The sequence below is a fragment of the Fimbriimonas sp. LA-C6 genome (assembly GCF_055398105.1).
The window spans coordinates 2464115-2694800 of record NZ_AP038796.1 but is presented as its reverse complement, the minus strand read 5'-3'; the positions used below and the strand labels follow the sequence as shown (position 1 = coordinate 2694800).

Here is a 230686-nt window from a genome sequence, read left to right as displayed (position 1 = left end):
CTCCTATGGTGCCGAGATGATCTGTCGATCCTACGCAGTGAAAGCAGGCGACTCGATTTCAGACGATTGGACAGTAGGGGAGCAGTACCACGTACGCGTAGATGGCCCCAACGGCTTCATGAGACAGTTCAAAGGCACGCCCACCGCCCCAGCTCTCGAAGTAACCGTCCACGACGGCAAGAGCGGCATGGAGGTCCTGTTGGTAAACCACTCCACAAGCGACCTCAAGGTCACCGTCCGAGATGAGTCCTACGGCGCAGGCGAAACATCGATCACGGTCAAGGCAAGCGGAAAAGCGAGCCACCATGTAGACACCAAACCCGGACAAGGTTGGTACGACTTCACCGTGCAGGTCGGTGATCTGCACTACCGATACGCAGGTCGACTAGAGACCGGCAAGTGGGGAGTCACAGACCCCGCCATCGGCAAACACTAGTTAAATCGCCAAACGATCGGGTCGAAATGTTAACAATTCTCGACCCGATTTGACTCCTACGTGTTATTGCGAGGGTGGAAAGTGCATTTGTAACCCGAAGAAAAGGGTTACACTCAAAGAAATTGGGCACGGAAGCCATGAAACGACGCACTAAGATTGTTTGCACCCTAGGACCTGCTGTTGATAGTCAGGTCAAGATGAAAGCTCTGATCGACGCGGGAATGAACGTAGCCCGCCTCAACTGTAGCCACGGCGATTGGGAGACGAAAAAGCGTTGGATCGACTGGATCCGCGAACTCAGCCCAGAAATCGCCCCCATTGCGGTCCTTGCAGACTTACAAGGCCCCAAGTTCCGAGTAGGCGACCTAACCAAGCCAATCACCCTCATGCCCGGGCAACCCGTCACCCTCGGCGAGGGCGACGTAGACATCCCCATCAACCAGGTAGAGATCCTCAAGGCCATCACGCCAAACACCCGAATCCTGCTAGGTGACGGTGAGATCGAGCTGATGGTGGAATCCGGCCACGGCCTCAAGTTCGAAGCAACCACCATCAACGGCGGAGTCCTCAAGAGCCGAAAGGGCGTCACGTTGGTCAATAAAGTTTTCGACACACCCGCCCTGAGTGCGAAAGATATCGAGGACGTCACCACAGCAGCCCGCTACGGTGTCGACTTCGTGGCTCTAAGCTACGTGAAGAACGCCGCCGATGTGCGCGAACTCCGACGAGTCCTCGACCGCCTCGATCCGGGCATCCAAATCTGCTCCAAGATCGAGACGCGAGAAGCGATTGTCGATCTTGAGAACATCATGAAGGTGTCCGACATCATCATGATCGCCCGAGGCGACATGGGCCTGCAGATGGACATCGAAGAAGTCCCACTCATGCAAAAGCACATCATCGAGGAATGCAACTGGGCAGGTCGCCCCGTAATCACAGCCACCCAGATGTTGGAAAGCATGATGACCAACCCACGCCCAACGCGTGCAGAAGCCACAGACGTCGCAAACGCAGTCCTCGACGGCACCGATGCCCTCATGCTAAGCGGCGAAACAGCCGCCGGCGAGTTCCCCATTGAGTGCGTAAAGACCATGGCCCGCATCGCCGAGGCCGCCGAGCAGAAATTCGATCGCACGCGCATCGAAGACCGATTCCAAATTCGTAGCCAAGACGGCATAGGCCACACCGACGCAATCGCGCACAGCGTGTGCGACCTCTCGCGTCTGCTGCGACCAGCCGCCATTCTCACAACCACCACAAGCGGTCAAACCGCACGTCTCGTCAGCAAATTCCGACCCAACACACAAATCCTCTGCGCAACCTGGGAGCAAGCAACCCAACGCCAGATGGCCGTCGTCTGGGGCGTAGAAGCTACGATGATCGACCTACCAATGAACACAGACGACATCATCGCCAACGCGATCGATGCCTTCCTCCGGTTCAAGCGCCTGAACTGCGGCGATCTCGTCACAGTAACGGCAGGAATTCCAGCAGGAAAAGTCGGAAATACGAACCTCATCATCACGCAGGTGGTCAATTAAAGAGTGAAACTAGGGCGATGGTTTAAGGTGTTCTGGGTAGTGGCAGCAGTGACCACTGGGATCCTCTTTAGCCTACGCCCTTGGCAGGTCGCGCACGAACAAAAGAAGGTAACCGACCAGCTCACGGCAGAAATGCACGCCAGCGAAAAACGGCATGCAGAAGACCGCCAAAAAGAAGCGCGCTACGACACAAGCACCGGCAGAGAAGAGCTAGCCCGAAGCATGGGCTACCACAAACGCGACGAAAAACCCGTAGCGCCATGATCCTCCTGCTCGCCCTAGCAACACTGTTCACCAAAGGCGACACCTGGTCCTACGACCTTACAGTCCACTACAAAAGCGAAGAGCTAGACGTGGATCTGGTCGACAAAGAATCCGTCAAATTCTCCGTAACAAGCGCCACCAAAAGCCGCACAGATGTAGAAGTTGAGCGCGTCCTTCTCTACTCACTAGAAGGCGAGGACCGCGTCCCTCCCGCAAAAGGCACCAAGCCCGATCTCAACCGCTTCTCTTTCGACAACGCGTACAACCTGCTCGAATACCAACCCACCAACGAGCCAGACATCGATCGAGTTCTGAGGCTCCTTTCAATCGCTCCAGCATCCGAGAAAAGAACGATTCCCAAAGCCGAAACACTCCTCAAGTTTCGAGTCACCGCCACAAACCCCCTCAAGACAGACAGCGAATTCCAACTAAAAGAATCCAAAGGCGTCGAGGCCCACGGAAAGCTCAGCTGGATGCCCAAACTCGGCCTGGTGCAAACCCTCCACTTCGAAATGGACACCGTTTTCCTACCAGGCACCACGAACCGCGCCCGGCTAACGGTGGACGCAATCCTAAAGGATCACAAGATCCAAGGCCTACGATAGTAGGAATTCAGTACCCGTTTGCAAGCATAATCGGCAGATGATCGCGCAGGCTCACTCGGCAACCCTTATCGGAATAGAGGCATTGCCGATTGTTGTAGAAGCCGATCTTGGACCCAAAGTTTCCGACGCCGTAGAGCGAAACTTCGTACTAGTAGGCCTTCCAGACAAAGCAGTCCAAGAAAGCAAAGAGCGCGTCCGCACCGCAATCCGAAACAGCGGCCTAGATTTCCCCGACCGCCGCATCATGTGCAACCTAGCACCCGGAGACATCCGCAAAGAAGGCCCCTGGCTAGACCTCCCCATGGCGATCTCCCTGTGCGCCGTATCTGGCCAGATCGCCCTAGAAGAGCTGCGCGACACCATGATCCTCGGCGAGCTAGGTCTAGACGGCCAACTCCGCCCCATCGACGGAGCCGTCAGCGTTGCGCTCATGGCAGTTCAACACGGCTTCAAAAGGCTCATCGTTCCCAAACAGAACGCCATGGAAGCCGCCGTCGCTACCCAGATCGACGTGTACGGCGTAGAGTCTCTCCTAGAAGCGGTCGAGCTCCTAAACGGCTCCATGCTGATCACCCCTCAGCGATTTGAAGACACCCCAAACGCCCGAAGCGCCTCCTACGACATCGACTTTAGCGACGTCAAAGGCCAGCGAAACGCCATCCGAGCGCTAGAGATCGCCGCAGCAGGCGGCCACAACGTGCTCATGACAGGCCCACCCGGCTCAGGCAAGACGATGCTGGCTCGCCGCCTGCCCACCATCCTGCCGCCCCTAAGCCTAGAGGAGAGCATCGAGGTCACCCGCATCCATTCAGCCAATGGCGAAAAGGTCTCGCGCGGATTAGTCTGGGAGCGCCCCTTCCGATCCCCGCACCACTCAGCCTCACACGCCGCAATCGTAGGCGGTGGCAAAAATCCAAAGCCAGGCGAGATCTCCATGGGCCACCACGGAGTCCTGTTCATGGACGAGATGCCCGAGTTCGACCGCTCCGTGCTAGAGGCCTTGCGCCAGCCCTTGGAAGACGGAGTGGTGACCGTAGCACGAGTGCAAAACACCATCACGTTCCCAGCAAGCTGCATCCTAGTAGGCGCCATGAACCCCTGCCCCTGCGGCTTCCGTGGCTATCCTGAGCAGAAATGCGTCAGCAACCCAGGAAGCTGCATCAAGTACGCCGGCAGAATCAGCGGCCCCCTCATGGACCGCATCGATATCCACATAGAAGTCCCCCGCCTCAAAGCCGAGGAGCTCCTAAACACCACCCCAGCCGAACCCTCCTCCGCAATCCGAGAGCGAGTCCTCAAGGCCCGCGAAATGCAATGGTCGCGCCTAGGCCCAAACCGAATCAACGCCAAAATGTCCCCCCGCGAGCTGCGAGAAAGCATCCACCTAGACAAAGAAAGCGAAGACTTCATGCGCATAGTCATGTCCAAATTCGGCCTCTCCGCCCGAGTCTTCGACCGAATCCAAAAAGTAGCCCGAACCATAGCCGACCTACAAGGCTCAAACCTCCTAAGAAAACCCCACCTAGCCGAAGCAGTTCAATTCAGAGAACGAACAGAGATCTGAGAAACGATCAACAGCTCCCCCAGCCCCGCCGACAGCCCACCCCGACTCCCCGACCCCGATAGGCGGTCGCAAAATGCCCTTGTATTAAAGAGACCACCACTCCGAGAGGTCTGAAAGACCGACATAACCTAGCCCAGCGGCGCAAGCCCTGGGAAAGACCCACCAACAGAAAGAGGGCTGAAAGCCCGGCATACAAACAGACCCAAACAGTCCCTTCCATCAAACTCCCACTACCCTCCGGAGCATCCCGAATGGGATGCCAGAAAGTAGCGGCGGGTCCCAAGACCCGCCGACAGCTCACCCGCTACTCCCCGACCCCGATAGGCGGTCGCAGAATGCCCTTGTCTCAACTAAAACAAAAATTTCGGATCGTACGGAACCTCCGCAAGTCTTAAAAGCTCAACAAATTCCTCTCCAAAAGACTTGGACCAAATGGACGGAAACCCGGATCCGGAGCATCCCGAATGGGATGCCAGAAAGTAGCGGCGGGTCCCAAGACCCGCCGACAGCTCACCCGCTACTCCCCGACCCCGGTAGGCGTTCGCAGAATGCCCCTGTCTCAACTAAAACAAATACTTCGGATCATACGGAACCTCCGCAAGTCTTAAAAGCTCAACAAATTCCTCTCCAAAAGACTTGGACCAAATGGACGGAAACCCGGATCCGGAGCATCCCGAATGGGATGCCAGAAAGTAGCGGCGGGTCCCAAGACCCGCCGACAGCCAACCCGCTACTCCCCGACCCCGATAGGCGGTCGCAGAATGCCCCTGTCTCAACTAAAACAAATATTTCGGATCGTACGGAACCTCCGCAAGTCTTAAAAGCTCAACAAACTCCTCTTCAAAAGACTTGGATCGGTGATGCTCCGCCTGGTTCGCGATGTACTTGACGACACCCGCCGTTCGTTCCTGGCTGACTCCAAACGCGCCACAGCCCTCCTGCCATTCAAAGTACTGAATGCCCAACTCATCCCGAATCCAACGCGTAGATGACTTCTTCAATTCCCGAACAATATCGGACAAGCGGTGCGTAGCTTTTACACTCCCAAGGAGGTGAACGTGGTCTCGCACACCACCCACCTGCACTGGAACCACCCCAAGCCCATGGAGGGCACCCCCAAGATATTCATGCACACGCGGAAGTCCTGCCTCATCAAAGTAGGGATGTCGGTTCTTGGTGCTAAAAACAATATGGACGTTCAGATTGACGAAGGACCCTGCCATGACGATCCCATTCTGGCACCGCTCACAGCCCCAACTCTTCCCGAACCGCCCTCCCCAACGCCTTACTCACCGCCCAAACCGGCGCGGTCGACGTAAACGCTGCAGTAACCGCATGCAGAGTCCGCGGTGAAAACTGCGACTCCCGCGAGATGGCATAAATCGCATCCCAACGGTCCGGCCGAAACTTCGACTTAAAAGCATCCAGACCATCAAAGTTATAAAACCGCTTCCCATGCGCCCGAGTCCACGCAAGCACCGCCCTGAGCCACAAAGGGCTCGCAGCGCCATAGTCAACATTCTGCGAAAGCGGCACGATTCCCATCGTCACCATGGAGGCAGCCTCAATAGCATCAACCGCATAAGCGAGAGTCAGCTCAATAGCCCCATTCGGAGCCTCTCTCCCTCTCACAAACTGCTCAGTCAGCCACGTCTGCTGGTTCATGCTAGGGGCAAGGACCACAAAACTAACCGGCTTACCCTCCCGAAGACCCACGAAAAGCCGCCGGTCCATCAGCCGGTCCAGGGTGTTAGGTTCAACCAAAAAGTGCATGGTCGGAAAGCGCCTCGTCTCAAGCCACTCGTCCAAGATGCGCCGAAGCTCAGGGTTGCTCACCGCCTGCTCACTAGGCCACTCCTCCACGGTCACGCCCTTGTTCAAGGCTCGGTTCAACTGCTGCCTCAAAGATCGATCAGAACGGGCGGACAAAGAAAACGACCGAGGACTCCAAACCGGCTGAGCCCCTAAAACGACCGTCGAGTACTCCTTCTGATCACTCAACAGGCGATGCAACCGCTCTTCGGCACCGAAATAGCACGTCTGCTTGGCAAATCCAGACCACTCCTCAATCACTGAAGGCAGCCTCTCCTTACTACAAACCGGCGCACCCGCCACCACATGCACGCCATACCTACGCACATAACCCACCACAGCATCGCCCTGCCCGGAGAACCAAAGATCAATGCCTGGGTTCAAAATCTGGTAGCAGGTGGTGTTCCAGCCGTGTTGCAGCACCAGTTTCCTGGCGTGATCAAAGGAGGTGTTCGTGTCTGCAAGCTACCCCATCATCCGCCTAACTTAGTATTGTCCCTGAGCCTATCGAACGTTTCGTTCCGGTGCTTTTCGCCCCAAAGCAGGAGGCCATACACCGTAAACTGTTCTCATATATGAAAAACGAATTGCTCGGCTTGCACCACATGACTGCTTTCTGCGGCGACCCGCAGCAAAATGTGGATTTCTATACTCAGACGCTCGGCTTAAGGCTCGTGAAGCTCACCGTTAACTTCGACGACCCCAGCGTGTACCACCTGTACTACGGCGACGGCGCAGGCACGCCTGGCACCATCCTCACCTTCTTCCCATACAGCGGACAGAAAGGGCGACACGGCACAGGTCAGCTCACCGTCACCAGCCTCAACATCCGCCCCAGCTCGGTGGACTATTGGACAGAGCGCGTCGGCGGCCTAGAGTTCGAGGACCCAGACGGCATCATGTACCGCTTAGTGCCAGATGCTGGCTACACAGACCCCGTCCCAGTCCCCGGATCGCCCGTGCCCTACGAGCACGCCATCGGTCGAATCCACTCCGTGTTGCTCGATGAAAAGAGCGGCATTGCCACCGAAACCACCCTGGTAGAAATCATGGGCTTCAAAAAGATGGGTACGGAGTACAACGTCTCCACCTACTCAATCGGCAAGGGCGGAGCAGGCAACATCGTGCAAGTTCGCGAGCAAAAAGACGGCGTGACCGGACGGGGCGGAATCGGCGCAGTACACCATATCGCCTTCCGAGTGGCCGACGACGAGACGCAAGGCGAGTGGCGCACGCACCTAACGGGTGAGGGCTACCACGTGAGCCCCGTCATGGATCGCGACTACTTCCACTCCATCTACTTCCGAGAGGCCGGAGGAGTACTGTTCGAGCTTGCAACCGATCCCCCAGGATTCACTGCCGACGAGAAGCTGGAAAATCTGGGTACAGCCCTCAAGCTGCCTCCCCAGTTCGAGCCACACCGCGAAGAGCTCACCAAGATGCTGCCTCCTTTGGTTCTGCCTGGCGTTAGGAGCGTGAAATGAGCTTTAAATTCCTTCACGAACCAGGCGACCCAACGCTCGTCATGCTCCACGGCACCGGTGGCAACGAAGTAGAGATGCTCGATTTCGGCAAGAAACTGCTCCCAGGCGTCGGCTACCTGTCGCCCAGAGGCAACGAGCCCGAGCACGGAATGAACCGCTGGTTCCGACGAATGGGTGAGGGGGTGTTCGACATCCCCAACCTAATCGAACGAACGCATGAACTGGCCGACTTCCTAGACGAGACCCTCCCAGCAACCAAGCGCTACCTGGTCGGCTTCTCAAACGGAGCCAACATAGCAGCAGCAATGCTCCTCCTCCGCCCAGAATCCCTGGACGGAGCAGCCCTGCTAGCCCCCATGGTCCCGCTAGTGCCCGATTCGCTCCCCGCTCTCAACGGCAAACCGGTCTTCATGTCCTACGCAGACAACGACCCCATCGTGCCTCTAGAGAACGTCCTGCGACTCAAGTCAATGCTAGAACAAGCCGGAGCAAACGTCAGCGCAACCGAACACTCAGGCGGCCACTCCCTAACCCCCGGAACCTTCCGGTGCGTTCAAGATTGGCTAGCGTCTCTGACCGAGGAATAACTCCCCCCCCATCGCCCCTAACCCCAGGCCCGCCGAAAAACGCCGCCCCCATTCCCCCTCTCCTTCGTCCCCGAGGGAGAGATACCGGGGGTGAGGGTGGACAACCGGCCAAGTCACCTGAACGCGAAGCAAAGGCTCAAGTCGTCCACATTCGTACCCTCCCTTACTATCTCCAAGACGAGCACAACTAGGAATAAGCTGTCTGGTTCGACTACCGCTCGAACATTAACAGCGTGCTGTCTGCGTAATCTATCCCAGCCGAAGAGATTTGGCTATGCTGTTTCCTACCCCCAAGGAAACATGCCTGTGAAATGCGTCGAAAATTGTGGACACCCATTGTTTCTTCTTGGAGAAAATGGAAATCTTGACAAGACGCAGTGATAACCGTGATTTCAAGGTGTCGGTTTGTCAGTTAATTCTTGCAGGCCGCAGTTCACCTGGCTCCACAGTCGGAGAGGTTGGAGAGACAAGCATATGTTAATTCATGAGCGTCAGCTCTGAAAAGGTCCCAGCCCCAAATGGGACAATCCGTGCGAACGAATGGAGTAGCCCGAATAAACATATACACCCCACTCACAATTCAGACCCCAACCCCAGCCCCGAACGGGGCGCTCCGTGCTAGCGAAGGACGCAGTCCTGGTAACCAAACCACCAAACCCAAAGTGCTGAAAGCGCGCTCCCCATCCCCTCCGAAGCATCCCTCATGAGGTGCCAAACGTTAGCAATGACACCACAAATCCCGAGAGCTTATAAACCACTCAAAAACAGGAAAAACAGAGAAAAAACACCCAAAAAAGACCAAATTTTAGTACTATAAACTCCCTGAAAAACCTCTCTCAAACAAGCCCCAGCAAGAGAAATCCCCCGAACACAACTCGGACAACCAGGTTCAAACCCAGCCCAAATCCCTACCCCACCAAAACCCGTTCCGTAACATCACACACAAGGCCAAAACCTCAAGAACGTTGAAAATCGAATTTCCGCAAAAAATTCTGAAAACCAAAATTTTCAGAACACCTCACCCCACCAATCGGTGGAGGAGGGCATATTGCAAGAGCATGATCGTCTTGGCATCCTGGATCTGGCCACTGGCGATCATGCCATGCGCCTCGTTCAAAGGTAGCTCAATCACTTCGATGTCCTCAGACTCACCGACGACGCCACCGCCATCATTGACTTTGTCTTGAGACTGGTACTCACCGACAAAGAAGTACAACTTCTCAGTAACAGACCCCGGGCTCATGTAAGCCTCAAAGACCTTCTGAACCTGTGAAATCCGAAATCCGGTCTCCTCTTCCGTCTCCCGTTTGATGCAGTCCTCCGGGCTGTCGGCATCCAGCAAGCCGGCACAGACCTCGATCAACATCCCATCCGAACAGCCGTTCGAGTAGGCCGGATAGCGAAACTGTCGAGTCAAGATGACAGTCCCTCGTTCGCGGTTGTACAGCAAAATCGCCGCTCCATTCCCGCGATCATAAGCCTCGCGATTCTGAGTCTGCCAGGTCCCATCACTGCGCAAATAATCAAACGTCGCCTTTCGCAAAGTGTACCAGTTGTCCGAAAGGACCTCAATGTTCTGAATCCGCACGCGAGGGTTGTTCATATCGGTTGTTCTCAAAAGTGCTTCACGTCCCATGCACTGGTCTGCCAGTGGTCCAGCACATGCTCTTTGGAAACCCACTGGGGAAGGTCCATCACCAGCTCCGCCGCCAGCCCCTGAACATGAGGCTCATACTGAGATCGGATCTCACGAAGCCGCTTCAACGCATCCGCATCTCGCGCAATCCGAATCCCAGTGGGATCTATTTGCTGGAGAATCGCCTCAAAACCGGCTTCATCTAACCGGGCAGGCGAAGGTTCGATGGGCTTGGCATCGAGGATGTACGCTAGGTCTACCACCACATGTCGCAGCATCGCAAAAGTCGCTTGCGCTTGGAATCGCAGACGCGCGCACCAGGGGGCATCATGTTCGGAGCCGCAGGTGATCAACGCACAGGTGTCCATCACGGCAGTCAACGATCGGAGCCATGACTGGTCGTCATGCTGAGACCGATAGTAGGCCAGGATCGGATAGCTCAGGTAGCTCTCCAGCAACTGCGCACCAAAGATCTCCCAGTCCTTCAAAAGATCGGAGAGCATCTCCATGCACCCAGCTTCGGCATGGCGGCGGACCAACTCACACGCCTTCGGATCGGAGCCAGCCTTGCTATCTAGCAGGATCAATGTCGTCTCGCGGCGTGAGAACGCAGAATAGATCACCGGAACATATCCGATGATCAAGGCCAGAAATCCGAGTCCGATGCCAGACTCCATCACCGCAAGTATCCGACCCACGCCGTCTGTCGGCACGACATCGCCGTACCCGACGGTGAACATCGTCACTCCACTGAAATACAGGTATCTGACAAAACCATCTGGCCCAGCACTATCCGTCAGTTTCTCCCCAAGTCCCCAGTGGATCAGGGCGAAACCGGTGACGATCCCTCCCAACCAGAGCGCAATGAGCATCACCAACGTGATGGGCGCAAATGCGGCGAGAAAGTTTGAGCGCCGGCGAACACTCTTGAGTTGTCCGATGCGGGTGTAGATCCATCCCGAAAACTCGATCCACAAGAAGGAAAGCCGGATCGACCGCTTCACTGTGCGGGGGAGAACGATAAATTCAAACGCCTCCCAAAGGATGATGAGCACCAACAAGGCACCAACTATTGCAACGATCGTCACGAAGCAAGTTTAGCCGCCAAATTCGCTGTCACAATTAGTAGGTATATGTCTGCTCTTCTTGATCTCGAAACCCTTAACCCGGAACAGCGCGAAGCCGTGGTGTATCCGGCGGGACCTCTGCTTATCTTCGCAGGGGCGGGATCAGGGAAGACGAGGGTCATCACTTACCGAATTGCAAGGTTGATCAACGAAGGGGTCCACCCCAGTCGGATCCTGGCCGTCACCTTTACCAACAAGGCCGCACGCGAGATGCGTGAACGGGTTGAAGCATTGGTTGGGGATGCTGCTTTGAAGATGTGGATCGGCACCTTCCACTCCCTGTGCTCTCGAATCCTGCGCATTGATGGGAAGCATATTGGTATCGACCCGAACTTCGTGATCTACGATGACAGCGATCAGCTGTCCCTCATCCGAGAGGTGTTCAAGGCTAAGAACATCGACGACAAGTCGATCCAACCACGGAACGTCCTCAACGGGATCTCCAACGCAAAAGAGAAGCTGCTGAGCCCGGAAAAGTTCGCTGAGCAGGCAACTGGGTTCTTCGAGCGGATTGTGGCGGATGTTTACAAGTCGTACAACGCCCTCCTCAAGAAGTCAAACGCTCTCGATTTTGATGACATTCTGTACTACACCAACCGGCTTTTAGAGCAGCGAGAAGATGTGCGTGCCAAGTACCAGGAACGGTTTCTGCATGTGTTGGTGGACGAGTATCAAGACGTCAACTTCTCTCAGTACAACGTCGTTCACCTGCTCGCAGGTCTGCACAAGAACATCGTGGTAGTCGGTGATGACGACCAGTCGATCTATGCTTGGAGAGGTGCCGATGTCTCGCTGATCCTCAAGTTTGGAAGCGATTACCCAGACGCGAAGATCGTCAAACTGGAGCGGAACTATCGCTCGACCAAGACCATTCTCGGTGCAGCCAACGCGATCATCCAGCACAACCGATCTCGTGCTCGGAAGGAGTTGTGGACGGATAACGGAGAGGGTGTACCGCTCACGCTGACTCAAGCTGGGACGGAGCAGGACGAAGGCATGATGATCGCGGATCGGATCTTGAAAGAGGTTCGTACCGGGCGACGGAACTATCGCGATTTCGCGATCCTGTACCGCACCAACGCCCAAAGCCGATCCATGGAAGAGGCGTTCCTCACGAACCGAATCCCCCACGTGTTGGTGGGTGGTCAGAGGTTCTATGAGCGCAAGGAAATCAAGGACATCATCGCGTACCTCCGGCTGGTGAACAACACGTTGGATGACGTCTCGTTCCGCCGCGCCATCAACACCCCCACACGCGGCATCGGACCGGGGGCGATGGAGAAGTTGGAGAAGTGGGCTAACGAGCGAACAGCGTCCCTGTGGAGCGCTGCAAATGACCAAGAGGTTCAGAGTTCGCTTCCTAAAAAGACAGGTTCGTCTCTGCGAGGCTTTGTACTTGCCATTACTGAGGCTCAAGAGCTGAGTGAGCGTGGTGCTGTCACCCCGGTCTTAAGGGCGCTATTTACGAGTAGCGGTTATGTGGACATGCTGAAAGCGGAGCACTCCCAGGAAGCGCTTGGACGTCTTGAGAACCTTCAGGAACTGCTGAACGTGACCAGCGAGTACGACGCAACCACTGAAGAAGCTTCCCTGACGGGATTCTTGGAATCGGTTTCTTTGGTGGCCGATGTCGATGCGCTGACCGATACCAGTGATGCCGTCACTCTCATGACGCTTCACTCAGCAAAAGGACTGGAGTTCCCGGTTGTGTTCATTGCGGGTCTTGAGGAGGGTGTATTCCCGCATTCACGCTCGCTGAATAGTGATACAGAGATCGAAGAGGAGCGCCGACTGGCTTATGTGGGGATGACTCGGGCTCGTGAGGAGCTTCACCTGTTCCATGCGCACCGAAGATCGCTCTATGGAACTCCCAACTTCAATCGCCGATCTCGATTTGTGGATGACATTCCCGACACGATGCTCGATACCCAAATCAACACCAGCGTTGGGGGTGGGGCCATTCGCAGCGTGTACCAGGAGCGCGGAGGGAACTACACCGTGACCGAGCCACGAGCGGTGGTGATGGAGCCTACAACCAAGCAGAAGCCTCAATGGAAGGCACCGTTTGATGTGGGACAGCGTGTGAAGCACGGAAAGTTTGGGATTGGAGTTGTGGTTGCGTGTAGCCCGATTCGAGACGATGTCGAGGTGACGGTGGCGTTTCCTGGCGTTGTGGGAGTCAAGAAGCTGGTCCAAAAGCTGGCCAAACTGGAAGCCATCTAGAGATCGTTAGGTCTTAACATTGCGAGGTTTACAGTCACTGAATGGTAAGTATCAGTTTTTTGCGATTTCCTACACATAAAGGCGTTGAGATGGAAGAGGTCACTAAAGAAAATAGCCCCTCGTTCCTATCCATTAATTAATAAAGCGCACAGAACGAATTAGAGGCGCAGAGCAACAATCTCTCCACCGCTGAGCCGCACACTCAGCGGTTTTTTTTGTTTGCTTGCTACATTATTGGCAAAACATCCTACAACCAGTGCATTCCGACCCTAAAAGGGCGTTGAATGATTATCAGTACGCTCGGACACAAGTCTTAGAACAGCGAAGCGTAGAGCAACGATCTTCTCCTCCGCCGACCCCACGGGCCGGCGGTATTTTTTTCTTAACAATTCACAGGTCTTTCTGGCCGGTTGTTTCGGATCGTTTTTCAAGACAGATATTCCATAGAGTGATCCAAAACATTCTAAGGCTGCACCCCAGAATTGAGCATTAATTGCAGGTGTGCTACATCCTGCCAGGATCCGAATTTTTCGACGGCTTGTTTGTACCTTCCGACCTCGACAAATCCGAGCTGTTCATGAAGGTCGATACTCCCGAGATTCGTCGCATCGATCCGGGCGATGATGGAGCGGAGCCCTAAGCTATGCCCTTCTTCTACGAGCTTGGTCAGCAGGAGCCGTCCTAATCCCTGACGCTGATATTCCGGTGCGATATAGACTGAGTTTTCGGCTGTGAAGCGATATCCGGTTTTGTCGCTGTATTGGCTGAGTGATCCCCAGCCCGTTACTATGTCGTCGTCTGAAGCGGATACGAGTACCGGAAACCCGATCTTCTGGCGCTCAGACAGCCAGTCTAATCGCGATTTTATCGACACTGGTTCGTGGTCGGCTGTGGCGAAGGTATGGAGAACGGCGTGGTTGTAGATCTCCACGATACGCGGGATGTCTCCGGTTTCTGCCGTACGAACCCTCATGCTTAGTGACTATTCTCCATATCTTGCGAAGCGATGTAAATGGTTACAAGGCATCTGCGGTAGTGATTTGGTATGTCGACTTCGCCTTAGCTGATCGATTCATAGGCAGTTGTAAGATCTTGCCTAACATTCTTCATTAGACTATATATACGATCAACTACTATTCTTTTATGGAGTCATAGTAGTTGCTACCATGAAATTTGACAGTCATCGTAGAGCGTTCACACTCATTGAGTTGCTCGTTGTCATCGCAATCATTGCTATTCTCGCGGCGATTCTGTTCCCTGTATTTGCTCAGGCAAAGGCGGCTGCGAAGCAGTCCGTTGGGCTTTCCAATGTTCGCCAGATTGGAACCGGCTACCTGCTCTATCTCCAGGACACGGATGATCGGTATCCACCTCACGTCACCGAAAGAACGGCACCCGTGGGGACACCTGATACGGCTGATGCCCGAGCACCTTACTCGTACCGTATCAAGCTCGATCCTTACATCAAGAGCCAAGCCATCTTCAAAGACCCGTCTGCGGTGGCCTGGCCGGCTCCTGCGCCGGGTAAGTGGTACAGCACGGACTACGGGAACAATCACAATGAATCGAAGCTCCCTGCGGCGGCTCAGCAGCAGTGGTACATCGACAATCCGGATTTTGGATTTAACGATGATGTGACTCAGACCAGTTTGGCGAGTCCTGCAAGCTTCATCATTCTGGGAGACGCCGGTCGGGCAAGTGGTCAGCCATCTCGCGGCGGACTTTATCCGCAGCCTTGGGCCTTTGATGACTCTGCGTTGCCCGATTCGAAGCAGCAGGCTCGTCTATTGCCCCGCCACAAGGGAGGAGCCAACATCGATTATGCGGATGGCCACGCGAAGTGGACACGCATCGAAAGGACGTGGCGATCTTATACGGACAACGATTGGCGCCGAAACCCGGTAGCCAATTAAGCTGAAACTTTGCCCCAAGCCCCTGTTATCGTGCATGGAAGCTTGGGGCACTGATACAATGGACAAATGCTTTCCAGTCGGGCCCGATACGCTACGCGCGCAATCTTAGATCTGTGCATGCGTGAAAATGAGGGTCCGATTCTGGTTCAGGACATTTCTGACCGGCAGAGCATCCCTCTCAAATTTCTCCAGCAGATCTTGATTGATCTTAAGCAGGCTGGTTTTGTCCAGAGCCGGAAGGGGCCTGGTGGTGGCTATCTGCTTTCTCAGAAGCCTGAATCGATCACACTTGGTCAGGTTCTTCGAGCGATGGACGGTCCAGTGATTGATCTTAGTTGCAACGTGACGACCCAGTTCAACGAGTGCGGATGTCCCAATCCTGCTGTTTGCGCTTTGCGTGTGTCGTTTGTTGAGCTTGCTGATGCGATGAGTGAAGTTCTGGAGCGAACAACGTTTGCGCAGTTACGGGATCGACAAATTACTGCAGAACAGAACTCTGCAAGCGTATTGGATTTCGTTATTTAGTCGAAACCCATCCAAAGCCACGAATTATTAGGCGCCAGGCCTTCTTGTGCCTATTTGCAGCCCTTTTATGAATACACTATTAGTTGATGGGATTAATAGACAATAAATCATCGGACCGCAAACGAACGGGGCGCCTCTACATTGCACTAATTCCCGTCCTTTGTTTGGTTGGAATTGCCTTGTTTGGTAAGCGAGGGGATGGTAAGAGTGCTACGGACTCTAATAAGCAAGAAGTTCGAATTGGTTACTTCCCCAATGTCACTCATGCTCCCGCTCTCGTTGCGGTGGCGCACGGTGAGCTGAAAGGGCGGCTGCCTGACTATAAGCTGACTACGCGCGTGGTGAACGCCGGTCCTGAAGCGATGGAGGCACTGCTTGCAGGTGAGTTGGACTTTAGCTATGTGGGTCCTAGTCCTGCGATCAACACTTACATCAAGTCGAAGGGCGCAGCGCTGGAGTTGATTTCGGGAGTCTGTTCGGGTGGGGCATCGCTGATCAGTCGTAAGGATGTGGTGATCAAGTCGGTGAAGGATCTGGACGGGAAGCGCGTTGCGATTCCGCAGATTGGGGGGACCCAGGACGTTTCTCTTCGCCACTTTTTAGCTGAGAACGGGTTGAAATCGAAGGAACAGGGTGGGACTGTTGAGATCATTCCCGTGAAGAACCCCGATATTCTGGCCTTGTTCTTACAGAAACAGATTGATGCTGCTTGGGTGCCCGAGCCTTGGAGTTCGAAGCTGAAGCATGACACCGGTGCCGTAACCGTGGTGGACGAGCGCGACCTGTGGCCGAATCACAAGTTCCCGACTACTGTTTTGGTTGTGCGCAAGGCCTACGCGGAGACTCATCCTCAGGTCGTTCAGGAGGTGCTGGCTGCAAACCTGGATGCTATTGACTGGATTTCCAAGAACGAGGCAGAGGCTCAGGGGCTGGTGAATGCTGAACTGAAGCGGCTGACGGGCAAGTCGCTGGCGGACTCGGTTTTGAAGGAGGCCTGGACGAAGGTGAGCTTCACGGACGATCCCGACGAAGCTGGCGTGAAGGCGTTTGTCAATGCGGCGGTTCAGGCAGGATATATTGATGCTGCGAAGGCTGATGTGAAGGCCTTGGTGAATACCACTGAACTTCAGAAAGCGAAAACTCTCAAGGGTTCTAAAACCAAGTGAGTCTCAAGACAAAGCTTGAGATCAAGGGACTTCACAAGCGGTTTGCCAGCGACAACGGTGAAACGATTGCCCTCCAGGATGTTTCGATTGACGTCCGGGAGGGTGAGTTTCTTATGTTGGTGGGGCCGTCCGGATGCGGCAAATCGACTCTGCTGAACATCATTGCAGGGTTGGAGAAGCCCGATTCGGGAGAGGTTCTGATTGATTCGAAGCCTCTTAGTGGCCCAGGTCCTGACCGAGCGCTTGTCTTTCAGGATGGGGCACTGTTCCCGTGGTTGTCTGTGAGAAAGAACGTTGAGTTCGGGTTGCTTCAGACTCCGCTCTCTTCCAAGGACCGAACGGACAAGGCGCGGCAATACTTGGCGATGGTTGGCCTGGGGGCTTTTGAGAATCACTCGATTCATGAACTTTCGGGCGGTATGAGGCAGCGCGTTGCGATTGCCCGTGCGTTGGCTCTGGAGCCTCAGGTGGTGTTGATGGACGAGCCGTTCTCAGCATTAGACGCGATCACTCGGGAAGACCTTTATGTCCAGCTTCAGGAGCTGTGGCAGGGGCGGACCACGACGGTGATCTTTGTGACGCACAACGTTCGCGAGGCTGTGACGCTGGGGGACCGGGTGGTGTTGATGTCGCCGCGTCCTGGGCGTGTGCAGTCGATTTTCGACGTACGTATCCTTCGCCCGAGGGAGATTGATGATGCGGATGTGGCTCGGATGGCCAAGCACATCTCTTTGACCATGAAGTTGGGTCCTGTGGAAGCCGAGACGTCTCTCACGGCTCTGAATATATGAAGCTGGCACGCCGTAGTCTTTTTCTTTTGTCTGTTCTTCTCGTTTGGGAAGGCGTGGTCCGGCTGCATGTTTGGAATTCCACTTTGTTTCCGTCTCCTTTAGAGGTGTTGGACACCTTGAGGCGGCTTGCTGTGAGTGGGACCTTGCTGGATGCAACTTCGCTGAGTTTGCGACGGCTCCTTTCTGGCTATCTCATATCGCTTGCCCTGGGGATTCCTTTAGGTGTGTTGGGAGCAAGGTCTCAGTTCTTTAAGGACACGTTTGGGTCGATCATTTCGGCGTTTCAATCGTTGCCGAGTATTTGCTGGCTTCCCCTAGCGCTGTTGTGGTTTGGGTTGAATGACAGCGCTATCTTGTTTGTGGTGGTGATGGGGTCGTTCGTTTCGATTGCCACTGCTGTTGAGGATGGGGTGCGGAATTTGCCCCCTTCGTACATTTTTGCTGCTCGTACGATGGGTGTGAAGGGGTGGCCTTTATACACTCGGGTTTTGTTGCCAGCCTCGTTGCCCTCGCTGTTGATTGGGGCCAAGTTGGGGTGGTCTTATGCCTGGCGTGCTTTGATGGCGGGTGAGTTGTTGTTTGTCAACCTGGGTTTAGGGCACCTGCTGATGATGGGGCGCGAGCTTGCAGACATGAGCCAAGTGTTAGCAATCATGATTGTGATCATGGCGCTGGGACTGTTCGCGGATAGTTTGATTTTTGGGACGATTGAGCGTCAGGTTCGGGTTAGTCGGGGCTTGGACAAGGCTTAGACATGAAAGTCAAACCGTTTCCTTTGCAATGTGTAAGGAAACGGTTCTGACAGGTCTATTTTTTTACTTCTGGTTTGACTTCTAAACTGTTAGTTAGGGTTTGTTTGGCGCCGACGATTGTCATTTCCTTTTTCACGACATCTTCTGCATGGGCTTTTAGATCTGCTTTGTAAACGTAGCCAGTGAGGGTGACTTTATCGTTGGTGGAGTCTACGTTTATGGAGTTTCTTGAGTCGTTTAGCATGGCGTCTGCTGTGATAGCTGTCTTGAGGCGAGGGGTGAGCAGGGTTGCTGCTCCTACATCGCCAGCCGATTCTTTCGCTGATTCGCTCATATCCTTTGTGGCATTGCTCGCGGAGTCCATTCCTTTTTTGGCAGCGTCAGCTGTTTGCTGAGCGTTGGACTGGACGTCCTTTGCGGCACCGTCTGCAGTATTGGAGCAGCCGACTGCGAGCAGCAGGGCACATATTCCGAGCGAGAATTTAAAATCTGTTTTCATTGTTGAGTCTCCTAAAGTGTTGCGTTGCAAATTTAATATTTAGCAACGGGATCGCTGCAATCCATCGAGTCTTCGAGCGCGATGTCGAGTTGTTTGTCTTTCAAGACTGCTTCCTTGACCCTCTTCACTTTTCGTCTGAGGATCATGCCAACGTACGATAGGATCGCGGTTCCGGCGGCCGCACTTGCGGCCAGCACGACGCGACGCTTCATTGTGTTGCTGTGTCCCATAAAGGCTTGGACGTTTGCTTTCTTGCTTGGACAGGGATTCTTGCTGCAATCTTACAAGCACACGGACCATTCCTATAGTTAAAAGGGAACATGCGACTTATATCACCTGTCAAATCAACTATAGAGAATGCATCAAATCGTTTATTAAATAGCTAAGAGGTTCTCGTATTTGCATACATTAATTGATATAGGAGGACACCATGCGAAAACATACAGACACAGAATTTGATAAGGTTTATCAGCGTTCCTACACCAGGGTTTTTAATTTTGCACGCAGGTTGTGTGGCAACCAGGAGCATGCAGAAGATGTGACTCAGGAGACATTTATCCGAGCGTATAACGCGTTTGACAATATGCGCCGAGCGGACGGTGTTGAGCATTGGTTGATGAAGATTGCTCACAACGTCTTTATCGACCTCAAGCGACGTGAGAAGCGCCGGGTTGTGACTCAGTCTGAGAGTTCGATGAGTGAAGAGAACATGCTTGACTTGGTGGCCGACACCAAGTTAAACGTTGAGCAATTGCTGATGAGAGCCACTTTGGATCCCCATGTTGAGCGAACGCTTGCCTCTTTGGATCCTCAATCGATGGAGCTGATTGTGATGGCTTTTGTGGAGGAGCTACCGCATTCAGAGATCGCTTCTCGGCTTGGGATCCGCATGGGGAAGGTTCGTTCCCTGATCCATCGCACATGTTCTCAGTTACAGCGCAGTCTTGCCTTGCATGACGCACGTGGTCCGTGTTTGAACCCATAGAAACCGAGGGTGGGGAGGTGAGGTAATTTCTCGGGGTGCACACGCTTTATCCGATTGTGTTGGGGAGTGGTTCTCCTCGACGGAAGGAGCTCCTTTCTCAGTTAATCCCTACGTTCGACATCCTTGTTGGTGGTGTGGATGAGGAGGCGTTAACGGGGATTGACCCTCGGCAGACCGCTGAGGAGTTGGCCGAGGCGAAGGCGGAGGCGGTTTTTGAGATGCGCCCGGACGCTTTTGTGATCGGTGCGGATACGGTGGTTGCGTTTGAGGAAGGCGGGGTGTGGGTGCAGTTAGCTAAGCCACGTGATGAGGCGGATGCTCGGGCTATGTTGGCGAAGCTTTCGGGGCGGTCGCACCTTGTGATCACCGGGTTTAGCTTTTGTTGGCCGGAGGGGTGTTTTACTTCGAGTGAGTCCACTCAGGTTCGTTTTCGAGAGCTTTCGGCGGATGAGATTGCTGCTTATGTGGCGACTGGTGAGCCGATGGACAAGGCTGGGGGCTACGCCATTCAGGGCGGTGCGGCTGGGTTTGTGGAGTCGGTGGTTGGCTCCATTAGCAACGTGATTGGGTTGCCCATGGAGCGGGTTTCCGCTGAGCTGGAGAGGCTCAAACTGGGGATTGGCGCTTCGACTGTTTCTGAGAAGTAAGCGGTTTTTTGGGACGGTTACCCAGTTTGTGGGTAACCGTCTTTGTTTCTTAGTAGTGCCAGTCTACGTTGTGGGCTTGTTTTGCGTGTGCCTCGATGAACTCTCGGCGTGGCTCGACTTTGTCGCCCATGAGTCGGCTGAACATCATTTCGACTTCCATTTCGAAAGCTGGGTCCAGGACCACTTGGACGAGCCGTCGGTTGGCTGGGTCCATGGTGGTCTCTTCTAGGTCTTCTGCGTTCATTTCGCCGAGACCTTTGAAGCGGGTGACCTGGATGTCTTTCTTCTTGGTGACTTTCTTGATGATCTCGTCTCGCTCTTCTTCTGTCATGCAGTAGTGGCGCTCTTTGGCACCGACTTTGACGACGAAGAGAGGAGGCTGGGCGAGGTAGACGTGGCCGCCCTCGACGAGTGGTTTCATGTAGCGATAGAAGAAGGTGAGGAGCAGCGTTCGGATGTGTTCGCCATCGACGTCCGCATCGGTCATGATGATGATCTTGTCGTAGCGGAGTTTGGAGATATCGAACTGAATCTCGTCGGACTTGTCCTTCTTGTCTTTCTTCGCTTTTGCGCTGTTGCCGAAGCCGTTGGGAGTGGTGTCGCCGACCGTCATTTCGAAGTCCATTTGGACATCGTCGTTGTTGGTCTCTTTCTTGCGGCCCATGGTTAGGTCGATACCTACTCCGATGGCCGAGATCATGGCTTTGATTTCTTCGTTGTCGAGTGCTCGGTCGATTCGAGCTCGTTCGACGTTGAGGATTTTTCCTCGGAGAGGGAGGATGGCTTGGGTGTTTCGGTCTCGGGCACCCTTTGCAGATCCACCTGCGGAGTCGCCTTCTACCAGGAACAGTTCGCACTCTGCGGAGTTTCTGCTTCGGCAGTCGGTGAGTTTTCCGGGGAGACCGAAGCTGTCCATGGCGTTGCCGCGGCGGATGGATTCGGCGGCTTTTCTGGCAGCTTCACGTGATCGCTGGGCGATGACGGCCTTGTCCATGATGCGCTTGGCGACGCTTGGGTTCTCTTCGAAGAAGGTTTGGAGTCCATCTCCTACGAGGGAGTTGGTCATACCTTGGACCTCTGGGGTCACGAGTTTGACTTTGTCCTGTGAGTTGTAGGATGGGTTTTCGAGTCGGAGTGAGACGACTGCGGTGAGACCTTCGGTGATGTCTTCTGAGGTGAAGTTGTTGTCCTTCTCCTTGAGGAAGTTCATCTTCTTGGCGTAGGCGTTGACGACTCGGGTGAGTGCTGCGCTGAAGCCGGAGACGTGGGTTCCACCGTCTGGGTTGTGGATGTTGTTGCTGAAGGCCAGGACGGTCTGGTTGTAGCCGTCGTGGTACTGCAGCGCCACTTCGATTTCGGTGTTCTCTTTGACTCGGCGGAAGAAGATAACGGGGTGGAGGGTGTCTTTGCCGTCGTTGAGGTCTTCGACCAGTTGTGGGATACCGCGTTGGTAGTGGAAGACTTCGCTTTGGGTTTCGTCTTGTTCATCGATGAACTCGAAGCGGACCTTGCCGTTGAGGTAGGCCAGTTCGCGCATTCGGGTTTTGATGATGTGGAGATCGTATACGGTGCAGGTGAGGACGGAGCTATCGGCCATCCATCGCTGCTGGGTACCGGTGTTTCCTTCTTCTACGGTGCCGATTTCTTTGACATCGTATTGGGGGATACCTTTCTCGTATCGCTGTTTGTAGACTTTGCCGTTTCTGCGAACGGTTGTTTCCATCCATTCGGAGAGTGCGTTGGTACAGCTGACGCCGACGCCGTGGAGTCCGCCTGCTGTTTTATATCCGCCGCCGCCGAATTTACCGCCTGCGTGGAGGACGGTCATAACGACTTGGAGGGCGCTCACGCCCATCTTTTCGTGGCGGTCTACGGGGATACCTCGTCCGTTGTCCTCGATGCTGAGGGAGTTGTCGGCATGCAAGGTTACGGTGATGCGGTCGCAGTATCCTGCGAGCGCTTCGTCTACGGAGTTATCGAGAACTTCCTTGAAGAGTTGGTGGAGACCCCGTTTGTCGTTGTCTCCAACGTACATACCTGGGCGTTTGCGGACAGCTTCTAAGCCTTCCAAGACCTGAATCTGGTCGGCGTTATAGTCTCCGGTCACTTTGCTTGTCAGCTCTTCAATAATTTCGAGCTGGTCATCTTGCGGGGGATTATTCTGATCGGCCATAGGCTCCAGACGGGATCGATCCGGTTCGGATTTGAACCTAAATGATACCTTATATACTAGGGTTCGCACAGGGGTCCTGTGACCGATATTTGTTGTTAAAGATGGTCATAATTGACGCATGAGCCTTTATGAATCGTTCTTGCGTCCCCTTGCGTTTAAGGTCGATCCAGAGAAGGTACACGAACTGGCGATGAAGGCCCTTGAGAAGGGGATTTTCAAGGGTCGGACCTTTCGTGATTCGCGTCTTGAGCAGACCTTATTTGGGGTGAAATTTGCGAATCCGCTTGGTTTGGCGGCGGGGTTTGACAAGAACGGGGTTGCCCTTAATTACTGGCACCAGTTGGGGTTTGGGTTTGTGGAGGCGGGGACGATTACTCGCCATGCTCAGCCTGGAAACCCTAAGCCGCGGATGTTTCGGATTCCTGAAGACAAGGCTTTGATCAACCGGTTGGGTTTTAACAACCAGGGTGCTCAGGCTGTGGCGACTCGGTTGGCTGCGGCGGAGCCTCAGGTTCCTATTGGGGTTAATTTAGGGAAGAGTAAGGTGACCCCTTTGGAGGAGGCGGCTGAGGACTATGCGGAGAGCTACCGGCTGCTGCACTCGTTTGGGCAGTATTTTGTGGTGAATGTGTCTTCGCCTAACACTCCTGGTTTGCGGACTTTGCAGGAGAAGGGGCCTTTGTTGGAGATTATTCACGGGTTAAGGGAGATTGACTCTAGTCGGCCTTTGTTTGTGAAGGTGGCTCCTGATCTGGAGATCTCGGCTTTGGACGAGGTGATTGAGGTGGCTCATGAGGCGAAGCTGACGGGGTTGATCGCGACCAATACCACGCTTTCGCGTGAGGGGATTCAGCGGGATCCTGGCGAGGCGGGTGGGCTTTCGGGTGCACCTTTGCTTGGGAAGGCCAATGCGTTTCTTTCGCACCTGTATCAGAACTGCAATCGGGATCTTTATTTGATGGGTGTGGGTGGGATTATGAGCGGGGACGACGTTTATGAGAAGATCCGGTTAGGCGCTCATCTGTGCCAGGTTTATACGGGTTGGATCTACGGTGGACCGCATATGGTTCCTACCGCGATGGAGAGGCTTGTGGAATTGATGGAGCGCGACGGGATTTCCAGTCTTGGTGAATTACGCGGGTCGGCTTACTAAAAGGCTTTGTAGGCGAAATAGGCGGCCATTAGGAGGCCATAGATGGCGATGGCTGTACGCAGTTTGTCGGGATCGAATCGCTGGGAGACTCGCGCCGCAATGAAGCCACCGGCGATGCCGCCTGCTACCAGGACTAAGGCTGGTCCGACTTCGACTAGGTGTTTGTAGAAGAAGATGGCGGATGCGACGACGTTGATGATGACGGCGAGCCAGTTTTTTACTGCGTTGAGTTCGTGAATGGAGCCTTCCATGTAGAATGCGAAGCTGGCGAGCATCATGATGCCCATTCCAGCGCCGAAGTAGCCGCCGTAGAGTGAGACGAAGAACTGGAAGACGATTCCGGCCCAGACGGGTAGCGTTCGGGTGTGGCCCATCATCGCTTTGACCTTTGGCTGCAGGATGAGCATGAGGGCTGCGAGCAGGATGAGGAATGGGATGACTCTTCGGAAGATGGCGTCGCTGGTGTTGAGTAGGAGTAGCGAGCCCAGGAGTGAACCGAGGAGGGTTGGGAGAAAGAGCGTTTTGAGGTGGTGGCCTGCTTTCTCGAAGAGGTTTTTGTAGCCGAACGCGCTGGCGAAGGAGCCTGGGAAGAGTCCGACGGAGTTGGTGGCGTTCGCGATTCTCTCGGTGAGCCCAAGGCTCACGGTGAGGACGGGGAAGGAGACTAGGGTTCCGCCCCCGGCGATTGCGTTGATGGCGCTGGCGATTCCGCCTACCACGAACAGAAGAGCCGCTTGTGCTAGGTTCAGATGAGCCCCAGGACGCTTGCGGTCTCGATTGCTGCTTGGGCTGCCTCGCGGCCTTTGTTGCCGTACTTCATTCCGGATCGATCGAGGGCTTGATCTTGGGTGTCTGGGGTGAGGACGCCCCAGCTGATAGGGGTTTTGAACTCGATCTGGAGGCTCATCAGGGCGCCGCCTACGTCTGAACCCAGGAGTTTGGCGTGGGGGGTTTGTCCTTGGAGAATGCATCCGAGGGCGATGACGGCGTCTGGCTTAGAACTGGAGGCTAGGAGAGCTTTGATAACCGGTGGCATTTCCCAGGTTCCGGGAACGTGTACCACGGTGACTTCGGGGTCGCCGAAGCGCTTGAGTTCGTCGAGAGCTCCCGCGAGGAGTTCCTTGGTCACGAGTTCGTTCCATCGACTGACGACGATGGCAAACTTTTTGCCCGAGGCATCCATGCGGCCTTGGAGTTCTTTCACAGTTTTGATTATGGCAGTGAACTAGTTTCCTTTAGTGAGGGCCTGTACGGCATCTCGGATCTCTTTCTCGAATTTCTCTGGGTTGGTTCGGTCGAAGCCTAGCCACAGTTTTGCGATTTTGCCAGATTTGTCTACGAGGAAGAAGCTGGGGGTGCCTGCTGGGTTGAGTTGACGGATGAGCTTGCCGGTTGGGTCTGCGTACTCTCCATTTTCGCCGATGGTTGCTACGAAAATGTCTGAGGAGAGTTTCTTGAGGGAGGCGAGGCAGGCTTCGGCTGGGCCGTCATCTTTGGAGATGTAGGCGATGAGGACAGAGCCTGTTGGGCTTTGTTTGAGGAGGTTGACGGTTTCTTTGGTCTTGCGGTTTAGCCATCCCGTGACAGGAGCAGCTTCGCCTGGCTGGAGTTGGTTTTCCATAGGTTCCAGTGCGAAGGGGGAGAAGCCGAGGGGGATGGAGGGCTTGAAACTGGCTCGTGTGAGTTTGGTGGGGAAGCGGTAGTTGGAGAGTTTCCAGTTGATTTCCGAGATGCCCATTGCCCCTTGGGAGAGTCGGTCGATTTCGAGGAGTTTGCCGCTTTCGTCTATGGTGTAGGTTAGGACATCGAGCGACATGGGGGACTTTTGCGTGATCTTGACGATGGAGTTTTTGCCGCTTTGGGTGGTCTCTACTTTGCCACCACTTTGCGGGATCGATTTCGCGAAGAGGAGACTGGGGATGCCTTGACTTGGGATTCCTGAGATCCGAGATTTGTAGACTCTTAGGCCCAATCCGCCTGGGTGTTCGTCGTAGATTCTCTCAGGTTCGGTCAGTTCCAGGTAGGTCTCGGCGGTGCTGGAGAGGGTGTATTGTTCGCCCTTCCAGGTTCCTTTGTAGAGCAGGCTGCCGTTGCGGTCGAAGAGGAGCTTGCCTTTGGGGCCGGCCAGTTTCTTGGTGGTTAGGGAGGTTTGGATGTCGACCTCGACGCACGGGTGGGTGCTTGCAAACTTTGCGTACCTCTCTAGGGCCGGGGATTTCTGCGAACCCAGAAGTGTGAATAGTGCGGCGATCAGCATGGTTACTCCTTCCCTGCATTATGTCGGGGTTTTGCCCTGACGTTAGGTGAGAACACAGATTTGTGCTGGGAAAGTCTTTGCGGGAAGTGGGAATCAGAGAAACAAGAGGTGGTTTGCAATGAGTGAAAACAAGTATGTGGTCTTTAAGCTAGATAAGGAGCGTTTTGGTCTGCCGATTGCGTCTGTGGAGCGGATTTTGCCTTTGCAGAACGTGACGCGATTGCCCAAAACACCTAAGATGCTTCTTGGCGTGTTTGAGTTGCGTGGGGAGACGATTCCTGCACTGGATGCGCGGCAGCGATTTGGAGTCAGCGAGGATGGCGAGGCGCACAACTTTGTTGTGGTGCTTACGGCCATGGGTCGCTGTGCTCTTAAGGTTGACAATGTGGACGGAATTTTCGACTTTCCTTTAGAGAATGTCGAACCTGCCGAGCACATCGTTACTACGGGCGAAGATTATCTTCGCGGTGTTGGCAAGCAGAATGATCTGCTCACTTTGCTTCTGGAGCCCGATCACATCGTGCCGAAGGAGCTTCGCAATAAGGTCGCGAAAGTAGCGGCTTAGTATCTGTGGGGTGTGGACGAAAAGATCATTCGTCCACACCCCTTAGCTTTGCTATTTCTGTTGAAGTAGCTTTTGGATGCCTTCGACTAGGGAGGCTTTGAGTTTGAGAATGGTTCCGTGGCGTGCGCCTGGCACCATGGCGATTTTGTCGCTTACGTCGGTCCAGTTCTTGAGATCTGTGGACTCGACTGCGCCCCATTTCCCTTCTGTGTATCGATCGAAGTAGACACGGACTCGGTCACCGAGATCGACTGCGGTTGGTCCTTCTGCCCAGTAGCTGCCTGTGATTTTCGGGGCGACGATTTTGAATGGGCCTGTGGCGCTTTCTGCTTCTGCCATGAAGATGTGTTTGGCTGGCTTTGGCGCTTTCGTTTCGTCTTTTCCGAAGAGTAGCCATTTGCCTCGTGCGCGGATCATGGTGGCGTCGATGCAGTTGAAGCCTGGGTCCCACAGGAGTTTGGTGGGGGTGTAGGTTTTGAAATCCCTGGTGGTTGTGGCGTAGAGGCGGTTGTTGAGGGGCCGTTTTAGGTTGTCTAGGTCGCCGTCTTTACGTGCGGTCTCTGGGAAGGCTCCTTCGATGGTTGATGCCCAGTAGATGACGTACTGCTTGTTTGGTTTGTCGTAGACGATTTCTGGTGCCCATGTGTTGCTGACGCCTTTGAAGCTGGTCATGACTGGGAGGTAGTCGGTTTTGGACCAGTGGACGGCATCGGTGGAGTGGGCGATTCCGATGTGGGTGTCCCACCAGCCTGTTGTCCAGACCATGTGCCATGTGTTGCCAGCGCCTTTGAGGATGCAGGGGTCTCGGAGGATGTTCTCTGGGCCTGCTTCTGGGGAGATGACGGTTCGGTTGGGTTCGACCATGGGGCGGAACTTGAGGCCGTCCTCGCTGATGGCCAGCATCGCGCCGGTTTGGCCGTTATCTACGAAGTAGGTGGCCAGGAAGAGATCGGGCGACTTCATGGCGTTGAGGGCAATTAGCAGGGTGAGCATCTTTGTTCAGTATTCAGTGCATACGCCTTGGGGCGGAATGGACGATCGGACTATCGGTTTGAAAGCTGTTCGATTAGCTTCGCGAATATGGTCTGGACTACCTCTTGGGGTGTTTGGGTTGCGTCGACGATTTGCCAACGGTCGGGGTTTTGTTGAGCGAGTTGGAGGAAGCCGTTTCTGACTCCTTGGTGGAATTCGAGTGGGAGGGCGTCCATTCGGTCTTTGGACTCTAGACGTGAGAGGCCGATTTCAGCAGGGAGGTCTAGGAGGAAGGTGGTGGTTGGTTGGAGGCCGCCTGTTGCGAAGTGGTTGCCTTGGGTTACGAACTGTTTGTCAAGGCCTCGGACGATGCCTTGGTAGACGTAGGTTGAGTCGGCGTAGCGGTCGCAGAGGACGACTTTTCCTTCTTCGAGCGCGGGTCGGATGATGGTAGCGACGTGATTGGCTCGGTCGGCTAGGAAGAGGAGAAGTTCTGCGTGTGGGTGCACGTTATCGCCGTGGAGGAGGATCTCGCGGATCTTTTTGCCGAAGTCGCCTGCGCCTGGTTCTCTTGTGACGAGGACTTGGAATCCGGCTTGCTCCAGTTGGGCGGCGACTGTGCGGATGGCTGTTGACTTGCCTGCGCCTTCTGGTCCCTCGAAGGTGATGAACATTGTCTTAGAGTTTAACCAATTGGGCAGGGATAGGAATTTTTCAACATTCTTGCGTTCGTGGCTTTAGGTTGCTACTCTTCGGTTCAGGGGTTGGTATGCTCCGCCTCTGACAGGCTTCTGGAGAAGTTGTAACAATGGACAAAGTACGCGTTGCTATGATTGGTTGTGGTGGTTTTCAGCGATATCGCATGGGCAATTTGCTCAAGGTAGCTGAGGCTGAAGTGGTTGCTTTGGTGGACCCGACGGATGAACAGATTCGGTTGACCAAAGAGGCGCATCCGAAGGTTGCGGGCGCTCCTAGTTTTAACGACCATGCCGAGATGCTGGAGAAGATTAAGCCGGATGCGGTGATGATTGCGACTCCTCATACGCAGCACGTGACTCAGATTTTGGATTCGCTTTCGGCTGGCGCGCATGTTTGCTGTGAAAAGCCTTTGGTGACGAGTGTGGCTCATGCGCATGAGGTGATTGCGGCTCGGGACAAGGCTGGGAAGGTTGGCATGGTGAGCTACCAGCGGCACTATCAGGCTGAGTTTCGGTACATCAAGCAGAAGGTGGATTCTGGCGAGGCTGGGAAGGTGCATTACATTGCGGCCTTGCAGACTCAGGAGTGGTTGCGAGGGACTAAGGGGACTTGGCGGCAGCTGCACTCGCTCTCGGGTGGCGGTCAGTTGAACGACTCGGGAAGCCACTTGATCGACATTATTTTGTGGAGCACCGGTGTGAGCGTGGATAGCGTTTCTGCTTTTACCGACAACTTTGGCACTGAGGTTGATATCAACTCGGCTGTTTCTCTGCGGTTTAAGAATGGCGGTCTTGGGACGCTGACCGTTGTGGGCGATGGCATGAACTGGCACGAGGATATTACGATCATGTGCGACAACATGGCGTTCTTTATCCGAGATGGGAAGTTGACGACGGTGGACCGTGCTCAGAACCGGATGAAGGCGGAGCACTTGAGTGGCAGCTCGACTCCGGACAAGAACTTTATTGACGCTTGCCGAGGGGTGGCGGTTTGCGAGTCGCCTTTTGAGTGTGGGCTGGAAGTGATTCGGCTTACGGAAGCGGCTTGGGCTTCGGCTGCGAAAGATGGGGCGGCTGTTCCGGTTACGGCTTAGCCATTTGGGAAAGGACATGGCTGGTTTGCCATGTCCTTTCTTTTTTTAGTAGATGACCTTGTTGAGTGGGTACTCGACGAGGCCGGTGGCTCCTGCTCTTTTGAGGGCGGGAATGAGGTCTCTTACTTCCTTTTCGCTGAGGATGACCTCGGCGGCTAGCCAGGCTGGGTCGGCCAGTTGGCTGATGGTTGGGTTTTGTAGGGAAGGGAGGATGGAGAGGATCTCTTCCTGCTGAGCTTTCGGCAGGTTCATTTTGAGGCCTACCAGTTTGGAGGCGTTCATCGCTCCTGTGAGGAGGATCTGGAGGGACTCCAGTTTGTTTCGCTTCCAGTCGTCGTCCCAGGCTGTTTGGTTGCACACGAAGCGCGTGGTGCTGGTGAGGAGGGTCTCTACGATTTTGAGGTTGTGTGCTCGTAGGGAGTTGCCGGTTTCGGTGTTGACCACGATGGCGTCCACGAGGGTTGGGACCTTGACTTCGCAGGCACCCCAGCTGAACTCAACGTTGGCTTTGACTCCATTTTCTTGGAGGTGGCGCTCGGTGAGCCGCATGTATTCGGTGGCGATTCTTTTGCCTTCGAGGTCTTTGACGGACTTGATTGGGCTGTCGTTATGAACTGCTAGGACTACATGGATTGGGTTGTTCGTGAGTTTGCTGTATCGTAGCTCGCAAATCTCGTGAACATCTGCACCGCAATCCTTGATCCAGTCGAGCCCTGTGAGACCTGCATCGATGACACCTTGTTGGATGTACATGGGGATCTCTTGAGGTCGAAGCAGGATCGGTTCGATCCCTTCGTCGTCGACCACTGGTTGGTACGACCTTGAAGAGATTTTAAAGTCGAAGCCCGCTCTTGCGAACAAAGAGAAGGTGGCTTCTTGTAGGCTGCCTTTGGGCAGTCCTAGCTTCAGTTTCATAGACTTAGTAGTTTACCGTTTGGGGGCGGTTGGACTTTGTAAGTGTGGGTTGGCGGGTGGATTTTGGCTAAAACCTTAAGATTTGCTGGGTTTTAAACACAAAGAAGACCGATATCTTTCGACATCGGTCTTCTTGTTTGAGAAGAAGCTTAAAAGCTCCACAGGGTAACGTTTAGAACAAATCGACCTGGAGTTGTCAAACTTGGCTTGCAAGTTTGAGTACTACTCCTTTAAGGAGGTGATCCACCCACACCTTCCGGTACGGGTACCTTGTTACGACTTAGTCCCCCTTACCCCCCTCACCTTCGGCCGCTCCTTCCTTACGGTTAGGCCACGGACTTCGGGTGAAGACAATTCAGGTGACTTGACGGGCGGTGTGTACAAGACCCGGGAACGTATTCAACGCAGTATAGCTGACCTGCGTTTACTAGCGATTCCGCCTTCATGTAGTCGAGTTGCAGACTACAATCTGAACTGAGGATGTATTTTTGGGATTTGCTCCACCTCGCGGTATTGCTGCCCTCTGTTTCATCCATTGTAGCATGTGTGAAGCCCCAGGCGTAACTGCCATGCTGACTTGACGTCATCCCCACCTTCCTCCGGCTTACACCGGCGGTCTCCTGTGAGTGCCCATCTTTCATGCTGGTAACACAGGACGAGGGTTGCGCTCGTTGGCGGACTTAACCGTACACCTCACGGCACGAGCTGACGACAGCCATGCAACAAGTGTCTTCACGTCCCTTTTGGGGAGGGCCCTATTTCTAAGGCTTGCGATCGATGTCAAACCTGGGTAAGGTTCTTCGGTTAGTATCGAATTAATCCACATGCTCCACCGCTTGTGCGGGTCCCCGTCAATTCATTTGAGTTTCAACCTTGCGGCCGTACTCCCCAGGCGGGATACTTAATGCGTTAGCTGCGGCACAAGAGGGGTCGATACCTCTTACGCCTAGTATCCATCGTTTAGGGCGTGGACTACCAGGGTATCTAATCCTGTTTGCTACCCACGCTTTCGCGCCTCAGCGTCAGATGATGCCCAGTTTGCTGCCTTCGCCATGGGTGTTCCTCCTGATATCAACGCATTTCACCGCTACACCAGGAATTCCACAAACCTCTGCATCCCTCTAGCTCGCCAGTATGTAAAGCAGTTTCCGGGTTGAGCCCTGGAGATTTCACTTCACACTTAACGAGCCGCCTACGCGCTCTTTACGCCCAGTAAATCCGGACAACGCTTGGACCCTACGTCTTACCGCGGCTGCTGGCACGTAGTTAGCCGGTCCTTATTCTCAGGGTACCGTCCTAAGTCTTTCCCTGAAAAAGGAGTTTACGAGCCTAGACCCTTCATCCTCCACGCGGCGTCGCTGCATCAGGGTTTCCCCCATTGTGCAAGATTCCCAACTGCTGCCACCCGTAGGTGTGTGGGCCGTGTCTCAGTCCCACTCGAGCGGATCATCCTCTCAGACCCGCTACCCGTCGTCGGCTTGGTAGGCCATTACCCCACCAACTACCTGATAGGCCATGAGGCACTCCTAAAGCGAAAAACCTTTTAGTGGAAAATCGATGCCGATCTTCCGCCACATCTGGTATTACCCATCGTTTCCAATGACTATCCCAGTCTTTAGGGCACGTTCCTCATGTATTACTCCGCCGTTCGCCACTGAGTCCGAAGACTCCGTTCGACTTGCATGTTTTAGGCACGCCGCCAGCGTTCGTCCTGAGCCATGATCAAACTCTCCGAAGAAAGTGTTGACCTACTCCAAATTAATGGAATGGTTGACGTTGCTGGTGATGTTCTCCTCAGAGTAAACTCTGAGGTCTCTTATCCACCGAGACAAGCTCGCAGGACTTGAGCCATCGCTTACTAACTCTTCGCCAGTAAGTTTTGGTTAGTTCTTTCGAATAACCGTTTTGTTTAACTTGTTCAAAACGCTATCTTTCCCTATGAAGCTTTCAAGGTTCTTTTCTTTTTCGTCTCAGCTGCCTCTCAGCCGCCTCGACATCAATAGTATTGCGCGTTCGAACCTAACTTGTCAAGCGCTCGTTAAAAAAACTTTCAAAAGATGCTCCTTTCCACCCTTCGGAAACGTACGTATCTATTCGAGCCACACGCATCAAAGGACGCTGTCACGCGCAATAATAGGCCCATCTCGTGCGCACTCTCTTTCTCCTAGCAGCCTTCCTTAGCTCCAGCTTGCTCTTTGTTATTGAGCCTCTTGCGGCGCGCATGATCCTTCCGATTTTTGGGGGATCTCCACAGGTTTGGAACACCAGCCTTGTCTTTTTCCAGGGCACCTTGCTGCTGGGCTATCTGTACGCGCACTTGGTTGCGACCTACTTGAAGGGATGGGTTCAGAAGGCGGTTCATTGCGGAGTGGTTGCGGTGGCTGTTGTGGCGCTTCCGATTACTACTCAGAGCCATTGGTTTCAGGGGGTTCGCGAGGCGGCTCAGGGGAATACGCCCCCTTCTACTTTGGTTTTGTGGGCGCTGGCGGGGTTGGTGGGGCTGCCGTTCTTTGCTTTGTCGGGCAATAGTTCGCTTTTGCAGCGTTGGTATTCGACCACTTCCAACCGCGACGCGAAGGAGCCTTACTTCTTATATGCGGCTGGAAATGTTGGATCGATGCTGGCTTTGCTGGCTTATCCGACGCTGATTGAGCCGGCTTTGAAGTTGGGTGAGCAGTCGAAGTATTGGGCGTTTGCGTATATGGTTCTGATTTTCTGCATTGGCGGCTGCGCGCTGGTGTCTCGGCCGGGTGGCTATGGGGTTTCAGAGTCGGCTGACGTGGAAGACGTGGCGGATGTGCCGGTTACGCGGGCGGATCGGCTTCGGTGGGTTTCTTTGTCGGCTGTTCCTAGTTCGCTGCTGCTGGGCGTGACGACTTTCCTTACGAGCAATATTGCGCCTATTCCGCTTTTGTGGGTGATTCCGCTTGCGCTTTATCTGTTGACGTTCATCTTGGTGTTTGCCAGGAAACCTCACACGCCATCCAAGGTACTGGGGAGGATCTATCCGTTGATTCTCACTCCGCTTGTGTTGACGATTGTGTTGGAGAGCGACAAGCCGATGCTGCCACTGGCTGTTTTGCACTTGGTTGTGTTCTTCGTGGCGACTTGGATGTGTCACTCACGGTTGAGCGAGTCGCGGCCTTCGGCGAAGCACCTGACGGAGTTTTACTTCTATCTTTCTTTAGGAGGCGTGATTGGGGGCGTGTTTAATGCGCTGGTTGCTCCGGTTGTGTTTGATACGTTGGCGGAGTACCCGGCGGCGCTGGTTGCTGCGGCTCTGTTGATGCCTCGCAAGGATGGAGCTAAGGGGTCTAAGTGGGATGGGTTGTATCCGGCTGCGATTGCTGGGGTGATGATTGGTCTGGTTTTGGTGGCTAAGCTGCTGGGAATGGAGGCGAGTCCGCTTCGGACTTTCTTGACCATTGGGTTTCCGGCGATTTTGTGTTTCTTGGCGGTGGACTATCCGACTCGGTTTGGGCTTAGTTTAGCGGCGGGGTTCATTGTGGCGGCGAAGATGCATGTGGCGAGCGATGGGAACGTGCCTTACACTGCTCGGAGCTTCTTTGGGGTTCACCGGATTGTGTTGGCTGAGCATGGCGCGCAGCATAAGTTGATTCATGGGAACACGATCCATGGGATTCAGGACAGCCGGTATCCGACCAAGGCTTTGACGTATTACTACTCGAACGGGCCGATTGGGCAGGTGATGCAGCAGATGCCTAAGGATCGTGTTGCGTTGGTGGGGCTTGGGGTTGGGTCTTTGGCGGCTTATGGGCGGGCTGGCCAGCACATGACCTACTTTGAGATTGACCCTGTGGTGAAGAAGGTTGCAAGTGATACGCGATGGTTTACGTTCTTGCATGACAGCAAGGCCCAGGTGAATGTGGTGCTTGGGGATGCTCGATTGACTCTTGGGAAGGAGTCGGAGCATTACGGGCTGATTGTGTTGGACGCTTTTAGTTCGGACGCGATTCCGATTCACCTTTTGACGGTGGAAGCGATTCAGTCTTATCTGGACCATTTGGAGCCAGGTGGGATGTTGGCGTTTCATATTAGCAACCGGTATTTGGATCTGTTGCCTGTGCTGGCGACCGCTAGTGATCGGTTGGGGTTGAAGTTGAAGTATCAGGAAGATGGGGCTTCGGCGGATGAGGTGAAGGAAGGGAAGCAGGCTTCGAACTGGGTGATTGTTTCGCGGAAGTCCGCCGACTTTGGACCTTTGTTGAAGTCGGCGGTTTGGGGCGATTTTGATGGGACTTTGTTGAAGCAGCCTTGGACCGACGACTATTGCAATGTCATCGGTGCTTTTAAGCCGGGCGCTTTGGGTCCTGGTGGGGCGGATTAGGGTCTAGCTTTTGAGCGGTTCGAATTCGAACTTGCTGATGACGACTTCGTAGGGTTGGTCTTTGGTTGGGGCTTTGCCTTCCATGAGCCAGAGGTTGATGCGAAGTTGCTCGTCGAGGTGAGTGGGGATGTCTGGGCCGGTGTATGTCCAGTCCTTGACCAGTTTTAGCTTCTTGGCGTTTCGGCCTGACTGGCTTTTGAAGGTGACTTCCTTGGGTTTCCAGGTGAATTCTTGGACCGAGAACGGATCTGCTTTGGGGGATTCGAAGCGGTTGATGTTCTGAGGTTTCTCGTAGGGCTGGATGACGAACTGGGTGTTCACGAGTTTGGGGTTGCCCCAGCGTGAGAGTTCGATGTCGATTTCCCGGTGGTTTTCGGCATCGGGGTCGCTCCAGGTGAAGAGGCCGAGCACGAGATTGGGGTCCAGGTGGGTTTGGGGAGTTTCGATGGTGAATCGATAGGTGCCGTAGCCCAGGGACTTTTGCATGACGACTTCGGAGCAGCGCCAGCCGCCTTGTTCGGTCTTATAGACCTTCATATGGAGGCGTCCTTTTGCGTCTACTTGGACTGATTTCTCGGAGCCGCCGAACAGGTTTGGGCCGGGGCCAACTTTGGATGTGCTTGTTTTGACGTCCCAGGTGTAGCCGGAGAATTCGATGGTTTTTGGAGCGAGGAGGGTGAGCAGGGTTAGGAACATGGCGGGGATTGGGCCAGAGCGCTTGGGTGCGTCTGGCCTGGGGTCGATCAGACTTTCTTGAAGTCGTGGATGATGATCTCGACGGGCTTGCCATCGCTTGGGGCGTGACCTTGGAAGAGCCAGAGGTTCATGGAGGTTGCGATGGGTGTTTGTGTGATGTTGGTGAGGGGGGTGGCCGGGGTGTAGTTCCAGGTTTGGATCACGTTGGTGGTGGTTCCGATGGGCTGGTGTCCACCCATGAGCCAGTACTGGACTCCCGTGCTGCTCCATGTGTAGCGGGAGGTGGTGTAGGTTCCGCTGAGCGTGAGTGGGAAGGTTTGGCTTCCTTTGGTTGTGCCTGAGCTTGGGTAGACCGTCCAGTTGCCTATGTTGTAGGAGGCGTTGCCCCAGTGGGCGAACTCGACATCGATCTCGTTGACGCCGTCGGGGCCTTTGTAGCCGAAGAGGCCAAGGACGACGTTTTTGTCGAGCTTATCGATGGGTCCTTCTACTTGCCATTGGTAGGTACCGAAGCCAAGGTTTGGGCCGGTGACTTCGGCGCATGTCCAGCCGGAGGTTGAGTTGGTGATTTTGAGATGGAGGTATCCGTTGGAATCGATGGATACGTTGGACGCGCTCCATGTGTTGGGGCCGGGTCCTAGGGCGGTGCCGGATTTTACTGTCCAGGTGTAACCCTTCCAGCTTATGGTTTGGGCAACGGAGTTCGTTGTGAGCGCGGTGAGCACGCACAACGAACAGACCGCTACCTTGGTGACGTTCGTGTTCTGATAGGCCATGGTTGTATCTCCTCGTTGAGTTGATTTGGGTTATCGAATGGATGCGTCTTCGTTGTCGCCGCCTGCTTGGAAATTCCAGAGCTTGACGCTGCCTCGCTTGTACCACTTGGAGTGGCCGTCACCTAGGGCCATGTTGGCTCCTCCGGTGTGGCGGTATCGAATCTGGAATTTGGCTGGGGATACGCCGGAATCGTTGTCGAGGGTTTTCCACTCGGCCTCTGTGCTTGCAAAGGCTCCTGTGGATGTGTTGATGACTCCGGGAGTCCAGAGGTAGAGTGCTCCGCAGTTGCCGCCCCAGGCTGGGTTTTGGGTGCCTTCGCCGTAGATGATGGTCTCGGCGACGTGGGTGAGGGCTGAGGCGGATAGCGGTCTGTAGTACCAGCCGTTGTCGACTGATGGGGTGTCGTTGTAGTCTCCATTGCCGCCGATGCGCTGGTTCATGGAGTAGCCCAGTGCCCCTCTCTTGATGCTTGATGGGCAGGTTCTTACGGCGGGGGCGCTTCTTTGGCCTTGGTTGTCGTAATCGAACTTACCTTCTCCCATGTAGGGCGAGATGATGAAGTGCCAGATAATCTCTGGGTTGTAGTCGGGGGCTGCGTAGTAGCCGATGGGCATGACGTCGTCACTATCGTTGAGATAGAGCATGTTTGCTGTGCCGATCTGTTTGGTGTTGGAAAGGCAGGCTGTTTTCTTTGCGGCTTCCTTTGCCTGGGCGAACACAGGGAAGAGGATGGCGGCTAGGATGGCGATGATTGCGATGACAACAAGTAGTTCAATGAGCGTGAAGGCTTTAGAAGAACGAAGTGTATTCATAGGAGGGGGACCTGTAAGTGATGGGAGCTAAAGTCGTGGTGTGTGGGTTGAACCTGGAACGAGGTGTGTTGGGATCCAGCCTGAGCTCACCTTTTCGCCAGCGGCCATTGCGATGAGGCCTTGTGCGGCTCTTCGGCCTAGTTCTGTTCTCGGGAGGTTGACTGTGGACAGCGCTGGGTCTAGATAGGCGATGAGGGAGAAGTTGCCGAATCCGATGAGGGAGAGTTCGTTTGGGATGGAGATGTTTAGTTCTCTTGCGGCCTTCATGACTCCGAGGGCGGCTAGATCGCTGGCGCAGACGAGCGCTGTGGGGCGGTTTGGCGTGGTGAGCAGTTCCAGGGCTGCTCTGTAGCCATTCTCTTCTTTGAATCCGTTGCCAGCTTCGGTTGTGTGGAAGCCGTGTTTCTTCATGGTCTTTCGGTAGCCCTTTTGGCGATCTAGGGCGTCGAGGTTGCCTTCGTTTCCGCGGAGGAAGGCGATGGACTGGTGGCCTTGGCTGATGAGGAGTTCGACTGCTTGTTGGACCCCGTCTTCGTTTGCGGGAGAGATCCAGGGAATGGCTCTTCTGCCGGTGTATCGGTTTACTGCGAGTACGTGGAAGCCTCGATCTTTGAGTCTCTCGGCGAGTTTTGCTTCTTCGACAGTGGTGAGAAGGCAGGCTACGGCTGCGCCTTGGGGGAGTCGGTCGGATCTTTCGGCGGTGGCGTAGTCGATGATTAAGGCTTCACGTCCTTGGTCTTCGAGATAGGTTTGGAAGCCTTGGAGCACATCTGGGAAGTAGTGGGGGTCGATTCGCTGCCAGAGTTCGGGCACGATGAGTGCCATGGGGCTGAGGGCTTTGGGTTCTGAGTCGAGCCAGTCCGGTTGTTTCAATACGAACGTGCCTTTGCCGGTGAGTCTTTGAACTAGGCCGTCGGCTACGAGTTGGGAGACGGCTTGGCGGGTGGTCATGTAGGAGACGCCGAATCTGCGGGAAAGCTCGTGTTCGGAGGGGAGGCGTTCACCTTCTGCCCATGTGCCTTGCTCCAGATCTGTCCGGAGGGCTCTTTCTACTTCTCGATACTTGGCTGCTGCTGACATGCTTTTTCTCTATAGATTTCTTAACATGCTCTCTATAGAACTTCACTATACAAAACAATGGTCCGAACTCCAAGCGATTTTTCGCACGTCTCTTTGCTGACTGTTATTGACAGGTTATTGCAAGTGAAATCTCTACCAACATTCTTTCACTTTGCACAGAACTTGAGTTGGAACGTGTCGTCTGCCTTAGTAGTGTGGCTTGGTGGAACTTTCTATCCGCGTTAACTTATAGCGTGGTGCCTTTTGTTGTTTGGAGAAGATCGGAGGTGAGTGGATCGGCGGATCCGCTCACCGCTTCGCTGGATTCGGATGTGGTTTTTGAAGGGGGGCTGAGCAAGCTTCCGGAGTACATTGAGCAGCTTTACTCGGCCCATGGCTTTGGCGGCAGTTTGACGATCTCGCGCCTTGGTGCTGGGCCGTCGATGTGGCTTGAGTGTCAGGACAACGGACTATTGTTTTCGTTTGAATTTGATCCGATGCGTTGCGATCAATTTGAACGGGATGTTCGCAGCTTTTTTATGAAGAGGGGCGTCTTGCCCTGTAAAGATTGCTGTGTAGGGCTCGATAGCCGGACCCATGTGGTGGAGTATTTTGTTCCGGCTGGGCTTGATGAGGCCGTTGAGGTGACGCGGAAGGCGTTGATGGAGACCTGCCGCATCACCCCTATGAATGGACTTGAGTTTGGCTTTCGGGCTACTGCTTAGGGCTGAGCAGCACCCATGGATGCGACTTGATATCTCGTAGCATTGGGTTGGGTCTTGAGGTGAACTTCATTTCTGAGCCATCGGTGAAGCCCATTCTGCCCCAGACCTGCCAGTTCTTGATCATCTCGGCGGTGATCACTTTGGTGTTGACTGCGCCGCCGGAGAAGGATTTTCCGCAGAGGGTGGAGCCGCTTAGGCCTTTCTTGTCGATGACTTCGTTGTAGTCATCGGCGAGGAACTGCTTTGCTTTTTCCGCATCGACTTGGCCTTTGTTGGCTTTGAGGAGGGAGTTCCAGCGGAACTTTCTGGCTTCGCAGCTGTTGAGTTTGGGGTCGGTGGACCAGCCTCCGGGGACTTCTTCTGCGATGAGCTTGGGGTTTTCGGGGAAGTTGGAGCCTACGAAGTAGCCGTCGGACGATCGGGAGAAGATCACGTTTTTGAGGCCTTGTTCGAGCTTGCCGATTTCACCGGTTTTGGTATCGCCTAGCAGCCAGGTGTTGGCGTAGCCGCCGTTGTTGCCTTTGTTCATGATCTGGACCCATTGGTCGAGGTTGGTGGCGTATTGGGTTGCCTTTCTCATCCTCATGAACTCGGGAAGGCCTTTGGGGTCGAAGCCTTCGATGCCGGAGATGGTGGTTTCGGAGATGACGAGGCCTGCGCTGTTGATAGCGAAATCGCTGCCGCTGTGGATGAAGCCGGGGAGGGCGTCCATGAGGATCCGGTTGCCTTTGGTGGGTTTGATGTCCAGCATGGCGTTCCAGCGTTGGCCCATGGTGTAGCCCCACCACAGGTTGTGCCCTAGGACAATCTGTCCGCCTTTGGTTTGGCTGCCGGTGGCGACGAATGAGCTACAGGACTCTTTGTTGGAAGCTTTGTTGTTAAGCCAGGGGATGTAGTAGCCTTCGACCTCGATGTGGGCGTTGAATGCGAGGATGTCCCAGCGGTCGTAGGGCAGGCCTTTGGATTTGAGTCCCTCGGCGATGCCGTCGATCTCGTCTTTGTATTCGGGGTCGAGTTTGTCCCAGAAGAGTGTTTTGGTGGTGTCTCGGAACCAGGTCCACTCTTTGCCTGTGCTGCTCTTGAGTTCGATTCGCAGTGCTTTTTGGGCGTCATCGATTTCTGAGCTGAGAAGCGATCCGTGTTGGAAACCGATTTCTTTGGGTTCACCTTCTAGGTGGACGAGGACCCATCCGGCTTGATCTTCTCGGTATGCCTTTGCGAGGCTTGCCTCAAGGGGATTGTGGGAAAGGAGAGTGAGAGCTAACAGGCCCAGCATGCAACTTAGTGTAAACGAGTTGCATGCCAGCCGTTAGCGTTGCCGGACTTTTATCCGGATTTAGTTGTGGGACTTCGCGTTTGCGGCCCTTTCCCAAGCTTCGATGGTTCTGACGTCTCTTCGACGTCTGTCGAGGGCTTGGTCTATCTTGATTGCCAGCATTTCGTAGGCGTCGACTCCTGGCGCGTTCTTCTCGATGTAATCGAACGCACCGCGTCGCATGCACTCCACGGCGTTGGCAACGTTTCCGTAGGCGGTCATGACGATCACCTCGGCAAACAGGTCTCTAGAAAACGCCGCATGCAGGACTTGAAGTCCTGATTCGGGCGTATCCATGCTCATGTCCGTGACGACGGCGTCGTACGGTTGGTTTGCTGAAGCGATCTTTTCCATTCCTTCAGCGGCAGTATCTGCAGTCTCAATTTCGTAGCCAGCTCTTTCGAGTCGGCGCTTAATTGCACTGAGCACTCCTTCTTCATCATCAATAACAAGCACCCGGCTCATCGCGCGCTAGTATACATTTTTACACCTGTTCCTGAAAGCCCTAAGTGACGTTCGGCGGTGGGAATCACGAAAAAAAGCGCCCGCCGCTCCTTTTGGGGAGTGGCGGGCGCTTGGGCTATGCCTTTGGTTGGTGAATTACCAGCCGTAGTAGCCGCAGTTGTAGTCTTCCAGGATGTCCGCGTAGGAGAGTCCTGTCTTACCTGCTGTGCTGCAAGAGTTGACTCGGCTACCCACTGGGTACTTGCAGAGCCAAGCATCTGCTGCTCGGAGTTGGTCTTGGATGTTGCCGCTTGCGCTGCCACATCGTCCGCCGTATCGCTTGTCGGTGTTGCAACCGATGCCTACGTTGAGCTTCGCTGCGAGTACCTGCTTGAAGACGGCCAGGGAGATGTCTCCGCAGTCGTTCTTACCGAGGAGGCAGAGAGCTTCGGACTTGGTGTAGGTCTTGCAACCGATGGTGATCTTGTTGCATGGCCAGTAGCAGGAGTAGTGGTACCAATCGCAGGCACAGCCGCCGCATGGATCGCACTTGTAGGTGTATCCAAAGTCGAAGTCTAGGTTCTGCATTGGATCGGTTGGCTTAGCTGGGACAGTTAAGTTGCCGATTGCTACGTTCTTGGTCTGGACGCCGTCGAGGTCGTATGTCTGGATAAGGCCCTTAGGAAGGGTGGTCGCATCGACTGTGACCTTGTACTTTCCTGGAGGGAGCATATCGAAGATGTACTTGCCGTTTGCGTCGGTGGTGGTCCATGCGTTGTAGTCCACGGTTCCATCATTGTTGATGTCGCCTTGTAGGAGAACCTTAACGCCTGGGATACCGAGCTCGCCGATTTCTGGTTCGTACTTGCCGTCTGCATCGCTGTCGAGCCAAACGGTGTCGCCGATCTTTCCGAGGCCAACCAAGCCTGCGTCAACCGTGAGGTTGTCTTGGTTTGCGGTGAGAGTTACCTGAGCGGTGACTCCGGTTGTTGGGTTTGCATTGCTGTCGAGAGCAATGTCATTTCCGGCGCCTTGAATCGTGAATGCCCATCCTGTTGGAGGGGTGAACTTCACGGAGTATTTGCCTGGAAGAAGGTTTGTGAACAGGTACTTGCCCTGGCCATCTGTGAGCTGGGTTGCGATTGGGTTGCCGTTTGCGTCGTAGAGGACTACAGTTGCGCCTGCGACTCCGATCTCGTCTTGATCTTGAATTCCGTTTCGATTGGCGTCGAACCAGACTCGATCGCCCAGGCTTCGAGTTCCGACCAGACCTGCATCGATGGTGATGTTGTTCTCACCGGAAGCGAGGGTTACCGTTGCTGTGTCGCCATTGGCGTCTGCATTGCTATCAACGGTTGTGTCGCTACCTGCATTCTGCTGAGTGAAGGTAGTGCCTGATGGCGCGTTGAAGTGAACCTTGTAGGTTCCTGGCATCAGGTTCGTGAAGCTGTAATTACCGTTGCTATCGGTTGTTGTGTTGCTCAGCTCGTTGCCTTGGGCATCCTGGAGGATTACCTTGACACCGGCTACGCCTGGCTCATCGCCATCTTGGATTCCGTTGTTGTTCTTGTCGAACCACACCTTGTCGCCGAGGCTTGCGCGCTCGAAGCTGTACCGGTAGGTGATCTTGATGTCTGCGCTGGAAGAAGTGTTCAGCGCATAGAACACGTTGGACGGGCCATTGAAGTAGGAGCTTGCTGCGGAGTCGACTGGCAGTGTGACGGAGCCGGTTCCGATGAAGGGGGCTACATCTGCGCTGGCAGTGAGTGAAGCAGTTCCTGTCTCGTTCGACGTGAGGCTGAGGTAGGACCGGCCTGAGGTGCCCGCGTAGTCGAGGACGCCATCGAATGCGTCGAGGCTGTCGCTGACTTCAGAGCACTTAGGGTGGATCTTGAGGAGCGAGGAGCCGTCTGGCTTGTTGAGGTTGACGTATGCGCAGATTCGTGCGGCGAACGTTTGTGGTTCGGCGTCGAAGTTCTCTACGCGCGCGTCGCCCAGAACCGTTCCGGTGAACGAGATGTCGACGCTATCGAGGTGGACTGCAGGGATGTTGAACTGGGGCAGCGAAAGGCTTCGGCTCCAGTTGTCCTGCGTCATCGGGATGCTTGATGTGTACGTTACCGAAGCGGTCTCAGCGTTTGCCGAAGATGTCAAAAGACATGCTCCGACCGCGGCAAGTCCACTCAGGATACGCTTTACGGACTGGGTATTAAAGTTCATAAGAGGCCTACTGACAAAGGCCCAGCCCCTGATGGAGCTGAGCCTTGGGTTGGATTTACTTGCGGTTGCGTCGTCGGAGAGCAGCAGCTACGCCGAGTGCCAAAGCAGCCATGGAAGCTGGCTCTGGAACTGCCTGGTAGGTGTACTCAACATATCCTTCAGCGCCTGCGTTAGTGTTGAAGAGGAATGCTGCGTTACCGGCTGAGTCGGTGCCGTTGGACGTACCGAGTGTGTTTACGGTGAGGTTGATGGAACCAGGGCCCGTGAACAGAGCGAGATCCGATGCGCTTGTGCTGACTAGGTCGTCGGACTTGGAAGTGTTTGGAACCGTTGTCAGGCTACCGTGAACGTTATCGAATGCAGGGACGCCGTTTGGAGAAACTGCATAGGTGTCTGTCTTGGTGTAGGAAGGAGTCACCGAAAGAATTTCGGAGTTATCTGGTCGAAGAAGTCCTATCTTTGCGCTGAGCGTTCCAGTGATGGTGTTTGCGGAGCTGGTCGAAATGTTTGCCATTCCGAGGCTACCGTTGATGGTTCCTTCGAGGTGGAACTTGACGGATGTGAGCGTACCGAGCGTTGGGTCGAACTTGGAGAGGCTGACAGCCTGAGTCCATGTCAACTTGTGGATGGGAACGCTAAATGTATCTGCTTGGCTGAGCGCCACAGCGCCGAAGGCAACGATTGCGAAAAGCGCACGTGCGGTGTGCTTTGTTCTGATCATGTTATTCATAGAAAACCGATTTTGGATTTGTATTTAGCAAAACACTTTGCAGCAACCTTTTGGGCGTGCGACGCAGTGCTTATAATCGCCAATCGAATTCTTGCAAGATTAATGCCAATCTCCCAAGCATCTTCTTGGTGCATCTAACAAATACCAGGTCACAGGTGTAACCCAATCATAAAATAATAGCACTAGGAGTATAAGAGGTTGCATCATCTTGCGATCATTATCCGCAGTAGTACTAGATGAATTTTATCTATGCTCTCTGTTTCGCCAATATTTCCAGGTAGAAATACTTGCTTCATTTGCATCTAAAATATGCTTCTAGCCGTATGAAGCTATGCCCAGTTTTCGACGAAGCTTTGTTGCGTGGGTCTCAGGTTTTTATGAGATGATCTCGTAAGAATTCTTGGGTTCGGAAAGAATATATCGTCAATATTGGACAACTCCTCTCGAATACTGTTTCACTTAAGACATCATCGGTTTTGCCTCCTAATCTATTGACAGATTCGCTATTAGTAGGCAGTAGAGCATCTTATTACATCATCGAATCTATCACGTAGGTGTGATTGATTTGAGTGTGTTCTGACATTTTGGGTTTGATCGGCCGTTTGGGTTTCTTTGAAATGGACCGATTTTGAACAGCACCGCGGGCCCGTTTTAGAGCAAGATCTAAGGGACTGTGTCCGGGCAAACCAACCGTCTTGAAAACCTGAAGAGTCTGCATGCTGCCAATGCGGATATGGCTTTTGCGACTGCCTTTATCACCCTCACCACGGGTGCGTTTTTGGTTGGGTTTGCGAAGTCTTTGAATGCCACTCCTTTTGTGGTGAATATGCTTACGGCGATTCCCAGTTTGTGTGGGCTTCTGCAGATTCCTGGAGCGATTTGGGGCAGGAGTTTCAACACTTACAAGGGGTTTGTGCTTTGGGGTGGGCTTTCTTGGCGGCTGTTTTATGTGCCGCTGATCTTTCTGCCTTTGATTGCGGTTTCTACTGACTTCCGCTTGTTCTTGTTGATCTTGTGTGTGAGTTTGGCTTCGGTGGCGACGACCATTGTGAACCCGATTTACAACGATTGGCTTGCGGAGATGATTCCGATCAATTCGCGTGGCGTGTTCTTTGGTCGTCGGAATGCGATTGGGCCGATTGTGGGTGCGGTTGCGGGCATTCTTGGGGCGGTTGTTTTGGACGCGTTTCGTGCGCGCAACATGGAATCGCAGGGGTTCTCCATTGTTTATGGGCTTGGGGCGCTTTGTGCGACGGTCAGCATGATCTTCTTTATGCGGATGCAGGACCTGCCGCGATTGAATCCTGTGAAGCAGAACTTGCGGGATGGCATTTTTGCGATTCGCGCTCCGTTTGCGGATAAGGAGTTTCGCAAGGTGCTCGCCTATTTGTCAGCGATGTTCTTTGCGCAGTTGCTGCCAGGTGGTCTGTTTTCGCTTTATGCCCTTGAGACATTGAAGTTGGACTACAAGCTGGTTCAGGGTGCGATTGTGATGCAGGCGCTGGGGATGCTGGCGTTCTCGCGGATTTGGGGGTTCATCAGCGACACGTATGGGAACAAGCCGGTGCTTGCGATTACCGGGACCCTGGTTGCGCTGAATCCGATTCCTTGGATCTTGTGTGTGCCGGGGCAGACTACGTTTAACGCGGCACTGCTGTTGTCGACCCACGTGATCATGGGGATCTCTTGGAGCGGGGTGAACCTGTGCCAGTTCAACCTGATGTTGGCCGCGTCGCCGGACCATGACCGGGCTAACTACATTGGCGCGGGCATGACGGTGGCGGCGATTACCAGTGGCGTGGCGCCTTTGGTGGGTGCGGCGATGATGCCAAGCGTTCCGACTGCGGCAGCTTTTAAGACGGTGTTCTTTGTGACCATCTTCTTGAGGCTTTGTGCGACGGGCGTGCTTCTGCGGGTGCGCGAGCCTGGGGCGACGGACATCAAGACGGCTATTCGCAATTTGAGCCATGTTACGCCGAAGGGTGTGCGGGCTATTCGGAGTTTGGCGAGGAGTTCTGATGCCATTGAGCGCGAGAGCGCGATTCAGGAGTTGGGTTCTCAGCGGGTGACTCTGGCGAGTGATGCGGTGATTAAGGCGCTCCATGATCCTCAGCCTCGAGTTCGGCGGCAGGCGGCGGCTACGCTGGCTCGGTTGAACGAGCCGAAGGCGGTTCGGGAACTGGTGCATCAGTTGGAAGACCATCCTGACTTGGTTGAGGAGGAGATGCTTGACGCGCTGGGCGAGTTGGGAGATCCTTTAGCCATTCAGGCCGTGACGAAGACGATGCGGTCGCCGCGGTCGTTGGTTCGCCGTGCTGCGGCGAAGGCTCTCGGGCGGATTGGTGCTCACAATCGAGATTCCGAGGCGATGGGGAGTGCGGTTGAGGCTTTGGTGACGGCGGCTGAGGACCCTTCGGATCCTGACTTGAGGCGTGCTGCATTGCAGGCTCTTCGATTGATTGGCGCTCCTGCGGCGATTGGGCCGGCGATTGATGCGCTGATGGATCCTCATCCGAGCGTTCGTATTGCTGCGGCTGAGGCGGTGGTGGAGTTGGAGGCGAAGACGGCGGCTGCTCGACTGCGAGAGAGTTTGGCCAGCTATGATGATGAGGCTTCGGCTGAGCTGGCTTATGCGCTGGGCGTGTTGGGAGTTATTGGCGACATTCCTTTGATCTTGGCTGAGGCGAAGAAATCGGTGAGCATGATTACTCGGCGTCGGGCTTTGCTGGGAGTGGCTCGGTTGATGGGGGTAGAGCGGGAGACTTACCGACTGATGACGCTAGAGGACATGGTACGGGACAACGCCTTGCTGGAGAGTCAGAAGCTGCTTGGGCGTGGGTCACCTGAGATTAATCGGGCCATGCACTTGTACTCAACGGGCGATGAGCGTGGGGCGCTGGGGGCTTTGGCTGAGGCGCGCAAGGAGCCTGCTTTTCAGTATTTGGCGGAGGGTTATGTGCCGGAGCTGTTCTTGGTGGCCTTTTCTGCTGCTACATCGCGACCATAAGTCTCATGAGGAACATTGCTTGTTGCGCCGACGTTCTATACTATAAGAGTTGAATTGGGGGCGAATGGCTTCGACAGGGCCGGTTTGACTTTCGATCGCGAGTCGTGGATTCTCGTTGGCCACGTAAAAAACGAGAAAAAAATAAGTGCTAATAACAATTACGCATTCGCAGCCTAAGTAGCCGCGGGTCCAGCGTTTCCGAGCCAGTAGGGAGCGTTTTCGGGTCTAACAAAAATCTGGACAGCGTCATGAACTTCTGTTCGTAGTGAGTGACGTTAAATAAATCGGACTGGACGTCCGCTCAGGTGGCTTCGACAGAGAGCGGCGTCGAGATAAAGTACTGAAGAGACACTCGTGGTGATTGAAGGGGCGACGGTTTTGGAAGGGGGTTCAACTCCCCCCGCCTCCACCAAATTTTCTTTGCGTTCGCTGTTGGTTTCGATCCTTTCCCCGACCCTATGCTTTTTATAGCATTTGTGCGATAATATCCACGTGAAACCGACTTGGGAGTTCTGGAACACGAAGGAGCTGTCCGAGGAGTTGCGGTCCCTTTCACAAACTGATCGATTGAAGCTGATGGACATGATGAACCTGTTCATCCAAGGTGTTAAGGCCCACCCTGTAATGGTCCAATCCTATGGTGAGGATCTGTTTTGCCTACGCCACACAAGTGGGGCTTATAAAGGGCGTTGTCTCTTTTTCACCATTGAGAATGGCAATCCGGTGGCGCTATTGGTTTACCAAAAGCAATCCCAAAAAGCAGACCCGAGGGCTATAGAGACGGCATTCAACCGCATGGATGAGTATCGAAGAAGGAAACGATGAGAGACGACTTAGAAGCATTTGCTGCCGAGGAATCGGCGAGAGATCCTGAATTCGCTCCTCAGTGGGAGGCGGTTAAGTTAATCAATTCCCTTATTGCGTTGCGAGTTGCTCAGGGGATTTCTCAAGCGGACCTTGGTGCTCGGATGGGGGTGACTCAGTCGCAGATCGCCCGATTTGAGAGCAAGAAGACAGGGGCGCGGTTGGACTTTGTTCTTCGTTATGCCTTGTGTGTTGGGGCAAGCATTGAGGCCGAGTCTCACGGCACAAAGCCTGTAGTCCCTTCTGAAATCGCTAAGGTTGGTCGTCCCGTTTCCACTAAGGCTGGGCGCTACTCCTCAGACTCGGGCGCTGGCAAACTCTCCGCAAAGTCACGGTGAGCGTGGGGGTTTATTTGTTCTTTTCGGGACAAAGGGCCTATTGGGCGTATCAATACTCACTGTCTGCGCGTTGAATAAAGTGTTGCAACCGCAGGCAACAACCCTCAAACCCTCTGGGCTCGGAAGCAGACGGCCGGGCCCAACCTCTCTTTTCTTTGGGGGTGAGATGGACGATCCTTTGATTTTTGGCGACATTTGACTGGTTCGCTGAGGTGATCGGTTCCTTCTTCGAAATTCAGTGTTAGGATGGTTTTCATGCTATCGACTGCGTTACGAGATCAGTTCAATGAAGAGGGTTTCACTGTCGTTCCTGGCTTGTTTAGTGCCGAAGAGTGCACAAGTCTGATTGAGCACTACATGGACCTGAGGAAGGATGAGCGACCTGGAGATTTTTCCGGTGTTGACCTCAATAGCAACGATCCTTTGAAGAAGTATCCGCGCATGATTCACATGCATCGATGGGATGCTGTGAGTGAGAAGTGGCTACTGGACCCTCGGTTGAACGAGGTTTTGACTGAGATCACTGGGCAGGAGCCTTTTGCGGTTCAGACGATGCTCTACTTTAAGCCTGCGGGCGCTCGCGGTCAGGCGTTGCATCAGGACCAGTTTTATTTGAAGGCTGAGCCGGGGACTTGTGTTGCGGCTTGGTTGGCGCTGGATGATTGCGATGAGGAGAATGGGTGCATGCAGCTGGTGCCTCAGACGCAGAACTTGCCGATGCTGTGTACTGAGAAGGCCGATACAACTCAGAGCTTTACAGATGTGACGGTGCCTTTGCCGCCTGGGGCGACTCCTCGGCCTGTGCGGATGAAGGCGGGTGATGTGTTGTTCTTTAATGGCAGCGTGATCCACGGTAGTTTCCCGAACACATCGCAGGATCGGTTCCGAAGGAGCTTGATTGGGCACTACATTACGGGTGATGCAGATCACGTGGCTGAGTTCTATCATCCGGCGTTGCGGATGGATGGAACGGTGGTGGAGCTGGGCGTAAGCGAGGGTGGCGGACCATGTGGCGTGTGGGTGGGCGAACCAGGCAGCGCCTCGGTGGAGCTGCGAGAGCCTGAGGCGCACGATCTGTTGGTTCGACACGAGTAGCCGCTAGTCGTTTAGCCGTTTGGAAACGATTCTGAACTTGTTGTCTTGCATGTCCGTGTCGGTGATTTGGAAGAGACGGCTGCCCTTGACCACGTAGATGTAGCCTGTTTTGGGGCTGTAGGTTATGGAGGAGGGTTGAGGGGTCTCTCCGGTGAGTGCGGGTTCCAGCGGGTGCGGGTCGTGAGATGGGTGAGGGGCTTGTTGGGCTGTCACTCGGGTGAATAGGCTGGCCACGAGGGCGGTTGCGAGGCAGAGAGACACTGCTTTCCAGGTTCTTTCCATGGATCACAGTGTCTCCTATAGTCCCGGCTATTTGGTTTTGGGGAGCTTCTTTTCTTTCATGAACCGCTCTACGTCTTCTGATTTTCTGGGGAGTCGGCCTGACATGATGACCGGATCGCCTTCGGTGATGAGGATATCGTCTTCGATTCGGACTCCGATGTTCCACCATTTGGGATCGCAGGGTGCGCCGGCTCGGATGTAGATGCCGGGTTCTACAGTCACCATGACATTGGGTTTGAGGACGGATATCCAGGAGTCGTGGACGTCGAGGCCGATGGTGTGGCCCACGCCGTGCATGAAATAGCGACCGAGTTCGCTTTCTTTCTTGATGATTCCGAGGTTAAGAAGTCCCTTTGCGAGCACTGCCGAGGCAGCGTTTTGGGCATCGCCCATGGTTTTGCCTGCCCGGCACTGTTTGATGCCTGCTTCTTGCGCTTCGTATACGAGGTCGTAGATGAGTTTCTGCTCTCGGGTGTACTTGCCGTTTACGGGGAAGGTGCGGGTGATGTCGGCGCTGTATCCGTGGTATTCACCGGCGCAGTCCATGAGGACGAGTTCGCCATTGGGGACCTTTTTGCGGTTAGTTTCGTAGTGAAGGATGCAGCCGTTTTCGCCGCTTCCTACGATTGAGCCGTAGCCGAGGGCTTCGCAGCCTCCTTTGGTGAATGCGAACTCCATGTAGGCCTGTAGTTCCCACTCGTTGATGCCAGCGTGGGAGTTCTTCATGGCTTCGAGGTGGCCATTTACGGACTCATCGACGCACTTTTGCATGAGTCGAACCTCTGCGGCGGACTTGATCGCGCGCATGTTGTTGATGACGCTATTGACTCCGCCTCCTTTCTCTTGGGTTTTGTTCCATGCGGTGAACTGGTCGTACATCGCGCGAGTCTTGTCGGTGGCTCCATCGGGGATAGGGCCGTTGGTGTACTTCACCTTTCCGAGTGACTTTAGGACATCGGCGAATCGACCGTTAGAGACCGAGGCTTCGAATCCGAGGATTCCGGCGGCTCTGGCTGGGCCCATTTGGTAGCCGTTCCAGGTTTCGAATCCTGGGTCTCGGTCGTTGACGAAGAGGACTTCGGTGACGCGTTGGCCGTCGATGGTGACTCCGCCAGGGGCGAGGAGGCAGGCAGATTCCTGCTCTTCACAGCCTGTGATGTACCAGAAAGTGGAGTCGGGGCGGAACCTGAAGTCGCAGTCGTTGTTTCTGTTTCGCGTGGGGTTGGTGAAGAAGATGGCGACGGTTCCGGGCTGTAGTGCGGCTTTGACTTTCTCCCGCCTGGCTTTGAATTCCGCGTTCGAGATCTTGTCCGCCTCGAAGATAGGATAGGGACGGTCGTTCGTTTGAGATGAGGCTATATTTGCGAGGCAGATGAAGCCTAGCAACCCTAGAATGGCGCGCATCCGACTATTGTAAAGGAAATCCTAACATTCCGCGTGGGATTCGTTTTGACAATTGTTTACGCCGGGTGTTTTAATAGGGCCGTATCTATTTTTTCCTGAAGGAGAGTCACATGATGAAAAACCTATCTAAATTGGGGTTTGTGCTTACTGTTTTGCCTTTGGCAGCTGTTGGCGCGTCTCAAACCACCACGTATCTGTTTCAAAACGATTTCAATGCCGTGGAGGGTAGCCGGCCGACCATTACTCCCATCAACGCTATCAACCAAAACGCCTTCTCCTCCGCGACGGTATTTGGTTCCACACGAACGGTCTATTCGATGTTTGGCTTTGCTGGTAACGGTGGGAACTCAGGATTGAAGCTGGACACCACCGGATTGGTGGATCCGCACCACTACAGCCTTGAACTGGTCATGTCGTTTTGGGGAGCGAGTGGGGAGTGGCGCAAGATCGCCGACACGTCGGACCGAATCAGTGACGATGGGCTGTACTATGACCGGGAAGACAAGCTTGATCTTGTGGACGTAGTCGGGCACACTGCCGGCACGGTCCTTACAACCCCCAGGTTCTATGATGTCGTCGTTACTGTTGACAATGGTGTGATCCAGGGCTATGTGGACGGTGTTTCTCAGTTCGGCTTAAGTTCGAACGTGATGAACTTAGACAACAGCTCGGGGCATATCCTTAACCTGTTTGTCGACGACTTTGCTACGTCTTACCATGAATACAACGACAGTCAGGTGGGTCTGGTGCGGTTGTATGACCGTGTGTTGAGCCCGAACGAAGTCGGTGTGATTGCAAAAAATCCGTTTGCAGTTACGCCTGAGCCGACGAGTATGGCTGCGCTCGGGTTGGGCGCCCTTGCCCTGTTACGCCGTCGCAAGAAGAGCTAAGAACAGCAGGGGCTGGCTAAGTTTAGCTGGCCCCTTTTGTGTAGTCTTGGTACCTGTTGAAGAGGTTGTGAGCTGCGGGGTAGCAGGAGTTGGGGGACATGAAGTGGGGGAATTCGAAGGTGATGATCTTTTCCACTTTCTCGGCCGCGGCTTCTAGTTTGAACCTCAGATAGCGCCAGTCTGCGGGTGGGAACTTGATGGGCATGTCTCTGTCGAAGCTTTCCAAGTTGGACCAGATGGTCACTCCGTGTTTGTTGCCTAGCTCGAGGATTCCGTCTAGGAAGCGGGGGAGTTCTTGGTAGTGGATCTGTCCATCTTGGAATGCGCAGATGTCGAACGCGCCTTGCGTGGCATCGAAGATCCTTCCCCAATGATCGAAGGAGTCGTCCAGGGACATGACTCCGCCGCCGGGTTGTTTGGCGCCTTGGGGGAACGGGGAGATGAGGACAGGGACTTCTTTGAGTTCTTTGCAGAAACGGCCGATGTGGTTGAACAGCTCGATGATGTGGGCGTCGTTTTTGCTGGTCTCGTGGCAGAGGTACCAACCTTTGAATGAGGTGTGGTGACCGTATCGTTCGACAACTTCTTCCAAGAATGCCTTGTTGACGTCGACCTCCTTCCACCAGGAGCGCTTCCACCAGAAGTCACCGGAATCGTAGGTTCCGAAGAAGACGTTGAGCCCGTACTGATCGGCTAGAGAGAAGAAGATCTCACCGAGGTCTTCGTAGATCGGCAGGAGGTGGGGCAGCGACTTGGCTTGGAAGATGCACTTGTTTTGGTAGCCTGCTCGGATGATGATGACTGTGTCGATGCCGATCTTGGAGTAGAGCTCGAATTCGCGTTGCCACTCTTTGATTCCCCAGTTCTGCGACGGGATGTCGTGCGTGATTTCGTCGAGGAACGTCCCGGTGATTCTGGGGGGTGTTGGCATGGGAATAGGATACAAGAGGAAGGAGGCGAATCGCTGGCTCCTTCCTTGGTGGAGTCGTTATAGCTTTGTCTTGCCGAGGATCTTGAGATCGGATTTGCGGATCTTCGTGATTGTTTGGGGATCGATGATGAAGATGGACCTTCCGTCTTGGATGATTTGTCGTGTCTCGGGGAGGGTAGGCAATGTCGATTGCGTTGGTAGCCCACTATTTGGGTGCGGTGCATCCTTGGTTCTGATGACGTAATAGATGCCGCCTTGCACGTAATAGGTGGCATCTACCTGACGAAGAATATTGAGTAAGGTTGTCTCAAAGGTGACATTCTTTACGCTCACGGTGACCGTTCCCGTAACTTCAGGCGCGATAGAGTAACTCACTCCTGCCGATTTGAATACCTCTCGAAGTCCATCTCGCACATCCGTCTGTTCAAACTGAAAGCTCATTGCGTTAGAAGTGGTCCGCTGGATTTTCTGTTGGGCGTGGGCAGTTGTGGGCAGGCTCACCGATAGACTGACCGCTAACAAAATGCCCGTCAACGCAACTACGATCTTGGATCTAAGAAGATTTGTGTTCATTTTCGCTCTAGTGATTGTTACCTTATAAGATGAGTAACACATCACTTAACTCTATAACAACAACATTCAATCGGATCTGCGCCTTAACGAATCCTTATCAAAACAATCGAGAGTTATTGAGGGAACCAATTGGCAACCGCTAGTAATTTGAGGTCGGACTTACGGATTTTCAATACGTGATCGTGATCGATGATGTAGACGTTTTGGTCATCTTGAGTCACTTGCCTCTCGTGGGTTGGATATTCGGATTGCTGGGAACGATTGACTACTTGATAGATACCTGCTTCAATTCGGTACGTGGTTCCGGATTGATTGAGAGTCCTCTGAAGGTCGAATTCAAAACTATTCTCTCCTGGAGTGTTTACGACACCTGAAACTTCGGGCGAGATTGAATAGCTCACCCCAGCCCTTTTGAAGATCATGCGGAGAGCGTCGCGAACAGAGATGGTTGGTTGCTTGGGATCAATCGCACCTTTCGATTCCTTGATGAGCAAGCTAGTTCTCTTCGTATTCATGTCTGCCTTGCTCAGTTTCGTGATGACTTCGTCATCCACCAGGTAGAGGTTTTGCTGATCTTGGACCACAATCCTTTTGCCCTCGCTACGACCAAACACTATGAAGCTAGGATCGTTGTTGATCTTGATTGTGTGGATGGGATCATGCGAGATCTTGTAGATCCCTTTCTCTACGTTATAGTGAGCATCCACTTGCTTCGCAATCGCTGCTAGACCTTCCAAAAACGAAACATTCTTGAGATCGATGCTTATAATTCCTAGAACAGATGAATCGATGGAGTAGCGGACACCTACCGACTTACATAGATGTTTGATCGCATCGCGAACATCTAAATGGTCGAACTTTATCTGGATGTTCTTCTGTGTTACCGACCGGGTTTGGGCAAGTGCGGTTGTGGGCTTCAGGGTGACTAACCCCAAGCCTGATACTGCTAAGAGTACGATTAGTGCGTTCTTGCCTTTGTTCATGCGATCATTCCAGGGTGTTTGACGCCTGGGTTGAGCGCACGTTTCGCTTTTTAGCGGGTGAGTCGGGCTAGCGTTGCTTCCATGATTGGCGTGGTTTGGGCGCTGACGGTGAAGACGAGGGCTTCACGGTAGACCCTTTGGGCGGGGTGGTGGATGGAGTTGGCGGCGCCGCTGCTGGAGGTGACGGCTGCGTGGGCGCACCGGACGGCGAGGTCGATTTGCCATGCCCGCAGCTTGAGCCGTTCGCTGGTGGTTTGCTCAGAGACATCTGCGTGGGCTTCTCGTGTTTTGGCACGGCACCTTTCTACTTCTTGGAGGAGCAGGTTGTAGGTTTCTTGTAGAAACGCCGCGCCACGCTTTTCGGTGTTGGCCTTGAGGATGTCTAGGCCGGCTAGAGCGCAGCCGATGGCGAAGTGGCCTTGCAGGGCGATGTTGATGGTGTCGTTGTTCTTGATCCAGTCGGAGCTTTTGATGAAGACGACTTTCTGGTTGGGGAGGAAGACGTTTTGGTAGTCCACAGCGACTGTCATGGGCGACTCCATGGCGGCGAGTTGCATGGGTGGGGAGACGCTGACGCCGGGGACGGAGCCGTCTGTTGGAAGGGGGACGATGCCGAAGATTGCTCGGCCATCGGGCAAGGTGGCGCCGATGAGGTACTCGGGATAGAACGAGTATCCGGTGACCCAGGGGACGTTGCCGTTGAGGAGGTAGCCGCCTTCCGTTGGGGTGGCTTTCATGATCGGCTCGCCAGGGCGTCGCAGCTGCGAGAAGCCGATTCCTACGAGCTTGGAGCCGTCGGCCATTTGGGGTAGGTATTCGTTTTTGAGGGCATCGTTGTCGCCTTTGGCGATCATGGAGCCTGCACTTTGGTGCTGGGTTTGCAGGAAGGCGAGGGAGCCGGAGACACGCGCGACTTCCTCTTGGAAAGTTCGGAACGCTTCTTCTGAAATGTTGGGGCCGCCGTACTCCGTGGGGCGTTTCAGAGCCATGAGTTCGAGGCGGCAGAGCCCTTGGAGGGCTTCTCGTAAGGCGGTGGGATCACGGTCGATGAGCTGTGCTTTGGGAGCTACCTCTTGTCTGAGATAGTTGATGGCGAGATCGAGCACCGGGTCTTGAACAAGCGTGTTTTCAGGCATCCCAGTTTCCATTATGAGCAAACGCTTGCATGACTGGTTCTACGGTTAAATTAGCCGCCGCATCCGCCACAGCCCCCGCCTCCACCGCAACTCCCTCCACCTCCGCCGCTACATCCACCGCTGTCTCCACCACTGGATGAAGGAGCGACGATGACCGCGTAGTCGTTAAGTGGGCTGCCTTGGATGGCCACGATTCCGAAGAGGGCAACTCCGAGTGCATAGTCTTCACCCGTGGAGTCGTCCCCCGAGACCTTGCGGCAGTTGGAATGTTCTGACTTTAACTTGGTTAGCTGTGCCGTACCGAGCCTGCTCTTCATATTCTTTCGGAGGAATGCCGCGCAGTTGATGATGAGGGAGAACAGACAGAGAACAATGAGGAAAGCAACTGGGCGCTCTCGGGTGAGACCTACGTTGATCTTGGCCACTCCGTAGAGAGGTGCCAGCATGGAGAGGCCAAAGGTGATGAGCACTACCGCTAGAGCGCGGTCTCTCGACAGGAGCATTTCTTTTGCTCGCAGGCTGTCTTGGATAGCATCTAGCTCTTCCTGAAATTCTGACGGTCTGATGCGTACCTTTTGCGGGCCGGTGTGGTTGAGCCAGCGCAGGATCCGTTGTTGAACCGGGGTTTTGGCTTGGAAGTTCGGGTCCAAGAGTTCTAGTTTCTTGATATCGGGGTTCACTTCGACCGCTTTCTCTGCGATCAGGTAGGCGGTCGCTGACTGGATGACGGCTTGTTCGCCACCGTTCAGGTAGGCGATTTCGTCGAGATCAAGTTCATAGGGCGTCGGTGTTGATGGCGCGCTTGGGCCAGTGAGGAAGTATTTTGCCAGCGCGGCAGCGACGAGACATGCTGCATACATTTCGATGTAGAAGAGCAGGAAGTCTGGGCCGCGGAAGTCGAGGGGGTCATTGGCGTAGGCCGTGGTGCAGCCTGCCGCGATGAGTGCGGGCAGGAGAAGAAACAGTGCGTGTTTTCTCTGCAGGCGTATGGCGGGTTTGCGTATGACCCAGTGAGAGCCTTGATCCACTTTGATGACGGCTGGGCGCTTGGTGAGTCCGACAGGCCAGATGTCGGCAGGTGGGTCCTCTTGGAAGATCCTTCGATAGCTATCGAGGGTTTTGCTGTACCAGTCGTCGAACTTGGCCCGCTCAGTTGGGCCGCCCTGAGTTGGGTGGTGGTGGAACGGCTTTTGGAGTGTCTCGTTGCAGAAGCGCTTCCAATAGTCTTCCGAGTAGGTTAGGTGGAGGTGCCAGACCTCATCGACCTCTTCGGAGGGCGAAACCGGGTGTCCGGCGACCATGCCGAGGAAGATGAAGCGCTTGTACTCGTGTATGGCACGCTGGGTGTATCGGGCGGTCCATCCCGCCTCCTTTGCAAGACGCGCCGAGAAGGGGAAGGATGCTCCCTCTCGGTCTAACTCATACTGTTCGATCTTTCGCCACAATGAGAGTTGTTCGTCGTTCATGGTTACCCCAAGTTACAGATTTGGCCTTGTTGCGGTTGCGCTTATTTTATGCGATCCCGGTTTGTATTCTACTGATCGGTTTTAGCTTGATAAAACTTCGTTTATGCCCGTTAGTTCGCTTCTAAAGTCCTAAAGGACACTGAGTAGTCATCGTAGAATAGAAATATCCCCTTATGCATCGTGATCGCCCAGCTAAGGCAAGGAAAGCGCTACGCGTTAAGCAGCCCCCAGAGGTTCTGATGGCTGCGACGATCCTTGCCGAAGAGCTTTACATGGGTGACACCGAGCGGCACGAGTGTCTGGCCCAAGTTCACGAGATGGTGGAGGACCTGGACCTTGCTGAAGCGATCTTGTGTTATGTGGAGATTCGAACTTCGCACACGCATCTTAAGGGAAACATTGAGCGGGTTTCGGGCATCTACTTTGCTTGTCTCAGCGCATTCATGATCTGGGCGCTGTATGCCGTGTTCCACTGGCTATATGGATTCTTGAATGCCACCCAGAACGATGTGACGCCCGCCCTGTTTGTGGCGATTGCTCAGGCGCTTTTGGTCCGACTTATCTGGCGGTTGATTAAGGCATCGGGCATTACCATTACGGACAGTCTCAATTCGGCCAGTTATCCCACCAAGTTCCATCGGCCCATCACCACCACCAGTGAGCAGGACATTATCCGCTACCGTCGTCTGCGGCTTCTGATTGCGGAGATGGTGGTTCGGATGGAGCAGAGGGCGTCTTTCCGAACGCTTTTCCGGGAGCTTACTTGGGTTGAGTTGACGAAGCCCGCGGCCTTCTGGCTGCTGGTTCAGGCCAAATTGGGCGTGATGATCGGCGCGACTTTTCCCCCGTACCGCAACCGACATCGAGCCTATATTCTCGCTGGCGGCGCGGCGTTTGGTTGTGCCGTTGGGATCGGGTCGATTCATTCGAGCCTGCATAGCCAATCGCAGACTTACTATCTGATGATGTGGGCGATTCTGTTGGTGATTGAGTTCTTGAGACCACCCAAGCCGCAGCCACAGTCCGATATCGCCTGAGAGACATGCCCTTTACAGCTGATCCTCCTCGAACTACGCCCAATGTGTCAGGTTGGGATCCCATACCTGGCTTCAGTTTTTGGCGCTGGCTGTTCCTGCCGCAATGTGCCAAGACGCGCTGGACGCTGGTGGTACTCGTGGCTAGTTGGAGCTTCGTGATCGTGAGCGGGTTGTGGATCACTAATGGTCACAACTACCAACTAGGTAACTTCCTGATCGCTTTTGTCGTTCCATTTCTCGGGTCACGATATATCTCCCGGAGAATTGGAAAGTCGAAACCCAATGCATATGGGGTCGAGGTCTATACGACTTACACGGACCTGGAGCGAGGCGTGTATGGATACGATTATGGAACCCTCGAACTTCGCGAAAACATGCTTTGTTTTGACGGTGACCGCTCTCAGTTTGCGTTGCAAAGGCTGGATACGCTGCAGATAGTACGTGCTGCTCCCCAAAAATGGGGACCCAATAGCAACTTTACGCTGGCGGATCAGGTGGCGATCGTTTGCGAGCAAGAGGTGTCCGCCGTCAGCCTTTTTTGCGTTTCTTCCAAGGACCAGAGTCGGTATAAAGACATCCTGGATCGATGGGAGCAGTGCCCCGCCTCAGCCGAAAAGTCGATATTGCCACCTATACAAACAGACCCTTATCGTATGTGGTTTGCTTTGTATCAGCTCCTTTTCAATCTAGGAGTTGCGGTCGTCACCACACCGCTGGCCATTGCTCTGTGGGTCTATCTCGCAAGAGATAACTTCAAGGCACCCATCGGCTGGGAAGGAGCAGCAGTTCTCCCCGTGTCATTCGCTTCGATCTTCTCGCTCCTGTTCTTGTTCTTAGCCATTTCTCAGTTCCGGGATCTGGCAAAGCATGCAGTGAAGGCTGCGCATTAAGAGCAGCATGTATACTTCTGCACGTCCGTGGAGGCTTTGCTGTCGTGGCAAGGCTGTGAATTGGGGAAAGTCCGGTGTGAATCCGGCGCTGTGCCGCAACGGTTAGCTAGAGTTTCTGGCAAGTCCGAATGCCCACTTCATGGAGCAAAAGCAAGACGTCATCGCTCACGAGCATGAGCTGGGGTATTCGTTCTGGCGCGCATGGTCGTGCCCGGCATTGTCCTCCTGCTTGCATCGATGACCTCTGTACAAAGGCCACTTGTGGCGTATTGGAGGAACATTTTTGGAAACACGCAGTTTTGCAACGACCATTCCGGGCTATCCGCGAGTGGGTGTCGGTCGCCCCTATAAGAAGCTCCTGGAAGCCTTCTGGAGCGAGAAGATTTCGTCCTCGGAGTTTGATGCTTCGGTGTTGGAACTCCGAGAAGACCGACTTCGGACTCAGCTCGATGCGGGTCTTGACCTGATCCCGTGTGGCGACTTCAGTCTGTACGATCATGTGCTGGATACGGCTCTGATGCTTGGGTGTTTGCCTGAGCGGTTTGAACGGTGGGCAGCAGGTTCGTACGATCAGTACTTCGCGATGGCGCGGGGCAAAGACGGGGTTGCGGCCCTGGAGATGACGAAGTGGTTCGACACGAACTACCACTACCTGGTGCCCGAGCTGCCGGGCTCCTTTGAACTCCATAGCTGCGCCCTTCTTTCCGTGATTCGTCAGGCAAAGAGTGTTGTGGGTGAGAAAGCGAAACCTGTCGTTTTAGGTCCGTTCACCTTCTTGAAGTTGGCACGAGTTCCTGAAAATGAGATTCCGGCGAGGCTGGAACAGCTGGTGCCGCTGTATGAGCAACTCATCCAGGAGATCACTGCTTTGGGAGTGCCGTTCATTCAAGTTGATGAGCCATCGCTGGTGGGAGATATTTCCCGGGACGAGCTTTCTGCGTTTGTCACAGCCTATCAACGTATTGCCCGAGGCGGAAACGTGGTGATTCAGACCTATTACGGTGGAGTTCAGGAGAGCTATGCGGAGCTCATCAAGCTGCCGATTGCAGGTCTTGGACTGGACTTTGTTCGAGGAGAGACCGAGAATCTTGCTGCGATTTTGAAGCATGGTTTTCCTTCGGATAAGTCTCTGATTGCGGGCGTGATTGATGGCAGGAACATTTGGAGGGCAAACCTCGCTGATGCGCATCTTCTGATCGAGAACCTGGGTCACCTGGTGCATTCGGACAAGCTGTTGGTGGGTAGCTCCTGCTCGCTGCTTCACCTGCCCGAAACCACCTCCAGCGAACGCAATTGGGACGCTCGGTTTTTCAACGGGATTGTGTTTGCGCAAGAGAAGCTTGCGGAGTTGAGACTACTGGCGGACTATCTGCTGAACCCTGAAGATGCATCGACAGCTTCTCAGTGGGAGCGTGCCGGGCAAGCACTTGTCGAGTGGAATTCAGATTCGAGTCGGTTTGTAGAGGCTGTTCAGGTGCGGGTTACTCAGTTGCAGCCGTCGGATTTTGTGCGTGTGCCATATGCGGACCGCGATCCACTACAGCGGGCTCGGCTGAAGCTGCCTTTGCTGCCTACCACCACCATCGGCTCTTTCCCACAGACCCCAGCACTTCGACAGGCGAGGGCTAAGTCGGCATCTGATCCCGAGGCGTATGCAAAGACCATTCGCGAAGAGATTGAGAAGGTGATACGGCTCCAAGAAGAGCTGGGGATCGACATGCTGGTTCACGGCGAACCAGAGCGCAATGACATGGTCCAGTTCTTTGGCGATCAGATGCGGGGGTTTGTCACGAGTGAGGAAGGGTGGGTTCAGAGCTACGGAAGCCGCTGTGTTCGTCCTCCGATTATCTACGGAGATGTGGAGCGGATTCAGGCCATGACAGTAGGGGAGGCCAAGTATGCCCAGTCTCTTACCGCGAAGCCTGTGAAGGGCATGCTCACGGGTCCGGTGACGATTTTGAACTGGAGCTTTGTGCGTGAAGATATTTCACGGTCGGCAGTGGCCTACCAGATCGCCCTCGCGATACGCGATGAGGTGAAAGATCTGGAGGTAAAGGCTGGACTTGCAGCGATTCAGGTGGATGAGCCTGCGCTCCGAGAAGGGCTGCCGCTCAGGAGGTCGAACTGGAAGACATACCTCGATTGGGGAGTTCAGGCGTTTAGATTGGCGACGGCGGCGGCTCAGCCAGAGACTCAGATTCACACGCATATGTGTTACAGCGAGTTTGGCGACATTCTGGATTCCATCGCTGCTCTTGACGCGGATGTCATCAGCATTGAGGATGCACGTAGCAATGGAGCCATGCTTGAGACTCTTAGGCAGTCCAAGTACCCTCAACAGATCGGGCCAGGCGTGTATGACATCCATAGCCCGAATGTGCCTTCGGTGAAGTTTCTGGTCGAGAAGATCCAATCGACGATCCGCATCCTGCCGGTCTCGCAGGTATGGGTGAACCCGGACTGTGGTCTCAAGACTCGCCGCTATGAGGAGGTGATTCCCTCCCTTCGCAACATGGTCGAAGCAGCATGTGTCGCGCGTGAATCTCTTTTAGCCAAAAGATAACTTCTCTTGCATGGCTCACTTTGCGGAGGGAGCCATGCGAGCTTTTTTACAAGTTTTTCATCTTAAGCCAACTTTTAACGAGCTGATGCGCTACTAAGGATAGTGGCGACTCAGCGATGATCACGCGACTTGAGAACGATACGACTTGGAAGCCGGGAGCAGTGCGACGAAGCCTGCTTCTCCCATGGCGGGCTGCGGAGGACCGCGCGGAACTGCGTGCGGCCTTGTCGGGGGACCGATCGGCCTTCGAGACGCTCATGGAAAGACATGCGGACGCGCTGAGATCATTCCTTAGCAACAAGGTCCATGCGGAGCAGCTGGACGACATGCAGCAAGATGTGTGGTTGGCTTGCTGGCAAGGAGTTGCGACCTTCGATGGACGCTGTACTTTTCGAACTTGGCTCTTCTCGATTGCCATGAACAAGGTTCGCAATCATTGGAAATCGAGAGCACGAACACAGCACGAGCAACCCCTACTAGAGTTCCATCTTAGCGAGGCGGCTCAGCAAGCGTTTGATCGCACCGAGTCGGAGGAAACGATTCGTGCGATGCTTAACACCCTTTCTCACGAACAGCGTGAAGTGCTGGATCTCTATTACCGCTCCGAATTCAACCTTCCTGAGGTTGCCAAGATCCTCAATCGCAACCTGAACACCGTGAAATATCAGTTTTACCGAGCGCACGAGTGCCTCGCTGAAAACCTGGATAGGGAGGTCCGGGCATGAAGTCTAGCTGTCAAAACATCAATCAGGATTTACTTCTCGAATTGCACGGGGAACTGGGTTGCTGGAAACGAGTGGCGCTTTTGTGGCACCTTCAGCGCTGTCCCGAGTGCCGACAACATAAGGCTCGACTGGAAAAGACGACGCTTGTGCTGCGAAACGTCATTGGCAAAGGTCCGACTCTGCGACCAGCCACTGTGCTCCGTCTGCCGGTGGTACTGGTCGCAGTGTTTGCGGCAGTGCTGATCGCAGGTCTGCTGGCAAATCGGTCCGTCGCATCAAGCGGATTTAAAACTAACGCGACTGCCACGCATTCCGCTGATGGCTGCGACGCCCCAAAGATCATCGCGAAGACACCTTGCGGCACTGCTGCCATGGTGCCAAAGCCAAAGTAAAAGCCTTTTAACCGCTATTTCGATTCGTCCTGGCGAGCCGCTCACGTTCGTCCAGGACATTTTTTTCGATTAGCCTTCTACGACGATCTTGGTGATGTCGCCAATGATCGCAAGCGTCTGGTTGATCCGTTGCAAAAGTGCCAACCGTGCATCGCGAACATTCGCCTCATCTACAAGGATCATGTTCTTCTCGAAGAACTCGTGAATGAGGTCTTCCAGGCTGACCAACTCGCTCACGGCTTGGGGCACAAAGGCGGTCAATTCTGGTCCGGTTAGGCTCGCAACGGTAGCCAACTTGCTTTGTGGGCCAGCGAGGAACTTCAGCAGAGCTTCTCCCTCAAAGGAGTTGATGTTCTGCACGATTGTCTCATCGCTATCGAACGAAGGCAGTTCGATACCCTTCTTGACAGCCGCCGACACGAGGTTAAGAGATCGAGTAGCCGCCTGGATAAACTTCGTATGGGTAACCAACTCAGCAAGCACCTGAGTTCGGAACCGAACGAGCTGAGGCTCGTCGGCGGAATCCGAGATACTGGCTTCCAAGATATCGTGGCGGGTCTCGGACATCATGGCTGGGTAACGTGTTTTGAAAATCTCTTCCAGCGTGGTCGCGGCGAAGTCTCGATCCAGCTGGATCTGCTGATCTTGGTAGAGCCGAATCGCTTCGTCCAAGAGCGTTCGATAAGCAGGCATCTTGCCGTGCCAACCCCATGCTGCGTCGATCAGCACCGAAACCGCGCGTCGCAACGCGAAAGGATCCGAGGAGCCGCTAGGTGCCAGTCCTACTCCGAGATAGCCAGCCAGCTTGTCGAGCTGGTCCGCGACGATAAGCCGAATGCTCGTATCGGTCTTGGCCTTGCTGAGATCGTACTGAGACCCGATTGCTGAGCAGACATCGGGAGCTAAACCAAATCGCTTTCCATACTCGCCACCGATGACGCCTTGAAGTGAAGACAACTCGCTCACGAGTCCCGTTGCAAGGTCAGCCTTGGCGTAGAGACCCGCCTGTCCTGCCATCGTAACTTCCTCAGCAGAGGCACCTGTTTGCTGGGCAACGTGGGAGCTGAGCATCTTCAGTCGGTGCGCACGCAAGCGGACCGTCCCCAGCTTCTCTTGGAACACAATGCCGCTGGTCTTTTCCAGGAAGTCATCGAGAGAGAACTTCTCATCCTCGTCGAAGAAGAACTTGGCATCGTTGAAACGGGCGTTCAAGACCCATGCGCAACCGTTTCGCACCGACTCGTCTTCGCCCGAGTTGCGTACAAATACAAAGCTGTTGGTGAGTTCACCGTTACCATCGCGAACAGGGAACATCTTCTCATGCTTGGCCATCGCCGTGACCAAAACAGAGGCGGGCAAGTGCATAAAGTCTGTCTTGAACTCGCCACGGATGGGAGTGGGGAACTCCGTAAGGAAAGTGTTCTCCTCCACCAGCGCCTCCGGAAGATCAGGGTTTCCCTGTGCGACGCTCTTGGCACCGTCTACAATCATCGACTTCCGCACTTCTGGGTCAGGCTCAACCTTGCGCGCACGCAATCCAGCTACAAGTGCGTCGAAAGAAGTTGCTTCGAAGGCCTCGGGAGAGTAGAACCGATGTCCATGGCTGTGGGTGCCGCTTCGGACCCCTTCGATTTCAAAGGAGACTTCTTGGCCACCAAACGCCGCTAGCATCCAGCGGATGGGGCGAGCAAATCGCATACGCGATGAGCCCCACCGCATCGACTTTTCAAAGCTCAATGCACGAATCGCCTTTGGCAAAAGCTCCTGCAAGAGAGTTGCCGTCTCAACGCCTTCTATCTGCTTGTCTACCCAAACATACTGATCGTCTTTGCGAAGGTTTGCCGGATCGACACCTTGACCACGGCAGAACCCCAGCAACGCATTGCTTGGATTACCCTCTGCGTCGTACGCCGCTTTGAGGCTGGGGCCGCGCATCTCTTTCACGCTGTCGTCTTGCCTGGATTTGAGACCAGAGAAAGACACGATGAGACGTCGGGGAGTACCCAGAACCTTTGTTTGATTACCCGCTTCGATGAGGCCCGCTTCATTCAGCAAGCCCTCAAGTCGTTCGGCCAAATCGGTATAGGCCTTTCTCACAAAAGTCGCAGGCAGTTCCTCGCAACCAACCTCCAGAAGTAGCTCCGGCATAGGTTAATCAGGATACCGTCTGACTAGGCCCAGCCGGGATACAAAGCGAGCGCCGCAGCCCCGTAAAGACCAGCATCGTGATCAAAAGGACTAGGAACTGCCCCGAGTTCCTGCAAATGAGGCGCCATCCAGGAGCTAAGCCCTACAGAACCGCCCACCACGATATCGTCGGGGAAGTACAAAGTCTGAATCGCCTCAATGGCTCCCTTCAGCGCAACGACCGCATCGGCCTTCTGCTGGTCCGTAGGTTCTTTCGTGAGATGGATCCCACCCAACAGTTCCTCGTAGCTCTTGCCGGAGGCAGCTGGCAAATCGTTGATGCGAGGGTATTCACCCCTCTTGCCACACCAGATTTTGTTCTGGAACACCAGCCCACATCCAACGCCCGTGCCAAGTGCCAAGGTCGCAACCCGGCGTCCGGCGAACTGAGGCAAACACGCATGGCCCCAAGCCGTAGCATGTCCATCTCCGAAAGCATAAGTGGGAACACCCAGAGTCTCTTGGTTGAACTTGATGCCAATGTGGTCGTGCATCAAATACTCCTTAGCGGCCCAAACTTCGCCGGTCGATGCATCCACAATGCCGCCGGTACTCACGCCGACTCGGCTTACTTCCGACGCCTCAATCTGCTCCCGAATCCAAGCGATTCTCTCTTCGCGAGTCTTGGGATTGGCGATCCGCTCGGAGCTGACCAGCTTCCAATCGCCATCGAACGTGGCGAACCTCAGCCACGTACCACCGATGTCTACGGCTCCGACCTGGCCCTTGAGATGTGCAGGAAGTTTGAGCGCCCGAGTCTGTTTGACAGGGTCGTTGATGGCCCCACCCACCACGACGCCCACAGCACCCATCCGCATGGCCGCATCGATTTCCCACTTCTGCGTGAAGCGACCTTCGGCAATGACGGGAATCTTCACAGCAGAACAGATGGCTCGAAGCAGTTCCAGATCGGGTCCTAAGGTGGCTGGACGGTCGGGCGTGTAGCCAGCAAGCGTGGTGCTAATCACATCCGCACCAGCAGCCTCAGCGGCCAACGCATTCTCCAACGTGTCACAATCCGCCATCGCAAGCGATCCCCGGCGCTGAATTCTCTTGATAAGACTGCCGAGTTCGTTCTTCTTAGGACGCTGTCTAGAAGTTCCGTCCAACGCGATCACTTCGACATTCAAATCGAGAAGAGCATCGACATCTTGGGCAGCCGGCGTGATGTAGACGTCGCTCTCCGGATACTTGCGCTTCAGGAGGCCAATGATCGGCGTGCTGATCACTGGACGAATGGTGCGGATGCTCTTCACACCCTCAAGGCGGAGCATCTTGATGTCCTCACCAAGACTCGCACGGGCAAGACGTAACAACGTATCTTGGTGATCGAGTGGCGAGCCAGGACTAGCCTGCACCGAAACAATAAGCGGGCATTGGTGCAAACGATCTAGTAGCGAGGCAAGCTTCATACCTCGATTGTGACACTACGAGCCAGTTTGATCGTTATCGTGTACTTCAAACAGCTTACGAAGCCGCTCTCGTTCCTCACGCTCTTTCTCTCTTCGGCGCACTTCGTCGAAGTAAGACTCCTCGCGCTCCTTAGCCGCTTTGCTCTGCTTGGGCTGATAAATTGGCCGGGAATAAGTGATCGGTCCCAATTTATTGGAAGCAAACAAGTAGGCCAGGTAAAGCGGAAGACAAGCCACCACACCAAGAATAGGCTGCTGAGTCGCCCAACCAATTCCGAACAGAACAGCCGCCGCATCCAGATAGCAGAGTTGCATACCTGTGATGGGTAAAACCCCGTACATTCGAATCTGAGAAGAGGGATTCCTACTGCCCCACACCACGGTGAGAGCGGAAATCGGAAGCCACGGACCAAGCATGACCAGCGGAGCGCGCAAGACAGATGCCCCGACGAACAACAGCAATCCAAACAAAATGGTAGCCGTCAGCAAGAAGGCGGCATATTTGACTGAGCCCAAATCCCGCTCCGTACTGCCACCCACCCAGTGCATCCACAAAATCCCGAAGACAAACCCGATCACACCAAAGCCGCCGCCAATGATGGATACAAACGGATAGGTGATGAGGCTCCAGGGCTGACTGGGCAAGTTGTTACTCAACACAAACGGCGTGATCCCTTTTGCGAGTGTCACAAAAGTGAGGAGGCCGATGACAATCTGACTCACGATGAGCGCCAACGTAACAGGAGCGCCATATCGTCGAACCCAACTCTGCGTGTCTTTTACAAATGCCATGTCTCTGCTCAATTATCGGTGCTTACGCCTCTAGCAACAGTTCAAACAGACAGCGAATCTCCGCAATCTATAAATAGGACCTGAGGCCCTACGTTAATGTAGCAGCTTTCGGCATTTTTACTAGGAATTGTCACGACCCTGCACACGGAGGCTTCAGCAGCCAATGGAATGGAAGGGGAGATTTTACGTGAACGACGTCGATCAGTTAATAACGAATACGGAGCAAAGGGAAAACCAGCCATTCCCCTTTTGGGAAATGGGCGAAGAAGAGTTCTGTCGCTTCATGGTGGGAGAATGCTGGCGAGAATACGTCAACATCGCCTTCACCATGGAAGAGCTCCGAGACCACGTCTGCGAGCGAATGGAAGTGTCCCTCACGAGACTGCTGATGATTCCGTAGCTTTCACAGATGCCTAGGCTTATCTCGATCCCTTCTTCAAGGGTAATTCGAGGTTCTGCGTCAACCCACGTTCGTCGCCTGCGAAGATAGAAATCTGAGTCAACGCCCCAGATACCTTAATCTGTCGATCAAGGCCCGATTCATCGTCTATTCTCATCTGAGGTTCCCCCATCTCGAACTTAGTTTTGAAGATGAAAGGCCGCTCAGATGGCGTTTCATCAATCAGATGCCCAAGCGCTTCATCGAAAGCGGATGATCCAGCCGAGTTAGACGGCATGTCGGTAAGCACTTCCAAAAAGAGTAACCGTTGTGCCGCGTCGAGTTCATCCGCGATCAATCCATCTTCGGCGCTCTTCCTGCGTTGCGAAGCACTCAACGACTCCCAGAACAAGAGGAGACTTCGATTGTATCGTAGGGGCCGTGCAGGGAATCGCACCAAGATAAACCCTTCAAAACCATCAAACTGAACTCGAGAAATCCTGCTGGCAAAGTCCGCGTAATCGTCAAGATTTAAGCCGACCTTCACAAATTTGTTCTCAAGACTTTTCAGTTGTTTCTCGGGAATCTCTGCTTCGAGTTTGCTCCAGTATTGCTCGTGACGGTACATCAACCACCCGTCTTCCGTTCGGACATAACCGGGTCGATACTGCATGGAATTCAAAATGCGGCTTTTGTTGAATGCTCCGACCCACTCGCCAACAGTCGCACCTGGAAATGGCTTTCGTTCGGACGCGGTCAATCTGAACGCATCAGCAATAATGGGCACGCCCGAACGACGGTAAAGGTCCACCAATTGATCTCCGGTAGAAGCAAAGTTGTAGACATAATCCAGCTTCGCCAGAGAGTCACTCGATGTCGCAACCAATGGCGTGTCAATGACCTTGCGATCAGAAACAGCGGCCCACTCTCTCAGCTTTTTCTGGATTTTCAGATCCTTGAGCGGAGGACTGAACCTCAGGATAGGGCACCAACCTATGGCATTAGTGGAACTTGAGCCATACGCAATAGCTGGAATCGAGAGCCTTTTCCCTTGTTCCCGCATGTGAATCAGTGAAAACCCATCCACATGTTTGCCTTTACCAACAGTGAGTTGATCGTTGTGGAAGAACTCTTGTCCAAGCGGCAACGCAGTGCGGCCAGATCCGGTACTCAAGACGACCGTGCGTCCCCCCATAAGCCGGCTAACAACTTCCGACTCATGGCCCCTAAAGCTCTCTCCAAGTGGATACAAGCCAGGCGACGAGTAAAGAAATCTCCGCTGATTGAGCAAGAGCATTTCATCCGAGTCTTCTGTAACACCGCGCCTCCGTAGCTCCCGAGTCTCCGCATCCACCTTGAGCTGTTGTCTTCGTCTATCTTCCTCTGTGAAGTTTCTTAAGCGCACAAGCGAGGACACTGCTTCCCTCAAGCTCTTCTCTAGATGCAGTTTCTCATCATCCAAAGCAGACGCTTCCAGATTCTTGAACTCGCGTTTGAGAGTCAATTCCGTCGCCGAAGTGTATTCCCGCCACTGAGCTCCCAAGACACTCGCCAAAGCCGTTCTCACCTTCTCCGACGGCAGCTTGTTACAACAAACCGTAACCTTACGATCCGCAAGGTCTGACGAACACATGTATTTCTTGTGAGTCTTCTCAGAAATATCCTGAAGCAAGTCACGAACGCAGATAATCGACTCTTGATAGGACAGCAAGTCAAGTGAGCTGACACTTGGGGAGCCAGCCAACAGGAAGAGGGCTTGACCGATGAATAACATTCCCGCTGAGTATAGAGGACCTGGCAGAAATTTCCTATTACTCGTCAACAGCACGAGGATAGTCTCTCTAAAAGACTCCAGATGAGATAAAACAAAAATAGGAAAGGAAGGGTCAACAAATCATGACGCAAGAGCAGGCAAATCAACTCGCCCACGAATGGATCCTCGCTTGGAACTCGCATGACCTAGACCGAATCACGCGGCACTACCACCCCGAGATCGAGTTCAGCTCCCCATTCGTGAACCGACTCATCGGAGATGCTCAAGGCAAAATCAGAGGCATAGAGGCCCTCCGTCAATACTTCGCCAAGGCGTTGGAGTCCTACCCAACCCTCCATTTCGAACTCAAAAACGTCTATGCCGGCGTGAGCAGCATGGTCTTGGAATACTACAGCGTGAACAACCTTCACGCTGCAGAAACCATGGAAGTCGACTCCAACGGACTCGTGCGCCGAGTCTCAGCGCACTACACTCAACGAATCAACCCTTAGGCAGCCGACTTCAGTTCGCCGTTCACGCGAACCTTCACCTTGTCCAGGTTCTTCCCTCGGACCTTCCACTTCGTCACGTGGCCATCCACCCACTCAAAGTCAACGGTATAGCCACCGTGTGCTTTCAGGCCCTTCACCGACCCGCGCGCCTTCCATGAACTCGGCACAGCCGGCATTAAGTGAATCTCACCAGGTCGGTTCTGCAAAAGCATCTCGGCCATCCCCGCAGTCCCACCAAAGTTGCCATCAATCTGGAACGGTGGGTGCAAGCAGAATAGGTTCGCCGCACCTCGCCCGATCAGCAGTTTGCACAACGTATTAGCATGGTCACCATCCAAAAGCCGTGCCCAGAAGTTCGTCTTCCAAGCCATCGACCACCCCGTGCTCTCGTCGCCCCGTCGCTCCAAAGTCACCCGCGCAGCCTTAGCCAACTCAGGGGTATTGATCGAATCGATCTGGTTGGAAGGATGCAAACCATATAGGTTCGAGGTGTGCCGGTGATGAGGCTCGGCCTCATCGTAATCCTCCAGCCACTCCATGATCTGACCATGCTTCCCAATCTGGGTCGGCGCCAACTTGGCACGCTTTGCCTCCAGCTCCGCTCGAAATCCTGCATCCTCACCCAAGATCTTGGAAGCCTCAATGGTATTCGAGAACAGCTCCCGAACAATCTGGTTATCCATCGTTGGCCCCATGCACGTGTTCAGCTGATCCCCGTTGGGCAGAACGTAAGCATTCTCCGGCGAGTTGGAAGGTGCCGTCACCAACCATCCATGCTTCGGCTCCTGCACCATCATGTCGCTAAAGAAGAGCGAAGCCTCCTTCAAAACCGGATACACCGATCTCAGATAATCCTTATCCAACGTGTACTGATAGTGCGCCCACAAGTGCCAACACAACCAGCCCCCACCCGAGCAGGTAGAACCCCAACTCGCGCCCTCACCCGGAGCCGTGTAACCCCAGGGATTGCTAATCACATGGCTCACCCAGCCGCGACTGTTGTAGTAAGCCTTGGCCGTCTTCTTGCCCGGCTCCACCAACGTCTTAATGAACCGAACCAGCGGTAAATGGCAATCAGAAAGGTTCGTCGCCTCAGCCAACCAATAGTTCATCTGAACGTTGATATCCAAATGCCAGTCGCCATTCCATGCCGTCTGATAGTCATCCGCCCAGATCCCTTGGAGGTTGGCAGGAAACGGACTATCCGGACGGGAACTGCAAATCAGCAGATAACGCCCGTACTGGAAGTACAGCGCCTGAAGATCCGGATCTTCCGACCCCTTGCTCATCGCCTTCACACGCTCAGGAGTCGATAAGGACGACTTCTCACTCTTAGGCAAGCTCAAACTCATGCGTCGGAAGAAGCTCTGATGGTCTTTCACGGACCGGCTCTTCAGTGAAGCATAGCTCCGCTTAGAGGCCGAATCAAGCTGCTTCAAAACCGACTTCAAAAACTCCTTGTCGCCCAGGTCCGTCCCCGCTGAGATCAGCAAAGTCACCGAATTGGCCTTCTGAATAGAAATCCCGCCAGCCCCAACCGTAACCGAGCCGCCCTCACAAACCGCCCGCAGCCGAGCCTGATACCGAACACCCTTACCATCTGGCTTGCCATTGTTCAGCTGACCACCCATCACAAAGTCGGTCCCCTCAACGGCATACTCAACCCGCTCCTTACGCGACAACTTCGCAAGCAGAGACAAACTCCCAGGTTTGTCCGCAGTCAGCCGGTAAACAATCACCTGATCCGGCCCACTCGCAAACACCTCGCGGCGATACTTGGTGCCCGACTGCTCGTAAGTAGTCGTAGTAATCGCCGTATCCAAATCAAGATCTCGGTGATACTGCACCACCTCAGAACCACCAGAAAGCTCCAACTGGAGATCGCCCAATGTCTGGTAGCAGCCAAAAGGAACGTCCTTTCCATTCCCACTGCCAGACCCCGCGCCCTTACAAAGAAAGTTCTCGTAAAGGAGCTCCTGGGCCTTCCGATTCTCACCCGCAAAAAGAAGCCGACGAATCTCCGGCAACACCTTGTACGCATTCTCGCGATCGTTGTCATCAGGCGACCCCGACCACATGGTCTGCTCATTCAACACAACCCGTTCCTGGGAAACGCCGCCAAACGGCATCGCCCCAAGCCGCCCGTTCCCAACCGGACAAGCCTCCAAGTAAGACTCCGCGGGCTTGGTAAACCACAAGTTCAAATTCGATTGCGCCTTGGCCGATGTGCTGCCAACCGCCACAACACAAACGCCTAAAAGAAGGGAGTGAAAGAGAGTCATCTTTGCCTAACTTGTGCTCTCCCGCACAGGAGGAACACAACAATACATAATAATCGCTTTCACCCACGAAAACAACACTCTTACTAAGGAGCTGAACTACCACTCAAAAAAGATGCTGTACCAAGGCGAACGTCGAGGCTCCATATGGAGCTCATAGAGAGAAAGCTGTTCCCAATCAGCCTCCTCAGAGCCCATCTCCTCCGCCTCAAGTCCAATCCACGACACATCCATAAAATTCCGCTTTTTGGAGAACATCCTGCTCTTCCAATGAGGATAAGCCCCGTCCTCAAATCTCACCGCTCCAATGTCTTTAGGAGAAGTCTCAGATAAAAAACCTTCAATCCTCTTATAGTCTCTAGAAGCAGGAAACAGGCTGGAACTCATCTTCAAATTGAACCATCCAAGGTCAAAGCGGTCCCCACCAACCTTCTTCGTGACCATAGGCCACCGATTCCGAATTACCGAAATCTCGCACTTCTTTCTCGCGCACCGATCCAGCAGCTTTGCAAGCAAGTGCATTTCCCCAGCATCAACATCGCCAAGCCGAAAGCAGTAGCTCTTACCTCGAAAGAATCGAATATAACGGTTAGCAGAAGCCAATGAATCAAACCTGTACCCCAGCTTCGGTTGGATTTGGCCCATCATAAGCACGCGGAAGCACAAGGCGACCAGCGGATATAACCACGGCCTAGAGGAAGAAAGGCGGACTCCTGTTACTGTAACACAGCCAGGATTTGGAACGCTCCGCAGGCTGCGCAAGCACCGCACAGCATCAACAAGCTTCACAAACCAAAATCGCTCACCGTCCAACTGAATTTCAGCTTCACACCTAATTCGCGAATAAACAATGAACCCATGTGGGGGAAGCGCAGCAACCAAAACATAAGCTTCTTCCAACTGATCAGTCGGACACACGAAAGTGAATCGTGGGTAAACCCATGCACCAGTTCCGACCGAAACAGGGCCAGAATACTCACGATTAAACGGCATGTATTCGATGACCCGGTCAGTCAAAACGAACAAACTCTTCTTTCGAAAAAATGCCTCCAAGTCCGTGACAGGTTCCAGATGAGCCATACTTATGCACTAAGATTACCTCTCGAATAGCAAGTACTATTTACCAGGTTCTTTATCCAGAAATGGATGGTCCCCAAACTTCTCAAGCACCTTAGGTTTAGGGAAAACCGGGTTCGACGGCTTCTTAAAAAGCTTCTTCTTGCTAGCCCCGGGGTTACCTTGATTTTGGACATTCCTATAACTATCGACAAGATCCCTTCGGTGCTTCAACTGGTTATAGGTTTCAAAGGATTTCTCTTTTAACACGTTCGAGATAAAGTCTGCGTCCACCAGATTCTGGGCGCGGTCATACCACCGCTTGGTAGATCGACCAACGGCGGTCGGCTCGTCAACATGCACATGACGCAAGTCAACGTGGTACCCCGCATCCTTCAACTGCTTCAGACGAAACTGGACATACTCGGGATTCGTACCCAGTGTCGACCAAATCAGATCCTCCCGATTGTGAATGGCGTGCTCGTGCAACTGATCCAAAATCTGCGCTGCTTCATTCCGCACACGGCCTAAGGCAGCACTCCGCGTATATTCAGGCAGCTCACGAGTAATGGCATCAAGATCAAGCAATCGGGCTCCAGGCCAGCGCAGGATCTCATTCGACACTGCAGTCGACTTACCAGAACCAGGCCGCCCTAAGACAATCGTCGCAACTGGCTGATCACCATAAGTACGCTCCTTTTGCGTGTACTCATCCTGCATCTTCTTCAAAAGCTTGGATCGTAGTTGGATACGCTCTGGCGTGTTGATATTGCTGGTCTGGTGAGCCTGCAATATTTCATCCAAACGCCGAGCCATCATGATGTGCTGCGAATCATAATGGGTCCTTACTTTCCCGAGATACTTCTTAAAGCGTAACTCCTTGCCAACTGGCTCCTTAATGGGAACTCCATGCCAGGAATTCTGCTCACGCATATCAAGCAGCTTCAGCATCTTGTACGACTGCGCAAGGGTCAACGCACCTCCCTTAACATCGGGTGACTCAGACATCGTCCGAAGCTCCTTCGCCGCCTTCAGGTAATTCCCTTCCTTGATTCCAACCTTCGCAGCATGCGAAAGCCCGTGCGCTAAAAATGCAAGATTAGCCCCTGCCAGCACCCGATCAACCGCACTCATGTCCTTGCCGAACGGGTTATTGGCCGCCACAAAGCCCTCTCCCATCTCACGCAGCATCTGCTCGGCACCAACCTCGCGAACCCGCTCGAAAGCTTTCGCGGCGTCGGCACCAGCCACAACGCCACCGGTCCCGAAGTACTTCATGAACTGATAGATCTTCTTGGAGTTCTCACTGGAACGCTGGATGTCTTCATCCTCAAGAACTTGCCCGGGCTTGTAGCCAATGCCACGACCCACCACCTCCTGCAAGATGTCAGGAAACAAGTCAAACGCAGAACCAACAGAGCTAAGCGCAATGCCGGTCGCGTCATCCGGCACAGAATCCGCCAGCCGCTGAGTAATCGGATCAAGACGATCCCCGGGTAAAGGCTTGTAGGGCCCAGTTGAAGTCCGCAACCAAAGATCCGAAATCAACTTACGGTTCTTGCGAAACTCACTCAAGGAAAGACCCATCTTGCTGGCAAGAATCTTCTCCGCAGCCTCAGTCGGAATCTGCGAGTCTCGGTGCTTGTCATACAAGGTCTTCTCCTTGTTCCTCATAGCCATGGACAGTTCGTCTAACCGAAAAGGAGTCGAGTCAACCACCCGTTGTGGGTGCAGGTTCATGTTCAGGTAGTTATATCGACCGGCCTTAGCCAATCCAAGCACCTGCTGAAAAGCCCTCGGGTCCTTCACCCCATGTCGGATCAAAGAGTCAAAATACTCCCGAACCACCTTTCGCCGATCAGGTCGAACCGGCCCCAACACGGCATCCGCGCCCTTCATAACCCGCTGCAACTTAGAATAAATGCCCTGCTCAACTTCCCAGTGACGCTTCGCAGCGGCGGCAGCTTCGGCTTGGCGCTTTCGGTAGAAAGCCATCGTCTCCTCAATAGTAGGAGCATGAGGCATGGCCAGACCACTCCCAAGCACGCTGAGGCTTGCTTGGGGATGCAACATCTCATCAAGAGTCCTCGGACGCACTTCAGGCAATCGAGGAACCCCTCTGGGCTTTCCACCCTGTTGGGCAGCCTGTTGACGAGCCTCCCGAGCATCTGCCTTGCGAAACTCATTCATGAGTCGCTCACCTTGCGCACCGCTCAAAGCCCCAAATACTTTCGCCAGCACCCCCGGCTCATGAGACTCTCTCCCCCCCACCGGACGCACCTGCTTCTTCACATAATTCGGATTGTAAGCCACTCAAATCACCTCTCGTAACGCACAAAAAAACCCGTCCTAGCCAAAGCTAGAACGGGCACAAAACCCAACTCAAATCAGACGAAGACCTACCCCACCCGAGACATCACCCATTCCCGAACACCAGAGGTCCGCTTCTCAGTCAACTCAGCCAACCCCCAAGCCACCCCAATCAATCCAGCCATCACCAAACCCAACCCACACACACCCCGAAAACTAGGCTGCCACCGCTCGCCAGTCCCAATCAACCAAGCCGCCAGGAAAATCAAAATTGGCATGTGAATCAAATAGAGAGTATAGGAAAACCCGGAAACCGTCTTAGCCGCCCGAGCCCAGATCGTGTTCGTTGTGCGACCGTCATCATGCAACAAAGTGTAAAGAAACACGCAGAACATCACGCCAACACCAAAATCACTGATCACAGCATTAGGTGCTTTAGCCTTAAGAATAGGCAGACTCACTAAAAACGCTGCTCCCGTCAAGAGTTGCAATGGAAGCAGATTCTTAACTTTCATTGGACGCAACAAGCACAACAGTGTGCCCATCAACCAAATTAGAAAGTATGTTGAAATGTTCTTGCCCACAAACAAGAGGATCAGGGCGCTCGCAAGGACCCATGCAGCGCGCTTAAATAGAGTTCCTTTGCTGAGATATGCTGTCACCAACATGGGGAAGACAACGTAATACCAGAACTCGTAACTTAAGCTCCAAAGTGGGGAGTCAGAGCCGAATGTCGGGACAAGGACTCCCTGTAAAAAGAATAGGTTGCCAAGACCGGCTACCCAAGTCAAATTATCTGATACTGGTTCTGGCGTAAAGACTCCGTATGTTGGCCCGCCATAAGTTCCAAGACTACCAAATAGCCGGAGTCCTTGCATATCGAGAATCGCCGTTATTAGCAATACAGGGACAAGAACTACGTACAAGCGGGTCAATCGATTTACCGCATAACTCTTTGTTGACCACTTGCCTTTTTGCTGCTGGTTAATTATCGATCCCGAAATTAAGAAGCCACTTAGAACAAAAAAAACTACCACAGCTTCGTGACCGTATCTCGAAATTGAATATAACGCCTTGACCAGAATCGAGTGACCCTGAGCTTTTCCAAAATCGACAAGGAAGAGTCCCTTGGCATGATAGAGAAGAACAGACAGTGCAGCTAAACCTCGAACAGCATCGAGACGTACTGAAGACATGGAGTCGTGAGCGCCAGCTTTCACGCTGGACAGTCTACTTGCAGCCTCGACAGGAACGGGACCATCTCAACGTAAGAACCGAGCAAAACATGAGTTCCTGACGACAAAAACAAAGTTCTCCGTACACGGCTCCCCAACCACCTCGTTCATCCGATCGCAAATAGTCCTTGCCCAATTGATGAATTTCTCAAATTGCTTGAAGAGTTTACGACGCCTTGTGAGAGTGCTGCCTGAATTCTCTGAACATACATAGGGGCGTAGTGAGAGCAACCCCTCGCACTTGGATGAGCACTTCCCTCCAGATTATACGGATTGATGCTTGAAGGAAGATCATTCGCTGATCCCAAGTCGACAAAGACGGAATTAGTGTCTCCCCAAGTCGCGTAAGCAGCGGCGATGTTGGACCTGGAAAAACCTCCAGGAGGAACGCATAGAACGATCTTAGATGTTGAAAGTGATGCCCTTATGCTTTGTAATGTGCTCAAAATGGATGCAGCACTCGGAGAGCCATTAGTTCCATGGAGGATTAAGACGTAGTCCGGCTGAGTTGCAAAAGATCGCACTTTGCCCGAATAGTGGTAGCCAAAAGCACTGCCCAAATTGGGAACGTTTCCAACCCCGCTGTTTGTCCACCCTTGCCCTTGGTATCCAATTATGCCAATTTCCCACTGCATTCCCTCAGCGATAAGTGAAACTAGTGATTGCGATCCATCAGAGCTAGAAACTGTTGACCCTGACGACAATAAACCGCAACCCTCTGCTATCGAATCTCCGTAAGCGAGACAGGTCTTTGTCTTAAGCGAAATCTGTCCACCAGGCGCCAAGCTCGTGGCAGAAGGATCGAGAATAAATCCTAAAAAGCAGAAACCGTCAGTGGGAATTGGAGGTTGGGTCTGAGCTGTCCAACGATTAATATGGTCAATTGCAGCAATCCAGAGTTGCACTGTATGGCTTCCTGCCGATAGACCACTTTGAAGCAGAACCCTCCCAGATGACGTAAGGTTTGTTGTTGTTAATGCAGAGTTGTCGATTGAGTAGACGAGCTTCGGGAATGACCCCATGATGTTTGTTGGGTCAAACAGCAAGGTCAAACTAGTGCCGGTAAATCCCACCTTTAGGTAGGCACCACCACAATCGGCATACGCCCGCGTATTCGAAGACAAATCCCAATTGAAAGGTGAGTAATAAAGGTTTGGGTCGCTAGGAGAAACCCATGACTCATTTGTGCTCGAGAAAGTTACAGAAGCTGGATCCACAAGGCCAGCGTTATTTGCTGTCGAGATTGACTTTTGGCCGACAGTAAGCGGAGAGTAGCGAAACGATTGCGGCGCTGCCGACGAAGCAAATGTCAAGATTGCAGGACTGAATGTGCCGCCTGCACCACTGTCTGATGGAGTAATAGTACAACTAATTGCTGATGAGGGAGTCACGACGAAAGCTCCAGAAACCCCTCCGCTAGCCCCACTACCAGCGGAGGCCACTAAAGTATATGCTGAAGCTCCCGAGTCAACCAACTGATAAACCCAAGAATTCCCTGGCAAAGTATCCTGCAATCGTATACCTGCATAGCCGATTTGAGTGATTGCTGTATCTACGACTTGACACTTAATCACACCATTAGCAAGCAAATTTATCGAGCTGCCGGACATGGAGAGAACAAGATTATAGGTGGTACCAACGGAAATGGATTCATTTAAAAAGGCGAGTTTACTTGTACTGCCACCGACTTTCTTGTAAATGGCCCATTGGCTTGCTGCCTTATCGTACACGCCCCAGTAGTAATTCACAAAAGAACTATCGCATCTACCAATAACTCCAAAATTGCCTGATGCGCCAGTGGAGTTCGCAAACACGACAGAGCATACAACTGAATAGTCTGCCCCTGTTGGAGCAGCGTCGTTATAGTACAAGTAATCTTTGCCCGCGCCAGGCGAGACTGCAACCAGTCCGGCATATGAACTGGCAGAGCCGACTTGTAAGAGGTTCGTTCCAGAAACATGCCACTGGCCGCCAGAGTTTGGACTATGCGCCGTTAATGTTGTTCCGTTAGTATCTGTAAACGTATCATGTAAAAAAGTCGCCATATCAGAAACTCATCTCCACAGCATTAAACGCCACCGTCCCACCCGTCGCCTGAACGTAAATCTCAACCCCCAGATCCACAGGCACATTCAAATTCCCACCCGGACCAATCACCCCGTTGTTCGAAACCCCAGAGATCGTCGGAGCCGCCGAATTCCGATTCACCAAATACACGTACAAACTGTTCGTCGAATCGTGATTCGTAATCAAAACGTTCGACCGACGCGTCGCCGCAACCGTCTGAAAAGCCTTCGCACCCGTCGTCGAAACCGTGTTCGACTCATTACGACCCACACTCACAAACCCATGAAACGGATAACTCATAACCAAACTCCTCCCATCACTTCAATCGCGAATACCGAGGCAGCAACCACTTGTAAAGCGCATAATCGCCCGGATCAACCGCAGCGTCCGGCGCCCGATAGCTGTGCCGCTCCATCAAGTCATCCCACTGCTTCCGGTAAATCCCACGAATCTGCTCCTCGGTTGGCGAAAAACTCCCCAAACCAAACGGCAGCTCATACCGCTCAGGCTTCAACCCAAGCAGACCACTCTCCACATAAGCGTTCCGATAAGCTGGATCCAACATCTGAGACTCCCGCAAAATCCCCGACAACACAGGCGAGCCAGCCTCATACCCATACCGCCGCAAAGTCCCATCCACCGCAGACTTAGCCCGAGCCTCACCCACATGCCACTCAGGCGAGTTCCGATACTTATCTCGTGAAGCAAACAACTTCTCAGCCTTGTCCGCCGCCTCACTCGAAGCATCCGCCTGCTCCCGATCCGCCGCCCCCTGCTTCGCAGCCATCCCAGCCCGCCCCAACAAAAGCCGCTGCCGCGCCAAATGCGCCGACATCGCCTGCTGGTTCATCTGCTCCACACGCTGCTGCTTCCCCTGGTGATATCCCTCCAGCAGAGATCCAAAATTCCGCAGCTTTTGCTCCGGCCGACCAAACACAAGCGAAAGCAGCCCAGGCACCGCCAACCGCTTAAGGTCCTCACCCCCATAGCTCAGCCCCTTTGCTTCCGGAGGCTCCACATTCGCCCGCTCAATATTCGCATTCGCAGCATCCTCATGCTGCTTCGCCGACCGAGTGTAAGCCTCAGCACCAGCCCGATACATCTTGTGAACAGGCTTCCCAAGCGCCATCAAATCAACAATGCTCACTCGTCACCCCCGCGCCGCCCATAAGCACCCGCAGCACCCAGCACGCCACCCAGACTTCCAAGCAAACCACCAAGCCCACCAGCCGCCTGCTCCCGAGCATTCTGCTGATGCCGCTGCTCCAAAGGACCAAACATCTGAGTCAACTGCTGAAAGCCAGCCGGAGTCTGCGCCATCTGAATCAACTGCTGCAAAGCACTCTGCCGCTGCATCTGACCCTCCGGCGAAGCCTGCAAACTCATCTGATTGTTCGCCGTCTGGTTCGCCGAATTCAAAGCCTGAATCCGAGCCCCCTGAACAGCCCCAATCCCACCACCAGCCGCACCCAACTGGTTCGCCGCCTGAGCAGCCTGGTCACTTGCCCCACCCACCAAAGCCTGTCGCAAAGCGTTGCTCTGCAACTGCTGCGCATAACTGCTCGATAGATTCCGAATCCCATCCAAAAGAGAACTCTCCCGAGTCCCCTCCACAGAATTCCCAAGCCCTATCGAAGACAAAAACCGAGGAGCCAAACCCACCGCAGCATGGTTAAAAACATCCCCCAAAACGTTATTCCCACGAACATCAATCCCAAGGCTCTTCCCATAATCGGAATAAGCCTGAGGATCAAACCCCCGCGATCCCCCAAGAATCGCAGAGGTGTTATTCGCATAAGGATTCAAACTGTTATTAGCCAAAACTAGACCTCCTCAATACCAACACCGCTTCAGCACGACCGCTGATAGCGTTAAAATCAAACATGATCGTCAACATCCCAGATTCCCTCCGCGACGAAGCCGCAGAAGCCGGTTACGAAGCACTCGAAGCAGCTGTCCACGATGCCCAGCAAATGATGAGCACCTATGGAGACCTAGACTTAGCCTACAAAGCAGTAACAAACCAGGGCCTTAGTCAAGACTTTGCAGCTTGGCTCGTTCCGCTAGTGCTGCACACTCAGGATCACATCGTCTTGAATGTTCCAAGGATCCCACTGGCAGTAACTGAAGAACTTGAAGTGAAGCAGCAATTCCAAAACGAGCGCGACACATACGTTAACAACGCCGGGGATGTCGTGGACCTTATCCTGGATACTACAAACGATCTATCCAACTTCTAAAAGCGCATCGTAACGTTTGGAAAGAACACCTAAGCCCCAGTAGCGCCCGAAACACCGGCAGGCACAACCTTCGCAATCATCCGAAACAAACGCGACCCCGAGGGCGCGCTCATCGTCACATCCAAACACCCGGTCAAAGCCCGCTCACCATCTCCGTCCGCCGGAGCACTCACCACCGAATGAGGCTTCCCGTCATCTGTCACATAGCCGCCCTTCGCCACCGCCTCGGCATTCGTCAAATCCAACAAAGTCCGATACCGCGAATTCGGCGACCGATAAACCCGATCAATCTGAACCGACCCAGCCCCAGCGTCCGCCACAAGCTGAACCGTCTCAATACTAATCGTCCCGTCAGACCCCGCCGTCCCAAGCTCCTTGGTCACCACCCTCATCGCAATCGTTCCCCCCAAATCATTCGATCCCTCCTCAAACGCATACAACCGCCCATCACTTCCCAAACTCAAAATCCGCTGCCCAGAGCCCGACCGGCTAGCGTCATACCAAACGGCCATCCGCTCCCCACTCACACTCCCCGGAAACAGATCCACCGACTCCCAGCCCTAAACAAACCAGGCTCACCAGTAGTGCAAAAGTTGATTCTTCAACTCATAAGAAATATCAAGCGCACCAATCAACGCCCCACCCCCCTACCTGAATAGAACAAAAACGAGCACCTTCTACTTGCAGTTCTAACCGGATTTCAAAACCACGGATAGTTAACAAGTCAACCACCCAACCCATCAACGTAAGTCCGCATCCTAGCCCGAGTAAAAACGGCTGTTAGGACAAACGAAACTGCTGTTGACTAACCAAGACAACCAACAAATCCCTTCAACAATGTCAAATCACGCGATCATGGCTCCTAGCACGACCACCAAATCCGCATCTAAACAGCTAGATCCAGTCCAAAATCAAAACGAAGACCCCGCACAATGTCTGAACTGAGCAAACCAAGAGGTCCCTCGAAAAAACTGCTTCCCGCTCCTCGTTACAACCGATAAAGCCACCCAAATCAACTACGATCTGCCCTCAAGAGATGAACAAATAGAAAGCCCCAATAAGCCCAATTGCCCCCAGACTCCGTCCCAGCGAAGGACAAGCGAACGCGCAGTCCTGGCAAAAAGACCACTCGCAATCCCCAAGTCCTATAACTCATAAGCCGGCAAACAACGTCCGAAAGCGTCAAGAAACCAAGGCAGGAGCAACGAGCACTCCCAGGCGCAATGCACAGCTTTAAACCAGGCTCAAGACGCCGCAAATGCACCACCACGGCTGGAACCACCACGGTCCCTTCCTCATCACAACAAACCACCGTCCCAAGGACGTCCCCTACAACCCACGCACGGAAAGCCCTAAAGGGGTGACGTCAGCCCAGGTCGGAGCGAAGCCCAGGCCTGGGAAAGCGCAGCTTAACCCCAGGGGCGAGGTGTCGCGGATATAGCACCAGGGCGGGATCGAAACAGTCCCTTCCTTTACAAAGACAATCCACTAACTCTAAACTCAGGTCACAACGACCATAAATGCAAATCCCAAGCCCCGAACGGGGCGCTCCGTCAGAGCGAAGGACGTAGTCCTGGAAACCAACCACCACAAACCCCAAGTGCTGAAAGCACGCTCCCCATCCCCTCCGAAGCATCCCAAAAGGGATGCCAGAAAGTAGCGGTGGCGTCGAAGACCCACCGATAGCTCCCACCTAGAACCGCACCCCGAAAGGGTGCCAGAAGCCTCCAACCCTCAACGACACCAAACCCCTCCGAGAGGTCCAACGGACCGGCATACGCAAACACCCTAACCATCCCTTCCGCTAAGAATGGCGCACCCCATCCCAGCGAAGGACGCAGTCCTGGTACCAACACGCTCCCCAACTCCCCCCAAACCACGTCCGGTAGCTCTGAAGGGGCGACCTATATCAGCCCAGTTCGCAGCGTCAGAACAGGGGCGGGGTGCAGCGAATGCAGCACCAGGGCGGGGACCATCACTGTCCCTTCCTTATAAAGACCTAGAAATCAGCCCATAAAGGGCGCTCCGTCCCAGCGAAAGACGCAGTCCTGGTAACCAAACCACCACAAACCTGAAGTGCTGAAACCACGGTCCAAATCACACCGAACGGTTCCCAGCCCAGAACGCTTCAACAACAAAACGAGGGCGGTATGCCCGGCACACGTAACAACAACCTACCGATCCATCCCCAACTTCCCCTCAATCCGGGATAACTTCGTCAAAATCGTCTCGTACCGCTCATTGGCCCGCGACGCCTGAGACTCCAACGCCTCCAACCGACGATCCTGCGCCGCATTCACCGCCTGATTCGTCCCATACGTCGCCCCGCCAGCAGCCACAGCCGCCAACAACGTCCAAACAAAAGGACCCCAAGCAGGAACGAGGCGTAAACCTCGCTCCTGCGCCTCCCGCTCACTCATAAAAACCCTCCTAACTCAAATGAGACTGCTTCTTCCAAGCCTCAGCCTTCGCATAAGTTGCCTTGTCAACCGTAGGCCACTCAATGTGATCCATATCCTTAAACTTCATCCAGTCCGCACCGCTCGTCAACCCGTGCACGTGCGCCAGATGCTGCAAATACCCAAAGAACCCGTTGTCGTCCCAATCAATCGAATCCCCCTTTCGCGGAACCAGGTCAGCCGCCATCCCAGTCTGGTGGTTCGAAGGTTTCTTAAACCCATCCTTATAGGTCACAACCTTCCCCTTGTCAACAATCTCACCAGCAGAGTTCCGCCCCTGCAACCACAAACTATGCTGGTACTCAGCCGACCTGAAACCCTCAACCAGCATCGCCTGATACCCAACCTTATGAACCGCACACCACTGGTTCAACTCATCAATAATCGCAACAACCTTTGCCCGAAAATCCGGATACAAGTGATTCAAATCTCGATCTGCCATGTCAATCTTCTCCTAAACGAATAAGCGCACCCCAAAGCATGGGATGCAACTATAATCTATCCCAAATCGGCAGGAACTGAGCCCATGACAATCAAGAGCACCTAAAACAAAATGGGTTCCTATGCATCACGCATAGGAACCCATGCAAATGGCAACAACTTTCAACTCAATTCAGTTCCCAAATCCCGAAAGAATCTCAAAATCAGGTTCAAAAATTCTTCGGAGAATGTCCACACAAAGCCGCCCGACGCCGAACAGCACGCGCATCCTCTAACTCTTCCTTCAAAGGCATCAGCGTTCCACGGCGATAATCCAACCAAGCACGATTCGCCAACTGCTGCAGCTCCCACAACTCCTGCTCTCGTGCCTGAACCTCCAAAAACCGCGCTTCCAAACTCTCCAACTCCAGAAGGCTCGGCACAACCACCATCTCTCGCAACAAACCGTTACTCATACCCACAATCATCAAACACACTTTGACGATTTGTCAATCATTCAGTCAAAATGCTTACGCGTAAGACCCTTAGGCGAGTACCAGGTCTTCTCAACACCATCGTCGTCCCGAATCACCCCCACCAACCGAGCAATCACGCCCCAACCATCCCCATCCGCAGGCTCACCATGCGCCGGATTAATCGGACGAAGAATCGGACGCATACGCTCCTCGTCATACGCCAACTCCTTAACCGTACACCCGTGATCCCCCTTCCGCTGAGCTAAAACAATCCGGCCATACATCGGATTGTTATCCATGTTCCAAATGGTCAAATCACCCGGCACCAAACACGGATAGCAACTGTCCCCCACCACATAAGCAGCAAACCGCTTGGGGCTTTCGAACTTAGCATCCACCTCAATGAACTCCTCAGAGTCCAAAGGCGCACCCCACTCACCCGCAGGAACCAGCCCCGCAACCGGAATCAAAGGACGCTTAAAAGAAACAGGCAACCGAGGACGATCAACATCAAATTGAGGAATCGCCTCCAACATACGAGTCCACATCTCCGAATCACTCGGAGACGCCGGATTCTCATCACGCAACCAGTTATGCACGTTCTGCTTGCTCGTACCAACTCGCTCAGCCAACCACGCATAGCTCAAATCAAACAGACCGAGCGCTTTCTTGATCTCCGCTCGTGGGTCACTCTTTGATGACATGACAAATCATAGCACACCTTTTTCAAAAATCTTTACGTTTTGTCAAACATGTATGTTATAGTGCATTCATTGATTGACGTTTTGTCAATTCAGGAGATTTTAGTATGCAATCAGGACAACCCGTCCGCATCTTCAAAGGCGCACAAGCAATCACGGGAAACTGGGTCTATAGCGGCCCATCCGTCACGTGCCCAAACAAATGTCTCGTCGAGTCAACAGATCAGCAGCAACCACTACTGGTATATCGCCGCTTCGTCGAGCCACTCGAAGACACCCAACCACCGGAGATCGATCCAGAAATCGCAGAATCCCTCTGGAAGCTTCTCAACTACGTCCAAACAACCTCCAAAAACACCAAAGGGGGAAACGCATGAAGCTCAACACAGACGACAGATTCGCCTTCACCATCATCTTCCTCTGCCTCGCTGGCTCAATCGCAACCTCCCAACTCGCAGCACACCTGCCGAAAAAACGGGACATCACAATCCAAATTCAGCCAGCAAGAACCACGCAAGACCACATGCGCAGTTTCGTCAGAAGAGCCGGGCTAGGCAAACCCATCGCAGACCAAGTGGACCAACTACTAGGAGCACAAATCAATGAGCCACGATAAACGAAACGATCGCCTCTCACAACCTGGCCCCCACTTCAAGGGCGAAACAGAACGAGTAGGCAAGTCAGTCCAACTCGTCCTCAAAAGAGCCGCCCGACGACTAGAAACCGAGTGGAACTACCCCCACTACACCATAGGCGATGCCGTCATGGAAGGATGCGACGGACAAGCACGAAGCATTATCAGCCGATCAAGAGCCATGGAAGAACTAAGACGCAGACTCGGTAAGTGCGTCATCGTCTGGGAAGAAAAGGCAACCAAAGCGCAAGTCCTAGCCCTCCTCAGAGGCGACTTCTAAACCCTACATGAAACGAAAAAAGAGGCGGCACGCTTGTCCCGGCGCCGCCCCAAATGGTCCCTTTTTCAGTGCTTGAGAGCATGGCGCTCACCTTAAAAGGTGCCGCTGCTCTCACGCCTAGATCATACAGTAAATAGTACTACTTTCACAAGTATATCGACACTTTCGATACATTTCTCATAGCGCTCATATAAATGGACAAACACCAACAACGAGCAATCGCAAGATTTGCGCTCTACATCGCTGGGCAATGCCTCCAAGCAAGACAACAAACGGAGACACACGGAATGTATGAGGGCCACAAACCCAACGAATACCGCCCCATCAACGATCCAGACCCAAGAGCATTCCTACTGCTGCAAGTAGAGCTCGCACTAAAAGAACTCGATCAAGAAGGGAAGAACTGGCACACCCAAATCTTCCACCACGTCCACGTGAACAACAAACCACTCAGGACTTTCAAGAATCACCCCGCAGCCAGAAGCCTCTACGGAGCTATCCTGCAAACACTAGGCAAACAACTCAGAACAACCACCAACGACATAACAATCGTCCAAACCATTATCAAAGAATGGGATCAAAACAGGCGGAAAGAGTACAACCGACTTCGTCAAGAGCAAGTGAGACGAGTCAACAGCACTCCCTAAATAGGTGCCGCTAGAACCATAAAACCTCCCCAAAAGAGAGCTATCTTATTCGTAAAATCATCTGCCAAAATACTCGTATTCTTAACCGTCGAATAGACAGTTAGATTCCTGTTAATTTAGAGGAGAAGAGCGTTGCTCTTGCGCAAACGCAGGCAGATAGATGCCGAGCGAAAAGGGGAGTCACAGGACGCCAAGGTTGCAAAACCGGCTCCTGTGATCTGCGCACCCAACTAAGCCTCAGTCGGGTTCTGTCGAGAAACTAAACACATCGCAGGCACCGAGCGATTCGCAAAGGAATGAAGCTGGATCGCCAACGTAATCGCCATCTCAGCCTGCTCACGTGTCTCAGCCAAAACAGCACAACCAGGAATCTGGGGAACATAGGCCCCCCAATTCAAATAAACCTTCTGATAAACAACCTGATACTCAACCATTCTTCGCCCATCCAATCAATCCCACACTCTTGAGTTTGGTACATCAACCGAACAGCCTTACCGGCATAAATATCATAAAAACGAGGACTCGAAAACCAGCAAGCGAGCCCTCTTTCCAAATACATGTATCACTAAACCGTTACCTATAATCGAACCCGTATCTCTCGAACTACCTGGTCCCCACCATATCCACCTAACACCGCCAAACGATCCAACACAGCACGCGGATTAGGATCCACCTGATACCCCACAACTTTCCCATCAAGAAGCAGCCATACCGCTCCCTCCCGACGACTCAGCTGCACACGGTGAACACCAGCCGGCATCCCAACCGCCTCATCCCCATGGTCCTCACCATATATTCGAAGCCGACTCGCCGAATTGCCAAATCCACCCACAAAGCCTACGTACCCAACGCCAGCACCCATCTTCTTAATGGGCTTGGTAAAGCCCCCTAAGGTCGCATCACTCTTAGCCTCGATCACCGCCAGAAGATCAAACTCCTTCGCCATGAGCCCATCCAAGAATAGGGCAGACTCATCTCCCTCATGCTTCCAAACTCCACCGGAAGCAGTCCACCCCTTCTCCAACTTAACCTTAGGATCGCCCACCCGATAGACGATGCCCCCAGCCCCCTCACTCAACTCAGCCGGGCCATCAGCAGGCAACAAGTACCGCCCGTTAGGCTCCAACATCCGCGCATACTGCACGTGATAAGCCTCCCAAACCGAATACCCCCGCCCTTGCTGATCCCAAACATTCAGCTCAACTCCAATCTCATGCCCACCCCGAGTCCAATACCAAGGCCCATCCCCCCGGTTAGGAAATGAGAACTCAACAAAGGTGCTCTCCCCCACCTTAGAGGCCTTCACCTTCAACCCTGGCGCACCCCCAAAAGCAGGCTTCACACTCACCAAAGGCCCAATCGGCCCCGCGCTACCAGGCTCAAAATCGGTCCGAACCGCGTCAAACCCAAGCACACCTTTGCCCGAGTAAACACCCTCTCCCTCACCATCAAAAGCACCCGAAACCCTATCCCACGGCCCCTTAATCTCATACAAACCGTAGTAAGCCGATTCATCATGAGCCTGCTTAAACACAAAGTGAATCCCGCCCTTATCAAAGCTCCCAGCCACAGGCACGTTCTTCCACTCAAAGGGATTCCCATCCACCCGAACCTGTAAAGGCACAATCACCGGACTCCCAGCAAACACCCCATCACGGGCAGGCACCTTCGGACTAGGAACCACGCCCTGATACTCAGGCTTAGTCCAACTCGACTGCAAAGGCCCAGGAACCCATCGAGAAAGCATCACCTTCTCCAAATCCCCCATCACCCCATCAGTAGCCCGATTCGAAACAGAAGACCCAAACCGCTTCTCATCCAGCGGCAAACGCGAATCATCATCCGGAAACCCATCCTCATCCGAATCCTTCACGCTCAAGGTCTCCCCAAAGTAACTCCTCAGCCACTGAGCATCACTCACCCGACGATCCCAATAAGCCATCACATCCCAATGCTCGCCATGCCGACCACTCGTACTCCAAGCCTGCTCATCAACCGAGCCATCACCCTTCGTCACGCGCTTCCTAGGCGCAGGATGGTTAAACACAATCCGATCATCTTCACGGTTAGAAAGCCCAAACTCCCCATGAGACTCCAAATCATGATGAAACTCATGAGTCGCTAACCAAGCCGTATCCCCGCCACCCAAAAACTGAGACCGACCAGGAACACCCCGAGGAAACTCATCCACCCCATAAGTGCCCCCACCCGAGTTATAAAACTCCCACTTCTTTGCAACCGGATTCCACTTCCGAGGGAAAGCCTGCTCAATCTGCCCCGAATAAGGCAAAGCCTCCACCACCGGGTCATTCGTCACACGACCAACGTTCTTCGTATCCACAATGGTCCAAGTCCCGCCACCTGGTCCCTGATAATCCACACCCGCATAAGACCGACAAACAGGCAAGTCCTTATAAACGCCCTTCGCACCCTTCGGCTCCGGCCCCCACCGCTCCAGCCGATCATCCACAAAGATCTGATAATCCACCCAAAGCCGCATCCCCGAATTCACCCAAAGCATCCGCGAAGAAACCGCATACTCATCCCGAATCTTCTGCAAATCCGCAGCAGACATCTTCTCAGGCAGCTCAGCCGGATTGTCAGGATCGTCAAATGCCGATTCCAAATTCACCACATTCGGCATCAACAAAACTTTCACCGGCAAGTGAATAATCGACTTGAACCCCTTCTTAGACTCCGTCGAAACGGCATACTCGCGCCGCCAACCATCCTTTGCCCCCCAGTCCGCCTCACGGGCAGTAGGCTTCGCCCCGGGGTCCCAAATCCGATAGTAATACCGCTGCCCAGGCTTCAATCCAGAAACCGTAAAAACGTGCCACTGCCGCTGCCCCACCGGCCCCGCAACAATCCGCTTCACCCCATCCGGCTTATGCCCAAAAGCCACCATGGGAAGCCGCCCCTCGCGCAACTCAATCCTGCTCTCGCAAGGGTCGGTCGTCCAATACTGAACGCTAAAAGAATCCTTCCCAATCCGAGTCACCGGACGCAAAGGGTCGACCAAAGGAGCAGAATCCGACGCATGGTAAGTCGCCGAAGAATCCTGCTGCAAGAGAACCAGAGCAGCGAGTACAGGTAACACTTCCTAAGCTTAAACGACTTAAGCGACAGGGAGTTCAGGTTCGTCAGGAGTTTCTGCTGGCTTGGCAGACTTCAACTTAGAAAGCTTCGCCTCAAACCCGTCCAACACACGCCCCTCCAACCCATGCGGCTGACCCGCAAGCATCAAAGCCAAAGCCTCACACTCAGCCCGAGAAAACGCCACCGAACCCAAGATGTGCTCCTCAAAAGCCTCATAAGCCAAGGGCGCCACAGCCTTCGCACACTGAGCCATAGCCTCCGCATAAACCCGAATCTCATACTGAGCATGAGGATCCATCCTCAGCCGCAAAAAGTGAAACAGGTTGTGCAAATCAATCTGCCAATACCACTCGGTGTACAAAGACAAAGGCAAATTGTTCCGAGCCAACTCACGAGCCACATTCTTCTCAAGCAATGTCTCGTAATTCTTGTAAACGGCCTTCTGCTCGTCCTCAAACAGCCGAATAACCTCTTGCTCTTCCTCAGAAGTAAACCGATCCTCAGATCGCCCCTGCTTGTTCGACTCACTCTGAGGCCGAATATTCTCCGGCGAAGGAACGTAAAACTCATCCTTCATCACCGAATACCGCCCCGAAATCTCATTCAACCGAGCAGTCCGATGCCGAACCCACTGCCGAGCCACAAAAATCGGCATCTTGGTATGAAAAGTCAACTGAACCTGCTCAAACGGCGACGTATGCCAGTTCTTCATCAGGTAATTAATCAGCCCCCGATCCTGCCGATAAGACTTCGTCCCCGTACCATAGCTCACACGGGCAGACTGAACAATCCGCTCATCGCCACCCATGTAATCCACCAAGCGCACAAAGCCCTTGTCCAAAACAGGAATCTCAACATCCAACAGCGCTTCAGCCGCATCCACAACCATCCGGGGCATCCCAAAAGGTTACCAGGAACCCACTAACAACCCCCTCCTTTCTTCCCCCGAGAAGAAAGGAACAACAATACAACAGAGCAACACAATGAAGGTGTCCAACAATTTCGACACAGTTCATTCATTCCGCTCCCTCTCTCCCCCGAATTCTCCGAAATTTGGGGGAGAGAGGGACCGGAGTGAGGGGGAAAAACCTACCAAATACCACCCGATTTCAAATCCAACGACAAGTCAGCAATGCCTGCACCCCCAGCCCCGAATGGGGCGCTCCGTCCGAGCGAAGGACGAAGTCCTGGAAACCAACCACCACCAGCCCCGAGTGCTGAAAGCACGCTCCCCATCCCCTCCGAAGCATCCCGAATGGGATGCCAGAAAGTAGCAACGGGTCGCTAGACCCGTTGAAAGCCCACCCTGAATCAGCACCCCGAAAGGGTGCCAGAAGCCACCCACCTCCAACGACGCCCAACCCCTCCGAAGCATCCCAAGCGGGATGCCAGAAAGTAGCGGTGGTGTCGAAGACCCACCGATAGCTCCCACCAAAAACCGCACCCCGAAAGGGTGCCAGAAGCCTCCAACCTTCAACGACATCCAACCCCTCCGAAACGACATACCAACAGCCCAGCGGCGCAAACCCTGGCGTCAAAAGCCATTCCGCGACCCTCTCTCCCCCGAATTCTCCGGAATTTGGGGGAGAGAGCCGGAGTGAGGGGGCAAAACCAACCACATACCACCCGATCTCCAATCCAACGACAAGTCAGCAATGCACGCTTCCCTAGCCCCGAACGGGGCACTCCGTTCCAGCGAAGGACGCAGTCCTGGAAACTCAAACCACCACCAAACCCAAGTGCTGCAAGCACGCTCCCCACCACCTCCGAAGCATCCCAAAAGGGATGCCAGAAAGTAGCAACGGGTCGCTAGACCCGTTGAAAGCCCCCACAAGAACCGCACCCCGAATGGGTGCCAGAAGCCACCAACCCTCAACGAAACCCAACCCCTCCGAGAGGTCCAACGGACCGGCATACCACTAGCCCAGCGGCGCAAGCCCTGGGATACCCCACCAACGAAAAAAGGGCTGAAAGCCCGGCATACGCAAACACCCTACCCATCCCTTCCGCTAAGAATGGCGCACCCCATCCCAGCGAAGGACGCAGTACTGGTACCAACACGCTCCCCAACTCAAAAAACCACCCACAACGTCCGAAAGCCCTGAAGGGGCGACCTATATCAGCCTAGTTCGCAGCTTTAAAACAGGGGCGGGGTGCGGCGAATGCAGCACCAGGGCGGGGACCATCACTGTCCCTTCCTTATAAAGACCTAGAAATCAGCCCATAAAGGGCGCTCCGTCCCATCGAAAGACGCAGTCCTGGTAACCAACCACAACCTACACACCCTGCCGAACCGCAATCGGCACGTACCCAACCTCCAATCCACGCGGCGGCTTCACCAACATCGCCGGATCAAGAGTCGCCAACGCCCCCGACTTCGGCGCAGGCATGTACTGCTTGTCCAACGTCCACTCCCGCTGAATCTTCTCCGCCACCGATTGCAACCGAACCTTCTCCGCCGGACTCAAGTCCGCATCCTGCAAAGCCGGCTGATCAATAAACCGATACCAGTAGTAAGTCACCACCGTCCCATCCGACAACCTCGCCTGAAAAGGCCCCGCCTTCGGCCCCGGCCTACGCCAAACGCTTTCCGGAGTCTCCGGCGACGTATACGTGTGGTCCGCCAAAGCAGGCAAAAACGCAGCCCCCAACAGCCCAGTCTCAGCCGGAACCTCCGACGCTTTAACGGCAACCAACTCATTCCCGACCTGCTTGCAATACTCAGGAAAAGCCCCGCGCCAAATCCGACCCAACCAAGGCTCCAATACCGACTTATCCCACTGCAACCCAAATGTCGATGCATCAAACGCCTTCGTATCCACCCACTTCTTCAACCCCACAATCGGCGACTTCTTAGGACCCTGACTCAGCCCAAGCGGGTTCGCCTTACAAACAGGAACCACCGCCCCATGCTCATCAAACCGCCCCGAAGCCACCGCCCCACCTGCCAACCAACCCTCCACCTGCCGGTAAAGCGCCCCAGCCGAATAGTGAGTCAAGTTGTGAATCAAAACGGTCTTCCCAGCCTTGTCCGCCGGAAACTGCAACTTCGGAATCTTGGTAAAAGTCGTCCCCGATGAGTCCTTGCTTACAAATCGAGGCACCGTGTTCACCTCAATCGCCCCACCCGTAACCAACCCAGGCCGAACGTCCAACCCACGCCCAACCGCAGGCGCATAATCCCGCGAGATCCGAGTCCAAGTAGATGGAGTAAAGAACGCCACCGGCCCCCTCGCATTCTTGGTATTCAAAAACAGCGTCCAACACTGGTTCCCAGTCGGCACAGGCTTCCCAGCAGTCGTTTTCTTCGCCTGAGTCAACGGCAACGCCATCCACGCATAACCCAACAAATCCCCGTTGGTCCCCTTCTTAAAAGTCATCCCGTCCGGCGGAACAAGAATCCGAGAACTCAACTGAGCAATTCCCATCTGCTCCGGCTGCAAAGCCGTCGTGTTCTCAAAATTCCCAAACCCCCACCCCGACGTAGAGATCATGTGGTTGTAACCGTTGGCCGTCCCATTCATCCTAAACTTAGCCGTCGGCGACCCAAACCGAGTGTCACCCCAAAACCCAAGCCCACCCTCAATGGTCTGAAACACATCCCGATAGCTCGGCCCCCGCTCCGGCCAGTTGTCCCGAGCCACCGTCCCCTTCGGCAGCAACGAATACTCAACCTTCCGGTTCTCCGGCACAATCCAAATCGAAGCCAACCCAATCTGAAAGTCCCGAAGCGGCTTCTCCAACAGCGGCCAGGCCGTAGCATAAAGACTCACCCCAAACCCGTAGCCATCCGGCGGAGCAGGCACCTCCATGCTGATGTACCCCTCCAACCCCTGATACGCTAACTCCGGCTTTTGCCCAGCCCCCTGCCAACCCAAAACCAACGCCGCCAAAACCATAACCCCATCCTAAAGCAATCGCAACGAAAAGGAAACGTACCGCACGATCAGACTAGTCACGGCCCCGAATCTGACTAGCCGAAAGCTTGAAGCACTTCCGAAGCTTCCTACTCAGGTGGCTAGAAGAACAAAAACCCGAATGCTTCGCCACCTCCGTCAAGGACAATTCCGAATGCCTCAACAAAAAAACCGCATGACGCTGCCGAATCTCATCCAACACCTCCTGAGGTGTCCGACCCAATACTTGCTCAAAATACGCATAAAGAGTAGAGCGAGAGATCTGCAACTCCGAGGCCAACTCACCCATATGAATCGGCTCCCGAAACTTGCGACGCATAATCCCACGGGCCTTCGAGACGACATTGGAAGCAACGCTCGCCTCCTCACTCATCACCAAACACCGGCGCATCAAGATGTCCAACATCATCGCCGAATGGCGTAAAAAAGCCTCCCGCTCATTCCATCCGTTGTGCCAATCGTGAACCAACATCCCCAGAACAGAAGCAATGGGAGACGCTTCTAAATCACGCCCAATCCTGGGCCAACGCATCGGGTGATCACTCGTCACCAAAACATGAAAGAGGAAGTAGTCCGAGGACGCCAAGTCCCCATGGCTCGTCCCAGGCGGATGAACCACAAACATCCCAGGCTCAAGGTCCAACAGAGCGTCCCCCGCGATCTCCCCAATCCACCCGTCACGCAAGTAGATCAGCTCCCAAGCATTCTCATGCTTATGAACAGGGTTATCCGAGGATCCCGAAAACCCTCCGGCAAAAACGATCTTAGGTACGGAGGAGTCAATCTTCAACGTGCACCATCACCACCCACGCCCGACTAAAGAACGCCTCGAATTATGACCGAATGCACTCGGACACATTTGTCCACACAACCCAAGGTGAAGAAACTCACAACAGTCCAAAACAGGACACCGCTGTCGGAAAAAGCACCCATAAGAACCAACACAGACAAGTTCAACCCCGCCAACACTCTTCCGACACCTCCCCTATACTGGCCACGTGAATAGGAATACGACCCTTGCCTTGGCCACAGGTCTGCTAACGATCGCCGCAACGCGCACTCCAAGTCACCCTCTCCAAACGGGCCAACAACCGTTCCCACCCAACATCGGTCACCTCCCATCCACATACCCAGGCCAAGGCCAACTCTTCGTCGGCACCTGCTACCAACCTGTCGACAGAACGCCAGAACAGATCGACACAGACATCGCCATCATGAAAGGCGCAGGCTTCAACGTCGTAAGAATGGGCGACCTCTCCTGGGACTCCTTCGAACCCTCAAAAGGCAAATTCCAGTTCGAGTGGTTCGACAAAATCGTCGACAAAATGCACGCCAACGGCATCCGAGTCGTGCTCGATATTCCCGGCTCTCCCGCACCCATCTGGCTGCACCGGGCCTACCCAGGCGTCGATATCACCAACCAAAACGGCAACCGACTCCCACCCGCCGAACGCTACATGGACAACATCAGCGATCCAAACTACGTTCGACACCTAAAGCTCCTCGCCGAGGCGATGCTCAAGCACTACAAGAACCACCCTGCGATCATTGCCATCGGCTACAACAACGAGATCGGCAACGGCTTCATGTCCTACTCAGAGGCCGACAGACAGCGCTTCATCACCTGGGTCAAAAAGAAATACAGAACCATCGAGAACCTCAACAAAGCCTGGGCCACCCAACGCTGGTCGCGCCGCCTCAACCGCTTTGAAGACATCGATCTCCCCCTTGCAGACGGCCCCGTCCCACCCGAGCGCCACCTCGACCTCCATCGATACTGGTCCGACGTCACCATCGCCAGACTCCAAGAACTCGAGTCCGTCCGACACCGTTACATGCCAGACACCCCCACGCTCTCCAACCTCTGGGACAACGCCGGCAGACGAGGATTCGACTACCTCTCATCGTATAAATCCTACGTCTCCTTCGGGGCCGAAGGCTTCTACCCCGGAGAACCGATCGGAGCATCCTTCGGGGCCCTCATGACCAAAGGCGACCTCCCAACCCCGATCTGGCTCAACGAGTTCACAGCAGGCGGCGGAGGCTGGTACGGATCCCAAGGCTGGAGCCGCATGTACGCCAACATCGCCCTCATGATCGGAGCACAAGGCATCATGGCCTGGACCTTCAACAGCCACGCCGGAGGAGAAGAACAAGCCCTCTTCGGCCTGGTAGACCACGACGGAACTCCCTCCTGGAAAGTAGGCGAATGGGCCAAAATCGCCACCCAGTTCCAAAAGCTCTCCAAGTTCGGATTCCCGAGACTCACAAACCCCGAAGTAGCCATCGCCTACTCATTCGACTCCTGCATCCAGTCCCGAGCCTCCGGCCCATCCAGCACCACCCTACAGTACTTCAAAGCTCCCTACACCGAACAGGTTCAAGGCGCCTTCGAACCCTACTTCCGAGCCAACATCGATACCGCCATCATCAACATCGGCCACGACCCACTTTCCAAATACAAAGTCGTCGTCGTCCCCGCCCACTACGTAATGGATGCTCAAAGCGCAACCGCCATCCGCAACTATGTCAGCGAGGGAGGGAACGTCGTGATGACCGGCTACTCCGCCAAGACCACCGAAAACGGCCAATGGTTCCAAACACCCCTCCCCGGACGCCTCACGGACGTATTTGGACTCAAAACCAACGCCTTCTACCGCATTGACTCCAACCTCAAATACGACCTCAACGGACAATCCATCGACTCCGGCGCGCGCTTCTTCGAGGTCCTAGAACCCTCCACCGCAGAGGTCCTCGCCCGATTCTCCAACGTCCAAGAACACTCCCCCGCCATCACCGTAAACAAGTTCGGCAAAGGCAAGGCCTACTACCTCGCCACAGAATCCTCCGCCTCAACCATGGCCCCCATCCTGGCCTACGTCAACCAACAAGCCAAAGTAGCCCCCGGCCCCCAAACCCCCACCGGAGTCTACGCAAGGTACATCGACGGCCGAATCTTCTACGTAAACGCCACCTGGCAACAACAACAAATCCCCATCACCGGCACCAAAACCGGCCTCCTCAGCGGCAAAGTCTTCAAAGACTTCCTCCTCCTCCCCCAATAAACACCTCACACCAACCGGCGTCTGGTCCACCCCCCATCCCCGTTTACCTCCGATACCTCATTTGAGAATTTCGGGGTTTTGGGGGTTGTAGCTGACCATGTCAACCTAGCGCTTCAGTTGGGGCGCAGACGGACGATGTCAAGCCTCCTTTAGGAGTTAAAGACCACCTCGTCCAACTCAACCTGGTCCCAATCACCGGCCTTGGCGCATCCTCCCGCGCCCTGTCAGATCTGGAGCGTTGTTTTGAAAGGAAGCACACTAGGCGTTAAGCGAAGTGATCCGCTGCCTTTGCCTTAAACGAAACTGAGGGACAAAGCTGCAAGTGCTTGCGTTATCTATTTTGAGCACTTATCTTACATATATAGCGAAAGATAGGTTGATGAACTGAACGCCGGTATTTAGAGCGTCTTCATGCACGGATCGTAGCATGACAGTTACTGCTAGAGGGCCAACTTAAGTGAGTTAGGAGTAAGCCTGAAGACAAAAAGCGGAATTCGTCCATAGTATCAATTGAGCGAATGAAGTTGGAATATGCCAGCTGAAAGACCTACAACATAGACATATGAATGCTTACTTATATATTCTTTATTTGAAATTCAAACATTCGTATTTGGTCGAGTCAGCGCCGATGCGGAGGTGGTAAATGGGTATGGGTAACGGAGTCTTCGCAATGGGAGGAAAGGGATACAGGGTCACTGCGGCGGTAGTGTTCCTAATCGTTTTTTAGCAGTTATTGGCATTTTGTGTTTTGAAAGACGCATGGCAACGCAGTTCTAGTTGAACAGAGTAATAGTCCCGGACACCTCAAAGGGTTCGGGACTACTCTAAACCAATCTAATTCGACTAAGATAAATGTCGTACGGCTGCGTTTAGGAGCAATATGAGCCTGTCAATCTGATCCTTCAAGTTATTTGGAACGAAAAAAGTAAACGTTGAAAGTGTTGATTTGCCGTCTTCACCAAGCAGGTAATAAGATTCGATTGATTGATCGCCGAGCTGCCGGAATGCTGGGGTGGATCCATCTGGGTTCTTGTCTCGGAAGTAATTCGCATGCTCTTGGAGTACGATTCCGGCAATTTCAGTGAACTTGTCTAGTAACGGGCCGCGAACGATAAAATCGTCGAAAACAAACCAAAGCACCATTGCGTTTTTTACATTGCGGCGGCCAATTTCGTAAGTTCCGCTGGTATGTCTAACGACAAAACCAGCCTTCTCAAGGCCTGAAACCATGGTTGAGAAATTTTTATAGAAGTCGAACGAGTTAACATCGACTATCGTTAAGTCACACATTGAACCCAGAATACCTAGACATAAGACAGCTAGTAGCTAAATCCTTTCGAACAGCTTGCACCGGCTTCACAGTTCCGACCGACAGTCGGCAATGAAGTTTTGGGAACAGTTTCTAATGTGCGTGAGAGTCGAGTGGCCTGTATAATTTGAAGGTGAATAGTGAACAGTCTATTGTCCACCCGAACTTAGTGGTTGAGGTAGACATGACGGTCTACGTGAAATCTACCGACGTTGACTACGCGGAATCTGTCGTCCAGAGCATCATGCAGTGTCTACAAGACGGTGATTATGAGAAACTAACAGAACTTCGAAAGAAAGCCTACATTTCCAGTTGGAATATAAAAGCTGGCTGATTCTAGCGCAACAATAGCAACTCGTACCAGAGCTTATTGTTCAGACGTAGCCGCACAGAGCAAGAAGAGTTGCTTAATTCTGGCTAGATGCCCAAGTCTCTTAGGTATCTAAAAGCTTTAGTGGTAGAATGGAAGTACTATGAGCGAGAAAGAGTCCCACGTTCCACCCGAAAATACGCCATCCGCTACTGTTAATGTGGATTCGAATCTGACTAGGGCCGCTGGGGATTCCCTAGTACAATTTTCTGAGTCTGTAGTTGGCAACTACAGTGAGCCAATGCATTCTGCACCAGTAAATCTAGCGCCGATAATGCCTACGAATGCTGCACCTGCCGCTCCTACTCCACCCACTAATGGTGGATCGTCAGATTCGTCAGGAAGTGGCGGTTCTTCAGAGTCTGGGAGCTGAAAGAGCTAGTTCATGGAGGTATTAGAGCTTGACAAGCTACTCGCATTGTTTAGCCTTGCGGCTCTAGGGTTTGTTCTTCGCTATTTTTACCGCTCTCAACTCAAGGAAAAAAAGGAGGAGACAGCAGAGCTTCTACTGTGGTCACTCGTCCTCTCAGCGGTCGTTGGAGTCGTTTTCCAATCGTTCGGGTGGCCAATAAGTCAGAACCTGGCACGGTCTTGCGCACATTTACCGCCAGTTGGGCCACTCACCGAACTACAAAGAAAGGCCCTCAACAATAGTTCGCGCACTTTATGTTTGATATTCAACTTAGGATACGCAGGCCTCATCGGACACGTCGTTGGAGGACTTCGAAAAGGCTGGATCCTCTCTGAACGGCAGTACGAGAGGTTGAACGAAATTCATCGGCATAAGAAGAAGCCGAAGAGGTTCGTAAGAATTTGGGCAAGGATCCGGATGTCGGTCAGCGGGGTTTTCGGTAGCAGTCTTAAACACTACGACTGGTTGTTGTTGGAGTACCTCGATCAGCATTGCAAAAATCAATACATCGTAGTTTCTTTCTGTGACGGTAGCTCTATCATGGGGTTCTTTCAATTTGGTGAGAAAACAGATGTCACGGACTCATGTTTACTGTTGAAATACCCTCGGCCATTTGATGCAAAAACAAAATTGTTTGAAGCCCCTACGAGCAAATTTCTTCTGTTGAACCTTGCCGAGGTCCGAAGCATTGCCGTGACACCATCAGATGAGTTACAAAATCGCGGCTGAATGCAGGAATCGTCTCGTTCAGAAGCAGTTATCATCCTCGTCTTATCGGACGAAGTCCGCGAATTTTCTTGCCTGGTAATTATACATAAGAACTATTGCCTGTTCGGGCTGAAATGTGAAGCGATCAAACCTGCGCGTTTCATCGCGTAAGATTTCTGGCCGATCATCCTTGTGCCGGTTGCTTCCCGGCATGAGAACCCCCGGTTTGTATAATGGGGCAGATAATGTAATTGAATATGAACGTAAAGAAAAAGAGAATTTATTGATTGTTCGATGAGACGAAAATAATCCTTCGAACGTTGTTATCGCTAAGAACAGGGCCATGTGCCTCAAATCCTAATCCTGAAAAACTGCTAAGTAGGTCGCTGAGACTCTGTCTCACTTCTCGAAGAAGGCAAACGTCTTGCCTTAAAAAACCTCGGAGGGGTCCAGTTCCAAGACCACGGCTCTAAGCCGCCGTACAGTGGTCATCTGCCTATGTCGGCGGTGATAAAAGGAGGTTTTAGGCTTCTAGGGCACGCAATCACTCAATTTATGGTTCCACTCCCCGAACCAGCCGAAAGGAAACTCGAATTTCTCAGCTTCACCCCATCCGATCATAATAAACACATGATCGCCACACCCGATACATATACGGCTGCTATGGAGTTGGCGTAGGTGCAGGTCTGAACCTAATTCAACCCTCATCACCCGCCATCTACCTTCAGAGACCTCCTCCTCCCCCCACAAGAAGCAGAGCTCATCTCCCAATAGGTGCCTCCACGACTCCCACACAACCAGCCGACTTTCCAACGTAGACCCAACACGCGCCGCCGCTTAACGGGGACCACGAGTATCGAAAGCATCAGGACCAGCAGCTTTACTGGTTACCAGGTTTCAGGCTTCTGTGTAGCTTTTCCATAATTTCTTGCCGATATTCCATCAGGAGCGACCCAGGACCGACACAGAGAAACTGGCGGTATTGGGCGCAACTTTAGCTAACTGGTTTATCGATGCTGAGTCCAGACAAGAGAAACGAACAGGAATCGAGCTCCATCCACTTCGGGGGAAGAACGCTCTTAAGAATCGGGCTGTGTGCGGTGGCGGCGACCTACCTCACCACAGTCGCCTGTTACATCTCCTTCGTGCATCAGCTGATAGGCGAACGGGTCTCGCTGAACAAAGCGATGCTAGTGGAGCAATACGCCTTACTCCTCGCGACCATGACGTTCATTCTTGTAGCCGCCTCCATATACGCGTTGCTACACACGAAACCACACAAACCAACCGGCTTCTCCGACGAGGACGTCGAAGCCATTGTTCGAGCAAGAACCGAACTGCTTCGAAGCGAGATCGATCACGCCCGCACGGCAACTCAATCCAAGAGCGAGTTCCTCGCCAACATGAGCCACGAGATCCGGACGCCCATGAACGGCATCCTGGGCATGACAGAGCTGGCTATCGAAACCGAAAACGAGTTAGAGCGCCGTGAGTATCTGAATACAGTACGAGACTCGGCTAAATCACTTCTAACGATTCTCAACGACATACTGGATTTCTCCAAAATCGAAGCCGGAAAACTGGAACTGTCCTGCGAAGCTTTTAACCCAACAGAATTCCTAGAAAAGACTCGACGCCTCTGGCAAATCCAAGCGGCCTCACGCGACATCCACTTCGAGCTGCTCACTTGCGACAATCTTCCCAGCTTGATCACGGCAGACCCCGTCCGCCTCGGGCAGATTCTCACCAACCTCATTGGAAACGCCATGAAGTTCACCCCCATGGGTGGACTCGTCACGCTCATCGTCGATATCTCCGAGGAAACACCCGCTGGCTGCCTCATGAACTTTGTGGTGAAGGACACCGGAATCGGAATCCCCGACGACGCTCAGCGACGAATTTTCGAAGCCTTCGCCCAAGCGAGCGCAAACACAGCAAGGCTATACGGCGGTACAGGTCTCGGACTCTCGATCTCATCGCAACTTGTAAACCTAATGGGAGGCAGGATCTGGCTCAAGAGCAAACTCAACCTCGGTTCAGAGTTCCACTTCACCATCCCAGTTGGAATCAACCGCAAAGACCCAACAACAGCACATGAACAGCCTCAGGTCCTAGGCACAGAGCTCCCGGCCAGAGTGCTCGTAGTAGATGATAATCACGTAAACCGACTCCTGATCAAAGGCATCCTCACCAAGCGAGGCGTCGTGGTAGAGGAAGCGGTCAACGGAATTCATGCCCTCGAAGCTCTCGATCACCGTGAATTCGACATCATCCTCATGGACTGCCAAATGCCGCTGCTCAACGGATTCGAAACCACCGCACGCATCCGAGAAAACGAGAAGATCACCGGCAAGCACATCCCGATCATCGCACTCACAGCAAGCGCGCTAGATCAAGATAGAGAAACGTGCATGCAGGCAGGCATGGATGACTTTCTCACCAAACCAGTTCGCATCAACGAACTCACCGAGACCCTCCGCAAATGGACTTCGCCAGAGGCCACCCTTCCAGACTTCTTCGCCTCTTAGGCCTGGACCTTTTCTCCCGTGAACGTGTTGATGTAATACTCGTTGTCGCCCGCTCCTTCGCTAAAGAGAGCCGTTTTCTGAAAGGCGATCCGCTCACCCGCCGTATCCTTAGCGCGATTAAGAGCCGCAAGGTGAACCTTATTCTTACCGAACCTCCGGTTCATCTTATCAACCGCATGGTCCACCCTCGCAAACTCCTCCGTGTTATGAAACAGGCTCGGAGTCACGTCGCCAGCCTTCTTCAGATCGTAAAACGTGACGGCCACACCAATCGGGCTAAAGTAGTCCCGCTTCTCCCACTCCTCCACAAAGAACTGATTGATCGTGATAGTGTCCTGCGTAGGCGGCATCTTCGCAATAGAATGCCAGCTCCTCTTTCCGCGAATAGAGATCACCATGCTCGTCGTCCAAAGCTCCTCCTGCCGAAGGCGGGCACTCGCTTTCTGGATCAACCGAAGCAAAACCTCCCGGCAACCCTGGTCCGTGCGAAACTCAGGCGGCAAAATATGGCTCTGACTCAAAGTCTTTCGAGGCGTATCAGCCTGCCCCATCTCAAAACCGCGCAGCAAATACCACCACCGCTCCCCAGTGATACTCCCAAAGGCGTTGCGCAACTCAAACTTAGTAGCCTTACAAAGCTGCTCCGCCGTAAAAATCCCATGCGCCTTGAGCCGCGCCGACATCCCACGGTTGATGCCCGTGAAATCCGTCAGCTTCAACTCATGAAGTCGATGAGGCAGATCCGAAGCCTCAATCACCACCAACCCGTCCGGCTTCTGCAACTCCGTCCCCATCTTCGCTAGGAACGGGTTGGGAGCAATCCCAACACTGCAACGAATGCACTCACCCACCTGCTCCAAAACAGTCGTCTTGATCTTCTTCGCCAGCGCAATCGCATTCTCACGCTCGCACTCCTCGCCAAGGAGCCGAATCCGCATCTCGTCCACACTGCAAACCTTCTCAACAGGAAGCACAGTATTCACCACATCTAAAATGCGGTTGTGATATGCGGTGTACACCGGATGCTTGCCCTGAATCATCACGATCCCAGGACACATCCGCTTGGCCTCGCCAATATTGGTGCCACACTTCACCCCAAAAGCTTTGGCCTCGTAGCTCGCAGCAATCACAGAGCTTGAATCGGCATCCACAGGAATCACCGCCACCGGCCTGCCACGCAACTCCGGATTCTCCTGCTGCTCTACAGAAGCAAAGTAGGAGTTGAAATCGATAAACAGGTATCGAAGCGGTCGAGCACGCAATTCCAGGGGTAGAACTTCGTCCACCCCAATATTATCCGCCACAACGACCAATTAATGTAGATAAAGTTCTACATTTTCTGGCGCAATTTATCGAGCGATTCCTGCAAAGACTCGCTCCACTCCACACGCACCTTCCCATCCTTCACAAACAACGGAAGGGCAAGATATCGCGAATCCTGCAAGTTCTTCGGGTTCCATCGATCCAAGAAGAACAAGAACTTCCCAGCCTTCGCATCAATCGGAACAACAAACGCCGATTGAGCACCATACGTATTCGATCTCTGCTTCGCCGTTCCCACGCAAGGGTTGCCAAACGACTGCCAATCTCCCAGAATCGCACTGCTGGAATGCCACATCGCAGGATTGGGAGCCCACCCAGTGCATCCGGAGGTCACCGCATAATACTTGTCTGCCTTAAACAGCGTCGCAGCCTCGCGGGATTGATTCTCGAACACCATCTTGCGCCTACCTGTAAGCGAAAGGTAGTCCGCTGAAAGCTCAGCTATTTGCAGCGTAGAATTCCAGCGAGACGAACTCACCAAATAAGCCTTGCCATCCGAATCCTGAAACACAGTCATGTCCCGACTATCCTCACCCAACGGACGCAGTGAATACAAATACTGAAACGGCCCGGTCGGAGACTTACTCACCGCAAACCCAACAGAAGCCCGCTTATAATCCGCAGAGTCCACGTGCGTAAACATCACGTACTGCTTGGTCTTCTTGCAAAACAGAACCTTCGGCCGCTCCAGCACAGCACCCCGGTTGAGGTCGTGAGTCGGTTCATCCACGGCGCTCAAAACCACGCCCTCGTCTTTCCAGTCCGACAGATTCTGTGACGAATAGGCATGAATCCCAACCAACGGAACCCGCTCAAGCCCACCCTTGTTCGCCTCATTCGGACGGGACTTGTCCTCGCCATACCAGTAGTAGGTCTTCGTGGACGCCTGATACAGCATATGCCCGCCATGCGCCTGGATCATCTTGCCCGAGGTATCTCGCCACACCTCACCATTCACCAATGGAGTCCCTGAAAATACTGCCGAGATACAAACGAGGAGTGGAACCATGATGTTTTCAACGCTACCCTCAATCCGCCGTTCCAACCGAATAGCTGGAAAATCATAAGAATGAACTCGAAAACCAAGAGCTACAAACATCGAACGAATGCGGGACTTTGCCTATTCAGTAGGCCCGTAAGCGCGGCGAGAGACCCCAGTCCGGTAATCTCTTAAATTCGCCATGGACTTCCGTGAGACCCTAAACCTGCCCGATCCTGAATCGACGATCCCTATGAAGGCCAACCTTCCGACCTTGGAACCTTCATTGCAAATTATTTGGGACCAGCAGGAGATTTACCACCGAATCCAAGAAGCGCGAAAAGACGCTCCTAGCTTCATCCTGCACGACGGCCCACCCTACACCAACGGTGCAATCCACCTCGGCCACGCCCTGAACAAGATATTGAAGGACTTCGTCCTCAAGTCTCGAACCATGATGGGCTTCCGAGCACCGTACGTGCCAGGCTTCGACAACCACGGACTGCCGATTGAGCAGACCGTGATGAAGAAATTCCAGGAAAAGAAGGAAACACCCACCGTCATCGAGCTACGAAAGGCATGCCGGGCGCACGCCGCAGAGTACATCAAAATTCAAGTCGAACAGTTTAAGCGACTCGGCGTGTTCGGACTCTGGGAAAAGCCATACGCCACCATGGACTACCGCTTCGAAGCCGAGATCGTCCGTGTGTTCAAGCGGATGGTCGAGGGCAACCACATCTACAAAGGCCTTCGCCCAACCCTCTGGAGCCCAACTTCAAGAACCGCCCTCGCAGATACAGAGATCGAATACCACGAGCACGTATCAAAGGCCATCTACGTTCGATTCGCTCTCATGACAGACCCGAACCGTCTGTTCGAGAACTTCCCGAACCTGTACACCATCATCTGGACCACCACCCCCTGGACCATTCCAGCCAACCTGGCCGTAGCGTTTCACCCTGACTTCGAGTACGCCATCGTCAAATTGGGCGACGTCCGCTACATCATCGCCGACGCGCTAGTCACCAAAGTTGCCGAACAACTCGGATGGGAAGACTACACCGTCGAAGAGCGACTTGAAGGAATCAACTTAGAGAAGGCAGTCTTCCGACACCCCATCTTCGACCGCCCATCCTATGCAGTCATGGCGGAGTACGTCACCACCGAAGACGGTACCGGCGTCGTCCACACAGCCCCTTCACACGGTCGAGACGACTTCTACACGGGTATGAAGTACGGCCTCCCCGTGCCCAACACCGTCGATGAAGGCGGCGTCCTCACCGAGGAAGCAGGCGAGTTCGCAGGCACCTACTTCAAGAAGTGCGACACCGTCGTGGTCGATCGACTCCAAGAAGAAGGCGCACTCCTCAAGGCATACGACTACCACCACAGCTACCCCTACGCCGAACGAGACGGCCAACCCGTCATCTTCCGGGCAACCGAACAATGGTTCGTCGCCATCGACCCGCTCCGGCCTCAAATGCTGGAGCATATCAAGGAAGTCAACTGGGTTCCAGCGACTGGCTTCAACCGAATCGAAGCCATGGTCCGAAACAGACCAGACTGGTGCATCTCACGCCAAAGACCCTGGGGCGTCGGCATCCCCGTATTCTACGGCCTCCCAAGCAGAACCCCCGTGCTCGATCCTGTCGCAATAGAAGCCGTTGCCCAGTTGGTCGAGAAAGAAGGCTCCGATGCCTGGTTCGCCTACGAAGCCAAGGACATCCTGCCCGCGGGCTACACTCACCCAACCACCGGTGAGACAGAGTTCAGCAAGGAGACCGACGTCCTCGACGTCTGGTTCGACTCCGGCTCAACCTCCCTCGCAGTGCTGGAAGGCAACGTCTACCCTGAGTGGAAGGAAAACTGGCCCGCCGACCTCTATTTAGAAGGCTCGGATCAACACCGTGGCTGGTTCAACTCATCCCTCGTTGTGGGCACCGCCTGCCGAGGTGAAGCACCGTACAAGGCGGTCGTAACGCATGGCTTCGTCACCGACGAGAAAGGCCTCAAGCAGTCCAAACGATTGGGCAACGTCGTAGACCCCCTCAAAGCCGCAGACCAGTTCGGCGCAGACATCCTCCGCTACTGGGTTGCCAGTGTGGACTACGCCAACGACGTCCCATGCTCAGATGCGCTCCTCAAGCAGTTTGGCGATAGCTACCGAAACGTGCGCAACGCCATCCGGTTCCTCCTCTCAAACCTAGCCGGATACACAGCCCCAGCCGAAGGCTCTGACTTCCGCGAAGGCGTGCTCCCGCTCGATGAGTGGGTCATGGAACAAACAGACCTCCTGGTTGCCGACTGCCTAGACTCGTACGAAAAATACGACTTCGGCGCAGTCATCAACTCAATCCATAACTTCTGCCGAGAACAGCTCTCCAAGTTCTACATGGACGCCATCAAGGATCGCATGTACTGCGAAGCCACCGAGTCACCAGAGCGACGCAGCGGACAGACAGCCAGCTACTACGTCCTACTCAGACTCACCAAGCTCGTCGCCCCCATCCTCTGCCACACCGCAGAAGAGACCTGGAAGAAAATGCACTCCGTCGTAGCCAACGCCGAAGGCAACCCAGAATCGATCTTCTATGCCGTCCTAGAGCGACCTACCCAGGAACGCCTAGACGAGATCGAAGGCTCGGACCTCCAAACCAAGTTCGCAGAACTCCTCTCCGTTCGAGACACCGTCAACATCGCCTTCGAGCAATTCAAGGGAACCGACGACGTCAAAGACAGCCAGGACGCCATCGCAACCATCACAGAAAGTGGGGAAGTACTCCAAGCGCTCCGCTCGTTCGACATCAACGAACTGACCACTCTACTCAAATTGAGCTGGATCTATCTGGAAGAAGGCGAAACGAGCGTATCGTTTAAGAAGAGCACATTCTTGAAGTGCGAGCGGTCGCGACTCCGCCGCCCAGACGTCACCCTGGTGACCGTCGATGGCGAAGAGAAGCCGCTAAGTGCACGCGATAAGAAGGTGCTGGGGCTCTAAATGCAGAAGTCGTTACTGTCCAATCGCATCCTCTTTGCGGGGACCTTCCTTGGGTTCATCGTAGTAGACCAACTGGTGAAAGCCTGGGTTCGCGGAGCACTCAACATCGGTGGCTCCATCCCCAAGCCGTTCCCAGGGATCTTCGAGATCCAACTGGTTCACAACGAAGGAATCGCGTTTGGACAGTTGCAAGGCAAGGGAGTCTTCATGACTCCCATCGCCCTCGCAATCGCAGGCTACGCAGCCTGGCACATCATCCGACACCCTGCCGAAACCCGCTGGAACCACATCGCATTCGGCCTCCTCGGAAGCGGTGCCATCGGAAACCTCATCGACCGACTCTGGCTCCACTACGTCACGGACATGTTCTCGTTCCGTCTCATCAACTTCCCAGTCTTCAATGTAGCCGATGCCTGCATCACCGTCGGAACCATCATGCTGTTCCTGGGCTGGGGCCGAGATGCCGTTCGCGAAGGCCGTCAAAAGCCCCTCAACGGCGAACCCACCGCGCCTTAAGTCCTAACGCGCCTAGTCACGCATAGCAAGCCCGGTTAAGATGAACTATGCGTGGTGAAAGTAAGTTTGGTATCGCCTTGTTAGTCGTCGGCCTAGTCCCGGCCCTCATTAAGAAATCCAAACCGCTCTCACGCTACGTGGGCGACCACCTCATCAAAACCGGCGAGTACCTCATCAAAGACACCGAAACGGAAGAGGTCGTAGAGGCCCCAGTTCAAAAGGCCGAAGAACCCGTAGCCACACTAACCGAAGAACCCGTAAAGCCAGCCCCCAAACCAAAACCCACCCCCAAACCCAAAGAACCCACCTCCAAAGAACCAGCCTCCAAAAGCACAGCCAAAAAGCCCACCGCAACCAAAACGGTCAAGAAGATCAAGTAGCAAGCAAGTTGGGGTGGATTCCTAACAAATGATCTCTTTCTCTAAGACCGCAATCTTCGATAGCTCCACCAGCGCGCTTTCAAAGAGGCTCATGCCGGTCTCAACCCTACAAAACCCACCCCAAATAACCGATGCTTTTGCCGGAACCGTGCGATTACAGCAAGTAAACATGCGGTAAAAGAACTCCAAGCGACGATCATGCGGTCTACATAGGAGACGCAAACGATCGTGAGCATCCAAATCACGCAGGAGAAACCATAAATGACGGACGACTTGCAGCAGACAGCCACCGCAACAGTTGAAGAAGGCGTAGAGAACCACGAAGCCCTGGAAGCCACCGAGGTTGAAACTCAACCAGAACTCGCAACCCCAAGACTCGTTCTCAAGCGCGGCGGAGTGGAAACAGACATCGAATTCCCCCTCAGCCCCAGCTCAACCATCGGACGATTCGACCCAACCGTAGGCCCGATTGATGTGGATCTAGGCAGTCTCCAGCCAGAAGGCTCCTACGTCAGCCGCAAGCACGCGAAGATCACCGAGGAAGAGGGCGTCTGGAAGATCCGCGATCTCGGTTCTGCAAACGGAACCTTCGTGCTTCACGACGATTTCGATCGCGTGGAAGAAGCAGATCTCCAAGACGGCAACGAAATCGCATTCGGCAACGCCCGCTTCGTCTTCCGCCTAGCTTAGGCAAACACAACGGTTCGGCCTGCGTGAACAATAACGCGGTCCTCAACGTGCCACTTCACGGCGCGAGAAAGGACCGCCCTTTCCACCTGCCTACCCAATCGACGCAGCTCGCTAGCTTCAGCACGGTGATCCACGCGCTGGACATCCTGCTCAATGATCGGCCCCGCATCCAACTCCGCTGTCACATAGTGCGCCGTGGCTCCAATCAACTTCACACCCCGCTCGTGCGCCTGATGATAAGGCTTAGCCCCCACAAACGCCGGCAAGAAACTGTGGTGGATGTTGATCACCTTCTCGGGCCACTGCGCCAAAAACTCGGGCGATAAGATCTGCATGTACTTCGCCAGCACCAGCGCATCCACGCCCCGCACCAGCTCTTCATGCTTCAGCTCGGCCACACGCTTTTCTGCGGCCTCCACCGGCACATAGTGGAACGGAATACCAAAAGGCGCCACAACGGCCTCTAAAACGCGATGATTGCTGATTACCATAGCGATCTCAGCAGGAATATCCCCCGCCCTCACGTGCCACAGAAGCTCAAGAAGGCAATGATCCTCTTTTGAAACGAACAGAGCGAGCTTCTTAAGCGAGGACTCCAGCACAATCCGATACTCGATCTGGAGCCTTTCAGCAATGGGCTGGAACGCTTCCGAAAGTTCGCCAAGCTTCCCAGCCAACCCAGCAAGCTCAAACTCGATCCGCATAAAAAAGCGACTCGGACTCTCCGAAGTGCTGTGCTGGTCCGAGTGAACAATGTTCGCGCCCGCCCGAAACAGAAAATCGGAAACAGCAGCCACCACGCCCGGTTGATCCGGGCATGAAACAATCAGCCTTCCCAAGTCGCTCATGGCTTAAAGGATCTGAACGTCGTGAGAACCGTCCTGCACTTCGCCGATGACCGCCGCAGACTCGCCCGCTTCCGTCAACCGCTGAACAATCGCAGGAGCAACACTTCGATCCGCCAACAAAATCATGCCGATGCCCATGTTGAACGCTCGGTACATCTCCACATCGGGGATCTTTCCAGCCTGCTGGATCAGTTGGAAGATAGGCAGCGGAGTCCAAGATCGCTTCTCAATGACCACCTTCACATCCGAAGGCATCACGCGCGGCAAATTGTCGTAGATGCCACCACCCGTGATATGCGCCACCGCATAGACATTCTCAATCTCTTGCAGAATCGGATACACGCTGTTGAAGTAGCACTTGTGAGGCCGCAGCAGCTCTTCGCCAATCGTAGTGTTCAGACCCGGAACGTTGTCCCGAACCGACATCCCGCCAACCTCAAGCAGAGCGCGCCGAGCAAGCGAGTAGCCGTTGGTGTGCAATCCATTGCTGGAGATACCAATGACCGCATCTCCCGCCTGAACCTTGCCACGAGGCAGCTTTCGCTCCTGGTCCACCATGCCTATGATCGCGCCAACAATGTCGATCTCTTCATCAGCGTAAACGCCAGGCATCTCAGCGGTCTCGCCGCCAATCAAAGCAGCTCCCACCTCGCGGCAGGCCTCAGCCATTCCGCGAACGACTTCCTCGAACATCAAACCCTGAAGCCGTGAGCAACCGTAGTAGTCCAAGAAGAACAAAGGCCGTGCGCCCTGACACAGAATGTCATTCACGCAGTGGTTCACGATGTCTTTACCAAGCCCACCATACTGCCCAACCATCGCGGCAATCTTGGTCTTGGTTCCCACGCCGTCAATCGAACTCACGAGAAGCGGAGACTTCATGTCTCCAAACGAGGGCCTGAAAAGACCACCAAACCCGCCAACTCCCGCGACAACTCCTTCGTTATAAGTGGATTTGATATCGCCCACCACTGCGCGCAAGGCGCGTTGTGCTTCGTCGATGTCGACTCCGGCAGATCGGTAAGTGAGTTGTGCGTCGGACATAATCTCAAGCGTACCGCGTCGATACCACTGGAAGGGTGAGCATTCACTTGGGTATCATGATCTTTCCGTGTGAGGGCTTGTAGCTCAGCGGTAGAGCAGCGGCCTTTTAAGCCGTTGGTCGAGGGTTCGAATCCCTCCGAGCCCACCACTTACACATCTTCTCCCAGTTGATTCGCCAGATTTTCTGTTGTCCCAGTTGGGACTCACGCGAATATTCTTCAGGGACTCCGTTTTTTCAAGCGAAATCGCAACAGACTGCAAGGGTCTTTACGCCCATTTGAGTAGATCCTTTTGGAAACTATACGACAAGGTGGTATAGTTAAGTAATGAGCAGAGCGTTCAAGGCTCGGGAGTTTTCCAAGTCAATAAAGAAACTTGGCATCTCCGATACAGCCTTGAGGAGCGCTGTTCTCGACGCAGAAGCGGGCATGATCGCAGCGCATCTCGGTGGAGAATTGATAAAGATCCGAGTTGCGAGACAGGGTTTTGGAAAGTCAAGCGGCTATCGATTGATTCTTGCATTCCGTAAAGGCGAGCGGTCCTTTTACCTTCATTGCTTTGCCAAGAACGAGAAGGACAACCTTAGCGCTGATGAGCTTACGGTGTACAAAGAAATCGCTGGTTACCTGTTGAACCTGACCGAAACTCAGTTGGAGACATTGAAAGAAAACGGAGCGTTGATTGAACTATGAGAGAGTACAAATCAAGAGCGATGAGGTCGGCTCACGGTATTGCACAGGACCTTTATGCAAGCGGAGTCATTGACAACACGACAATGCGCTCCTTCGATGAGTCTTGCCTGACGGAGATTGCTCCACTTGGCAAGGAAGACATCATTGCAATACGGACTGCCGACCACGCAAGTCAAGCAGTGTTCGCTAGATACCTAGGAGTAAGCGTTAGGACCGTTTCTAGTTGGGAGCAAGGTCTCCGTACTCCAGACGGTCCCGCCAGTAAGCTGCTAACACTTGCAAAAATTCACGGCCTGGACTACATAAAATAGCCAAATTGAGGCAGGTCAACTATCTGAGTTCATTCTCACCTGCCAAATGAACTTAGGCTGGATTTTTCGATTCGATTATTTTCTCAAATCTCAGCATTAAGATAGCTTCCGATCTTGCTGTACAACGAAGCCACCAAGTGCAATGACTACTGGCGTGAAGTTGAGAGTGAATGACTGTATGAGGTTCTGCCCAAAGAAGCCAGTGTTCTCCAACAACTCTACGGTATCGTCGACTGACTGGTCATAGTGAGAAGCATTTTGGTCTCGCAATTTCAGTAGTATCTTTAGGATCGATAGCCTATCTCGCCGCCCATCAAAGTTGTCCTCTAAACATTTCAACTGCATCGCTCCGTATAAATCAGTCAACTTAGCCGAAACAGAGTTTCGCGGTAATGAGATAGGGAAGGTGATCGCGTGCATGGCTACATTGTTGAGAGTCTGGTCCAAAAAAACGCCTCCCTCCGCAGGACTATCGGCATAAACTGCTAGCGGAACATCCAAGTAGGCAGCTAAGCGAAACAACAATGGATTGCGATTACCTACGGGACCGGTCTCGTTGAACAGGACCAACGCGCCAATTGACGAGAGGAGCATTGATTCTAGGTGGGTTTGCCCCTCTCGGTATTGATTGAAGACATCTTCAAGACCTCTTATTGCATTATGCAATTGATGGAACTGTTGTTCCGGTGTTCTCTCAACAGCTTTCCTCTTTACAGACGATATGAATCTTTTCCTCGCTTCCACAGATTCACAACACACTCTTCGTGCATTCGGGTGCAAATAAGATAGCGTCTTGTCCGAAGCGTTATCACGATGGAATTCGAGTTCTTTTCTCCTTTCGTTTAGACTTCGAATTTCAATCTCTGCTTTCTTTTGGGCTTCCGCCTTTGTGTCACCCCATTGAGTCTGGGTTCCAGGCATTATATGGGAACGGCCAGCATCCAAAACCCTCGCGACATATCTACGTCCTTTTGTCGTTGGGAACGGAGCAGCCTTGATTTCGATATAGCATTTGTACATATCTAATGCGCAATTCTATACTTATCCACTGAATCAGTCCTAAACAGCCTCTACAGCGACCATCCATATTAACGAGCAAACAGCGCGTCTTGCGACATCTTTCATTCTTAATTACCTCCACCCCAGGTCCAGCAACCATACTAACAACTGTGCGACTACCCGACTACGGTTCCCCCATCTCCCTAGAAGACGCCAAAAAGATCATGGCTGCCGCAGAGGCTGAGGCTGCTGCAAACGACTGGTCCATGGTGATCGCCATCGTCGACACCACCGCCCACCTGCTCATGCTCCACCGAATGGACCAGTCCCAGCTCGGCAGCGTAGCCATCGCGCAAGCCAAAGCCGAAACAGCCCTCAAGTTCCGTCGCGAAACCAAAGTGATGCAAGACGCCGTCGCTGGCGGAGGCGCGGGCCTTCGACTTCTATCGATCGACAACGTCTGCACCATGGAAGGCGGAGTACCTATCATCGTCGACGGCAAGATCATCGGTGCCATCGGCGTATCCGGACACCAGTCCTTCGAAGACGCCCAAGTCGCGTTCGCTGGCATCAAAGCCATTCATTGATCTGTTGACGAATCCAAGACAGGTATTGGTGGTTCGTACAAGCACCCACCAAGGTCAGTCGCGTTTCTAACGTGACTGACCTGAAATTCAAGAAATTCCATCCATTTAGCTGTGTTTTAGCAAGTAGCCAATGGGCGATAATCGGGCTTCAGCCATGATTACTACCCAAGTTGCTTTGCTAGCTGCGATGGCATTAGGCACTCACACCCAGCCGCCCATCCAAAGCCAAGACCGCGTGAAGTACGACGGCCACTGTCTGATGATTGATGGCAAAGACACCTTCATCTACAGCGGTGGATTCCACTACTTCCGATGCCCCAAACCTCTTTGGAGAGACCGCTTCAAAAAGATCAAAGAGGCAGGCTTCAACACGGTCGAGACCTACATCGCGTGGAACTGGCACGAAAAGACCGAGCCAAAAAGTCTCACCGACTACAGCAAAATGGACCTCACCGATTTCAAAGATTGGCTCAAGATGGCACACGAGGAGTTCGGCTTCTACACCATCATCCGACCCGGTCCATACATCTGCGCGGAGTGGAGCACCGGCGGCTTCCCCAAATGGTTGCTCAACAAACGACCAGCAGGCATCAAAGGAAACTGGCTCCGCACCGACGACAAAACCTACCTGGCCTGGACCAAGCACTACATGGATGCGGTCTGCCCCATCATCGCCAAAGAACAGATCACGCACAAGCCAAAAGGAAAGCCCGGCACGATCATGTTCCAATTGGAGAACGAGTACGACTACCTCGGCCTCCCCTACTCGGTCATGGTCGGCCAGCTCAAAGCCCTTAAGACCTACGCGCGAGCTGGCGGCATCGATGTCCCCCTATTCACCTGCTGGACAGCACCCGTCCGCAAGCGAGTCAGCCCAGAACTAAGCGACGTCTTCGACGGCTCAAACCTCTACGTCCAACACGACGTCAAATCCGTCACCGACTCGCTAGCCTCCCTTCGCAAGAACCAGACGAACGCACCAGTCATGGTCCCAGAGCTCCAAGGCGGTTGGTTCGGCCTCATCGGCGGACAACTCAGCGAAGATCAGCCAGGCCTCGATGAGAAGCAGATCCAAGCGATCACCCTAGAAAGCATCCTCCAGGGCGGCACCATCCTCAACTACTACATGCTGTTCGGTGGCTCACACCTAGACGACTACGCAGCAAGAACCCTCCTGTCCACCTACGACTACAACGCACCCATCCGAGAATGGGGCGGAGTAGGCGCTCGATACGATTCCGTTCGAAGCATCGGAGCCTTCCTAAAGGAATACGGCGTATCCCTCGCAAGATCTGAAAAAGTCGAAGTCAAATCAGAGCAGGACCTCCGGGGCCTCCGAGTCGGTGGTCGAGTAGGCAACGGTGGCACCATCTACTTCTTCGTCTTCAATCCAAGCGAAACCGACGCACGATCAGAGAGCATCACGCTCTCCGCATCTGGAAAGACAGTCACCGCACAGGTCGATCTCAAGCCCTTCGAATACAAAGTGCTCGTCGTTCCGGCCACCAGCCAAGTCGGCGAATGGTATCCGAAAACTCCGGCCCCGATCGCAAGACCAACAACCGAACCAACCGTCGCCCCCATCACCAAAGCATGGGTCCGCGATGAGCCAGCGAAAGGCGGCAAGTGGTTCCCACGAAACGTCGACCAAAACCTTGTGGACCTGGGCGTAATGGAGTCCCCATTCACCCTCTACCGAACCCACCCAGAGCTAACCGCGCAAGAAGTGGAAAAGATCGGCCAACTCAACTTGGTCCTCAATCACACCGACTCCGCAGTTGCAAGAATCAACGGAACGGTCGTCACACCCAGCGTCGACGGCGCCACCAAGCTGAGCTTCCCCCTCAAGGGACTCCTCAAAGCAGGCAAAAACGAGATCGTGGTGCTCCATGAGGACCGAGGAACCGAAAACTTCGGACCCAATATCGACCGCCTCAACTTCCTACGATCCGGCTCCTTCGGCATCGGAAGCTCGGTCGAGCGCAACCTCGTCGACTGGAAAATCAAAGAAGTCCCAAGCGCAGAAGAAGGCTCCAAACTTGTGGGCGAGGATGTAGACCGCGCCGATTGGCTCACCGCCAAGATCTCCGCAACCGAACGAGAAGGCAACGCCAAACTCCTCGACGACCGCAAAGCAACCGCCGTGTTCACCACCGAGCTGGAGCTCACACAAGATGACGTCGACTCACACCTCGCCAATCTGATCTTCGAATCGATTGACGACAAAGGCGTCATCTACGTCAACGGACAGAAGCTGGCTACCTGGAACGACTGGAGAACACCCTGCATCGTCGACGCCACCAAAGCGCTGAAAGTAGGCAAGAACATCGTATCGGTGATCGTCACAAACACCGATGGCGGCGGCGGCCTCAACAAGCCCGTCCGCATCGAGAAACTCGCATCCGCCACAGATTCTCTGAAGTGGGAAGTCTGCACCTCCCTCGACGGAGTCCGACAAGGCTGGTGGCAAGACAAAGGCGGCCTAAACGCCTGGAAAGAGACCATGCTCACCGCAACGTCTCCTCTCCCAAGAAAAGGCTCCGATTCTCCTAAAGGAACGGCAGAAACCTTGGCCAAGTGGTACCGAACAGAGTTCGAACTCCCCACGCCAACCCAAGGCACCTGGTACCCCTGGAGAGCACTCATCCAAGCCTCAGGCAACGGATTCGTCTACCTAAACGGCCACCCAGTTGGCCGCTACTGGCAAGCCGGCCCCCAGAGAGAGTTCTTCCTCCCGGAGAACTTCCTCAAGTTCGGCCCAGGCAAAAAGAACGTCCTAACCTTCTGCCTCCGCCCCACCGACCGAGGAGCCGTCCTAGCCGGAGTAGAAATCTCCACCTACCCAGGCCAAGGCGAAATCCGAAAGTAAAAAACCCACCTACGTCAGAACCCTACTCCCGCATCCGTGCGGGAGTAGGGCAGCGTGAGGGTGGACAACTAACGCCTCCAGCCCCTTTCCTTTCGTCCTCGAGAAGAAAGGATGGTATAGGAGAGTCCGCCGAATTCACGGTAAGCAACAACGCAAAATAGCTGCCGTGACGAAGCTTGGGAATACGAAGAGCCAACTCACCCGTCCGAGAGTCGTACGAACGTTCGCGGTAGCCATTGCGTGAGTTCCTGCGGTCCTCACAACGTTCACCGTGCTTTGCGCCTGTCAATGCCTGAACTTCGAGTTCCATCACCTCAGAAAGAGCCTCACCCAGCAACTCAAGGAGAAAGTCCTTGACCTGCGCGCCTACATGAAGAGATATATTCTTATTTGCCATATCCGTTATCCGTTGTCTTCTCATCAAAGAAACTGGACGGTATGGCAACCCATACACCACTTAATGGGACGCTAACAACGCCTCCAGCCCCTTTCCTTTCGTCCTCGAGAAGAAAGGATGGCGTAGGAGAGTCCGGTTGCCTATCGACAACGAGCAACCCTCGCTCCGAGTCCCTCTATTTTTCTCCGGGAGTAAGGAAAGGCTTCGTATAGGAGAGTCCGCCGAATTCACGGTAAGCAACAACGCAAAACAGCTGACGAAAAGAAGCCCCACGACCCCGAAGGGCGTCGAAGACCCCAGGACAGCCCCCAATTCCCCCGAGTTCATCAGAGCCACAGAACGCTGATTCCGAAAGGTCTGTAGGACCAGCATAAATCAACCCACCTACGAAAACCCTAGGAGCGCCCCAAGAAAGAAACGAGGGCTGAAAACCCGGCATACCCAAACACCCTGACAGTCCCTTCCGCTAAAATTCCCTAGCCCCGAATGGGGCGCTCCGTACGAGCGAAGGACGCAGTCCTGGTACTCAAACCACCACAAACCCCAAGTGCTGTAAGCATGCTCCCCATCCCCTCCCAAGCATCCCAAACGGGATGCCAGAAAGTAGCGGTGGCGTCGAAGACCCACCGATAGCTCCAACCAAGAACCGCACCCCGAAAGGGTGCCAGAAGCCACCAACCCTCAACAAAACCCAACCCCGCCGAGAGGTCCAACGGCCCGTCATACCAACAGCCCAACGGCGCAAGCCCTGGGAAAGCCACAACAACAACGAGGGCTGAAAGCCCGACATACGCAAAAACCTAACCGTCCCTTCCTCAACCCAACCCCAGCCCCGAATGGGGCGCTCCGTTCGAGCGAAGGACGCAGTCCTGGAAACCAAACCACCACCAACCCAAAGTGCTGAAAGCACGCTCCCCATCCCCTCCGAAGCATCCCAAACGGGATGCCAGAAAGTAGCGGTGGCGTCGAAGACCCACCGATAGCTCCAACCAAGAACCGCACCCCGAAAGGGTGCCAGAAGCCACCAACCCTCAACAAAACCCAACCCCTCCGAGATGCCCAACATACCGCCATACCAACAGTCCGGACGCGCAAACTCTACCAAAAACCGCCAAACTCTCAACCCACGTCCCAAAGCGCTAACCGTCGTGACCTCATCCAAGCCCAAGTCGGACGGAAGCGCACGCCTAAGAAAGCGCAGCTGTAAACCAAGGCGCGGTTGCTGCAAATGCAGCACTTGGAGAGGAACGAAACGATCCCTTCCTCATCAAAACAAACCGACGTCCAAAAGCGCCAACGGCGCGACTTCATAAAAGCCTAGGCTGAAGCGTAGCGCAGGCCTAGGAAGAGCCGCAATCACCCCCAAGGGCTGAAGGCACGACCCATCGACCACGCCGCCAACCATCAACCAGAACGCGCAAATGCGCCACATAGGTCAGACGGCCGATGAGGGTCGAACTGATGCCGCAATCACATGCTTATCTGCTCACGCACATCGTGTTCAGCACCAAGGACCAGGCACCTCTCATAGACCCGGAGGTCCGCCCCCGGCTTCATGCTTATCTTGCGACGGTGGTTCGGAACGCGGATTGTCACTGTTACCGCGTCGGTGGGGTTGCGGACCACGTCCACCTGGCCGTTCAGTTAGGCCGGACCCGGGCGATGTCGAGCCTGATTGAAGAGATCAAGACGGCTTCGTCGAAGTGGATGAAGCCGCAATCGCCCTCGTTGGCCGGGTTTTCGTGGCAACGTGGGTACGGAGCGTTCTCCCTCGGTCCGTCGGATTTGGATGGGTTGATTCATTACATCGACTCGCAAGAGGAGCATCACCGGAAGGTTACGTTTCAGGAGGAGTACCGGGAGATCCTGACGCAGTTTGGGATTGGGTGGGATGAACGGTACGTTTGGGATTGATGGGGTATTCGGGAGCCATCGTCCAGGCATTGGGTGGCATGTCGATGGGGCGTGCCTTCAGCCCTCGGACCTGGGTGGGACTTCTCCTAGGCCTGCTCGCTTCCGCGCCGTTGGCGCTGACCCGACCATAATCAACCCATGCTCGCTACACTCGCCGCCGCCGCTCTTCTCCAAACCGATAACACCCTCTCACCCAAAGAGGTCCGGCAAGGCTGGAAACTGCTCTTCGACGGCAAGACCACCAACGGCTGGCACAACTTCAAAGAGAAAGGCGTTCACCCAGGTTGGGTAGTAAAAGACGGCGCTCTCATCGTCTCAGACCCCGAAAACTCTGGCGACATCGTCACCGACGACAAATACGATTGGTTCGAGCTAACCCTGGACTTCAACATCGGCAAGGGCCAGAACAGCGGCGTGATGTTCCACTGCGCCGATACAGGCGGAGCCATGTGGTTCTCCGGACCCGAAGTCCAAATCTACGACCACCCCGCAGCGAAAGGCGAGCAGATCACCGGCTACCTCTACGAGCTATACGACTCCAAAATAGACGCCGCCAAGCCCGCAGGCGAATGGAACCACATGCACCTGCTGATCAGCCCCAAGAAGTGCTGGACCAAGATCAACAACGTGAAGTATTACGAATACGTCCTCGGAAGCCCCGACTTCTGGGCAAGAGTCGCCAAGAGCAAATTCTCCGCCTACCCAGAGTTCGCAAAACTCACCAAAGGCACCATCGGCATCCAAGGCGACCACGGATCAGTGGCCTTCCGAAACATCAAAATCCGCCCCATCAAAAGCTAACGAATTTCCACTAAAAACCCGAAAAAACACCCAAAAAACGGCAAATTAAAGTACTCATTTCCCCTTTCCAACACCCCCACCCCAACCAAAGACAGCAAACCCCCAAACCCCAGGTTCAAACCCAGCCCAAATCCCTACCCGACCAAAACCCGTTCCGTAACATCACACACAAGGCAACAGCTCACAAAGCCCTTTGAAAACCAAAAATCCAAAAATTCTCAGAGAATCCGGATCACAACAATCCATCTTCTGACGGGACAGAACGGAAGAAACCATCGTTATGTCGGAATTCAATCAGTCCTAGCCTATTGGAAAGGGCAAAACAAGTGCAGAATTAGTGTATGCCCCACATTCACTTGGAAACGACTGCGGATCTTCCAGAAAACGCGGACGTCCCCGATATTCTGGAAGCGCTTGTGGCGGAACTCGCTACTTACGACACCGTTGCATCGAAGAGCATTAAGGCTTACCACAGCCTCCGCTCCAACTGGGCGATGGGGGAGGGTGCTCCGGCTGGGTTTGCGCACGTCACCGTGGCCATCTTATCTGGCCGACCTGTCGAACTGAGGAAGGCGATGGCCGAAGGCATGATGCGTGTGTGCCGCGAGCAGTTCGCGATGTCTCTGGAAGCCGAGGAAGTTTCACTCACGTTGGAACTCCGAGAGATGGACCGCGACACCTACATTAAATAAGCTTAACTACTTTGTGAGGTTTTTTCTAACCTCCACCTGAAGATGAGGTTTCAAGCTTCCGAAACCTCAAGTAATGATTGAGCTATCCGCACGAATCTTGATATCGGGTGCCCTCATTTTCCTTGCGGGTGTGTTCGGAAAGCTCAATTTTGAAGTCTGCTGGAAGGCGAGTGCCGCCTCCATCGCGCTCGGATTCTTCCTCAATCGGCTGGAGGACAAGGGGTTAAGAAACCCTGGGATCTCCGGCTTCTTTGCAGTGGCAGATGCGGCGCTGGTGGCGCTTGTCATCGGTTCCGCTGACCAGTTGCCCCAACTCGGCTTCGTAGCCTTAGTACCATGTGCCTGGGCTGCGCGCAAACATGGTGCGCAGGCGCTGTACATGGCTCCCATTGTTGCAGGTCTGCTGCTGGCAACTTACAGTTTCCAACATCGAGGGGAGCCTCCCGTGGCCCTTCTTGTTCAAGCAGTCGGGGTACTCGGAGTGGGGCTTCTGCTTGGTCACGACCGAATCGTGGCCACGATTGCCAAACCCGTTACTCAGGAAGTTCACGGCACCACAACCCCCTATCCAGTCGAGGAGTTGCTGGATGTTCGCGAGAAGTATCGCACCGTACGCGACGCCTATGCGGAGCTGGAGCGTCGGAGTCAGCGGGATCGATACGTTGTCGCCCTGAGTGAATCGAAGAAGGCTCCCGTGGACACCTACTACGCCGATTTGGCGATACGGTTTGGTGAGCTTATCGGTTGTCCAAAACTAGTTCTCTATACATTGGCAGGGTATGACAACGCGATGGTCGTTCGCGGCACCTATGGCGACTTACCTGACAGCTTGTCTTCATCGGCTCTCGATGTGGATATTCGTCAGGCACCCATCCGATTGAGAGATCAGTCGGAGGAGGCGATCCAGGCTTTGCGTCAGGTGGACGGTGTGTTTGCGAACGTGCTGTTTAACTACCGCGGCAAGATTGTCGGGCTCGCGTGTTTGCTGCACGATAATCCTCACGCACTCGATTCAGCCCACAAGCGCGCTGAAGATGCTGCGGATGCGATGGCGACTATGATTGTCGAGGGCACCGAACGAGAGGAGACTCAGCGCAGACTGCGGGAGTCGGAACTGCTTTATGATTTGGCGACGCTGGGTGAGAGTTCCTCGGACCTGCCTACGGTTTACAAGCGGTTTGCACGAGAGCTGAAGGAGCTGCTTGTGGCGGATCATTTGTCGGTTTGCATGATCGAGCAGGGCGAAATCAAGACGTCTGCTCTGGAAGGAACCGACTGCCGACTCCTCGAAGTCATGAGTTTTGCAGAGGGGCCAGGCGTTTCTGGGTGGCAGAAGATTGGCTGCCCCGAGCTGTTCTTGTTCGATGTGAGGAGCGACTCACGATGCCCGGGCAAGGCTGCCCTGACGGCACGGGTGGGTAGCTTCCTGCTTGTCCCCCTTGTGGATGGCGATACCACCATTGGCTATGTCGCAGCTGCAACCTTCCGAAATGGCGCCCTTGACCTTGGCGCGGCGGAAACGATGCGCATTGCAGCGGCAGAACTGAGCCGTCAACTAACCCTGATGGACACCCATGAATTCGGTGGCATCTTGGATCAGAAAGAGTTTAGCGAGTCCATCGCGAATCGAAACGGTGCCTTGGTTGTCTTGGAGCCTCTCCGACAGGAGCGGCTCCTAGAGACTTACGGCAAAGCGGCTATGCAGCATACGTTGCGTAAATTCTCGCGAAGGGTAAGGGCTAAGCTGCCGGCAAATGGCGTTGTTTGCCGCAGGGAAATACAAGATCTCATCGTATTCTTGCCAGGTTTTGATCAATCTCATGCGACATCTTGGGCAAACGAGATGGCTGCATCAGCTTCTTTGATAGGATTACGTACACCGGACGGACGTACTAGGATGCCTTTCGCGGTTCGGGCGAAAGTTGCGGTTCTGAACCCGCAACATAGCCAGTTTTTGCCGGAAATGAGCGCTTAAATCGAGACCTCTCGTAAATGTACGATCAGCCGAGGGAAGATTGTTTGGCTACAGTTAACGCGGGGAGTAATTTGCCATGGAACGAGTAGTAAAAAATACGTCGAAAGAGAAGAACAATCGACGAGACCGAGCGAGCAAGTCTCCCAACCTTGCATCGTTGATGATGCAAGCCCAGTTGGCGATGCGCACCTCACGGTTTCACGATGCCATTCGGCTAACGACTGCTGTATTGGATTTAGATTCTGCCCATATTGGTGCGCTCGAAGTATTGGCCAAGGCTCAGTGGCAGGCTGGTCAGCATCAAGAGCTTCTTACCACTATCGAAAAGCTGGTGCGTGTAAACCCTTACGAACCAGGTTATCACGCCCTACGAGGAGCGGCACTCCAGTGCCTGGGTCGATATGGAGAATCGATGTCGTCTTACATGCGCGGTACGGCGGCACCTGGTGCAGCGGCTGCAGTGAGTGAGCTTCGCTCTTGGCAGGTGGACCTGTTAAAGAACCTGCTGCGAGATGATCCTGTGTTCCGCGCTCACTATGCACGCAACCCGGAAGAGGCGTGTGCGGCGCGAGGGTTTGAATTGGGATGTGAGCACTCGGTTGATAGCCGCTGGCTATCACGAGAGAATTCACGGGTTGCGCACTTTGTGCGACCGTCTTAAGAGTCGCCTTTCAACTGCTTGTAAAGGCGAATCACCTTACGAACATAGTTTTGTGTCTCGCGGTATGGGGGGACTCCACCATACTTCTTGACCGCGCCGGGTCCGGCGTTGTAAGCGGCCAGCGCAAGCACCAAAGACTGGAAGCTTTCGCCTGTCTTCTTCTGATAGGTGAGCAAGTGAGATCGAACGCTGCGTACCGTGCCGTATAGGTTCTGGTTGGTGTCGTAGGCGTTGGTGACGCCGAGGTCTCGTGCGAGGTCTGGCATCAATTGGCCAAGGCCCATCGCGCCCGAGTGGCTGGTTGTCTTGGGGTCAAAGTCGCTTTCGGCGATGAGGATCGCCATGATCAGGCGGGCATCCACACCGTAGTGAAGGCTGAAGCCGACAACGGCTTGGGCGATCTCGGTTGCTTTCTCTCGGCTGAGTTTCCGGTTGTGGTTTTTGATGAACGCTGCGTAGATGGGGGTGACATCGCTGGCAGGGAGTATCCACTCGGTTGTGCGGGGTGTGCGTCCGATGGCTCCTCGGAGATAGGTACCTCGCGAGGCGAGAGCCTTTTTGCTGGCTTCTTTCTTGGAGGCTTCTTTGCGCCAGTAGGCGTCGTCTATTTTGCGAATGTCGGCGTCTGGTGCGGCTGCGACGAACTCACATTTGAGAGGATCTGTGTCGCTTGATCGGCTGACTCGGACTAGTAGCCGGACTGGGACTTCGTTGCCGCTGAGCCACTCGGGCACCTTGGGAGCGTCGATGATCTGGGTTTGGCCATCCGTGCGATCGAACATGATCGACTGGGAGTCGTTGGATTTGAAGACACCTTTGATCACGCCTTGGATCTCGACGATTTTGGGTGAGGTGATCTTTGCCAGAGAACCGTTCGAAACCGGCTGAACAATTCGGTTTTTGGAACGTACCTTCAGATAGTCCTGCAGCGATTGTGATGCTGCGAACTGGGTTAGAAGGAGAGCAGTGGTGAGGACTGCTAGGCGTTTCATGGTTTTTCCCCGAAACGAAAAATTTGGCGGAGAGACAGGGATTCGAACCCTGGAGAAGTCTATCGACCTCTACCCACTTAGCAGGCGGGCGCTTTCGTCCACTCAGCCATCTCTCCGTATGTTTTCGTAGTATATCATTTCGGAAGGTTTCTTCGCGAGGGTCAGTAAAAATGAGCGTAAACACACTGCAATCACCCAAGAATTCTTGGATCCCGGTGGCTTTGTTCGTTTTTGGCTGTCCGTTCTTGAGAGATGACCTTCAGGTCAGTGTCTGTTTCTTCCTTACAGCGCTTGCCGCCGTCCCGATTTTGAAAAAGATTCACCATCGAGTGGTGGAGCCGCTGCCAGCGATTCGTGGAGGTTTTACGACATTTGAATCCGTGAACCTTCAAATCGCTTTTAAGGAAGACGGTTCTCGCGTGGTTTGCGTTCGAAAAAAGTGGCAGGCGCGGCTGACGAAATCGGAACTGATTTTGTGTCCGGCTGTGATTGGAGCGACGGATTATTTGGTTGTGCCGCTGCTCGACATTGTGGAGAGTCGCCTCATGGAGGGGCATGAGTTGCGCCTGAAGTACCTTGACCGGAATGGGCAGGCGGTGGACGTTTTGATTAGGGCGAAGTACCCGCTCGATACGATGTTGAAGACCATGCAAGCCGTGAGCAAGCAGCATCACGGAGTCGGTTTTTGACGGAGCGAACACCGCTTAAGATCTATCTTGGGTTGGTTGCGTTTTCCCTTGCGGGGAGCTTGCTGAGCCACTTGACCCATTTGGACCCGGGTCCGATTGCTCCGATCACCAGTGTGGCGACGCTGTTTGTGGGTTGTTGGGCGGCTTTTGGGGGCATCGTGAAGAGAAATTGGGCTGCTCTCGCCCTCGTGCTTCTTATCGGCGCATCCAGTGAGATCTGCGGGTTGGCTACTGGTTGGCCTTTTGGGAGTTATCGCTACTCGACAAAGTGGTGGCCCACTGTGCCCCTTGGGTCGCTGGGTCCATTTCCGTTGCTGTTACCCATCGCTTGGCTTTTGGTGGCGGGGGCTTCTGGGTTGGTGGTGGCGTCTCGGGTTCAAGCTTGGTGGTCTCCGTTGTTGGCTGGCCTGTTGGCGACGCTGATTGACTTGGTGATGGAGCCGGTTATGACGCAGCGACTTGGATATTGGGTTTGGCTAGAGCCTGGTCCGTTGCCCGGTGGTGCGCCGTGGATGAATGCTCTGGGATGGTTCTTGGTGTCTTCCATTGCGGCTGTCGTTTTGCTTCGCGGCGGAAGAGTCAAGGATGTCAGTTTAACGGAGCCGTTGGCTGTGCTGGGCGGTCATCTTGGGCTGATCTTGGGCTTGGAACTAATTGGTCGGTTGTAGGTTCTAAAACGATTTTCTCTCGGAAGCGTAAACTCCTTTTGTGGCCGAGAAGTCATTCATTGTTGTAGGTGCCGGGCTCGGCGGGTTAGCGACAGCGCTGAGGTTGGCGCATCGTGGTCACAAAGTGACTGTGTTGGAGAAGACCGGCACGGTTGGAGGTCGTAACAGACCCGAGCAGGTGAACGAGTGTCGCTTTGATGGTGGTCCGACGCTGCTCATGATGTTGGATCCGTTTTTCAAGCTCTTTGCGGATGTCGGTGAGAAGTTTGAAGATCACCTCCAGATAGAGCAGTGCGATCCGAGCTACCGCGTGTTTTATTCGGATGGTGACCGCATTGAGGGCACCACCAATGTCGCGAAGATGGTGCGGCAGATTGAGGCGATGAGCGGGCGTGAGGACTCTTTGGCTTATCCGAAGATGTTGGGAGACCTTGCGGATCTGTATAAAGACTCGATTCCGAACTTTGTTGAAAAGAACTTCTATTCGCCGATGGACTTCTTTGGCGGGCGGGCTTTGCCCTTGGTGCTTAAGCATAAGATGCTGGGCAACCTTGCGAAGGGTATTGCGAGCTATGTGAAGGATCCCAAGCTCCAGATGCTGTTCTCGTTCCAGACCATGTATTTGGGCATGTCGCCTTTTGATGCGCCGTGGGTTTATGCGGTGCTGACCTATATGGAATACGGCGAGGGCATCTGGTATCCGAAAGGGGGCATTGTGGAGGTCTGTGGGGCCGTAGCGCGGCTTGCAGAGCGGAAGGGGGTCACTATCCGGTTGAACGCTCCGGTCTGCCAGGTACAGGAGAATCGCGTGTTGCTGGAAAATGGTGAAGTGCTGACCGCAGACGCGGTGATCATGAACGCGGATCTTCCATATGCGGAGCGGGAGCTGAGCAAGGTGAAGAAGGCAGATCATCGGCGCTACTCGTGCTCGGCTTACATGTTGTACATGGACTATGAGGGGCATCTGCCTGATCTGCTACACCACAACGTTTTCTTTGGTGGGGACTTTAATGAGAACCTGGATCAGATCTTCCATCGCAACGAGATTCCGACGGACCCAGCGTTTTATGCGGCGATCTCTGCCAGATCTGACGAGCCGAAGGCACCTGCGGGGCACGAGAATCTGTATGTGTTAGTCCCGGTTCCGAACATGGAGCATCCTTGGACCGAGGCCGACGCGTTGGATGTGAAAGAGAAAGTATTTGCGCGGCTAGATAAAGAGGTCGGCTTCCGGCGAGAAAATGTGAGAGGCATCAAGACGGTGTCACCTCTTGATTGGCAGCAGGATCTGAATTTGGACCGAGGCGCGGCGTTTGGTTTGAGCCACGACTTTCTCCAAAGTGCCTACTTCCGGCCGTCCAACCGAAGCAAGACGAACCCTCACTTGTACTATGTGGGTGCGAGTACGGTGCCTGGGAACGGTCTGCCGATGGTTCTGATTTCCGCTGACTTGGTGGAGCAGAGACTTATCAAGGAACAAGGAGCTTAGTTGGAGAAGCAGGTTCAGGGCGTTCTCGGGTGGGGGGTGGATCAGATGATCCGACGAGCCGTCCGGCAGCGGTTTCGGAACCTTTACTGGATTCCTCCGGCAGAGCCTCTCAGGGCTCCTGCCATCCTCGTCCCGAACCACTTTGGCTGGCATGACGGCTATGTGATGTACCACCTGATGCGAAAGCTGGAACTCCCGTTCTATCTTTGGATTCAGGAGTACGGGGCGTTTCCGCTGTTTGGAAAGGTAGGGGGACTTCCCTACCCAGTGGGCGACCCTGGAACTCGAGCTGTGACGATTCGGAAGACCATACGGGGAATGCGTCAGCAGAATCGTAGCTTTGTGGTATTTGGAGAGGGAGTGCTGCACCGGCCCGGAGAGTTGCTGCCTTTCGGGCGGAGTTTGGAGCTGGTTGCGAAGCAGGTGCCGGGTGCCACGGTGTATCCGGTGGGGATTCACTATGAGATGTCTATGCACGAGCGGCCCGAGTGTTATTTAGTCATTGGCTCGGGAATCGAAACCAGTGCTAACCTATGTCATGAGACGCGGTTGGCCGTGCAAGGTCTTGTGGATGAATGCAAGGAGAAATTGAGTTCTCATCCTGAGCGGTTTCAGGTTTTGAGCAAGGGCACACTTGATGTGAACGAGCGCATGGACATGCGGCGATTTTTTCCTGATTCTAAACGCTGAGACGGTGCATACTTGCACAACGTATTAGTGAAAAGTGATGCTTTTGGAAATTGGAGAAGAACCGACTCGGACGCCCTATGCGACTGAGGAAGACTATATCCAGTGTCGTCAACTCCATAAGGAGTACGGCACCACCTACTTCTTTGCATCGCAACTCTTTCCCCAAAAGCTCCGACTCCGAACCCATGCCCTCTATGGCTTTGTGAGGGTGGCGGACGAATTGGTGGACAACGCATCAGCCGGCGATGAAACCACCGCTCTTCTGGCATGGCGCCAACAGTTGCTGGATGGATTTGATGGTGTTACACCCACTCACCCAGCGTTACGCGCTTTCTGCGATGTCGTGGCCGAGGTCGGTATTCCGCACGAAGAACCCTTAGAGTTCCTGAACGCCATGGAGATGGATCTGACCATTGGCCAATACGAAACCTATGCTGACTTGCAGAAGTACATGCGCGGCAGCGCGGTTGCGATTGGGAGGATGATGTGTTACATCGTGGGCGCTGACTGCACGCCTGAAGTCCTTGCCTCTGCCGGGGCATTGGGTGAGGCGATGCAGCTTACGAATTTCTTGAGGGACATTGGCGAGGACCTGGGCCGAGGGCGGATCTATGTTCCCCAAGAGGATCTGAGAACCTTCGACGTGAAGCTAGAAGACTTCCGCCGAGGGGTTATCAGCGACCGGCTTATCCGACTGATCCAGTTCGAAATCGAGCGCGCTCGTGATCTGTATCGCGAGGCCAACGCAGGCATTGGACTGCTGCCCGCTGAGGCTCAGAAGCCGATCCAGATCGCCAGCATTCTGTATAGCCGCATTTTGAACCGCATTGAGCAGCGCGGGTATGACGTCTTTACTGGCCGAGCGCGTACATCTCGTTTGGAGAAGTTGCAGGTCGCTGCGCGCGTGGTAGCCGGGCTACCACTGCGCGTCTAGGCCAGCCGATCCGACGTCGAGCATGTTCCAGATAGCGCTGTGGGCGAGTTCGAAATTGTCGAACTCGGCGACGAGCGTGTAGGCGTCGACTCGTTTAGTGGCTCGATACTCGACGCAGGCGTCAGCGGCTTCGGCTTTGTGGAACTCGATTCGGACGGTGGTGGGGCCGTCCCATTGGTAGGGGGCGATGGCTTGTCGGTTGGTTACCGCTAGGCGTGCGGCTTCTTCGATCATGGGTCCGGTCTCGCTTGGGTGGAGCATCTTGCCCATGAACCGTCCGAGGCCTTCTTTCACGATGGCCGTACCGACGCCGGGGATCAGTTCAGAGGCCTCTTCGCAGCCGACTCGGTCGGAAGAGATCATCACCAGCGGGACGCCTAGTCTGCCTGCTACACCTGCGCTGAGTCCGATTTCGCCGCACAGTTTTCCGTTTACCCACATGCGGTGGACTCCGCCGGTGATGGTGTGCTCCATGATTCCGCGGTGCGCTCCGGCCATGCCGTGGTAGCCCACCAGGAGAGCTGCGTCGAAGGTTTCGTCGATGCCGACCATCATGCCATCGGTGGCGCTGCCGTAGCCGCTGACGAGCTGGGTTCCGGGTTCGAGTTCATCGATCAGAAGGTTCTTGGAGTTGCCGTGAGAGTCTTTGACTACGACCTCGGTGGCTCCGGCGGCTCGTGCTCCCCGGATGGCGGCGTTGACGTCGTGCGTCATCATTCGACGTGCGAACGGGTAGTCGTAGGACTTGCCATCGGGACGACTGCACTGAGACCACGACACCAATCCGGTAATGCCTTCGATGTCTGCCGAGATGTAAACCTTCACCCCGCAAGGCTACCGTAACTTACGCGGTCTTGCGCTTTCTGGAGGATAGCAACTTGGTGCGGTCTCGGTACTTGTTGACGGTTCGCCGCGCTACGTGGACGCCCTTCTTTGCGAGAAGTTCGGCGATGCGCTCATCGGACATCGGATCGTTGGGGTTCTCGGTGGAGAGGATCTCTTCGATCATCTTCTGGACCCGGAGTGCTGGCTTGAAGAAGACTTCAAACGCCACGATCTCGCCCGAGGCCAGTTGGATAAATTTGTCGGCTGTCGCTCGGCTGACGGTGCTCTCGTGGATGCCAAGGTCGGCAGCGAGTTGCGATCGGGTGAGCGGTTGGAGGAATTCGAACCGTCCTGTGCTGACGAATCCGGGTTGTTCTTGGATGAGATACTGCCCGATTCGGCGGAGTGTGAGTCCGCGCTGTTCGAGACAGGAGATGAAGTCGGAGGCTCGCTGCACGAAGTGGCCGACATGGCGCTTTTCATCTTGGGCGACGCTTCGTTGGCTCTTCAGTTCTTTAGCTCGATCCAGATAGGCCTGGCTCACGCGGAGTGTGGACGGGTCGGGGCCGAAAACTTCGACGGTCCAACCGGCTTCGTCTCGGTGCAGCGCGAGGTCTGGTTGAACACAGACGGAGCGGGTTCGTCTTTCGCTGTTGCTGTGGACGTACGCTTCGCCCGGGAACGGTGTGAGTTGCCGGATTTCGGAGAAGGCCTGCTCGATGACATCTGGCATGACTCCGAAGCGGCGTGCCAGCTTCATGGTTCGGCCTGCCAGGAAGTCTTCGAAGGTGCCCTTGAGGATGGCGCGGGCTACGCGTAGATCGACACTGTCTCCGCCTCGCAGTTGGAGTAGGAGGCACTCGCGGATGTCGCGGGCGCCGATTCCGGGTGGGTCGCACTTTTGGAGCATGCTGATGGCGTGCTCGGCGTCTTCGATGGAGCAGCCTGTTGCGAGAGCGACTTCTTCGGGTGGTTCCTCTAGATAGCCTTTGTAATTGATGCTTTCGCAGAGGTACATGCCGAGGTTTTGCAGGTTCTTTGGCAGTACAGGCAGCAACTGTGCAACGAGGTGATCTCGGAGGCAGGGTGTGCTTTGGGCGAAATCGACCCAGTCGGTCGAGTCGTCGTCGTTTGGAAGTGAGCGACTGAATTCTCGATCATCGCTATGCGGCGAGAGTCTCTCTGGGGCGATGGATCGGTAGATCTCGTCGTCTTGGACGGGAGTTGTGTTGTCCTCCAATCGCTCCAGGGCAGGATTCTCAGCGAGTTCCGCCTCGATGGCGTTGTCCAGCTCGTTTTGGGCCAGTTGAAGTAACTGGCTGGCAAGAACGACCCTTGGGTCGATCCTTAGGCTGGTGTCGAGCCGCTGTACTGTTCCAATGGAGTGCCGCATATCCTTGCTTGGATCATCGGCGTATTCGACACCTCACCTTCGCTGGGTTGATTACCGGGATGCAAAAAAGTCCTAAATTCTTCTCCGGTAACGTCCCCAAAGGGCCTAAATCGACAACGTGTCGCGACCCACATAAGGTCGCAACGCCTCAGGAACCAGGACCGAACCATCAGGCTGCTGGAACGTCTCCAAAATCGCTGAGAACAATCGCGGACAGGCCGTACCGCTGCCGTTGAGAATGTGTACGAACTCCGGCTTCGCACCCTGCTCGCGACGGAACCGAATGTTCGCACGCCGAGATTGGTACGCCTCGAAGTTCGAGCAGCTCGAAATCTCCAGGTACTTTCCAACACCTGGCGACCAAACCTCGACGTCGTAGCACTTGGAAGCCTTCGCCCCAATGTCGCCGCCGCAGAGCTCAATCACTCGATAGTGCAGACCCAAAGACTGCAACACAGCCTCCGCATCCCCCAGCAAAAGCTCAAGCTCGTCGTAGCTGTCCTCGGGCTTGCAGAACTTAACCAGCTCCACCTTATCAAACTGGTGAATACGCAACACGCCGCGCGTGTCTTTGCCCGCCGCACCTGCTTCTTTGCGGAAGCATGCACTGTAGCCTGCGAGCTTTATGGTCAGGTCGCCACCGTCGAGAATCTCATCCCGATACATGTTGGTGATGGGAACTTCGGCTGTTGGAATTAAGTAAAGATCGTCTTCAACCTTGTACAAATCCTCTTCAAATTTCGGCAAGTTGCCGGTGCCGATTAAGGACGCGCTGTTCACGATATAGGGGGGGAACACCTCGTGATACCCACGCTGCGATTGCAGGTCGATCATGTACGAGAACAGGGCCCGCTGCAAGCGAGCGCCAAGCCCTGTATAGAGCGCAAACCCGCTTCCGGCAATCTTCGCGCCGCGAGGGAGATCCAGCAACTTCAACCGCTCCGCCACATCCCAGTGAGCCTGAGGCTGCTCGGCAAACTCCGGCTTCGTGCCCCACTCTTTGATGACCTTGTTCTCGTCCTCGGTCTTCCCATCGGGAATCGAAGGATGGGGAAGGTTCGGCATCAGCAACTCGATCTGGCGCAGAGCGTGCTCCAACTCTCGTGCCTTGGGCTCAAGTGCCAAAAGTGAGTCCTTTAGCTGCTTGGTTTCTGCCTTGGCCGCCTCCGCCTCGTCCTTCTTGCCCTGACCCATCAGTTGGCCAATGGTCTTGCTAATCCGATTGCTCTCGGCCTGTTTGGTCTCCAGTTCGGTAAGAGCCGATCTCCATTCGGAATCGAGCTTCAAGAACTCATCGACCAATGACGAGTCCATGTACTTGCGAGCGATGCCGCTGCGAACGTCGTCGGGGTGATTGCGAATTAAGTCTCGATCCAACATGGGTGAGCAGATTTAACCCGAGTTCCACAGACCAGCGAACTATCTGATAGGGAGAAAGTGTCTGAAGATTGTTCGAATCTCATCGTTTCTTCACGTGACGATGCTAGTCTTTATGGCTATATCTTATAGTAGGATCGAGAGCTCCTACTTGATCGATCCAGAGTCCCCCTTATGAAGCGCTGTACCAAGCTTGCCTTTGCAATCGTCCTGTCCGCCGTCGCTGTACTCCCAGCCGTCGCCCAAGACGCATTCCCCGACAACTCGGCAAACCACTGGGCATACGAAGCGCTCGTGAAGATGAAGAAGGACGGCCTGCTCGTGGGATACCCAGACGGCCTCTTCCGTGGCGGACGACCTGCAAGTCGATATGAGCTAGCCGTAGCCATGCACGCGGCTTACGCTAAGTTGAAGGGTGAAACAGACGGCCTCGACTCGGCTCTGAAACTGCTCTCCGATAAAGTAAACAGTGTCGATCAAGGCGACAAGAGCGACGACATCAAAGCGTTGAAAGATCTGGTTGGCGAGCTTCGCAACTCGGTCGATGGAATGAAGGCCTGGAACGACGACATCAAAGCCCTCCGTCGAGCCTCCGACACCTTTGAAAAAGAACTGGAATCCCTTGGCGTAGACGTTGAGGCCATGAAGAAGAACCTCCTGGACCTCAGCGCACGCGTGACCGCGCTGGAGAAAAAGAAACTCCCCGTCGACATCACTGGTGATATCAACTTTTGGATGGGTGCGGGCAACAGTCGAGACGACTACTACGGCCTCAATAAAGACGGTCGAATTGTTGGCACCTCCGACCACATCGGTCCCGTAGATCCCACCAACCCCGTCCTCAAGCCTGCAGGCCTCACCCAAGACGTTACGATCTTGCACGAAGCCGCTTTCACGCTGAAAAGCACGAACGACGTCGGACTTAAATGGAAAGGCACCTTCGTGATGGGCAACATGATCGGCGGCGCCGACAATGTCAACGGCTTGCCCCAAAGCGGGATTGCCTTCGGGAACAAATCCGACGTCTTCAACCCAACAAACGGCAACTCTGGAGCAGCAGGGCTCTTTGGCTACAACGAAGCCGCAAGCGACTTCTACTTCCAAGACCTCTCGGTCAGTCTCGATGGCAGAGCCAGAGGGGTGAACTACAACGTGGAGGCAGGACGCGTCGGCTACAAACTGAGCCCCTACACCTTCCAACGCCCCGATACAACCTCCTACTTCTCCAATAGTCGATGGGACGATGGCCGGTACACCTTCGATGGTGCCATTCTCGGCTTCGATTTCGGGCCAGCCAAACTCAACGTCTTCGGCGGTCGAAACTCAGGCATCCTCACCAACAAGGGCTATGAGCTCAACCCACTCCGAACAGGTTCGCTCGGCGGCCCCTTCTCGGACTCCTCAGGTGCAGGCGGCGCACGCATGGACATCGACCGATCCCTCGGCATGAATGTCCGCGTCCCCGTCTCCAAAATTGGAGGCGGCCTCAACCTCTCCTACCTATGGCTCGACAGCGATCAAGGCCTTGCCCTCTCGACATCCCAACTGGCCGATCGTCTCACCGTCTTTAGCGCAGATGCCGACGCGAAAATCGGACCGGCACAGGTCTCCGGCGGATACCGAACCTCCAACCTCAAAGGACCACAAGGCACGATCTCAGACACCGACAACAAAGCCTGGAACGCACGCGTCGAGCTGGCAAAGGGCCGCTATGGCGTCTTCGGCGAGTACCGGGAGATCGATGCAAACTACCTAGCGCCCGGCGACTGGGGCCGCATGGGAATCTTGCGAAACCCAACCAACATCAAAGGCTTCTCCCTCGGTGCACACGTAGACCTCAACTCCAAAGTCAGGCTCACCGCGTCGGGCGAGTTCAACAAAGGTGTGAGCGATGCCTATAGCGCGTTCACCAAGTTAGGAACGGACAGCAAAGTCGACACCTATAAATTGAGAATCGACTACAAGGCCAACCAAAAGCTCACCCTCTTCGGCTCTTACGAAGACAGCCGCTTCCGAGATATGGTCGGGACATTCGTTGGCGATCCGCAATATAAGTGGACCACCATCGGCTTCGGATACGGTCTCGGCTCAGCCGCGCGCCTCACCATGCAGTACGAACTGTCGGATATCGACAACGACTACCAAGCAACCGTAGGCGGCAAATTCAAGGGCGGATTCCTGACCACCCAACTGACGCTCAAATTCTAACGTCGCTCATATAAAGGGAAAGCATTATAGGGGTTCTTTGCCAGTACCCCTATAGGTTTTTTTACTTTTTTTCTCACAACCATTGTGTCCCCCTGTCATTTTTGGCATAATGTCATTGGCGCATCAAAGGAATGATCGCGAACGACATTGGCAAGGACGCTGTTAGGACCAGGAAACTCAAGGAAGTTGGCTCTAACAAGACCTTCTCAAGGTCGAACGCTTTAATTCTTTCTTTGCGCTGATACTGCAAGGAAAAACATATGAAGCGAAGTACCAAACTAGCTCTTTCCCTAGCACTGTCTGCGATCATGGTCGCACCAGCGCTGGCACAAGACAACTTCCCAGACGTTCCAGCTAACCACTGGGCATACGAAGCTCTAGCCAAGATGAAGAAGGATGGCCTTCTCGTTGGTTACCCAGACGGTCTCTATCGAGGCGGTCGCCCAGCAAGCCGATACGAGCTCGCTGTTGCAATGCACGCTGTTTACACCAACCTTAAGGGTCTGACCGACGGTCTCGACTCACAGCTCAAGGCTCTTACCGACAAGGTAAACGGTCTTGGCGGTGGCGGCGTCACTCCAGACGACATCAAAGCTCTTAAGGATGCAATCGCAGCCCTTCAGACAGATGTAAGCGGCATGAAGAGCTGGGGCGATGACATCGCTTCGCTCAAGAAGGCAACTGAGACTTTCGACAAGGAACTCAAGAGCCTCGGCGTTGACGTAGAGGCCATGAAGAAAGACCTCGGCGACATCGCTGACCGAGTTAAGAAGCTCGAAGCTCGAAAGCTTCCTGTCAACATCTCCGGTGACGTTAACCTCGTCGTATTCGCTGGCAACAGCCGAGATGACCGACCAGGTCTGACCGTAGACGGTCGAACAACAGGCTTCCCAGACGGAGCACCAGCTGGTCTTACACGAGACCTCGCTATCCTCCACGAGGCTGCAATCAACCTCAGCGGAACCAACGAGACTGGTCCTACATGGGGCGGTACCGTTGTTCTCGGTAACCTGTTCGATGCAAACCCTCTTTCCACCCTTGGTAGCGGCAGCTACACAGAAGGTAAGAGCGATGTGTACCTCAACGACCTTTGGGTTAAGTTCGACACATCCGTAGCAGGCCTCGGCTTCAACGCGACCCTCGGTCGAGTTGGATACAAGGTATCTGAGTACATCCTTCAGCGCCCAATCACCAACAGCTACATCAGCAATGATCGCTGGAGCAACGGCAAGTACACCTTCGACGGTGCAATCCTCGGCTTCAACTTCGGCGCTGCTAAGCTCGATGTATTCGGCGGTAAGAACAGCCAGATCCTTTCGAACAACGGTGCAGAACTCACTCCAATGGTTATCGGCAACGGCCGAGTAGCTGGCGAGAGCGCATTCAGCAACATTGATCGAAGCCTCGGCCTCAACTTCACCACCCCTCTTACAACCAACGGCAACTTGAACCTTGCTTACGTTTGGCTTCAGAAGGATGCTAGCAACCTTCTCGGAACCGGCGCAAACCGACTTGCAGTCTTCGGCGGATCCGCTGACTTCGGCTTCGGCAACATCAAGGTTTCCGGTGGTTACAGCCAGTCCAACCTACAGGCTAACAACTCCAACGTTAACGACACCAAGAACAAAGCTTGGAACGGTAAAGTCAGCTACAGCACCGACAAGTGGGGCGTACAAGCTGGTTACCGCGAAGTTGAGAACAACTACGTTGCTCCAGGCGACTGGGGACGACTCGGTATCGTTCGAAACCCAGCTAACATCAAGGGCTTCAACGTTGGCGCTCACCTGAACATCTCCGACGCACTCACTTTGAGCGCAGGCGGCGAGTTCGACAAGGGTAAGGACTCCATCACTGGTTCCTTGTTCAACACAGACACCAAGATCGACAGCTACAACGTACGACTCGACTATAAGGTCAACTCCAGCCTCGGTGCATACCTCGGCTACGAAGACACCAAGTTCAAGAGCCTCGTCGGTGCAACTGAAGATTCCAAGTATCGATGGACCACCATCGGCTTCAACTACGGCCTCAGCTCTGCTGCCAAGTTGAACCTCCAGTACCAAATCTCCGACGTTTCCAACGAGGCATTCCTCGGCGGCGCGACGAAGTACACTGGCGGCTTCTTCAGCACCCAGCTCACCGTCAAGTTCTAAGCTAACCACTTAGATCTTAAAAAAGCCCCGGCTCCGCAAGGACCGGGGCTTTTTATGTTTTGGCTCCCGGGATCACCGAACACACCCAAGCCCATGCAATTAACTGAACTTGGGCATAACCTCATCACCCACTAAAACGCGTCGAGCTTGAAACACGTAATCAAACTAGGAGACACTGAGCAATATGAGAACACCTTCCAAGAAATCCCTCTTCGTCTGCGCTGGAGTCCTGTGCGTTTCTGCACTCGGATTCGCCCAATTCAAACAGATCCTCAAGATCGTCGGAGTAGGAGCCGCAGTCAAGCAGTTCGGCCCACAGATCAACGACGGAATCAATAAACTCACCAAGCACAAGGACACCGTCAAATTCACCACCAAGGTAGTCCCCATTATCAGCGCCGGACTCGCCAGCCGACAAGCCATTGGTGCCGCTCAAGTTCTCGGACCCAAGGCCGCCGTCGATAAAGTCCAGGCTGTTGCACAGCTCGAACAAGACCTCCTCGGTCGAGAAGTCAAAATCCGAGCCATGGTTCCTGTCTCAAGCAAGGAGTTCTCCGACATCAAGGCAGTCGAAGGTGTCGGCATCAGCGGAATCGTCGATCTCAAACTCTAAGAAGGCGCCGTCACATACAACTGCTGAATAATCTTGGCGATCAGCGCGGTCCACCCTGTCTGGTGGCTCGCACCCAACCCCTTGCCATGATCGCCATGGAAATACTCGCTAAACCAGATCCCCTCTTTCCAATGGGGATCTTGGTTTAGCCGCTCATCCCCGCCATTGCAAGCGCGATTCCCCTTGTCGTCTGGCAAGAACAGATTGAGTAACCGCTTCTCAATCTCCATAGCCACCACATCTAAACACTGCGGCTGCCCATAACCCGGGATCTGAAACTTCATCTCTGGCCCCAAATAGTGGTCGTACTTCTGAAGCGACTCAATCAACAAGTAGTTGATGGGGAACCAAATTGGCCCCCTCCAGTTAGAGTTACCACCAAAGCTCGTGGTCTGAGACTCACCAGGCTCGTAGTCCAACACATACTCGTTCCCACCTGTTCTCAGCACATATGGGTTTTCTAGGTGGTACTTGCTCACCGATCGAATTCCGTAGTCGCTGAAGAACTCCTCCGGATCAAGCATCCGCGACATCAGTCGCTTCAACTGATCAGAACGAACAATCGAAAGCAAAAGCCGATCTCCCTGCCCAGGCCTCTCAATCCTCTCAACACGCTTGGTTAAGTCCTGCCTGTTCTCCAGGAACCACTGCATCCGCTCTCGGAACTTAGGGAATCTCTCAAGATCCGCAGGCTCCAACGTCGCCACGGCAAACAGCGGAATCAGGCCAACGGCCGTACGAATCCGAATCTGCTCGCACTTCCCATCTCGGTGTCTCAGCACGTCGTAGTAGAACCCGTCCTCGTCGTTCCAAAGGTCCAAACCACTCTCGCCTTTATCATTCATCGCGTTCGCGATGTACAGGAAGTGCTCAAAGAACTTAGAGGCAACATCCTCATACGCCTCGTCGTTCCGTGCTAACTCAAGCGAAATCTCCAACATGTTCAAACAGAACATGCCCATCCAGGCCGTCCCGTCCGATTGCTCCAGGAAGCTTCCATCCGGCAACGTCATGTTCCGGTCGAACACACCTATGTTGTCCAGACCCAGGAACCCTCCCCCAAAGATGTTGTTGCCTTCTGTGTCCTTGCGGTTCACCCACCACGTAAAGTTCAGCAACAGCTTGTGGAAAACGCGCTTCAGAAAGTCGATGTCTGGAACCCCTTCCTGCTTCTTCTCAATGCTGTAGATGCGCCATGCCGCCCACGCGTGAACAGGCGGGTTCACATCACTAAAGCTCCATTCATACGCCGCTAGCTGCCCGTTGGTGTGCATGTACCACTCCCGCAGCATCAACAACAGCTGCTCCTTCGCAAACTGAGAGTCGATGATCGACAGCGAGATCGTATGGAATGCCAAGTCCCAAGCGGCAAACCACGGGTACTCCCATGTATCCGGCATGCTGAGAACCTCGGCGGCGTGGAAGTGCTGCCACCCAATGTTTCGATCGCGTCCTGGCGGCGGAGGTGGCTCGCTGGGGTCTCCCAGAAGCCATCTTCTCACGTCCAGATGGTAGTACTGCTTGCTCCAGAGAAGCCCGGCAAAAGCCTGTCGCTGGATCGAGGCAACCGGCTCTGGCAAACCGGGTGAGGTCTCTCGATAGAACTCATCACACTCCTGCTTCCGCCGCTCAAAAACTTCATCAAAGTCGGCAGGAAACGCCTCTGTCTCGCCCACCATCGCAAACTCCACCACCAGACTCTCGCCTGGCTCTACCAATTTGTGGATGTGACCGGCCGCTTTGGTGCCCGTCAGTAAAGGGTTCACCGCCTGCAGGTCTTGATGGATGACGTAACGATGAAACGCATCCTTTACAAACGCCGACCTGTTCGGTGATCCGAAGAGGTGCTGGTAATTCGTCTCGTTCTCTGTGAACAACAGACAGGGACACTCCCGAAACACAATCTGCTTGAGGCCATATCGCGGGTGGTGTACATGAATGCTGTTTCCCCCCGATCGGATCATCGGCTTCGGGGATCCCTCCTGCCAACTCCACGTGTTTCGAAACCAGAAGTGGGGCAGCAAATGTAGTTCAGCCGCTTCGGGACCCCGGTTTACCGCCGTGACACGGCACAAAATTGTGTCCGTCCCAGCCTTCGCATACTCAATGAAAACGTCAAAGTAACGGTCCTCGTCGAAAGCCCCTAGATCCTGAAGCTCCACCTCACTCCGAAGAACACCCGCTTCCCTTGCTGCCTGCTTCAGACGCGCATACGGAAACTCACCTTGCGGGAGTTTGTACAGCATCTTCGCGTATGAGTTAGTAGGTGTCGCGTCAAGATACCAATAGCACTCTTTGACGTCCTCCCCATGATTGCCTTCCGAGTTCGTCAGTCCGAACAGTCGCTCCTTCAAGATCGGATCCTTGCCGTTCCACATAGCAAGGCTCATCTGGAACACACCGTGCCGGTCACCAAACCCGCCAATCCCATCCTCTCCCCAACGGTACGTCCGGTAGATAGCGTCCTCGTGGCTAAAATAGTCCCAGGCATTCCCGTCAGCGCTGTAGTCCTCCCGGACCGTCCCCCATTGGCGCTCACTCAGATAGGTGCCCCATCTTTGCCACGGAGCTTTTTGGGATACGATGGATTGAAGCCGTTCTTTTTCTGGGTTCATTTAACTCTCTCGAACAAGGCACCTACACCAAAGGAATAGCTAACCATACCCACGTCTATGCGCCCTATTTACTTCACTCTAGGCATTGTCTGTATCGGACTGGGATACATAGGCGCAGTGACTCCGCTCATGCCGAGCACTGTCTTCTTCCTCATCGCGCTTTGGTCATTCAAACGAAGTAGCCCCAGGCTGGAAGATTGGCTCCTCAACAAAAGCTTCATCGGCCCCACCCTCACGGACTGGGAGAATGATCGATCTTTAACCCTGCGCACCAAAGTGGTCGCAATCCTTATGGTCTGGCTCAGTATCGGCAGCTCGGTCGCCATCCTCATTGTCCGACACAAGGCGCTGTGGGTCATTTGCCTCCTCCCGTGCATCGCGATCACCCTCACCGTGTACTTGTGGACGAGAAAAACAAAAATTATCGAAAAAAGTGGAACTTGACAGCATAGGACTCACGTTAGATATATTAACAAGAGTCAAGTCATGACTCAGCGAGAATATCATGTTGAGAACACTAACAACCATTCATCCAATGCGTGACCTCAAGACCGTCGAGGAGATGCTCGACCAGATGTTCGGCAACAACTCCAAGCCGAAGCGACCAACCCACACCTTAGCCGTTGACGTCGTCGAGCGCGGAGAGTCATTCGTCGTTACCGCTGCCGTTCCAGGCGTCAGCCCCAAAGACTTGCAAGTGAACATCGAAGAGAACGTCCTCACCATCCGTGGCGAGTCCGTAAGCGGCCGCCCGACGGAAGGAGATAAGGTCTATCTCAGCGAATTGACCTTTGGCGAGTTCAACCGATCCCTCAGGCTTCCTGAAGGACTCGACATCGAAGCTGTCTCTGCAAACTTTGAAAACGGCATCGTTACCATCACACTTCCGAAGCTGCCAGTCCAGAAGCCCCAAGTGATTCGAGTGCCAATTCAAACGAACGCAGAAATTGAGTCGCACGAAGAGACCTCCCAGGAGTAAGATGGGAGAGTTGAATGGAGGGTGATTTTCACCCTCCATTTGATTTATGGCGCGAACCTAACAGAAGGCTGTTACGTCTTGTGCAGAAGCAGCGTCATAAAAGTGTGTTGCGGCGAAGCGTTTGATAGACCTCAATCGTCTGCGAACGTTTCGGGAGAAAAGATTTGATGAAGCGATCAATCGGTAGTTTGCTGCTCGCGATGGCGGCTGTGGGTGTATTCGCACAGGCCAACTTCACTATTGTCCGTCCCGTTGACGGTGCAAAGGTGCGCGAAAAGGTTCGAGTGCTGTTTCCAAAAGGAAGCGTTCCGTCCGGCGGATACGTAGGCATCTTCTTGGATGGAGTACTGATCGACGCTGTCGTTCCTAGTCCAAGCGGAAAATATCTCGAGTACGTGCTTGATACCAAAGCACGCGGTCTCGCAGATTCTGCTCCAGGAAAGCCCCTAAAGCTCGAAGCCAAACTCTATGTCCCTTATAAAGATGATTCCCGCGTCACTCGGGTCTCGTCCGTGGACATCCACATCGGTAACAAAGCCAACATTCCAGTTCCTAACTCTGGAATTAAGCTCCGATACAATTTCAAACCCGGCACGCAGATGATCTATACCTATGAGCAACGCATCGCCATAGACACCATCAGCGAGAGCCAAAACAAACTCGGTGGCAAACCATCCGAGCTTCCTCTGGACTCCGAAACCATCCGACTGCTCTACGCCGTAGACAACACCTACCCAGGCGGTTCGGGCCTTGTCCGCTTGCAAGCACTTCCACAAAAAGGGAAGGACTATGCAATGCTGACGACCACATCAGCAACCGAGCAAAAGCAGTATTTCGACTACATGATGGCTCCGGTCTACATGAAGCTGACCTCAACCGGCCAGGAAGTCTTCGGGTCTGTACCGCTTTACTATCCACTTGAAGGAACATCCGGCCAGGGCAACAGTTTCGATCTGTTCGCAGTCTTCCCACTGCCAACCCTGCCAGAGAAAGCCGTTCGGCCAGGTGACGCATGGCAGTCTCGCTTCCAAAATGGAAAGCTGGACATGACCAAGCTCTTCGAGCAGACCTCTCTCGTAAAATCGTTCCCTGCACGAGGCGAATTCCTCGGCGTGGAGTGGGAGATGGGCCACCCATGCGCCAAGATCCGAAACTCGATCGCAGAAGCCGAGATGAGCATTGAAGACAAGAAACTGATCAAGTCCGGTGCTAACTTTGGCGGCGACAAGATTCAGATGAACGAAGAGATCTGGTTCGCCCTCGATTCACGAAAGATTCTTCGAGTCAAGTCCGATATCCAGATTGAGCAGAAAGTCGAAGGTGGTAGCCTCGGCGGAAACCCACAAGGTGGCCCTCCAGGAGCTACTCCTGGAGGCGCTCCAGGATTGCCTGGAGGCCCACGCAAGGGCGGCAGAGGCGGAAAGGATGACATCGTCCTTCCCGATATGCAGAAAGGTCGCCCAGGCGGACGCCCTGGAATGCAAGGCGCTCCTGGCCCAGCTGGCGGACCACAAGGTCGAGGCGGATTCCCAGGCGGACCTCAGGGTGGATTCCCTGGTAGCAACCGTGGCGGAGCCCCTGCACAAGCACAATATGTGAGGATTCACATCCAGCGCATCTTTACGCTTGAGCAGTAAGGTATCAACTAGTAGGATGCGAAGCCTACTTCCAGCAAAGCGAGTAAGACGAGACTACACCGGAGACCCCGATGAGTTTCGTCTTACTCTTGTAGAACACCTCGAAGAACTCCGAGACCGCATTATCCGGTCACTTCTGATCATCACGTTCTTCTGGATAGTGGGCTGGTACATCCTCCCCCCCATCTACTCCTACCTCAACGACGTTTCCACGAAGGCCATCAAGCCAGTCCTCCCCCCAGGAGCGGACTATCGTGAAGTGGTGCATTCGTTCACGGATGCCTTCATGCTTAAGTTCAAGCTGTCGTTCGTGATCGGCGTAGGGCTCTCCTTCCCATTCCTCATCCTCCAGCTCTGGGCGTTCATCCAACCGGCACTGAAACCAAACGAGGCAAAGCCGCTCCAGCGGCTCGCTCCGGTGAGCGTTGTTTTGTTCCTCACTGGCGCAGGCTTCGCCTGGCTCATTCTCCCTGGAGCCATGAGATGGCTTGCGACCTATGTCGGCGAATTTCCAGGCATCAGCCTCTACCAAGACGCCGGAACCTTCGTGTTCTTTGTGCTCAAAATCTTGATCGCCTTCGGATTCTCCTTTGAGCTTCCGCTCATCGTGTACATCCTCGGTGCCCTAGACCTCCTTAGCGCGGAAACGCTCCTCAAATACTGGCGACAGTCCGCAACGGCGATCTTCGTGATCGCCATGATCGTTACGCCGAGCCAAGACCCTGCCACCATGCTTGCGATGGCCATCCCGCTCTGCCTTCTCTTCATGGGCAGCGTGTACGTCGTCAAGTTCACTCAAGGCAAACGTAAGAAGGCGAGAATCATCCAAGAGGATTCGATTGAATGATCAGGCCAGCGCATTCCTAGACTCCCGCGTAGCGGAACAGATCGCTCACGTTGAAGAAGTGCTGCCCCGAGAGGCCGTGTACGGAGACATCCAAAGTCCCGTACACCCCCTCCTCCAAGAGCGTATGGACCTGCTGGGCGTCCAAAACCTCTTCCAACACCAGGCAGCAGCCTACGACGCCGTCATGGCCGGACGAGACGTCATGGTCACTACCGGTACCAACTCGGGCAAGACCCTCTGCTACAACCTGCCGGCCCTCCAGATGTCTCTCACCGAGCCATCCTGCCGCTGCCTCTACCTGTTCCCGACCAAAGCCCTCGCCCAAGACCAGCTCTCACGCCTAGAAAAACTGGCTCCGCCGCAAGTAAGAATTGGCGCCTACGACGGCGACACCCCCCAGTCTCAACGCAGCAGCATTCGGAAACTGGCCGACATCGTCCTCACCAACCCCGACATGCTCCACATAGGCATCCTGCCGGGCCACGAGAACTGGGTGAAGTTCCTCAAATCTATCCGCCTTATCGTCATCGACGAAATGCACGTGTACCGAGGCGTCTTTGGATCTAACGTCGCCGGTATCATCCGCAGACTCCTCCGGCTCTGTGAATGGCACCGAACCCGACCCCAAATCGTCGGCTGCAGCGCCACTATCGGCAACCCAGAAGAGCTCTTCGAGAAGCTCACGGGCCGCAAACCACTTCTCATCGACCAAGACGGCTCCCCGAGCGGCAAACGCACCTTCGTGTTCTGGAACCCACCCCAAATAGGCTCCGGCCAACGCCTCAGCGCAAACGTCTCCACCAGCGAGATCGTCGCCATGCTCGCCGAGACCAACCAGAAGACCCTCGCCTTCAGCAGATCCCGAGTAGGAGCCGAACTGGTGCTCCGCTACACCCGCAAGAAGCTTAAAGAAGACGGCCAGATCAAGCCCGAAGCCATCGAAAGCTACCGAGCTGGATACACACCCAAAGAACGGCGAACCATCGAAAAGGCGCTCCATAACGGCTCCCTTATGGCCCTTAGCGCCACCAATGCCATGGAGCTTGGTGTCGATGTGGGTGGCCTGGATGCCGTCGTGCTTAACGGATACCCCGGCACCTCCAGTAGCTTCTGGCAACAAGCCGGACGCGCCGGAAGAGGCACCCGCGACGGGCTCGCTGTATACGTGGCACACGACGATCCTCTCGAGCAGTATCTCATCCGCCAACCCGGCATGCTGCTCAATAGTCGAAACGAAAACGTCAGCCTCAACCCCGCCAACCCTCAGATCCTCTCCCAACAGCTCCTCTGTGCTGCCCACGAGCGGCCCATCGCCCCAAGCGAACTCGAACGGTTCGGAGACATCGCACTCGAAGTCGCCGAAAGCCTCGACCGAAGCGGCGAGCTCCAGTTCAAAAGCGGCCTCTTCTTCTACCCCTCCTTCGACCCACCCGCCCCCAAAGTCAACATCCGAGGCAGCGGCGGGGAGACCGTCCGGCTGTACCTCGAAGGGGAGGAAATGGGCTCCATGGAGAAATGGCGCGCCATGACTAGCGCCCACGAAGGCGCGGTTTACCTCCACCGAGGAGCGGGTTTCATGGTTGTCAGCCTGGACCTTGTTGCTGCACGTGCTGAAGTTGTCCCCTTCGAGGCCGACTACTACACCCAGTCCATTGTCCGATCCGTGCTCGACCCCCTCTTCGAGATCCGGGTGTCCGACCAGCTCACGAATAAGACAAGCCTCATCAGCGTCTCCGTCACAGACTCGGTGGAAGCCTTCAAGAAGAAGTCCCTGGATGGCGACACCGTGCTCAGCATCGAGGACCTAGACCTGCCGCCTCAGACCTTCGAGACCGTCTGTGTCCGCATCGACCTCCCCAATCTCTGGACCGACGATGAAATGGCCGAAGCCATTGGGGCCATCCACGGCGTAGAACACGCTCTCATGGCCGTTGCCCCCCTCTTCGCAGGCTGCGACCGAGGCGACATCGGAAGCGCCTGGTACACCATCTTCCCGGACACGATGCGCGCAGCCGTATTCGTGTTCGACCGCACCCCCGGCGGTGTCGGACTCTGCGAGAAGCTGTTCGAGAACCTAACCCCCTGGCTCCGCGCCGCCCTGGACCTCGTGGCAAGCTGCGAATGCACTGAAGGCTGCCCCGCCTGCCTCCTCAGCGCTCGCTGCGAAGTGGGCAACGAGGCCCTGGACAAACCGGGCACTATCCGACTTCTAAAGGCACTTCTACCCTAGTAGTTCGAGCCGCTCGTTTCCTTCGCCAGCTCCAAGTGCCCAGTAGCCGGGCCCACCACCATGATCAGCCCCGTCATGGTCTTTTTGGAAGCATTCGGCCGCAGAGGAATCGTCGTCGAGAAGGGTTTTTTCAGTTCATCACTCGGAATAAAAGCAAGGTTGGGGTTGCGCTTGTCCGCGCCGCCGTTGTCGTCAATCGTCACCGACTGGGATTCCAACACCACTGACCCATTCTTCAGACTCCAAACACCTGTGATGTCCAGCTTTTGCTGCTCGGCTTCCAAGTGGAAGGCAAACCGGTTCTTGGTTGCATAGAGCTGTAGCGCGGCTTTCATGCCGAAGCTCTGCGGGTTCTTCACTCCCTCCGCGTGATCCACCACGAACTTCCCGGTCCATTGGCCGAGAAACGGAAGGCGGTCGCGGTTGCCACAGCCTGCAGCCAAGCTAGCAGTTGCGACGAGGGCCAAGAAGATTCGGGTGGGTTTCATGTTCCTTTTGTGTTTCCAAACAGGTCGATGTGGAGGCGCCCCGTAAGACGCCAATTGCGCTTCATGCAGGGTTCAACCAACAGCTTCGCGCGGCGATGCAATGTCTCTGAATCCGTGCCCTCGGGCATCAGCAAAACTCGATTCGGATGGACACCTTTCAACTGAGAAAGCAGCTCTTCAATCTCTTCCAGATCCGCTCCGGACTCCGGATTGATTACAAATTTAAGCTGATAGTTGTACTTATCGATCAATTCTTGAAGAACGGGCAAATTGAGCCGCGCCTTCTCATGACGCTCCTTCCAACTCGCATCCTCCGGGGTAGAGTGCGCCAATTTGGGACTGATGCTCATCAGATCGCACGGCAGCTCCTGAAAAAGCGTGCCTGCTGTCTCAATTGTGATAGTTTTTCTATGTTTCTTAAACAAATCCGCAAGAGTAACAGTGGAGTCGAACAGCATCGGCTCCCCGCCTGTGATCACCACATGATCCAACTGGTGGCCCAGAACTTCCTGATGAATATCCACCACATCCCGCACTGGCCCCTCGGGGTTCCAGCTGGCATAGGGGGTGTCACACCAGACGCACCGTAGGTTGCAGCCGCTTACTCGCACAAAGCTGGAGGGGACACCTGTCCAGATACCTTCGCCTTGGATGCTGGCGAAGATTTCAGAGATACGGAGTCGGTCGGGTGTGCTGGACAAGTCCCTTAGAGTGTACTCAGATGCGCCAAAGCGGGGTCGTTCATGCCTAGCGACTCAAACGCCTTCTTCCGGATGATGCAAGCATCGCACCGACCACAAGCCCGTCCCAAATCGTCAGGGTCATAGCAAGAGTGGGTCAGGCCGTAATCGACTCCCAATGCCAACCCTTCCTCAATGATCTGCGCCTTCGTCAGCTCAATCAGAGGAGCGTGAATCTTAAGCGTGCTTCCCTCCACGCCTACCTTAGTGGCCAGCTGCGCCATCTTTTCAAACGCCGCAATGTACTCAGGTCGGCAGTCTGGGTAGCCGCTGTAGTCCACCGCATTGACCCCTACAAAGATGTCGTCCGCTTTCAGCACTTCCGCATAGCCCAGGGCAATGGAGAGCATCACCGTGTTCCTTGCGGGAACGTACGTCACAGGGATATCGGCCATCTGGCTCTCGTCCCGGTCTTTGGGGACCTCGATGTTGTCCGTGAGTGCCGAGCCTCCAATCACATTGAGCTCAACCGACACAAACTTATGCTCCGCCGCCCCAAGCGCATGGGAGACCTTTTTCGAGGCCTCAATCTCCGCCAAGTGCCGCTGACCGTACAGAACGGTTAAAGCATAAACGTCAAAGCCTTGGCTCTTGGCCATCGCAAGGACCGTCGCAGAATCAAGTCCACCACTAAGAAGAACCACGCACTTAGCCATCCCTTAGAAGTTACCCCTCTGTTGGAAAATTCCCCTGATTTCAAAATTTTTCAGTGATATTCGGTTTTCAAAGGGCTTTGTGAGCTGTTGCCTTGTGTGTGATGTTACGGAACGGGTTTTGGTGGGGTAGGGATTTGGGCTGGGTTTGAACCTGGGGTTTGGGGGTTTGTTGTCTTTGGTTGAGGGGTTTGGGTGGTTGGGGTGGGGGTGTTGGAAAGGAAAAAAGAGTACTTTAATTTGCCATTTTTTGGGTGTTTTTTTTGGGTTTTTAGTGGAAATCCGTCAGCTTTTGATGGGGCGGATTTTGATGTTTCGGAAGGCCACTGATCCGTGGTCGCCTTGGATGCCGATGGTGCCTTTGGTGAGTTTTGCGAACTCTGGGTAGGCGGAGAATTTGCTCTTGGCGACTCTTGCCCAGAAGTCGGGGCTTCCGAGGACGTATTCGTAGTACTTCACGTTGTTGATCTTGGTCCAGCACTTCTTGGGGCTGATCAGCAGGTGCATGTGGTTCCATTCGCCTGCGGGCTTGGCGGCGTCTAATTTGGAGTCGTATAGCTCGTAGAGGTAGCCGGTGATCTGCTCCCCTTTCGCTGCGGGGTGGTCGTAGATTTGGACTTCGGGGCCGGAGAACCACATGGCTCCGCCTGTATCCGCGCAGTGGAACATCACGCCGCTGTTCTGGCCTTTGCCGATGTTGAAGTCCAGGGTTAGCTCGAACCAATCGTATTTGTCGTCGGTGACGATGTCGCCAGAGTTTTCGGGGTCTGAGACGATGAGAGCGCCGTCTTTTACCACCCACCCTGGGTGAACGCCTTTCTCTTTGAAGTTGTGCCAGCCGTTGGTGGTCTTGCCGTCGAACAGGAGCTTCCAGCCCTGCCGGACCTCTCTGGGGGAGAGGGTGTTGTCGGTTTGGAGAAGAGCGGCGGCGGCGAGTGTGGCGAGCATGGGTTGATTATGGTCGGGTCAGCGCCAACGGCGCGGAAGCGAGCAGGCCTAGGAGAAGTCCCACCCAGGTCCGAGGGCTGAAGGCACGCCCCATCGACATGCCGCCCAATGCCTGGACGACGGCCCCCGAATATCCCATCAATCCCACACGTACCGTTCGTCCCACCTAATCCCAAACTGCGTGAGGATCTGCCAGTACTCCTCCTGAAACGACACCTTCCGGTGGTGCTCTTCTTGCGAGTCGATGTAATGAATCAGCCCATCCAAATCCGACGGACCGAGGGAGAACGCTCCGTACCCACGTTGCCACGAAAACCCGGCCAACGAGGGCGATTGCGGCTTCATCCACTTCGACGAAGCCGTCTTGATCTCTTCAATCAGGCTCGACATCGCCCGGGTCCGGCCTAACTGAACGGCCAGGTGGACGTGGTCCGCAACCCCACCGACGCGGTAACAGTGACAATCCGCGTTCCGAACCACCGTCGCAAGATAAGCATGAAGCCGGGGGCGGACCTCCGGGTCTATGAGAGGTGCCTGGTCCTTGGTGCTGAACACGATGTGCGTGAGCAGATAAGCATGTGATTGCGGCATAGCGATAACCGGGGTCTTCAGCCCCGTCGGCAATCGTAGCATAGGCGGCATACCAATAGACCGTGCCTTCAGCCCTCAGCCCTATCTGGCGCATTTGCGCCAGTCTGGGGGTTCTGGTTGATGGTTGGTAGCGTGGTCGATGGGTCGTGCCTTCAGCCCTTGGGGGTGATTGGGGCTCTTCCTAGGCCTACGCTTCGCTCAGCCTAGGCTCTTATGAGGTCGCGCCGTTGGCGCTGTCGGGGGGACGAGACAGCTATGTCAATCACCGTGCAAACCGCACTACGCACGGTGACGGTGTTTGTCCAAAAGACTCAGAAGGTTCCCGCCACTCAGCAAGGTCAATGGCTTGCCCTTAGCAAATTCGTAGGCGTCTGGGCCGTAATACTGCATCCTTTGAAGCGAGACAACACGAATTGAGAATGGAGTTGGACACTAAGTTACGGGTTTTAAGAGGGGCATCGAAAATTGAGTCGACCGTAGTTCCGCACCAGTAAACACAATCAAGTAATTAAAACCAGGTTATAAAGCACCTGGACACAATCTAATCAACTGCCAGAAGTCTTGGTAAAAACTTCGTTACCGTCATCTTTGCGCGTGACTTTCTGTATACAGCACCTAAACGCAAAGGTATAATCGAGTTGGTTGGGCACTGCGACACCTCCTGCGCCAAATACGGCACAAGCGGTGTGCGCGTGGTTCTTTCCCGCATGGGACGTTCTTAAGCCGACTCACAGGAAGGCGCCAACTCAGGCAAGTTCATTGACATTGTTGCGGCCAAGGTTGAAGATGCTTTGCAAGTCTCTCTGAGATTAGTAAATTCTTTCGAATATTTCGATAGTGACATCGCCACTGAGGCAGCGTTTATTGCAGGTGCAAGCCCGAGGTCGTTTAGACTTCCCGCTCTGCTAGTGATAGGAATTCTCCAAGATCTAGTCGGTGGCCAAAAGAGCTTGCGGGTAACCATATGAGTAAAAACATTCGAAAACCAGACCTACAGTATTTCGCTCTCGTCACATCATTTACAAATTGACCCACACGTGGAAACGCGGAGGGATAGCGAAGAAGAAGTGATGTGATAGGCTGCGCACGCCGCCTGTGCCGTAATTGGCGCAGGTGGTGTCGCAGCCCCCAGGCAGAAGATGCTTTGCTAATCTCTCTGAGATTAGTAAATTCTTTCGATTATTTCGATAGTGACATCGCCACTGAGGCAGCGTACAATGCAAGGAAAAGCCCGAGGTCGTTTAGACTTCCCGCTCTGCTAGTAATAGGAATTCTCCAAAATCTAGTCGGTAGCCAAAACATGGGGCATTACATAGGTCAGGTATCATGCTAGCGGTACTTGGCCTTGGGTGTCGTATGAGTCTTCTCAATGAAGTTTGTTCAGAAGCGTCGCTTCACAGATCGCTAGTGAAGATCCTTAGTAAGACTTCCTCGAATCGCTTGCTGGGACAAATTCAAGCAGATCCCGTTGGTGAAATAGCGAAGATAAGCTCTGAACTACTTAGCGATGATTACGAATTTAATTACTTAGGCTTTCTTATCCCCCAAGAGAGATTCACACTGTCTGAGAATGTTTGGCCCGAACTTAATCCAGACCCTGCAATAAGTAAGCTTCGCGGTGTTACAACAATCTCTGACAAAGACCGAATCGTGCAGCTTTCAATGCTGCGAACCCTAGATGATCATATTGGCCCAAAGATTACAAATGAGATTTCATACGGTCAGAAGAGGAGAGCGGGTGAAGACGGCAAAGCCATTCAAGATCTCGCCAATCGATTAGGGAAGGCAAGAAAAGAAAAGAGAGCATCCATTCTTCGGATTGATATCGAAAAGTTCTTCCCTTCGATTGATAGGGAGATCTTGAACTCCCAACTGTCCTTCTATCTTCCAGACCAATCTCTGAGCAACCTAATAACTAAATTCCTTAGTGGAAAGATGCGTTTTGCCGACGGGGTCGAACCAGAGCAGAAAGAGATTTTCTGGAAAAATGAACGAGGTGTTCCCCAAGGCACCTTACTTGCTTCTCTATTGTCCTCGCTATATCTTCATGAATTTGATTTATGGTTATCCGAAAAGGAGTTAACGGCGTTTAGATACGTAGACGATCTAGTGATTGTCTGTGATTCTGGCGATCCGAGCTCTCTGTACTTTGAGATTAAAGAGAGGCTTGGTGTCCTCAATTTGAGCATTCCAGAATTAGGTGATCAGCAAACATCAAAGTGCTCCATTATCTCCCCAGATTCCGATCTTGAGGTGGTTGGTTTTCGCATTACTCCAGAAGGAAAAATCTTCCCCTCGAAAGGTGGAGAAGAAAGAATTGTTCGTAAGTTTGTCCTGAGCTTCCTCAACAAAGAAGAACAGTTTCTAGATGGTTTTTCCAAGAACTCATACATTGCCAGCCAGAGGATAACGAGCTTCCACCGAGTATTCTCCCCTGTCGTTCGGTCAAAAAAGTATTGGGGGGAATTTGATAAGCGAATCTCGATATGTGCCTCGCGAATTGCTGGAAAATCAGAGGCACTGCGAAGGATGAAATTTCATCAAAATCGCCGCGAATGTATCACGTTCATGGGCGTTCCGAGATTGGCGAATGAGCCATTAAGTCCGATGGTAAGAATGCGCTATGACGAGGCTGAAGCCTTGCTTAATGACTACTATGCTGGAGGCATGTTTGATGTCGAATAGCGGATTACGCTCACCGCCTGAGACAGATTGTGCCTTTGAAATAGATCGAAACATCGCTCTTTCTGCCATGTAAGCCAGCGATAAAAATGGCGACGGTGTCAGCATTTACGCTTGGGACAGCTGGCTCACTCAGATTACTCTCTGACGTACAACTCTCGGCACGCTCCTACTTTGCAAATGTCGCCACCTTTGTATCAAATTGGAACCCATTCCCTCTCCAGCGCCAACGGTGCGACCTCATAAAAGCCTAGGCTGAGCGTAGCGTAGGCCTAGGAACACGCCCCAGTCACCCACCCAAGGGCTGAAGGATCGGGCCATCGCCATGCCGTCTATGCTACGATTGCGGACGGGGGCTGAGGGGTCAAGTTGGGGTTGGGGGAGTTACGATGGGTTTGATGGAACGGGCCTTCTGCTGTTGAACCTCGTTGGCGGCGAAGAGATTCGCTTTGGCGAGAGGTTCGGAAGGTACTGTCTGATGCTTGGTAGCGAGTTTGATGGGGCGTGCTTTCAGCCCTTGGACCTGATTGGGGCTTTTCCTAGGCCTACGCTACGCTCAGCCTAGGCTTGTATGAAGTCGCGCCGTTGGCGCTGGGGGAGTAGTTGATGTGCAACGTGTTTTGTTGCTCATCACATCTGCGATTGGAGGACTATTCGTTTAGCTCTTTGACATCGTTGGCGCTGAGGAAATGGCTTGTCGATAGAGCGTACCTTCAGCCCTTGGAACTGGTAGGGCTCCTCCAAGGCCTGCGCTTTGCTTCAGTCTGGGTTCTTACGAAGTTGCGCCGTTGGCGCTGGTGAGGGGTGGGTTGTGGTTGATGGTTGGCGGCTTGATCGATAGGGCGTGCCTTCGGCCCTCGGACCTTATTGGGGCTTTTCCTAGGCCTGCGCTTTGCTCCAGCCTAGGCTTTTATGAGGTCGCGCCGTTGGCGCTATCGGAGGATGGTTGGTACGCCAGACGATGGGTGGCTTGGCGATAGGGCGTGCCTTCGGCCCTCGGACCTTATTGGGGCTTTTCCTAGGCTTGGGCTTTGCTTCAGTCTGGGTTCTTACGAAGTTGCGCCGTTGGCGCTGGTGAGGGGTGGGTTGTGGTTGATGGTTGGCGGCTTGATCGATGGGTCGTGCCTTCAGCCCTTCGGGGTGATTGGGGCTCTTCCTAGGCCTACGCTTTGCTCCAGCCTAGGCTCATATGAAATCGCGCCGTTGGCGCTTAGGGGACGGATAGATTGATTGTGTTTACCGCTAGAGGTGGGCGGATGGTGGCGGGCCCTCCAGGGGGGCTGGAGGGCGGTGAGGGGTTAGTCTAGAGACGCCTTGCCTGAGATTGTGGTGGGTTGGGTTTGGTGTTGGTCGAAGATTTGGACTTCATTTTTGCCTTTTTTGAGCCAGGGGGCTGGGCAGTAGAGTCTTTTTTGGGGGCCGATTTGCCAGTAGCGGCCTAGGTTGTGGCCGTTTACCCAGAGGATGCCTTTTTTGAAGTTGCTGACATCGATGAAGGTGTCGGCGGGGGTTTCTAGGTTGAAGGTTCCTTTGAAGAAGACGCCGGGGCGGGAGGTTTCGGGGGAGGGCTGGAGGGATTGGATCCACTTGTCGGTCATGGGAATGGGGTAGAGTTCCCAGTCCATGAGGGTCATTCCGTTGAGGGTGGCTCGCTCGGTGATTCCTTTTCTGTCGATCAGGTTTTCGGCGAAGTTGATTCGGCCCATGGCTTCGACTAGGATCTCTAGGACTGGATCTTTGGTTGTGGGCTTGGGGAGATCGATGGTGGTTTTGCCTTCACGTCGGTCTAGGTAGCCCACGTATTTGCCATCGACGAACACTGTGGCGTAGTCGTGGAGTTGGGTGAGTTTGAGTTTGCCTGACTTGTGGCCGATCAACTTCGTTTTGTACAGCACGAAGCCGTAGTCTTGGCCTAGGGCCTCGAAGGTTTTAGGCTGTGGGGATTTGATGGGTTTGGGCAGGTTGTTCCAGACGGAACCGATCGGTGCCATCGTGAATTCGGGGATGGTGACGGTGGGGATCGGGGCTGGGATTTCGGGGAGGGTTTTGCCTGCGGGGAGGTAGGAGCTGATCAGCTTTCGCAGGGCTAGGTACTTGGGTGTGGCTTGGCCTTGCTCGTTGACGGGGGCGTCGTAGTCGTAGCTGGTGATGTCGGGTTCGTAGCCGTTGCCGCCTGAGTTGGCGCCTGCGGTGAAGCCGAAGTTGGTGCCTCCGTGGATGACGTACAGGTTGAAGGACTTGTGGTTGTCCAGGAGGAACTTCACTTCGCTGGAGATTCCTTCGGTGGTTTGGCGTGCCCATTGTTCGCCCCAGTGGGTGAGCCAGCCGGGGTAGGTTTCGCTGCTGAAGACAGGGACTCCGGGGTTTAGTTTCTGCGCGAGATCCCAATCGGCGAGGCTGCTACCCGAGTCGAGTCCTACTGCGCAGCCGGGGAGTGAGCCTGCTTCCAGCATGTAGTTGGTGGGGCCGTCGGCGGTGTAGAAGGGGACGTCGATTCCGTTCTTTTGCCACTCTTGGTGGAGGTGTTTGACGTAGGTGCGGTCGTTGCCGTAGCTGCCGTATTCGTTCTCCACTTGCATCATGAGCACTGGGCCGCCGTGTGTGACGAGGAGCGGTTTTACTTGCTCGGCGAGTTTTTTGACGTAGCGATCTACTGCTTTGATGTAGGTGGGGTCCATGCAGCGGAGCTTGATGTCGGGGGTTCTGAGGAGATAGGGTGGGATGCCACCGAGTTCCCATTCGCCGCAGACGTAGGGTCCGGGGCGGACGAGGACCCACATGCCTTCTTCTTGGCAGATCTTGATGAACTTGGCGATGTTGTGGTTGCCGGTTTTGAAGTCGAACTTGCCTGGCTCTTGCTCGTGGTAGTTCCAGAAGACGTAGGCGGCGATGGTGTTGCAGCCCATGGCTTTGGCCATTTGGATGCGGTGTCGCCAGTATTCGGCTGGGATTCGGGCGGGGTGCATTTCGCCGCTGATCACTTGGACGGGTTTGCCGTCGAGTAGGAAATCGGTCTTTCCTAGTTCGAACTTGTGTTGTGCTTGGGTCGTGCTGGCCGACGCGGAAGCGGCACACATGAGAAGTGCGGCTGCGATGGTTACTATGCTCTTCATGTGAATCCCCGGTTTGTATACCGTGTAAGTCTTGGATGCTACCTCTTGCGAAATGGTGCAAACCGGTATATCATTTTTAATAACCGACCATCACAGATGAATTCTTGGCGAGCCCTCGGGTAGTCTCGAAGGAGTCCGTTTCGGGCCAGCGTTGTGCCGAAGTGTTGTATTCTTCTCGGCCTTCAGCTGGCAAATTCAGGCGTTCGTGGAGCCACATGAGCCAGCAAAAAACCAAGCCCCTTAGCCGTACTCAGTTGCAGCAGTTGTATAAGCAGATGCGATTGATGCGCTTCTTTGAAGAGAAGCTCAGTCAGTTTTCGCAGGAGGGCGTGCTTCGTGGGTCGCTTCATCTTGCACGTGGTCAGGAGGCTTTGCCTGCCGGTGCTTGTGCGGCGCTGAAGAAGGACGACTACATCACGGTGACCTATCGTGGTCATGGATATGTGTTGGCGAAGGGCTGTGACATGGGTCGCGTGATTGCGGAGATCCTGGGTCGGCAAGACGGTTTGTGTAAGGGCAAGGGCGGAAAGATGCACCTTACCGACATTGAGAACGGATTGCTTGGTGCGAATGGCATTGTTGGTGGCGGTGTTCCGATTGCTGCGGGCGGGGCGCTTTCTGCGATGTTGAGTGGGACGGGCCAGGTTGCGATGACGGTTTTTGGCGATGGGACGCTGAACCAGGGCGTGACTCACGAGACGCTGAACATGGCTGGGCTATTTAAGCTGCCGATGATCTTCCTCTGCGAGAACAATCTTTACGCTGAGATGACACCGCTGGATAAGAGCACGGCTGTTACGAATTTGACGGATCGGATGGCGGCTTATGGGATTCCGGCTGTGAAGATTGACGGTAACGATGTTCTGGCCGTTTATGAAGCGGTGAGTGCGGCGGTTGCGAAGGCTCGGGCGGGTGGGGGTTCGACCTTTATTGAGGCGATGACTTACCGGACTTGCGGGCATTACCACTTGGATCCTGGGTTTGGGTATCGGACCAAGGAGGAGGTTGCTCAGTGGGAGGCCAAGAATCCGATTGATCGGTTTGAGCGGTATTTGCTGGAGCATGCGGAGGCTACGGGCGAGGACATTGAGCGGTTGACGGCTGAGGCGAAGAAGGAAGTGGAAGACGCTGCGGCGTTTGCTTTGAAGAGTCCTGAACCGACTCCTGACCAGTTGAAAGAGGACCTGTTTGTATGAAATCTCTGACCTTTACTCAGGCGCTTAACGAGGCTTTGGAGCAGGAGCTGGCTCGCGATCCTAATGTGATTTTGTTGGGTGAGGATATTGCTCACCACGGCGGGATGTTCCGTGTGACGGATGGCTTGCTTGGGAAGTTTGGTGAGAAGCGCGTGATTGACACGCCTATCTCTGAAGCGGGCTTTATTGGGATGACGCTTGGGGCTTCGATGACTGGGAAGCGGCCTGTGGCTGAGTTGATGTTTATGGACTTCGCGTTGGTGGCGATGGACCAGATTATCAATCAGGTGGCGAAGACGACTTACATGAGTGGCGGGAATGCTCATGCGCCTTTGGTGATGCGGACTCAGGGGGGCGGTTATAAGGGAGCGGCTTCTCAGCACTCGCAGATGTTGGAGGCGATGTTCTTGCATGCTCCGGGGCTGAAGATTGTGATGCCATCTAGTCCGGCGGATGCGAAGGGGCTTTTGATTGCGGCTATTCGGGATGAGAATCCTGTGCTGTTCATTGAGCACAAGCAGCTTTATGGAGTGAAAGGGGATGTGCCGGAGGGGGACGTGATGATTCCTCTTGGGAAAGCGAATGTGAGCCGGGCTGGGAAGGATCTTACGATCATCAGCTATTCGTTCTCGCACCATTTGTCTTTGCAGGCGGCGGAGAAGTTGGCTGCTGAGGGGATTGAGGCGGAAGTGATTGATGTCCGGACTTTGAACCCGCTGGACTTTGACACGATTGCGGCATCGGTTTCCAAGACTCATCGGGCGATGGTGGTTCATGAGGGGCATGCTCGGTGTGGATTTGGGGCGGATTTGGCGGCTCAGATTCAGGAGAAGCTGTTTGATGAGCTTGATTCTCCGATTCTTCGGGTTTGTGGTGACGACATTCCGGTTCCGTTCTCGAAGGTTTTGGAGGATGTGTCCTTGCCTAGCGAGGAGCGGATTGTGGCCGTTGCTCGGGAATTGATTCGATGAAGCTTGCGGGGAAGGTTGCTCTGGTTACGGGTGCTGCCCAGGGGATTGGGAAGTCGATTGTTGAGGCTTTTCTGGCTGAGGGGGCGGCGGTTGCGGCGGTGGATGTTCAGGCCGTTGCGATTGAGGGCGCTCATGGGGTGGTTTACGACCTTTCTGATACGGGCGGATTTCGCGATCTGGTGGGTGGGATTGAGTCGCAGTTGGGACCGATTGATATCTTGGTGAACTGCGCTGGGATTTGCCCTACTCGGCCGATGATGGATTGCGATGAGGCCACTTGGCGGAAGGTGTTTGACATCAACGTTCATGCGCCGTTCTTCCTGATGCAGCAGGTGGCTTGTTCGATGGTGCCTCGGAAGCGGGGTTCGATTATCAACTTGGCGAGTGTTTCGGGGTTTCTTGGGAAGTTGGAGCAGGTGGATTACGGTGCGAGCAAGGCTGCGGTGATTAGCATGACTCGGAGCGCTGCGGTTTCTCTTGGGCCTAACGGGATTCGGGTGAATGCGATTGCTCCGGGTGTGATTCAGACTCCGCTGACGTTCCAGATTGCTCAGCAGCGGTCTTTGATTCGGGGTGTGACTCCGGAGGAGACTTTGGAGCCTGTGTTGGCTGCGACGCCTTTGCGTCGGCAGGGGCAGCCGGAGGAGATTGCTCAGCTTGCGGTGTTTTTGGCGAGTGAGGATTCGAGCTACATCACGGGTCAGACCATCGTGGCAGACGGTGGTTTTCTCATGCGTTGACAGGGGTTTAGGAGAGGAACGAAATGGGTTTTAACGGTTTGTGGCATGCGAGCTTTACGGTCGCGAATATGGAGCGGTCGCTGGAGTTTTATTGCGGACTGCTTGGGTTGGAGTTGCATCACCAGCAGATTCAGAAGAACGAGTACACCTCGAAGCTGGTGGGGTATCCGGATGCGGATTTGATTGTGGCGATGCTGCGGATTCCGAACTCTTTTGTTGGGCCTTCGAATCACCATTTGGAGTTGGTGGAGTATGTTCACCCGCGCGGGGAGCCTACGGATGTTTCGACGAACCGGCCGGGGGCGCCTCATTTGGCTTTTATTACTGACGACATCTTTGCGGATTACGCTCGTTTGTCGGCTGCTGGGGTTCGGTTTAAGGCTCCCGAGCCGGTGGCGATTGAGCAGGGGGTTAACAAGGGTGGGTACACGGTGTACTTCCTTGATCCGGATGACATCACTTTGGAGATGTTGCAACCACCTGCGGGTCGGCCTTGGGGCAGTGTGAATGGCGTGGAATTGACGAAGCCTGAGTAAGGAATTGGTTTTGGCGCAAGAATTCAACCAGACGGTTTCCCTGCCTCGCACGCTTTGCCCGATTGTGGCGATTGGTGTGGGTGGGATTGTGCGTGATGCTCATTGGCCCGCTTATCAGTTGGCGGGATTCCAGGTTCATAGTGCTTTTGATCCTCACGTGGAGTCGGCTCGGCGGACGGCTGCGGCTTATGGGGTTCCTCTTGTGTTTGAGGGGCTTGATGAGTTGATCGCGGCGGCTCCTGGGGATGCAATATTTGATGTGGCGGTTCCGGCGAGTGCGATTGCTGGGATCTTGGAGAAGCTGCCTGAGGGGGCTTTTGTTTTGGTTCAGAAGCCTCTTGGGGAGGATCTGCGGCAGGCGGTTGAGATCCAGGAGATCGTGCGGCGGCGGGGGTTGCAGTTGGCGGTTAATTTCCAGCTACGGACGGCTCCTTATGCGATTGCGGCGAGGTCGATTGTTGAGGCTGGGCTGATTGGGGAGATTGCTGAGATTGATGTTCGGGTGAACGTTGCGACTCCTTGGGATCGGTGGGACTTTCTGGAGAAGGCTGCTCGGGTGGAGATTGTTTATCACAGCATCCACTATGTGGACTTCATTCGCTCGATGATGGGTGAGCCGCAGGCGGTGCAGGCACGGACGATTAAGAGTCGCAGTTGTCCGAAGTTGGATTCGACTCGGTCTTCGATCGTTTTGGATTACGGGGAGTTTGCTCGGGCGAATGTGTTTACCAACCACAACCACTCTTTTGGGACGAGGCACCAGGAGAGTTACATTCGGATTGAGGGTGAGAAGGGGTGTATTAAGTTCCAGATTGGGCTGAATATGGATTACCCGAAGGGGTCTGTGGACTACCTGGAGTACACCACTCACGAGCTTGGGGAGTGGGTGAGTGTGCCTTTGGTGGGCAGTTGGTTCCCGCATGCTTTTATTGGGCCGATGGCGCATTTGATGCGGTTGCGGGAGGACCCTGGTTTTGTGGTGCCGACCCGGCTGGAGGATGCGCTACGGACGATGGAGTTGGTGGAGTTGTGTTACCAATCGAGTGCTGAGCGTGGGTTGGCTTTTCGGCCTCAGTCGAGTTTGTAGAAGCGGTGGGCGGTGGCGCCCATGATGTCTTGTTGTTCAGTCTCGCTGGCGATTGCGAGGACTTGGTCGTAGGTTCCGGCTAGGAGACAGACGGGCCAGTCGGAGCCGAACATGAGACGTTTGGGGCCGAATGCTTCGATGGCTGTTTCGGTGTAGGGCTTGAGGTCGGCGGGTTTCCAGGTTTTCCAGTCGGCTTCGGTGACGAGGCCTGAGAACTTGCAGAAGACGTTTTCTCGCTTGGCGATCTCGCGGATTTGGGTGGCCCACGGTTCTTGTTGTTGCGCTTTGATGAATGGCTTGGCTAGGTGGTCGATGACGAAGCGGTTGTTGGGGAATTGATCGACTAGCTGGATGGCGTGGGGGAGGTGTCTGGGGAAGATGAGGATGTCGTAGGCTAGGTCGTGTTGGCCGAGGGTTGCGATGCCTTTGAGGAAGTCGGGGCGGAGCATGAACTGGTCATCTGGTTCGCTTTGGAGGACGTGGCGGATGCCTTTGAGGTGGCCGTTTTCGGTGAGCTGTTCCAGTTGGGATTCGAGGGTGGGGGATTGGAGATCGACCCAGCCGACGACTCCTTTGATGAAGGGGTTTTCTTGGGTGAGTTGGAGGAGCCAGCGAGTTTCCTCGGGGGTTTGGATGGCCTGGACTGCTATGCAACCATCGATGTGGTGTTCGGTGAGGATGGGGGCTAGGTGTTGTGGGAGGAAGTCGCGTTGGAGGATGGACATGGATTCGTCGATCCAGCCGTAGGCGTCGGTGTTGTAGGTCCAGAAGTGTTGGTGACTGTCTATTCTCACGGGAGTTCCTCTAAGCGGCAGTATAATCGTAAACAAATCACAAGTGGTAGTTGCTTTCACATTCGATAATTGAAGACAACTTTGGAGAAACGATGAAGCGATACGGGATGGTTATTGGGGTTCGTGAAGAGCAGCTCCAGCGATATAAAGAGTTGCACGCCGCCGTTTGGCCGGGCGTTTTGAAGAAGATTACGGAATGCAACATTCGGAACTACTCGATCTATTACCGAGACGGGCTGCTGTTTGCTTACTTTGAATACGTTGGGGAGGATTACGAGGCCGATATGCGGAAGATGGCTGAGGACCCGACGACTCAGGAGTGGTGGAAGGAGTGCAACCCTTGTCAGAAGCCTTTGGACACGGTTGGTGAGGGTGAGTGGTGGGGGAGTATGGAAGAGGTTTTCCATCACGACTGACCATGATGCCTATTGCTGTTTTTGCCTGTGATAGAAATGCAGTAGACTTTACCGAGTATGAGGTCCTGTGCTAGAAATTGAGACGCCTTTTGGCGGGGGAGCTTCTTTGAAGAAGGCTCCGCCTGTGGATGCGGATGGGAAGTCTGACAAGTATGCCGCGCCTGCTTTAGAGAAGGGGTTGGATATTTTGGAGCTTCTTTCTCAGAGCACGGTTCCTTTGAACCTTACTCAGATTGCGTCTCAGTTGAACCGGAGTATCTCGGAGATTCAGCGGATGGTGGGGTGCCTTTGGCAGCGCGGTTATATTGTTCGCGGCGAGCAGGCTACTTACCGGTTGAGCAGCAAGCTGTTTCGGTTGGCTACTACGCATCCTCCTTTTCGCGACTTGTTGAGTCGGGCGATGCCTCATATGGAGTGGTTTGCTTCTGAGGTTGGTCAGTCTGTTCATTTGGGGATTCTTGATCAGGATCGGCTTTTGCTTCTTGGGGAGGCGGCTGGGCATTCGTTTGCTTGCATTCGGATTCGGATGGGCGAGCATCAGTCGGCTGTGGAGACGATGTCGGGTCGGATTTTGCTGACTGGGTTGGATGCGCAGGGGCTAGATGAGTTTTTGCATCGGCAGCAGTTGACGCCTGAGGCGGAGCAGACGATCCGACAGGACATTGGGCGGATTGCGAAGGACGGTTATGACTTAGTTTATAACAGCCTTTACCGTGGGACGGTGGACCTTGGGGTTCCTGTGATTGTTCGCGACCAGGTGATTGCGGCTTTGGCGAGTTGTTGGATTGAGCGGAACGACGAGCAGGATCATTGGAAGCAGAATTTGCCAGCTTTGCAGGAAGTTGCTCGGCGGATTGCACAATCTTACGAGCCGGAAGAGTAAGCGCCTTTATAATGGGATTGAGGTCTTATGCGGCGCGCTTTTACCCTTATTGAGCTTCTGGTTGTGATTGCGATTATCGCGATCTTGGCGGCGATTCTTTTCCCTGTGTTTGCTCAGGCGAAGGAAGCGGCTAAGAAGACCGTGTGCCTTTCGAATTGCAAGCAGATTGGGCTGGCGGCTTATATGTACGTCACGGACAACGATGGGGCTTATCCTCAGGCGAAGCGGACGAGTGCTCAGCCGGACGTGGATGATGCGGATGGGTCGATCGAGGATCCTGACTTTGGAAGCGTATTTGCTATGATCTACCCGTATACGGGTGGTGGGAAGATTACGACGGACGACTTCAGCAAGCAGAAGCTGTTTGCTTGTCCGAGTTCTTCGAATCCTTTTGGGACGGATTGTAAGACTATCAATCCGGATGGGCCGCCTGTGATCAGCTACATGATCAACGCCTATTTTGTTTGGGGATTGAATGAGTCGTCGATTGATAAACCAGCAAGTACGATTTACTTTGCTGAGCGGCGGAGCGAGAAGGAGAGGGGCGCGGACCCTTATTGCGACGACATCTATCACCCCTGGTTTAACTCTATGAACCCTTCGGCTCCTGGGGATGAGATGGATGCGTTTACGGGTGCTGTGGCGACTCACCGGCACGGGGGGAATGTGGCGAACTACGTCTTCGCCGAGGGGCATGTGAAGAGCATGCCCTGGGCGAAGACGTTCTCACTTCCTTCGATTAACCTGCACGCTTTGCGGCAGGATAACTAGGGTTTTGCATTACCAGTTCATCCAGATGCGGGTGGCTGGCATGGCGCGAACTTTGTTTTCGATCCACCATTTGGCGAACTCGCTTCCCATGCTGTCGACTACTTTTTGTTTGTCGCCGTTGGAGAGTTCGATGGTGATTCCTGATCCGAACCAGGTTTTGAACGATTGTTCGATGCTGGCCAAGAGGCCACCTTCTTGGATGGTGAGGTGGGTCCTCAGGTTGCCATCCATGATGGCTTTGATGCTGAGGGGTTTGATGTATCCGGTTTGGTGGAAGGTGAGGGTTGAGACGCTTGCGATGGGCAGCGCTCCGGGGGCGAAGGCACCCCATCGGTGGCCGTCTGGCTCTGCGGCGTCGAATGCGATGGACTGCATGTAGGTGTCTGGGGAGAACTTGCTGGAGTTGTGTAGGGTTACGTTCCAGATGTAGAGGCCGCTGGAGGAGACGAAGACTTCGCCATCGGCGGTTTGGTTGCCTGCTTCGAGGTGGTAGTTCCAGCTTGACCACTTCATCCAGATTTTGACGGGGACCACGAATGAGCCGAGCATTTTGCCTTCGTGGAAGACACCGAACATCACGGGGATGGTGTGGTCTACGAGTGCGTCGTCGGTGACTCGAATTCGGACGGAGCCTGGGAGCTGGGCAGGTTTGTCGGTGTAGAGATCGACTGGGTCTGCGGTGACTCCGTTGGGGGCGTTGACCGCTTGTACGGTTAGGTTGAGCGGCACGTTGGTTTTGACGTCTAATGAGAACGCGACTTTTCCTTCTTCGTGGGGTTGGAGTTTGAGGGAAGTTGGGGAGAGGCTCGTGTTTTGTGCTGAGTACTGGGCTTTGATGACGGTGGTTTTGAGAGGAACGTGGATTTCGACGGTTCCTTCGTGGACGATGAGGGTGGCGGTTCTTCCACCTGCGTCGCCTGATTTGACGTTCAGTTCGACGAGGACCTCGTACTCTTGGCCTGAGGTGACGGAGAGGCTGGCGTTTGGCCCCACTCCGTAGTCGGTGTAGGAGCCTGGGCTGCCGTATTGGCCGTCGTGCCAGTCTTTGCGGTGGAGGCCGGTCACTTTGAACGCGGGGTCTCCGTCGATTGAGGCGGTCACTTTGGCGTTGGAGCTGGCGTAGCGGGAGTAGTCTGCATAGCCGTGCGATGCGGTACCGAGGTCGAATCCGGAATCGGTGATAAAGCTGCTTTCGATGCCGATGACGTAGGAGAAATCGGTGGATCCGGTTGCGGGTTTGAACTGTTGGATCTGCTTAAAGGGGACGGCGGTTTCCCAGTGCTGGGGTCGCAGTCCGCTGGCGAAAGCTTTTTTGGGGATTGCGCCGGATTTGCTGGCTTGTACTAGGCTAGCGAGTCCGGCGGCTTGGTGAGTTCGGATGTAGCTCCAGTCCACTTCGCCGCGCTTGCTGATTTTTACGACTTGGATGCGCTTCACCTCTTGTCGGGGTTTGGGCGCGGTTGGTGTCTTGGTCCTTCCTTGCGGGTGAAGTGCGAGGGAGGCCAGGAGCAGCGAGGCGGCGATGATGGGCATGCTTAGTTCTCCGCCTTTCGGACGGTTACGTCGTAGTTGAGGGTGCCGTGGTTGTTGGAGATGTTCTTCGCTCGGATGATGATGGTTGCGGGCTTTTTGAGTGTCAGAACGGTTTCGGTGCGGCCGGTGTCTTCGGTGACGTCTACTTTGGAGACATCGTTGGGGAGTCGTTTGCCGGTTTCATCTAGGAGGGCTAGGGTGCCGCAGACATAGGAGTCTGCGCCGGATGGACGTCTGAGGCCGAGGCTGATGGACCACTTGCCTGCTGGGAGCTTGGCTCGGTAGTAGGCGTATCCGAGGTAGTCGAAGCTGCCGCCGACTCCGTTCTCGTCGCCGACTTTAGCTTCTTGGACGGGTGAGCCGTAGCCGAAGGGGACGAAACCGGAGGAGATTGGGGTGATGGTGAGGGAATCGACTGCTTTGGAGAGGGTGCTGTTCTGGACTCGGAAGCGAACGGCTGTGTTTTTGGCGATGGTGAGGGTTCGGACTTCTCTGTGGAGTGCGTCGAACTCGTACCAGCCGAGGAAATCGTAGGTTAGAGCGGAGCTGGTGGCTCCGTTTTGTTTCATGAGTTTGACGGAGCCTTGGACGCAGTTGCTGGGTTTGTCGGCTTCATCGAGGCCTTTGGTGTCGAGGACGACTCGGTAGGTTCCTTTGGTGAGGGCGACGGTGTAGTCCTGCTTTTTCCCCTTCTCTAGGGTGATGGTTTGGGTCTTGCCGAGTTTGGTTGGGATGGCTTTGTCGGCCTGGATGTGGCCCACGAGTGCGATCGTTATGGGTAGAAGTACGTTCAGCATGCGATTATTCTCCGTGATTCCCGTGGACGCTACACCATGGTAGGTCGACAGCTTCCGTGATTTTTGGTCACTTTGGACCAATTCTACAGCTTTAAGAGTAGCTGTCTAGCGTTCTGCCAATGATTTTAGTGAAGCGTGGTTGTTAACGTTTCATCCACACCATGAGATTGAAGTTTGGTGCTATGACAAAGTCGTTGAGTTTTGGATCTTGTTCGATTTGTTGTGGGGAAGGTAGGGGTTCATCGAAGTGAATTAGTTGGAGTCCAGCTGCGAGAAAGGCTTTCATGTAGGCGCTTAGAGGGCGGTGGTAGTTGCGAATTTTGATGCCTTTCCATTCGCAGAGAACCGATGTTTCTTGGCCGTAGAACTCGACTCTTCGGGCAAGTTTCTTTCCTGATTCGTCTCGTTCCCAGAGGGGTTCGTTTGTGGCTGTTGCCATGCTGGTGACGTTGACTACGAGGAGTTTTCCACCTGGTTTGAGGACACGTGTCGCTTCGAGGATGGCTTTTTGGTAGGTGTCGATGTCGATGAGGACTAGGTAGAAGATGGCCCAATCGAAGCTTTCGGTTTCGATAGGGAGGGCTGTGGCGGAGCCTAGGAGGTAGTTGACAGGGCCACCTTTCTGTTTTGCGTGGGTTAGCAGGGCTGCGGTGGGGTCTATGGCGGTTACTTGTGCGCCTTTTGCAGCTATGGCTCTTGCGAAGCGGCCTTCTCCGCAGCCGATGTCGATCACGTCTTTACCGGTTAAGTCTCCAAGTTCTTGCCATACGAATGGATCGAGGAACCTACGGGAATAGTCGCCCGTTTCGCCGTTGCCTATCACCCATGCTTCGGCGGATTGAGACCACAATTCGATGTCGGTTAGTTCGCTCATTTGGGTTTGAGTTTACCGATAGGGACACGAACCGTTGCGGGGGTACAGGTGATCTCTAAGGTACTAAAAAGGGCCTTGTATTTACATTTTTGATTTGCTAAATTGCAGGTGAGATTGCTGGGATGACCACCTTTCCTAATTCACCAAAGATAGCAAAGGGAGCGCTAATCGGGATTGATTTATTGAATCCCCTGGCGAGCGTTGTGTTGTTTCAGTACAACCCGGAGACGGTTACTCGCACGATTAAGCCGCGGAGTGTGGAAGATGCGTCGAAGGTTGAGGCTCGACGGTTGACGGGGCCGCCTCTTGAGGAGATCAAGATGGACGTCGAGATTGACGCCACGGATCAGCTGGAGAAGGGCGACGGGATTGCTACTTCGATGGGGATCTATCCGCAACTGTCGGCGCTTGAGATGTTGGTGTATCCGAAGAGTGCGCTGACGATTGCAAACACGATTTTGTTGGCGGCTGGGACGATGGAGATTATTCCTCCGAGTGGGCCTTTCACGGTTTTGGTTTGGGGTGCGAAGCGGGTGTTGCCGGTGAAGCTGACGGACTTTAGCGTCACTGAGGATATGCACGACGTGAATCTCAACCCGATTCGAGCGAAGGTTTCGCTTGGTTTGACGGTTCTCAGCACGAACGATTTACCGATTACTGACCCTGGCTATTACATGTTCCTTGCGCATCAGGTGACGAAGGAAGCGATGGCTGTGGTTGGGAGCATGAATGGATTGGGTGACGCTCTGGGTGGAGATGTACGCCTGTTTTGATTAAGGAGAAGTTATGTTTGACCCTCAAAGTCGATATTACAGTTTGGAGACGGCGACCTATACGGAGGCCGATGGGACGGTTGTTGCTTACAAGAAGCGGCGGTTTCTACCTCAGGGTGCGGGGATCCCTGCTCTCACTTATGTGACATCGGCTCAGGGTGACCGTGTGGATTTGGTGACGGCGAAGACACTGGGGGATCCGCTCCAGTTTTGGCGCATTTGCGATGCGAACGATACGATGAATCCTCGAGAGTTGACCGAGGAGAGTGGCACTGTGATTAAGGTGCCGGTTCCACAGTTCTAGACCATTTGACGCTGAACGATCATGGGACTTCTCGGTACGTATTTCACGCTACTCATGGGGCCAACGGTGCCGTTGCCGTTGCCGCCCGACATGCTGGATGCGCTTGAGAGCGTGGAGGTGACTCATCGGGATGATGGGCTTTCGGGGTTCAAGTTGGAGTTTCGAGCGGGGCGTTCGGGGGCGATGGATCTGATGGATTTTCCGTTGCTGAGCAACCCTCAGATGCGGGTTTTGAATCGGGTGATGATGATCGTGACGCTGTCGGGGATCCCGCGGGTTTTGTTTGACGGCGTGATTGTGAATTTGCAGTTGGAGCCGGGGGATGCTGGGAAGCCTTCGAAGCTGAATGTGGTGGGAGAGGACGTGAGTGTGATGATGGATATGGAGGAAGTGTCCAAGTCTTTCCCTGCTCAGCCGCCGACGGTGATTACGCTTGGGATCATTGCTCAGTACGCGCAGTATGGACTTGTTCCGATGGTGATTCCTTCGCCTGCGGACATTCCTCCTAACCCTATTGAGCGGGTGCCTCAGCAGCGGGAGACGGATTTGCAATATCTGTATAAGTTGGCGAAGGCGAGTAACTATGTGTTTTATATCAAGCCGGGTCCGGTGCCTGGGATGAACACGGCTTACTTTGGGCCGTCGGCTCGGATTGGGATTCCTCAGGCTGCTTTGACTGCGAACATGGGTTCGATGAGCAATGTGTCGAGCATCAAGTTTCAGAACGATGCGTTGCAGGCGGTGAGCGTCCATGGGGATGTGCAGGACAAGAGCACCAATCAGTCGGTGCCTGTTCAGAACCCTCCTTCGGTGACGGTGCCCTTGGCTGCTCAGCCTCCTCAGGTGGGGCAGTCGGCGATGCGTCGGAAGCTTTTGAAGAACACGGCGGGGATGACGGCTTCGGAGGCGTTTGCGGCTGCGCAGGCTCAGGCGGGGAGCACGCAGGATTCGGTGAGTGCCGAGGGGGAACTTGACACTTTGGAGTACGGGAACATTCTGGAGGCCCGTGGATTGGTGGGGCTGCGTGGGGTGGGGTTTACGTATAACGGCCTTTATTACGTGCAGAGTGTTACGCACTTTATCCATCGCGGGAGTTACAAGCAGAAGTTTAAGTTGAAGCGAGATGGCACGGGTTCGACTGTGCCGGCGGTGATCCCCTCATGAGTCAGTATTTCGGGAAGTATCGGGGCAAGGTTGTGAACAACATCGACCCGTTGATGTTGGGTCGGGTGCAGGTGAGTGTGCCTTCGGTGACGGGTGACGACCAGTTGGGTTGGGCGATGCCTTGTGTTCCTTATGCGGGTTCGGGGGTTGGGCTGTTCTTGGTTCCTCCGGTGGGGGCGAATGTATGGGTGGAGTTTGAGGAAGGGAACATTGATCACCCTATTCTGGCCGGGTGTTTTTGGGGGGATGGTGAGATGCCTGCGAGTCCGGCTTTGCCGACCACGATGATTCTGAAGACGGACTGCATCTCGATCAAATTGGACAATTTGCAGGGGGCTGGGGGGTTGACGATTGATGTTCAGCCGCCTGCGGTGACGACTCCTTTGACGCTGGTGATGGACTCTTCGGGGATCACGTTGACGAACTCTTCGGCGAAGGTTGCGCTGACACCTGCGAGTGTTTCCATTAACGACGGCGCGCTGGAGGTCATCTGATGCCGGGGATGATTTTGAATGTTGGGCTTACGGCGATGTGCCCTCATGGTGGGCAGGTGCAGGGGATTGCGAGTAGTCCACGGGTGACCTTGGGTGGGCAGCCTGCTTTGACTCTTTCTGACAATTTCTTGATTGCTGGGTGCGCGTTTACGGTGCCTCCCGGGAAGCCGCAGCCTTGCATGAAGGTGCAGTGGATGATGGGGGCGACGCGGGTGACGATTGGCGGGAATCCGGCTTTGTTGATGGACAGTGTTGGGCTTTGTCAGAGTGCGGATCAGATTCCGGCGGGTCCGCCGAATATCTCGGTGACCCAGATGAGGGTTAAGGGGACGTGATGCAGATCGACTACCCGTATCACATTGATCGAACTGGCGTGACTGCTACGGCGGGCACGAACAAGCATGTGTTGGACCTGATGGAGCAGGTGCTGTTTACCAATCCTGGGGAGCGGGTGAATCGACCGACTTTTGGCAGTGGGTTGCTTCAGTTGATTTTTGCGCCGGGTGGGACGGAGCTTGCGGCGGCGACTCAGTTTTTGGTTCAGGGTGCTTTGCAGCAGACGCTGGCGGATGTTGCGGTGATTCACACGGTGTCGGTTGAGACGATTGAGAGCACTTTGTTGATTAAAGTGCAGTACTCGATTAAGGGTGCGGGGACTCAGGAAGTGGCCGTCTTTGAGAGGTCGATGTAATGAAGCCTGGGGTTTATGATTGCGCGCATCCGAGGCGGAAGGTTCTTCTGGCTGCGAGTGCTGATCCTAAGCTGAATGGGATTGACTACCTTGAAGTTACGAAGATCGACAAGACTTCGACGACGTTGCAAGTCCACTTTGTAAGGCCGATTTCGAGTGGGAGTCTGAGTAAGTCGAACGTTCGGATTGATGGCGGGGTTCGGTTCCCTGCGCCTAAGGTTGCGAGCATTGATACTCCGCCTGGCAGCAACATTATGACGGTGGAGGTGGAGGGTGCGACTGACTACTCTTACTACACCTTGCTGGTTGTGGAGTCTCCTGCGGCTTCGGTTCCGCCTGCAGATTACGATCCGCTTTTGTCTCAGGTGAAGTTCTCGTTTAAGGTGTTGTGTCCGAACGATTACGACTGTCGGCAGTCGCCTGAGGATGTTGCGCCGGACTATGTTGAGCCGCATATCGACTATTTGGCGAAGGACTATAACAGCTTCCGGACCCAGATGTTGGATCGGCTTTCGGTGTTGATGCCGGGGTGGACTGAGCGGAATGCTGCGGATGTTGGGATTGCGGTGGTTGAGGTGCTGGCTTACGCTGGGGATTACCTTAGCTACTACCAGGATGCGGTTGGGACCGAGGCTTATTTGGGGACTGCGCGGAAGCGTGCTTCTGTTCGTCGGCATTCGCGGTTGTTGGATTATCGGTTGCACGATGGGTGCAATGCTCGGACTTGGTTGCAGTTTGATGTGACGGCGGATTTGGTGAATCTGCCTCAGGGCACGAAGGTATTGAGTAGACATAACAACCAGGTTGTGTTGCCTTTGACGACCCCTGTGCCGCCGAATGTGACGGTGTTTGAGACGATGGCTCCTGCGGCTTTGCGGGGGCAGCTTGGGTTGATCGAATTTCACACTTGGGGGGATGAGAGTTGTTGCTTGCCTGCGGGTTCGACGGGGGCGACTTTGGTGCATCCGGACCCTAAGACGAAACTGTTTCACGTTGGGGATCTTCTGCTTTTGGAGGAGGTTCGGAGCCCTGTGACTGGGACGACGGCTGATGCGGACATGCAGAAGCGGCATGTGGTGCGGCTGACGTCCGTGGTGGTCAAGAGTGATTTGGTTGTTGGCAACGTGGTGGTGGATGTGGAGTGGGATGCTCAGGATGCGCTGCCGTTTGACCTTGATATTGGGCAGACGAAAGGGTCGCTGCCTTTGAGTGTTGCGCGGGGGAACGTGGTGTTGGCAGACCATGGGCGGACGTTGGCGGCGGAGGAGTTACCGGCTGCGGAGGCGGATGGTCGGCTTCGGCTTCCTTTGGGGCCGATTTCTCAGCGTGCTCGGGTTGCTTCGAGGAAAGGGATTCCTCGGGGGTTGGATAATCAGCCTGTTTCGTTTGACCCTCGTGGGCCGGCGACTTTGGCGCTTCAGAGTGATCCGGCGCGGGCTTTGCCAGAGATTTTCCTTCATCCGGTGGACGATGGGGCGGAGATTTGGCTTCCTCAGCATGACTTGTTGGGAAGTGATCGGTTTGCTAAGGAGTTCGTGGTTGAGACCGAGGAGAACGGGATGGCCGAGGTCCGGTTTGGGGATGGGATGCGAGGGGCGATTCCACCTGCTGGGGCGATGGTTGCGACTTACCGGATTGGGAACGGGACTGCTGGGAACGTTGGAGCGGAGTCGCTGGCGCATGTGATCACGAATGTCGGCGGGATTGCGGGGGTGCGGAATCCGCTGCCTGCGACTGGTGGCCAGGATCCTGAGAGGCTTGAGAAGGCTCGGATTTATGCCCCGCAGGCGTTCTTGACTCCTAAGCGGGCGGTGACTTTGGATGACTACGCGAGGGCGGTTGAGAAGCATCCGGAGGTTCAACGGGCGGTTGCGCTTCGGATATGGACCGGCAGTTGGTACACGATTCAGATTTTGGTGGACCGGAAGGGTGGCAAGCCGGTGGATGCTGCGTTTGAGCAGACGCTGGTTGAGTTTTTGGATAGCTCTCGCATGGCGGGATACGACATTGAGATTGCGGCGCCTCGGTTTGTGGCGCTGGATATTCATATGACGGTTTGCTGTGATGCTGAGATGTTTCGCAGCAATGTGAAGGCGGCATTGAGGACCGCGTTTAGCAAGTTTTTCTCGCCTGATAATTTGAGCTTTGGGGAGTCGGTTTATCTGAGTGAGATCATTGCGGTGGCGATGCAGGTGCCGGGGGTGATTGGGGTGGACCTCGACTCGAAGAGTGTGCCGACGAACAAATTTGGTCGGTATGGCAAGCCGGAGATGGGTGAGTATGCGGCGGGCAAGATCGCGATTCGGCCGCTTGAGGTGGCTCGGTTGGCGAACGATCCGAACTTCCCTGAGAACGGGCGGATTGAGTTTCTGATGAGAGGTGGACGATGAGCGGCGGGCAACAGGCATCCAATTGCGGCGATTCCCAGATTGAGGTGACGGGTCGATTTAATGCGCCTGGGTTGCCTGAGTTTCGGTATTCGGTGGGCAAGCATGGCGACTTTTTGGCTCGCATGTTGTTGCAGCTTTCTCAGAGGCGGTTTGCGGAGAGTTCGCTTGACACTGAAGATTCTGTGACTCGGTTTGGGGCGCCGCCTCTTGCTGCGCTGACGACGCGTGAGCAGACGGATCCGACGATTGCGATGTTGGATACGTGGTCGGTTGTGGCCGACATTCTTAGCTTCTATCAGGAGCGGATTGCGAATGAGGGGTATCTGCGGACAGCGACTGAGCGGCGGTCGGTGTTGGAGCTTTCGCGTTCGATTGGGTACGAGCTGAACCCTGGGTCTTCGGCGACGGCTTATCTTGCTTTTACGGTTGAGGATTCGCCTGGATCGCCTGGGACGGTGACTGTTCCAGCTGGCACTAAGATTCAGAGCATTCCTCAGAAGCGGGAGTTGCCTCAGAGCTTTGAGACTTCTTCGGAGTTCGTAGCTCATGCTACTTGGAATGCTTTGAAGCCTCGCTTGACACACCCGCAGGACTTGAAGGGGACTCAGCCGAGTGTTTTGTATGTGTCGCAGCCGGATCCGGATATTAAGGTGGGTTCGAATGTGCTGGTGGTGTTGGATGTTTCTGGGAAGCCGACGCCTGGGGTTCGGGTTGTTACGAATATTTCTTATGACTCGTTCTCGAAGCTGACTCGGCTTGACTTGCAGGAGGGTGCTCCGCCTACACCGCCGATTTCACCACCTCTGCCTCCGCCTCTCGTTTTTGACTTTACGAAGCTTCTTACTCGGGTCGTTGCGTATCAGACGATTTTGGGGATGACTGTTCGGGAGAGAGATTATCGGGCTTATCAGAAGACGTATCGAATCTCGCCGTCTATCCTTGCTCGGCGGGCTGAGTATGTTCGGTTTGAGCCGGTGAGTCCTCCTGTGGTGAAGCCGCCTGACAAGCCTAAGAAGGCAGTGATTAGCCCTCCTGCTGTTGGGTTGTATGCGTTTAAGGCTTCATGTGGAGTGTTTGGGAACACGGCTCCTTTGTGGGACACGTTGGCGAGCACTTTGAAGGTGAGTGTTACAGACAGTGGTGCCCATGAGACGCCGAACAAGGCTATCTATCGGAAGAACTGGGAAGGCAATACGATTCACCAGAGTGGTGCGACCACGGGCAACGGGGCTGACAACAATCACGACAAGATTGTTGATCTGCCTGCTGGGGTGATTCGGCTGGAGCGGGTGGTGTCGGAGGCTGTGCTTGGGACCTGGGTTGTGGTGATTCCTCAGGAAGGGTTGAGTATGGCGGACATCAAGCGGGTGGGGGCTTCTAGTGATCAGACCGTGAGCGACTACGCGTTGAGCGGGAAATCCACGATCATTGAGCTACGTGAGTTTGACGATCTTGATGGCAGTAAGGCTTTGACTGCGCCCAGCGCTACTTTTGGTTTTCGGTCTACTACGGTTCTGGCTGGGAGTCGGCAGATCCAGCTTCCTCAGCTTCCAATGACGGAGGATATTGGGCATGGGACGGATCATGAGGCGAGTCAGATCACTCTGAACTCGATGGTTCTGGGGCTGCAGATTGGGCAGCCGGTGATCATTGAGGGTGAGGATGCTGAGTTGCGGGGGACTCAGGCTACTGAGCTGCTGTTCATCAAGGACATTGTCCATGCCGATAACTTAACGACGCTTTATTTCACGACGGCGATGGTGCATCGGTATGTGCGGACCAGTGCGACATTGACGGCCAACGTAGTGCCTGCTACTCATGGTGAGACTGTTGCTGGTGAGGTTCTGGGAAGTGGGGATGGGACTCAGGTGAACCAGAAATTCAGTCTGAAGAAGCCTCCGCTGGCTTACACGCCTGCTCAGACTCCTACGGGGGCGGAGACGACGTTGTCTGTTCGTGTGAACAACGTTTTGTGGCATGAGGTGCCCCGGCTGTATGCGCACGCTCCGGGTGAGAAGGTGTTCCAGGTGCGGCTGAACGATGATGGCAAGGTGAATGTCACGTTTGGTGATGGGATATCGGGTGCTCGGCTTCCTTCGGGACTTGAGAATGTTACGGCTACTTATCGGACGGGTGGCGGGTCTGCGGGTCGGGTGAAGGCTGGACTATTGACTTTGTTGGCTCAGAAGCCGCTTGGGATTCGGTCGGTTCGGAATCCGATGGATGCGGAGGGGGGCGTGGACCCTCAGACTCGGGATGATGCTCGGGTTGCGGCTCCGCTGACCATTTTGACTTTGCAGCGGGTGATCTCTCGGAAGGATGTGGAGGACCTGTCGCGCGGGTTTGCAGGGGTTGGAAAGGCGAAGGCGATTGAGCTTCGGCGAGGCGAGAGCCTTTGGGTTTTGCTGACGATCGCTGGCGTGGACGGGAATCCGCTTTCGGAGACGTCGGATACGCGGATCAAGTTGGATGCTTCGTTGCGACAGTTTGCGGATCCGGCGTTGAACATGAAGCTGGACACGTTTGTGCCGCGGCTGTTTGCGGTGGGGGCAAATCTTTTGATTGATCCTGATCGTGTGAGGGCGGATGTTGAGGATGCGGTGCGGGCGAAGCTGGAGACGGTGTTCTCATTTGCTGCTCGGGACTTTGGGGAGAGCGTTTCGCTTGCGGAGGTGACGACGGTGATCCAGAGTGTTCCGGGAGTGATTGCTTGCCAGGTGACCACTTTGAAGCGGATTGGAATTATTGGGGAGCCGGAGCTGAATGTGAAGCTGCCTTCGGCGAAGGCTGTATGGACTGGGAAGACGCCTGATCCGGCTGAGCTGCTTTTGATCAGTCCTCCTAACGTGACCTTTGGGGAGATGAAACCATGAGCGATCGGCTTTACGAGTTACTACCTTCGATCTACCGGATTCGGGATGAGGAGAACGGTGAACAGCTACGCGCTTTGATGTCGGTGATGGAGGATGAGTTCAATCGGCTTGAGGGCGATGTGGCCGGGCTGTATCAGGACTGGTTCATTGAGACTTGTTCGGAGTGGATCGTTCCTTACATTGCGGATCTGTTGGGGCTGGAGGGTGTTCGGCCGTCGCCGGATGGGAGCTATAGCCAGCGGGCGTTTGTGGCGAATACCACGGCGTATCGGCGTCGGAAGGGGACTGTGCCTGTGTTGGAGCACATTGGGCGGGACCTTACCAACTACCCTTCTAAGGCGACAGAGTTTTTCCAGCTTTTGGCTGTTACCGAGCAGCTGAACCACGTGCGTCGGCAGCCTGGTGGGACGGCGTTGGTGGGGGACTCGGAGAAGGCGCGTCGGGCTGGGTCGGCGTTTGATGCGAATCCGCATACGGCGGATGTTCGGTTGATTGCTTCGGGGCGGGGGGCTCACAACATCATGAATGTGGGGGTTCATTTGTGGCGCGTTCAGAGTTTCTGGATGGAGCGGGTGGATGCGCATGTGGTGGCGCCGGGCTGCTTTACGTTTGACCCTCTTGGGCGGGCGATGGCGCTTTATAACCGGCCTCATTCGACGCTTGACTTGGGCGATTTGACCGAGGAGGTTGATGTGCCGGAACCGCTGCATCGACGGCCTTTAGAGGATGAACTTGAGCAGTTGCGTGATCCTCAGGCGCCGGATACGGATGGCGTTTACTTTGGGTTGCAGCCAGTGGTTGAGGTGTTTGTGGATGGGAAGCAGATTCCCCAAGAGCAGATTTTTGCAGCGAACTTGAGTTTGTGGCGGCAGCCGCCTGCTCCTTCTGGGCCGTTTCCGCACTTTGCTTTTGATCCTAAGTTGGGTCGGCTTACCACTCATCCAGGGATTGTTGGACGGGTTCAGGTGAGCTACTGCTATGGGTTCCTTGGGGATGTGGGGGGCGGGCCTTATGATCGGCGACGGTATGAGACGTCGGTGCAGCCTGATCTTGTTCTGAAGATTTCGGAGACGGGATTTGGGAGCATTGGGGCGGCTCTTCTTGCTTTGCCGGATCAGATTCAGATGGTGAAGGCTGAGCTGAGCGCGAAGGGGAAGACGGATTCGTTTGTGGCGGTTCTGGAGATTGCAGACAACCGGACCTATACGGAAGACCTGGTGCTTTCTGGGAAGGATGTGGACATTCGACTAGTCAGTTCCAATGGGTGTCGGCCGACGGTGATTGGGAATATCAAGGTGGCTGACAAGGAGTGTCCGAAGTCGGTGACGATTGAGGGGCTGTTAGTCCAAGGGAGTTTGTCCGTTGGAAAGAACCTGGCTGGGTTGACCTTGGTGGATACGACGCTGGTTCCAGTGAAGGCGAAGGACTCGCTTACGGTGGATGCCGCGAATGTTGTGTTGGAAGGGGTTTTTGCGCGGTGCATTTTAGGCAGCGTGTCTGCCCCTGAGGAAGTTACGGATCTTTGTTTCTCGGACTGCATCTTGGATGGGTTTGGGGGCGTGGTGATGGCGGATGGTCCGAAGAGTTCGTTTGCCCGATGTACCGTTTTTGGTTCGGTGAAGGTGCGGGAAGTGGAGTATGTATCGGAGTCCATCTTCTTGCGGCCGCTGATGTGTGACCGGACGCAGGTGGGTTGTGTGCGGTTTTCTTATATGCCTTTGGAGTCGAAGACTCCTAGTCGGTATCGGTGCCAGCCCGATATGGAGCGGGATGGTTTGTACGCGCAGGCTAAGGCGAAGGGGCATGATCCGCTTTCGCCCGCTGAGGCTCTGGAGCTTCAGCAGCAGGCTTGGATCGCAACTCGTCCTCGATTCACCTCGGAAACCTATGGAGATGCGGCCTATGCCCAGTTGGGGCGGGGGTGTCCACAGCAGGTTTCGACGGGTGCTGAGGATGAGGGTGAGATGGGTGTTTGGCACATGTTACACGAGGGCCGGAGGTTGGCAAACTTCTCGGCTGGAATCCAGGAATACGTTCGATTTGGTCTCAAATTCGGAGTTTTGATGCGCAGTTGAGGAGCTTATGAAAGGTGATTTCTCCAAGATCGGTTTTCGACCCGAGCAACATTATGCTCAGGTCCTGTTTCAGCAAGGCAGGGTCACGCTTGACGCTGATTTGAACGAGCAGGCGGATATTGAGGCGCATTTAGAGGAGACCACGCGCCTTGATGTGATTGGCCAGACGGGTGCTCCGTTCCATGCGCCTGCGTTTGGGTTTGTGGCGCTTTCTGGTGATATCACTGCGGGTGTTCCTTATGGTCAGTTGGGACTGACACCGGGTCGGTATTACGTTAATGGCGAGCTGGTGGAGTGCGAGGGCACGGCTCCGTTTGCGGTGAATTCGCTGTCGAATTTGGCTGTTGAGCCATCGCCGACGGGCATGTACCTGGCTTACCTGGATGTTTGGCATCGGCTCGTTACGTATTTGGAAGACCCTCAGCTGCGTGAGATTGCTCTTGGGGGTCCCGATACTGCGGTTCGCATCAAGACGGAGTGGCAGGTTCGGATTGAGCCGACCAACTTTGCGGAGTGTAGTGACCTTCCCTATCCGTATGATCCTGCGCCGCGTACGTTGCCGACGATGCTGGCGAAGGTGACTCCTCCTGATCCGAACAGTGATCCTTGTAATGTTCCTGCCGGGGGTGGGTTCCAGGGGCTGGAGAATCAGCTTTATCGTGTGGAGATTCATCAGCCGACTTCGGGTGGTGGGAAGGTTACGTTTAAGTGGTCGCGTGATAACGGGTCGGTAGCGGCGAATATCACGGATGTGAATGGGAAGACAGCGCTGCTCTCGACGGATGGTCGGGATGAGCGGACCGGGTTCCAACAGGCTGCTTATATTGAGTTCTGTTTGCCGAACCAGGATGTTTTGGGCACGCCAGGTGTGCTGACCAACAACATTAAGCCGGTTGGCGAGGGGCTGGTGGAGACTGCGGACGGCACCAACTGGGGTGCGGACGTTGTTGCGACGAAGAACGGCATTGCTCGGCGGTGGGATGGCACTGGCGAGGTGGTTGTTGGCAAGGAGATTGAGCTTGAAGAGGGTGTGACGATCACCTTTACCGGGACCGATTTCCGCACGGGCGACTACTGGGTGATTCCTGCTCGGGCTGTGATTGCCGACATTATTTGGCCCAAGGGAGTGGCGCTTCCTCCATCGGGGATTTCGCATGGGTATGCGGTTCTGGCTCTTCTGAATAAGTCTGCTGGGAAGAAGTGGAGTTTGGTTTCGGACTGCCGGAAGTTGTTCCGTCCGCTGAGTGAGGAGACTCTGTTTCTTTATGTGGGCGGGGATGGGCAGGAAGCGATGCCCAACTTCATGTTGCAGTGTCCGCTTTCGGTGGCGGTGATTACGGGGCAGTGGCCCACGAAGAACGCTCGAATCAGTTGGACGGATATCAGCTCTACACCGGGGCTATTGAAGCTGACGGATATTTCGAATAATCCGATTGCGAGTGGGGTGGTGCTTAAGACCGATAAGGACGGCTTGAGCATGATTCAGGTTCAGCTTCCGAGTGATTGGAAGCAGTTGGATCAGCATCGGTTCCAGATAGAGGCTCGGTTGTTGGATGGTTCTAATAAGCCGATTGCGGAGCCGATTCGGTTTGGTGTGAATGGAAGTATTGCGAACCAGGTGAGTTACGATCCTGGTGCGTGCCCATCGCTGACCACGCCTGCGGTTGCTGATACTGTTCAGAAGGCTTTGGACCGCCTGAAGTCTTTGCGTCGCATTGCTTATGTGGGCGGTGACGGACAGAGTGCGCTTTGGGACACGAAGGATCCTAGCCAGATTCTTCCTCTGGATGTGCCTTTGCAGGTGGCGGTTTCTAGTCTTTGCGGGCCTTCGGATGGGGACACGGTTACGTTCACGACGACGGGTGGCAAGTTGGCGGACTCGTATGCGAAAGCGCCGAGTGGTGGATCTAGTTTTGATGCGCCTGTTGTGAACGGGGTGGCGACTTGTTATTGGCAGCTGGACGGCAGCGGCGACCCAGTTCAGACGGTGACTGCTGTCTTGAAGGGGGCTGAGGCCGTTGAGGTTCCGAGTAGCGTTACGTTCAACGCGACGATTGAGCTTGCTAGCAATGTGCGTTATACGGCGGCCTGCGACAACCTGAAGGAAGCGGTGAATGTTCAGCTGGCTTTGGACAAGCTTTGCATGGTTCCCAATCTCTTGATGGTGGGTGGGGATGGACAGGAGCCAAATGCACAGGGCATGTTGCCTTCTGTTTTGGTGGTTCGCGCGATGAATGGCGGTGGTCCGCTGGCGAATGCGAAGGTCGAGTTCACGATTGTGGGTGGGGCTGGACGGTTGCTGGGTGATCCGAATATTCATGTGTCGGACACGGATGCGATGGGTTATGCCTCTGTTGCAGAGGTTTTCCAAGATAGCGAGGTGTTGGTTGTTCGGGCTGCTTTGATTGGCACGGACGCACAGCTGTTCTTTACTTCGCAGAAGGTTGGGCGGGTTCGGAAGCCTTCGTTGACGCTGGATGAGATTCGGATTCTTGGGACTGACCAGGTTTTGACCAATGGCATGCATGTGCGGTCGACTTCGCTGTTGAAGGGTATTCAATTCCTGTTCAGCAGACGCATTGCTCAGCAGACCTTTAATGCGGGATCGGTTTCTTTCACTATGGAGATGCCGATACGGATCAATTTGAATCCGGGCAACATTGCGGGAGCGGCTACGAATGTGAGTGGTGCGACTACCGACAACGTCAATGTTGCCACGCATTTGGATGTGTCGCACCTACCGACGATTGGGGATGTTAGGATCAATCCCTTTACGATTAACTCGCTGCTTGGGAATGCGACGCTTGCGGAGAGGATTACCGCGACGGGGGCGGCGACTACGGCGGCGACCGTAGGGAATGGCACGACTGTGGAGACTGGTGGGGTTGCTTCGCGAGACCCATTTACCATCCCGTTCTCATTTGACATGGTGTTGGGTGGGTCTTATGAGAGGACGAGTACCGGCAACGTGTTTACCCCCGAGCGGTATGCGATTCAGCTTTTGAGTGTGTTGGAACCCGGCGCACAGATTCTTACTCGGCTTTGCGTGAAAGGCGATTATGTGGCGAGCAAGGACGACAGCAGTGATTCGTTGATCTACTTGAGTGCAGCCGGTTCGAAGATGGCTGGGGACGACGCTCGGTTTGGGAAGTACGTGGACGAGGACGCGCCGCCAGGAGGAGATTTCACGATGTGGTTCTTCCTTCAGGTGAGTACGTTCACGGTGAATATCATGCCTCCGACGACGGAGTTCCGGACGAATAATCCGCAGACTTCGAGCCACAAGTGTTCGGTTCAGATGTTCAAGGCTGTGACGAAGGACACGGCGTTCCAGGTGGTTTGCGATGATCCGAGCATTGAGGTGCAGATCATGGGCTTTATTCCGAATGGGCAGACTTCGGGGAACTTCCTTTTGATGGTTCCTTTCCGGGACAAGCCGAGTGTTGTGACGATTACGGCGACGGTGGACGGTGTTTCGGAGTCGGTTCAGATGCCGATTACGATCAATACGGCACCGAACGATTGATATTGGTGGGTGGCCTCGCGAGGGGGAGTTAGGGTGTTGTGACTAGCTTGTCTTCTTCGACCTTTGTGGGGCCGACTACAGTGTAGGGTCCCTGCAAGGCAGCGATATCGCTGGCGCGGGTACCCAGCTTCTTGTTCTTGTCCCACATGGATCCGAAGGTTAGGGTCGGGACAATGGATGGGAAGTGGGCTTTCTTCACTCGCAGCAGAGTCTGCGTGCATCCTCGGCAGGGGCTGAGGTTGATGTCTAGGTCGATCTTCTTCACCCGTGCCCAGAATGTGGCAGGCTGAGTGGAGCACCAGTTTTCAAACTGAGCTTCCGCGTGGTGGGAGCTGGACTTGTCACTTTCCTTCATTTCGGTGACGTTGTAGGTTTCTAGACGCACTTCGGGATTTGCGGGTGTTGCATTAAACACCGCACCACCAACGGATCGCGTCATGGTTTCGGAGGCGATTGTGGCGAGATAGGCGGGCGACGGGTTCTTACCCATCCTGGAAAGTTGAGAAATGGCCTTTTGTTCTGCTGCCTGGTAGTCCTGGGTTGATATTGACTTGCCAGGCGTCTTGTAGCGCGCTTGCAACAACGTCTGTCTGAAGTCTTCTATTGGTTGTCTTGCGGGACCGACGTTGCCTTGGATAGGTGGCAGATTGGGTGCGATCGCTGTACCTTCTTGTCCGGCAGTTGGGCTGTCTTTGCGTGCATCCTTCTTGCTACCTAGTCCGGTTCCAACGGTTGCTTGGGTACCTGGCACGACACCTAGCTTCACCCGGAGGAGACACTGTTTCTTCTGGCCCCAGAGGTCTTCGATTGGCTCTTCCGGGCTTGCCGAGGCCAACACTTGGTGGGCACCGGACTCTGTGACTTCTCCAAGGCGGAGGGAGTGAAGTCCTTGGGGTTTTAGCTCCGTTAGAATTTGTCCGAGGATCACATTGATTTGAGCCGGTGTGTGCTCTCCTGACACTCTCTGTGCCACCTGGACTCGTGCCGCTTCTTTCACTGGGCTGAGTTCTGTCTTCTTCTTGTCCGCTGGCTTCTCTTTGCCGATACCGAAGAGCTTGCCTGCGGCCTTGACTAGGCCGACGGCTTTGTTGATGACCCAGTCGATGGCGGCGTTGATGGGTTTGCGGATTTTTTCTATGATCGATTTGATCTTTTCGCTGAGGCCGCCGACTCCGAGGAGGCTGGCTAGGAAGCCGATGACTACGGGGAGGGCTTTGGCAAGGGCGTTTTCTACGAAGTTGGCGGCTACGGAGATGTTGCCTTGTGCGATGGCGGTGACGGAGTCGATGACGGCGTTGACCAGTTCCATGATCTGTTTGCCGCGCTCGATGAAGAACATGACGATGTCGTAGATGGCTTTGCAGGCTTTGATGAAGGCGCTGGCGGGGTTGAGGAGGCCGATGATCCAGGTGACTCCGGCCATGATCACCTTCTCCATGACGAAGGTCTTGACCTGCTCTACGACGGTGGTTCGGAGGTCTTCGACTTTTTCTTGGATGAGGCGCCAGATGCCTCCTAGGCCCTCGGTGCGGATGACTTGGAAGATTTCGGCGGCGGTTTCTAGAGCGCCGACTACTTTCTCACCTACGATGTTGACGGCCCTTGCGCGGATGTTTTGGTAGGTGAGGCCGAGGACTTGGAGGACTAGGCTGAGGATTCCTTTGAGGTCGAAGTTATCGGGGATCTGGATACCGGCGTTGGCAAGTTCTCCGAAGAGCCAGTTGAGGAGTGCGGCTTTGAGGTGTTTGCCGATGTTGTCGATGAAGTTCAGGAAGCCTTGTTTGACGCCTGCGACGAGGTTGCCGAGGAATCCGATGGGGTCTGCGATGATGAGATCGATTGCGTTGGCTGCTTTTGCGAGGGTGCTGAGCAGCATGTTTTTGATCTCGATGATCGTGTTGATGACCTCTTTTACGGCATCCATGGCGCGTGATACGAGGCCTTTGTTGGCGGCCCGCATCTCTTTGATGCGGTCGTTCACTTGCTGCATGCTGTCGGCGTACTTTTGAGCCAGGCCGTCTACGAGGCGTTGGCGGCTTTCGTTGACTTGCTGGTCGAGTTCGTCGAACTGGGATTGGATGTCTTTTGCTGCTTCATCGCCGATCTTTTGAAGTTCTTGAGGCAGGTTTTTGACGTACTCTTGGATGCTCTTTTTGCCGTCGTTGATGAGCTGTTTGGCTTCGGTGAGGCCGGTTTCGACGATGGTGGCCACTTGATCGATGACGCCGTCCATCTCGATGAGGTAGTTGGCTTTGCCGTCTTCGTAGAACTGGTTGACTTCGTCTGGGAGGTCGAAGAGTTTGTCTTTTAGCCAGAGCGCGCCGCCGCCTACTCCGCCGTATCGGTCGTCTTTCCAGGCGGTGAATTTTTTATCGACGTAGGTCTCGAAGTTGGTTCGGGCGGTTTCGGCGCCTTTGTCGAAGAAGGTTCCGGCGTCGGTTTCTAGCTTGGCGAGGCGGTCGGTGACCTTGGTTTTGGTGTCTTCGAAGCGGCGTTGGATTTCGGCTGCGATTTCGACTCGTTTTTGCTCGTCGGTGGTCTTGGTGCCTTTTTGCTCGCCGAGTGCTTTGGCGAGGGAGGCGTCGCGTTTGCCGTGCATTCCGGTGAGTGCAGCTACGGCTTCTTGTTCTGCACCTTGTTTGGCTCCGCCGAGGAGTTGGTTTTCTTCGGCGCGGAACTGTTGAGGGGCTGTTTGGGACTGTTCGGCGGCGGCTTGTTTTGCATCAGCGGCAGCTGTGAAGGTGGGTTCGTTTGAGCTGCGGAGCTGTTTATCGGTGACGCCTGCTTGGGACATCTGGTCTTCGACTTGGCGCGGGCCGGTGTCTAGGGATACTTGCTCGTCGGGGCGTTTGGGAGGGATGGCTTGGCTTGCGCTGACGGAGGCGGGGGGCGGGCCGACTGGGGTTGGGGTTAGGGTTTCGGCTTCGCGTGGTTTGATGCCGTCCGTGCTGGGCTTCTCTTTGTTGGCTTCGGGGATGCCTCCGGCGGCGGTGTCTTTTTCTTTGTTGACGGTTGACTGGAGGTCGCCCTTGAGTTTGCCGACGTTGTCTTTTTCTTTGAACTCGTCGGCCTGCTCTAGGTTTTTGGGCATGACCGATTGGATCTTGGCTTTGAGGTCTTTTTTGAAGGCTTCTCGGTCGAAGGGGTTGGTTGGTTTCTCGGAGAGCTTTTCTACGTGGCCTGCGGCGGCTTGCGAGTCGACCTCGGATGTGGGGCTGACGGCGGCGGACTGTGCTGCGGCGGCGGCGGCGGGTCCTCCTGGGTTTGCTTTTTGGGTGGTTGCAGCGCCGCCTACGCGCTGCTTGACCTTTTTGAAGTTGGGGTCTTCTTCGGGGGATGGCGTGGGGAGATCGCCGTTTGCAGCGGGTTGGTCGCCGGTGTCGGTGGGAGTATCTGAAGCTACTTCTGGTGCGGGCGGTTCTGGCTTTTCGGGCTCCGTGGTGACGGCGGGTTCTGGTTTTGTTTGTTGGGCGGGCTTGGGTGTTGGGGCCTGTTTTGCCTGGGTTTGGGCTACGGCGGTTGGGGTTTCGGTTTTTACTTCGGGGACTGGGTTTGCGCTGGCGGTTGCTTCGGGGAGCTCGGTTTTTACGGCTTGGGGGAGGTCTTCGGAGTGTTTGAGCAGGACGGCATCGCGGACGCTGGGGGAGACTCGGTTGAGGATTTCCGCGGCTGAGCCGGAGGCTTGTTCGGGGTCGTTTTGGACCTCTCGCTGGATCTCTTCGGAGACTTCCTCTACGGGGTGCGACTCTTTTCGCATGCGCCGGAGGATGGTGCCGTGTAGGGCGGTGGGGACGACCGTAAGCGGTTTGGTGAGGACTCCGCCGCTGAGGGCTGTGCGGGCGGCTGAGTCTGCTTCGGTTTCGAATGGGCTGGCGCTTGGGCCTGCTAGGCTGAGGGTTTGGGTGGCGGGGACGTTACGCTGTTGGATGGTGTGAGCGACTTCGTGGGCGACTAGGAGCTGGCCGCTTGTGGTTTGGGGATTGAATTCGCCGTGGCCGAAATAGATGTCGCTGCCATGGGTGAAGGCGCGAGCTTCTAGGCTGGATGCGAGGTTGCCTGCGTGGTGGTCGGTGTGTAGGTTGACGTTGCTCAGGTTGGTTCCGAAGCTGTTTTCTAATCTGCTGCGTAGGCTTGTGGGGAGCGGTTGGGGCTGCGATTTGGCGACCGCCTTTGCAGGGGTCTTTGCAGGAGTCTTTACGGGGGCCTTGACTCGCTCCTTGACTGCGCTCATTGGTTGAGTCCTTCGTAGAACGAGCGCGCCGCTTGTGCTCCGACCTGCTCTGGTCGGGATCTGGGTTGGATGGGCGAGGAGAGTTGGAGACCTTCGCGGGCGGTTGAGAGGTTGGGTGGTTGTTGTGATTGGAACAGGCGGCCGAGTTCTAGTCGGAAAGCCTCGGCTGCCCGGCGTGCTTCGGTTTGGCCGAGACCGGTGAAGGTGATCGACTCGATATGGATGTTGACCACGGGTCGGTTCATGCCCACCCCCGGGTTTCGGATTCGGTCATGGGGCGCTCAAGCTTTTGATACTCGGTGCGGGCGCTGTTTAGAATGTGCTTCATGCCTACCGGCACACCTTCGTCGGCTGCTTGGAAGGCTGCGTTGAGGGCGACGTTTCGGATGCTTCCGCCGGAGAGGCTCATTTGGGCTAGGCGTTCGGATTCTAGACCTTCGGTTGGGGTTTGGTCTGTGAAGGCGCGCTGCCAGATGCGTTGTCGTTGTTCGGCATCGGGGAAGGGGAACTCGACGACGAAGCGGAGGCGGCGGAGGAAGGCGGTGTCGAAGGAGCTCTTGAGGTTGGTGGTGAGGATGGCGAGGCCGCGGAAGGCTTCGATGCGTTGGAGTAGGTAGCTGACTTCGATGTTGGCGTAGCGGTCGTGGCTGTCTTTGACTTCGCTTCGCTTGCCGAAGAGGGCGTCGGCTTCGTCGAAGAGGAGCACTGCACCGCCGCTTTCTGCGGCATCGAAGATGCGTCTTAGGTTCTTTTCGGTCTCGCCGATGTATTTGCTGACGACGGAGGCGAGGTCGATTCGGAAGAGATCGAGCCCCATTTCGTTGGCGACGACTTCGGCGGCGAGGGTTTTGCCGGTGCCGCTTGGTCCGGAGAAGAGGGCGCTGATGCCTAGTCCGCGCGCGCCTCGGGAGCCGAAGCCCCAGTCGTCGTAGACTCGGAGTCGCTGGCGGACGTGGGCGCAGATTTGGCGGAGCGTGTCTGTTTGGGCGGTGGGGAGGATGAGGTCGTCCCAGGTGGCGGTGGGTTCGGTTCGGGCGGCTAGTTCCTCTAGTCGGAGTCGTGCGTGTTTACGGGCTGCGTGCCATACGGAGTGTTCTTCTCCGTTCGCGAGGGCTTCACCAGCGGCGTTTCGGATGGACTCGGGGGAGAGGGTGAAGTGGCCCACCAGGCGGTCGAGGGAGTTTTGGTATTGGGGGGCGTGTTCGCCGAGGGCTGAGACCCAGAGCTTTTTCTGTTCTTGGGCCGTTGGGGGGTTTACCTCTAGGGCGAGGGAGTTGGGGGCTTTGACGGTGCTTCGGTCTCGGGTGAAGAGGACTCTTGGTCCGCGGACTCGTTCTAGGAGTTGCTTGGCGCCTTCGAAATCTTCTTCCTCGGCGACGAGGACTGAGCCTAGGACTGCTGCGTGTCTTTCCCAGAGGACGCAGAATGCGGGGATGTCGGCTGGCTGGCGTGCGCGCATGGCGCTCCAGGAGTAGGCCTCACATGCGCCTCGGACTACGGCTGCTTTGCCGACGGCGTCTGGGCCGTAGAGTTGGATGAGTTCGTAGCCTTGCTCCCAGGCTCGTGCGACGCGCTGCACTAGGTCTGCCTGATCGAGGGTCATGGGGCGTTCGGCTTCTAGGGGGATCAGCTCTTGGAGCAGGCGTTCGTCGGTGGCCTCGGTGCCTGCTAGGAGGTGGAGCACCCACTCGTCGATTTTGAGGGGGCTTTGAGTGAGGGTGAGGCCGCCTGCGACTTCGATGAGCCTCCATCGGCGCAGTGCTGAGTCTGGTGCGAGCGCGACCCAGTTGGGGTTGGGGAGGACGCTCATGGCTAGGCTGAACGTGGGGTAGCCGCGCTCGGGGCCTTGTTTTTCGCGGAAGAAGTCGTGGAATTCGGGGCGGAACTCGGCGGCGGCGCAGAGGGCGATGAGGGATGCTTCGAACTCGGAGAGTTGGAAGACGTTTGCTAGGTGGAGGAGTGTGGTGGACGCCTCAAGGTTTAGGGCGACGTCTTCTCCGCGAAGTCGTCGCTCTAGGCCGTCTAGCAGAGGCGCGAGGCTCATTACACTGTCACCGTGGGGCCTAGGGCAGGTTTCTTGAGGGCGTCCACGTAGACCCCTTCGGCGTTGTCGACTCGGATACGGACCACGTATTTGCCTGCGGGGACGCCTGCAAGGGGGAAAACGAGGTCTGTGATGGGGGGTGCGCCCGCTCGGTCGGGGAGTTGGATTTTTATGGCTGGGTCGTTTGAGTTCAGCTTGTTTAGGAGCACGAATACGATTTGGGGTTTTGTGACTCCTAGATCGACTTTTACTGTGAGGTCTCCGGCTGCGACTCCGGCTGACAGGACGAGTGGTTGGACTGCGAAGTAAAGGGAGTTGCTCTCGAAGGTTCTGACGGTGGGTGGGTCGCCCATGCTGATGTCTCGGGTGACTTGGACCGAGTGGACGCCTCCTATGATTGCAGCTGGGAGCGTGAATTGGATGGACTCTGAGGTGTGGTTGGGCGGGTTGATTGAGGTTGATCCATCAACTAAGACTTTTACGGTGGGATCTCCTAGGCCACTGCCTTCTAGGGTGACGCTGCCCTGTTTCATGATGGGCTCGATTTGGCCGTTGGAGCTGCGTACTGCTGTGAGTACCGGGTCGGCGGAGGCGATGACTGCTCCGGAGAAGCGGCGGACGGGTGGGGCGGCTTCTCGTTCTTGGTCGGCTTCTACGATGACCGTTGTGGCGGTTAGGCCGATGGAGAGGAGATGATCCATTTGGGGGAACATTCCGAAGTATTTGGAGAGTTCGTCCAGCGGGAGGGCGTGGACGGATAGTTTGACTTGCTCGATCTGCTTGGCGAGGCTTGAGTCTTTGAGTGCTTTGTTCGCTTTGACGACGTTCTCGATGGTTTTTCTATCTAGGAACGGCGAGTTGTGGAGGGCTTGCAGCACGTAGCCCATGATGGTTTCGGAGCCGTAGTCGTCGTTATAGGGGAAGAAGGACAGCACGTAGTGCATGTCGTAAGCGGTTCGGGGACGAGCTCTTAGTGAGCCGTCTGGGCGACGGGTGGGGAGATCTTCGTTGCACCATCCCATGTTGGGGGTGACGTGCAGGAGGTAGATATTGACGGCCGCGTTTGATTGGGACAGGAGGTCGTCGGGCTTTCCGCTGATGGCGGTTCCTGCGCTGGCGGCGGTGAGGGCATCCAGCAGCATCTGCCTTATGGTCGCTGTGACGGTGGCAAAGGCGAGCGCACTCTTCATCTCATTTCACTATCTCTCTTTCTCAAATGTTGCTCCAGCGCGCTTTCGCGCTTGGTGACAGGCACAGCCCTAGTTGTGGGGGCTGGGGTTGGACGAGGAGACGCATTGATCTCCACACGTCCTATGGAGACGTTTACGATTGGCGAACTGGATGGTTCTACTGTTTCCACCGGCTCGATTTGGGTTACTGGGTTGAGCGTTTGGTGGAAGGAGATTGCGCCCTCGATGCTCGGGGTGTTTTGTGTGACTTCTTTCACGAGCTGTGCTGGGAGGCGCTGGGTACGGATGACTTCTTGGACGACTCTCTGTTCGGCAGGTGTGGCAGGAAGCTCGGTTAGGTCCGCAGTGGGTTCCGTTAGCGTGGGTGCGTCGGGACGGGACGGGGTGGATGTGCGGCGGGAGACGGGTTGGGCGCGTACGGTTTGGTCGACTACGATTCGCTGAGTGTCTTGGTGTATGGACTCGAAGGTGATGGTTTGTGGCTCGCTTTGTTGGGTGTATTCGGGCTGGTGGTTATTGGCGATGGGATCGGGTTCGGTTGGGGTGGGTGCTAGTTGCTCGGTTGCGAGTTGGGGGGTGTCGATTCTGAATTCGACTTGGCTTTCTGGCTCGGATTCGAGCTGATGTGATGGCGTGGCGGCTTGTGGTTTTGCTTGAGTGGATTGGGTCGTAGCTTGTGGTGTGGGTGCTGGCAGGGAGACTTCGGAGGTTTCCTCGAAGAGGCCATCCATTTCTCCTGAGGATTCTTCTTTGTTCTCGAACAGGCTTGGGAGGCGTGGCTCGACCATGGGGCGGTCGCCGGTGATCTTTGTTACGAGAAGGTCGAAGATGTCGCTCATCGCCGTGCCATCTCCATGTAGAGTTTGCGTCGTTTGGCGGTGAGGTTTAGGATTTCGGACTCGGTCCAGCCGTATGCTTTGGCGAGGGCGTGGATTTCTTGGAAGGTTCTCACGGCCCAGGTTTGGAGTTCGGAAAGGAAGAAGCGGGCGGCGTCGAAGGGGACGTTTAGCTCTGCGCCACAGGAGGAGCAGCCCATGACGATTTCTAGGGCGGAGATGGAGTCTCGTTCGGCGAGTTCTTTTCCTACTTTGGCGATGGTGTCGTCTTGAATCGCTTCCGTGTCAGTTGTGCTAGATACTAGGACACGGTTGAACAGTGTCCTTTTCGCTTGAGAGAGGGGCACTTTGGAGAGGCTTAGTAGGTCCCTTGTGGTGGGTGGTCTCAATTCAAACTCCTGGCCATCGAGTGCGATTTGGTAGGTGGCTGGCACTGGCTGTGCGGCTGCGAGGATTGCGTCGAAGTCGAGTTCGAACTCGGATCTTCCGCCACAGGATTCGCAGGTGACGATGGATTGGCCAGTGGCACCAAAGATCGCCCTTCTTACTTGAAGGATTCGTTTGTCTCGCTCGGCCAGTGGGAGGTTTGCGGCTTGCTCACGACTGAGGTCGGGGTAGGCCATGCAGACTACCGAAAGCGAGCCCAGCGCCGGGTGGACACCCGACGCTGACTCCCAGAGGTTTAGCAGATCTGCGGCACAGAGGGTCCTCACTGGACTCCTTTAAAGCGCAAGTTCTGCAGGTTCGGCGACGGTTGCATCGCGCTCCCATCCCTCGTTTTCCAGCTTGATATGTTGGATGGCCACTGCGTTTGCGTTGGCGTCCAGGTCTGGGAGAGCTTGGTACTCGGAGACCCAGCAGCGGTAGACCTTGTAGGCGATTACCAGCTGTCCGGCTTCGTTGTACATCTCGATCACCAAGTCTTTGCGGAAGTCTTTGAGGGAGACTTCTGCGCCGAGGCCGGTGTTGTGGTTCCAGACCTTGTTGGCCCATGCTTCGAACTCGACGTCGTGGGTGACGCCTCGCTCTAGGGTGATGGCTTCGTACTTGGTGCGTCCTGGCGATTTTCGGCCGCTGCTGGGATCGCCACCTTCTCTGTGCTCCACCACTTCGGTGGTGCGCTTGAGGGCGCTGACCTTGCTGACACCTGCCACGTACTTGCCGTCCCATCGGACGCGGAACTTGAAGTTTTTGTACGGATCGAACCGTTGTGCGTTAACTGAAAATGCTGCCATCTGTGCCTCTAGCTATCCTGCCCTCTCGTGATCTGCTCTAGTTTGAGGATCACAAACTCGGCGGGCTTTAGGGGAGCAAAGCCCACAATCACGTTGACGATTCCGTTGTCGACATCCGCTTGCGTGGTCGTGTCGTGGTCGCACTTTACGAAGTACGCGCTGGCGGGTGTTGAGCCTGCGAAGGCACCTTGTCGAAACAGTGTGTGGAGGAACGAGCCGACGTTGAGTCTGATCTGGGACCAGAGTGGATCGTCGTTTGGCTCGAATACGACCCATTGCATTCCACGGTACAGGCTCTCTTCGATGTAGAGGGCGAGTCGTCGGACTGGGATATATTTGTAGTCGTTCGGGTTGCGGTCGTCTCCTGCGAGGGTGCGGGCACCCCAGACGACTCGACCGACTCCTGGTTTCACTCGGAGGCAGTTGAGCGCGAGCGGGTTGAGTTCGCCGTTTTCGGGATCGGTGAGGGAGACGCTCAGTTCGGGGACGCCCATCATGATGGTTTCGAGTCCGGCGGGAGCCTTCCAGACACCACGCTGGGTGTCGGTTCGCGACATGATTCCGGCGATGGTTCCGCAGGGGGCGAAGTTGCCGGGGCGGTTGTCTCGCAGGGGATCTGGCTGGCGGAGCATGGGCCAGTAGAGTGCAGCGTGGTCGCTCTTGGCGAATGCGAGGGCTGCCATGCCTGCTTTGGCTTGGTCTTTGGTGAGCCAGGTGCTGGGTGGATCGACCACCATGATGGCTCTTCGGTCGATACAGTAGCTGATGGCTTCATCGATGAGACCTGCATCAATGTCCTTGCTGAGGGTGTATGGCGGGATGCATAGGATGTTGAACAGGTCTGCTTTCTCTAGGGCGTAGATTCCTTGCTTGGGAATTCCTCGGCCTTGGTAGTCGGCCATTGAGAGCTCGGCACCGTCGCTGCCTTGGCCATCGGTTTGGACTTTGGAGCTGTTGGTGTCGTTCCAGCGGTCTTTGAGCGAGGTGACGCCTTTGGTGGCGATGGGCTCGCTTGGCTGTGGCAGACCAGGTACGGCAGTTGCGGTGACGAGGGTCGATCCGTTTGCCAGGACGGATGTGACGTACCGGTTGGAGTTCGGGTCTGTGGAGACGTTGAGGAACTCTTCGGTTTGGCCTGTGCCGGTGTCGATGAGATAGAGGTTGAAGGTCTTGGCGTCGCCGCTAAGCACCTCGGTGGTGATGCGCGCTCGGAGGTTGTTGCCCCAGGTTCCGGGGCTGGCTGCGACTAGCTGAAGGCCGCCGACGGTGAGGGTTGCATTTGCGATTGGAGCGATTGCGGAGGCTCCAGCATTTGCGGCGGCTGCGATGACGGCTGGCGTTACGGCAGCTGCCACGGTGGCAGGGCTTGGGGGCTGAGTGGTTCGGGCTCTTGTGGCTTGAGCGACTAGATCTACCACTGGCTTGACCGCTGGGTTTCCGAGCGATTGGACTCGGGCTGCTGTTTCGGCTGCGGTTGCGAGATCGAAAACGTGCGGGTTGGTGGCTGCGGAGTCTGTGATCGCTTTGCGGACTGCGTCGAGGGCTGGGCCTTCGGCGGTGGATTGGGCTGAAATTGCGTCGTTGGCAGCTTGTGCTTTGGCCCGTGCGTCGGCTTCGTCTGATCCGGCTTTTGCTGCGGCGGCTACTGCGAGGCCTGCTTGCTTCTGGTCGTTATTGGGGAGACCGTTTGCGGCTGTTGTTGCGAGCGTGGCGAGCTGGTCTGGCGTTTTGCCTGCTGGCGCGCCCGTGATTGCAGCTAGTGCGGCTGCAGCGCCGGTCTTACGATCGGTCGCTGAAGCCTTGAGGGCATCGGCTTGATCGGTTCCTGCTTTGGACACTTCTGCGACGGTGGGCAGGCCTGTGGAGACGAGGCGAACTGCATCGGCTACGTATTGAGCGCCTACTACTTTTGCGGCATCGTTTGCTGGCTCGTTTGCTACGGCGGCGTCGGCTTTGCCTTGGACGGTTTGCGCTGTGGCGTTTACGGCAGCGGCTTCGTTTGTTACGGCTGTCTTGACGTCGTTGGCGGCGGCTGTTGCGCGGGTCTTTGCTGCGTTGAATGCTACGAGACGTGCGGCTTCATCAGCAAAGGAGGGGGCATAGAGGCGCACCACGATCGCTTGGGATCCACCGTTGATGAAGAAGTCTCTTATTGCGTAGCTCAGGGTGCTATCTGCATCGAGACCCCCAAAAACGCGCTCGAAGTCGGCCCAGCTGTTGAGCGTGATGGGATCGTTTACGGGTCCTCGGTTCGCTCGTCCGACAAAAGCGGTAATGGATGTAGCAACGCCAGCGATGGGCCGGACACCACTTGCTACTTCTTCGATGTAGACGCCAGGATACGTGGGCGTAATGGGCATAGGTCACCTTTCGTTTGAACAATACACCGCAAGTTGACGGGGTAAGTACGAGTGTCAATATATGAAATATGCTGGTAAGAATGCAAGGGGTTTTTTCAATATATTTTGCATTCGCGTAACATTTTGTTAACCTTGCTTGCCTCAAGCGAATTTGAATCTAAAAACCTCCCTTTTTGTGCTTAAGAAGCGCTTGAATTGGCACTTTTAGGGTGGATTCTATCTGAGAGTCGGAGCGTTCAATATATCAGGAGAATCTTCTTGCTCTAATGCAAAAGTGGGTCAACTAAACTTTGTCTTTGAGTTCATAAGAAGAGTAAGAACTAGGACGACAGCTGCCACGATGAGGAGTAGACTTGACAACGCGACTGCTTGGTCCAGATCGGATTCAAAACCGAGATAGATTGCCAGAGGTAGCGTTCGAGTTTGACCGAGCCGATTGCCTGCGAAGAGGATGGTTGCTCCGAACTCTCCGAGTGCTCTAGCCCAGGCTAGGCTGCCTGCGGCGACCAGTTGACCCCAGACTTCGGGGAGTGCAATGCGGCTGAATGTAGTGAGTTGACCGGCTCCATCTAGAGCGGCGGCTTCGTTTATGTCGGGGTCCAAGGCTCTGAATGCTCCGAGGAGTGGGCGGAGGAAGAATGGGGCGGCTACGAAGAGTTGGGCGAGGACTACGGCGCCGGCAGTGAAGGGAACTCCGATGCCCACTTGGGTTAGCCAGGGCCCAAGGAGACCCATTCGGCCGAAGGCCAAGAGCAGGGCGATGCCTGCCACGGATGGTGGGAGGACTGCTGGCAGGGTGATGAGGGCTTCTAGGGTTTTTCTGAGGGTCGGGTGGACTTTGGACAAGCCATAGGCGAAGGGAGTTCCGAGAACCATGAGCAGCGCGAGTGAGAGGGTTGTGGTTCGCAGGCTTACCCAGATGGCCGAAAGTGCTTCTTCGCTTTGGAGGTTGGCTAGGATTGTTGAGGGGACTGACTTTAGAATGAGGGCGAGTAGCGACACCCCTAGCAGGAGGACGAGAGGTAGGCCGAAGAGGGTCCAGCCGCAGCCTGACCCGAGTGGGGATCTTCGATGCTCCTCTCGTGTTATGCCCATGTTTTTACTGGGGAGGTGTGAAGCCTTGGGCTTTGAGGGCTTTTTTGCCCTCAGCTGAGAGCAGGAGGGTTATGAACTCGCGGGCTGCGGTTGGGTGCTGGGCGTTTTTTAGGACGGCGACTGGGTAGCTGATTTTGGGTTGCCAGGGTTTTGGAACTGCTAGGCTCTGGACTTTTCCTTTTGCGGCTACGGCGTCGCTGAGATAGACGATGCCAGCGTCTGCTTCGCCGAGTTGGACTTTTGCCAAGACGGCTTTCACGTCTTGTTCTTCGGAGACGACTTTGGATTTGACATCGCTTAGCCACTTGGCACCGTACTTGGCGCTTGCTGACTTGAGCATGGTGCGAGAGTAGCCTCCGACGGGGACTGCGGGGGCTGCTAGGACGATTCTTTGAACTCCTGCGAGGGCTTCGAGGGACTTGAGGGGAGTGGTGCCTTTGGGCGTTACGACTACGAGTTGATTGAAGGCGAATGTTTTGCGGGTCAGTGTATCGAATGCCACTTGGTCGAGGTTCTTTGGCGATGCGCTGGCGAAGAGGTCTGCGGGTGCGCCTTGGTTGATTTGCGACGCGAGTTGTTGCGATCCACCGAAGTTGAGGACGACTTTGACTCCGGGGTGTTGCTTCTCGTAGGTTTTGGCTAAGCTTTGAAAGCTGTCCTTTAGGGAAGCGGCAGCGAACACATCTAGTTCTTGAGCGTGCGTCCCGAATGCGATAGCTGCAAGGAATGTGAGCATGTTGTCTCCTATTCTGATGGGTGCGAAAGAGCAAACCGTCCAAACAATTTCAAATTCTCGGAGCGAGTACGAAAACGCCTTGGATTGGCAGATACATCCCGTTTGAGGTGCCGCTTAGAATTTGGCCCTCTTGTCGGGTGGAGATTCTCCATACAATCTAGTTCGGTAACCTGATCATGCACATCTACGGAAGTCCCGAGTAACGACCTTGCTTGGGACACCGTTCCGCTAAACTGAGCTGCGGTTAACAAGAATATGGGATTACCACCCGATTGGCAGCTGATCCTCAATGCCTTCCTGGAAGACACCTGTGTGCTGGTTGCTATTGCTTACTTGCTCACTCGGGGTCGAACGTTTTCTTGGCTGTTTGGGCATCGGGGCATTCGATCTCAAATCGCTTTGGGCGTTGTGCTTGGACTTCTTGGGAGCACGGAAGTCATCTTTCCAGGTGAACGGTTGCCGTATGTGGTGCATACGCTGATGGTGTTTTTCGCCATCATGTGTGGTGGCTGGATTTGTGGTCTGACTTCTGTGTTCGTGGTTGTTTTTGCGGTGCTGCTACCTTCGGCGCCCATTAAAGAGTTCGGACTGTTTACGGAGCTACCTTGGGTGTTCTGTCTTGCTGTTGCAGTCCAGCGGTACGCACCAAGCTTACGTTCTCCTTTCCAGGTGGCTATTTTGGGTGGTGTGACTCAAGCGATCGCTACAGTCGCGGCGGGCTTGATTTCGGCTCCGATGAGTTATTCGGTGGTGATCAAGACTGGGTTGGTGACGGGGTCGGCAAACGGTTTTGCCCTTTTCTTGCTCCTTCTGATTCTGAATGATGCGCGAACGCGATCTGAGAGTGAGAAGAATCGGCTTGAGGCTGAACAATCGAAGAGCCTCCTCGTCTCAGCCGACTTGGCTGCGCTTCGGGCACGTATACGTCCTCATTTCTTGTTTAACACTTTAACATCCATTGCTGCCCTTTGTGAGATTGACCCTAAGAAGGCGGAGGCTAACGTATTGCGTCTTAGTCAGTTGATCCGGCGGAGCATTGAAGTGAATACGACTTCGCTTGTTCCGTTAGAGACGGAGATGGAATACATTCAGGCCTTTGTGGATATTCAAACGGTGCGTTTTGATGACGCGATTGTGGCGGAGTTCCGAATTGATCCTGTGCTGGATCAGGTTCGGCTGCCTGCGTTTTCGCTCCAGACGCTTATTGAGAACGCATATCTACACGCCTATGTCACCCGGCATGAGAGAGGACGCATTGTGATCTCTGCGAGACGCATTCAGAATGCGGTGGTGATGGCCGTGTGGGACAATGGGGTAGGTGTCGAGCCGGCCAAGTTGGCTGAGATCAAGAGTTATGAGGACCCTCCCCATCATGGATTGGGCATTGCCGATAAACAACTACGTCTAACGTTTGGAGATCGGTCTCGGCTTCGGTTTTTCAGCAGGGTCGATGGCGGCACTCTGGTGGCCTTTCGAATTCCGGTGACATCCGCACCGAAGGAGCATGAACTGCGATGAAAGCAATTGTAATTGATGACGAAACACTCGCTCGGACCCATATTAAGAAGCTCCTGGCTATTCAGGGAGCGGAGGTTGTGGGCGAAGGCAAGACGGGCGTGGATGCGCTGAGCTTGGCTGAAGAGCATCAGCCTGACGTGGTTTTTCTGGATATTCAGATGCCTGACCTTACGGGGATGCAGGTTGCTGCGGCGCTGAATCAGCTTGATACGCCACCGTTTATTGTTTTCGTGACGGGATATTCTGAACATGCTCCGAAGGCCTTTGAGCATGGCGCTATGGACTATTTGCTGAAGCCTGTGCCGCCTGAACGGCTTGCCTTGACTCTTACTCGCATTCGGAAACAGCTTCAGCAGAAGGAAGAAATTGTCTCTGAGGAGGCGGTTACTGAGATGCTGACTCCGTTGAAGCGGCTTCCTGTTCGGACGGATTACGCCATTAAGCTGGTTCGGATAGAGGAGATCATGTGTGCGACCTCGCGTGACAAGAAGGTTTATATTCACACTCCTTCTGCGGAGCATAAGACTTATTACACGCTTGGTCAGTTGGAGAAGCTTCTTCCAGTGGACGAGTTCATGCGGATCCATGCTTCGGTGATTGTGCGGTTGGACAACATTGAGGAGTTGAACTTCTTGGGGAACCACACTTATTCGGTGGAGCTCTCTAGCGGATTGGTGCTTCCTGTGGGCCGGACCCATTTCCCTGAACTTCAGAAGAAGCTGGGTGTGCACGCGGTGACAAGTCGGCAGAGTTAGCGACTCGAGGTGAGGGTTTGGGCAACGGAGCCGTGCCTGGGATTTTATAGCGTCGCCAACGCTCTTTACACTAACGCGAGAGTCAGCCGAGGTTCCGAAGGTGAGCTTTTTAAAGCCACACGGTCAATCGGAAACAGTTCCTCTTTAGTCATGACCTAACGTTTGATTCGAACCGGTCCCTATATCCCGGCCGAAGTTCCGGCTCCACATTCTCTTTGGAGCTTGTGTTCCCTAGTATGCACGGCCCGCTGGTAAGACTGAGGACGTGGTGGAGCCACCACCCCATCCTGCAGTCAATGGCAAAATGGCAAGCTAGCGGTCTCATTTCTCCCCACAAGCGACAACCCTGCTCACCTATGTGAAATGTTCGGGAAATGCGCTGGAAAGTTACACGTATGCGCCAGCCAATCTGGTGCAAATGCTGGGGTATGTACATGATCAACAGGACTTAAAATGCTCTAAGGTATACGGAGGGTGTTAAGGCACTATTTTTCTTGACTATCTCTTAATATTGGGTCCCCATTCTGAAGTCGCAGGAGACCTATCATGCGCAAAGCTTTTACATTAATTGAATTACTTGTGGTAATTGCAATCATCGCGATTCTCGCGGCTATCCTCTTTCCCGTTTTTGCCCAAGCGAAAGAGGCTGCCAAGAAGACGCAGTGCCTCAGCAATGCCAAGCAGATTGGTACTGCAACGCATTTATACGCGGGCGATTACGACGACACGCTGTTGACCGATTACAAAGTGTGGGACAAGGGGAATGGATCTGTTTACGATCCCACCACAAATCCTGGTGGCTATAAAGTCACTTCCTACTACGTTTTGCTTCAGCCTTACATGAAGAGCTACACGCTTTTCCTTTGTCCTGACCGCAACGACAAGGGTGTTTTGGATGGTGTGAACTTCTCGGGCAAGGCGATTGCTTATGGTTACAACGAGGGTGTTGTGAGCGACCATGGATGGGGTTTGGTGGGTTATGACCAGGCAGATACTGTGGATAGCCGAGGCAAGAAGCGTAGCTTCCGCGTTGGATATAACTTCTCCCAGATCACGAACGTTGCCCAGACGTTTGCCTTTGGCGACACCAACGATGGCGGGAACCCTTCGATCACGGCAGACAATAATCTGAGCAAGATTGGTGACGGCACTCACGTTTCCCAGTCGGCTCTCCGACACGGCGCCGTGTGGCAGTACAACTATGCGGATGGGCATGCTCACTCGGTGAAGATGGTGGCGCTCGAATATCCTGGTTTTGGTTCGGTAGGAATGCCTGCTAACCAGAAAGATGCTTTGAGCCTATGCTCCGATCCAGATCGCGTTGGAACCGACCAAGGTGGTGGTTACCCGCTTGCATCGGAAACCGTGAAGTGTTCGGATGCCATCGCTGACATCTACAAGAACGGCGTCAAAAACCCTTAATTCTCGACTGTGGATGCAGGGGTTGTTCCTCTGCATTCCCCCTTTTTCTTCAAAGCACCACTGATGATTATCACCACGCTCGCTCTTCTTACAACTGTTTCTCAGCCCCTTCTTGCTGGGAAGATTATTGACACGCCCAAGCCTGGGAAGTTCGACTACATGATTGTCGACAACAAATATCGACGGCTTCTTTCTGCTCACACGGCGGCTGGAACGCTTTGCGTTCTTGATCTGAAAACCGACAAGGTGGAAGAGATTGAAACAGGGAAAGTTAATGGCGTCGTGCTCGATAAGAAGTTCAATCGGATCTTTGCGGCTGGCGTGGATCAGAAGCTTGTTTCACTTGACCGCGAGACTCTGAAGATTGTTGGCGAAGTGAAGTTTGACGGGCCTGCTGATGACCTTGTGATCGACACGAAGCGGGAAATGATCTATGTTTGCCATGACGATGGCGAAGAGGATTGGATTGTGGATGCCGAGAAGTTGGAGAAGGTTGGATCGGTTAAGATTGCCGGTGCTCCTGAGTTCGTGTTGTATGACTCTACCGCTGATCGGATTTTCCAGAACATCAAGCCGACGAACCAGTTGCAAGTGATTGATCCGGAAAAGAAGGAAGTGGTGGCGAGTTGGAGCACTGCTCCGATGACGAGCCCTCACGGGTTGGCGATTGATCACAAGACGCAGAAAGCATTTGCGGCTGGCAAGAACGGAAAGCTGGCCGTGTTTGACATTGCTACCGGGAAGCTCCTTGAGACCGTGAAGATCTCAGAAGGCACCGATCAGATTGCTTTTGACAAGGACCTCAAGAGGATTTACTGCCCCGGCAACGGATTTTTGAGCGTGCTTGAGGAGACAGACAACGGTGTGGTTTCCCTTGGTGAGGTTGAGATTCCGAAGAGTGCGCATACACTTGCTGTGGACCCTACTACTCATGATGTGTGGGTGAGCTACGTGGACGAGAAAGGCGCTCACTTGAAGCAGTTCACCGTGTCTAAGTAGATTGACCGCCGGGGAGCCAGACAGAAAACACCGCCCCGCCATTGGGGTGGTTGGTTAGTTGGATGGTTCCTTGTCTGGCTTCGACTAGGCGTTTGCAGACTGCTAGGCCGATTCCCGCTCCGCCTGAGCTGCGGTTGCGGTCGTCGTCGATTCTTACGAATCGGTCGAAGACCTTGTTCTCGAATCCTTCTGGGATGCCGGGGCCTTCGTCTGTGATGGAGAGTTCGGTGCCGTTGGCTGTTGTGCGAAGGGAGAGTTGGATTTGGGAGCCATTGGGGCTGAATCTTAGAGCGTTGTCGAAACCGTTATCTAGGATGACTCGGAGTTCGTCTGCAAGTAGGGCTGCGGTGGCGGGTTGTGTGTCGGCTTGGATCGTGACATTTTTTGAGTCGGATAGGAGCTTCCATCGCTCGACTGACTCTTTGACGACTGGCTCTAAGTTCAGGAAGGTCGCGTCCGTGTCGGGTGTGCGGGATGTTCGCAGGAGAGATTCGACGATGAGAGTCAGTCGATCTATTTCTCCGAGCATTGCTTTGTTGGATGCGACGTATTCTGCGGTTGTTCGCTCTCTCAGGAGGGTCGTCTCGATTCGGGTTCGCAGGATGGCGAGGGGTGTGCGTAGCTCATGGGCGGCGTCGGAGGAGAACTGTTCTTCTCGTTCCAAGGTCACTTGGATTCTTTCGAGCATGCCGTTTAGCTGTTCTGCGAAGGCACCGAACTCTGCTCGGTCTTGGCTATCGAGTCGGACTTTGAGGTTGGATCCACTGATGGCGGCGGCTTGTGCGGACAGCACTTCTAGGGGGCGGAAAACTGAATTTGCGGCGAACCAAGTGATGCCTCCGACCATGAGCGTCATGGGGAGCCAGAGCAGGCCGAGCACGAGCGCGAGTCTCTCCAGGCTTCGCTCGTCGTCTTCCCAGCTGGTGCCTGCCACCATTGTTTGGCCGCGAATTTCTTCTCCGTACATGAGGAGATGCCCAACTTTGTGAAACCCAATGACAGGCGTGATTGGGAGAGGGCCGATTACGTTGCTGCTTCGTTCAGTGGGATCGAACAGCGCTGCGGTGATGTATGGGCGGGAATCGTGCAACTCCAGCAGTTCACGTTCTACATTTTCTTCTTGGGCTGGAAGTCGTAGGGCTTGGTATAGCTCCTCGCGTTTCTGGGAGAGGGCGCTGTATCTGGCTCCGACTAGAATCAGTCCGAAGATGATTGCCAACACCACGCCCACGGTTGCTGTGGTGATGACACTGAGACGCGTTTTGTGACTAGATCTCACGGTTTTCTAGTACATAACCTTTTCCGCGCACCGTGTGGATGAGGCGGGATTGGCCCATGGTTTCCAGTTTTGTGCGCAGGTAGTTCATGTACACCTCGACTACATTGTCGTCTCGGTAGCCGGCATCGTTCCAGATATCTTTGAGCATTTGCTGTTTGGATACGGGTTCGCCTGGGCGCAGCATGAGCATTTCTAGGAGTGCAAATTCTGTGTTGGATAGGTAGAGCCAGTTCTCGCCGCGCCGGACTTTGCGTGATCTTGTGTCCATCCAGATGTCGCTGCATTCTAGGATCTCTTTGGTTTCGCGGTACCGCCGGAGTGAGGCTCTGACTCTTGCGAGCAGTTCGGCGAGCTTGAATGGCTTGATGATGTAGTCGTCCGCTCCGAGGTCGAGTCCTGTGACGGTGTCTTCTAGGGAGTCTTTTGCCGTTAAGAACAGGATGGGTACACGCGATCCGCTGTCGCGGAGGTGCTGTACGAACTCGAAGCCGTTCATGACGGGCATCATTACGTCCACGAGTAGGAGGTCTTGCTGCTCGACAACTTTGAGTGCTTCCTTTCCGTTGGGTGCAACGGTCACTTCGTAGCCGGACTCTCGCAGGGCTTGCTCCAGGAGTCCTGACATGGCGGGTTCGTCTTCTACGACTAGGATTCGAATAACGTTTTGAATGGGTGTCTAACCTCCTACGGCCATAACTTTTTGTAGCTGGTCTTTCACTTCGGCGGCCTCTCCCGATGGCGTGACCGACTCTGTGCTACCTGCCACTCCTGTCATTGCGTCGACATCGACCTCGGTGACTTTGTGGTTCTTCACCACCATGATGCCATAGATCCACTTACCTTCATCGAACTCAAAGAGTGCTTGGAATGCATGTCCACCGACTTTGGCCTCTGCCGCCTTCATTGCCTGCCATGGGGTGATTTTGCCATGAGGGTTTTTGGGAAGCTGAAATTTCTCATGGTTTTGCTTCTGGGGGTGATCTTGAGCGGTTGCTAGTGTCGTTAAGGTCTTGGCTGTTGAGAAAGCCCCAACGATGGCAAAGGCGCAGGTGACTAATAGGAGTCGGTTATTCATGTGCTGAGTTCCTTGTGGATTCTGGAGTCGTTCCCACGTAGTTAGTTAACATTGTTCGTATGCGGTTTCAGCTTGGAATGCCCTAAGGTGGATGTTCTGAACAGCTTAACTATTTATAAGGCAATTAACACCTGTTGGGTAGGTTGACTAGATTGTGAGTTACCCATGTGCAAGTCTCTCATTTGTTGCGCCTTTCTGGCACTCAGCCTTCCGGGCTTTGGTCGTGCTCCGCATGATGATCGATTTAGAGAATCGGTTCACTTGGCGCTTGCAAACCGGTTAAGTGTTCGGAGTGCCCGTCTGAAGGTTGAGGAGGCGAGGAAGCTTCGTTCGGCGAGTAGTGCGTTTCCTTTGACTCGGCTTGAGACTGGGATATCTACGAGGCCTGATGTGACGGGTGGCGAGGATCTGACTCTGTTTCAGCCGCTGGATGTCTTTGGGAAGTTGAAGGCTGTTCGGGCTTCTGGGGATGCCGTTGTGGCGTCGAGTCTTGCGGTTTATCGACAGACGATGTTGGATGTGCAGGATGAGACGCTGACTGCTTTCTCTCAGTACGCAAATGCACGTCGGCTTCTTGATTCTTCGCAGGTGCAGCTGAAGTTGGCGCAGGCCGTTCGGGATGCCACGGCTAAGCGGGTTGAGGCTCGGTCGATTCCTGAGCTTCAGTTGGTTCGGGCTGATCTTGATCTTGAGAGGGCTCAGCAGCTGGTGACCGACCGGGCGGCGGCTGTGGCTGTGGCGCTTACGCGGCTTTCTGGAGCGATTGGAGCTGATGTGGCTGCTTCGGATGGAGAGGTGGGAGAGCTTGATCAGTCGGTTTTGAGTGCTGAGGATTTGGCGAAGACTCGACCTGACTTGATGGCTTTGATGTCTGAAGTGGATTCGGCCAAAGCGGATGGGCGGCAGGCGAAGTTGAGCCTGTTTCCCGATTTAGAGATTCAAGCTCGACGCGCACCTTGGTCGTCTGATGAGCAGTACGGGGCGCGTGTGCAGCTGGTTTTTCCGCTTTGGGACCATGGGGCGGCTCGGGAGAAGGGGAGGGCGGCGCGTCATCACGCTGAGGCTGCGACTTTGCTTTTCCAGGACAAGCTGCGTTCTGCGAGGAAAGAGGTAGAAGCTGCCGAAACGGAACTCGCGGCAGCCGAGAGATCTCTTTTGTCTTATCAACGGCTGGTGGATGGGGCTACTCGGCTCCTATCGAAAACCCAGCGCTCTTTTGAATTGGGGGCTAGCACGCTCATCGACGTGTTAGATGCGAAACGCGCCCTTTCTGATGCCCAAGAAACATGGATATCCGCTCAACTCCGCAAAGACCTCGCCATTGCATCGCTTCTGAAAGCGCAGGGATCGCTCTTGGAGGAACCGAAATGAGAAAGCTTGTTTTCGCTGGACTTGCGTTGAGTTTGGTTTGGGGTTGCGGGAGTAAGCCTGTAGCTAAGACTGAAGAGGCTCCCGAGCTTTTGCCCGTGGCGGTTGATACGGCGAAGGTTGTTTCGGGGGATGTGCGGGACCTGCTTTCTATGGATGGGAGCTTTGCGCTTCCGGAGGGGAGTGCCGCGAAGCTGTCGCCGATGGTTGCGGGGCGTCTGCTTAAGGTTTTGGTGAAGGAAGGGGATGCTGTGACTGCGGGCCAGCTGGTGGCGATTGTGGATACGCGGGTTTTAGCGGCTCAGAGTTCTAGCGCGACGCAGGCGGCTAAGGCGGCTAGCGCTCAGGCGAGTCAGAGTGAATGGAGTTTGAAGGCGGCGCAGGCAGATCAGGCTTCGGCTGTGAATACGGCCAAGCTTGGTTTGGAGACGGCGATTGCTGAGCGTGATTCAAATGTTCAGCAGGCTGCTACGGAGTTGGGCAAGTTGAAGGCGGGTGCGCGTCCTCAGGAGATTGCTCAGGCGGAGCAGGCTGTTACGCAGGCACGGATCAATCGAGACAAGGCGAAGGTTGATGCGGATAGGGACCAGAAGTTGCTTGCGGAAGGGTTTGTTTCGGGTCAGCAGGCGGATAGTTCGAGGGCCGCTTTTCAGCTGGCGGATTCGGCTTTGAAGCAGGCGCGTGCTCAGCTTGATCTGATGCGGGCGGGGAATCGTCGCGAGGACATTGTTGCCGCTAGCCAGAGGCTTCAGGCTGCGCGGGACCTTGGTGATAAGAAGATTGCGCAGGCGCGAGAGGCGCTTAAACAGGCGAATCAGGGGGTGCTGTCTTTGCAGGCCAAGCGGCAGGAGTTGGCTGCTTCAAAGCTGTCCGCCTCGCAGAAGATGGCGGATTCTCAGGCGGCGATGCAGTCTGAGAAGAATGGTGAGGTTCGAGCCTCCATGAGTGGAAGGGTAGTTCGTCGGTTACTGAACCCTGGGGACATGGCTGACACGACGACTCCGGTGGTTGAGGTCGCTTCTGAGGGTTCCTCTGTGGACTATGTGGGGGCGCTTCCACCGGCTGATGCGAGCCGAGTGAGCGTGGGCATGCCCGTGGTGTTCTCCAAGATTGAGAAGTTGGGCGGGCGTGTGATTGCGGTTGGGTTGGTCAATGCTCAGACTGGTTTGGCTACGGTGCGTGTTCGGTGTGATCACGTGACGACCGACACTCGGGCTGGCGCTTTTGCTACGGCGCAGATTGTTTTGAGCACGGCAAAAGGTGCGTGTGTTGCTCCGAAAGAGGCGATTCTCACTCGGGATGGCAAGCAGGTTGTGTTTGTGGTGAAGGATGGCGTTGCGAAGCTGAAAGAGGTCTCCGTTGGTCCTGAGGATAACGGGAAGGTTGCCATCCTGAAGGGTGTCTCGACTGGGGATGAGCTGGTTTTGGTTGGGCAGCATGAGCTTTCTGACGGAGCCAAGGTGGCGCCTAATAAGAAGGAGAAGGGAGAGTGACGCTCTCTTCTTGGGCGATTCGATTTATTAAGCCCATTGTGTTTGTGACGTTGCTGCTTTGTTTGGCAGGCATCGGCATTTATCGCACGTTCCCTGTTTCGATCTTGCCGGATGTTACGTTCCCACGAGTGGTGGTGATTGCGGAGGCGGGGAGCCGGCCTGCGCACATGGTTGAGGTTTCGATTACGCGTCCTATTGAGGAGGCGGTTGCGACGATTCCGAACGTTAAGAAGGTCAAATCGAAGACCAAGCGGGGTTCGACGGAGATCTCGGTGGAGTTTTCGCCGGATACCGACATTATTGTTGCCGAGCAGATGGTGAACGCTCGTGTGAACCAGGTGCGGCCGGACCTTCCGCCGGATACTCAGACGGAAATTGAGCGGATGAACGCCACTGTGTTTCCGATTTTGGGATTGACGGTTAACTCGAAGTCACTTACTCAGACTGAGATTTGGAACCTTGCTACATATACTCTCAAGCCGCGGCTTGCGAGGGTGGATGGCGTTGCTCGGGTGATTGTGCAGGGTGGGCGGTCGCCTGAGATTGAAGTGAGCGTGAGGCCTGAGGCGCTGGCTAGCACGGGCATTTCGTTGAGCGATGTGGTTCAGGCGATTAGTTCTGCGAACCAGGTTCGGACCGTTGGGCGGTTGGATAAGCAGTTTCAGCAGTACCAGGTGACGGTTTCTGGGGAGGCTACGACGCTTGAGGACGTGGGCAACATTGTGGTCACTCAGAAGGACGGCCAGCCGATCCACGTTCGACAGCTTGCGGATGTGAAGCAGTCGGCGCAGGATAAGACCACGATTGTGTCGGCTAACGGTTCGGAATCGATTCTTCTGAACGTGATTCGGCAGCCTTCTGCGAACTCAGTTTCTACTGTGGAGGCTGTTCAGGAAGAGTTGAGGAAACTGAAGTCGAGTCTTCCTGCTGATGTGGAGGTAGGGACTTTCTATGATCAGTCGGTTTTAATTAAGGAGGCGGTCAACAGTGTTCGGGATGCGGTGATTATTGGCGCGATCCTGTCTGTGTTTGTGTTGATGTTGTTCTTGGGCGACCTTCGGGCTACTCTTGTGACGGCTCTGATCATCCCGGCTACGTTGCTCATTACGTTCCTATTGATGAGGCTTGCGGGGATGACGCTGAACCTGATGACGCTGGGGGCGCTGGCGGTTGGGATTGGTTTGGTGATCGACGATGCGATTGTGGTGGTTGAGTGTGTTTTCCGCAACCTTTCGCATTCGGAGACGCTTCATGAGGCGGTGAAGAAGGCATCGACTCAGATTGCTGCTCCGATGATTTCTTCGACGCTGACCACGGTGGTTGTGTTTTTGCCGTTGGCGTTTCTTCAGGGTGTTACGGGGGCGTTTTTTGCCACGCTTGCAGTGACGCTGACTATGGCGCTGATGGTTTCTCTGGTGCTGGCTTTGTGTGTGAGTCCTAGCTTGTGCGCGGCTTTCCTCAAGCAGCGGGCGGATCATGGTGCTGAGGGGCGGCTGTTTGCTAAGTTGCTCAGGGGCTACAGTGGGCTGCTTCGGGCGCTGTTGAAGCATCGGTGGCTTGTGGTGCCTATTATTGCTGGCACCCTTGTTGGGACGTGGTTCTTTGCCACTCGGCTGGAGACAGGGTTTATGCCTGCGATGGACGAGGGGGCGTTTGTTTTGGACTATTGGACGCCTGCGGGGACTTCGCTTGCTGAGAGTGACCGGTTGTTGTTGAAGATTGACAAGATCTTGAAAGAGACTCCTGAGGTGGAGACTTTTTCTCGGCGGACCGGTACTGAGATGGGGTTTGCGATTACCGAGACGAACCGTGGTGACTATGCCATCACTCTCAAATCGAATCATAAGCGAGGCATTGAAGAGATTATTGCGGAGGTTCGTGGGAAGGTTCAGAGCACCATTCCTGGGATCGATGTCGAGTTCATTCAGGTTTTGCAGGATCTTATTGGTGACCTGGCTGGCAACCCTGATCCGATTGAGATCAAGCTGTTTGGCGAAAACAAGGCGGAAGTCGAGAAGATTGCCGCCGACCTTGCGGAGAAGCTGGGGAAGGTGAAGGGGATTGCCGATGTGAAGTCGGGGGCTGTTCAGTCGGGTCCTGAGTTGCAGTTCACGCTTTCGCCGAGTGAGATTGGGCGTCGGGGGATGACTACGGAGATGGTGGCTTCTCAGGCTAATGCGGCGCTGTTTGGTACTGTAGCGACTCAAGTGATTCAGGGGGACCGGCAGATTCCGGTTCGCGTCCGGCTTCCTGATGCGTATCGATCGAGCCAGAAGTTGATTGAGCAGTTGGGGATTGTGACGCCTGTGGGTCGGGTGCCGTTGGGTCAGCTTGGGCAGGTGGTTACGGTGCCTGGCACTACGCAATCGGCGCGTGAGGATCAGCGGCGGCTAGTTTCTGTTACGGCTCGGTTGGAGGGGCTTGACCTTGGGAGTGCTATTTCTAAGGTGAGGGCTACGTTGGCCCAGACTCAGTTGCCACCTGGGGTGACGGCTGTGATTGCGGGGCAGTTCCAGAGTCAGCAGGATTCGTTCCGGAACCTTGCTCAGGTGCTTGGTACGGCTGTGCTGCTGGTGTTTGTGGTGATGCTGTTCCAGTTCCGGTCGTTTGTGCCGCCGACGGTGATCTTTATATTGATGCCGCTTTCGCTGTTTGGGGCGACGGCTGGGTTGTACTTTACCAAGACCGCTTTGAACGTATCGTCGTTCATGGGCGTGATCATGTTGGCTGGGATTGTGGTGAAGAACGGGATCTTGCTGCTGGATCGTGCTCAGCACTCGATTGAGGCGGGTATGGCACCGGAGCAGGCGATATTGGAGGCCGGTGAGCAGCGGATGCGTCCGATTTTGATGACGACCCTGACTGCGATCTTAGGTCTGGTTCCGCTGGCAATGGGGATTGGGGCTGGGGCTGAGATGCAAAAGCCGCTGGCTGTTTCTGTCATCGGCGGCCTTGCATTCTCTACGGTGCTCACCCTGTTGGTTGGCCCGGTGCTTTATCGGATGTTGGTTCGGTCCAAGAATTCGTAGGGGTTTTTCTTGGATCGGCGTTTCTTGGGTTTGAAAGGATCGTCGTAGAGGCTTTTCTTCTTGCGAGTTTTCTTTGGCGCGAAGGGATCTTTGTAGAGCGGGCTGGAGTAGCGTGGGGCGCGCGGCTTTTTGATGGCGTAGGGGTCCCTGGGCTTCCGTGGCTTTTTAGGCGCGAAGGGATCCTTGGGTTTTTTGGGTGCGTAGGGATTGCGGGGTGCTCTTGGCTTCTTGAGCGCGAATGGATCCTTTTTCTTGCGCTGCTTGGGGAAGGTTTGGTATGGACTGTATTGGGCGAACGCGGACCCAGCTACCATGACCGCTACCAGAACGAGCGCTATGAGCCTTCTCAACATAGACACTATCATAACCAACAGGACTCAAAATAACCCAGTACTTATTGCCAGTTTAGGTATGGGTTCTGTTTGGTTTACGGAATGGATGAGAAGTTAGCCCAAATGGTGGATTTGGGCTAACTATTCATCTAGTGTTAAATGCGATTGGCTCGGATTTCGTCGGTGAATCCTTGCCACAATTGGTCTACATCTTTACCGGTTAGCTTCTTGAACAGATCCATGGTGAAGGTGCCAGCTCTCAGTTGGTCGTTACACTCTCTGACGAAGCCTTTGTGTTGCTTTCGCTCGATCCAGTCTAGGAATGCCGCAGTGGTCTTGTAGGCATCTGTGTACTTGGCTCGGTCTGGGTTGATCTTAGGTCTTGGGTTTTTGGGTTCGTATTTGAAGAGGCGCACGTAGTCGGCGATGCCTTCCACAAGCCAGCTTGGATCGTACTTGGGGTAGCTCTGAATGACGTGTGTTAGTTCGTGGACAATCATGCCGATATCGTTCTTGTGAGTTCGAATGTAGGCTGCTGAGAAGTGGATCGTTGCGCCGTCAGCGTATGCGACGCCATCCATCGGTTCGATGATGAGATGGACTGTGGTGGGCACTTTGAAGTTCTTCGTGGCCAAGATCCGGGAGACTTTAGGGTGCCACTCTTCTGCGAGTTTTCGTGCATCTTCGCCCCATGTTGCGAGATCGGGTGCTTTGGTGGTGTCCATAGTAACCACAAGCTTGTCGCCGGGTTGAGGGATGGTGGGCGGGACGTTACCTGTCAGCAGTCCGAGGGCTGTTACGTATAGCGGAATGATGGCTAACATGCTTTATGATGCCACTTAACGTATAGTTGTTGCTATTAGAAACGGTGACTATTCAATTTTTGATTGTGCCTTCAGATGGATGATCTGAACGCTCTTTGCGACATCGGCCAAGGTGTATTCATTGAGCTTTGCGTAGAAGGCTTCTTGCGCTTGATCGAGTGCTCCTTTTAGCGGACACATGCCACGCAGGGGGCAGGGCTGGGTGTAGCAGTCGATGAGATCTGGGTGTCCTTCTGTGAACCGGACGATGTCGCCGATTCGGAGGTCTTTGGGTTCGGATTTCAGGCGCAGCCCGCCGCCTTTGCCTCGGAGGGTCTCTATGTAGCCAGCCTTGCCTAGTTGGTGAACGACTTTGACCAGATGGTTTTCGGGGACGTTGAATTTGAGGGCGATTTCTGAGATGGTCGCCAGCGACTCACCCTCGCGATCTGCAAGATACATCAGCGCTCGGAGGGATAGATCTGAAAATCGAGTGAGTTGCACTTTGAGAATATTGTAGTGGGTCCTGGGTCTGTTTGCGATTTGAAACAGATCGTGATATATTGATTTCACCGCTGTTGCGGAATTTAACCGGAGGCCAACCCCATGAATATGACCATTGTTCTTACCACCCTCGCCTCCGCCCGTCGGTCTCGCTAAAGCGATTCGGCGCACCTCCGGGCGGCATTCACGCTCGACGTCTTTTACGACCCCCGCACGCGAGGTGCAATCCATTGGATCAAAACACCCGTCAGCAACTGCTGGCACGTCTTAATGCGCTCGATTCTAATGAGCGTTCAAAACTGTATAAGAAAGCAAGTCAACTCCGGAAGAACGAGCAGGCTCGGAGTAAGAGCGCTCCTAAGCGAAAGCGGAGCAGCTTTGATGAGGACTATAACGAGATTGAGACCGTTCAGAAGCGAGCTGCGACTCTCGATGATTTTCTTCTGAAGATTCTTCAGGAAGAGGTTCAGGATGCTCGGCTGGAGGAGTTTGCCGGTGCCAAGGGCATGGTGCTCTCTGTCTCTAAGGCCCGTTGTGAAGTTCTTTATGAAGGCGAAGTTCTCAACTGCTTGTTGACGCCCGAACTGGCCCAGTATCAGCAGACCGATCTGGCTGTTGGTGATGAAGTGGTTGTGCAAGGGAACGTTGTTCAGCGGGTGCTGAAGCGGCGGACCAAGCTTAGCCGACCTGACCCTGGTGCTCAGATTGAGCGGGTCATTGTGGCCAATGTGGACCTGGTGGTTCAGGTGGTTTCCGTTGTGTCTCCGCCTCTCCATCCGCGCGTGATTGATCGGTATCTCATTGCTATTCAGCGCGGTGGAGCTGAGGCGGCTATTGTTGTGAACAAGCTCGATTTGGCGACGGATCGGTCTGAATTGGAGCTGTTGGAGCCCTATCGGGCGATCGGCATTCCGATCATTCACTGTTCGGCGCATGGATCGAGTGGGATTGATGAATTGGAGGCTCTATTGGACGGCAAGTTGTCGGCTTTTGTTGGGCATAGCGGCGTGGGGAAGTCCTCGCTGATGAATGCGATCAAGCCGGATCTGAGTCTGAAGGTGGGTGAAGTGAGTGCGACGTATGGACGCGGGACACACACGACCACTTCTTCTACGATGTGGCAGCTTTCGCCTACGACACGCGTGATTGACACGCCGGGTATCCGCTCGTTTGGTCTGTGGCAGATCGATAAGGATGAGCTGCACTGGTATTTCCCGGAGTTCTCGACCGTGCGCTGTCGGTTTCGGGATTGCCATCATGTGGCGGAGCCAGGCTGTGCGGTGATTGAAGCTGTTGAGGAAGGGGCTATCTCGCCGTTTCGGTATGAGACCTACTTGCGGTTGCGCGAGTATTACAGCGGAAAGTAGAGGTAAGGGCACCGCCCGGACGGTGCCCAGTTCCAGAGTGTCGGGCCGCTACTTCCTTGTAGCGGCGAGACATCTGGAAGTCGTTAGTGAGCTCCTGCTGGTGCGGAGCCGGCGCTACGCTTGAGAAGCAGGATGCAGGGGGATGCGAGCAGGAACATGACGCCTGTGATGATGAAGGCGTTGTTTACTGCCATGGTGTATGCCTGTTGACTTACGAGGCCATCGAGCAGTTTGAGCGCTGCGGCGTGTGCTCGGTCGGCGTCCATGCCGTTTGAGGTGAAGGCGCCGGCCATGCCTGTGACTCGCTCGTTTGCCAACACGTTTCCACTGAACATCTTCGCGGTGAGCGAGTATCGGTGGTAGTTGGTCATTTGCGTGAGAATGGTGGAGGCGACGGCAATTCCGATGGAACCGCCGAGCTGCCTGGCCAGACCTAGAAGGGCTGCACCCTGCCCGATGGCTGCACCTTTGAGACCTGCGATGGCTGCTACGGTGATTGGCATGAGGATTAGGGCGATGCCCATTGCCCTTACGGAAAGACCCAGCTGCGCGTCGCTTTCGTTGCTTTGTGGTGAGAGGTGGCCCATCATCCACATGGCGACGATGGAGAGGATGAGACCTACAATGACGAGGTCTCGTGCAGGGACACCTTTTTCCATGGTGACTCCGCTGATGATCATTCCTGCAGCGAGCACGACGCCTGGTAGCAGCATGAACATCCCGCTCTTGGTAGCTGTGAAACCGAGAACGTATTGGGCGAACACTGGGAACACGAAGATTCCCGAATAGAGCCCGATACCGGTGACGAAGCTGATGAGCACGCCCGAGGTGAGTCCACGGTACTTGAGAACGCGAAGGTTTACAATCGGGTTGGTGTTTCTTTCGGAGAGTTGCCACCACACGAAGGCTGCGGTGCTTACGACTCCGAGAATGGTAAGGCGAAGGATGAGAGAACTCTCGAACCAGTCGTCTGAATTGCCTTCTTCAAGGACGTATTGGATAGCGCCAAGACCTGCGGTGAGCAGCCCAATTCCTAACCAGTCCACCTTTCCTGCCTCTGTGCGAGGCAGGTCTTTGTAGACCAGCCCGATGAGGGAGAGGGCAAAGATTCCGATGGGGACATTGATGAAGAAGATCCAAGGCCAGGAGTAGTTGTCTGCGATCCATCCACCTAAGGCTGGAGCGACGGACGGAGCCACCGAGATTCCGAGTGCCCACACGCCGATGGCTGCGTTCTGCTCGTGAGGAGGGAACACTTCTGCGATGGCGGCTTGGGTCATGGAGATGAGAGGGGCACCGGCCGCACCTTGTAGCAATCTCCAGACGATGATCTCCCCGAGGCTATGCGAGAATCCGCACATGACGGAGGAGAACACGAACACGATGATTGAAATGACTACGTAGTTCTTTAAGCCAAACCGCTGGGAGAACCATGCCGTCATGGGGAGGATTACTACGTTTGCGAGGATGTAGGCCGTGCTAACCCAGCCGATCTCTTGCGTGGTACATCCGAGGTTTCCTGCCATGGTGGGCAGGACTGGGTTGATGATGGAGGTGTCGAGCACCTCCAGGATCGCTGCGAGAACGAAGCCTAAGAGCAACACCCATCGCATCTTGCCAAAGCGAGACTGGGCAAGTGTTGCTTTGACTTGGCCCGCAGCCGTTGTAGCTGCGGCCATGAGTTAGTTTTTCTCCTGTTTGGAGGTCTCGATGGTTGCCACTACGGACATACCTTGCTTGAGTTGAGCGAGGGACTTGCCGTCTTCATCGAGAAGGATCTTGACTGGCACTCTTTGGACAACCTTGGTGAAGTTGCCGGTGGCGTTGTCTGGTGGGAGTAGTGTGGTGGCTGAACCTGTTGCTTGCAGCACGCTTCCGACCTTGCCGTGGAACGTTTTGCCGGGGTAGGCGTCGACTACGATCTCCACAGGTTGGCCACTTGCGACGTTGGTCAGCTGGGTTTCTTTGTAGTTGGCTACTACCCAGACCTTGTCGCCGCGAGTGATGGTCACGATTGTTTGGCCTGGATTGACGGAGGTTCCTACGTTCACTGAGTGGCGAACTACGTATCCGTCGCAGGGTGCGTAGAGGAAGTTGTTCTTTACGTGGACCTTGGCGTTGGCTACGGCTGCGCGGGCTTGTTCTACTTGGGCCTTTGCTGTTGCGATCTGCTTCTCGTGGACTGTCACCTGCTGGAGACCCGCTTGTGCGGTTTCGAGGTCGGCGCTTGCCTGGGATCCTTGGCTTTCGCTTGTTCGGACACCTGCGTCTTGGATGTTTGTCTGGGTGGAGCCAGCTTTTGCGAGAGCTAGGCTTGCCTCGGCGACTTGTACTTGCTTAGCCACGGAGTCGGCAAAGTCTCTGGCGGCGTTGAGTTCAGCTTGTGCTTGAGCGACGCTTGCTTTTGCCAGTGCGACTTCAGATGCTGCTGCGGCGGCTCTCTGGGAGACGCCTGCCAAGTTTGCGTTGGCGGCTGTTGCCGTTGCTAGTGCGCTGTCGTACTGTTGCTGCGAGATTGCTTCGCCTGCGAGCAGCTTTTTGTATCGATCGAGATCTTGGGATGCTCGCTCGGCTTCTGCGCGGGATGCGGTGACGGAGGACTGAGCTGCTTCGGCGTTGCGATCTGCTGTGTGGACTGCCTGCTTGGCACGTGCGAGTCCTGCTTTTGCAGTTTCAATTCCCGCCTTTGCCTGGGCGGCCTGCGCCCTTGCCTGGGCCAGTTCGCTTTGAGCTCGCTTCACTTGGTTGACGTAGGTGTCTTGTGTTAGGCGAACCTGCATCTTCTGTCCAAGGGTTCTGGACTCTTGGGATGTGATGGCGGCTTTTGAGTGGTCGATGGCTGCTTTGGTGGAGAGCTTTTGGAACAGCAGCGATGCTTCGGCTTGAGGGACTTGCGATTGGATCGCCTGAAGGTTTGCTTCTGCCTGTGCCAGTTCTGCTTCAGCGGAATCGGTGCTTAGGCGAGCGATGAGTTGTCCTTTCTTGACGAAGTCGCCGTCTTCTACTTTCAGTTCGACGAGTGTTCCGCCTACCTGAGGGCTGATTCCGACGAGGTCACCGGTTACGTAGGCGTTGTCTGTCTCCACGTGGTTTTGTCCAAACGTGTAGGAAGAGAAGCCCTTGTAGGCTGCTCCTAGGACGAGTACACCTGCGACGATTCCGAGCACAGCTTTTTTGGGTCCCGCTGGTTTGGGAGCTGGCTCTGGCTGCTGAGCCTCTAAATTGTTTTGTTCTTCGGACATTTGCGTTTTGTCTCCGTTTGGTTTATTTGACAATCGGCTCGTTGAGAGCCCGTGACAGACGCGCCTTTGCGATCAGGAGGTCGTAGGTGGCATCGACTTGCGCGGCTTCGGCTGCTGAGAGTGCTGCCTGGGCGTCGGTGACTTCGATGTAGAGTCCCACCTGGGATTGGTATCGGAGTTGAGCCAGCTTGCGAGCGGCGACTGCAGCTTCCAGCGCTGCGTTGGCGGCATCGAGGCTCTTGAGGGCGGTTGAAACGTCTAGCGAGGCGTTTTGTACCTGGAGTGCGATGTCTCGTCTTACTCGGTCTTCTTTGGCTTTGGCAGAGTCCACTGTGGCGTCGGCTTCTTTGGTTCGCTCACGGGATAGGCCGCCATCGGAGATGGGGATGCTGACGTTGACGGTAAGTGCGCCTACCGTTCTGCGAGGAGTCTGGAAAGACTCGGTTGGGTAGTAGTTTCCACCCAGTGCGATGCTGACTGTGGGTTCGGAAGATGCGCGCGCGATCTTGATTCCCTTTTGGGCGGCTGCGACTTCGACATGCGCTGCGAGCGCTTCGTCTCGATGGTCGAGAGCTCGCTTGATGAGAGATTGTCGCTCCTCAATGGTTGTGGCGGGTGCTGTGAGAGCTCCCTTGACATCGATAGGAGTTTCATCGACGAGTTTGAGATCCTTGTCGAGTGGGAGTCCGATTCGATCGTTGAGGGCGCTGCGGGACGCGTCAAGTTCGTTTTTGCGACGAACGAGTTCTCTCTCTGCAGCGGCTACCTGGCTGTTGGCTCGGTAGACATCGATCTTTTGTCCGACTCCACCTTCCCACAGTTTGGTGGTGGTTTTGAACTGCTCTTGATATGCTTCGAGCGAGGCTTGCGCTACTTTGACGTTGTGCTCTGCTCGGAGGAAGTTGTAGTAGGCGATGGTGGCGGTGAGGGCTTGATCGTCACTGGTTGACTTCAGGCTGTACTCGGCCGACATGGCGAGAAGTTTTGACTGGGAGACCATTGCGCCGATTTGTCCGCTGAAATCTAAAACTTGGCGTAGTTCGAGACTTAGGGACTCTTGGTGGTCTGGAAGGACTTCGATGGGTGGGCTTGCGCCCAAGGCGATCATCGTTTTGTCGTCGTATCGTGTGGCGGCTCCGCTGATTCCTATTTGGAGCTTGCCATAGGAGGCTTGTTGTCCGATGCGAGATCGGGCTGACTTAAGACTGTTCTTGGCACTTCGCACTTCTGTGCTGGAGGCGATGGCTTGTTTGATGACCTCTGAGAGGTCCATCTGCTTCGGTGTTTCTTGCGTGAGGCGGCCCACTGCAAGGGTGAAAATGAGGGGGAGTGTGGTCATAGAGTTACTTGCCTCGATGCTGCGAGACTCTTGGTGTCCACGAACGCATCCCTAGTTTTTAACTGATCTGATTGTTCGGTCATGTCGCTTTCCCTTCTGCACAAGGAGTGATTGCGCGCCCCTTGCTCTCTTAAGGATCATTATGCGCGCTATTTTTCAAAAAACTTACTCATCGTAAGAAAAATAACGTAAAGTTAGAAAAAAGACCTGGCCGTCAGGAATTTTATATGGCAGTAAGGAGATATCATGTTAAGGCAGATGGACAACCGCCCGAGTAAGAAGGAACGCAAGCATCAGTTGCGCGAGGAAGCGATTCTTGATGCGACGCTCACGCTCCTTACGTCCAAGGGATACACCGCCCTTACGATTGAGGACATTCTTGACGAGGTAGGCATCTCTAAGCCCACTTTTTATCTACACTTCAAGTCGAAGGAAGAGTTAGCGGTCCATGTTGCCATTCGTGGAATTAGGCAAGCTCGTGAGAAGATTGCGAGTCTCGATTCTGCAATGTCGGCTGCGGATCAGCTGCGGGAGTTCATTCACTGGTTGGTGTTCAAGAAGTTTGAGGGCGGTCGCATCTGTTTGTATGACTTCTTGGCGAACATCCTCTTGCACGCGGGTAAGGGAACTCCTTTGGGTATTCAGGAGCGAGGGTTGTGCTTTGACCTTCAGGAGCTTGTGGCTCGGGCGCAGGCTCAGGGATCTGTTCGGAACGACGTCTCGCCCCTGCTGGTTGCTCGTGGCATGATGGGTATTTTTCGCGACTGGGGGTTGGGTGAGCTTCTGGAGGAAGGTTTGGTCACCGTGGCGGAGATTGAGCAGATGGCGCTTTGCATCTTGTTCCGCGAGGGCGAGACGGCTGTTGGTTGAGTTAGGCGTTTCCTGCCTGCACCTAATCGGGGATAAAGTACAGCAACTCACATGTCGCTACTTTGGCCTACGCCCACATCAAGATGGCGCCGAATGCGTCCAGCTCAAGCAGCGAAGAACGCCATCTGACTCCCAGCGCTTCTTGATTTTATAACTTGCAGGTTTAGGGAAGTGAAGCTTGTCTTCGTAGAGAAGGTGCAAACTCTAACTCTGAAGGGTGCTCCGACACAGGCAACATGTCGCATTCGGGTGCACAAACCCCTCAGACAGCTTGACAGGCTTCGTATGGCTACAGCATTGGGACAATTTGGGCGTTTCCGCTGACATCATCCACGACAATCATAGGGCCTTCCAAACCGTCTGGAGCATCAAATTTCCGATAGGTAAACGCCCATTCGCCCTCCGGAAGGCTATGACCCGCGCGTTCACGAACCTCCGCTAGTCCAGGACGACTTGCAGCAATCTGGTTTGATGTCTGAGCTGGGTTTGTGTAAACCAGTTCGTATGGACCATCCTTAAAGTGCTCGGCCAAGAACGCATCTGCCAGGGCCTTTGCATTCTCTTCTTTCATCTAAATCCTCCCACTCGGTAGATGTAGTCAATTGCGTGCTGCTGTTGCGCGAAATTCAAGCGCTTCAAGTGTGCCAGCTCCTTGCCGTCCTTTTTAGAGTAGTCCACTATTCCATCTTTGTATTTTAAGTTACAGGGGCACTTTGTGAGACGCAATCAACCCTTCGCACTATTCGGTGATCATAAAAATTAAACAGAAATGTCAACTTGAATCTATCCGGAGTATTCGTCCTGTATCTCATCCAGCTGATTCACCCACATTGGTATGGAATTTTTTGCCAAATACTGCACCCCTGCTACCCACATGTTGCATTTATGGCAGGTTCCTTTCAGAAAGAACAGGTCTTGATGTATCAGTGGGGTAGTCGAGATCGGTTCATCGAAGGTCCGGAGTTTATAGTCAAGAGGAGTTTCCCTGCATCGAGGACAATTCAAATCTTGTGCTACTGCGATTTGGTTTGTTCTTAGAAGCTCTTCGAGTTTTTGTGCTTGTTTTAGCCATTTGATCTCTGTCTCAAGGGGATCAAGAGCCCGCAACCAATGGCGTGCCGCGAATGGATCCCATCCTTTTGCCATGAGACGCTCCACCGACGCGACGAGTTCAACGAAGCGCCCTGCGTTCATCAGGCAGGTACGGTGAAAATGTTGACCATTCCTGATCGCGGGCAGCATTGCGGGAATCGCCGCATCACGAGGAACTGTGACGGCTTCGTACTCATAGAAGCGGACGAGTTCGGATGTCGAGATGTTTTCTGGAGCTACGATTCGAAGGCCACAGATAGAACATTGAGATCTTCTTGGCACTTGATCTAACTCACATTGTTCTTCAAGTGCCGTGAGACCAGTGGGCAGACCTTCCACACATTTCGTGTGGAAGGTCCGCTGGGAGAAGAACCTAAGTGGGCTTGTGGAAGCGTTGTGCTCCACAAGAGGACCGAATGTAATGCGGTGTTCCCCAGCAAGGAATGCCTTATGGCAAATATTGCAATCGGAAACGCCGTCAAGTATGAGACTCATGGGTCAGTTTCGTGATCTTTTCGGACGCTAACGCTTTTCGACTAAGCATTCATAGCCGTCCTTTTCATAGTAATCGACTATGAACTGCACTATACGATCTTTGTCCTCTTGAGTTATGGGAATATCTTCGTGGGGAGGCTTCCAGGAAGTGGTGGAGTTCGGGTCGATATAGACTTTTCTAGAATGGGATGCTTCTTCCACGTCCATTCTGAGCACTTTCCCGTGATCATAGAAGGTTAGTCCTGAGATGTCCACTTCGAACCTGACGGGAGGACTTATCTTCTCTATCAAAAGCTTCAGTTTTGGTAGCATTGGTCTAAGTTCGTGCCTTGGCACGTCCTGTTCAAGCAGCGTACTGCTCAAAGTCGGGAAGAACGCCATCCGATTCCCAACGCTTCTTGATTTTGTAACTTGCAGCCTCAAAGAAGTGAAGTTTATCTTCGTCCGGGGCAGCGCGAACAAGGGTTGCAATCCCTGTCGTTTTGTCAAACGAAAACTCGCCCTCCCGCCCGGCATCGTTATACCGGTAGTGAGCTAGAGTTTCTGTTTCACTTATCTTTTCGATGCCAATACAGTAAGCCATGAGAGATTACTGTGCACTTCATCCATCAAGATATCTTGCAGGTTTTCTAGAATTTCACCCGACCGCTTGTGTAGAAGTTGGAAGGATTCGAACTTACCCTCTATTTCGCTTGTGCCGTCCAAGATCCCGAATACATTGGAGAGAGTATCAATCGATACCTGTCACATTATATTTATTAGTATGTCTCGCTGAGACTCATTCAGGGAATTATAGATCGTCAAAAGAGAAACCCAATAAGGTTCGGTTACTTGATCCAACTGTGTTGTGACAAGAAGATTCTTGTAATCCTCAGTTCCATCTTCGACAACTGTTTTCAGTAGCGCTTGTGTAAATTCGAGTGACGTCAAGGTTCACCATATATCTATGTATTTTGAGATCTACTATCCGGAAGTGCTGATAAATGGTTTCGTAGAAAGCACTAAATTTCGGCCACACGCTGCGCACTAAAATCATTAGCATGCAGCGTGTGGCGGAGTGAGTAGATACTAGAGCTGTGCTCTGTATTTATCTTCTATGTCGGCGATCTCCTCTTCTGTGAGATTCGGCGTAGCGTACTGTTTCTGCCTAATGTGATCTAGCATCTCGTGAGGAGGTGTCAGGTCATACTTTGCCATATAGTAGGCAAGATCATCAGGCCACATCCAATCGCCATCCGTCCGTACACAAAGCGTCCCGAAACGCTCTTCCCCGCTGATGGCATCATTGAACTGAGTTGCCGCAGCGCACACTGGGGCATTCTCAAGGTACGTAATGATCTGATTCTTATCCGACAAGTTATGACCACGATTCATGAATTCGTGGATACTGGGCAGCGAGTTATCCTCGGGAAAATTCTCCCTCCAGTGTCCAAAAAAGCATATTGTTTTTGTCATCTCACACGTCCTGGGAACAAGTTAATCCAACGCCCAGAGTTAGTCTCTTTTTCACGCTGCCCAATAACGTCATTTGAATCCTAGATCTTTGAGGAAGTAGTCCACCGAACTTTCCTTCCAGTAAGCGACCTTCCGCAGCGACTCCAGCGCATTTCGAAGTCGATTCTTTTCCGGCCATTCGCTGATGCATTTGCGATGGAACACTGTGTTGTTGAACTCGAAGGCTGGTGACAGCGGACTGTACACCAGGTGTCCGAGTCCGGTGATCTCTTCGTCGAAGTACTTGTAGTCGGGTCTTGGGTCGCCTTCCGGACGTGTCAGCTCATGTCCGCAAATCGCGCAACGTAAGTTTATACGTTCTTTGGACCGTTGTTCTTGGAGGATGGCCTCCTGTCCAGCGGGGTGAGTTACTAGGCATTCCTCGTGCACCGTCGCATCGTCCATCGGGTAGACGGGATCGTCCGGGTTAGCGACGAACGGCGAGAACGAAATGAGACGCTGGCTGCGCAGCATAGGCTGCCCGCATAACGGGCAGCATTTTCCTTCAACGAAGATGGCCATTTAGAGAATCTACTCTCTAACTCCATATTTATAGAGCTGACCCTTCTCGCTGACCCATGACGTACGCTGCTTCATGCCCCACAGGCTGCGGAACTGGTGAAGAGCATCTATATCCTCCTTAGACGGTCCTGGGATCCTGGCAAGATTGCCGCTTGGGTGCGTGTGGAATATCAGACGCCTGAGGTTGTTGCTCTGGGCGAACTCAATACCTTCAGGTCCTCCTTTTACAATTGCTCTGGTGCCATCTTTGAAGGACACGATCGCATGCTCGACGCCCTGCTCCCATTGCCCGGCCTTGGCTTCGTCGATTAGGTCTGCCACTTTCTCTCCCTTCTTGATCAGACGTACCACTTCCATGGGCGCAGAATTGCCCCCCGTGCCAGAACCCACCTTTATGACGCTCTCAAATTCTCCCGCTGCCTTGAGGCCACGAGCCGCTGCGATAGCGTCCCCAGTGAATGGTAGAACCGCACCGACGATGTTCAGGCCACCTGACAGGTAGTTACCGTTCTGGAGGTCGTCCACTCCTATTGCCAGAGCAAACGGGGCACCTGCAACGGGAACCATGCTGGCTGCATGGAAGAATGCGATGGTGGCTGCGCCATCGTCTTCGTCTACATATCCGTTCGGGAATCGCTCTTCTCGTGAGAGGTAGCGACCCTGGCTTGGATCGTAGTACTTGTTCGACTTCAGGGCAAAGCCTGTTGCCGATCCTTTGGTTTGCTCGTCAGTGAGGCTCCCCCATTGGGCAAAGGCTCCGATTGGGTCGATTGGGGGCATTGCGCCTCCACCCGATTGAAGCACGTCGGAGTACATCTGACCGTAGGAGTCGTACACTGCGGTGTCGTGAGGAACATCGCCTAGCACTGGCTCGCCGGCCTGCTTATGTCTTTGAACTAGATTTCCTAGTGGATCCCATGTGAACGCCGTGTAGGCGTTTTCTGCTTTGTCCCAGCGCTGCACAAGGCCAAATGGTCCGAATGCGTAGGCGGCGTAGACACTGCCGTCCGGAAGGATCTCTGCGATCGGAAGATCGCCATCGTAGATGTAGTAAACGCGTTTGCCCGCACCATCTTGTTTCCAGCCTCTGAGTCCATCACCGCGCCATGCTGCAGTGAGAACTACAGCGCTGGAAGGCGTGTAGATTCCGGTGGGGTTACCATCGGTGTCGTAGGTGTAGCTTCCGCTTGCATCTTGGGTTTTTTGCCCCGAGTTGTTGTAAACGACTCCGGTACCTGTTTGCTGATCGTTCGCGTTGAATGAGTAGGTTTGACTTCGACTCGTCGTCAAATTACCGGCTGCGCTACGAACAAATGGATAGTTGTAGCCGGGATCTGTTGTTGTAACCGTAAAGATGCGCCGTTCGCTTGCGATTTTATTGTAGGAATCGTAGCCAATGGTTACGGTTGAACTCGCGTCTTTTGCAGAGCCAACGGCCCCAATGGAGCCCGAGTAGCCAGTCAGATTTCCGACGCCGTCGTACTTCAGTGAAATGAAGTTGGAGTAGATGGCTGTGCTTGCGCGATTTCTGTTCTGAAGGCTAGAAGGCAGCCTTCTTGCGTTGTAGTTGATCTTGGTGAAGGTCTTGCTCGTCTTTTGACTGTCGAGAAGGCCATTTGCTTTGTAGGTGTAGTCAAACGAAGTGCCCGCATTCCAAGGACACTGGACCGTGATCATTTGTCCTGCACTGTCGTACGCGTAGTTGAACGTGCCCTTCGGCATGGTCATCGAAGCACGTGATCCATCGGCGCTATAGGTATAGCTGACCGTTTGTGCCGGTACCGATGTGTAGTTGTAAGTGACCGTCAGGATATTGTCGATGTCATCGTACGTGTAACTGGTCGATCCTGTTTGGTCTGTGACCTGAGTGACTCGACCGTAGCTATCGTGTACGAAGTGGACGTTCTCAGCAGGTGCCGCCGGGTATTGAATGTCCGTTACACGGGCGTCGTCCGTGGCACGAATGAGGTTGATGATTGCCCCATTTCCATTTCGAACTTGTGTTGCATTGCCGTCATTATCGAAGGCCAGAACTGCGGGACCGTCACCCAAAGGATGCGTGAAACTCGTTGCGTTTCCGTTGGCATCATAGCCGAGGCTGCTCGTGTTTGAGGCACCGTTTGTGTTGCTAACTGGACGATAGAGAGCATCTAGGCCAAGGGTTGAGCTGAGCACTCCGCCAGTGACCGCTTTCTGTTCGCCTTCATTGCCATGGCCGTTATTGACTTGTCGAACAAGTGCACCGGCTTCGTCATACGACTTGAGGTCGGCCACATCCTTCGTACCGAGGTAGCTGATCTGGGTGACCGCATTGGTCGGGTTCGATGCAACTAGCTTGGGCAATGTGATGGAGGTAGGCCGATTCGTCTCGTCGAACGCGTAGGACGTTGTATTCCCGACTGCGTCTGTTACTGAGGCAAGGTTGCCATTGGAGTCGTAGCGGTAGTGCGTTACTCGTCCTAGTGGGTCCGTAATGGTTAACGGTTGACCTGGTGTTTCCGGTTGAGTGAACGCTCCATCGGTCGTGTAATTGAATGTATACGCGACCTGTGCTCCCAGCGAGTTTAGAACCTTGACGCTCTGAACGTTGCCGTTGGCTGTGTATGCGTACTCTTTGGAAATGACCTGAGTGGTGCTCACCATGCCAGGCATCGGCGTGCGTAGGCGGTACAACCTGCCCGCTGCGTTGTAATCGATGTAAGTTGGTGTCAACGTGCCACGTTGAACCGACGTCAAGTTTCCGTTGGGATTGACGCTATAGTCGTACGTGTACTGGGTAACGACCCCGCGAAGGTCTGTCGACGTCAGGATATTCCCGTGCAGGTCGTACGTCCAGGAAACGGTCTTGCCGTTTCGATTGGTGAAAGAAGTGGGTTTGGTTGGGTTGTTGGGGTCTGTGTATGCATAACCCGAAGCGTGCCCGCTGGCGTCAACAACTCCTCCGTTGAGTGCTGTTCCAGCCACAAGTTGCGTCCAAGAAAGGACCGTGACGTTGAGATTGTTTTTAACCGTGACGAGCGTGTTTGCCGTTCCACCCGTGTTGTACTGATATATGTGCTGATTGCCGTTCGCATCCACGAGCGACGTTGCTTTAGCGGTATTGGAATCGAAGTTAATGGGGTGAGTGATGATCCCCGAGCCTGTGGCTGGATTTGGCACACCCACAGTGCTAAGGAACGGTTGCGCACCCAGCAGCGAGTAGCTGTACTGCCATCGCACGGCGGCTCCAGAAGTACCGGCTGCCACAATCTGCGATGAGGTAGCAAGGCACGATCGGCCAGCGAGTGTTGTAAACGTGTATTGAACTTGTCTGTTGAGACGGTCCGTTACGGTTTGTAGGAGTCCAGATCCATCGTAAGCGAAGGCGAGTAAGGTCGTGCCTGCATCGTTGACGACCGAGGAGATTCGATAGCTGTTTGCTGCGTCGTAGTTGATTGTGTTGAATCGACCCGCTACATTGACGAGCTGTTTGAGACGGTAGCTGTCCGGATTCGCAGCATCTGGCGAAAAGACCCATTGGGTTAGATCTTTTAGTACAAGTGTGAGCGAGTTCCATCGTCCGGTCGTCGAGCCAGCGACACCTTTGAGTGTGTACGGCGTTCCGTTTGGAGATGTGAATGCTCCAGTCGGCGTTCCTGCACTTAGAACTGGTGTGAAGGTTTCTGAGCCGCCATTTGGATGGCGAATGGTGATGCCGCCCCATGTTCCCGGAGCAACTGGGCTCGCCGTATAAGAATAGTTATGCCACCACCCTGCTGAGAGTCCAGGTGCTTTGGCACCTGCTAGTGCTCGCGAACTTCGGTAGTATCGGCGAAACGTCGCATCGGGTCCAACAGGGTTGTTTCCAATGATATCTACCGGAGGCGTATGCGAGTGCACTCCGTTGGCTGGGTTGATCGAGTCGGCACTTGAGGGCCCATTTCCTCCCGACTGGACTGAGTCGGCTGGCTGAACATCTTCTGCCCAGCTTGGAATGGGTACATCCAGGTCTGGAATTGTTCCCCCACCGGATGTCACAACGTCAAAAAAGAACGAGGCCCCACCCGATTGCAGGTAGCGAAATTGGTAGCCAAGAGCCAATGCGGCTGTGACCGGAGGCTTTACAGTGGCTCCGGTTGGGAGCGACGTGGTAACGATCCAGCCGTTCGGAGTTGTGTTTGATGCAACAACGGTTCCGGCTTTGACAACGTCCCAGGTTGCGCCTGAGGCTGGTGGATCCAATGGTGTTGCCCAAAAGGTTCCACTGATTACTGCCCCTCTGAGGCCAGATGGGTTTGGCAGCTGAAATGTTGATGTAAAGACGATGTTTGACGCTTGCTCAAACTGAACTGAGAAACCTGTACCAGTTGCAGCAGTGGCAGGTGCCGTGACGGCGAGTTCCGTCTTGGCCAGATCAAGCGTTACCGACCAGCCGTTTGCGGCTGCATTGCTTGCAATTACTGTCGTGCCGTTTAGCACACGCCAGTTTCCAGCTGTAGTCGGTGTGCCCGACGTGGACGAGGTGTAAGAGAGTTTTGAAGTTCCTCCCGGTGAGACTGTTTGCGCGACTGCCAGGCAGACGAGCAAGCAGCACATTACGAAGACACGTGCAATGCTTGTCAATTGGCGCATCGCAACTGACTCCTCAACATTGAAATTCCAGTCATATTCACATTCCTTTCTCCCCAGCAAATAGTACTTCACTAAAATTGACTTACGAATCAATACTAAGGATATTTATTCTGTTAATATTATGACTTTTTAATAATCACTCTTTTGGGATGAGCTACCTTAATAAAGGCAATGCTACAGAAACGTTGATTTATGTATATTTGAGGCCTTAAATTAAACATAATCACGACCGCTCGAAAAATCAGTGCACTTGTTGCATCTATTTGAAAATGTGGGCTGATATTTCAGTCTTTCGTTCGTGAGCAATCGGACCTAGTCGGTGTCAAACTGGGAACAGGCAACGTTAGCCTGCGGTTATAGGTGATCGATGCCCAATCTGGAACGTCCCGCTTCAACTCCTCAACTCTCTCGAAGGCGATTTCTCAAGTACGGGGCGGGTGCTTTGTGTGGGGCGGCGCTTGGGGGTGTTTACACTTCTTCGGGGATACATGTTGTTCGGAAGAAGTTGATTCTTCCGCGTTGGGATGCTAATGGTTTTCGGGTGGTGCAGATTAGTGACACCCACATCAACAGCCCTAAGGAGATGGCTCTTGCCAAGGAGGCCGTGCGGTTGGCTGTTGCTGAGAAGCCCGACCTGCTGGTGTTTACGGGGGACTTTACCAACCGTGCCACCCCAGAGGCGCTGAGCTTCTTGCCGGAGACATTTGAAGCTCTTCACGACCTTCGGTGTCCTTGCTATGCCATTTTGGGGAACCATGATTATTGGCAACAGGGGTTTGCGGACCTTCTGAGGACCGTGGCTTCGACTCCATTGAAGCTCCTTCGTAATCAGGTGGTGGATGTGGAAGGGGTTTCGCTGGCGGGGATTGATGATGGATTGATGGGCAAGCATCGACCCGATACGATTCGTGACAAGGACAAGTTTTCCAAATCTTTGCTGGTCCTTCTTCACGAGCCGGACTTTGTGAAGGAGCTCCCGGCGCACGCCAGTCTTATGCTGAGTGGGCACAGCCATGGTGGCGAGATTTGCCTTCCTGGCGGGATACCGATTTATACACCGAGGGGTGCTCGGCGGTTTGTTTCGGGCTTCTATCCGAAAGCGAACGTGCCGCTGTACGTTTCGCAGGGGGTCGGAACTTTGGGTCTGTTCCGATCTTATTGTCCCCCGGACATTTCGGTTCTCACGCTTTATGGAAGCTAATCGAAGAGGACTGAACTGTTCCCTCTTTCTGAAAAAATAGCATCCTGTACGGCTTGCTCTATGTCTTTCACTTCTGCGTCTGAGAGTTCCGGGAACGAATCTCGCTTGCTTTTGGACAGTTTATATTCGTTTTGAAGAAGAAACTTGAGCAAGAGGCGAGCACGACGGTCCGGCATGTCCACGATGCTCGTTAATGCGGAGAACCCTGCGTCAAACGCTTTTAGGGCTTTCAACTCCTCAGGGAGGTCAACGTTCACCGTATCTGAAATTGCTTCATAGAGGTACTCGCACTGAGGGGTTGCATCCCAGTAACGATAGAGATAAGTCGAGTCTGACTCTACAATCATTGACTTCTCTGTGTCGAGACGAAAATTGACGTACGGGGTGACCCTTTGTGAATGCGCTTCCAAGGCTGCATCGTATCGATCTCTACGGCGGAGCATGGTCGCAGAGATAGGTAGAACAATATTACTGGGCGTGAATTTTCGCCGACTTAAGGCAGAATGGATTACATACCGGTGGATACGACCGTTCCCGTCGATAAATGGGTGAATGAAGACGAATCCAAAGCCCAAAACCGCCGCCTGACAGACCGCATCGACTTCTGAAGTGCGTTCAAAACAGGCTTGCCAGCCTTCCATGAGCGACGGAAGAGCCGTAGGTAGTGGACAAGGATAATGAACCTTTTCTTCTCCCCACGGCATCATTTGTCCGACGAAATTCTGGATCTCTCTGAAACCTGATTCGGCATATCGTGGTTCGACGATTGCGTTTTGGATCTTTGTCAGATCCTTCTCGCTGAACTCCAACGTTTCTGGTGCGGTTTGGAGTATCTGCACAAACCTCTCGATGCGATCAGAGGTGACCGTCTCTCGCTCAATTTGGAACGAGGCCCGCGTTTCTTTTCGATACAGATAGTCCGTAGCACGCTGCAAGTCTCGAAGCTCGACGCCGACGATACAACTCTGAACTCGCTGATGGAGATTCGATTGAACGAGTCGCCTCAGGTTTGGAGTCCAACGAACAAGTGGACAAAACCTGAAGTCTCCAAGCAGATTGTTGTCAACCCGGTGGCGATGACTCCTAACTGACATTGTCGTGGTTAGTTGGAGGTCGGGATTAGCAAGCTGGACGTAATTGCTTACACTCGGTTCTGGAACATCAATTGTGGTTCCCGTAAGGCTCTCAAACAGATACCAGGCCTTGCGAGAGTAGCGCCCCGTAGGTTGATCGATTACCCAATCCCGAAAGGGATTGGGCCCCAACGCATGCACGATTTGAAACCACGCTCGCAGGTCAAGTGGCTCTTTGGTTAGCGCATATTCAAGATGCTGGCGCGTCGAAACTGGTGCTCTAGCATTTGGGATCCTTGTTTCTGACTGCGTATCGCTCGACTGGAAAACCTTTCGTACTCCACCAGCATAGTGGGCTTCGAATGGCCTGGGAAAGTGCTGCCCCGTCTCTTGAAGTAAGGCAAGTAACCCAATTGGGCGCAATTCGATTTTTTGGGTGTCCCTGCGCATACATTTGGCATTATAGGACACTCAATTCGTTTTATTGCACAGTGTTGGCGTGCAAATTGTTTTTTCGCAATACGGAATGACTAGCCTGTGCTTTGCATGGCAGCAGCGATTCCGGCGATGCTTTGTAGCATTGCTTCGCGCCATACGCCTGCTCGTTCGTCTTCCGTAAGGGTTTCCCAGCGGTCCATTAGGTAGACCTGGATGGCGCTGAGGGGTTCTACCATGGGGTTTCGGAACTCGACGGTGTTGCGGACTACACGAGCTTTGGCCATGAGGGCGGCTTGGGTGGTGACCGCAAGAATGGCGTCCCTTGTTCGGTGGTACTCCTCCTCTATCTTGCCTTCGATTCGCTCGGAGAGTGCCTTGGGGGTTACTCGGGCGGCGTAGCGGCGGGCGGTTGGGAGGTGGGCGCGCATCAGTTCTAGCTGTGCGTTATCGACAACCATTTGGAAGAAGGGCCACTCTCGGTACATCTTCTGCAATGTTTCGAGGCCGTCGGGTTGATCGATGCGGCTTTGGAGTGCTGCTCCTAGTCCGTACCAACCGACCATGGTGGCGCGGCTTTGGACCCATGCGAAGTTCCACGGGATGGCTCGGAGGCCTTCTACCCCTGCGATGGCGTTTCCGGCTCTTGAGACCGGGCGGGACGCGATGGGCAGGAGTGAGATGTGCTCGATGGGTGTGGCCTGGGTGTAGAACTTCCAGAAGCCCTCGTCTTCATAGACCAAGGAGCGATAGGCGTGGCGGGATGTTTCTTCCATCTCGTCCATCACTTGGCGGTAGCGTTCTTCGGCACCTTTCGCGCCGACTCCGTGGGCTGCAAGGATGACTGCACCGACGATCTGCTCTAGGTGGCGGTGGGCGATCGGTGGTAGGGCGTAACGGAATGAGACGACCTCGCCTTGCTCTGTGAAGCGGATACGACCGTGGAAGGATCCTTCCGGTTGGGAGAGGATGGCGCGGTTGGCGCGACCGCCGCCTCGACCGACAGTGCCACCTCGGCCATGGAAGAGGCCGATGGGGATTCCTGTGTCCGCGCTCACGCTCGCAACGGCGGAGAGGGTTGCTTGCAGGGACCAGTTGGCTGCGAGGTAGCCGCCGTCTTTGCTAGAGTCGCTGTAGCCCAGCATGACCTCTTGGAAGTTGTTGCGTGCTTGCAGGTGTTTCTTGTAGGCGTCGTTTTCTAGGAGCGTGCGGAGGAGCGGGCCGCAGTTGTGCAGGTCTTCGATGGTCTCGAACAAGGGGACTACGTCGAGTTCTGACTCCACACCTTCGGGAGTAATCCGGAGGAGGCCTGTTTCCTTGCAGAAGAGGAGCACTTCTAGGATGTCGCTTACACCGTGTGTCATCGAGATGACGTAGGCGACGACGGACCGGTCTGAGAGCTCGTGGCGTGCTCTGCGGATGACGTGGAAAACGTCCAGCACATGACGCACGGAGTCGCTGCCGACGAAGCTGACTGGCAATAGTGGGCGTGGGTTTGCTAGCTCTTCTGTAAGGAGCGCTACTTTGGCTTCTTCTGAGAGCTTGAGATAGTTTTGCTTGGCGGAGAGCACTCCTGCGGCGTGGAGGATCTCGTTTAGCGCCTCTGCGTGTTGGTCGCTATGCTGTCGGACGTCGAGCGTTGCTAGGTGGAATCCGAAGGCTTGGATCTGTCGAATGAATCTCGGGACGCGTCCTCTTTGAGCCAGGTTTCGGGCTTGGCTGACGATCAGGCTTCTCTGGACAATGAGCATGTCTTCGAGTAGCTCGTCGGCAGAGGTGTATGCGTGGGGGAAGCCACCTCTTCGTCCGTTCACTCGCATGGCGATGGCCTGTTCTAGGGAATCGCGTAGTCGGATTTCAACGCCGAGCATCTTGCGGACGTACGGCTCTTGCGAGTAGCGGGCGAGTTGGTCTGGGCGGTAGGGAAGTTCGCTTTCTACCTTGGCAAGATTGTCAACGAGTTCATCGGAGATCTTGACTAGCTTTGTGCTCAGCGTGAGTTCTTTGCGGAGCGTTTCTGCGTGCTGGAGGTAGGTTTCCAGCGCCATGATGCGGTGATCGAGGAGGGTCTGCCAGGTGATTTCTGGGGTTACGTTGGGGTTACCGTCTCGGTCACCACCGACCCAGGAGCGGTAGGTGAGGAAGGTTGGGACCTCGAACGTTTCGCCTGGGAAGTTGTCTTCGAGTGCTCGTTGCAGGTCCTCGTGTAACCACGGGACGACGTCTACGATGGTTCGCTCGAAGAAGTAGAGAGCGTTGCGGACCTCTTCGCTTACGGTGAGGCGCTGTGAGCGCATCTCGTCCGTTTGCCACAGCTCGGTGAGGGTTCGCTCCATTTCGTCTACAGGCAGACGCTCGGCATCGAGTGGGGCGGTGAGACCTTCGGGGGAGGCGGACTCGGCGAGTTGCAGGGAGATTGCGAGGAGTTTGTCGAGGACTGCTTTGCGTTTGGCCTCGGTGGGGTGTGCGGTTAGGGTTGGGGCGATCTCGATGTGCGAGATCAGTTCTCTCGCTTGATCAGCGGTACAGCCTCGGGCCTTTAGTTGGGCTACTGCCTCGGCGATGGACTCTCGGCGAGCGGTCCTTGCTCGGTTGACACGGACAATCTCTTTTTGCTCGGCGGTATTTGCTAGTTGGAACAGAACCGTGAAGGCGCGTGCTACACGGCGGATCATGGTGGGTTCTGCTAGCTCGGGGATCTCGCTGATGGGATCGCCATGCATGAGGCGCTTTGCGATTCCGATCAGTTCTTCGCCCTCTTGGTCGCGAAGCACCGTACCTAATAGCGTGTCTAGCCGACCTATGTCGGTGGAGAGAGATTCGGATAGCCCGTATTGCTCCGGGTTAAGGTCAAGGAAACCCATACTAGTTGCACAGTCGGGGCAACGGCGTTGTTGGCCACTCAATCGTAGTATGCACTAAGCGGGATCGGTACTCCTCAGTAGGTAATCTCGCAAGATGGTTGCGGTCTGGGCGGTTCTGGCAATTTCGGCACAAGCGTCGAGTCCTCTTGAGGGGCTCGAAGCGGAATACGCGTCGTACACGAAGTCATCCGGCTTTGATTATGCGAAGCTGTCTGCGTTGAACACGAAGGTCATTGAGTTTGTGGAATCCAATCAGCCGACTACTGCGGATGAGTTCATTCGATGCTCCAACTTGATCTATGACTTTCGGTTTCGATTTAGAGTGAGTCGTGTCAAACATGAGCTATGTTTGGCGGCGCTGGCTATGGGTGATTCCCGTGCCCGGAGCGCCATCAAGAAGAGTTGGGACGGTCTGGTGATTGCAAGCGGTAGACCCCAGAGGATCGGAAGCTTTAAGTTTGCTGGATATGAGAAGTACAACCCCAGCTATGCGCCTAAGTCGATTCTCTCTGTGTTTTCTGATCCTGACAAGGCATTGACGCGCGCTCAAACCATGAAGAGCGATGCTGAGGTGACCAAGATTTGCGACGCGGATCAGGCGGTTCGGAAGCAGGACTGGTCCAAGCTCAGTTCCAAGCAGATGAAAGAGATCACGGTACAGGACAACGCCCGGAAGAAGCAGATTATTCGGTTGCTTGCCCAAGGCCGCGTTGTCACGGCCGAAGACTTTGACCATGCTTCGCTTGTGTTGCAGCATGGTGAAACGTGGGCCGACTACTGCTTGGCCCATGAGCTTTCCATCTGTTCACTGCTGCTTGGTCGGAAGGAGGCCGCGTGGCTGGCGTCGGCTACGTATGACAGGATGCTGGGAGCCGGGGGTTACGCTCAGCGGTTTGCAACTCAATACTCAAGCGATGGCAACGGCCCTATTTCACTTGACCCGGTGGACACGACGGGCATCAGTGACAGCGTTCGGCGAGCGATGCACTGCCCTACGCTGGAGCAGGCACGCAATCGGAAGTGGGACTAAGACCTACCGCTCAGAAACCACCGCCTTGCCCAGAGCGTCATAGGGATTGAATGTTAACCGTGCTAGCACTTCTTGCAACCAGTCATGCTGGGGATGACCTCAGCTTTGACTATAGTGGCTTTCCACAGCTGCGTTCCACGGCTCCTTTTGCCATTCGCTCCCATGGTGTGACGTTGGATGTGGACGCGAAGAACTTTGATGTGAGCCGAGATGGGACTGTGACTGTTTCGAGTGTTACCGTGTTTCGATACCAGGGAAACGAGGATTGCGTGGGGAGTGTGGTGATTCCGCGAATTCGCGTTGGGGATGAGCGATCGGGACAAGCGACTTTTAAGGTTGAGGCGACTTGGGACAAGAAGAAGATCGACCTGACGCCTGACACACCGAGAGGCACGGCCACAGGATCGGGGAAAGAGGTTAATTATCGGAACGATCTTTCTGGAACCGTGTTCTTCAAGAAGCAGGGGACTCATGCGTTGCGAGTGACCTATAAGGTTGCACTTGGTCGGGCTGGTTACGAGCAGAAGCAGCGGGTTGTGGGTTACCTTTTGAATCCTCCAGTTTCTGTGGATCTCCTCGCAGTGTCTTACCGGTTTGCGGAGAGTACGATGTTTGGACTACCAGCTGTGGCTCCTGACTTGGGTTGGAGCGTGGGCGACAAGGGCGCGACGTATCGGAAGGAGAACTTCTTGGCGAGCAAGCAGCTCACCAGCGTGGTGTTTTATCCCGTAGATCTCGGGAATATCGTTAGGTAGTGGGTCTCCCTCTGTGCGAAATGCGGTCTGGCAAAGTATAGTGTCGCTATGGCCCGGTTCGAGATCTCGACCGACTACTTAAAGCGATTTTTAGTCGACCTGCTCAATACTCCTAGCCCCACTGGCGATACGGAGTACGCCATCAGTTTTGTTGAGGGCGAACTCCAAAGCATGGGGGTCAAGACGGAGCGGACTGTCAAAGGTGCGCTCCTTGCTCACATTGATGGACTCCGTGATGACAAGCCTCGCGCGCTCACTGCTCACGTGGACACCTTGGGTGCCATGGTGCGCCGTGTTAAGGCGAGCGGGCGGTTAGAGCTGACCGCTCTGAACGGCCTGAACTGGCCAACCGTTGAGAGTGAGGGTGTTAGCATTGCGACTCGCTCCGGTCGTCTCATTCGTGGTTCGTTGGTTTATACAAACGGCGCGGCGCACGTGAACCGTGCAGCTACGGATGGTCCTCGAAACGCGGATACGCTTGAGGTTCGCCTGGATGAGCGGACCAATAGCGCTGAGGAGACCCGGCTGCTCGGGATTGAGATCGGAGACTTTGTTTACTTTGATCCACGTGTCGAGGTTAGCGAGGCCGGTTTTATTCGATCGCGATTCCTTGATGACAAAGCTTGTGTCGCTTGCGCTGTTGCGGCGGTGAAGGCGTTGGTGGATGGGCAGGTTACTCCAGCTCAGCGCACGACGATCTTGATCAGCAACTACGAGGAAGTAGGGCATGGCGGGATGGACGGGCTGCCGAGCGATTTGCAAGAGCTGGTCGTGATGGACATGGCTTGCATCGGAGATGGGTTACTTGGTGATGAGTTCCACTGTTCCGTATGTGTGAAGGACTCTTCTGGGCCTTACAGCAAGCGATTGAGCGATAAGCTGAGGACGCTTGGCGACCGACGTGGCATCGATTTGAAGGTGGATGTTTATCCTTACTATGGGTCGGACGGAAGTGCTTATTGGCGGTCTGGCGGCCGGGCAGAGGTTGCGTTGATTGGACCCGGTGTGGACACGTCGCACGGTTACGAGCGAACCCACATTGAGGCTCTGATTGATACTGCGCAACTCGTCGCGGAATATCTGACCGAAGAGTAATTTAGGAGCGGGCACTTTGAGGAATCAAAGTGCCCGCTTGAGTGTGTTAGGCGCTGAGTTCGACGACCTTTCGGCTCACTTCTAAGGTGACGTCCTTGTTCTCGCCGAGGGCAGTGAATCCGTTTCGCTCCAGCTGCGCGACGACCTTATCGGCGGCTTCTGGACCTACGCCGTACTCGGACAAGCGTGTCTTGACGCTGAGGCTCTCGAAGAATGCTCTCGTGTTTTCGATTGCGGTCTCGATTCGGGCTTCTTCGGTTCCGCCTTTAAGACCCCAGATGCGCTCTGCGTATTGGAGTAGTTTCGCGCGCTTCGATTCGGATCGGACCTTGAGCATGGAGGGCAGGATGACTGCGAGTGTTTGCGCGTGGTCGATGCCGTAGAGGGCGGTTAGCTCGTGACCTAGGTTGTGGGTGGACCAGTCTTGGGGGACGCCGGCGCTGATG

General features: G+C 54.5%; 207 protein-coding genes, 2 tRNA genes, 1 rRNA gene, 1 other RNA gene and 1 pseudogene (2 of these 212 cut by a window edge). 105 read left to right on the top strand and 107 right to left on the bottom strand.

Annotated elements, in window-relative coordinates; translation table 11 throughout:
* The 5 genes from ACZ51B_RS12530 to ACZ51B_RS12510 form a co-directional block, all read left to right on the top strand.
* A protein-coding gene (locus tag ACZ51B_RS12530) for a phosphocholine-specific phospholipase C (RefSeq protein WP_464293670.1) crosses the window boundary here: on the top strand, positions 1-436 show its final stretch. The gene continues 1949 nt to the left of window position 1, outside the view; only the last 436 of its 2385 coding nucleotides appear in the window; its start codon lies off the left edge, out of view; it ends in the stop codon at positions 434-436.
* A 137-nt stretch (positions 437-573) separates the two neighbouring features.
* Positions 574-1977, top strand: coding sequence for a pyruvate kinase (pyk, locus tag ACZ51B_RS12525; RefSeq protein ID WP_464293669.1), 1404 nt, complete (start codon positions 574-576; stop codon positions 1975-1977).
* A gap of 3 nt (positions 1978-1980) precedes the next feature.
* Positions 1981-2241: a hypothetical protein gene (locus tag ACZ51B_RS12520; RefSeq protein ID WP_464293668.1), complete on the top strand. Its 261-nt coding sequence runs from the start codon at positions 1981-1983 to the stop codon at positions 2239-2241.
* Complete coding sequence (locus ACZ51B_RS12515; protein WP_464293667.1) at positions 2238-2846, top strand: hypothetical protein; 609 nt, start codon at positions 2238-2240, stop codon at positions 2844-2846. Before ACZ51B_RS12520 ends, ACZ51B_RS12515 begins: the two co-directional genes overlap by 4 nt.
* A gap of 37 nt (positions 2847-2883) precedes the next feature.
* The gene (locus tag ACZ51B_RS12510; RefSeq protein WP_464293666.1) at positions 2884-4410 is read left to right on the top strand and encodes a YifB family Mg chelatase-like AAA ATPase; all 1527 of its coding nucleotides are present in this window, start codon (positions 2884-2886) and stop codon (positions 4408-4410) included.
* A 776-nt stretch (positions 4411-5186) separates the two neighbouring features.
* Here the strand turns inward: ACZ51B_RS12510 and ACZ51B_RS12505 are convergent.
* Positions 5187-5633, bottom strand: a complete 447-nt coding sequence (locus ACZ51B_RS12505) for an IS200/IS605 family transposase (protein ID WP_464293665.1) — start codon at positions 5631-5633, stop codon at positions 5187-5189.
* Between the two features lie 22 nt (positions 5634-5655).
* Entirely contained in the window at positions 5656-6645 is a 990-nt protein-coding gene (locus tag ACZ51B_RS12500) for a phosphatidylglycerol lysyltransferase domain-containing protein (RefSeq protein WP_464293664.1), read from the bottom strand.
* Positions 6646-6797: 152 nt separating this feature from the next.
* Here ACZ51B_RS12500 and ACZ51B_RS12495 point away from each other — a divergent pair, with 152 nt between their 5' ends.
* Both ACZ51B_RS12495 and ACZ51B_RS12490 read left to right on the top strand, forming a co-directional pair.
* On the top strand, positions 6798-7706 hold the full coding sequence (locus tag ACZ51B_RS12495; protein ID WP_464293663.1) for a ring-cleaving dioxygenase: 909 nt from the start codon (positions 6798-6800) through the stop codon (positions 7704-7706).
* Positions 7703-8293, top strand: coding sequence for an alpha/beta hydrolase (locus ACZ51B_RS12490; protein ID WP_464293662.1), 591 nt, complete (start codon positions 7703-7705; stop codon positions 8291-8293). Before ACZ51B_RS12495 ends, ACZ51B_RS12490 begins: the two co-directional genes overlap by 4 nt.
* Positions 8294-9311: 1018 nt before the next feature.
* On the opposite strand, the gene ACZ51B_RS12485 is transcribed toward ACZ51B_RS12490, so the two are convergent.
* Together ACZ51B_RS12485 and ACZ51B_RS12480 are read right to left on the bottom strand one after the other, a co-directional pair.
* Positions 9312-9896 (bottom strand): NUDIX domain-containing protein, encoded by a 585-nt coding sequence (locus tag ACZ51B_RS12485; RefSeq protein WP_464293661.1) that lies wholly within the window; start codon positions 9894-9896, stop codon positions 9312-9314.
* Positions 9897-9907: 11 nt separating this feature from the next.
* Complete coding sequence (locus ACZ51B_RS12480) at positions 9908-11017, bottom strand: potassium channel family protein (RefSeq protein WP_464293660.1); 1110 nt, start codon at positions 11015-11017, stop codon at positions 9908-9910.
* A gap of 45 nt (positions 11018-11062) precedes the next feature.
* Between ACZ51B_RS12480 and pcrA the strand changes: the two genes are divergently transcribed.
* The gene (gene pcrA / locus ACZ51B_RS12475) at positions 11063-13279 is read left to right on the top strand and encodes a DNA helicase PcrA (RefSeq protein WP_464293659.1); all 2217 of its coding nucleotides are present in this window, start codon (positions 11063-11065) and stop codon (positions 13277-13279) included.
* 463 nt (positions 13280-13742) lie between these two features.
* Here the strand turns inward: pcrA and ACZ51B_RS12470 are convergent, their stop codons facing one another.
* Positions 13743-14252 (bottom strand): N-acetyltransferase family protein, encoded by a 510-nt coding sequence (locus ACZ51B_RS12470; protein WP_464293658.1) that lies wholly within the window; start codon positions 14250-14252, stop codon positions 13743-13745.
* A 193-nt stretch (positions 14253-14445) separates the two neighbouring features.
* Here ACZ51B_RS12470 and ACZ51B_RS12465 point away from each other — a divergent pair, with 193 nt between their 5' ends.
* The 5 genes from ACZ51B_RS12465 (at position 14446) to ACZ51B_RS12445 (ending at position 18426) form a co-directional block, all read left to right on the top strand.
* Positions 14446-15192, top strand: coding sequence for a prepilin-type N-terminal cleavage/methylation domain-containing protein (locus ACZ51B_RS12465; RefSeq protein WP_464293657.1), 747 nt, complete (start codon positions 14446-14448; stop codon positions 15190-15192).
* A 117-nt stretch (positions 15193-15309) separates the two neighbouring features.
* Positions 15310-15717 carry an RrF2 family transcriptional regulator gene (locus ACZ51B_RS12460; RefSeq protein WP_464293656.1) on the top strand — a complete coding sequence of 136 codons (408 nt, stop codon included), beginning with the start codon at positions 15310-15312 and terminating at the stop codon, positions 15715-15717.
* A gap of 179 nt (positions 15718-15896) precedes the next feature.
* Positions 15897-16883, top strand: coding sequence for an ABC transporter substrate-binding protein (locus tag ACZ51B_RS12455; RefSeq protein ID WP_464293655.1), 987 nt, complete (start codon positions 15897-15899; stop codon positions 16881-16883).
* On the top strand, positions 16880-17674 hold the full coding sequence (locus tag ACZ51B_RS12450) for an ABC transporter ATP-binding protein (RefSeq protein WP_464293654.1): 795 nt from the start codon (positions 16880-16882) through the stop codon (positions 17672-17674). Before ACZ51B_RS12455 ends, ACZ51B_RS12450 begins: the two co-directional genes overlap by 4 nt.
* Positions 17671-18426, top strand: coding sequence for an ABC transporter permease (locus ACZ51B_RS12445; RefSeq protein ID WP_464293653.1), 756 nt, complete (start codon positions 17671-17673; stop codon positions 18424-18426). Before ACZ51B_RS12450 ends, ACZ51B_RS12445 begins: the two co-directional genes overlap by 4 nt.
* Before the next feature lie 55 nt (positions 18427-18481).
* Here ACZ51B_RS12445 and ACZ51B_RS12440 read toward each other — a convergent pair whose 3' ends face one another.
* Both ACZ51B_RS12440 and ACZ51B_RS12435 read right to left on the bottom strand, forming a co-directional pair.
* Positions 18482-18925 (bottom strand): BON domain-containing protein, encoded by a 444-nt coding sequence (locus ACZ51B_RS12440; protein WP_464293652.1) that lies wholly within the window; start codon positions 18923-18925, stop codon positions 18482-18484.
* 32 nt (positions 18926-18957) lie between these two features.
* Positions 18958-19137, bottom strand: coding sequence for a hypothetical protein (locus ACZ51B_RS12435; protein ID WP_464293651.1), 180 nt, complete (start codon positions 19135-19137; stop codon positions 18958-18960).
* A gap of 218 nt (positions 19138-19355) precedes the next feature.
* Between ACZ51B_RS12435 and ACZ51B_RS12430 the strand changes: the two genes are divergently transcribed.
* Positions 19356-19910 carry an RNA polymerase sigma factor gene (locus tag ACZ51B_RS12430; protein WP_464293650.1) on the top strand — a complete coding sequence of 185 codons (555 nt, stop codon included), beginning with the start codon at positions 19356-19358 and terminating at the stop codon, positions 19908-19910.
* A gap of 35 nt (positions 19911-19945) precedes the next feature.
* The gene (locus ACZ51B_RS12425) at positions 19946-20557 is read left to right on the top strand and encodes a Maf family protein (RefSeq protein ID WP_464293649.1); all 612 of its coding nucleotides are present in this window, start codon (positions 19946-19948) and stop codon (positions 20555-20557) included.
* A gap of 49 nt (positions 20558-20606) precedes the next feature.
* Here ACZ51B_RS12425 and ACZ51B_RS12420 read toward each other — a convergent pair whose 3' ends face one another.
* Positions 20607-22730: a DNA gyrase/topoisomerase IV subunit B gene (locus tag ACZ51B_RS12420; RefSeq protein ID WP_464293648.1), complete on the bottom strand. Its 2124-nt coding sequence runs from the start codon at positions 22728-22730 to the stop codon at positions 20607-20609.
* A 118-nt stretch (positions 22731-22848) separates the two neighbouring features.
* Between ACZ51B_RS12420 and ACZ51B_RS12415 the strand changes: the two genes are divergently transcribed.
* The gene (locus ACZ51B_RS12415) at positions 22849-23883 is read left to right on the top strand and encodes a quinone-dependent dihydroorotate dehydrogenase (protein ID WP_464293647.1); all 1035 of its coding nucleotides are present in this window, start codon (positions 22849-22851) and stop codon (positions 23881-23883) included.
* Here ACZ51B_RS12415 and ACZ51B_RS12410 read toward each other — a convergent pair.
* Genes ACZ51B_RS12410 through ACZ51B_RS12400 form a run of 3 tightly spaced genes read right to left on the bottom strand, consistent with a single transcriptional unit; the run spans position 23880 to position 26140 of the window.
* Positions 23880-24602, bottom strand: coding sequence for a sulfite exporter TauE/SafE family protein (locus tag ACZ51B_RS12410; protein ID WP_464293646.1), 723 nt, complete (start codon positions 24600-24602; stop codon positions 23880-23882). The genes ACZ51B_RS12415 and ACZ51B_RS12410 overlap by 4 nt on opposite strands.
* Positions 24603-24628: 26 nt before the next feature.
* Positions 24629-25087 (bottom strand): 6,7-dimethyl-8-ribityllumazine synthase, encoded by a 459-nt coding sequence (gene ribH / locus ACZ51B_RS12405; RefSeq protein WP_464293645.1) that lies wholly within the window; start codon positions 25085-25087, stop codon positions 24629-24631.
* Positions 25088-25108: 21 nt separating this feature from the next.
* Entirely contained in the window at positions 25109-26140 is a 1032-nt protein-coding gene (locus ACZ51B_RS12400) for a TlpA family protein disulfide reductase (protein ID WP_464293644.1), read from the bottom strand.
* A 118-nt stretch (positions 26141-26258) separates the two neighbouring features.
* On the opposite strand from ACZ51B_RS12400, the gene ACZ51B_RS12395 reads away from it, so the two are divergent.
* Positions 26259-26705 carry a chemotaxis protein CheW gene (locus ACZ51B_RS12395; protein WP_464293643.1) on the top strand — a complete coding sequence of 149 codons (447 nt, stop codon included), beginning with the start codon at positions 26259-26261 and terminating at the stop codon, positions 26703-26705.
* Between the two features lie 51 nt (positions 26706-26756).
* On the opposite strand, the gene ACZ51B_RS12390 is transcribed toward ACZ51B_RS12395, so the two are convergent.
* Together ACZ51B_RS12390 and tmk are read right to left on the bottom strand one after the other, a co-directional pair.
* On the bottom strand, positions 26757-27698 hold the full coding sequence (locus ACZ51B_RS12390) for a glycoside hydrolase family 43 protein (RefSeq protein WP_464293642.1): 942 nt from the start codon (positions 27696-27698) through the stop codon (positions 26757-26759).
* Positions 27699-27748: 50 nt separating this feature from the next.
* Positions 27749-28351, bottom strand: a complete 603-nt coding sequence (gene tmk / locus ACZ51B_RS12385; RefSeq protein ID WP_464293641.1) for a dTMP kinase — start codon at positions 28349-28351, stop codon at positions 27749-27751.
* Positions 28352-28485: 134 nt separating this feature from the next.
* Between tmk and ACZ51B_RS12380 the strand changes: the two genes are divergently transcribed.
* Positions 28486-29469 carry a Gfo/Idh/MocA family protein gene (locus tag ACZ51B_RS12380; protein WP_464293640.1) on the top strand — a complete coding sequence of 328 codons (984 nt, stop codon included), beginning with the start codon at positions 28486-28488 and terminating at the stop codon, positions 29467-29469.
* A 45-nt stretch (positions 29470-29514) separates the two neighbouring features.
* Here the strand turns inward: ACZ51B_RS12380 and hisG are convergent, their stop codons facing one another.
* Together hisG and ACZ51B_RS12370 are read right to left on the bottom strand one after the other, a co-directional pair.
* A complete protein-coding gene (gene hisG / locus ACZ51B_RS12375) occupies positions 29515-30384 on the bottom strand; it encodes an ATP phosphoribosyltransferase (protein WP_464293639.1) in 870 nt (289 codons plus the stop codon).
* A 231-nt stretch (positions 30385-30615) separates the two neighbouring features.
* A 16S ribosomal RNA gene (locus tag ACZ51B_RS12370) occupies positions 30616-32122 on the bottom strand.
* 408 nt (positions 32123-32530) lie between these two features.
* Between ACZ51B_RS12370 and ACZ51B_RS12365 the strand changes: the two genes are divergently transcribed.
* The gene (locus ACZ51B_RS12365) at positions 32531-34732 is read left to right on the top strand and encodes a fused MFS/spermidine synthase (protein ID WP_464293638.1); all 2202 of its coding nucleotides are present in this window, start codon (positions 32531-32533) and stop codon (positions 34730-34732) included.
* A gap of 3 nt (positions 34733-34735) precedes the next feature.
* On the opposite strand, the gene ACZ51B_RS12360 is transcribed toward ACZ51B_RS12365, so the two are convergent.
* Genes ACZ51B_RS12360 through ACZ51B_RS12345 form a run of 4 tightly spaced genes read right to left on the bottom strand, consistent with a single transcriptional unit; the run spans position 34736 to position 38097 of the window.
* Positions 34736-35428 (bottom strand): glycoside hydrolase family 16 protein, encoded by a 693-nt coding sequence (locus ACZ51B_RS12360; RefSeq protein ID WP_464293637.1) that lies wholly within the window; start codon positions 35426-35428, stop codon positions 34736-34738.
* A gap of 47 nt (positions 35429-35475) precedes the next feature.
* Positions 35476-36204 carry a glycoside hydrolase family 16 protein gene (locus ACZ51B_RS12355; protein WP_464293636.1) on the bottom strand — a complete coding sequence of 243 codons (729 nt, stop codon included), beginning with the start codon at positions 36202-36204 and terminating at the stop codon, positions 35476-35478.
* Between the two features lie 30 nt (positions 36205-36234).
* On the bottom strand, positions 36235-37017 hold the full coding sequence (locus tag ACZ51B_RS12350; RefSeq protein ID WP_464293635.1) for a DUF1559 family PulG-like putative transporter: 783 nt from the start codon (positions 37015-37017) through the stop codon (positions 36235-36237).
* Positions 37018-37044: 27 nt separating this feature from the next.
* Positions 37045-38097: a GntR family transcriptional regulator gene (locus ACZ51B_RS12345; RefSeq protein ID WP_464293634.1), complete on the bottom strand. Its 1053-nt coding sequence runs from the start codon at positions 38095-38097 to the stop codon at positions 37045-37047.
* Positions 38098-38333: 236 nt separating this feature from the next.
* Between ACZ51B_RS12345 and ACZ51B_RS12340 the strand changes: the two genes are divergently transcribed.
* On the top strand, positions 38334-38801 hold the full coding sequence (locus ACZ51B_RS12340) for a hypothetical protein (protein WP_464293633.1): 468 nt from the start codon (positions 38334-38336) through the stop codon (positions 38799-38801).
* On the opposite strand, the gene ACZ51B_RS12335 is transcribed toward ACZ51B_RS12340, so the two are convergent.
* The 4 genes from ACZ51B_RS12335 to ACZ51B_RS12320 all read right to left on the bottom strand — a co-directional run bounded on the left by ACZ51B_RS12335 (position 38791) and on the right by ACZ51B_RS12320 (position 43501).
* Complete coding sequence (locus ACZ51B_RS12335) at positions 38791-40077, bottom strand: C45 family autoproteolytic acyltransferase/hydolase (RefSeq protein WP_464293632.1); 1287 nt, start codon at positions 40075-40077, stop codon at positions 38791-38793. The genes ACZ51B_RS12340 and ACZ51B_RS12335 overlap by 11 nt on opposite strands.
* A gap of 60 nt (positions 40078-40137) precedes the next feature.
* Positions 40138-40581: a response regulator gene (locus ACZ51B_RS12330; protein ID WP_464293631.1), complete on the bottom strand. Its 444-nt coding sequence runs from the start codon at positions 40579-40581 to the stop codon at positions 40138-40140.
* Between the two features lie 135 nt (positions 40582-40716).
* Entirely contained in the window at positions 40717-42780 is a 2064-nt protein-coding gene (locus ACZ51B_RS12325) for an SdrD B-like domain-containing protein (protein WP_464293630.1), read from the bottom strand.
* 55 nt (positions 42781-42835) lie between these two features.
* Positions 42836-43501, bottom strand: coding sequence for a choice-of-anchor E domain-containing protein (locus ACZ51B_RS12320; RefSeq protein WP_464293629.1), 666 nt, complete (start codon positions 43499-43501; stop codon positions 42836-42838).
* A 682-nt stretch (positions 43502-44183) separates the two neighbouring features.
* Here ACZ51B_RS12320 and ACZ51B_RS12315 point away from each other — a divergent pair.
* The 5 genes from ACZ51B_RS12315 to ACZ51B_RS12295 all read left to right on the top strand — a co-directional run bounded on the left by ACZ51B_RS12315 (position 44184) and on the right by ACZ51B_RS12295 (position 48814).
* A complete protein-coding gene (locus tag ACZ51B_RS12315; RefSeq protein WP_464293628.1) occupies positions 44184-46517 on the top strand; it encodes an MFS transporter in 2334 nt (777 codons plus the stop codon).
* 56 nt (positions 46518-46573) lie between these two features.
* Positions 46574-46929, top strand: a transfer-messenger RNA (tmRNA) gene (ssrA, locus tag ACZ51B_RS12310).
* An 80-nt stretch (positions 46930-47009) separates the two neighbouring features.
* Positions 47010-47342: a type II toxin-antitoxin system RelE/ParE family toxin gene (locus ACZ51B_RS12305; RefSeq protein ID WP_464293627.1), complete on the top strand. Its 333-nt coding sequence runs from the start codon at positions 47010-47012 to the stop codon at positions 47340-47342.
* On the top strand, positions 47339-47719 hold the full coding sequence (locus ACZ51B_RS12300; protein WP_464293626.1) for a helix-turn-helix transcriptional regulator: 381 nt from the start codon (positions 47339-47341) through the stop codon (positions 47717-47719). The genes ACZ51B_RS12305 and ACZ51B_RS12300 overlap by 4 nt, the downstream gene beginning before the upstream one ends.
* Positions 47720-47974: 255 nt before the next feature.
* On the top strand, positions 47975-48814 hold the full coding sequence (locus ACZ51B_RS12295) for a phytanoyl-CoA dioxygenase family protein (RefSeq protein ID WP_464293625.1): 840 nt from the start codon (positions 47975-47977) through the stop codon (positions 48812-48814).
* 3 nt (positions 48815-48817) lie between these two features.
* Here ACZ51B_RS12295 and ACZ51B_RS12290 read toward each other — a convergent pair whose 3' ends face one another.
* Together ACZ51B_RS12290 and ACZ51B_RS12285 are read right to left on the bottom strand one after the other, a co-directional pair.
* A complete protein-coding gene (locus ACZ51B_RS12290) occupies positions 48818-49096 on the bottom strand; it encodes a hypothetical protein (RefSeq protein ID WP_464293624.1) in 279 nt (92 codons plus the stop codon).
* Positions 49097-49123: 27 nt separating this feature from the next.
* Positions 49124-50500, bottom strand: coding sequence for an aminopeptidase P family protein (locus tag ACZ51B_RS12285; protein WP_464293623.1), 1377 nt, complete (start codon positions 50498-50500; stop codon positions 49124-49126).
* Between the two features lie 110 nt (positions 50501-50610).
* Between ACZ51B_RS12285 and ACZ51B_RS12280 the strand changes: the two genes are divergently transcribed.
* Positions 50611-51390, top strand: coding sequence for a LamG-like jellyroll fold domain-containing protein (locus ACZ51B_RS12280; protein WP_464293622.1), 780 nt, complete (start codon positions 50611-50613; stop codon positions 51388-51390).
* 22 nt (positions 51391-51412) lie between these two features.
* Here the strand turns inward: ACZ51B_RS12280 and ACZ51B_RS12275 are convergent, their stop codons facing one another.
* The 5 genes from ACZ51B_RS12275 to ACZ51B_RS12255 all read right to left on the bottom strand — a co-directional run bounded on the left by ACZ51B_RS12275 (position 51413) and on the right by ACZ51B_RS12255 (position 56479).
* Entirely contained in the window at positions 51413-52321 is a 909-nt protein-coding gene (locus ACZ51B_RS12275; RefSeq protein ID WP_464293621.1) for a DUF4434 domain-containing protein, read from the bottom strand.
* Positions 52322-52378: 57 nt separating this feature from the next.
* Positions 52379-52894 carry a hypothetical protein gene (locus ACZ51B_RS12270; RefSeq protein ID WP_464293620.1) on the bottom strand — a complete coding sequence of 172 codons (516 nt, stop codon included), beginning with the start codon at positions 52892-52894 and terminating at the stop codon, positions 52379-52381.
* Positions 52895-53007: 113 nt separating this feature from the next.
* The gene (locus tag ACZ51B_RS12265; protein ID WP_464293619.1) at positions 53008-53877 is read right to left on the bottom strand and encodes a hypothetical protein; all 870 of its coding nucleotides are present in this window, start codon (positions 53875-53877) and stop codon (positions 53008-53010) included.
* A 50-nt stretch (positions 53878-53927) separates the two neighbouring features.
* Complete coding sequence (locus ACZ51B_RS12260; protein WP_464293618.1) at positions 53928-55013, bottom strand: acyl-CoA dehydrogenase family protein; 1086 nt, start codon at positions 55011-55013, stop codon at positions 53928-53930.
* Between the two features lie 50 nt (positions 55014-55063).
* On the bottom strand, positions 55064-56479 hold the full coding sequence (locus ACZ51B_RS12255) for a TIGR04222 domain-containing membrane protein (RefSeq protein WP_464293617.1): 1416 nt from the start codon (positions 56477-56479) through the stop codon (positions 55064-55066).
* Between the two features lie 173 nt (positions 56480-56652).
* On the opposite strand from ACZ51B_RS12255, the gene ACZ51B_RS12250 reads away from it, so the two are divergent.
* The 5 genes from ACZ51B_RS12250 (at position 56653) to ACZ51B_RS12230 (ending at position 62086) form a co-directional block, all read left to right on the top strand.
* Entirely contained in the window at positions 56653-57516 is an 864-nt protein-coding gene (locus tag ACZ51B_RS12250) for a hypothetical protein (protein WP_464293616.1), read from the top strand.
* 5 nt (positions 57517-57521) lie between these two features.
* Positions 57522-58406 (top strand): hypothetical protein, encoded by an 885-nt coding sequence (locus ACZ51B_RS12245; protein WP_464293615.1) that lies wholly within the window; start codon positions 57522-57524, stop codon positions 58404-58406.
* A 283-nt stretch (positions 58407-58689) separates the two neighbouring features.
* Complete coding sequence (gene metE / locus ACZ51B_RS12240) at positions 58690-60969, top strand: 5-methyltetrahydropteroyltriglutamate--homocysteine S-methyltransferase (RefSeq protein WP_464293614.1); 2280 nt, start codon at positions 58690-58692, stop codon at positions 60967-60969.
* A 116-nt stretch (positions 60970-61085) separates the two neighbouring features.
* Positions 61086-61694 (top strand): RNA polymerase sigma factor, encoded by a 609-nt coding sequence (locus tag ACZ51B_RS12235; RefSeq protein ID WP_464293613.1) that lies wholly within the window; start codon positions 61086-61088, stop codon positions 61692-61694.
* Entirely contained in the window at positions 61691-62086 is a 396-nt protein-coding gene (locus ACZ51B_RS12230; RefSeq protein ID WP_464293612.1) for a hypothetical protein, read from the top strand. The genes ACZ51B_RS12235 and ACZ51B_RS12230 overlap by 4 nt, the downstream gene beginning before the upstream one ends.
* 69 nt (positions 62087-62155) lie before the next feature.
* On the opposite strand, the gene glyS is transcribed toward ACZ51B_RS12230, so the two are convergent.
* Genes glyS through ACZ51B_RS12215 form a run of 3 tightly spaced genes read right to left on the bottom strand, consistent with a single transcriptional unit; the run spans position 62156 to position 66477 of the window.
* A complete protein-coding gene (gene glyS, locus ACZ51B_RS12225; RefSeq protein ID WP_464293611.1) occupies positions 62156-64234 on the bottom strand; it encodes a glycine--tRNA ligase subunit beta in 2079 nt (692 codons plus the stop codon).
* Between the two features lie 23 nt (positions 64235-64257).
* The gene (locus ACZ51B_RS12220; protein ID WP_464293610.1) at positions 64258-65685 is read right to left on the bottom strand and encodes a putative N-acetylmannosamine-6-phosphate 2-epimerase; all 1428 of its coding nucleotides are present in this window, start codon (positions 65683-65685) and stop codon (positions 64258-64260) included.
* A gap of 15 nt (positions 65686-65700) precedes the next feature.
* Positions 65701-66477, bottom strand: coding sequence for a hypothetical protein (locus tag ACZ51B_RS12215; protein WP_464293609.1), 777 nt, complete (start codon positions 66475-66477; stop codon positions 65701-65703).
* Between the two features lie 187 nt (positions 66478-66664).
* Here ACZ51B_RS12215 and ACZ51B_RS12210 point away from each other — a divergent pair, with 187 nt between their 5' ends.
* Positions 66665-66877: a hypothetical protein gene (locus tag ACZ51B_RS12210; protein ID WP_464293608.1), complete on the top strand. Its 213-nt coding sequence runs from the start codon at positions 66665-66667 to the stop codon at positions 66875-66877.
* Between the two features lie 19 nt (positions 66878-66896).
* Here ACZ51B_RS12210 and ACZ51B_RS12205 read toward each other — a convergent pair whose 3' ends face one another.
* Complete coding sequence (locus tag ACZ51B_RS12205) at positions 66897-68630, bottom strand: hypothetical protein (protein ID WP_464293607.1); 1734 nt, start codon at positions 68628-68630, stop codon at positions 66897-66899.
* Between the two features lie 122 nt (positions 68631-68752).
* Here ACZ51B_RS12205 and ACZ51B_RS12200 point away from each other — a divergent pair, with 122 nt between their 5' ends.
* On the top strand, positions 68753-69121 hold the full coding sequence (locus tag ACZ51B_RS12200; RefSeq protein ID WP_464293606.1) for a nuclear transport factor 2 family protein: 369 nt from the start codon (positions 68753-68755) through the stop codon (positions 69119-69121).
* Here the strand turns inward: ACZ51B_RS12200 and ACZ51B_RS12195 are convergent.
* From ACZ51B_RS12195 to ACZ51B_RS12160, 8 genes are all read right to left on the bottom strand, one after another.
* Positions 69118-71403: a glycoside hydrolase family 95 protein gene (locus ACZ51B_RS12195; RefSeq protein WP_464293605.1), complete on the bottom strand. Its 2286-nt coding sequence runs from the start codon at positions 71401-71403 to the stop codon at positions 69118-69120. The genes ACZ51B_RS12200 and ACZ51B_RS12195 overlap by 4 nt on opposite strands.
* 96 nt (positions 71404-71499) lie before the next feature.
* Positions 71500-72480: a hypothetical protein gene (locus tag ACZ51B_RS12190; RefSeq protein WP_464293604.1), complete on the bottom strand. Its 981-nt coding sequence runs from the start codon at positions 72478-72480 to the stop codon at positions 71500-71502.
* 36 nt (positions 72481-72516) lie between these two features.
* Entirely contained in the window at positions 72517-74748 is a 2232-nt protein-coding gene (locus ACZ51B_RS12185) for a zeta toxin family protein (protein ID WP_464293603.1), read from the bottom strand.
* Between the two features lie 107 nt (positions 74749-74855).
* Positions 74856-75986: an acyltransferase family protein gene (locus tag ACZ51B_RS12180; protein ID WP_464293602.1), complete on the bottom strand. Its 1131-nt coding sequence runs from the start codon at positions 75984-75986 to the stop codon at positions 74856-74858.
* A gap of 122 nt (positions 75987-76108) precedes the next feature.
* Entirely contained in the window at positions 76109-78046 is a 1938-nt protein-coding gene (locus tag ACZ51B_RS12175) for a hypothetical protein (protein ID WP_464293601.1), read from the bottom strand.
* Position 78047: 1 nt separating this feature from the next.
* On the bottom strand, positions 78048-78368 hold the full coding sequence (locus tag ACZ51B_RS12170; RefSeq protein ID WP_464293600.1) for a hypothetical protein: 321 nt from the start codon (positions 78366-78368) through the stop codon (positions 78048-78050).
* A gap of 16 nt (positions 78369-78384) precedes the next feature.
* Positions 78385-79215, bottom strand: coding sequence for a hypothetical protein (locus tag ACZ51B_RS12165; RefSeq protein ID WP_464293599.1), 831 nt, complete (start codon positions 79213-79215; stop codon positions 78385-78387).
* A complete protein-coding gene (locus tag ACZ51B_RS12160; RefSeq protein WP_464293598.1) occupies positions 79212-79889 on the bottom strand; it encodes a hypothetical protein in 678 nt (225 codons plus the stop codon). The genes ACZ51B_RS12165 and ACZ51B_RS12160 overlap by 4 nt, the downstream gene beginning before the upstream one ends.
* 62 nt (positions 79890-79951) lie before the next feature.
* Here ACZ51B_RS12160 and ACZ51B_RS12155 point away from each other — a divergent pair, with 62 nt between their 5' ends.
* Entirely contained in the window at positions 79952-80308 is a 357-nt protein-coding gene (locus ACZ51B_RS12155) for a hypothetical protein (protein WP_464293597.1), read from the top strand.
* Between the two features lie 29 nt (positions 80309-80337).
* Here the strand turns inward: ACZ51B_RS12155 and ACZ51B_RS12150 are convergent, their stop codons facing one another.
* The 6 genes from ACZ51B_RS12150 to ACZ51B_RS12125 form a co-directional block, all read right to left on the bottom strand.
* Complete coding sequence (locus ACZ51B_RS12150) at positions 80338-80856, bottom strand: hypothetical protein (RefSeq protein WP_464293596.1); 519 nt, start codon at positions 80854-80856, stop codon at positions 80338-80340.
* Positions 80857-81861: 1005 nt separating this feature from the next.
* Positions 81862-82104, bottom strand: a complete 243-nt coding sequence (locus ACZ51B_RS12145) for a hypothetical protein (RefSeq protein WP_464293595.1) — start codon at positions 82102-82104, stop codon at positions 81862-81864.
* A 378-nt stretch (positions 82105-82482) separates the two neighbouring features.
* Positions 82483-82728 carry a hypothetical protein gene (locus tag ACZ51B_RS12140; RefSeq protein ID WP_464293594.1) on the bottom strand — a complete coding sequence of 82 codons (246 nt, stop codon included), beginning with the start codon at positions 82726-82728 and terminating at the stop codon, positions 82483-82485.
* 10 nt (positions 82729-82738) lie between these two features.
* Complete coding sequence (locus ACZ51B_RS12135) at positions 82739-83209, bottom strand: M15 family metallopeptidase (RefSeq protein ID WP_464293593.1); 471 nt, start codon at positions 83207-83209, stop codon at positions 82739-82741.
* Between the two features lie 208 nt (positions 83210-83417).
* The gene (locus tag ACZ51B_RS12130; RefSeq protein WP_464293592.1) at positions 83418-83663 is read right to left on the bottom strand and encodes a hypothetical protein; all 246 of its coding nucleotides are present in this window, start codon (positions 83661-83663) and stop codon (positions 83418-83420) included.
* Positions 83664-83704: 41 nt separating this feature from the next.
* Entirely contained in the window at positions 83705-84367 is a 663-nt protein-coding gene (locus ACZ51B_RS12125; protein WP_464293591.1) for a LexA family protein, read from the bottom strand.
* A 104-nt stretch (positions 84368-84471) separates the two neighbouring features.
* Here ACZ51B_RS12125 and ACZ51B_RS12120 point away from each other — a divergent pair, with 104 nt between their 5' ends.
* The 4 genes from ACZ51B_RS12120 to ACZ51B_RS12105 all read left to right on the top strand — a co-directional run bounded on the left by ACZ51B_RS12120 (position 84472) and on the right by ACZ51B_RS12105 (position 85925).
* Positions 84472-84741, top strand: a complete 270-nt coding sequence (locus tag ACZ51B_RS12120) for a hypothetical protein (protein WP_464293590.1) — start codon at positions 84472-84474, stop codon at positions 84739-84741.
* Positions 84738-84980, top strand: a complete 243-nt coding sequence (locus ACZ51B_RS12115; RefSeq protein WP_464293589.1) for a hypothetical protein — start codon at positions 84738-84740, stop codon at positions 84978-84980. The genes ACZ51B_RS12120 and ACZ51B_RS12115 overlap by 4 nt, the downstream gene beginning before the upstream one ends.
* Positions 84967-85278, top strand: coding sequence for a hypothetical protein (locus ACZ51B_RS12110; RefSeq protein WP_464293588.1), 312 nt, complete (start codon positions 84967-84969; stop codon positions 85276-85278). Before ACZ51B_RS12115 ends, ACZ51B_RS12110 begins: the two co-directional genes overlap by 14 nt.
* Before the next feature lie 194 nt (positions 85279-85472).
* Positions 85473-85925 carry a hypothetical protein gene (locus ACZ51B_RS12105; RefSeq protein WP_464293587.1) on the top strand — a complete coding sequence of 151 codons (453 nt, stop codon included), beginning with the start codon at positions 85473-85475 and terminating at the stop codon, positions 85923-85925.
* Positions 85926-86155: 230 nt separating this feature from the next.
* Here the strand turns inward: ACZ51B_RS12105 and ACZ51B_RS12100 are convergent, their stop codons facing one another.
* The 3 genes from ACZ51B_RS12100 to thyX form a co-directional block, all read right to left on the bottom strand.
* The gene (locus tag ACZ51B_RS12100) at positions 86156-86359 is read right to left on the bottom strand and encodes a type II toxin-antitoxin system HicB family antitoxin (protein ID WP_464293586.1); all 204 of its coding nucleotides are present in this window, start codon (positions 86357-86359) and stop codon (positions 86156-86158) included.
* A gap of 143 nt (positions 86360-86502) precedes the next feature.
* A complete protein-coding gene (locus ACZ51B_RS12095; RefSeq protein ID WP_464293585.1) occupies positions 86503-89025 on the bottom strand; it encodes a hypothetical protein in 2523 nt (840 codons plus the stop codon).
* Between the two features lie 18 nt (positions 89026-89043).
* Positions 89044-89922 carry an FAD-dependent thymidylate synthase gene (thyX, locus tag ACZ51B_RS12090; RefSeq protein ID WP_464293584.1) on the bottom strand — a complete coding sequence of 293 codons (879 nt, stop codon included), beginning with the start codon at positions 89920-89922 and terminating at the stop codon, positions 89044-89046.
* Positions 89923-90409: 487 nt separating this feature from the next.
* Between thyX and ACZ51B_RS12085 the strand changes: the two genes are divergently transcribed.
* The gene (locus ACZ51B_RS12085; RefSeq protein WP_464293583.1) at positions 90410-90625 is read left to right on the top strand and encodes a hypothetical protein; all 216 of its coding nucleotides are present in this window, start codon (positions 90410-90412) and stop codon (positions 90623-90625) included.
* A gap of 675 nt (positions 90626-91300) precedes the next feature.
* Here the strand turns inward: ACZ51B_RS12085 and ACZ51B_RS12080 are convergent.
* Both ACZ51B_RS12080 and ACZ51B_RS12075 read right to left on the bottom strand, forming a co-directional pair.
* A complete protein-coding gene (locus ACZ51B_RS12080) occupies positions 91301-92923 on the bottom strand; it encodes a hypothetical protein (protein WP_464293582.1) in 1623 nt (540 codons plus the stop codon).
* Between the two features lie 52 nt (positions 92924-92975).
* Positions 92976-93731: a helix-turn-helix transcriptional regulator gene (locus tag ACZ51B_RS12075; RefSeq protein ID WP_464293581.1), complete on the bottom strand. Its 756-nt coding sequence runs from the start codon at positions 93729-93731 to the stop codon at positions 92976-92978.
* 208 nt (positions 93732-93939) lie between these two features.
* Between ACZ51B_RS12075 and ACZ51B_RS12070 the strand changes: the two genes are divergently transcribed.
* Positions 93940-96006, top strand: coding sequence for a beta-galactosidase (locus ACZ51B_RS12070; RefSeq protein ID WP_464293580.1), 2067 nt, complete (start codon positions 93940-93942; stop codon positions 96004-96006).
* 843 nt (positions 96007-96849) lie between these two features.
* Here ACZ51B_RS12070 and ACZ51B_RS12065 read toward each other — a convergent pair.
* Complete coding sequence (locus tag ACZ51B_RS12065; RefSeq protein ID WP_464293579.1) at positions 96850-97236, bottom strand: hypothetical protein; 387 nt, start codon at positions 97234-97236, stop codon at positions 96850-96852.
* 212 nt (positions 97237-97448) lie between these two features.
* Between ACZ51B_RS12065 and ACZ51B_RS12060 the strand changes: the two genes are divergently transcribed.
* From ACZ51B_RS12060 to ACZ51B_RS12050, 3 genes are all read left to right on the top strand, one after another.
* On the top strand, positions 97449-97649 hold the full coding sequence (locus ACZ51B_RS12060; protein WP_464293578.1) for a hypothetical protein: 201 nt from the start codon (positions 97449-97451) through the stop codon (positions 97647-97649).
* A 421-nt stretch (positions 97650-98070) separates the two neighbouring features.
* The gene (locus ACZ51B_RS12055; protein ID WP_464293577.1) at positions 98071-98826 is read left to right on the top strand and encodes a hypothetical protein; all 756 of its coding nucleotides are present in this window, start codon (positions 98071-98073) and stop codon (positions 98824-98826) included.
* A 992-nt stretch (positions 98827-99818) separates the two neighbouring features.
* Complete coding sequence (locus ACZ51B_RS12050; protein ID WP_464293576.1) at positions 99819-101333, top strand: response regulator; 1515 nt, start codon at positions 99819-99821, stop codon at positions 101331-101333.
* Here ACZ51B_RS12050 and ACZ51B_RS12045 read toward each other — a convergent pair.
* The gene (locus ACZ51B_RS12045) at positions 101330-102619 is read right to left on the bottom strand and encodes a DNA polymerase Y family protein (RefSeq protein ID WP_464293575.1); all 1290 of its coding nucleotides are present in this window, start codon (positions 102617-102619) and stop codon (positions 101330-101332) included. The two genes, ACZ51B_RS12050 and ACZ51B_RS12045, sit on opposite strands and share 4 nt — an antisense overlap.
* 44 nt (positions 102620-102663) lie before the next feature.
* Positions 102664-103665, bottom strand: coding sequence for a glycoside hydrolase family 43 protein (locus ACZ51B_RS12040; RefSeq protein WP_464293574.1), 1002 nt, complete (start codon positions 103663-103665; stop codon positions 102664-102666).
* A gap of 172 nt (positions 103666-103837) precedes the next feature.
* Between ACZ51B_RS12040 and ileS the strand changes: the two genes are divergently transcribed.
* From ileS to ACZ51B_RS12020, 4 genes are all read left to right on the top strand, one after another.
* Entirely contained in the window at positions 103838-106633 is a 2796-nt protein-coding gene (ileS, locus tag ACZ51B_RS12035; protein ID WP_464293573.1) for an isoleucine--tRNA ligase, read from the top strand.
* On the top strand, positions 106634-107149 hold the full coding sequence (lspA, locus tag ACZ51B_RS12030) for a signal peptidase II (RefSeq protein WP_464293572.1): 516 nt from the start codon (positions 106634-106636) through the stop codon (positions 107147-107149).
* Between the two features lie 47 nt (positions 107150-107196).
* Complete coding sequence (locus ACZ51B_RS12025; protein WP_464293571.1) at positions 107197-107529, top strand: hypothetical protein; 333 nt, start codon at positions 107197-107199, stop codon at positions 107527-107529.
* Positions 107530-107790: 261 nt separating this feature from the next.
* The gene (locus tag ACZ51B_RS12020) at positions 107791-108219 is read left to right on the top strand and encodes an FHA domain-containing protein (protein ID WP_464293570.1); all 429 of its coding nucleotides are present in this window, start codon (positions 107791-107793) and stop codon (positions 108217-108219) included.
* Here ACZ51B_RS12020 and purU read toward each other — a convergent pair.
* Both purU and purM read right to left on the bottom strand, forming a co-directional pair.
* Positions 108216-109067, bottom strand: a complete 852-nt coding sequence (gene purU, locus ACZ51B_RS12015; RefSeq protein WP_464293569.1) for a formyltetrahydrofolate deformylase — start codon at positions 109065-109067, stop codon at positions 108216-108218. The genes ACZ51B_RS12020 and purU overlap by 4 nt on opposite strands.
* 3 nt (positions 109068-109070) lie before the next feature.
* Positions 109071-110111 (bottom strand): phosphoribosylformylglycinamidine cyclo-ligase, encoded by a 1041-nt coding sequence (gene purM / locus ACZ51B_RS12010; protein ID WP_464293568.1) that lies wholly within the window; start codon positions 110109-110111, stop codon positions 109071-109073.
* 73 nt (positions 110112-110184) lie between these two features.
* Here purM and ACZ51B_RS12005 point away from each other — a divergent pair.
* The 3 genes from ACZ51B_RS12005 (at position 110185) to ACZ51B_RS11995 (ending at position 111114) form a co-directional block, all read left to right on the top strand.
* A tRNA-Lys gene (locus tag ACZ51B_RS12005) sits at positions 110185-110259 on the top strand.
* Between the two features lie 178 nt (positions 110260-110437).
* Positions 110438-110803, top strand: a complete 366-nt coding sequence (locus ACZ51B_RS12000) for a type II toxin-antitoxin system RelE/ParE family toxin (RefSeq protein ID WP_464293567.1) — start codon at positions 110438-110440, stop codon at positions 110801-110803.
* Entirely contained in the window at positions 110800-111114 is a 315-nt protein-coding gene (locus ACZ51B_RS11995; RefSeq protein ID WP_464293566.1) for a helix-turn-helix domain-containing protein, read from the top strand. The genes ACZ51B_RS12000 and ACZ51B_RS11995 overlap by 4 nt, the downstream gene beginning before the upstream one ends.
* Before the next feature lie 96 nt (positions 111115-111210).
* Here ACZ51B_RS11995 and ACZ51B_RS11990 read toward each other — a convergent pair whose 3' ends face one another.
* Positions 111211-111639: a hypothetical protein gene (locus ACZ51B_RS11990; protein WP_464293565.1), complete on the bottom strand. Its 429-nt coding sequence runs from the start codon at positions 111637-111639 to the stop codon at positions 111211-111213.
* Between the two features lie 644 nt (positions 111640-112283).
* Here ACZ51B_RS11990 and ACZ51B_RS11985 point away from each other — a divergent pair.
* Both ACZ51B_RS11985 and ACZ51B_RS11980 read left to right on the top strand, forming a co-directional pair.
* Positions 112284-112700, top strand: a complete 417-nt coding sequence (locus ACZ51B_RS11985) for a GlcG/HbpS family heme-binding protein (RefSeq protein WP_464293564.1) — start codon at positions 112284-112286, stop codon at positions 112698-112700.
* A 154-nt stretch (positions 112701-112854) separates the two neighbouring features.
* Positions 112855-115569, top strand: a complete 2715-nt coding sequence (locus ACZ51B_RS11980; protein ID WP_464293563.1) for a beta-galactosidase — start codon at positions 112855-112857, stop codon at positions 115567-115569.
* A 22-nt stretch (positions 115570-115591) separates the two neighbouring features.
* On the opposite strand, the gene ACZ51B_RS11975 is transcribed toward ACZ51B_RS11980, so the two are convergent.
* Positions 115592-115966, bottom strand: coding sequence for a transposase (locus ACZ51B_RS11975; protein WP_464293562.1), 375 nt, complete (start codon positions 115964-115966; stop codon positions 115592-115594).
* A gap of 593 nt (positions 115967-116559) precedes the next feature.
* Between ACZ51B_RS11975 and ACZ51B_RS11970 the strand changes: the two genes are divergently transcribed.
* Positions 116560-116745 (top strand): hypothetical protein, encoded by a 186-nt coding sequence (locus ACZ51B_RS11970; RefSeq protein WP_464293561.1) that lies wholly within the window; start codon positions 116560-116562, stop codon positions 116743-116745.
* 164 nt (positions 116746-116909) lie between these two features.
* The gene (locus ACZ51B_RS11965) at positions 116910-117173 is read left to right on the top strand and encodes a hypothetical protein (RefSeq protein WP_464293560.1); all 264 of its coding nucleotides are present in this window, start codon (positions 116910-116912) and stop codon (positions 117171-117173) included.
* A 60-nt stretch (positions 117174-117233) separates the two neighbouring features.
* On the opposite strand, the gene ACZ51B_RS11960 is transcribed toward ACZ51B_RS11965, so the two are convergent.
* Positions 117234-117398, bottom strand: coding sequence for a hypothetical protein (locus ACZ51B_RS11960; protein WP_464293559.1), 165 nt, complete (start codon positions 117396-117398; stop codon positions 117234-117236).
* Between the two features lie 29 nt (positions 117399-117427).
* Between ACZ51B_RS11960 and tnpA (ACZ51B_RS11955) the strand changes: the two genes are divergently transcribed.
* The 5 genes from tnpA (ACZ51B_RS11955) (at position 117428) to ACZ51B_RS11935 (ending at position 122009) form a co-directional block, all read left to right on the top strand.
* Complete coding sequence (tnpA, locus tag ACZ51B_RS11955) at positions 117428-117880, top strand: IS200/IS605 family transposase (protein ID WP_464293558.1); 453 nt, start codon at positions 117428-117430, stop codon at positions 117878-117880.
* A gap of 138 nt (positions 117881-118018) precedes the next feature.
* On the top strand, positions 118019-118681 hold the full coding sequence (locus tag ACZ51B_RS11950; protein WP_464293557.1) for a 3-keto-disaccharide hydrolase: 663 nt from the start codon (positions 118019-118021) through the stop codon (positions 118679-118681).
* 341 nt (positions 118682-119022) lie between these two features.
* Complete coding sequence (locus ACZ51B_RS11945) at positions 119023-119373, top strand: 5-carboxymethyl-2-hydroxymuconate Delta-isomerase (protein WP_464293556.1); 351 nt, start codon at positions 119023-119025, stop codon at positions 119371-119373.
* 73 nt (positions 119374-119446) lie between these two features.
* Positions 119447-121348: a hypothetical protein gene (locus ACZ51B_RS11940; RefSeq protein ID WP_464293555.1), complete on the top strand. Its 1902-nt coding sequence runs from the start codon at positions 119447-119449 to the stop codon at positions 121346-121348.
* 76 nt (positions 121349-121424) lie between these two features.
* A complete protein-coding gene (locus ACZ51B_RS11935) occupies positions 121425-122009 on the top strand; it encodes a tetratricopeptide repeat protein (RefSeq protein WP_464293554.1) in 585 nt (194 codons plus the stop codon).
* Here ACZ51B_RS11935 and ACZ51B_RS11930 read toward each other — a convergent pair.
* Together ACZ51B_RS11930 and ACZ51B_RS11925 are read right to left on the bottom strand one after the other, a co-directional pair.
* Positions 122006-123001 (bottom strand): lytic transglycosylase domain-containing protein, encoded by a 996-nt coding sequence (locus ACZ51B_RS11930; protein WP_464293553.1) that lies wholly within the window; start codon positions 122999-123001, stop codon positions 122006-122008. The genes ACZ51B_RS11935 and ACZ51B_RS11930 overlap by 4 nt on opposite strands.
* Before the next feature lie 24 nt (positions 123002-123025).
* Positions 123026-123117 (bottom strand) — tRNA-Ser (locus tag ACZ51B_RS11925).
* Between the two features lie 54 nt (positions 123118-123171).
* On the opposite strand from ACZ51B_RS11925, the gene ACZ51B_RS11920 reads away from it, so the two are divergent.
* From ACZ51B_RS11920 to ACZ51B_RS11900, 5 genes are read left to right on the top strand one after another with little or no spacing between them, the layout of a single operon-like run.
* A complete protein-coding gene (locus tag ACZ51B_RS11920; RefSeq protein ID WP_464293552.1) occupies positions 123172-123690 on the top strand; it encodes a hypothetical protein in 519 nt (172 codons plus the stop codon).
* Positions 123687-124358: a carotenoid biosynthesis protein gene (locus ACZ51B_RS11915; protein ID WP_464293551.1), complete on the top strand. Its 672-nt coding sequence runs from the start codon at positions 123687-123689 to the stop codon at positions 124356-124358. The genes ACZ51B_RS11920 and ACZ51B_RS11915 overlap by 4 nt, the downstream gene beginning before the upstream one ends.
* A gap of 40 nt (positions 124359-124398) precedes the next feature.
* The gene (locus ACZ51B_RS11910; protein WP_464293550.1) at positions 124399-125847 is read left to right on the top strand and encodes a phytoene desaturase family protein; all 1449 of its coding nucleotides are present in this window, start codon (positions 124399-124401) and stop codon (positions 125845-125847) included.
* Complete coding sequence (locus ACZ51B_RS11905; protein ID WP_464293549.1) at positions 125848-126537, top strand: lysophospholipid acyltransferase family protein; 690 nt, start codon at positions 125848-125850, stop codon at positions 126535-126537.
* Between the two features lie 37 nt (positions 126538-126574).
* The gene (locus ACZ51B_RS11900) at positions 126575-127471 is read left to right on the top strand and encodes a phytoene/squalene synthase family protein (protein WP_464293548.1); all 897 of its coding nucleotides are present in this window, start codon (positions 126575-126577) and stop codon (positions 127469-127471) included.
* On the opposite strand, the gene ACZ51B_RS11895 is transcribed toward ACZ51B_RS11900, so the two are convergent.
* The 3 genes from ACZ51B_RS11895 to serS form a co-directional block, all read right to left on the bottom strand.
* Positions 127454-128296 (bottom strand): M55 family metallopeptidase, encoded by an 843-nt coding sequence (locus ACZ51B_RS11895; RefSeq protein ID WP_464293547.1) that lies wholly within the window; start codon positions 128294-128296, stop codon positions 127454-127456. The two genes, ACZ51B_RS11900 and ACZ51B_RS11895, sit on opposite strands and share 18 nt — an antisense overlap.
* A gap of 19 nt (positions 128297-128315) precedes the next feature.
* Complete coding sequence (gene rpoN / locus ACZ51B_RS11890) at positions 128316-129689, bottom strand: RNA polymerase factor sigma-54 (RefSeq protein ID WP_464293546.1); 1374 nt, start codon at positions 129687-129689, stop codon at positions 128316-128318.
* A gap of 105 nt (positions 129690-129794) precedes the next feature.
* A complete protein-coding gene (gene serS / locus ACZ51B_RS11885; protein ID WP_464293545.1) occupies positions 129795-131069 on the bottom strand; it encodes a serine--tRNA ligase in 1275 nt (424 codons plus the stop codon).
* Positions 131070-131240: 171 nt separating this feature from the next.
* On the opposite strand from serS, the gene ACZ51B_RS11880 reads away from it, so the two are divergent.
* The 3 genes from ACZ51B_RS11880 to ACZ51B_RS11870 all read left to right on the top strand — a co-directional run bounded on the left by ACZ51B_RS11880 (position 131241) and on the right by ACZ51B_RS11870 (position 136040).
* Entirely contained in the window at positions 131241-133274 is a 2034-nt protein-coding gene (locus ACZ51B_RS11880) for an S-layer homology domain-containing protein (protein WP_464293544.1), read from the top strand.
* A 260-nt stretch (positions 133275-133534) separates the two neighbouring features.
* Complete coding sequence (locus tag ACZ51B_RS11875) at positions 133535-135427, top strand: S-layer homology domain-containing protein (RefSeq protein WP_464293543.1); 1893 nt, start codon at positions 133535-133537, stop codon at positions 135425-135427.
* 184 nt (positions 135428-135611) lie between these two features.
* The gene (locus tag ACZ51B_RS11870; protein WP_464293542.1) at positions 135612-136040 is read left to right on the top strand and encodes a hypothetical protein; all 429 of its coding nucleotides are present in this window, start codon (positions 135612-135614) and stop codon (positions 136038-136040) included.
* On the opposite strand, the gene ACZ51B_RS11865 is transcribed toward ACZ51B_RS11870, so the two are convergent.
* Positions 136037-138655, bottom strand: coding sequence for an MGH1-like glycoside hydrolase domain-containing protein (locus tag ACZ51B_RS11865; protein ID WP_464293541.1), 2619 nt, complete (start codon positions 138653-138655; stop codon positions 136037-136039). The genes ACZ51B_RS11870 and ACZ51B_RS11865 overlap by 4 nt on opposite strands.
* Positions 138656-138712: 57 nt before the next feature.
* Between ACZ51B_RS11865 and ACZ51B_RS11860 the strand changes: the two genes are divergently transcribed.
* From ACZ51B_RS11860 to ACZ51B_RS11840, 5 genes are all read left to right on the top strand, one after another.
* On the top strand, positions 138713-139099 hold the full coding sequence (locus tag ACZ51B_RS11860; protein ID WP_464293540.1) for a YbaN family protein: 387 nt from the start codon (positions 138713-138715) through the stop codon (positions 139097-139099).
* A 61-nt stretch (positions 139100-139160) separates the two neighbouring features.
* The gene (locus ACZ51B_RS11855) at positions 139161-139634 is read left to right on the top strand and encodes an Hsp20/alpha crystallin family protein (protein ID WP_464293539.1); all 474 of its coding nucleotides are present in this window, start codon (positions 139161-139163) and stop codon (positions 139632-139634) included.
* A 167-nt stretch (positions 139635-139801) separates the two neighbouring features.
* Positions 139802-141271, top strand: a complete 1470-nt coding sequence (locus ACZ51B_RS11850; RefSeq protein WP_464293538.1) for a hypothetical protein — start codon at positions 139802-139804, stop codon at positions 141269-141271.
* 16 nt (positions 141272-141287) lie between these two features.
* Positions 141288-142118 carry a twin-arginine translocase subunit TatC gene (tatC, locus tag ACZ51B_RS11845; RefSeq protein ID WP_464293537.1) on the top strand — a complete coding sequence of 277 codons (831 nt, stop codon included), beginning with the start codon at positions 141288-141290 and terminating at the stop codon, positions 142116-142118.
* Positions 142111-144348, top strand: a complete 2238-nt coding sequence (locus ACZ51B_RS11840) for a DEAD/DEAH box helicase (RefSeq protein ID WP_464293536.1) — start codon at positions 142111-142113, stop codon at positions 144346-144348. The genes tatC and ACZ51B_RS11840 overlap by 8 nt, the downstream gene beginning before the upstream one ends.
* Here ACZ51B_RS11840 and ACZ51B_RS11835 read toward each other — a convergent pair.
* From ACZ51B_RS11835 to tnpA (ACZ51B_RS11815), 5 genes are all read right to left on the bottom strand, one after another.
* Positions 144345-144836, bottom strand: a complete 492-nt coding sequence (locus tag ACZ51B_RS11835) for a hypothetical protein (protein WP_464293535.1) — start codon at positions 144834-144836, stop codon at positions 144345-144347. The two genes, ACZ51B_RS11840 and ACZ51B_RS11835, sit on opposite strands and share 4 nt — an antisense overlap.
* The gene (locus ACZ51B_RS11830; protein WP_464293534.1) at positions 144833-145537 is read right to left on the bottom strand and encodes a 7-carboxy-7-deazaguanine synthase QueE; all 705 of its coding nucleotides are present in this window, start codon (positions 145535-145537) and stop codon (positions 144833-144835) included. Before ACZ51B_RS11830 ends, ACZ51B_RS11835 begins: the two co-directional genes overlap by 4 nt.
* A gap of 5 nt (positions 145538-145542) precedes the next feature.
* Entirely contained in the window at positions 145543-146232 is a 690-nt protein-coding gene (queC, locus tag ACZ51B_RS11825) for a 7-cyano-7-deazaguanine synthase QueC (RefSeq protein WP_464293533.1), read from the bottom strand.
* A 282-nt stretch (positions 146233-146514) separates the two neighbouring features.
* Entirely contained in the window at positions 146515-147177 is a 663-nt protein-coding gene (locus tag ACZ51B_RS11820) for a 3-keto-disaccharide hydrolase (RefSeq protein ID WP_464293532.1), read from the bottom strand.
* Positions 147178-147315: 138 nt separating this feature from the next.
* Positions 147316-147768, bottom strand: coding sequence for an IS200/IS605 family transposase (gene tnpA, locus ACZ51B_RS11815; protein ID WP_464293531.1), 453 nt, complete (start codon positions 147766-147768; stop codon positions 147316-147318).
* 255 nt (positions 147769-148023) lie between these two features.
* On the opposite strand from tnpA (ACZ51B_RS11815), the gene ACZ51B_RS11810 reads away from it, so the two are divergent.
* Both ACZ51B_RS11810 and ACZ51B_RS11805 read left to right on the top strand, forming a co-directional pair.
* Positions 148024-148185: a hypothetical protein gene (locus tag ACZ51B_RS11810; protein ID WP_464293530.1), complete on the top strand. Its 162-nt coding sequence runs from the start codon at positions 148024-148026 to the stop codon at positions 148183-148185.
* Between the two features lie 990 nt (positions 148186-149175).
* Entirely contained in the window at positions 149176-150453 is a 1278-nt protein-coding gene (locus ACZ51B_RS11805) for a reverse transcriptase domain-containing protein (RefSeq protein WP_464293529.1), read from the top strand.
* Positions 150454-151748: 1295 nt separating this feature from the next.
* Here the strand turns inward: ACZ51B_RS11805 and ACZ51B_RS11800 are convergent.
* Positions 151749-153563: a glycoside hydrolase family 35 protein gene (locus tag ACZ51B_RS11800; RefSeq protein ID WP_464293528.1), complete on the bottom strand. Its 1815-nt coding sequence runs from the start codon at positions 153561-153563 to the stop codon at positions 151749-151751.
* 215 nt (positions 153564-153778) lie between these two features.
* Between ACZ51B_RS11800 and ACZ51B_RS11795 the strand changes: the two genes are divergently transcribed.
* Genes ACZ51B_RS11795 through ACZ51B_RS11775 form a run of 5 tightly spaced genes read left to right on the top strand, consistent with a single transcriptional unit; the run spans position 153779 to position 158093 of the window.
* Complete coding sequence (locus tag ACZ51B_RS11795; protein ID WP_464293527.1) at positions 153779-154759, top strand: thiamine pyrophosphate-dependent dehydrogenase E1 component subunit alpha; 981 nt, start codon at positions 153779-153781, stop codon at positions 154757-154759.
* Complete coding sequence (locus ACZ51B_RS11790; RefSeq protein ID WP_464293526.1) at positions 154756-155730, top strand: alpha-ketoacid dehydrogenase subunit beta; 975 nt, start codon at positions 154756-154758, stop codon at positions 155728-155730. The genes ACZ51B_RS11795 and ACZ51B_RS11790 overlap by 4 nt, the downstream gene beginning before the upstream one ends.
* Positions 155727-156470, top strand: a complete 744-nt coding sequence (locus ACZ51B_RS11785) for an SDR family NAD(P)-dependent oxidoreductase (protein ID WP_464293525.1) — start codon at positions 155727-155729, stop codon at positions 156468-156470. The genes ACZ51B_RS11790 and ACZ51B_RS11785 overlap by 4 nt, the downstream gene beginning before the upstream one ends.
* 23 nt (positions 156471-156493) lie before the next feature.
* Entirely contained in the window at positions 156494-157006 is a 513-nt protein-coding gene (locus ACZ51B_RS11780) for a VOC family protein (RefSeq protein WP_464293524.1), read from the top strand.
* Between the two features lie 10 nt (positions 157007-157016).
* Positions 157017-158093: a Gfo/Idh/MocA family protein gene (locus ACZ51B_RS11775; protein WP_464293523.1), complete on the top strand. Its 1077-nt coding sequence runs from the start codon at positions 157017-157019 to the stop codon at positions 158091-158093.
* On the opposite strand, the gene ACZ51B_RS11770 is transcribed toward ACZ51B_RS11775, so the two are convergent.
* Positions 158078-158887 (bottom strand): amidohydrolase family protein, encoded by an 810-nt coding sequence (locus ACZ51B_RS11770; RefSeq protein WP_464293522.1) that lies wholly within the window; start codon positions 158885-158887, stop codon positions 158078-158080. The genes ACZ51B_RS11775 and ACZ51B_RS11770 overlap by 16 nt on opposite strands.
* Before the next feature lie 92 nt (positions 158888-158979).
* Between ACZ51B_RS11770 and ACZ51B_RS11765 the strand changes: the two genes are divergently transcribed.
* The 3 genes from ACZ51B_RS11765 (at position 158980) to ACZ51B_RS11755 (ending at position 160957) form a co-directional block, all read left to right on the top strand.
* Positions 158980-159303, top strand: coding sequence for an L-rhamnose mutarotase (locus ACZ51B_RS11765; protein WP_464293521.1), 324 nt, complete (start codon positions 158980-158982; stop codon positions 159301-159303).
* 67 nt (positions 159304-159370) lie between these two features.
* Positions 159371-160186, top strand: coding sequence for an IclR family transcriptional regulator (locus ACZ51B_RS11760; protein WP_464293520.1), 816 nt, complete (start codon positions 159371-159373; stop codon positions 160184-160186).
* A 27-nt stretch (positions 160187-160213) separates the two neighbouring features.
* Entirely contained in the window at positions 160214-160957 is a 744-nt protein-coding gene (locus ACZ51B_RS11755) for a prepilin-type N-terminal cleavage/methylation domain-containing protein (protein WP_464293519.1), read from the top strand.
* A gap of 9 nt (positions 160958-160966) precedes the next feature.
* Here the strand turns inward: ACZ51B_RS11755 and ACZ51B_RS11750 are convergent, their stop codons facing one another.
* From ACZ51B_RS11750 to ACZ51B_RS11740, 3 genes are all read right to left on the bottom strand, one after another.
* Entirely contained in the window at positions 160967-162490 is a 1524-nt protein-coding gene (locus ACZ51B_RS11750; protein ID WP_464293518.1) for a hypothetical protein, read from the bottom strand.
* 2 nt (positions 162491-162492) lie between these two features.
* A complete protein-coding gene (locus ACZ51B_RS11745) occupies positions 162493-163287 on the bottom strand; it encodes a hypothetical protein (RefSeq protein ID WP_464293517.1) in 795 nt (264 codons plus the stop codon).
* A 142-nt stretch (positions 163288-163429) separates the two neighbouring features.
* Positions 163430-164161, bottom strand: a complete 732-nt coding sequence (locus ACZ51B_RS11740) for a class I SAM-dependent methyltransferase (RefSeq protein ID WP_464293516.1) — start codon at positions 164159-164161, stop codon at positions 163430-163432.
* Between the two features lie 182 nt (positions 164162-164343).
* On the opposite strand from ACZ51B_RS11740, the gene ACZ51B_RS11735 reads away from it, so the two are divergent.
* Genes ACZ51B_RS11735 through ACZ51B_RS11690 form a run of 10 tightly spaced genes read left to right on the top strand, consistent with a single transcriptional unit; the run spans position 164344 to position 178451 of the window.
* The gene (locus tag ACZ51B_RS11735) at positions 164344-164934 is read left to right on the top strand and encodes a hypothetical protein (RefSeq protein WP_464293515.1); all 591 of its coding nucleotides are present in this window, start codon (positions 164344-164346) and stop codon (positions 164932-164934) included.
* Between the two features lie 13 nt (positions 164935-164947).
* Positions 164948-165238, top strand: coding sequence for a hypothetical protein (locus ACZ51B_RS11730; RefSeq protein WP_464293514.1), 291 nt, complete (start codon positions 164948-164950; stop codon positions 165236-165238).
* Positions 165239-165259: 21 nt separating this feature from the next.
* Complete coding sequence (locus tag ACZ51B_RS11725) at positions 165260-166402, top strand: hypothetical protein (RefSeq protein WP_464293513.1); 1143 nt, start codon at positions 165260-165262, stop codon at positions 166400-166402.
* Positions 166399-166896 (top strand): phage baseplate assembly protein V, encoded by a 498-nt coding sequence (locus tag ACZ51B_RS11720; RefSeq protein ID WP_464293512.1) that lies wholly within the window; start codon positions 166399-166401, stop codon positions 166894-166896. Before ACZ51B_RS11725 ends, ACZ51B_RS11720 begins: the two co-directional genes overlap by 4 nt.
* A gap of 8 nt (positions 166897-166904) precedes the next feature.
* Positions 166905-167231: a PAAR domain-containing protein gene (locus tag ACZ51B_RS11715; RefSeq protein ID WP_464293511.1), complete on the top strand. Its 327-nt coding sequence runs from the start codon at positions 166905-166907 to the stop codon at positions 167229-167231.
* A complete protein-coding gene (locus tag ACZ51B_RS11710; protein ID WP_464293510.1) occupies positions 167231-167587 on the top strand; it encodes a GPW/gp25 family protein in 357 nt (118 codons plus the stop codon). Before ACZ51B_RS11715 ends, ACZ51B_RS11710 begins: the two co-directional genes overlap by 1 nt.
* The gene (locus ACZ51B_RS11705; RefSeq protein ID WP_464293509.1) at positions 167587-169977 is read left to right on the top strand and encodes a putative baseplate assembly protein; all 2391 of its coding nucleotides are present in this window, start codon (positions 167587-167589) and stop codon (positions 169975-169977) included. The genes ACZ51B_RS11710 and ACZ51B_RS11705 overlap by 1 nt, the downstream gene beginning before the upstream one ends.
* The gene (locus ACZ51B_RS11700; protein ID WP_464293508.1) at positions 169974-172850 is read left to right on the top strand and encodes a putative baseplate assembly protein; all 2877 of its coding nucleotides are present in this window, start codon (positions 169974-169976) and stop codon (positions 172848-172850) included. Before ACZ51B_RS11705 ends, ACZ51B_RS11700 begins: the two co-directional genes overlap by 4 nt.
* Positions 172847-174925, top strand: a complete 2079-nt coding sequence (locus ACZ51B_RS11695) for a hypothetical protein (RefSeq protein WP_464293507.1) — start codon at positions 172847-172849, stop codon at positions 174923-174925. The genes ACZ51B_RS11700 and ACZ51B_RS11695 overlap by 4 nt, the downstream gene beginning before the upstream one ends.
* Before the next feature lie 7 nt (positions 174926-174932).
* Entirely contained in the window at positions 174933-178451 is a 3519-nt protein-coding gene (locus tag ACZ51B_RS11690) for a DUF6519 domain-containing protein (RefSeq protein ID WP_464293506.1), read from the top strand.
* A 28-nt stretch (positions 178452-178479) separates the two neighbouring features.
* Here ACZ51B_RS11690 and ACZ51B_RS11685 read toward each other — a convergent pair whose 3' ends face one another.
* The 11 genes and pseudogenes from ACZ51B_RS11685 to modA all read right to left on the bottom strand — a co-directional run bounded on the left by ACZ51B_RS11685 (position 178480) and on the right by modA (position 192178).
* A complete protein-coding gene (locus ACZ51B_RS11685) occupies positions 178480-182682 on the bottom strand; it encodes an eCIS core domain-containing protein (RefSeq protein WP_464293505.1) in 4203 nt (1400 codons plus the stop codon).
* Positions 182679-182927: a hypothetical protein gene (locus ACZ51B_RS11680; RefSeq protein ID WP_464293504.1), complete on the bottom strand. Its 249-nt coding sequence runs from the start codon at positions 182925-182927 to the stop codon at positions 182679-182681. The genes ACZ51B_RS11685 and ACZ51B_RS11680 overlap by 4 nt, the downstream gene beginning before the upstream one ends.
* Positions 182924-184726 carry an ATP-binding protein gene (locus ACZ51B_RS11675; protein WP_464293503.1) on the bottom strand — a complete coding sequence of 601 codons (1803 nt, stop codon included), beginning with the start codon at positions 184724-184726 and terminating at the stop codon, positions 182924-182926. The genes ACZ51B_RS11680 and ACZ51B_RS11675 overlap by 4 nt, the downstream gene beginning before the upstream one ends.
* A complete protein-coding gene (locus ACZ51B_RS11670; RefSeq protein ID WP_464293502.1) occupies positions 184726-185916 on the bottom strand; it encodes a Pvc16 family protein in 1191 nt (396 codons plus the stop codon). Before ACZ51B_RS11670 ends, ACZ51B_RS11675 begins: the two co-directional genes overlap by 1 nt.
* Positions 185913-186755 (bottom strand): hypothetical protein, encoded by an 843-nt coding sequence (locus tag ACZ51B_RS11665; protein ID WP_464293501.1) that lies wholly within the window; start codon positions 186753-186755, stop codon positions 185913-185915. The genes ACZ51B_RS11670 and ACZ51B_RS11665 overlap by 4 nt, the downstream gene beginning before the upstream one ends.
* The gene (locus ACZ51B_RS11660) at positions 186752-187465 is read right to left on the bottom strand and encodes a hypothetical protein (protein ID WP_464293500.1); all 714 of its coding nucleotides are present in this window, start codon (positions 187463-187465) and stop codon (positions 186752-186754) included. The genes ACZ51B_RS11665 and ACZ51B_RS11660 overlap by 4 nt, the downstream gene beginning before the upstream one ends.
* 9 nt (positions 187466-187474) lie before the next feature.
* On the bottom strand, positions 187475-187987 hold the full coding sequence (locus ACZ51B_RS11655; RefSeq protein ID WP_464293499.1) for a phage tail protein: 513 nt from the start codon (positions 187985-187987) through the stop codon (positions 187475-187477).
* A gap of 8 nt (positions 187988-187995) precedes the next feature.
* Positions 187996-189825 (bottom strand): phage tail sheath C-terminal domain-containing protein, encoded by a 1830-nt coding sequence (locus ACZ51B_RS11650; protein WP_464297184.1) that lies wholly within the window; start codon positions 189823-189825, stop codon positions 187996-187998.
* Between the two features lie 261 nt (positions 189826-190086).
* Positions 190087-190347: pseudogene (locus ACZ51B_RS11645) on the bottom strand (phage tail sheath family protein); the annotation flags it as partial.
* A 279-nt stretch (positions 190348-190626) separates the two neighbouring features.
* Positions 190627-191442, bottom strand: a complete 816-nt coding sequence (locus tag ACZ51B_RS11640) for an ABC transporter permease (protein ID WP_464293498.1) — start codon at positions 191440-191442, stop codon at positions 190627-190629.
* A 4-nt stretch (positions 191443-191446) separates the two neighbouring features.
* Positions 191447-192178, bottom strand: a complete 732-nt coding sequence (gene modA, locus ACZ51B_RS11635) for a molybdate ABC transporter substrate-binding protein (RefSeq protein WP_464293497.1) — start codon at positions 192176-192178, stop codon at positions 191447-191449.
* 255 nt (positions 192179-192433) lie between these two features.
* On the opposite strand from modA, the gene ACZ51B_RS11630 reads away from it, so the two are divergent.
* From ACZ51B_RS11630 to ACZ51B_RS11615, 4 genes are all read left to right on the top strand, one after another.
* Complete coding sequence (locus ACZ51B_RS11630; RefSeq protein ID WP_464293496.1) at positions 192434-193696, top strand: sensor histidine kinase; 1263 nt, start codon at positions 192434-192436, stop codon at positions 193694-193696.
* Positions 193693-194451, top strand: coding sequence for a LytR/AlgR family response regulator transcription factor (locus ACZ51B_RS11625; RefSeq protein ID WP_464293495.1), 759 nt, complete (start codon positions 193693-193695; stop codon positions 194449-194451). Before ACZ51B_RS11630 ends, ACZ51B_RS11625 begins: the two co-directional genes overlap by 4 nt.
* A 546-nt stretch (positions 194452-194997) precedes the next feature.
* Entirely contained in the window at positions 194998-195873 is an 876-nt protein-coding gene (locus tag ACZ51B_RS11620) for a type II secretion system protein (RefSeq protein WP_464293494.1), read from the top strand.
* Between the two features lie 63 nt (positions 195874-195936).
* Positions 195937-196872, top strand: a complete 936-nt coding sequence (locus ACZ51B_RS11615; protein ID WP_464293493.1) for a YncE family protein — start codon at positions 195937-195939, stop codon at positions 196870-196872.
* Here ACZ51B_RS11615 and ACZ51B_RS11610 read toward each other — a convergent pair.
* From ACZ51B_RS11610 to ACZ51B_RS11600, 3 genes are read right to left on the bottom strand one after another with little or no spacing between them, the layout of a single operon-like run.
* Entirely contained in the window at positions 196865-198151 is a 1287-nt protein-coding gene (locus ACZ51B_RS11610; protein ID WP_464293492.1) for a sensor histidine kinase, read from the bottom strand. The genes ACZ51B_RS11615 and ACZ51B_RS11610 overlap by 8 nt on opposite strands.
* A complete protein-coding gene (locus tag ACZ51B_RS11605; protein ID WP_464297183.1) occupies positions 198141-198803 on the bottom strand; it encodes a response regulator transcription factor in 663 nt (220 codons plus the stop codon). The genes ACZ51B_RS11610 and ACZ51B_RS11605 overlap by 11 nt, the downstream gene beginning before the upstream one ends.
* A 24-nt stretch (positions 198804-198827) precedes the next feature.
* Positions 198828-199226, bottom strand: coding sequence for a PepSY domain-containing protein (locus ACZ51B_RS11600; RefSeq protein ID WP_464293491.1), 399 nt, complete (start codon positions 199224-199226; stop codon positions 198828-198830).
* Positions 199227-199391: 165 nt separating this feature from the next.
* Here ACZ51B_RS11600 and ACZ51B_RS11595 point away from each other — a divergent pair, with 165 nt between their 5' ends.
* Genes ACZ51B_RS11595 through ACZ51B_RS11585 form a run of 3 tightly spaced genes read left to right on the top strand, consistent with a single transcriptional unit; the run spans position 199392 to position 205116 of the window.
* Positions 199392-200597: a TolC family protein gene (locus ACZ51B_RS11595; RefSeq protein ID WP_464293490.1), complete on the top strand. Its 1206-nt coding sequence runs from the start codon at positions 199392-199394 to the stop codon at positions 200595-200597.
* Positions 200594-202087, top strand: coding sequence for an efflux RND transporter periplasmic adaptor subunit (locus tag ACZ51B_RS11590; RefSeq protein WP_464293489.1), 1494 nt, complete (start codon positions 200594-200596; stop codon positions 202085-202087). Before ACZ51B_RS11595 ends, ACZ51B_RS11590 begins: the two co-directional genes overlap by 4 nt.
* Positions 202084-205116 carry an efflux RND transporter permease subunit gene (locus tag ACZ51B_RS11585; RefSeq protein WP_464293488.1) on the top strand — a complete coding sequence of 1011 codons (3033 nt, stop codon included), beginning with the start codon at positions 202084-202086 and terminating at the stop codon, positions 205114-205116. The genes ACZ51B_RS11590 and ACZ51B_RS11585 overlap by 4 nt, the downstream gene beginning before the upstream one ends.
* On the opposite strand, the gene ACZ51B_RS11580 is transcribed toward ACZ51B_RS11585, so the two are convergent.
* From ACZ51B_RS11580 to ACZ51B_RS11570, 3 genes are all read right to left on the bottom strand, one after another.
* Positions 205083-205469, bottom strand: a complete 387-nt coding sequence (locus tag ACZ51B_RS11580) for a hypothetical protein (RefSeq protein WP_464293487.1) — start codon at positions 205467-205469, stop codon at positions 205083-205085. The two genes, ACZ51B_RS11585 and ACZ51B_RS11580, sit on opposite strands and share 34 nt — an antisense overlap.
* A 134-nt stretch (positions 205470-205603) precedes the next feature.
* On the bottom strand, positions 205604-206272 hold the full coding sequence (locus ACZ51B_RS11575) for a basic secretory protein-like protein (RefSeq protein ID WP_464293486.1): 669 nt from the start codon (positions 206270-206272) through the stop codon (positions 205604-205606).
* 48 nt (positions 206273-206320) lie between these two features.
* Positions 206321-206755, bottom strand: a complete 435-nt coding sequence (locus tag ACZ51B_RS11570) for an RrF2 family transcriptional regulator (RefSeq protein WP_464293485.1) — start codon at positions 206753-206755, stop codon at positions 206321-206323.
* 230 nt (positions 206756-206985) lie between these two features.
* Between ACZ51B_RS11570 and rsgA the strand changes: the two genes are divergently transcribed.
* Complete coding sequence (rsgA, locus tag ACZ51B_RS11565) at positions 206986-208122, top strand: ribosome small subunit-dependent GTPase A (protein WP_464293484.1); 1137 nt, start codon at positions 206986-206988, stop codon at positions 208120-208122.
* 83 nt (positions 208123-208205) lie between these two features.
* On the opposite strand, the gene ACZ51B_RS11560 is transcribed toward rsgA, so the two are convergent.
* Genes ACZ51B_RS11560 through ACZ51B_RS11550 form a run of 3 tightly spaced genes read right to left on the bottom strand, consistent with a single transcriptional unit; the run spans position 208206 to position 212703 of the window.
* Complete coding sequence (locus ACZ51B_RS11560) at positions 208206-209801, bottom strand: DHA2 family efflux MFS transporter permease subunit (protein ID WP_464293483.1); 1596 nt, start codon at positions 209799-209801, stop codon at positions 208206-208208.
* Positions 209802-209804: 3 nt separating this feature from the next.
* Positions 209805-211364 (bottom strand): HlyD family secretion protein, encoded by a 1560-nt coding sequence (locus ACZ51B_RS11555; protein WP_464293482.1) that lies wholly within the window; start codon positions 211362-211364, stop codon positions 209805-209807.
* Positions 211365-211386: 22 nt separating this feature from the next.
* On the bottom strand, positions 211387-212703 hold the full coding sequence (locus ACZ51B_RS11550) for a TolC family protein (protein WP_464293481.1): 1317 nt from the start codon (positions 212701-212703) through the stop codon (positions 211387-211389).
* Positions 212704-212949: 246 nt separating this feature from the next.
* Here ACZ51B_RS11550 and ACZ51B_RS11545 point away from each other — a divergent pair, with 246 nt between their 5' ends.
* Complete coding sequence (locus ACZ51B_RS11545; RefSeq protein ID WP_464293480.1) at positions 212950-213573, top strand: TetR/AcrR family transcriptional regulator; 624 nt, start codon at positions 212950-212952, stop codon at positions 213571-213573.
* 289 nt (positions 213574-213862) lie between these two features.
* Here ACZ51B_RS11545 and ACZ51B_RS11540 read toward each other — a convergent pair whose 3' ends face one another.
* From ACZ51B_RS11540 to ACZ51B_RS11510, 7 genes are all read right to left on the bottom strand, one after another.
* Positions 213863-214144 carry a hypothetical protein gene (locus ACZ51B_RS11540; RefSeq protein ID WP_464293479.1) on the bottom strand — a complete coding sequence of 94 codons (282 nt, stop codon included), beginning with the start codon at positions 214142-214144 and terminating at the stop codon, positions 213863-213865.
* A gap of 212 nt (positions 214145-214356) precedes the next feature.
* Positions 214357-215160, bottom strand: coding sequence for a hypothetical protein (locus ACZ51B_RS11535; protein WP_464293478.1), 804 nt, complete (start codon positions 215158-215160; stop codon positions 214357-214359).
* 27 nt (positions 215161-215187) lie between these two features.
* Positions 215188-215541 (bottom strand): Imm74 family immunity protein, encoded by a 354-nt coding sequence (locus tag ACZ51B_RS11530; protein ID WP_464293477.1) that lies wholly within the window; start codon positions 215539-215541, stop codon positions 215188-215190.
* Positions 215504-215743, bottom strand: a complete 240-nt coding sequence (locus ACZ51B_RS11525; RefSeq protein ID WP_464293476.1) for a hypothetical protein — start codon at positions 215741-215743, stop codon at positions 215504-215506. The genes ACZ51B_RS11530 and ACZ51B_RS11525 overlap by 38 nt, the downstream gene beginning before the upstream one ends.
* Before the next feature lie 485 nt (positions 215744-216228).
* Entirely contained in the window at positions 216229-216534 is a 306-nt protein-coding gene (locus tag ACZ51B_RS11520; RefSeq protein ID WP_464293475.1) for a hypothetical protein, read from the bottom strand.
* A gap of 150 nt (positions 216535-216684) precedes the next feature.
* Entirely contained in the window at positions 216685-217128 is a 444-nt protein-coding gene (locus ACZ51B_RS11515; protein ID WP_464293474.1) for a hypothetical protein, read from the bottom strand.
* A gap of 57 nt (positions 217129-217185) precedes the next feature.
* The gene (locus ACZ51B_RS11510; RefSeq protein WP_464293473.1) at positions 217186-221787 is read right to left on the bottom strand and encodes an RHS repeat domain-containing protein; all 4602 of its coding nucleotides are present in this window, start codon (positions 221785-221787) and stop codon (positions 217186-217188) included.
* A gap of 367 nt (positions 221788-222154) precedes the next feature.
* Here ACZ51B_RS11510 and ACZ51B_RS11505 point away from each other — a divergent pair, with 367 nt between their 5' ends.
* Positions 222155-222988: a metallophosphoesterase gene (locus tag ACZ51B_RS11505; RefSeq protein WP_464293472.1), complete on the top strand. Its 834-nt coding sequence runs from the start codon at positions 222155-222157 to the stop codon at positions 222986-222988.
* Here the strand turns inward: ACZ51B_RS11505 and ACZ51B_RS11500 are convergent.
* Together ACZ51B_RS11500 and ppc are read right to left on the bottom strand one after the other, a co-directional pair.
* Entirely contained in the window at positions 222985-224082 is a 1098-nt protein-coding gene (locus ACZ51B_RS11500; protein WP_464293471.1) for a Fic family protein, read from the bottom strand. The two genes, ACZ51B_RS11505 and ACZ51B_RS11500, sit on opposite strands and share 4 nt — an antisense overlap.
* Positions 224083-224591: 509 nt before the next feature.
* Positions 224592-227360 carry a phosphoenolpyruvate carboxylase gene (gene ppc / locus ACZ51B_RS11495; protein ID WP_464293470.1) on the bottom strand — a complete coding sequence of 923 codons (2769 nt, stop codon included), beginning with the start codon at positions 227358-227360 and terminating at the stop codon, positions 224592-224594.
* A gap of 94 nt (positions 227361-227454) precedes the next feature.
* Between ppc and ACZ51B_RS11490 the strand changes: the two genes are divergently transcribed.
* Genes ACZ51B_RS11490 through ACZ51B_RS11480 form a run of 3 tightly spaced genes read left to right on the top strand, consistent with a single transcriptional unit; the run spans position 227455 to position 230240 of the window.
* The gene (locus ACZ51B_RS11490) at positions 227455-228390 is read left to right on the top strand and encodes a hypothetical protein (protein ID WP_464293469.1); all 936 of its coding nucleotides are present in this window, start codon (positions 227455-227457) and stop codon (positions 228388-228390) included.
* Positions 228391-228440: 50 nt separating this feature from the next.
* On the top strand, positions 228441-229145 hold the full coding sequence (locus ACZ51B_RS11485) for a hypothetical protein (RefSeq protein WP_464293468.1): 705 nt from the start codon (positions 228441-228443) through the stop codon (positions 229143-229145).
* A 48-nt stretch (positions 229146-229193) separates the two neighbouring features.
* Positions 229194-230240 carry a M42 family metallopeptidase gene (locus ACZ51B_RS11480; protein WP_464293467.1) on the top strand — a complete coding sequence of 349 codons (1047 nt, stop codon included), beginning with the start codon at positions 229194-229196 and terminating at the stop codon, positions 230238-230240.
* Between the two features lie 46 nt (positions 230241-230286).
* Here the strand turns inward: ACZ51B_RS11480 and ACZ51B_RS11475 are convergent, their stop codons facing one another.
* Positions 230287-230686, bottom strand: the 3' end of a protein-coding gene (locus ACZ51B_RS11475; RefSeq protein WP_464293466.1) for an iron-containing alcohol dehydrogenase. The gene runs 758 nt beyond the window's last position; 400 of the gene's 1158 nt are visible here — the last part of the coding sequence; the start codon falls outside the window, past its right edge — the gene reads right to left on this strand; the stop codon is at positions 230287-230289.

Bases quoted from the DNA above. Each gene is read 5' to 3' on its own strand.
- pyk (WP_464293669.1), top strand. From the start codon at position 574: ATGAAACGACGCACTAAGATTGTTTGCACCCTAGGACCTGCTGTTGAT.
- ACZ51B_RS12515 (WP_464293667.1), top strand. From the start codon at position 2,238: ATGATCCTCCTGCTCGCCCTAGCAACACTGTTCACCAAAGGCGACACC.
- ACZ51B_RS12510 (WP_464293666.1), top strand. From the start codon at position 2,884: ATGATCGCGCAGGCTCACTCGGCAACCCTTATCGGAATAGAGGCATTG.
- ACZ51B_RS12505 (WP_464293665.1), bottom strand. From the start codon at position 5,633: ATGGCAGGGTCCTTCGTCAATCTGAACGTCCATATTGTTTTTAGCACC.
- ACZ51B_RS12495 (WP_464293663.1), top strand. From the start codon at position 6,798: ATGAAAAACGAATTGCTCGGCTTGCACCACATGACTGCTTTCTGCGGC.
- ACZ51B_RS12490 (WP_464293662.1), top strand. From the start codon at position 7,703: ATGAGCTTTAAATTCCTTCACGAACCAGGCGACCCAACGCTCGTCATG.
- ACZ51B_RS12485 (WP_464293661.1), bottom strand. From the start codon at position 9,896: ATGAACAACCCTCGCGTGCGGATTCAGAACATTGAGGTCCTTTCGGAC.
- pcrA (WP_464293659.1), top strand. From the start codon at position 11,063: ATGTCTGCTCTTCTTGATCTCGAAACCCTTAACCCGGAACAGCGCGAA.
- ACZ51B_RS12470 (WP_464293658.1), bottom strand. From the start codon at position 14,252: ATGAGGGTTCGTACGGCAGAAACCGGAGACATCCCGCGTATCGTGGAG.
- ACZ51B_RS12465 (WP_464293657.1), top strand. From the start codon at position 14,446: ATGAAATTTGACAGTCATCGTAGAGCGTTCACACTCATTGAGTTGCTC.
- ACZ51B_RS12460 (WP_464293656.1), top strand. From the start codon at position 15,310: ATGCGTGAAAATGAGGGTCCGATTCTGGTTCAGGACATTTCTGACCGG.
- ACZ51B_RS12445 (WP_464293653.1), top strand. From the start codon at position 17,671: ATGAAGCTGGCACGCCGTAGTCTTTTTCTTTTGTCTGTTCTTCTCGTT.
- ACZ51B_RS12440 (WP_464293652.1), bottom strand. From the start codon at position 18,925: ATGAAAACAGATTTTAAATTCTCGCTCGGAATATGTGCCCTGCTGCTC.
- ACZ51B_RS12435 (WP_464293651.1), bottom strand. From the start codon at position 19,137: ATGAAGCGTCGCGTCGTGCTGGCCGCAAGTGCGGCCGCCGGAACCGCG.
- ACZ51B_RS12430 (WP_464293650.1), top strand. From the start codon at position 19,356: ATGCGAAAACATACAGACACAGAATTTGATAAGGTTTATCAGCGTTCC.
- ACZ51B_RS12420 (WP_464293648.1), bottom strand. From the start codon at position 22,730: ATGGCCGATCAGAATAATCCCCCGCAAGATGACCAGCTCGAAATTATT.
- ACZ51B_RS12415 (WP_464293647.1), top strand. From the start codon at position 22,849: ATGAGCCTTTATGAATCGTTCTTGCGTCCCCTTGCGTTTAAGGTCGAT.
- ACZ51B_RS12400 (WP_464293644.1), bottom strand. From the start codon at position 26,140: ATGCTGATCGCCGCACTATTCACACTTCTGGGTTCGCAGAAATCCCCG.
- ACZ51B_RS12395 (WP_464293643.1), top strand. From the start codon at position 26,259: ATGAGTGAAAACAAGTATGTGGTCTTTAAGCTAGATAAGGAGCGTTTT.
- ACZ51B_RS12390 (WP_464293642.1), bottom strand. From the start codon at position 27,698: ATGCTCACCCTGCTAATTGCCCTCAACGCCATGAAGTCGCCCGATCTC.
- tmk (WP_464293641.1), bottom strand. From the start codon at position 28,351: ATGTTCATCACCTTCGAGGGACCAGAAGGCGCAGGCAAGTCAACAGCC.
- ACZ51B_RS12380 (WP_464293640.1), top strand. From the start codon at position 28,486: ATGGACAAAGTACGCGTTGCTATGATTGGTTGTGGTGGTTTTCAGCGA.
- hisG (WP_464293639.1), bottom strand. From the start codon at position 30,384: ATGAAACTGAAGCTAGGACTGCCCAAAGGCAGCCTACAAGAAGCCACC.
- ACZ51B_RS12360 (WP_464293637.1), bottom strand. From the start codon at position 35,428: ATGTTCCTAACCCTGCTCACCCTCCTCGCTCCAAAAACCATCGAATTC.
- ACZ51B_RS12355 (WP_464293636.1), bottom strand. From the start codon at position 36,204: ATGGCCTATCAGAACACGAACGTCACCAAGGTAGCGGTCTGTTCGTTG.
- ACZ51B_RS12350 (WP_464293635.1), bottom strand. From the start codon at position 37,017: ATGAATACACTTCGTTCTTCTAAAGCCTTCACGCTCATTGAACTACTT.
- ACZ51B_RS12345 (WP_464293634.1), bottom strand. From the start codon at position 38,097: ATGTCAGCAGCAGCCAAGTATCGAGAAGTAGAAAGAGCCCTCCGGACA.
- ACZ51B_RS12335 (WP_464293632.1), bottom strand. From the start codon at position 40,077: ATGCTGGGCCTGTTAGCTCTCACTCTCCTTTCCCACAATCCCCTTGAG.
- ACZ51B_RS12330 (WP_464293631.1), bottom strand. From the start codon at position 40,581: ATGAGCCGGGTGCTTGTTATTGATGATGAAGAAGGAGTGCTCAGTGCA.
- ACZ51B_RS12325 (WP_464293630.1), bottom strand. From the start codon at position 42,780: ATGAACTTTAATACCCAGTCCGTAAAGCGTATCCTGAGTGGACTTGCC.
- ACZ51B_RS12320 (WP_464293629.1), bottom strand. From the start codon at position 43,501: ATGATCAGAACAAAGCACACCGCACGTGCGCTTTTCGCAATCGTTGCC.
- ACZ51B_RS12300 (WP_464293626.1), top strand. From the start codon at position 47,339: ATGAGAGACGACTTAGAAGCATTTGCTGCCGAGGAATCGGCGAGAGAT.
- ACZ51B_RS12295 (WP_464293625.1), top strand. From the start codon at position 47,975: ATGCTATCGACTGCGTTACGAGATCAGTTCAATGAAGAGGGTTTCACT.
- ACZ51B_RS12290 (WP_464293624.1), bottom strand. From the start codon at position 49,096: ATGGAAAGAACCTGGAAAGCAGTGTCTCTCTGCCTCGCAACCGCCCTC.
- ACZ51B_RS12285 (WP_464293623.1), bottom strand. From the start codon at position 50,500: ATGCGCGCCATTCTAGGGTTGCTAGGCTTCATCTGCCTCGCAAATATA.
- ACZ51B_RS12280 (WP_464293622.1), top strand. From the start codon at position 50,611: ATGATGAAAAACCTATCTAAATTGGGGTTTGTGCTTACTGTTTTGCCT.
- ACZ51B_RS12275 (WP_464293621.1), bottom strand. From the start codon at position 52,321: ATGCCAACACCCCCCAGAATCACCGGGACGTTCCTCGACGAAATCACG.
- ACZ51B_RS12270 (WP_464293620.1), bottom strand. From the start codon at position 52,894: ATGAACACAAATCTTCTTAGATCCAAGATCGTAGTTGCGTTGACGGGC.
- ACZ51B_RS12265 (WP_464293619.1), bottom strand. From the start codon at position 53,877: ATGAACAAAGGCAAGAACGCACTAATCGTACTCTTAGCAGTATCAGGC.
- ACZ51B_RS12260 (WP_464293618.1), bottom strand. From the start codon at position 55,013: ATGCCTGAAAACACGCTTGTTCAAGACCCGGTGCTCGATCTCGCCATC.
- ACZ51B_RS12255 (WP_464293617.1), bottom strand. From the start codon at position 56,479: ATGAACGACGAACAACTCTCATTGTGGCGAAAGATCGAACAGTATGAG.
- ACZ51B_RS12250 (WP_464293616.1), top strand. From the start codon at position 56,653: ATGCATCGTGATCGCCCAGCTAAGGCAAGGAAAGCGCTACGCGTTAAG.
- ACZ51B_RS12245 (WP_464293615.1), top strand. From the start codon at position 57,522: ATGCCCTTTACAGCTGATCCTCCTCGAACTACGCCCAATGTGTCAGGT.
- ACZ51B_RS12235 (WP_464293613.1), top strand. From the start codon at position 61,086: ATGATCACGCGACTTGAGAACGATACGACTTGGAAGCCGGGAGCAGTG.
- ACZ51B_RS12230 (WP_464293612.1), top strand. From the start codon at position 61,691: ATGAAGTCTAGCTGTCAAAACATCAATCAGGATTTACTTCTCGAATTG.
- glyS (WP_464293611.1), bottom strand. From the start codon at position 64,234: ATGCCGGAGCTACTTCTGGAGGTTGGTTGCGAGGAACTGCCTGCGACT.
- ACZ51B_RS12220 (WP_464293610.1), bottom strand. From the start codon at position 65,685: ATGAAGCTTGCCTCGCTACTAGATCGTTTGCACCAATGCCCGCTTATT.
- ACZ51B_RS12215 (WP_464293609.1), bottom strand. From the start codon at position 66,477: ATGGCATTTGTAAAAGACACGCAGAGTTGGGTTCGACGATATGGCGCT.
- ACZ51B_RS12205 (WP_464293607.1), bottom strand. From the start codon at position 68,630: ATGTTATTCATCGGTCAAGCCCTCTTCCTGTTGGCTGGCTCCCCAAGT.
- ACZ51B_RS12200 (WP_464293606.1), top strand. From the start codon at position 68,753: ATGACGCAAGAGCAGGCAAATCAACTCGCCCACGAATGGATCCTCGCT.
- ACZ51B_RS12195 (WP_464293605.1), bottom strand. From the start codon at position 71,403: ATGACTCTCTTTCACTCCCTTCTTTTAGGCGTTTGTGTTGTGGCGGTT.
- ACZ51B_RS12190 (WP_464293604.1), bottom strand. From the start codon at position 72,480: ATGGCTCATCTGGAACCTGTCACGGACTTGGAGGCATTTTTTCGAAAG.
- ACZ51B_RS12175 (WP_464293601.1), bottom strand. From the start codon at position 78,046: ATGGCGACTTTTTTACATGATACGTTTACAGATACTAACGGAACAACA.
- ACZ51B_RS12170 (WP_464293600.1), bottom strand. From the start codon at position 78,368: ATGAGTTATCCGTTTCATGGGTTTGTGAGTGTGGGTCGTAATGAGTCG.
- ACZ51B_RS12155 (WP_464293597.1), top strand. From the start codon at position 79,952: ATGATCGTCAACATCCCAGATTCCCTCCGCGACGAAGCCGCAGAAGCC.
- ACZ51B_RS12145 (WP_464293595.1), bottom strand. From the start codon at position 82,104: ATGGTTAGGGTGTTTGCGTATGCCGGTCCGTTGGACCTCTCGGAGGGG.
- ACZ51B_RS12140 (WP_464293594.1), bottom strand. From the start codon at position 82,728: ATGAGTGAGCGGGAGGCGCAGGAGCGAGGTTTACGCCTCGTTCCTGCT.
- ACZ51B_RS12135 (WP_464293593.1), bottom strand. From the start codon at position 83,209: ATGGCAGATCGAGATTTGAATCACTTGTATCCGGATTTTCGGGCAAAG.
- ACZ51B_RS12130 (WP_464293592.1), bottom strand. From the start codon at position 83,663: ATGAGTAACGGTTTGTTGCGAGAGATGGTGGTTGTGCCGAGCCTTCTG.
- ACZ51B_RS12125 (WP_464293591.1), bottom strand. From the start codon at position 84,367: ATGTCATCAAAGAGTGACCCACGAGCGGAGATCAAGAAAGCGCTCGGT.
- ACZ51B_RS12120 (WP_464293590.1), top strand. From the start codon at position 84,472: ATGCAATCAGGACAACCCGTCCGCATCTTCAAAGGCGCACAAGCAATC.
- ACZ51B_RS12115 (WP_464293589.1), top strand. From the start codon at position 84,738: ATGAAGCTCAACACAGACGACAGATTCGCCTTCACCATCATCTTCCTC.
- ACZ51B_RS12110 (WP_464293588.1), top strand. From the start codon at position 84,967: ATGAGCCACGATAAACGAAACGATCGCCTCTCACAACCTGGCCCCCAC.
- ACZ51B_RS12105 (WP_464293587.1), top strand. From the start codon at position 85,473: ATGGACAAACACCAACAACGAGCAATCGCAAGATTTGCGCTCTACATC.
- ACZ51B_RS12100 (WP_464293586.1), bottom strand. From the start codon at position 86,359: ATGGTTGAGTATCAGGTTGTTTATCAGAAGGTTTATTTGAATTGGGGG.
- thyX (WP_464293584.1), bottom strand. From the start codon at position 89,922: ATGCCCCGGATGGTTGTGGATGCGGCTGAAGCGCTGTTGGATGTTGAG.
- ACZ51B_RS12085 (WP_464293583.1), top strand. From the start codon at position 90,410: ATGCCAGAAAGTAGCGGTGGTGTCGAAGACCCACCGATAGCTCCCACC.
- ACZ51B_RS12080 (WP_464293582.1), bottom strand. From the start codon at position 92,923: ATGGTTTTGGCGGCGTTGGTTTTGGGTTGGCAGGGGGCTGGGCAAAAG.
- ACZ51B_RS12065 (WP_464293579.1), bottom strand. From the start codon at position 97,236: ATGGTTTCAGGCCTTGAGAAGGCTGGTTTTGTCGTTAGACATACCAGC.
- ACZ51B_RS12055 (WP_464293577.1), top strand. From the start codon at position 98,071: ATGGAGGTATTAGAGCTTGACAAGCTACTCGCATTGTTTAGCCTTGCG.
- ACZ51B_RS12050 (WP_464293576.1), top strand. From the start codon at position 99,819: ATGCTGAGTCCAGACAAGAGAAACGAACAGGAATCGAGCTCCATCCAC.
- ACZ51B_RS12040 (WP_464293574.1), bottom strand. From the start codon at position 103,665: ATGGTTCCACTCCTCGTTTGTATCTCGGCAGTATTTTCAGGGACTCCA.
- ileS (WP_464293573.1), top strand. From the start codon at position 103,838: ATGGACTTCCGTGAGACCCTAAACCTGCCCGATCCTGAATCGACGATC.
- lspA (WP_464293572.1), top strand. From the start codon at position 106,634: ATGCAGAAGTCGTTACTGTCCAATCGCATCCTCTTTGCGGGGACCTTC.
- ACZ51B_RS12025 (WP_464293571.1), top strand. From the start codon at position 107,197: ATGCGTGGTGAAAGTAAGTTTGGTATCGCCTTGTTAGTCGTCGGCCTA.
- ACZ51B_RS12020 (WP_464293570.1), top strand. From the start codon at position 107,791: ATGACGGACGACTTGCAGCAGACAGCCACCGCAACAGTTGAAGAAGGC.
- purU (WP_464293569.1), bottom strand. From the start codon at position 109,067: ATGAGCGACTTGGGAAGGCTGATTGTTTCATGCCCGGATCAACCGGGC.
- purM (WP_464293568.1), bottom strand. From the start codon at position 110,111: ATGTCCGACGCACAACTCACTTACCGATCTGCCGGAGTCGACATCGAC.
- ACZ51B_RS12000 (WP_464293567.1), top strand. From the start codon at position 110,438: ATGAGCAGAGCGTTCAAGGCTCGGGAGTTTTCCAAGTCAATAAAGAAA.
- ACZ51B_RS11995 (WP_464293566.1), top strand. From the start codon at position 110,800: ATGAGAGAGTACAAATCAAGAGCGATGAGGTCGGCTCACGGTATTGCA.
- ACZ51B_RS11980 (WP_464293563.1), top strand. From the start codon at position 112,855: ATGATTACTACCCAAGTTGCTTTGCTAGCTGCGATGGCATTAGGCACT.
- ACZ51B_RS11975 (WP_464293562.1), bottom strand. From the start codon at position 115,966: ATGGCAAATAAGAATATATCTCTTCATGTAGGCGCGCAGGTCAAGGAC.
- ACZ51B_RS11970 (WP_464293561.1), top strand. From the start codon at position 116,560: ATGCCAGAAAGTAGCGGTGGCGTCGAAGACCCACCGATAGCTCCAACC.
- ACZ51B_RS11965 (WP_464293560.1), top strand. From the start codon at position 116,910: ATGCCAGAAAGTAGCGGTGGCGTCGAAGACCCACCGATAGCTCCAACC.
- ACZ51B_RS11960 (WP_464293559.1), bottom strand. From the start codon at position 117,398: ATGTGGCGCATTTGCGCGTTCTGGTTGATGGTTGGCGGCGTGGTCGAT.
- tnpA (WP_464293558.1), top strand. From the start codon at position 117,428: ATGCCGCAATCACATGCTTATCTGCTCACGCACATCGTGTTCAGCACC.
- ACZ51B_RS11950 (WP_464293557.1), top strand. From the start codon at position 118,019: ATGCTCGCTACACTCGCCGCCGCCGCTCTTCTCCAAACCGATAACACC.
- ACZ51B_RS11945 (WP_464293556.1), top strand. From the start codon at position 119,023: ATGCCCCACATTCACTTGGAAACGACTGCGGATCTTCCAGAAAACGCG.
- ACZ51B_RS11940 (WP_464293555.1), top strand. From the start codon at position 119,447: ATGATTGAGCTATCCGCACGAATCTTGATATCGGGTGCCCTCATTTTC.
- ACZ51B_RS11935 (WP_464293554.1), top strand. From the start codon at position 121,425: ATGGAACGAGTAGTAAAAAATACGTCGAAAGAGAAGAACAATCGACGA.
- ACZ51B_RS11930 (WP_464293553.1), bottom strand. From the start codon at position 123,001: ATGAAACGCCTAGCAGTCCTCACCACTGCTCTCCTTCTAACCCAGTTC.
- ACZ51B_RS11920 (WP_464293552.1), top strand. From the start codon at position 123,172: ATGAGCGTAAACACACTGCAATCACCCAAGAATTCTTGGATCCCGGTG.
- ACZ51B_RS11900 (WP_464293548.1), top strand. From the start codon at position 126,575: ATGCTTTTGGAAATTGGAGAAGAACCGACTCGGACGCCCTATGCGACT.
- rpoN (WP_464293546.1), bottom strand. From the start codon at position 129,689: ATGCGGCACTCCATTGGAACAGTACAGCGGCTCGACACCAGCCTAAGG.
- serS (WP_464293545.1), bottom strand. From the start codon at position 131,069: ATGTTGGATCGAGACTTAATTCGCAATCACCCCGACGACGTTCGCAGC.
- ACZ51B_RS11880 (WP_464293544.1), top strand. From the start codon at position 131,241: ATGAAGCGCTGTACCAAGCTTGCCTTTGCAATCGTCCTGTCCGCCGTC.
- ACZ51B_RS11875 (WP_464293543.1), top strand. From the start codon at position 133,535: ATGAAGCGAAGTACCAAACTAGCTCTTTCCCTAGCACTGTCTGCGATC.
- ACZ51B_RS11870 (WP_464293542.1), top strand. From the start codon at position 135,612: ATGAGAACACCTTCCAAGAAATCCCTCTTCGTCTGCGCTGGAGTCCTG.
- ACZ51B_RS11865 (WP_464293541.1), bottom strand. From the start codon at position 138,655: ATGAACCCAGAAAAAGAACGGCTTCAATCCATCGTATCCCAAAAAGCT.
- ACZ51B_RS11860 (WP_464293540.1), top strand. From the start codon at position 138,713: ATGCGCCCTATTTACTTCACTCTAGGCATTGTCTGTATCGGACTGGGA.
- ACZ51B_RS11855 (WP_464293539.1), top strand. From the start codon at position 139,161: ATGTTGAGAACACTAACAACCATTCATCCAATGCGTGACCTCAAGACC.
- ACZ51B_RS11850 (WP_464293538.1), top strand. From the start codon at position 139,802: ATGAAGCGATCAATCGGTAGTTTGCTGCTCGCGATGGCGGCTGTGGGT.
- tatC (WP_464293537.1), top strand. From the start codon at position 141,288: ATGCGAAGCCTACTTCCAGCAAAGCGAGTAAGACGAGACTACACCGGA.
- ACZ51B_RS11835 (WP_464293535.1), bottom strand. From the start codon at position 144,836: ATGAAACCCACCCGAATCTTCTTGGCCCTCGTCGCAACTGCTAGCTTG.
- queC (WP_464293533.1), bottom strand. From the start codon at position 146,232: ATGGCTAAGTGCGTGGTTCTTCTTAGTGGTGGACTTGATTCTGCGACG.
- ACZ51B_RS11820 (WP_464293532.1), bottom strand. From the start codon at position 147,177: ATGCTCGCCACACTCGCCGCCGCCGCTCTTCTCCAAACCGACAACACC.
- tnpA (WP_464293531.1), bottom strand. From the start codon at position 147,768: ATGCCGCAATCACATGCTTATCTGCTCACGCACATCGTGTTCAGCACC.
- ACZ51B_RS11810 (WP_464293530.1), top strand. From the start codon at position 148,024: ATGTCAATCACCGTGCAAACCGCACTACGCACGGTGACGGTGTTTGTC.
- ACZ51B_RS11800 (WP_464293528.1), bottom strand. From the start codon at position 153,563: ATGAAGAGCATAGTAACCATCGCAGCCGCACTTCTCATGTGTGCCGCT.
- ACZ51B_RS11795 (WP_464293527.1), top strand. From the start codon at position 153,779: ATGAGCCAGCAAAAAACCAAGCCCCTTAGCCGTACTCAGTTGCAGCAG.
- ACZ51B_RS11790 (WP_464293526.1), top strand. From the start codon at position 154,756: ATGAAATCTCTGACCTTTACTCAGGCGCTTAACGAGGCTTTGGAGCAG.
- ACZ51B_RS11785 (WP_464293525.1), top strand. From the start codon at position 155,727: ATGAAGCTTGCGGGGAAGGTTGCTCTGGTTACGGGTGCTGCCCAGGGG.
- ACZ51B_RS11780 (WP_464293524.1), top strand. From the start codon at position 156,494: ATGGGTTTTAACGGTTTGTGGCATGCGAGCTTTACGGTCGCGAATATG.
- ACZ51B_RS11765 (WP_464293521.1), top strand. From the start codon at position 158,980: ATGAAGCGATACGGGATGGTTATTGGGGTTCGTGAAGAGCAGCTCCAG.
- ACZ51B_RS11755 (WP_464293519.1), top strand. From the start codon at position 160,214: ATGCGGCGCGCTTTTACCCTTATTGAGCTTCTGGTTGTGATTGCGATT.
- ACZ51B_RS11750 (WP_464293518.1), bottom strand. From the start codon at position 162,490: ATGCCCATCATCGCCGCCTCGCTGCTCCTGGCCTCCCTCGCACTTCAC.
- ACZ51B_RS11745 (WP_464293517.1), bottom strand. From the start codon at position 163,287: ATGCTGAACGTACTTCTACCCATAACGATCGCACTCGTGGGCCACATC.
- ACZ51B_RS11740 (WP_464293516.1), bottom strand. From the start codon at position 164,161: ATGAGCGAACTAACCGACATCGAATTGTGGTCTCAATCCGCCGAAGCA.
- ACZ51B_RS11730 (WP_464293514.1), top strand. From the start codon at position 164,948: ATGTTTGACCCTCAAAGTCGATATTACAGTTTGGAGACGGCGACCTAT.
- ACZ51B_RS11725 (WP_464293513.1), top strand. From the start codon at position 165,260: ATGGGACTTCTCGGTACGTATTTCACGCTACTCATGGGGCCAACGGTG.
- ACZ51B_RS11720 (WP_464293512.1), top strand. From the start codon at position 166,399: ATGAGTCAGTATTTCGGGAAGTATCGGGGCAAGGTTGTGAACAACATC.
- ACZ51B_RS11715 (WP_464293511.1), top strand. From the start codon at position 166,905: ATGATTTTGAATGTTGGGCTTACGGCGATGTGCCCTCATGGTGGGCAG.
- ACZ51B_RS11710 (WP_464293510.1), top strand. From the start codon at position 167,231: ATGCAGATCGACTACCCGTATCACATTGATCGAACTGGCGTGACTGCT.
- ACZ51B_RS11705 (WP_464293509.1), top strand. From the start codon at position 167,587: ATGAAGCCTGGGGTTTATGATTGCGCGCATCCGAGGCGGAAGGTTCTT.
- ACZ51B_RS11700 (WP_464293508.1), top strand. From the start codon at position 169,974: ATGAGCGGCGGGCAACAGGCATCCAATTGCGGCGATTCCCAGATTGAG.
- ACZ51B_RS11695 (WP_464293507.1), top strand. From the start codon at position 172,847: ATGAGCGATCGGCTTTACGAGTTACTACCTTCGATCTACCGGATTCGG.
- ACZ51B_RS11690 (WP_464293506.1), top strand. From the start codon at position 174,933: ATGAAAGGTGATTTCTCCAAGATCGGTTTTCGACCCGAGCAACATTAT.
- ACZ51B_RS11685 (WP_464293505.1), bottom strand. From the start codon at position 182,682: ATGAGCGCAGTCAAGGAGCGAGTCAAGGCCCCCGTAAAGACTCCTGCA.
- ACZ51B_RS11680 (WP_464293504.1), bottom strand. From the start codon at position 182,927: ATGAACCGACCCGTGGTCAACATCCATATCGAGTCGATCACCTTCACC.
- ACZ51B_RS11675 (WP_464293503.1), bottom strand. From the start codon at position 184,726: ATGAGCCTCGCGCCTCTGCTAGACGGCCTAGAGCGACGACTTCGCGGA.
- ACZ51B_RS11670 (WP_464293502.1), bottom strand. From the start codon at position 185,916: ATGAAGAGTGCGCTCGCCTTTGCCACCGTCACAGCGACCATAAGGCAG.
- ACZ51B_RS11665 (WP_464293501.1), bottom strand. From the start codon at position 186,755: ATGAGCGACATCTTCGACCTTCTCGTAACAAAGATCACCGGCGACCGC.
- ACZ51B_RS11655 (WP_464293499.1), bottom strand. From the start codon at position 187,987: ATGGCAGCATTTTCAGTTAACGCACAACGGTTCGATCCGTACAAAAAC.
- ACZ51B_RS11640 (WP_464293498.1), bottom strand. From the start codon at position 191,442: ATGGGCATAACACGAGAGGAGCATCGAAGATCCCCACTCGGGTCAGGC.
- modA (WP_464293497.1), bottom strand. From the start codon at position 192,178: ATGCTCACATTCCTTGCAGCTATCGCATTCGGGACGCACGCTCAAGAA.
- ACZ51B_RS11630 (WP_464293496.1), top strand. From the start codon at position 192,434: ATGGGATTACCACCCGATTGGCAGCTGATCCTCAATGCCTTCCTGGAA.
- ACZ51B_RS11625 (WP_464293495.1), top strand. From the start codon at position 193,693: ATGAAAGCAATTGTAATTGATGACGAAACACTCGCTCGGACCCATATT.
- ACZ51B_RS11620 (WP_464293494.1), top strand. From the start codon at position 194,998: ATGCGCAAAGCTTTTACATTAATTGAATTACTTGTGGTAATTGCAATC.
- ACZ51B_RS11615 (WP_464293493.1), top strand. From the start codon at position 195,937: ATGATTATCACCACGCTCGCTCTTCTTACAACTGTTTCTCAGCCCCTT.
- ACZ51B_RS11600 (WP_464293491.1), bottom strand. From the start codon at position 199,226: ATGAATAACCGACTCCTATTAGTCACCTGCGCCTTTGCCATCGTTGGG.
- ACZ51B_RS11595 (WP_464293490.1), top strand. From the start codon at position 199,392: ATGTGCAAGTCTCTCATTTGTTGCGCCTTTCTGGCACTCAGCCTTCCG.
- ACZ51B_RS11590 (WP_464293489.1), top strand. From the start codon at position 200,594: ATGAGAAAGCTTGTTTTCGCTGGACTTGCGTTGAGTTTGGTTTGGGGT.
- ACZ51B_RS11580 (WP_464293487.1), bottom strand. From the start codon at position 205,469: ATGTTGAGAAGGCTCATAGCGCTCGTTCTGGTAGCGGTCATGGTAGCT.
- ACZ51B_RS11575 (WP_464293486.1), bottom strand. From the start codon at position 206,272: ATGTTAGCCATCATTCCGCTATACGTAACAGCCCTCGGACTGCTGACA.
- ACZ51B_RS11560 (WP_464293483.1), bottom strand. From the start codon at position 209,801: ATGGCCGCAGCTACAACGGCTGCGGGCCAAGTCAAAGCAACACTTGCC.
- ACZ51B_RS11555 (WP_464293482.1), bottom strand. From the start codon at position 211,364: ATGTCCGAAGAACAAAACAATTTAGAGGCTCAGCAGCCAGAGCCAGCT.
- ACZ51B_RS11550 (WP_464293481.1), bottom strand. From the start codon at position 212,703: ATGACCACACTCCCCCTCATTTTCACCCTTGCAGTGGGCCGCCTCACG.
- ACZ51B_RS11545 (WP_464293480.1), top strand. From the start codon at position 212,950: ATGTTAAGGCAGATGGACAACCGCCCGAGTAAGAAGGAACGCAAGCAT.
- ACZ51B_RS11540 (WP_464293479.1), bottom strand. From the start codon at position 214,144: ATGAAAGAAGAGAATGCAAAGGCCCTGGCAGATGCGTTCTTGGCCGAG.
- ACZ51B_RS11535 (WP_464293478.1), bottom strand. From the start codon at position 215,160: ATGAGTCTCATACTTGACGGCGTTTCCGATTGCAATATTTGCCATAAG.
- ACZ51B_RS11530 (WP_464293477.1), bottom strand. From the start codon at position 215,541: ATGGCGTTCTTCCCGACTTTGAGCAGTACGCTGCTTGAACAGGACGTG.
- ACZ51B_RS11525 (WP_464293476.1), bottom strand. From the start codon at position 215,743: ATGGCTTACTGTATTGGCATCGAAAAGATAAGTGAAACAGAAACTCTA.
- ACZ51B_RS11520 (WP_464293475.1), bottom strand. From the start codon at position 216,534: ATGAATCGTGGTCATAACTTGTCGGATAAGAATCAGATCATTACGTAC.
- ACZ51B_RS11515 (WP_464293474.1), bottom strand. From the start codon at position 217,128: ATGCTGCGCAGCCAGCGTCTCATTTCGTTCTCGCCGTTCGTCGCTAAC.
- ACZ51B_RS11510 (WP_464293473.1), bottom strand. From the start codon at position 221,787: ATGCGCCAATTGACAAGCATTGCACGTGTCTTCGTAATGTGCTGCTTG.
- ACZ51B_RS11505 (WP_464293472.1), top strand. From the start codon at position 222,155: ATGCCCAATCTGGAACGTCCCGCTTCAACTCCTCAACTCTCTCGAAGG.
- ACZ51B_RS11500 (WP_464293471.1), bottom strand. From the start codon at position 224,082: ATGTCAGTTAGGAGTCATCGCCACCGGGTTGACAACAATCTGCTTGGA.
- ppc (WP_464293470.1), bottom strand. From the start codon at position 227,360: ATGGGTTTCCTTGACCTTAACCCGGAGCAATACGGGCTATCCGAATCT.
- ACZ51B_RS11490 (WP_464293469.1), top strand. From the start codon at position 227,455: ATGGTTGCGGTCTGGGCGGTTCTGGCAATTTCGGCACAAGCGTCGAGT.
- ACZ51B_RS11485 (WP_464293468.1), top strand. From the start codon at position 228,441: ATGTTAACCGTGCTAGCACTTCTTGCAACCAGTCATGCTGGGGATGAC.
- ACZ51B_RS11480 (WP_464293467.1), top strand. From the start codon at position 229,194: ATGGCCCGGTTCGAGATCTCGACCGACTACTTAAAGCGATTTTTAGTC.